This is a genomic window from Caulobacter sp. GW821-FHT05F04 (genome assembly GCF_059419665.1).
Window position 1 is genome coordinate 56169 of the sequence record NZ_JBWKSF010000006.1, and the last position, 169607, is coordinate 225775.

The 169607-nt window shown below is 68.1% G+C and carries 138 protein-coding genes, 1 tRNA gene, 1 pseudogene and 1 riboswitch (1 of these 141 only partly in view); of the genes and pseudogenes, 91 read left to right on the plus strand and 49 right to left on the minus strand.

Translation table 11 applies throughout. From position 1 onward, the window contains the following. Positions 1-25, plus strand: the 3' portion of a protein-coding gene (gene arsH / locus AC07R7_RS16495; RefSeq protein ID WP_494635914.1) for an arsenical resistance protein ArsH. Its footprint begins 707 nt before the window's first position; only the last 25 of its 732 coding nucleotides appear in the window; its start codon lies off the left edge, out of view; it ends in the stop codon at positions 23-25. Positions 26-47: 22 nt separating this feature from the next. On the opposite strand, the gene AC07R7_RS16500 is transcribed toward arsH, so the two are convergent. From AC07R7_RS16500 to AC07R7_RS16510, 3 genes are read right to left on the minus strand one after another with little or no spacing between them, the layout of a single operon-like run. Continuing rightward, on the minus strand, positions 48-1430 hold the full coding sequence (locus AC07R7_RS16500) for an efflux transporter outer membrane subunit (RefSeq protein WP_494635915.1): 1383 nt from the start codon (positions 1428-1430) through the stop codon (positions 48-50). Beyond that, on the minus strand, positions 1430-2527 hold the full coding sequence (locus tag AC07R7_RS16505; protein WP_494635916.1) for an HlyD family secretion protein: 1098 nt from the start codon (positions 2525-2527) through the stop codon (positions 1430-1432). Before AC07R7_RS16505 ends, AC07R7_RS16500 begins: the two co-directional genes overlap by 1 nt. Then, positions 2524-4110: an MFS transporter gene (locus AC07R7_RS16510; RefSeq protein WP_494635917.1), complete on the minus strand. Its 1587-nt coding sequence runs from the start codon at positions 4108-4110 to the stop codon at positions 2524-2526. Before AC07R7_RS16510 ends, AC07R7_RS16505 begins: the two co-directional genes overlap by 4 nt. A gap of 261 nt (positions 4111-4371) precedes the next feature. Here AC07R7_RS16510 and AC07R7_RS16515 point away from each other — a divergent pair, with 261 nt between their 5' ends. The 5 genes from AC07R7_RS16515 (at position 4372) to AC07R7_RS16535 (ending at position 10465) form a co-directional block, all read left to right on the plus strand. After that, positions 4372-4911: an RNA polymerase sigma factor gene (locus AC07R7_RS16515; RefSeq protein WP_492883980.1), complete on the plus strand. Its 540-nt coding sequence runs from the start codon at positions 4372-4374 to the stop codon at positions 4909-4911. Further along, positions 4908-6011: a FecR family protein gene (locus AC07R7_RS16520; protein WP_494635918.1), complete on the plus strand. Its 1104-nt coding sequence runs from the start codon at positions 4908-4910 to the stop codon at positions 6009-6011. Before AC07R7_RS16515 ends, AC07R7_RS16520 begins: the two co-directional genes overlap by 4 nt. A gap of 58 nt (positions 6012-6069) precedes the next feature. Then, on the plus strand, positions 6070-8643 hold the full coding sequence (locus AC07R7_RS16525; protein ID WP_494635919.1) for a TonB-dependent receptor: 2574 nt from the start codon (positions 6070-6072) through the stop codon (positions 8641-8643). Between the two features lie 155 nt (positions 8644-8798). Further along, the gene (treF, locus tag AC07R7_RS16530) at positions 8799-10364 is read left to right on the plus strand and encodes an alpha,alpha-trehalase TreF (protein ID WP_494635920.1); all 1566 of its coding nucleotides are present in this window, start codon (positions 8799-8801) and stop codon (positions 10362-10364) included. After that, positions 10361-10465 (plus strand): hypothetical protein, encoded by a 105-nt coding sequence (locus tag AC07R7_RS16535; RefSeq protein WP_492884390.1) that lies wholly within the window; start codon positions 10361-10363, stop codon positions 10463-10465. The genes treF and AC07R7_RS16535 overlap by 4 nt, the downstream gene beginning before the upstream one ends. A gap of 28 nt (positions 10466-10493) precedes the next feature. On the opposite strand, the gene AC07R7_RS16540 is transcribed toward AC07R7_RS16535, so the two are convergent. Continuing rightward, positions 10494-12869: a TonB-dependent receptor gene (locus AC07R7_RS16540; protein ID WP_494635921.1), complete on the minus strand. Its 2376-nt coding sequence runs from the start codon at positions 12867-12869 to the stop codon at positions 10494-10496. A gap of 199 nt (positions 12870-13068) precedes the next feature. On the opposite strand from AC07R7_RS16540, the gene AC07R7_RS16545 reads away from it, so the two are divergent. From AC07R7_RS16545 to AC07R7_RS16560, 4 genes and pseudogenes are all read left to right on the plus strand, one after another. Beyond that, positions 13069-14553, plus strand: a complete 1485-nt coding sequence (locus AC07R7_RS16545; RefSeq protein ID WP_494635922.1) for an esterase-like activity of phytase family protein — start codon at positions 13069-13071, stop codon at positions 14551-14553. A gap of 23 nt (positions 14554-14576) precedes the next feature. Continuing rightward, positions 14577-14762, plus strand: a riboswitch (cobalamin riboswitch). A 30-nt stretch (positions 14763-14792) separates the two neighbouring features. Then, positions 14793-15431 (plus strand): cob(I)yrinic acid a,c-diamide adenosyltransferase, encoded by a 639-nt coding sequence (cobO, locus tag AC07R7_RS16550; RefSeq protein WP_494635923.1) that lies wholly within the window; start codon positions 14793-14795, stop codon positions 15429-15431. A 2-nt stretch (positions 15432-15433) separates the two neighbouring features. Next, positions 15434-15832 carry a DUF1636 domain-containing protein gene (locus AC07R7_RS16555; protein WP_494636107.1) on the plus strand — a complete coding sequence of 133 codons (399 nt, stop codon included), beginning with the start codon at positions 15434-15436 and terminating at the stop codon, positions 15830-15832. Then, a pseudogene (locus AC07R7_RS16560) lies at positions 15828-15922 on the plus strand (hypothetical protein); the annotation flags it as partial. The gene AC07R7_RS16555 and the pseudogene AC07R7_RS16560, both read left to right, overlap by 5 nt. Here AC07R7_RS16560 and AC07R7_RS16565 read toward each other — a convergent pair. Beyond that, positions 15895-16398 carry a PaaI family thioesterase gene (locus AC07R7_RS16565; RefSeq protein ID WP_494635924.1) on the minus strand — a complete coding sequence of 168 codons (504 nt, stop codon included), beginning with the start codon at positions 16396-16398 and terminating at the stop codon, positions 15895-15897. The pseudogene AC07R7_RS16560 and the gene AC07R7_RS16565 overlap by 28 nt on opposite strands. 103 nt (positions 16399-16501) lie before the next feature. On the opposite strand from AC07R7_RS16565, the gene AC07R7_RS16570 reads away from it, so the two are divergent. Then, positions 16502-17065: a TetR/AcrR family transcriptional regulator gene (locus tag AC07R7_RS16570; RefSeq protein WP_494636108.1), complete on the plus strand. Its 564-nt coding sequence runs from the start codon at positions 16502-16504 to the stop codon at positions 17063-17065. Here AC07R7_RS16570 and AC07R7_RS16575 read toward each other — a convergent pair. From AC07R7_RS16575 to AC07R7_RS16595, 5 genes are all read right to left on the minus strand, one after another. Further along, positions 17050-17244 (minus strand): hypothetical protein, encoded by a 195-nt coding sequence (locus AC07R7_RS16575; RefSeq protein WP_494635925.1) that lies wholly within the window; start codon positions 17242-17244, stop codon positions 17050-17052. The two genes, AC07R7_RS16570 and AC07R7_RS16575, sit on opposite strands and share 16 nt — an antisense overlap. A 23-nt stretch (positions 17245-17267) precedes the next feature. Beyond that, entirely contained in the window at positions 17268-19526 is a 2259-nt protein-coding gene (locus tag AC07R7_RS16580; protein WP_494635926.1) for a transglycosylase domain-containing protein, read from the minus strand. 236 nt (positions 19527-19762) lie between these two features. After that, positions 19763-21340 carry a malate synthase A gene (gene aceB / locus AC07R7_RS16585; RefSeq protein WP_494635927.1) on the minus strand — a complete coding sequence of 526 codons (1578 nt, stop codon included), beginning with the start codon at positions 21338-21340 and terminating at the stop codon, positions 19763-19765. 163 nt (positions 21341-21503) lie between these two features. Further along, positions 21504-21737: a hypothetical protein gene (locus tag AC07R7_RS16590; RefSeq protein ID WP_492839480.1), complete on the minus strand. Its 234-nt coding sequence runs from the start codon at positions 21735-21737 to the stop codon at positions 21504-21506. A gap of 37 nt (positions 21738-21774) precedes the next feature. After that, positions 21775-23394 (minus strand): isocitrate lyase, encoded by a 1620-nt coding sequence (locus tag AC07R7_RS16595; protein WP_492839481.1) that lies wholly within the window; start codon positions 23392-23394, stop codon positions 21775-21777. Between the two features lie 183 nt (positions 23395-23577). Between AC07R7_RS16595 and AC07R7_RS16600 the strand changes: the two genes are divergently transcribed. The 7 genes from AC07R7_RS16600 (at position 23578) to AC07R7_RS16630 (ending at position 33844) form a co-directional block, all read left to right on the plus strand. Then, positions 23578-25032: a helix-turn-helix domain-containing protein gene (locus AC07R7_RS16600; RefSeq protein ID WP_492884392.1), complete on the plus strand. Its 1455-nt coding sequence runs from the start codon at positions 23578-23580 to the stop codon at positions 25030-25032. Positions 25033-25110: 78 nt separating this feature from the next. Continuing rightward, positions 25111-25890, plus strand: a complete 780-nt coding sequence (locus AC07R7_RS16605; RefSeq protein WP_492884002.1) for a transglutaminase-like domain-containing protein — start codon at positions 25111-25113, stop codon at positions 25888-25890. 84 nt (positions 25891-25974) lie between these two features. After that, positions 25975-27168 carry a hypothetical protein gene (locus tag AC07R7_RS16610; protein ID WP_494635928.1) on the plus strand — a complete coding sequence of 398 codons (1194 nt, stop codon included), beginning with the start codon at positions 25975-25977 and terminating at the stop codon, positions 27166-27168. Between the two features lie 70 nt (positions 27169-27238). After that, positions 27239-27841, plus strand: coding sequence for an RNA polymerase sigma factor (locus tag AC07R7_RS16615; protein WP_492839486.1), 603 nt, complete (start codon positions 27239-27241; stop codon positions 27839-27841). Continuing rightward, positions 27810-28799, plus strand: coding sequence for a FecR family protein (locus AC07R7_RS16620; protein WP_494635929.1), 990 nt, complete (start codon positions 27810-27812; stop codon positions 28797-28799). The genes AC07R7_RS16615 and AC07R7_RS16620 overlap by 32 nt, the downstream gene beginning before the upstream one ends. A 133-nt stretch (positions 28800-28932) precedes the next feature. Further along, positions 28933-32133: a TonB-dependent receptor domain-containing protein gene (locus AC07R7_RS16625; RefSeq protein ID WP_494635930.1), complete on the plus strand. Its 3201-nt coding sequence runs from the start codon at positions 28933-28935 to the stop codon at positions 32131-32133. A gap of 82 nt (positions 32134-32215) precedes the next feature. Then, positions 32216-33844: an alkaline phosphatase D family protein gene (locus tag AC07R7_RS16630; protein ID WP_494635931.1), complete on the plus strand. Its 1629-nt coding sequence runs from the start codon at positions 32216-32218 to the stop codon at positions 33842-33844. A 46-nt stretch (positions 33845-33890) separates the two neighbouring features. Here the strand turns inward: AC07R7_RS16630 and AC07R7_RS16635 are convergent, their stop codons facing one another. From AC07R7_RS16635 to AC07R7_RS16650, 4 genes are read right to left on the minus strand one after another with little or no spacing between them, the layout of a single operon-like run. Further along, positions 33891-35033, minus strand: coding sequence for a hybrid sensor histidine kinase/response regulator (locus AC07R7_RS16635; RefSeq protein WP_492884014.1), 1143 nt, complete (start codon positions 35031-35033; stop codon positions 33891-33893). Further along, entirely contained in the window at positions 35030-35608 is a 579-nt protein-coding gene (locus AC07R7_RS16640) for a chemotaxis protein CheB (protein WP_494635932.1), read from the minus strand. The genes AC07R7_RS16635 and AC07R7_RS16640 overlap by 4 nt, the downstream gene beginning before the upstream one ends. Beyond that, positions 35605-36426 (minus strand): CheR family methyltransferase, encoded by an 822-nt coding sequence (locus AC07R7_RS16645; RefSeq protein ID WP_492839492.1) that lies wholly within the window; start codon positions 36424-36426, stop codon positions 35605-35607. The genes AC07R7_RS16640 and AC07R7_RS16645 overlap by 4 nt, the downstream gene beginning before the upstream one ends. A gap of 3 nt (positions 36427-36429) precedes the next feature. Beyond that, positions 36430-39870, minus strand: coding sequence for a response regulator (locus AC07R7_RS16650; protein ID WP_494635933.1), 3441 nt, complete (start codon positions 39868-39870; stop codon positions 36430-36432). 399 nt (positions 39871-40269) lie between these two features. Between AC07R7_RS16650 and AC07R7_RS16655 the strand changes: the two genes are divergently transcribed. Continuing rightward, positions 40270-41370, plus strand: a complete 1101-nt coding sequence (locus AC07R7_RS16655) for an alpha/beta fold hydrolase (RefSeq protein ID WP_494635934.1) — start codon at positions 40270-40272, stop codon at positions 41368-41370. Positions 41371-41373: 3 nt separating this feature from the next. On the opposite strand, the gene AC07R7_RS16660 is transcribed toward AC07R7_RS16655, so the two are convergent. Next, positions 41374-41877, minus strand: a complete 504-nt coding sequence (locus AC07R7_RS16660; RefSeq protein WP_492884023.1) for a YybH family protein — start codon at positions 41875-41877, stop codon at positions 41374-41376. A 571-nt stretch (positions 41878-42448) separates the two neighbouring features. Here AC07R7_RS16660 and AC07R7_RS16665 point away from each other — a divergent pair. The 7 genes from AC07R7_RS16665 to AC07R7_RS16695 all read left to right on the plus strand — a co-directional run bounded on the left by AC07R7_RS16665 (position 42449) and on the right by AC07R7_RS16695 (position 56497). Beyond that, complete coding sequence (locus AC07R7_RS16665) at positions 42449-45319, plus strand: TonB-dependent receptor domain-containing protein (RefSeq protein ID WP_494635935.1); 2871 nt, start codon at positions 42449-42451, stop codon at positions 45317-45319. A 61-nt stretch (positions 45320-45380) separates the two neighbouring features. Then, positions 45381-47042, plus strand: a complete 1662-nt coding sequence (locus AC07R7_RS16670) for an amidohydrolase family protein (protein ID WP_494635936.1) — start codon at positions 45381-45383, stop codon at positions 47040-47042. Positions 47043-47076: 34 nt separating this feature from the next. After that, positions 47077-48864 carry a DUF885 domain-containing protein gene (locus AC07R7_RS16675; RefSeq protein WP_494635937.1) on the plus strand — a complete coding sequence of 596 codons (1788 nt, stop codon included), beginning with the start codon at positions 47077-47079 and terminating at the stop codon, positions 48862-48864. Positions 48865-48876: 12 nt separating this feature from the next. Then, positions 48877-51240: a beta-L-arabinofuranosidase domain-containing protein gene (locus AC07R7_RS16680; protein ID WP_494635938.1), complete on the plus strand. Its 2364-nt coding sequence runs from the start codon at positions 48877-48879 to the stop codon at positions 51238-51240. A 25-nt stretch (positions 51241-51265) separates the two neighbouring features. Continuing rightward, positions 51266-53035: a DUF885 domain-containing protein gene (locus AC07R7_RS16685; RefSeq protein WP_494635939.1), complete on the plus strand. Its 1770-nt coding sequence runs from the start codon at positions 51266-51268 to the stop codon at positions 53033-53035. Positions 53036-53081: 46 nt separating this feature from the next. Further along, complete coding sequence (locus AC07R7_RS16690; RefSeq protein ID WP_494635940.1) at positions 53082-54863, plus strand: DUF885 domain-containing protein; 1782 nt, start codon at positions 53082-53084, stop codon at positions 54861-54863. Positions 54864-54910: 47 nt separating this feature from the next. Beyond that, on the plus strand, positions 54911-56497 hold the full coding sequence (locus tag AC07R7_RS16695; protein ID WP_494635941.1) for a S10 family peptidase: 1587 nt from the start codon (positions 54911-54913) through the stop codon (positions 56495-56497). Positions 56498-56638: 141 nt separating this feature from the next. On the opposite strand, the gene AC07R7_RS16700 is transcribed toward AC07R7_RS16695, so the two are convergent. Next, positions 56639-58921, minus strand: coding sequence for a S9 family peptidase (locus tag AC07R7_RS16700; protein ID WP_494635942.1), 2283 nt, complete (start codon positions 58919-58921; stop codon positions 56639-56641). 99 nt (positions 58922-59020) lie between these two features. Here AC07R7_RS16700 and AC07R7_RS16705 point away from each other — a divergent pair, with 99 nt between their 5' ends. Then, positions 59021-60244, plus strand: a complete 1224-nt coding sequence (locus tag AC07R7_RS16705; RefSeq protein ID WP_494635943.1) for a hypothetical protein — start codon at positions 59021-59023, stop codon at positions 60242-60244. A gap of 10 nt (positions 60245-60254) precedes the next feature. Here AC07R7_RS16705 and AC07R7_RS16710 read toward each other — a convergent pair whose 3' ends face one another. The 3 genes from AC07R7_RS16710 to AC07R7_RS16720 form a co-directional block, all read right to left on the minus strand. Then, positions 60255-60902: a GntR family transcriptional regulator gene (locus AC07R7_RS16710; protein WP_492884040.1), complete on the minus strand. Its 648-nt coding sequence runs from the start codon at positions 60900-60902 to the stop codon at positions 60255-60257. A gap of 112 nt (positions 60903-61014) precedes the next feature. Continuing rightward, a complete protein-coding gene (locus AC07R7_RS16715) occupies positions 61015-62013 on the minus strand; it encodes a 4-hydroxyproline epimerase (protein ID WP_494635944.1) in 999 nt (332 codons plus the stop codon). Positions 62014-62128: 115 nt separating this feature from the next. Then, complete coding sequence (locus AC07R7_RS16720; protein WP_494635945.1) at positions 62129-63028, minus strand: dihydrodipicolinate synthase family protein; 900 nt, start codon at positions 63026-63028, stop codon at positions 62129-62131. A gap of 75 nt (positions 63029-63103) precedes the next feature. On the opposite strand from AC07R7_RS16720, the gene AC07R7_RS16725 reads away from it, so the two are divergent. From AC07R7_RS16725 to AC07R7_RS16735, 3 genes are read left to right on the plus strand one after another with little or no spacing between them, the layout of a single operon-like run. Continuing rightward, the gene (locus AC07R7_RS16725; RefSeq protein ID WP_494635946.1) at positions 63104-64369 is read left to right on the plus strand and encodes an NAD(P)/FAD-dependent oxidoreductase; all 1266 of its coding nucleotides are present in this window, start codon (positions 63104-63106) and stop codon (positions 64367-64369) included. Beyond that, positions 64366-65568 carry a M24 family metallopeptidase gene (locus AC07R7_RS16730; protein ID WP_494635947.1) on the plus strand — a complete coding sequence of 401 codons (1203 nt, stop codon included), beginning with the start codon at positions 64366-64368 and terminating at the stop codon, positions 65566-65568. The genes AC07R7_RS16725 and AC07R7_RS16730 overlap by 4 nt, the downstream gene beginning before the upstream one ends. Positions 65569-65620: 52 nt before the next feature. After that, positions 65621-67042, plus strand: a complete 1422-nt coding sequence (locus AC07R7_RS16735; RefSeq protein ID WP_492884047.1) for an amino acid permease — start codon at positions 65621-65623, stop codon at positions 67040-67042. Positions 67043-67110: 68 nt separating this feature from the next. On the opposite strand, the gene AC07R7_RS16740 is transcribed toward AC07R7_RS16735, so the two are convergent. The 6 genes from AC07R7_RS16740 to AC07R7_RS16765 form a co-directional block, all read right to left on the minus strand. Then, complete coding sequence (locus AC07R7_RS16740; RefSeq protein WP_494635948.1) at positions 67111-68136, minus strand: phosphatidylinositol-specific phospholipase C domain-containing protein; 1026 nt, start codon at positions 68134-68136, stop codon at positions 67111-67113. Between the two features lie 98 nt (positions 68137-68234). Beyond that, entirely contained in the window at positions 68235-70883 is a 2649-nt protein-coding gene (locus tag AC07R7_RS16745; protein ID WP_494635949.1) for a TonB-dependent receptor, read from the minus strand. A 129-nt stretch (positions 70884-71012) separates the two neighbouring features. Then, complete coding sequence (locus AC07R7_RS16750; protein WP_494635950.1) at positions 71013-71984, minus strand: FecR family protein; 972 nt, start codon at positions 71982-71984, stop codon at positions 71013-71015. Continuing rightward, positions 71974-72564: an RNA polymerase sigma factor gene (locus AC07R7_RS16755; RefSeq protein ID WP_492839522.1), complete on the minus strand. Its 591-nt coding sequence runs from the start codon at positions 72562-72564 to the stop codon at positions 71974-71976. Before AC07R7_RS16755 ends, AC07R7_RS16750 begins: the two co-directional genes overlap by 11 nt. Next, the gene (locus AC07R7_RS16760; RefSeq protein WP_494635951.1) at positions 72552-75266 is read right to left on the minus strand and encodes a TonB-dependent receptor; all 2715 of its coding nucleotides are present in this window, start codon (positions 75264-75266) and stop codon (positions 72552-72554) included. The genes AC07R7_RS16755 and AC07R7_RS16760 overlap by 13 nt, the downstream gene beginning before the upstream one ends. Positions 75267-75471: 205 nt before the next feature. Beyond that, on the minus strand, positions 75472-77457 hold the full coding sequence (locus AC07R7_RS16765) for a calcineurin-like phosphoesterase C-terminal domain-containing protein (RefSeq protein WP_494635952.1): 1986 nt from the start codon (positions 77455-77457) through the stop codon (positions 75472-75474). A 298-nt stretch (positions 77458-77755) separates the two neighbouring features. Here AC07R7_RS16765 and AC07R7_RS16770 point away from each other — a divergent pair, with 298 nt between their 5' ends. Together AC07R7_RS16770 and AC07R7_RS16775 are read left to right on the plus strand one after the other, a co-directional pair. Continuing rightward, complete coding sequence (locus tag AC07R7_RS16770; protein ID WP_494635953.1) at positions 77756-80773, plus strand: TonB-dependent receptor; 3018 nt, start codon at positions 77756-77758, stop codon at positions 80771-80773. 109 nt (positions 80774-80882) lie between these two features. Further along, positions 80883-81638, plus strand: coding sequence for a DeoR/GlpR family DNA-binding transcription regulator (locus AC07R7_RS16775; RefSeq protein WP_494635954.1), 756 nt, complete (start codon positions 80883-80885; stop codon positions 81636-81638). A gap of 33 nt (positions 81639-81671) precedes the next feature. Here AC07R7_RS16775 and AC07R7_RS16780 read toward each other — a convergent pair whose 3' ends face one another. Beyond that, positions 81672-82046 (minus strand): hypothetical protein, encoded by a 375-nt coding sequence (locus tag AC07R7_RS16780; protein ID WP_494635955.1) that lies wholly within the window; start codon positions 82044-82046, stop codon positions 81672-81674. Positions 82047-82308: 262 nt separating this feature from the next. Between AC07R7_RS16780 and AC07R7_RS16785 the strand changes: the two genes are divergently transcribed. The 5 genes from AC07R7_RS16785 to AC07R7_RS16805 all read left to right on the plus strand — a co-directional run bounded on the left by AC07R7_RS16785 (position 82309) and on the right by AC07R7_RS16805 (position 89278). Further along, complete coding sequence (locus tag AC07R7_RS16785) at positions 82309-82929, plus strand: RNA polymerase sigma factor (RefSeq protein ID WP_494635956.1); 621 nt, start codon at positions 82309-82311, stop codon at positions 82927-82929. Then, complete coding sequence (locus AC07R7_RS16790) at positions 82916-83878, plus strand: FecR family protein (RefSeq protein WP_494635957.1); 963 nt, start codon at positions 82916-82918, stop codon at positions 83876-83878. The genes AC07R7_RS16785 and AC07R7_RS16790 overlap by 14 nt, the downstream gene beginning before the upstream one ends. A gap of 123 nt (positions 83879-84001) precedes the next feature. Further along, the gene (locus AC07R7_RS16795) at positions 84002-86818 is read left to right on the plus strand and encodes a TonB-dependent receptor (RefSeq protein ID WP_494635958.1); all 2817 of its coding nucleotides are present in this window, start codon (positions 84002-84004) and stop codon (positions 86816-86818) included. 8 nt (positions 86819-86826) lie between these two features. After that, positions 86827-88401, plus strand: a complete 1575-nt coding sequence (locus tag AC07R7_RS16800) for an alkaline phosphatase D family protein (RefSeq protein WP_494635959.1) — start codon at positions 86827-86829, stop codon at positions 88399-88401. 175 nt (positions 88402-88576) lie between these two features. Beyond that, entirely contained in the window at positions 88577-89278 is a 702-nt protein-coding gene (locus AC07R7_RS16805) for a VIT1/CCC1 transporter family protein (protein WP_492884071.1), read from the plus strand. Between the two features lie 18 nt (positions 89279-89296). On the opposite strand, the gene AC07R7_RS16810 is transcribed toward AC07R7_RS16805, so the two are convergent. From AC07R7_RS16810 to AC07R7_RS16830, 5 genes are read right to left on the minus strand one after another with little or no spacing between them, the layout of a single operon-like run. Further along, positions 89297-89950 carry a tetratricopeptide repeat protein gene (locus AC07R7_RS16810; protein ID WP_494635960.1) on the minus strand — a complete coding sequence of 218 codons (654 nt, stop codon included), beginning with the start codon at positions 89948-89950 and terminating at the stop codon, positions 89297-89299. Between the two features lie 17 nt (positions 89951-89967). Beyond that, complete coding sequence (locus AC07R7_RS16815) at positions 89968-90720, minus strand: SDR family NAD(P)-dependent oxidoreductase (RefSeq protein ID WP_494635961.1); 753 nt, start codon at positions 90718-90720, stop codon at positions 89968-89970. Further along, a complete protein-coding gene (locus AC07R7_RS16820) occupies positions 90713-91381 on the minus strand; it encodes an iron-containing redox enzyme family protein (RefSeq protein WP_494635962.1) in 669 nt (222 codons plus the stop codon). Before AC07R7_RS16820 ends, AC07R7_RS16815 begins: the two co-directional genes overlap by 8 nt. Next, a complete protein-coding gene (locus AC07R7_RS16825; protein ID WP_494635963.1) occupies positions 91378-92844 on the minus strand; it encodes an AMP-binding protein in 1467 nt (488 codons plus the stop codon). The genes AC07R7_RS16820 and AC07R7_RS16825 overlap by 4 nt, the downstream gene beginning before the upstream one ends. Further along, positions 92841-93551, minus strand: coding sequence for a thermostable hemolysin (locus AC07R7_RS16830; protein WP_494636109.1), 711 nt, complete (start codon positions 93549-93551; stop codon positions 92841-92843). Before AC07R7_RS16830 ends, AC07R7_RS16825 begins: the two co-directional genes overlap by 4 nt. Positions 93552-93724: 173 nt before the next feature. On the opposite strand from AC07R7_RS16830, the gene AC07R7_RS16835 reads away from it, so the two are divergent. The 3 genes from AC07R7_RS16835 (at position 93725) to AC07R7_RS16845 (ending at position 97780) form a co-directional block, all read left to right on the plus strand. Continuing rightward, positions 93725-94252: an RNA polymerase sigma factor gene (locus tag AC07R7_RS16835; RefSeq protein WP_494635964.1), complete on the plus strand. Its 528-nt coding sequence runs from the start codon at positions 93725-93727 to the stop codon at positions 94250-94252. A gap of 97 nt (positions 94253-94349) precedes the next feature. Further along, positions 94350-95333: a FecR family protein gene (locus tag AC07R7_RS16840; protein WP_494635965.1), complete on the plus strand. Its 984-nt coding sequence runs from the start codon at positions 94350-94352 to the stop codon at positions 95331-95333. Positions 95334-95608: 275 nt separating this feature from the next. Next, positions 95609-97780 (plus strand): TonB-dependent receptor, encoded by a 2172-nt coding sequence (locus AC07R7_RS16845; RefSeq protein ID WP_494635966.1) that lies wholly within the window; start codon positions 95609-95611, stop codon positions 97778-97780. A gap of 18 nt (positions 97781-97798) precedes the next feature. Here AC07R7_RS16845 and AC07R7_RS16850 read toward each other — a convergent pair whose 3' ends face one another. From AC07R7_RS16850 to AC07R7_RS16870, 5 genes are read right to left on the minus strand one after another with little or no spacing between them, the layout of a single operon-like run. Next, positions 97799-98158: an ArsR/SmtB family transcription factor gene (locus AC07R7_RS16850; protein WP_494635967.1), complete on the minus strand. Its 360-nt coding sequence runs from the start codon at positions 98156-98158 to the stop codon at positions 97799-97801. Positions 98159-98204: 46 nt separating this feature from the next. Beyond that, entirely contained in the window at positions 98205-101417 is a 3213-nt protein-coding gene (locus tag AC07R7_RS16855) for an efflux RND transporter permease subunit (RefSeq protein ID WP_494635968.1), read from the minus strand. Next, positions 101414-102448: an efflux RND transporter periplasmic adaptor subunit gene (locus tag AC07R7_RS16860; RefSeq protein ID WP_494635969.1), complete on the minus strand. Its 1035-nt coding sequence runs from the start codon at positions 102446-102448 to the stop codon at positions 101414-101416. The genes AC07R7_RS16855 and AC07R7_RS16860 overlap by 4 nt, the downstream gene beginning before the upstream one ends. Positions 102449-102481: 33 nt before the next feature. After that, on the minus strand, positions 102482-102808 hold the full coding sequence (locus tag AC07R7_RS16865; protein WP_395443245.1) for a rhodanese-like domain-containing protein: 327 nt from the start codon (positions 102806-102808) through the stop codon (positions 102482-102484). After that, positions 102808-103152 (minus strand): ArsR/SmtB family transcription factor, encoded by a 345-nt coding sequence (locus AC07R7_RS16870; RefSeq protein WP_492884092.1) that lies wholly within the window; start codon positions 103150-103152, stop codon positions 102808-102810. The genes AC07R7_RS16865 and AC07R7_RS16870 overlap by 1 nt, the downstream gene beginning before the upstream one ends. A gap of 153 nt (positions 103153-103305) precedes the next feature. Between AC07R7_RS16870 and AC07R7_RS16875 the strand changes: the two genes are divergently transcribed. From AC07R7_RS16875 to AC07R7_RS16885, 3 genes are all read left to right on the plus strand, one after another. Next, positions 103306-104586 (plus strand): NAD(P)/FAD-dependent oxidoreductase, encoded by a 1281-nt coding sequence (locus AC07R7_RS16875; RefSeq protein WP_494635970.1) that lies wholly within the window; start codon positions 103306-103308, stop codon positions 104584-104586. Between the two features lie 112 nt (positions 104587-104698). Continuing rightward, positions 104699-104902, plus strand: a complete 204-nt coding sequence (locus AC07R7_RS16880) for a YgaP family membrane protein (RefSeq protein WP_125158031.1) — start codon at positions 104699-104701, stop codon at positions 104900-104902. A gap of 5 nt (positions 104903-104907) precedes the next feature. Continuing rightward, on the plus strand, positions 104908-106164 hold the full coding sequence (locus AC07R7_RS16885) for a TolC family outer membrane protein (protein WP_492884096.1): 1257 nt from the start codon (positions 104908-104910) through the stop codon (positions 106162-106164). A 69-nt stretch (positions 106165-106233) separates the two neighbouring features. Here the strand turns inward: AC07R7_RS16885 and AC07R7_RS16890 are convergent, their stop codons facing one another. Both AC07R7_RS16890 and AC07R7_RS16895 read right to left on the minus strand, forming a co-directional pair. Further along, positions 106234-107577, minus strand: coding sequence for an ATP-binding protein (locus tag AC07R7_RS16890; protein ID WP_494635971.1), 1344 nt, complete (start codon positions 107575-107577; stop codon positions 106234-106236). Between the two features lie 2 nt (positions 107578-107579). Then, entirely contained in the window at positions 107580-108299 is a 720-nt protein-coding gene (locus tag AC07R7_RS16895; RefSeq protein ID WP_492884100.1) for a response regulator, read from the minus strand. A gap of 154 nt (positions 108300-108453) precedes the next feature. Between AC07R7_RS16895 and AC07R7_RS16900 the strand changes: the two genes are divergently transcribed. From AC07R7_RS16900 to AC07R7_RS16950, 11 genes are all read left to right on the plus strand, one after another. Then, entirely contained in the window at positions 108454-108861 is a 408-nt protein-coding gene (locus AC07R7_RS16900) for a hypothetical protein (protein ID WP_494635972.1), read from the plus strand. An 86-nt stretch (positions 108862-108947) separates the two neighbouring features. Then, a complete protein-coding gene (locus AC07R7_RS16905; protein ID WP_494635973.1) occupies positions 108948-109361 on the plus strand; it encodes an EF-hand domain-containing protein in 414 nt (137 codons plus the stop codon). After that, positions 109358-110284 carry a carboxylesterase family protein gene (locus AC07R7_RS16910; protein ID WP_494635974.1) on the plus strand — a complete coding sequence of 309 codons (927 nt, stop codon included), beginning with the start codon at positions 109358-109360 and terminating at the stop codon, positions 110282-110284. The genes AC07R7_RS16905 and AC07R7_RS16910 overlap by 4 nt, the downstream gene beginning before the upstream one ends. Positions 110285-110486: 202 nt before the next feature. Then, a complete protein-coding gene (locus AC07R7_RS16915) occupies positions 110487-111038 on the plus strand; it encodes an RNA polymerase sigma factor (protein WP_494635975.1) in 552 nt (183 codons plus the stop codon). After that, complete coding sequence (locus tag AC07R7_RS16920; RefSeq protein ID WP_494635976.1) at positions 111035-112006, plus strand: FecR family protein; 972 nt, start codon at positions 111035-111037, stop codon at positions 112004-112006. Before AC07R7_RS16915 ends, AC07R7_RS16920 begins: the two co-directional genes overlap by 4 nt. Before the next feature lie 136 nt (positions 112007-112142). Beyond that, complete coding sequence (locus tag AC07R7_RS16925) at positions 112143-114842, plus strand: TonB-dependent siderophore receptor (protein ID WP_494635977.1); 2700 nt, start codon at positions 112143-112145, stop codon at positions 114840-114842. Between the two features lie 64 nt (positions 114843-114906). Then, a complete protein-coding gene (locus AC07R7_RS16930) occupies positions 114907-116592 on the plus strand; it encodes an alkaline phosphatase D family protein (RefSeq protein WP_494635978.1) in 1686 nt (561 codons plus the stop codon). Positions 116593-116945: 353 nt separating this feature from the next. Continuing rightward, positions 116946-118829: a TonB-dependent receptor domain-containing protein gene (locus tag AC07R7_RS16935; protein ID WP_492884114.1), complete on the plus strand. Its 1884-nt coding sequence runs from the start codon at positions 116946-116948 to the stop codon at positions 118827-118829. Then, complete coding sequence (gene cobN, locus AC07R7_RS16940; protein ID WP_494635979.1) at positions 118829-122749, plus strand: cobaltochelatase subunit CobN; 3921 nt, start codon at positions 118829-118831, stop codon at positions 122747-122749. The genes AC07R7_RS16935 and cobN overlap by 1 nt, the downstream gene beginning before the upstream one ends. After that, complete coding sequence (locus AC07R7_RS16945) at positions 122736-123206, plus strand: hypothetical protein (RefSeq protein WP_494635980.1); 471 nt, start codon at positions 122736-122738, stop codon at positions 123204-123206. Before cobN ends, AC07R7_RS16945 begins: the two co-directional genes overlap by 14 nt. After that, on the plus strand, positions 123206-123511 hold the full coding sequence (locus AC07R7_RS16950; RefSeq protein ID WP_492884118.1) for a DUF2149 domain-containing protein: 306 nt from the start codon (positions 123206-123208) through the stop codon (positions 123509-123511). Before AC07R7_RS16945 ends, AC07R7_RS16950 begins: the two co-directional genes overlap by 1 nt. A 151-nt stretch (positions 123512-123662) precedes the next feature. Here the strand turns inward: AC07R7_RS16950 and AC07R7_RS16955 are convergent, their stop codons facing one another. Beyond that, on the minus strand, positions 123663-124127 hold the full coding sequence (locus AC07R7_RS16955; protein ID WP_494635981.1) for a sigma-70 family RNA polymerase sigma factor: 465 nt from the start codon (positions 124125-124127) through the stop codon (positions 123663-123665). 414 nt (positions 124128-124541) lie between these two features. Here AC07R7_RS16955 and AC07R7_RS16960 point away from each other — a divergent pair, with 414 nt between their 5' ends. The 10 genes from AC07R7_RS16960 (at position 124542) to AC07R7_RS17005 (ending at position 136431) form a co-directional block, all read left to right on the plus strand. After that, a complete protein-coding gene (locus AC07R7_RS16960) occupies positions 124542-124679 on the plus strand; it encodes a hypothetical protein (protein ID WP_494635982.1) in 138 nt (45 codons plus the stop codon). A gap of 51 nt (positions 124680-124730) precedes the next feature. Further along, the gene (locus AC07R7_RS16965; RefSeq protein WP_494635983.1) at positions 124731-126725 is read left to right on the plus strand and encodes a TonB-dependent receptor; all 1995 of its coding nucleotides are present in this window, start codon (positions 124731-124733) and stop codon (positions 126723-126725) included. A gap of 131 nt (positions 126726-126856) precedes the next feature. After that, on the plus strand, positions 126857-128542 hold the full coding sequence (gene acpA / locus AC07R7_RS16970) for an acid phosphatase (protein ID WP_494635984.1): 1686 nt from the start codon (positions 126857-126859) through the stop codon (positions 128540-128542). Between the two features lie 278 nt (positions 128543-128820). After that, entirely contained in the window at positions 128821-129219 is a 399-nt protein-coding gene (locus AC07R7_RS16975) for a DUF2946 family protein (protein ID WP_494636110.1), read from the plus strand. 61 nt (positions 129220-129280) lie between these two features. Further along, on the plus strand, positions 129281-131599 hold the full coding sequence (locus AC07R7_RS16980; RefSeq protein WP_494635985.1) for a TonB-dependent receptor: 2319 nt from the start codon (positions 129281-129283) through the stop codon (positions 131597-131599). Positions 131600-131611: 12 nt separating this feature from the next. Continuing rightward, positions 131612-133054: a PepSY-associated TM helix domain-containing protein gene (locus AC07R7_RS16985; protein WP_494635986.1), complete on the plus strand. Its 1443-nt coding sequence runs from the start codon at positions 131612-131614 to the stop codon at positions 133052-133054. Between the two features lie 178 nt (positions 133055-133232). After that, positions 133233-133658, plus strand: a complete 426-nt coding sequence (locus AC07R7_RS16990; protein ID WP_494635987.1) for a DUF305 domain-containing protein — start codon at positions 133233-133235, stop codon at positions 133656-133658. Between the two features lies 1 nt (position 133659). Next, positions 133660-135111 carry a YncE family protein gene (locus tag AC07R7_RS16995; protein ID WP_494635988.1) on the plus strand — a complete coding sequence of 484 codons (1452 nt, stop codon included), beginning with the start codon at positions 133660-133662 and terminating at the stop codon, positions 135109-135111. Between the two features lie 22 nt (positions 135112-135133). Further along, positions 135134-135658: an RNA polymerase sigma factor gene (locus AC07R7_RS17000; protein ID WP_494635989.1), complete on the plus strand. Its 525-nt coding sequence runs from the start codon at positions 135134-135136 to the stop codon at positions 135656-135658. Next, positions 135655-136431 (plus strand): anti-sigma factor family protein, encoded by a 777-nt coding sequence (locus AC07R7_RS17005; protein WP_494635990.1) that lies wholly within the window; start codon positions 135655-135657, stop codon positions 136429-136431. The genes AC07R7_RS17000 and AC07R7_RS17005 overlap by 4 nt, the downstream gene beginning before the upstream one ends. A gap of 155 nt (positions 136432-136586) precedes the next feature. Here AC07R7_RS17005 and AC07R7_RS17010 read toward each other — a convergent pair whose 3' ends face one another. Continuing rightward, positions 136587-138353, minus strand: coding sequence for a chloride channel protein (locus tag AC07R7_RS17010; protein ID WP_494635991.1), 1767 nt, complete (start codon positions 138351-138353; stop codon positions 136587-136589). Between the two features lie 387 nt (positions 138354-138740). Between AC07R7_RS17010 and AC07R7_RS17015 the strand changes: the two genes are divergently transcribed. The 6 genes from AC07R7_RS17015 to pstB all read left to right on the plus strand — a co-directional run bounded on the left by AC07R7_RS17015 (position 138741) and on the right by pstB (position 144511). Further along, the gene (locus AC07R7_RS17015; RefSeq protein ID WP_494635992.1) at positions 138741-139733 is read left to right on the plus strand and encodes a DUF4118 domain-containing protein; all 993 of its coding nucleotides are present in this window, start codon (positions 138741-138743) and stop codon (positions 139731-139733) included. A 58-nt stretch (positions 139734-139791) separates the two neighbouring features. Continuing rightward, complete coding sequence (locus tag AC07R7_RS17020) at positions 139792-140676, plus strand: LysR family transcriptional regulator (protein WP_494635993.1); 885 nt, start codon at positions 139792-139794, stop codon at positions 140674-140676. Positions 140677-140779: 103 nt separating this feature from the next. Beyond that, positions 140780-141820, plus strand: a complete 1041-nt coding sequence (pstS, locus tag AC07R7_RS17025) for a phosphate ABC transporter substrate-binding protein PstS (protein ID WP_494635994.1) — start codon at positions 140780-140782, stop codon at positions 141818-141820. 68 nt (positions 141821-141888) lie between these two features. Continuing rightward, on the plus strand, positions 141889-142851 hold the full coding sequence (pstC, locus tag AC07R7_RS17030; protein WP_494635995.1) for a phosphate ABC transporter permease subunit PstC: 963 nt from the start codon (positions 141889-141891) through the stop codon (positions 142849-142851). An 8-nt stretch (positions 142852-142859) separates the two neighbouring features. Further along, the gene (gene pstA, locus AC07R7_RS17035) at positions 142860-143708 is read left to right on the plus strand and encodes a phosphate ABC transporter permease PstA (protein ID WP_494635996.1); all 849 of its coding nucleotides are present in this window, start codon (positions 142860-142862) and stop codon (positions 143706-143708) included. After that, positions 143705-144511: a phosphate ABC transporter ATP-binding protein PstB gene (pstB, locus tag AC07R7_RS17040; protein WP_494635997.1), complete on the plus strand. Its 807-nt coding sequence runs from the start codon at positions 143705-143707 to the stop codon at positions 144509-144511. The genes pstA and pstB overlap by 4 nt, the downstream gene beginning before the upstream one ends. Positions 144512-144682: 171 nt before the next feature. Here the strand turns inward: pstB and AC07R7_RS17045 are convergent, their stop codons facing one another. Together AC07R7_RS17045 and AC07R7_RS17050 are read right to left on the minus strand one after the other, a co-directional pair. Beyond that, positions 144683-145435, minus strand: coding sequence for a hypothetical protein (locus tag AC07R7_RS17045; RefSeq protein ID WP_494635998.1), 753 nt, complete (start codon positions 145433-145435; stop codon positions 144683-144685). Positions 145436-145443: 8 nt separating this feature from the next. Then, a complete protein-coding gene (locus AC07R7_RS17050) occupies positions 145444-146388 on the minus strand; it encodes an MBL fold metallo-hydrolase (RefSeq protein ID WP_494635999.1) in 945 nt (314 codons plus the stop codon). An 80-nt stretch (positions 146389-146468) separates the two neighbouring features. On the opposite strand from AC07R7_RS17050, the gene AC07R7_RS17055 reads away from it, so the two are divergent. The 4 genes from AC07R7_RS17055 to cydX all read left to right on the plus strand — a co-directional run bounded on the left by AC07R7_RS17055 (position 146469) and on the right by cydX (position 150217). Next, on the plus strand, positions 146469-147242 hold the full coding sequence (locus AC07R7_RS17055) for a sulfite exporter TauE/SafE family protein (protein ID WP_492839412.1): 774 nt from the start codon (positions 146469-146471) through the stop codon (positions 147240-147242). A 113-nt stretch (positions 147243-147355) separates the two neighbouring features. Then, complete coding sequence (locus tag AC07R7_RS17060; protein ID WP_492884157.1) at positions 147356-148921, plus strand: cytochrome ubiquinol oxidase subunit I; 1566 nt, start codon at positions 147356-147358, stop codon at positions 148919-148921. Positions 148922-148933: 12 nt separating this feature from the next. After that, positions 148934-150082: a cytochrome d ubiquinol oxidase subunit II gene (cydB, locus tag AC07R7_RS17065; protein ID WP_492884159.1), complete on the plus strand. Its 1149-nt coding sequence runs from the start codon at positions 148934-148936 to the stop codon at positions 150080-150082. A gap of 15 nt (positions 150083-150097) precedes the next feature. Beyond that, positions 150098-150217 (plus strand): cytochrome bd-I oxidase subunit CydX, encoded by a 120-nt coding sequence (cydX, locus tag AC07R7_RS17070; protein ID WP_492884161.1) that lies wholly within the window; start codon positions 150098-150100, stop codon positions 150215-150217. Between the two features lie 28 nt (positions 150218-150245). Here the strand turns inward: cydX and AC07R7_RS17075 are convergent, their stop codons facing one another. Further along, on the minus strand, positions 150246-150683 hold the full coding sequence (locus AC07R7_RS17075) for a hypothetical protein (RefSeq protein ID WP_492884163.1): 438 nt from the start codon (positions 150681-150683) through the stop codon (positions 150246-150248). Between the two features lie 196 nt (positions 150684-150879). Beyond that, complete coding sequence (locus AC07R7_RS17080) at positions 150880-151788, minus strand: LysR family transcriptional regulator (RefSeq protein WP_492884165.1); 909 nt, start codon at positions 151786-151788, stop codon at positions 150880-150882. 75 nt (positions 151789-151863) lie between these two features. On the opposite strand from AC07R7_RS17080, the gene AC07R7_RS17085 reads away from it, so the two are divergent. From AC07R7_RS17085 to dusA, 6 genes are all read left to right on the plus strand, one after another. Next, positions 151864-152892, plus strand: coding sequence for a YeiH family protein (locus tag AC07R7_RS17085; protein ID WP_492884167.1), 1029 nt, complete (start codon positions 151864-151866; stop codon positions 152890-152892). A 490-nt stretch (positions 152893-153382) separates the two neighbouring features. Continuing rightward, positions 153383-153727, plus strand: coding sequence for a hypothetical protein (locus tag AC07R7_RS17090; RefSeq protein WP_492884171.1), 345 nt, complete (start codon positions 153383-153385; stop codon positions 153725-153727). Between the two features lie 51 nt (positions 153728-153778). Continuing rightward, positions 153779-154525 carry a hypothetical protein gene (locus AC07R7_RS17095; RefSeq protein WP_494636000.1) on the plus strand — a complete coding sequence of 249 codons (747 nt, stop codon included), beginning with the start codon at positions 153779-153781 and terminating at the stop codon, positions 154523-154525. Positions 154526-154656: 131 nt separating this feature from the next. After that, on the plus strand, positions 154657-155787 hold the full coding sequence (locus AC07R7_RS17100; protein WP_494636001.1) for an extracellular catalytic domain type 1 short-chain-length polyhydroxyalkanoate depolymerase: 1131 nt from the start codon (positions 154657-154659) through the stop codon (positions 155785-155787). 162 nt (positions 155788-155949) lie between these two features. Beyond that, the gene (locus tag AC07R7_RS17105) at positions 155950-156183 is read left to right on the plus strand and encodes a hypothetical protein (protein WP_494636002.1); all 234 of its coding nucleotides are present in this window, start codon (positions 155950-155952) and stop codon (positions 156181-156183) included. A gap of 338 nt (positions 156184-156521) precedes the next feature. Then, complete coding sequence (gene dusA / locus AC07R7_RS17110; RefSeq protein ID WP_494636003.1) at positions 156522-157571, plus strand: tRNA dihydrouridine(20/20a) synthase DusA; 1050 nt, start codon at positions 156522-156524, stop codon at positions 157569-157571. Between the two features lie 15 nt (positions 157572-157586). Here dusA and AC07R7_RS17115 read toward each other — a convergent pair whose 3' ends face one another. Continuing rightward, positions 157587-158096 carry a TIGR02281 family clan AA aspartic protease gene (locus AC07R7_RS17115; RefSeq protein ID WP_099579014.1) on the minus strand — a complete coding sequence of 170 codons (510 nt, stop codon included), beginning with the start codon at positions 158094-158096 and terminating at the stop codon, positions 157587-157589. A 287-nt stretch (positions 158097-158383) separates the two neighbouring features. Here AC07R7_RS17115 and AC07R7_RS17120 point away from each other — a divergent pair, with 287 nt between their 5' ends. Continuing rightward, positions 158384-158716, plus strand: a complete 333-nt coding sequence (locus AC07R7_RS17120) for a hypothetical protein (protein ID WP_125158039.1) — start codon at positions 158384-158386, stop codon at positions 158714-158716. 9 nt (positions 158717-158725) lie between these two features. On the opposite strand, the gene AC07R7_RS17125 is transcribed toward AC07R7_RS17120, so the two are convergent. Next, positions 158726-158950 carry a DUF1289 domain-containing protein gene (locus AC07R7_RS17125; protein ID WP_492884396.1) on the minus strand — a complete coding sequence of 75 codons (225 nt, stop codon included), beginning with the start codon at positions 158948-158950 and terminating at the stop codon, positions 158726-158728. 105 nt (positions 158951-159055) lie between these two features. Here AC07R7_RS17125 and AC07R7_RS17130 point away from each other — a divergent pair, with 105 nt between their 5' ends. From AC07R7_RS17130 to AC07R7_RS17150, 5 genes are all read left to right on the plus strand, one after another. Continuing rightward, positions 159056-159937: a nicotinate-nucleotide--dimethylbenzimidazole phosphoribosyltransferase gene (locus tag AC07R7_RS17130; protein WP_494636004.1), complete on the plus strand. Its 882-nt coding sequence runs from the start codon at positions 159056-159058 to the stop codon at positions 159935-159937. Positions 159938-160087: 150 nt separating this feature from the next. After that, positions 160088-161302 (plus strand): acyl-CoA dehydrogenase family protein, encoded by a 1215-nt coding sequence (locus AC07R7_RS17135; RefSeq protein ID WP_492884185.1) that lies wholly within the window; start codon positions 160088-160090, stop codon positions 161300-161302. A gap of 48 nt (positions 161303-161350) precedes the next feature. Next, on the plus strand, positions 161351-161767 hold the full coding sequence (locus AC07R7_RS17140; protein ID WP_494636005.1) for an endonuclease domain-containing protein: 417 nt from the start codon (positions 161351-161353) through the stop codon (positions 161765-161767). Between the two features lie 19 nt (positions 161768-161786). Continuing rightward, the gene (locus AC07R7_RS17145) at positions 161787-162926 is read left to right on the plus strand and encodes an acyl-CoA dehydrogenase family protein (protein ID WP_494636006.1); all 1140 of its coding nucleotides are present in this window, start codon (positions 161787-161789) and stop codon (positions 162924-162926) included. Between the two features lie 366 nt (positions 162927-163292). After that, positions 163293-163430, plus strand: a complete 138-nt coding sequence (locus AC07R7_RS17150) for a hypothetical protein (RefSeq protein ID WP_492840159.1) — start codon at positions 163293-163295, stop codon at positions 163428-163430. Positions 163431-163573: 143 nt separating this feature from the next. Here AC07R7_RS17150 and AC07R7_RS17155 read toward each other — a convergent pair whose 3' ends face one another. Further along, positions 163574-163888, minus strand: coding sequence for a CC_3452 family protein (locus tag AC07R7_RS17155; protein WP_492840132.1), 315 nt, complete (start codon positions 163886-163888; stop codon positions 163574-163576). A 101-nt stretch (positions 163889-163989) separates the two neighbouring features. Further along, positions 163990-164598 (minus strand): LOG family protein, encoded by a 609-nt coding sequence (locus AC07R7_RS17160; RefSeq protein ID WP_492840130.1) that lies wholly within the window; start codon positions 164596-164598, stop codon positions 163990-163992. Between the two features lie 60 nt (positions 164599-164658). On the opposite strand from AC07R7_RS17160, the gene AC07R7_RS17165 reads away from it, so the two are divergent. From AC07R7_RS17165 to AC07R7_RS17175, 3 genes are all read left to right on the plus strand, one after another. Beyond that, on the plus strand, positions 164659-165459 hold the full coding sequence (locus tag AC07R7_RS17165; protein ID WP_494636007.1) for a hypothetical protein: 801 nt from the start codon (positions 164659-164661) through the stop codon (positions 165457-165459). Then, positions 165390-167318 (plus strand): ABCB family ABC transporter ATP-binding protein/permease, encoded by a 1929-nt coding sequence (locus AC07R7_RS17170; protein ID WP_494636111.1) that lies wholly within the window; start codon positions 165390-165392, stop codon positions 167316-167318. The genes AC07R7_RS17165 and AC07R7_RS17170 overlap by 70 nt, the downstream gene beginning before the upstream one ends. Positions 167319-167380: 62 nt before the next feature. Beyond that, complete coding sequence (locus AC07R7_RS17175) at positions 167381-167818, plus strand: VOC family protein (protein WP_494636008.1); 438 nt, start codon at positions 167381-167383, stop codon at positions 167816-167818. Positions 167819-167821: 3 nt separating this feature from the next. Here the strand turns inward: AC07R7_RS17175 and AC07R7_RS17180 are convergent, their stop codons facing one another. Further along, entirely contained in the window at positions 167822-168202 is a 381-nt protein-coding gene (locus AC07R7_RS17180) for a hypothetical protein (RefSeq protein WP_492884194.1), read from the minus strand. A gap of 172 nt (positions 168203-168374) precedes the next feature. On the opposite strand from AC07R7_RS17180, the gene AC07R7_RS17185 reads away from it, so the two are divergent. Beyond that, the gene (locus AC07R7_RS17185; RefSeq protein WP_492840125.1) at positions 168375-169079 is read left to right on the plus strand and encodes a glutathione S-transferase N-terminal domain-containing protein; all 705 of its coding nucleotides are present in this window, start codon (positions 168375-168377) and stop codon (positions 169077-169079) included. A 229-nt stretch (positions 169080-169308) separates the two neighbouring features. Next, positions 169309-169383, plus strand: a tRNA-Asn gene (locus AC07R7_RS17190). Positions 169384-169607: the final 224 nt, after the last annotated feature.

Sequence of the window (169607 nt, forward strand, 5' to 3'; positions counted from 1 at the left end):
GATGCGCCACGAAGCGGCGCGTTAGGATCCTCTCCGCTCGGCGGGGGCTACGGTGTCGGCGTCCAGCCGCCGCCCAGCGCGCGGGCCAGATCGATGGCGGCGACCGCGCGGGCCTCGCGGGCCTGGATCACCGCCTGGTCGGCGGCCAGCAGGCCGCGCTCGGCGTCGATCTGCTCTAGGTACGAGGCATAACCGGCGCGGTAGCGGTCCTTGGCGCGGCGGGCGGCCTCGGCGATGGCGGCGCGCTGGGCGGCGATCTCGCTCTCCTGGCGTTGCAGGGCGTCGACGGCGCGCAGGGCGGTCTCCGTCTCGGCGAAGGCGTTCAGGACGACGCCGCGATAGCTGGCCGCCGCCTGGGCCTTGCGGGCTTCCGAGGCCTGGACCTGGGCTTTCAGCCGGCCGCCGTTGAAGATCGGCTGGGCCAGGCCCGCCCCGACGTTCCACAGGGCGACCGGATCGGGCAGGGCGTCGGTGAACGCCCGGTCGGCCGAGACCGACAGGCGCAGTTGCGGCAAGAGCTGGGCGCGCGAGGCGGCCAGGCTGGCGTCGGCGGCGATCAGGCTGTCCTGGGCCTGGGCGATGTCCGGGCGGCGGGCCAGCAGGCTCGCGGGGGCCTCGACCGGGATCGGCGTCCTCAGCAGCGCCAGGAGGTCGCCGCCACGCGCCACGGGACCGGGCGGATCGCCGGTCAGGGCGCTGATCGAGGCTTCCAGGCGGGCGATGGCCAGTTCCAGGGCGGGGACCTGCCGGCGGACCCCGGCCAGCTCGGCCTGAGCCTGGTCGCGTTCCAGCTTGGTGGAGTAGCCGGCCCCTTCGCGGCGCGTGATCACGTGCAGCCCAGCCTCGCGGGCGGTGATGGTCTGCTTGGCGACGGCCAGCTGGGCGTCCAGCGACAGCAGGCCGACATAGGCCCGCGCCACGGTGGCGGCGACGGCCAGGCGAACGCTGTCGTGGGCGGCGGCGCTGGCCTGCAGGTTGGCTCGCCCGGCGGCGTCGAGATCGCGCACCCGGCCCCACAGGTCGACCTCGTAGGCCACGCGCAGCCCGACCTGTTCGGCGGTCGACTCGTAGGACCTGCCAAAGGCGTCCAGCTGGCGCGAGCCCTGGAGGCCGGCCACGGCGTCGACCGTGGGCAGCAAGGCGGAGTGGGCGGCGCGGGACAGGGCGCGCGCCTCGTCGACCCGGGCCGTGGCCAGGGCGATGTCGGCGTTGCGGGCCAGGGCCTTGTCGACCAGGGCGTTGAGTCGGGCGTCCCCCAGCAGCGTCCACCAGTCGGCGGTCAGCGCGCCTTGAGCGCCTTGGGAATTGGGCGGCGTGGTCCGCCAGGCGGCCGGCGGCGGAACGGGCGAGGCCGGACGCTCGGGCGCGGCGGTGGTCGCGCAGGCCGACAGCGCCACGCCGGCCAGCAGCAGGGGCAGCGAGCGGCGCATCAGCGACCGCCCTTGGTGTCGACCTTGGTCACCACCGACATGCCCGGCCGCAGGCGGGCGGCCAGGGGTTGGTTCGGGCTGATGACGATCTTGACCGGGATACGCTGGGAGACCTTCACGAAGTTGCCGGTGGCGTTTTCGGGTTTCAGCACCGCGAACTCCGAGCCGGTGGCGGGCGCCAGGTCTTCGACCACGCCCCGCAGCTTCGCCTTGCCCAGGGCGTCGACCGTGAAGGTCACCGGCTGGCCGACGGCCATGTGGGCGGTCTGGGCTTCCTTGTAGTTGGCCGTCACCCACAGCCGGGCGGGGACCAGGGCGAGCAGCTGCGTGCCGGCCGAGACGTATTGGCCCAGCCGCACCGAGACCTCGCCCAACTGACCGTCTCGCGGGGCGCGGATGACGGTGTTTTCCAGATCGATCTGGGCCAGGCGCAGGGCGGCGCGCGCGGCCTCGACGGCGGCCTTCAGGCCATCGCGGGAGACGGCGACCGAGCGGATGTCCTGGCGGGCGATCTCGCCGCCGGCGGCGGTCTGGCGCACGGCCGCCTCGGTCTGGCGCAGCGTGGCCACGGCCTGGTCGCGCTCGCGCAGCGACACCGAGCCGTCCGAGGCCAGGTCGTTGATGCGGGCCAGGTCCGCGCGGGCCCGGGCGGCCTGGGCCGAGGCCGAGGCCTGCTCGGCCTCGCGGCCTTGGAGCGCGGCGGCGCGGGCCCGCTGGGCTTGATCGGCGTTGGCCAGATCGGCTTCGCGGGCGGCCAGGGTCGCCCTGGCCTGCTCGACACGGGCCCGGTAGATGCGGTCGTCGATGCGGGCCAGCACCTGGCCCTGCTTGACGTGGTCGAAGTCCTGCACGGCGACCTCGACGACATAGCCGTTGACCTGCGGCGCCATCACCGTGACCTGGCCTCGGACGTAGGCGTTCTCGGTCACCTGCAGGGTAGTGACGAAAGGCGGCAACCGCCAGACGAACAGGATGACCAGCACGGCCGCCACGGCGGCGGTGACGGCGATGGCCAGGGTCCCGGGGCTGATGCGGGGCGGGTGGCGCAGAGCCTCGGCCGCTTCGGGCGAGGGCGAGGGAGCGGCGGCGTCGGTCATTGAGCGGCCCTTTGCGCGGCTTTCATCTTGGCGATGGCGCGGAGCGTGAAGATCGCCGTGCCGATCAGGGTCAGCATGGCGATGACGAGGAGGAGCATAAAGAGGTCGTTATAGGCCAGGATGCCGGCCTCGCGCGTCGCCTGGCCGGCGACCGCGGCGACGGCGGTCGGACCGGCGCGCAGGCGGTCGGCGACGAACGGAATCGAGGCGTCCAGCTGGCCGACCAGGTGGGCGTAGTGGAACCGCATGCGGTCGTATTGGAAGGTCTGCGACAGGGCGGTGGCGAACAGGGCGCCCAGGTTCTGGGCGATGCTGAACGAGACGATCAGGGTGGGCAACGAGCGCCAGCCGCGCTGCAGCATCTGGACGAAGCCGATCAGCAGGGTGGGCGCCAGGACGAGCGCCGTGGCGAAGCCCAGCATGGACTGGCTGACGTACAGCTGGGCCGGGCGGGTCAGGCCGTTGGAATGGCTGTCGATATAGGCGGCCGCGCCGATCAGCGCCACGGCGATCATGATCTGGAAGAGCACGGTCTGTGGCGTGATCGTCAGGGCGCCGACGATCGCGCCGGCCAGAGTGGCCAGCATGATCACGAAATACAGGCTTCGGGTCTGTTCCTGGCCCATGCCGAGCACGGCAAGGAGACCCGCGGCGCCGCCGTTCTGCTCGACCAGCAGCACCCGGGTCAGGAAGGCGATGGCGATGAAGCCGAGGAAGTCCGGCGTGATCGCCCAGCGCAGGTCCAGCAGCGGATTGGTCCGATGCCATTCCAGCGCCAGGGCGGCGATGATCAGCACGACCGCGACGGCCAGGGCCACGCCGATCCAGGGCGCGGCGAACCACCATTCCAGCCGGCCCTGGCCTAGTATCCCGCAGATCAGGGCCAGGCCGACGGCCATCAGCGGATAGGTGACGAAGTCGGCCCACTCGAACACCTTCAGCCGCTCCGACGGCGGCAGGCGCAGCGCCAGCACGGCGGCCAGGGTGGCCAGCACCAGGGCCAGTTCGATCAGGTAGAGCGTGCGCCACTGGCCCAGTTCCAGGACATCCGGCGAGAAGCAGCGGGCCAGGGGCGTGGCCACCAGCGGCAGGCCGAAGGCCAGCACGAAGGCCGCCAGGCGCTGGGGCTGGGGAAAGGCCTGCAGCATGTAGAAGACCGCCAGGGTGGTCAGGGGCGCGGCGGCGACGCCGCTGGCCGCGCGCACGACCAGGGCCGAGGCGAAGTCATTGACGAACAGGTGCGCCACGACCGCGGCCAGATAGGTCCCCAGCGCCAGCTGCACGAACAGGCGCAAGCCGTACTGCTGGCGGAACTTGACCAGCAGCAGGTTCATCGAGATCGAGGTCATCGCATAGGCGGTGGGCAGCCAGGAGACCTGGGCCGGATCCAGCCCCAGCGCGCCCTGGATGCTGGGCAGGTTGACCGTGATCAGCGCCGTGCCCATGGCGCTGGTGAAGGCCAGCAGCACCCCGACGCAGCCATAGCCAATGCGGACGCGCGGGGAAAAGTCGGGCGTCGCCGGCGATCCCGGGAACATCGGCCGCTCGTGCGGTTGCAGGCTGTCGATACCGGAATGACTCATGCCACCGTCCTTGCTGCCCACGCTGTAGCGTGCGCGCGCGGCTTGGGCGAGAGGCCGGGGGGCGGGGCAGGCGAACGCCGGGTCATGAGACCGGCTTAAAGGGCGCTTGGCGCTCGCCGCTTGAACAATTCCATCGCCGTCCAGGCGGGGATCGGCTCCTCCGGCGTGAGCGGCCGGCGGGCCGCGCCATGGAGCGGGGTTCAGCCCGGTCCCGCGAAAAACTTTCGCGGGACCGGTGTGCGTTCGGGGCCCTTGTGCGTCATGACTGTCGTGAGCAGTCATGAGGGTTTCGCCGTGCGGCAGGTCGCGCCACACGATCTTCGAGGGTTGGATCGGCGCTACAGGCCAGCGCTGATGGCCTTCTTCATGCGCCGCGCCGCCACGCACAGCGACGCCGAGGACATGACCCAGGAGCTGTTCGCCAAGCTGGCGCGGGTCGAGGACCCGGCCATGGAGAACGCCGACGCCTACATCTTCCAGATGGCCGCCAACCTGCTGCGCGACCGCCAGCGGCGCGAGCGGGTGCGGGCCAGCTATCGCGCCGCCGTCGCGGGCGAGGCCTTCGACCAGGAGCCGCTCGATCCCGCCCGCATCCTGCAGGGCCGCGAGGATCTGGGCGCGGTCTCGCGGGCTCTGCGCGAGCTGCCCGACCGGACCCGCGCCATCTTCCTGCTCTATCGCCTGGAAGGCATGAAGCAGGCCGAACTCGCCACGCTGTACGGCATGACCACCAGCGGGGTTCAGAAACACATCCTCAAGGCCATGGGCCACCTGACGCGCAAGCTGAGGGCGGGCGAATGAGCACCCCCATGGACAACGACAAGATGGACCTGGCGTTGAACCTTTCCCTGGATCAGGCCGCCGAGTGGTGCGTGCGACTGTCCGAAGGCGAGCTGACGCCGGCCGAGCAACTGGCGCTGGACGCCTGGTTCGCCGCCGATCCTTCGCATCGCGCGCTGCTGGACGACGCCGTCGCCGCCTGGCGGGCGGTGGACGAGCAGGCCGCGCACCCCGGCATGATCGCCCTGCGCGGCGAGGCGCTGAACGACCTGCGCCGCGCCCAGCGCCGGCAGTGGGCCAGGAAGCCCGGCCCGCGCGTCGCGATCTGGAGCGCCGCGGCCGCCGTGGTCGCCGCCGTCGCCCTGGGCGGAGCCTTCGCCTGGCGCTCGAGCCTGCCGGACGTCTATCGCACCACCGAGGGCGAGCGACGGATCGTCGAGCTGGCCGACGGCTCGCGCGTCACCCTGGACGCCGCCACGGTGCTGAAGGTCCGCTATGACGGCGACCGCCGCCGGCTGTGGCTGGAGCAGGGGCGGGCGAAGTTCGCGGTGGCCAAGGACCCGCTGCGGCCCTTCTCGGTCGCGGCCGGCGGCAAGCTGGTGGTCGCCACCGGCACCACCTTCAGCGTCGAACGCGTCGCCGACCAGATGCGGGTGGTGCTCTACGAGGGCCACGTCGCGGTGCTGGACGGGGAGGGCGCGAAGGGGCGTCCGCCGCCGCTGCTGAGGGTCAATGGCGCGCCGACCGAGAAGTCGCTGACGCCCGATCACGAGCTGGTCGCCCAGGTCAATTCCGAAGCCGCCTCGGTCGCTCCGGCCGATCCGAACCGCGCCGCCGCGTGGGAAAGCGGCCAACTGGTCTTCCAGGACGAGCCGATGAGCCTCGCCGTCGAGCGGGTCAATCGCTACGCTCGCGAGAAGCTGCGGATCGGCGACCCCAGCGTGGCCAATCTGCGGATCAGCGGCGTCTTCACCTCGGGCGACACCCGCGCCTTCGTCGACGGCGTCACCGCGGTGCTGCCCGTGCGGGCCGTCAGCGGCCAGGGCGGCGAGACCGTATTGCGCGCGTTCCAGCGCCAGCCAAAAAACTTCACCGCCGGTGGTGAGTCCTCCGTGGAGTGAGGCGTCTAACTGACCAAAAGCGCCGATACACAGAACAAGCGGCGCGAGGGAGGGACGTATGAGCAAGTCTTTCGAGCAACGCCGGCTGCTGGGCGCTTCGGCGGCCGTGCTGATGGTACTGGCCGCGCCCGTCGCGGCGCAGGCGCGCGCTGAACAGGCCCCAGAGCGGACTTTCGACATTCCGGCCCAGGACCTGTCCGGCGCCCTGCGCGCCTTCGGCCGGGCCTCGGGCAAGCAACTGGCCTTCGACGAGAACCTGACGCGGGGCAAGCGCGCGCCGAAGCTGAAGGGCGCCTATTCGGCCGACGAGGGCCTGACGCGGCTGCTGGCCGGCTCGAACCTGGTGGCCCAGCCCACCGCCAGCGGCGTCTACGCCATCCGCGAGCGGCCGCTGCTGGTCTCGGCCAGCGCCGCCGGCCAGTCGGCCGCGCCTGCCGCCGCCGTAGAACAAAGCCGTCCGGAAGAGCCCGCCCAGGTCGACGAAGTGATCGTTGTCGGCACCCCCGGCGGCGCCGGGATCGACAAGTTGTCGGCCAGTTTCGCGGTCACCACGGTCAGCGCCCAGGACATCCTCAAGGCCTCGCCCAAGAGCAGCGCCGAGCTGCTGAGCCTGGTGCCCGGCGTCTGGGTCGAGACCTCGGGCGGCGTGGCCGGGGCCAATGTCTTCGTGCGCGGCTTTCCCGCCACCGGCGACGCCGAGTTCCTGACCATCCAGCTGCAGGGCGCGCCGATCTATCCGCCCTCGACCCTGTCGTTCCTGGAGAACTCGTCGATCTTCCGCGTTGACGAGACGATCTCGCGCATGGAGGCCCTGCGCGGCGGTCCCAACCCGATCTTCTCGAACGGCCAGCCGGGCCTGACCACCAACTTCATGCTCAAGGAAGGCGGCGAGGAGACCAAGGGCCTCGTCAAGGCCACGACCTCCGACTACGGGCTGCGCCGCATCGACGGGGTGATGAGCGGCAAGCTGGCCGATGACCTCTATTTCATGGCCGGCGGCTACGTGACCCGCTCGCCGGGCGTGCGCGACACCCAGTTCGACAACGAGAAGGGCCAGCAGTTCACGGTCAACCTGACCAAGCGGCTGGAGCACGGCAAGGTCAACCTGTACGCCCGCTTCACCGACGACCACGGCGCCTGGTACCTGCCGTTCGCGATCAATGTTCCCGGCATCGACAAGGGCGAATACACCCAGCTGGGCGAGCTTTCCCGCCAGCAGACCCTGCAGGTCCACGCCAACGGCGCGACCCGGAGCTTCGACCTGGCCGATGGCCGGGGCTGGAAGGGCTATGTGGCCGGCGGCAGCTTCGAGCATGAGTTCGGCGACGGCTGGACGGTGCGCGACCGCTTCAGCTTCACCAAGGGCGACGCCAACACCTATGGCCTGGTGCCCGACGGCGGGGCGGTGACGGCCGCTTCGGTGGCGACGGCGATCGGCGGCCCGGTCCGCACGCGCGGCGGCGCTGCGCTGGGGACCGGCGACTATGTCCAGAACTGGGGCGCGTGGATCGTCGAGAAGCAGATCCAGGCCCTGACCAACGACTTCAGCGTCAACAAGACGGTCGGCGATCACTCGATCTCGGCCGGCTACTACGCCTCCAGCTTCTCGTCGGACGACTTCTGGACCATCGGCAACTTCAAGCCGATGCAGGTGAAGGCCAATGGCGACTACTTGGCCGCCAACGTGTCGTGCGCCAACCTGGCGACGGCGGGCAGCGGCTCGGGCTGCTGGGCCTATGGCCTGCTGTCGAACGGCGACGGCAAGGTCAACGCCATCTACCTGGCCGACAGCTGGCGGATCATCGAGCCCCTGCGCCTGGACGTCGGCGTGCGCCGCGAGAAGTTCGAGACCGACTATGTGGTCGACGACGGTAACGGCTATCCGGACGGCCTGGCCCTGCGGACGACGGACTACAGCCAGTCCAAGACCTCCTACACGGTCGGCCTGAACTACGACCTCAATGAAATGTCCGGCGTGTTCGCCCGCTACTCCAAGGGCTACAAGTTCCCCAGCTTCGACAACTTCCGCGAAAACCTGACCGACACCCTGAGCGTCAAGCAGTACGAGCTGGGCTACAAGCTGCGCTCGGGGCCGTTCGAGCTCTACGCCACGGGCTTCGCCAACACCTTCGACGGGGCCAAGTTCGCCGACGTCGGCGGCACGCTGGAGACCAACTCCAACAAGGCCCACGGCCTGGAGCTGGACGGCCGCTGGCGCTCGGACTTCGGCCTGTCGCTGGCGCTGAACGGCACGCTGCAGAAGACCGAGATCAAGAAGTCCTCGATCCCCGGCAACCAGGGCAAGAGCGCCCAGCGCCAGCCCGACTGGCAGATCCGCTTCACGCCCAGCTATGACGTCCAGCTGGGTTCGGTGGCGACCACATTCTACGGCACGGTCAGCGCGGTTGACGACCGCTGGGGCGACAACGCCAACACCCAGAAGCTCAAGGGCTACACCAAGGTCGACCTGGGCGCGATCTTCAATGTCGGCGACTTCAGCGTCCAGGTGGCGGCCGACAATCTGACCGACAGCCATGGCCTGACCGAGGGCGATCCGCGCTCCACCAGCGGCGCCAACGCCCGTCCGATCCTGGGTCGGTCGGTGCGGTTGTCGGTGGGGTACAACTTCTAGAGACTTTAACCCAATCCGATTTCCCCGGCGAAGGCCGGGGCCCAGATCGTAGATCAGAGCGTTTCGGATTATCGTCCATTGCTCAGCCCTATGATCTGGGCCCCGGCCTTCGCCGGGGAAACGGTTGATTGTTTGATTTGAGTTTGAGGTCCCGCATGGTCCGTCTGATCGCCGCGACGCTCGCCGCCCTATCCTTGGCTTCAGCCGTCCATGCCCAAGGCGCCGCGAAAATCCCAACGCCGGCGGACACTTACCAGGAGCTGTTCCACCAGGTTCAGACGCGACGGATCTTCCCGGACGGCAAGACCTTCGTCGACGCGGTCCCCAAGCGCGCGCCGGCGAAGATCCTGGCCGATTATCGAGCCCATTCAAGGTTCAGCGACGCCGAGCTGAAGCGCTTTGTCGCCGCCAACTTCGTGGTTCCGCAAGCGGGCGCCGCGCCCAAGCCCAGCGCCGCGCGGCCGCCGCTCAAGGATCACATCGCGGCTCTCTGGCCACACCTGACCCGGCCGCCGGTCAAGCCGGTGGCCGGCGGTTCGGCCCTGGCCATGGACCAGCCGTTCGTCGTGCCCGGCGGGCGCTTCCGCGAGATCTACTACTGGGACAGCTATTTCACGATGCTGGGCCTGAAGGCCGACGGCCGCGACGATCTGGTCGAGAGCATGATCGACGATTTCGGAGGCCTGATAACGGCTTACGGACATATCCCCAACGGTGCGCGGACCTATTATCTCAGCCGCTCGCAGCCGCCGTTCTTCTTCGCCATGGTCGGGCTGTCCAGCGCCACGGACCCCAAGGTGCTCAAGACCCGCGTCGACCTGATGCGCCGCGAGCACGCCTTCTGGATGGACGGCGAGAAGGACCTTCAGCCCGGCCAGGCCCACCGCCGCGTGGTGGCCTTGGCCAAGGGCGTCGTCCTCAACCGCTACTGGGACGACCGCGACACGCCGCGCGACGAGTCCTATCGGGAGGACCTGGAGACGGCGCTGAGGAGTTCTCGCCCCGCCGCCGACGCATTCCGCGACCTGCGGGCCGGGGCCGAGAGCGGCTGGGACTATTCCTCGCGCTGGATGGCCGACGGTCAGGCGCTGTCGACGATCCAGACCACGGCCATCGTCCCGGTCGACCTCAACAGCCTGATGTACGGCCTGGAGAAGGCGATCGCCAAGGGCTGCGCTCAGCTGGCCGACGCCGCCTGCGAGCGCGACTTCGACCGTCGCGCCCAGGACCGGGGCGAGGCCATCGACTTCTATCTCTGGGACAACGCCAAGGGCGGCTATGTCGACTACCAGTGGAAGACCGGCCGGCGCCTGGACGACCTCAGCGCGGCGACCTTCTACCCGCTGTTCACGGGCGCGACGGACGAGCGGCAGGCCCACACCGTCGCCCAGAAGGCCTGGGACGTGCTGCTGGCCCCCGGCGGTCTGCGCACCACCACCGTTCGCACCGGCCAGCAGTGGGACACGCCCAATGGCTGGGCGCCGCTGCAGTGGGTCGCCGTCTCGGGCCTGCGCCGCTATGGCGAGGACGCCCTGGCTGAAGAGATTTCCAAGCGCTGGCTGGCCACGGTCGAGCGCGAGTACCAGGCCAGCGGCAAGATGCTGGAGAAGTACGACGTCGAGGAGGCCAAGGCCGGCGGGGGCGGGGAGTATCCCACCCAGGACGGCTTCGGCTGGACCAACGGCGTGGCGCGGGCGTTGATGGAGCCGGCCGCCAAATAGCTAGCTCCTCTCCTTGTCATCCCGGCCGTAGCGAAGCGGAGAGCCGGGACCCAGGGGCGACCGCACTGCGCCGGCCCCTGGGTCCCGGACAGCCTCTATGAGGCTTCCAGGATGACAAGGATTGCAGGCCTAGAACTCGAAGCCGATCGTGCCGAACACTTGGCGCGGAGCGGAAGAGTGGAACACCAGAATGGTCCCCGCCGCGTCGTCCGGGGCGAACACGCTGCTGTCGAAGTTCGAGGCGTAGCGCTTGTTCGTCAGGTTGGTGACGTTCAGCGACGCCTTGGCCCCCTTCATGAACCCGACCGGGCTGAACCTGTAGCTGACGCCCAGGTCGAAGGTGGTGACGCCGGCGAAGCTCTGGTCGTTGGTGTAGGTGTAGTAGCGGCGGCCGGTGTACTTGCCCTGCAGCGAGGCCGAGAAGCCGCCTTGCTTCACGGTCAGCACGCTGGCGAGCATTTCCTTCGGCGTATCGACCTGCTGCTTGCCGGCCGTCTGCTTGATCACGCAGGTGGTCGTGCACCAGTTGAGGTCTTCGTCGTAGGTCGACTTGTTGTACGAGGCCGAATTGTACCAGTTCAGCCAGGATGTCGCCTTCCACAGCACGCCGATCTCGGCGCCCTTGCTGGTGACGCTTCCGGCGTTGTGGAAGGAGTTGCCGCAACCCGGATTCTGCTGCTGGTTGGTCGGGCAGGGATTGTACTGCAGCAGGCGGTTGTTGAACTTCACGTCGTAGGCGGCGATCGAGACCTGAAGATTGTCGCCGACATAGCGGTAACCGGCGTCGAAGCTCTTGGAGGTCTCCGGCTTCAGGTACTGGCCCTGGGCGTTCCAGACCGCTTGCGACACCGACTGCGGGCCCAGCTTAAAGCCGCCCTGGAACATGGCCATGTTCTCGGCGTAGCTGGCGAACACCTCGTGGCCCGGGGCGATACGGTAGCGCGCGCCGATTTCCGGCAGGAAGTCGTCCTTGGCGTACAGCGTGCCGCTGGCGAACTGGCTGGACGCCGTCACCGGCGCCTTGGCGATGCCGCGCTGGGCCTCGGCGGCCGACTTGGCGTGAGTGCTCTTGAAGCCGAAGTCGATGCTGAGCGCGTCGTCCAGCAGGGTGACCGTGTCCTGGACGTAGAACTGCTGGGTGGTCCAGTTGGTCTGCTGAACCCACTGGGCGGTGTCGGGCTGGCCCTTCAAGAACTTCGCCAGGCTGAACGGGCCGGTGACGTTGGTCCAGATGTAGCGCGCGGCGCTGCTGGTGTTGTCTTCCAGCCAGAGACCGGCCTGGATGTGGTTGAAGCCCAGCGTCCAGCCCACGTTCGCCACCACGCCGGTGCGGTCGATGGTGTAGCGGGTGTCGCGGATCTGGACCGGCAGGTCGTCGGCGGTCGAGGTCGTGCCCTGGTTCGACAGGCCGGTGATGAAGTTGTTGCCCGCGCCCTTGTCGGTGTGGCGATAGACCTGCACGTGGCTGGTGATGTTCTCGCGAACCTTGAAGTCGCCCGACAGGTAGTAGACCTCGTCGTTGCGCAGGATCTGGCCGTTGGTGAAGGTGACATCGGCCAGCTTCTCGGGCGCGGTCGAGGGGACGCACTTGGCCGCCAGCGAGGCCACCGAGCAGGCGGCGCGGCCGACATAGGCGTCCCAGTTCGGCGCATAGCCGGCCCAGTCCCAGCCCAGGCGCGAGCGCATGTCCTTGGAGAGATAGGTGTCGTCGGCCTGGTTGGTGCGCGACACGTCCGCGAAGGCGGTGATGACGTTGTCGCCGAAGCGGTACTGGGCCTTGGCGTTCAGCTGCTTGCCGGTCGACTTGTTGTAGGCGCCCTGGTTCACGAACAGGTCCTGCTGGGCGTAGTGGCCCGAGACATAGGCCGAGAAGCCGCCGTGCTCGCCGGTGTCGAAGCGCATGAACGTGCGGGCGGTGTCCTCGCTGCCCACGGTCCCGTTGATCGAGAAGCCCATGTCCTTCTTCGGATCGCTGGACGTGTAGATCAGCGCGCCGCCCAGGTTGCTGGTCGAGGGGATGGACAGGCCGGCGATGCCGGTGGCCAGGTCGGCCCGGCCCAGGTTTTCCGAGATCAGGGCGCGGCTGATGGTCAGGCCGTTGTAGTTGTTGTAGGCGCCGTCGCCCAGCGGCATGCCGTCCAGCGAGTAGCCCAGGTGGGTGGTGTTGAAGCCGCGCACCTGCAGCGACAGCGACTGCTCGTTGACGCCCAGGGCGTCGATCGACTGGGCGCTGACGCCCGGCAGGAAGTTCAGGGCCTTCTGAATGCTCGTGCCCGGGGGAAGGACCTCCAGGCTGGACGGCGTCAGGGTGTTGACCGAGCGGGTCTGACCGCTGCCGACGATGACGACCGCGTCGATCTCGTTGGTGTCGGCGGGGGCGCCCGCGACCGCATCGGCGGCCTTCGCGGCGGGGGCGTCGGCGGCCAGAACCTCAGCGGCTTGCGCCTGGGCGGCGAACATGAGGCAGGCGGCGATGGCCACCAGGCTGGCGGATCGGAGCAGCATTTCGGATATCCCCTCGATATCGCGCGCCACGCGGATTTTCGTCTATGGCACCGATTGGTTTGAGCGCCGCGTCTATTCCACAGGTTGATGACGGTTCTGCTGCGTCTGGATGACAGCTTGCGTCACAAAACCGATGCACACCCTCCCTAAGAGCGCGCCAGGTTCACCGAACGCCTCGCATCCTTTTCAGGAGCTCTCGATGTCGCGCCATCGCCTTGTCGGAACCCTCGTGGGTCTCGCCGCCCTGGCCTTGGCGGCTGGCGCCGGCGCTCAGTCGCGCACCTATGTCACGCCGCATTGGGACAACACCCCCGGCGACGTCACCGTCCCGTTCGGCGGCAAGACCTATGTCAATCACGGCCTGGTGGCCGTGGGCTGGCTGCCCGCGGCGACGCGCGACTTCAACGGCGAGACCCTGGGCTCGTTCTCCAGCATGGCGCTGTCGAACTGGAGGAGGGCCGCCGACGGGTCCTACACCGGGACCTTGCGCACCCTGCCGGACCGGGGTCCCAACAATGTCGGACCGTTCAAGAGCACGACCGACTACGCCAACCGCGTCCACGAGCACGCGATCAAGCTGGTTCCCGGCAAGGGCCTGACCATCACGCCCACGGGCGGCTTCCTGTTGAAGGACCAGACCGGCCAGCCGTTCACCGGCATGGACCCGGGCGCCAACGTCGTCGAGCGGGGCGGCGTGCGCTATCCGTCGCCGGCCAGCGGCGAGGGGGCGGGGAAGCTCAGCCTGGACAGCGAGGCGATCGCCTACCTGCCGGACGGGAGCTTCTACGTCTCGGACGAATATGCGGCGGGCGTCTATCTGTTCGACAAGGCCGGCACGCTGACCGGCGCGATCCAGACCGTCCCGGCGCTGCTGCCGATCAAGAAGGGCCAGCTGAACTTCGGCGCCGAGAAGGCGCCTGACCAGGGCCGCCGCAACAACCAAGGCCTGGAAGCCCTGACCATCAGCCCCGACGGCAAACGCCTGATCGCCGTGCTGCAGAGCGCGACCGTGCAGGACTCCACGTCGAACAACGCCACCCGCAACAACACCCGCGTGCTGGTCTATGACATCAGCAAGACCCGGCTGCCCAAGGCGCCGATCGGCCACTACGCGCTGCAGTTGCCGACCGTGCGCGAGAACGGCGACGGCCAGGCCGCCGACGTCACCGCGGCCCAGTCCGAGGCCGTGGCGCTCAGCGACACCCGCCTGCTGGTCCTGGCCCGCGACGGCAATGGCCGGGGCAAGGGCGCGGCCAATGCGCCGGTCTATAAGAGCATCCTGCTGGTCGACCTGGCCGCCGCGACGAACCTGGCCGGCACGCCCTACGAGCAGGGCGGCAAGCCGATCGCCAAGGACGGCGTGCTGAACCCCGACATCAAGCCGGCGGCCCAGGCCGAGCTGGTCAACATCCTCAACCCCGTCCAGCTCGCCAGGTTCGGGATCAATCTGTCGGTCGCGCCCTCGACCCCGACCAGCCTGCCCGAGAAGATCGAGGCCATGGCCATCGGTTCGACGTTCGACAAGACCGGCGACGTCTTCCTGCTGGTCGGGTCGGACAACGACTTCGCCACGGCCAGGGGCCACGTGAACGGCCAGGACTTCGACGCCTCGCTGCATGGCGACACCGGGGCCGGCGACAACGACAACCTGGTGCTGGTCTACCGCCTGTCCCTGCCGAAGTGAGCTTGACCCTCCGGGCGGGCGCGCCTACCCCGGACGGCGAAGGCATGGAGGTCGAAAGACCTCCGGGAACGCGGTGACCAATCCGCGGCTGCCCCCGCAACTGTGATCGTCCGTCGATCGTCGCGGCACGCGCCACTGGGAGCGATCCTGGGAAGGCGCCGCGACGGGAGGGCGTAAGCCAGGAGACCGGCCTTCGTCATATCAACGCGGCCGGCGGGGTGTCCGGCGAGGGCAGGGTGATGAACGAAGAACTCCCGGACGGCGAGGCCGCCCAAGAGGCCGCGAAGAACGCGCGCCATAACGCCAGGATGAAGGTGATCCAGGCGGCGCGGGCCAAGATGATGGCCGAGCGCCAGATCGAGAAGGGCCTGCTGATCGTCCATACCGGGGCGGGCAAGGGCAAGACGACGGCGGCCCTGGGCATGGTCTGCCGCGCCATCGGCCACGGCCAGAGGGTCAGCGTCATCCAGTTCATCAAGGGCGCGATGCAGACCGGCGAGAAGGTCGTGTTCGACGCCTTCCCGGACCAGGTCGAGTTCCGGCCGATGGGCGAGGGCTTCACCTGGGACACCCAGGACCGCGCCCGCGACATCGCCGTGGCGCGCGAGGCCTGGGAAGCCATCAAGGCCCGCATCGCCGATCCCGACTGGGACATGGTCGTCGCCGACGAACTGAACATCATCCTGCGCTATGAGTACCTGCCGCTGGATGAGGTGCTGGAGGTTCTGGTCAATCGGCCGGAGGGCAAGCACGTGGTCGTCACCGGCCGCAACGCGCCCGACGCCCTGATCGAGGCCGCCGACCTGGTCACCGAGATGGCCCAGGTCAAGCACCCGTTCCGCGCCGGCGTGAAGGCCCAGGCGGGGATCGAGTTTTGACCGTGCTGCGCGCGGCCGACGACGGCCCGGCGGTGGTGGTCTGCAACACCTGCCGCGTCTCGACCGAGGAGCGCGAGACGCCCGAAGGCGTGCGCGGCGGGGCGCTGCTGGCCGCCGCCTTACGCGAGGCGGCGGACGGCTCCGGCGTGGCGATCCAGGAGATGGCCTGCCTGTTCAACTGCGCCCAGCACTGCTCTATCCACCTGCGGGCGCCGGGCAAGATCGGCTATGTGCTGGGCCGGTTCGAACCGACCGCCGAGGCCGCGCGCGCGATCGTCGACTACGCCGTGGCCTATGCCGCCAGCGACGAGGGCGTGGTCCCGTACCGCCAGTGGCCGGAGGGCGTGAAGGGCCATTTCATCGTGCGCGTGCCGCCGGCGGGAAAGCTGGTGGGGGATTGAGCGCGTGGTCCTCGTCCTTCGACAGGCTCAGGATGAGGATCATGGTCGGCTCAGTAGAAACCTCATCCTGAGCTTGTCGAAGGACGAGGTTTCGGTCCCGCTTGTCTTAACCCGTCCACCGCATCGCGTTCGGCCGGCCAGCGCTCGAACGCCATGACGATCTGCTGCGCCGTGGCGTCGGCGATCAGCGCGCCGTCCTCGCGGCGGAATTCGGCGTGCACGGTGATCAGCTGCCGGGTCCGCGCCACGACCTTAGCCTCGATCGATAGTGGACCATCGCGAGCGACCCTTAGGAAATTGAGCTGAAGGTTCACCGTCCGATACAGCCTGTCGTGCGGAACGACGGTCATGGCCGCGAACGCCAACACCTGGTCGGCCAGGGCCGCCAGATAGCCGCCAAACAGCGAGCCGTCGGCGGTCGCCAATTCCGGCGACGGCCGCCAGGACTTCTGCACCCAGCCTTCGCCCCAGTCGTCGAGCAGGCCCAACCTCAGGGTCTCGACAATTGGCGGCGGCGTCGCCGTTCCGGCCTTCAGCGCGTCGAGACGTTCGGTCGCCCAGGTCATGTCGCTGCCTCCATGTGATCCAACGGAAGGCTAGGGGACAGGCGTGGCCTCTGTTACTCGACTTTCCATGGGACGGAGGGCCGCGGTGAGCGCCGTTGAAAACATGCGGAAAATCCCGCGCCAGAGCCGCGCCCAGGCGTCGGTCGACGTCGTGCTGGAGGCGGCGGCTCAGGTTCTGGAGGCTGTGGGCGAGGCTGGATTCAACACCAATGCCGTGGCTGAGCGGGCCGGGGTCAGCATCGGCACGCTCTACCGCTATTTCCCCGACAAGCAGGCGATCCTGCTGGCCCTGGCCCTTCGCGAGACCGAGGCGCACCGGAGCCGGGTGATGGCGGCGCTGGAGGACGGTCAGGGCGTGGCGCGGGACCGGGCGATGATCCGCGCCTTCGTCCAGGCCTTCGCCGGACGCAACCAGGCTCGGAGGATCGCGGCCTCGGCGATGCTGGCCCAGGCCGACCATGCCGAGCTGGCGGCGAAGTTCGCGGCGGCGGAGGAGGGGCTGACCGACGCGCGCGGTCGTCCGCTGACCCGCGTCCAGGCCTTCGTGCTGTCGCGAGCGATCCACGGCGCGATGCGCGCGGCGGTGCTGGAAGGCGTCGATTTCCTGGAGAGCCGAGAGTTCGAGGACGAGTTGGTGCGGCTAAGCCGCGCCTATCTCGCGGCCTGACGAACCGGTCGGCGCACCGTCCAGACCAGGAGCGCCGCCGACAGCAGGACACCGCTCACCACCACGCCGAAGGTGACCAGGCCGGCGCGGGTGGCGCGGGCCTCGGCGCGGGCGTGGAAGGGGCCGGCGTCGGCCTCGGCGAGGGCCGACAGGTCATCACGCGCCAGATCGTCGGACATGTCGGTCTCCTGGAGGACCACGTCTAGGGACGCGGCTCAGGCGGTGGCGGGGCGACGGGGGCGACCGGCGCGACGGGCGGCGGCGGGAGCGGGTCGGCGGGCACGGTCAGCGGGACCACCGGCAGGCCGTCGGGGCCGATCTCGCCTTCCAGCGGCAGGCCCAGGTCGTCCAGCGGGTCCTCGACGACCACGGGGGCGACGTTGCGGCCCAGGGCCGACAGCATGAAGGCTTTCCAGATCTTGGCGGGCTCGCCGCCGCCGACCACGCCATTCATCGAGCTGTTGTCGTCGTTGCCGACCCAGACCCCGACCACCAGGTCGTCGACGTAACCGACGAACAGGGCGTCGTGATAGTCCTGGGTGGTGCCGGTCTTGCCGTAGGCCCCGTCGATCGCCGCTTCCAGGCCCGTGCCGCGATGGGTGGCCGAGCGCAGCAGGTCGCGCATGCCGGCCAGCACCTTGGGATCGTAGGCGGTGGTCTTGCCCTTCTGGAAGGTCTCCAGGGCGTGCGGAACGATCGGATATTCGCCGGCCGCGATCGAGGCGTAGGCGGCGGTCAGGCGCGTCAGGCTCATCGAACCGGTGCCCAGCGCCATGGTCAGGTCGTCCGGGATCTTCTCGGTGACGCCCAGCTGGCGGGCGACCTTGATCACCTTGGCGGGGCCGAGGTCGTGGGCCAGGCGCACGGCCGCGACGTTCGACGAGGCGGCGAAGGCGCTGATCAGCGGGATCTCGCGGTCGCGGTATTTGCCCTCGTGGTTCTTCGGCGTGTAGCCGCTGACCTGCACCGGGGTGTCGAGGATCGGACTGGTGGTGGTCATGCCCGACTGCAGGGCGGCCAGGTAGACGAACAGCTTGAACGACGAGCCCGGCTGGCGCGCGCCGTCGGCGCGGTTGAACTGGCTGGCGCCATAGTCGCGGCCGCCGACCATGGCCACGACGCGGCCGTCCTTGCGCATGGCCACCAGGGCGCCCTGGGTGATGTTCAGGACCTTGCCGTCGCGGGCGATGTAGTCGTTGAGGATCTTCTCGGCCTTCTCCTGCAGCGCGGGATCCAGCGTCGTCTTGACGATGGTCTCGCCATAGCGGGCGCCGATCGCGGCGCGGGCCTGGGGCAGGGCCCAGTCGGCGAAGTAGGAGCCGGTCGGCAGCTTGTCCGGGTTCTCGATGGCCGAGACCTCGCCGACCGCGTCGGCCTGGGCCTGGGTGATGGTCTTGGTCTCGACCATGGCGCCCAGCACCACGCGCATCCGCTCGCGGGCGCCTTCGATGTTGTTGGTCGGCGCCAGGCGGGACGGGGCCTTGACCAGGCCGGCCAGCATGGCGGCCTCGCCGATCGACAGCTGCTCGGGCTGTTTGCCGAAATAGTGCCGGGCCGCCGCGCGCAGGCCAAAGGCCCCGTCGCCGAAATAGACCGACGACAGATAGCGCGACAGGATCTCGTCCTTGGAGAGGCGGGCCTCCAGATAGACCGCGATCAACGCCTCCTGCGCCTTGCGGCGCAGGTTGCGGTCGCTGCTCAGGAAGGCGTTCTTGGCCAGCTGCTGGGTGATGGTCGAGCCGCCTTCCGACACGCCGCCGGCCTGGGCGTTCTTGCCCAGGGCCCGCGCGATGGCCTTCGGGTCGACGCCCATGTGGCTGTAGAAACGGCGGTCCTCGATGGCGATGAAGGCGCCGGGCACGTATTTCGGCAGCTTGGCGACGTCGATCGGGGCTTCCTTGTAGGAGCCGCGACGGGCGATCGGCGAGCCGTCCTGCGCGACCAGCACGATGGCGGAATTGTTCAGCGGCTCGAGGGCGCGGCTCAACGGCAGCGACCAGAACAGCGAGGCGACCAGCACGACCGCCAGCACCACGGCCGCCGCCGCGCCGATCAGCCAGGCGGGACGCTTCCAGATCGGCGGCTTGGCGGTCTTGACGGGCTCGGCCGGGGAGAGGGCGGCTTCCGGGATCGCCTCGACGGCTTCCGGCAGCTCGGTCTCGGCTTCGGGAGCGGGCGCTTCCTCGGGCAGGACCTCGGGTTCGGGTTCGACGACCGGCGTGGGCGCGGGGGTCTCTTCGACGGCTGCGGGTTCGATGATCTCCGGCGTCTCGGCGACCGGTTCGGCCGGCGGCTTGGGGGGGCGCGGCTTTCGCGGACGAGGCGGCTTGGGCGCGACGGGTTCGGACGAACTCTCGGGCAGGACAGCCGCCGAGGTCATCGCGGCCTTGGCGCGCGGCTTCCGGGGCTTGCGCGGCTTCGGCGCCGGCGGGATGTCTTTGGGATCGGCGGGGTCGGACATGGACTGGCGCTCGCTTCGGGCCAGGCCCTCACTCGTCGAGCGCGCTCATTACCACACGGCCCCGGCAAGCCAAGCGCGTTGAAACCGAAGTTTCTTCCGTTCGGCCCTTGAATGGCGTTCAGCCAGGCATAGATGACCTCCCGTGAGGCTGAGGCCTCTGCCCTTCCTGGGCGTTTCCTCCCCTACTTCTCAAGCCCGGCTTTAGCCGGGCTTTTTCTTTGCGGTCATGCGGTTGGCTAGATCAGTTCATAGGCCGGCAGGGTCAGGAACTCTTCCAGGCTGTCGGACAGCACCATGCGGGTGAAGAGCTCGGCGGCCGTTTCCAGGCGCGGCGAGGCGAAGTCGCGGCGCAGGTCGGCCATCTCCTGGGTGAACAGGCTGATGAACAGCTCCGAGGTCAGCACCCGGCCGTCGTCCAGCGCCGCGCCCAGGCGGATCCACTGCCACAGCTGCGTGCGGCAGATCTCGGCCGTCGCGGCGTCTTCCATCAGGTTGTAGAGCGGCACCGCCCCCCGGCCTTCCAGCCAGGCCTGGGTGTAGCGGACGCCGACGCGGATGTTCTCGCGCACGCCGGCCTCGGTGCGGACGCCCTCGTGCAGCTCCAGCATCTGGGCGGCGGTGATGTCGAGATCGGCGAGCAGCTTGTCGCGCTGATTGGCCGCCGGCATCAGGCGGTCGAAGACCTCCATGGCCACGGGCACCAGGTCCGGGTGGGCGACCCAGGTGCCGTCGTGGCCGGCTCCGGCCTCGCGTTCCTTGTCGGCCTTGACCTTGGCGAAAGCCGCCTGGTTGGCGGCGTCGTCGCCCTTGACCGGGATCTGGGCCGCCATGCCGCCCATGGCGAAGGCGCCCCGGCGGTGGCAGGTCTGGATCAGCTTCAGCGAATAGGCGCCCAGGAAGGCCTTGCCCATGACCATGGCCGAGCGGTCCGGGGTCAGGAACTCGGGGCGGCGGCCCAGGCGCTTGATGAACGAGAAGATGTAGTCCCAGCGGCCGCAGTTCAGGCCGACGATGTGGTCCTTCAGCTCGAACAGGATCTCGTCCATCTCGAAGGCGGCCGGGATGGTCTCGATCAGCACCGTGGCCTTGATCGTGCCGACGGGCAGGCCCAGCGCCTCCTGGGCCCGGACGAAGACGTCGTTCCACAGGCGCGCCTCGAGATGGCTCTCCAGCTTGGGCAGGTAGAAGTAGGGGCCCGAGCCTTGCGCCAGCGTCGCCTTGGCGTTGTGGAAGGCGTAGAGGCCGAAGTCGAACAGCGCCCCGGCCACGGCCTGGCCGTCGACCTCGAGGTGACGCTCCATCAGGTGCCAGCCGCGCGGGCGGATCTTCAGCACCGCCGGGGTCGGGCCCATGGCGTAGGACTTGCCGGACTTGGCGTCGACGTGGGTCAACTGGCCCTGCCAGCGATCCTTCAGATTGATCTGGCCCTCGACGACATTGGCCCAGGTCGGGGCGGTGGCGTCCTCGAAGTCGGCCATGAACACCTTGGCCCCGCAGTTCAGGGCGTTGATGATCATCTTGCGGTCGACCGGGCCGGTGATCTCGACGCGGCGGTCGAGCAGGTCGGCGGGAACGGGCGCGACGGTCCAGTCGGCCGCTCGGACATCGGCGGTCTCGGCCAGGAAGTCAGGCAGCTCGCCGGCGTCGAAGCGGGCCTGCCGCGCCTGTCGGGCGGCCAGCAACTCGCGACGGCGGGCGTCGAAGCGACGGTGCAGGTCGGCCACGAAGGCCAGGGCTTCCGGGGTGAGTACTTCCGCGGCGCGCCCTTCAACGGGACCGGTGACCTGGATGTTGGCGGCGATGTCGAGCGGCATGGGAAGCTTTCCGTGTGTCCGAAACCTCGTCCTTCGACAGGCTCAGGATGAGGTTTCTACTGCAAGCGTTTGAGCTGGGCGTTTCTTTGCCGCGCCAGCAATGGTCCTCATCCTGAGCTTGTCGAAGGACGAGGACCACGCACGGCGTCGGACTCTCTCGGTCTTAGGCGCTCTTTTCGGCGCCCTTGTCACGGACGGTGGGGACGATCTGGTCGCCCCAGTTGCCCGAGCCGTCATGGTGGCGCGAGGCGCGCACCAGCTCGACCGAGTAGCCGGCCTCGATGGCGCGGCGCACGGCCTCGTTGAGGCGGTGGGAGGCCTCGGCCACGCGGTCGACGGCGCGCTCCTTGGCGTCCGAGTTCGGCATGGCGGCGGGGGCGAAACGCTTGGCGGTCATGGCTTTGGCTCCTCGATCGGTGGGAAGGGGTTCGCGGCTATTCGGCCGCGAACTGGTTCATGGTGTTGGCGTGGCCGCCGGCCTTCAGGGCGCGCTCGCCGGCGACCATCTCCTTGAAGGTGTCGCCCAGGTCCGAGCCGACCTCGTGCTGGTGCTTCACGGCCGAGACGCCGCGGCGGATTTCCTCGCGCTGCACCGTGTTGACATAGGCCTGCATCCGCTCCTCGCCGAAGTAGCCGCGCGACAGCTCGTCGACGCTCTTGGCGGTCAGGTGGAAGGTCGGGAGGGTGATCAGGTTGTGGAACACCCCGGCGCGGGCGGCGATGTCGACCTGGAAGCGGGCCAGGCGTTCGTCGGCCTCGCGACCCAGGTCGGTCTTGTCATACTCGGCCGACATCAGGACGTTGCCGTCCGGATAGCTGTCCTTGTGGATCTTGCCCTCGGCGATCCACTGGTCGCGCACCTGCTTGCGCAGATTGAGCGTCCAGTTGAACGACGGCGAGTTGTTGTAGGTCAGCTTGGCGTTCGGCACGACCTTGCGGACCTCGGCCACCATCGAGGCGATCTCGTCGACATTGGGGGTGTCGGTCTCGATCCACAGCAGGTCGGCGCCGCCCTGGGTCAGGTTGGCGATGCAGTCCTCGATGACGCGCTGGCGGCCGGTGCCGTCCTGGAAGGCGAACAGGCCGTTGGGCATGCGCACCGGCTTGACGAAGGCGCCGTCCTTCATGATCGCCAGCTCGCCGTCCTTCAGCGGGTTCTCGGGCGTGACGGGCTCGGTCTTCAGCCACTTGATGTAGTCGCTGGCCAAGTCGCCGGGCTCCTGGCTGACCGGGATCTTCTGGGTCAGGCCCGCGCCCAGGCTGTCGGTGCGGGCGACGATGACGCCCTCGTCGACGCCCAGTTCCTCGAAGGCCAGGCGGCAGGCGCGCAGCTTCTCGATGAAGTCCTCGCGTGGCACGGTGACCTTGCCGTCCTGGTGACCGCACTGCTTGGCGTCGCTGACCTGGTTCTCGATCTGCAGGCAGCAGGCGCCGGCCTTGATCATCTCCTTGGCCAGCAGGTAGGTCGCGTGTTCGTTGCCGAAGCCGGCGTCGATGTCGGCGATGATCGGCACCACGTGGGTCTCGAAGTTGTCGATCGCCTTGATCGCGGCCTGCTCGGCGACCTGGTCGCCGGCCTTGCGGGCGGCGCTGAGGGCCTTGAAAAGGTCGTTGATGGCGACTTCATCGGCCTGGCGCAGCGAGACATAGATCTCCTGGATCAGGTCGACGACCGAGGTCTTCTCGTGCATCGACTGGTCGGGCAGGTGGCCGAAGCGATTGCGCAGGCCCGCGACCATCCAGCCCGAGAGATAGACATAGGCGCCCTTGGTCGTGCCGCGCAGGCGCTTGACCGACTTGATCATCTGCTGGGCGTGGAAGCCCGACCAGCAGCCTAGCGACTGGGTGAACTTGCTGCTGTCACGATCATACTCGGCCATGTCGGCGCGCATGACCGGGGCCATGGCGCGGGCGATGTCCAGGTGGGTCGGGAAGGTGTTCTGCAGCTTCAGCTGGATGACGTCGTCGATGCCGACGCCGCCCGGCAGGACGCCGTCAGGATAGCGCGCCAGCAGGGCGTCGCGGTGTTCAGCATAGGTCTTGCGCTGCGTCATGGTCGTTCGATCCCACTACGGGGCCCGGGGCGTTACGCCTTTGCGGGCCAAGGAAAACTCGTCCTGGTGAGCTAACGCCGCGCCGCGGGATCGGTCGAACCTATTGAAGGCAATTTGTCACAGAATGACTTTGTAAGATCTGTAAAGTCGTGACAGATTGACCGAATGGCGACGCTTCAAAACATGACCGGCGACAAAAAGCCCCTCGACAAGAAACAGGGCGACAAGAAGCTGTTCCTCGGGGGACGGCTGAAGCGGCTGCGGCGCGACCTGGGCGTGACCCAGGCGCGGATGGCCGAGGAGCTGGGCGTCTCGGCCAGCTACCTGAACCTGTTGGAGCGCAACCAGCGGCCGGTCACCGCGCAGATCCTGCTGCGGCTGGCCGACGCCTATGACCTGGACCTGCGCAGCCTGTCGGCCGACGATCCGGGCGGCGGGGCCGGGCTGGAAGAGGTGCTGGCCGACAAGATGTTCGCGGATCTAGGGATCTCGCGCCATGAGGCGGCCGAGGTCGCCGAGTTGTCGCCGGGCCTGGCCGAGGCCATGACGCGGCTCTATCGCGCCTATCTGGATCGCGGCCGGATGATCGACCTGGGCGCCTTCGAGCGCCCGGACGGGACGGGGCCGGCCTCGGAGCAATCGTCGCCGACCGACTGGGTCCGCGACCTGGTCGGCGCCCAGCGCAACCATTTCGCCGAACTGGAGACTCTGGCCGAGAAGATCGTCGCCCAGCTGAAGGCCGATCCGCAGGACCTTGCCCCGGCGGTCCGCGAGCGTCTGCAGAGCAAGTTCGGCATCCAGACCCGGATCATGCCGGTCGAGGTGATGACCGGCTCGCTGCGCCGCTACGACCATCACCGCAAGCGCCTGATGCTGTCGGAGACCCTGGCCCACGCCAGCCGCACCTTCGGCATGTGCTACCAGCTGGGGCTGATGGAGGGCGGGGAGGTGCTGTCGGACCTGACCGACCGCTTCAAGGCCCCCGACCGCGCCACGCGCCAGTTGCTCAAGGTGTTTCTCGACAGCTACCTGGCCGCCGCGATCATGATGCCCTACGAGCCGTTCCTGGCCGCCATGGAGTCCAGCGGCTACGACATCGAGCGGGTGCGGCCGCGCTTCGGCATCAGCTACGAGCAGGCCGCCCAGCGGCTGACCACCCTGGGCCGCAGCGGTTCGCGCGGCGTGCCGTTCTTCATGATGCGGTTGGACGCGGCGGGGAACATCTCCAAGCGGTTCGCGGCCGGGCCCTTTCCGTTCTCGCGCTTCGGCGGGGCCTGTCCGCGCTGGAACGTCCACGACAGCTTCAAGACCCCGGGGCGCATCGTCACCCAGGTGATCGAGACCCCGGATGGCGAGCGCTACTTCACCCTGTCGCGCACGGTGCGGCGGACCTCGGGCCTGCAGGCGGGACTGGAGGACGAACTGGTCGTCGGCCTGGGCTGCGAGTTGAAATACGCGTCCAAGCTGGTCCATGCGCGGGGCCTGGACATGGCCGCGCCGATCACTGTCGAGATCGGCCCCTCGTGTCGGATCTGCGAACGCCCGGCCTGTCCGCAGCGGGCGGCGGCGCCGATCAATCGCACCCTGCTGGTCGAGGAGACCAGCAAGTCGCTATCGCCATTCCCTTTCGCTCGATAGAGGTTCTGAACCGAAGCCATCCTGGCGGATTGTTAGGCGGCGCGGCCGGCTCTCGGTCGCCCAATTTCCAGGATCGCCATGCGTTTCGACGTCGAAGCCTCGCTGACCTATGACTTCGCGGCCCCGTGCGAGGTGCTGCTGCTGGTCGAGGCCGCCCATGGGCCCGACCAGGTGGTGGGGCTGGAAGCCCTGACCTTCTGGCCCAATGTCGAGGCCGTGCGGGTCGACGATCCGGTGACCTTCGAGCGGCGTACGGTGTTCACCGCCACGGGAACGGTCAACGCGCTCTACCGCGCCCAGGTCGAGGTCATGCGGCGCGACCATGACCTGGCCGACGCGCCGGCCATGGCCATCCGCGACCTGCCCAGCGAGGTGCTGCCGTTCCTGCGCGCCAGCCGCTACAGCCCGTCCGATCGCCTCGAGCTGTTCGTCGAGCGCGAGTTCGGAGAGCTCAAGGGCGGGGCCAAGGTCCAGGCGATGCTGGACTGGATCGCCGAGCACATCGAATATCTGGGCGGAGTCAGCAATTCGGGCACCACGGCGATCGACACCCTGGTCGACCGGGCCGGCGTCTGCCGCGACTTCACGCACCTGATCATCGGCATGTGCCGCGCCGCCGACATCCCGGCCAGGGCGGTCAGCGCCTATGCCTGGAAGCTGGAGCCGCCGGACCTGCACGCCATCGCCGAGGTCTATCTGGGCGGCCGCTGGCGCCTGGTCGACGCCACGGGCAAGGCGCCGATCGACGGTCTGGTGCGGGTCGCCACGGGGCGGGACGCGGCCGACATCGCCTTCATGACCATCTTCGGCCGCGCCACCCTGATCGAGCAGAGCTTCTCGATCCGAGAGGCCCCCTGACGCCGGCCCTGACGCCGAACTGTCATCAAGCTGTCGCCAAGACGCCCTAGGTCCGCCCGCCAACGCTAGGTCGGGGTCTTCACCATGTCCGTTCGTCATCGCCTGGCCCTGGCCGCTTCGATCCTGGCCTTGTGCATTGGCGGTCCGGCGCTCGCCGAGGGGGGGCTGGCCAACCTGCCGCTGACCCAGAACGGCGGAACCTGGAAGGCCGGCCACGTGCAGGGCGTCGCCGTCGATGTGCGGGGCGGCTTCATCTACTACTCGTTCACGACCCTGCTGGCGAAGTACGACTTCAGCGGCAAGCTGATCGGCACGCTGGTCGGCTGGACCGGACACCTGGGCGACCTCGACTTCAATCCGGCCGACGGCAAGGTCTACGGCTCGCTGGAGTACAAGGACGACAAGGCCTTCTATATCGCCGTGATCGACGTGGCCCGGCTGGACCGCGTCGGCGTCGAGGCCTCCGGCAGCGCGCTTTTCCGCACCGTCTACCTGCCCGAGGTGGTCAAGGACTACAGCGCCGACCTGAACGGCGACGGGGTGTTCGAGGGCGACGACGGCAAGTTCAAGGGCGACGTCGTGGCCTCGCCTGATCACCGCTACGACGCCTCGGGCATCGACGGCGTCTCGTTCGGTCCGGCGTTCGGCCAGACGGATGGCAAGCGCTACCTGACGGTGGCTTACGGGGTCTATGGCAATACCACCCGGACCGACAACGACCAGCAGGTGCTGCTGCAGTACGACGTCGGCGACTGGGGGCGCTACGCCAGCCCGCTGACCGAAGCCGCGCCGCACCACAACGGGCCGGCGGCGGTGGACGCCAAGGTCTTCGTCCGCACCGGCAACACCCGCTACGGCGTCCAGAACCTGGCCTATGACCCGGCCTCCAAGCGCTGGTTCATGGGCGTCTATCCGGGCCAGAAGCCGTCGTGGCCGAACTACGGTCTGTACGCCTTCGACGCCGCCGCGCAGCCGAAGACCGGCGACCTGATCGGCGTGAAGGCGGGGCAGGGCTGGGAGCAGGGGAGGCTCTTGCCGCTCGCCGACGACGGCCTGAAGGACTCCGCCACCGGCGTGCGCGGCTGGAACCAGAAGGCCGATGTCGGGCTGCAGCCGGTCGGCGCCGGCCTGTTCTATCTGGCGGTCAACGCCAAGACGCCCGACGGCCAGACGGCCGACCTGACGCTCAATCGCTGGACCGGCGACGCCCACAAGCCGTTCGTCCCCGTCACCGCCGACGAGTTGCGAAAGCTGGCGGACAACCCTGCCGCGCGGTGAGGTCTGGCTGTCACAATAGGGCTCTAGGCGAAGGCTCCGTGGTGAGACGAATCCAGTCAGCGGGTGGACGATGAGCGGCGCCGACAGGGAAAGAACACGGTGGTTCCTGCGCAACATCCTGCCGCACGAATCCGCGCTGCGGGGCTGGCTGTCGCGCGGCGCGCCGGTCGGCGTCGACCCCGACGACGTCATCCAGGAGGCCTACGCCATCCTGGCCGAGCAGGAGAGCGTCGAGGGCATCCGTCATCCGCGCGCCTATCTCTTCCAGGTGGCTCGTTCGATCGTGGTCCGCCACGTGCGCCGGGCGCGCATCGTCTCGATCCAGACGGTCGAGGACCTGGAGCGCCTGGAGCATCCCGACGAGGCGGCCTCGCCGGAACGTCTGGCCATAGACCGGGACGAACTTCGGCGGCTGGCCCTGGCGATCGCGGCGATGCCCGCCAAGACTCGCGAGGCCTTCGTGCTCAGACGGGTCAAGGGCCTGCCACAGCGCGAGATCGCCGCGCGGATGCGAATTTCAGAGAATACGGTCGAGACTCACATATCCCGAGGCGTTCTATTCCTGATTGATTGGTTTGGTCGTAGCGGAAACAGACGACCCCAAACCTCTAGGACCGTGAAAGCGGAGATTGCCCCGGTAGATGGACCAGCGAGAATCCAGTCGAGACATTGATCAGGCGGCGTCCGACTGGACGGCGCGGCTGGACCGTGGGCCCTTGTCCGCGAGGGAGGAAGACGCTTTCCAGGCCTGGCTGAAGGGGGATCCGCGCCGCAAGGGCGCGATGCTGCGGGCCCAGGCGATGGCGATGATGAGCGAGTCCGCCCAGGCGCTGGGCGACGACTTCGACCCGGCCGACTTCGCCGCGCCGAAGGTCTCGCGCCTATCCCGCCGCCAGGCCCTGACCTGGGGCGGCGGCGCGGCCGTCGCGGCGTCCCTGGGCGCCTTGGCCATCGGCCTGCCAGCCGCGGCCGGCACGGTGATCAGCACCGAGCGCGGCGAGATCCGCCTGGCGCCGCTGAAGGATGGCTCCACGGTCCTGCTGAACACCGAGACCAAGATCCGCATCCGTTACGACAAGGGCCGGCGGATCGTCGCCCTGCTGAAGGGCGAGGCCTATTTCTCGGTCGCGCGCGATGACCGGAGACCGTTCATCGTCGAGGTCGACGGCCGACGGCTGAGCACGGCCCAGGCCAATTTCCGCGTCCGCAAGCTGGACCAGGTGCCGGTCGACGTATTGGTCAATCAGGGCCTGGTGGAGGTCGCGCCGGCGTTGGTGTCGGCCCACGCGGTCCGGCTGGCCAGCAACACCCGCCTGCTGCTCTCCGACGGTCCCGCCGCCGAGCGCCCGCGGGCGATCACCCCGGAGACGGTGAGCCGCGAGCTGGCCTGGCGCGAGGGCAAGCTGGCCTTCGAGGGCGAGACCCTGAAGCAGGCGGCCGAGGTCTTCGCCCGCTACAGCGACACCCGCATCCAGATCGGCGACCCCGTCCTGGCGCGCGAACCGGTCACCGGCCTGTTCGCCGCCAATGATCCCGTGGGCTTCAGCCGCGCCATCGCGCGGGTGTTCGACGCGAGGCTCGACCAGCAGGGCGACACGGTGGTGCTGAGCCGCCGATCGGTCGCCGAATAAGAAGTTTTTATTACCGTTAGCGGAAGGCCTCGGCCGGTTCCTCTCAATCGCGAAGGTCGCGACCAACGCGATGACCTTGGGGTGCTTGCCTATGATTTCCCGTTACTCCGTCCTCGCCTGTGGGACGTCGATCGTGGCGCTCGCGATCGCCGCGCCGTCCTTCGCGCAGGAGCGCGTCTTCGACATCCCGGCCCAGGCGGCCGTCCGCGCCATCCCCGAACTGGCCCGCCAGGGGCAGGTGCAGATCGTGGCTCCGGCGCGCGACCTCGGCGGAATCCAGACCCCGGCCGTGAAGGGCACGATGGACGTGCGCACGGCGTTGCGTCGCCTGATCGCCGGCACGCCGCTGCGGATCGACACCGATGACGGCCAGATCATCACCCTGAAGGCCGCGTCCGCCTCGGGCGCTTCGCGCCCCCAGGCCGGCGTGGGCTCGGGCATGGTGCGCGGCCGGGTCTTCAACACCGCGACCCATGAGTACGTCCGCAACGCCGAGATCCGCGTCGAGGGCACGCCGATCGTCGCCCTGTCCGAGAACGGCGGCGACTTTCGACTGACCGGCGTGCCGACCGGCGACGTCACCGTCGTGGTCAAGTACACCGGCCTGCAGGAGTCCAGGCAGATCGTCACGGTCACCCCGGACCAGACCGCCACCGTCGAGTTCTCGCTGCAGCCGCCGGACGCGGCCCTGGCCAGCGAAGGCGTCGAGGCGGTGACCATCACCGCCAAGCGCGAAGGCCAGGCCGCGGCCATCATGGAGCGCCGCGCCTCGACCAACGCCAAGACCGTCGTGGCCGCCGACAACTTCGGCGCCCTGACCATGGGCGACGTCGGCGAGTTCATGAAGAACATGCCGGGCCTGTCGCTGGACTACACCGAGGTCGACGCCACCGCCGTCCGCATCGGGGGTCTCGATCCCAAGTACTCGACCTTCACCACCGACGGCGCGCGCATGGCCACGGCCACGTCGAACAACAACGCCGGCCGCCAGAACTCCTTCGAGCAGATGTCGATCACCGGCATCGACTCGATCGAGCTGAACAACACCCTGCAGGCCAATATGGACGCCGACAGCCCCGGCGGGTCCATCAACCTGCGCAGCAAGTACGCCTTCCAGCGCAACGGCCGCCTGCTGCGCTTCCAGGTCGGCGGCGTCGGCACCTCCGACTCCACGCTGTCGCGCCAGTATCTGCCGGACGACAAGAAGCACTCGACGATCTTCCCGTCCGCTCAGGTCGGCTATGCCGACGTGTTCCTGGACGGCCGCCTCGGCGTCGCCTTCAACGCCAGCTACAACGCCAACTTCGTCCAGCAGGACCGCATCCAGACCGACTGGTCGTATCTGGCCAACGGCCGGGTCATCCCGTACCAGCTGATGTACCGCCCGGGTCCGAAGCTGACCCACCGCAAGGCGGCCAATCTCAGCGTCGACTACAAGATCACCGACCAGCTGGCGCTGTCCCTGCGCAGCACCTACTCGTTCTATGACGTCGAGTACTTCAACCAGTACACCTACCTGATCTTCGGCACGACGACGGCCACCCAGGCCACGGCGGACTCGACCGGCACGCATATCGTCGTCAATCCGAACGGGACCAATACGCGGCTGCACACCCAGTATTCGCATCGCTACGCCGGCACCCCGGCCTGGGTGTTCGCGCCGAAGCTGGAATATCGCGGCGACACGTTCGAGGCCGTGCTGCGGGCCAACTATTCCAGCTCGGAATTCAATTTCGAGGACAATGACCGGGGCTTCTTCGTCCGCACCGACAGCTACCTGACCCGGATCGGCTTCACCCTGGACCGCGCGTCGGAAGATTCCAACGCCTGGACGCTGAAGCAGACGGCCGGCCGCCCGTGGGGCGATCCCGCCAGCTTCAACCGCGACGACGACATCGGCAACAACATCCGCACGTCGCAGTCGAACGCCAACAACCAGATGTACGGCGCCAATCTGGACCTGAAGAAGAAACTGGCCTTCGGTCAGGTCCAGCTGAAGGTCCTGGCCGGCGCGGGCTATCGCACCAACGCCTGGAAGACCATCGAGGGCTCGTTCAAGCAGTTCCAGTACGTCGGCCCGACCGGCGACCTGAGCCAGAAGGCGCCGGAAGCCATGATCCCGGCCACCCAGAACTACGCCTTCAAGATCCACGGCTTCGACGCCGGCAATCTGAACGACCAGCACTGGCGCGCCGACAGCAACTACGGCGTCTACGACATCTACGCCCAGCACCCCGACTACTTCGTCCCCGACACCGTGGGCAACCTGAAGCGTCAGCTGGATAACAACAAGAAGATCGGCGAGGAGGTCAGCGCGGCCTATGCCGAGGTGCAGCCGCGCGTCGGCAAGGCCCAGTTCGACCTTGGCCTGCGCTACGAGAAGACCAAGACCGAGGCGCGCGTCGCCGACATCCGCTCGGCCAAGGAGGTGACCGCCGCGGGCCTGTCGACCAGCACCGTCGCCGGCCTGCTGTATCAGTATCGCAACGGGACCTACACGACCCGCCAGGGCGAATATGACGACTGGTTCTGGAGCGGCGGCGTCAAGTACGACCTGACCAAGAAGCTGGTCGGCCAACTGGCCTTCAGCCAGTCGATCCTGCGTCCCGACTACGGCAACCTGGGCGGCGTGGTGGCCGTGGACGACAACAACCTGATCGTCACCGTGCCCAACCCGCTGCTGAAGCCGGAGCATTCGACCAAGTACTTCGCCAGCCTGCAGTACTATCTCGAACCGTCGGGCATCATCGCCATCTCGGCCTATCAGCTGGACGTGCAGGACATGCAGGTGACGGGCGTCACCGTCGATCCCGCGGACGTCGGCTACAATCCCGCCGACTACGCCGGCTACACCTTCCGCAGCGCCCAGAACCTGCCGGGCACCAGCACCAACAAGGGCGTCACGCTGGAATACGACCAGCAGTTGACCTTCCTGCCGGGCGCGCTGCGCGGTCTGGGCCTGCGGGCCTCGGTGACCAAGGTCGATCCGGACGGCGAGCGCGTGAACCTGCCCAAGACCTCGGCCAACTGGGGTCTGCGCTACAGCTACGGCAAGTTCGACATTCAGCTGACCGGCAACTATCAGTCGTCGGCCCGCACCAGCGCGCTGAGCAACACGGCCATGACCGCCAACAACGGCATCCTCTACCGCGCGTCGCGCGAGCTGTGGAACGTCAGCGCCAGCTACAAGATCAATCGTCAGTTCGAAGTGATGCTGGCCGGCCGCAACATCTTCAACAAGCCGGACATCGTCTACTCCAACGATCGCAGCCGGGTGCAGCAGTACAGCATCTACGGCTCGATGTGGAACGTGGGGATCAAGGGCACCTTCTAGGTCGCCGATCCCTTCCATGGCCGCGCCTCTCCCCTGGGCGCGGCCATTTCCTTTCCCAAATTCACAGCCCGAGGATCGCGTCATGGTTCTGAAGATCGATCGCCGCCGCCTGGTCCTGGCCGGCGGCCTGGGCGCCGCCGCCTTCCTGTCGCCGCTGGGCCGCTCGCTGGCCGCCGAGGTGCTGGGCGCCACGGGTTTCACCCACGGCGTCGCCAGCGGCGAGCCGGGCGCGGATTCCATGCTGCTGTGGACCCGCTATGTCCCGGCGGCGGACGAGAGCACGCCGACCCTGCGGGTCGAGGTCGCCCAGGACCCGAACTTCGCCAAGGTGGTGGCCGGCGGCGTCGTCCGCACGGGCGCCTATCGCGACTGGACGGCCAAGATCACGGTCGATGGGCTGAAGCCCGGCGCGATCCACTGGTATCGCTTCATCGCCCCGAACGGCGACAAGTCCCCGGTCGGCCGCACCAAGACCCTGCCGCTGGGGCCGGTGGATCGCTTCAACCTGGCGGTCTTCTCGTGCGCCAACCTGCCCGTGGGCTGGTTCAACGCCTATGGCCACGCCGCCGCGCGCGATGATCTGGACCTGTGGCTGCACACTGGCGACTACATCTACGAATACGGCCTGGCCTCGACCCGCGACAGCGACTGGGCCGACGGCCGCAAGGCGATGCTGCAACCCGTCACCGAGATCCTCAGCCTGGCCGACTACCGCCTGCGCTACGCCTGCTATCGCGCGGACCCGGACCTGCAACGGCTGCACCAGATGGCCCCGATGGTCGGCTTCTGGGACGACCACGAGTCGGCCAATGACAGCTGGGAGGGTGGGGCTCAGAACCACCAGGCCGCCACCGAGGGCGACTGGGGCGTCCGCAAGGCCGCGGCCATGCAGGTCTATCGCGAATGGATGCCGGTCTCCGAGGAGCCGTGGAAGGCCTACCAGATCGGCGCGCTGGCCACGCTCTACCGCACCGAGTCGCGCCTGCTGGGCCGCACCCAGCAGATCAGCATGGGCGCGGCCTTCAAGGCCGAGAACCCGGACGCGGCGCTGAGGGCGTTCCGCGACGGGCCCTGGAGGGATCCATCGGCGACCATGCTGGGCTCGACCCAGGAGAGCTGGCTGAACCACGCCCTGAAAACCAATAAGGGCTGGCAGATGGTCGGCATGGGCACGATCCTGGGCCGCACCGTCATGCCGAAGGACGCCGTCGGCTGGCTGCGCCCCGACGCGACCGAGAAGAGCATCAACGGCTTCCGCGACAATGTCCGCGCCGCCCAGGCCGGCCTGCCGATGTGGATGGACCGTTGGGACGGCTATCCGGCGGCGCGCTCACGGCTGCTGAAGGCGGCGCAGGGCGCCGATGCCGACCTCGTCATGCTGTCGGGCGACAGCCACAACGCCTGGGCCTATGGCCTGATCGAGGACGGGCGGCCCGCCGGCGTCGAGTTCGCGGGCCACAGCGTCACCTCGAACGGCATGGAAAACGCCTTCGCGCCCGATCCCAAGACGGTGGCGGCGGGCTTCATGGCCGCCAATCCCGAGATGAAGTGGGCCGACACCAGCCAGCGCGGCTACATGATGCTGCGGATCACGCCCCAGCGGGTGACGGGCGAGTGGCTGTTCATGCAGACCATCAAGGCGCGGAGCCTCGCGGTCGCCGGCTCGCACCGGATGTCGGTGGAGCGGGGGCGGAAGGTGTTCGCGGGTTAGAGCCTGTTTATCCCGTTCTGATGGTTCCATCTGAACGGGACAGGCCCTAAGCGTCGACCGCGACCGGAACGCGCACCGTGAACGTGCTGCCCTGATCCTGACCGGCGCTCTCCACGGTCAGCGTGCCGCCGTGCAAGGTCACCAACTGCTTGGCCAGGGCCAGACCGATGCCGAGACCGCCCTGGGCCTTGGTCAGGTGGTCCTCGACCTGGGCGAAGATCTCGAAGATCCGCGACTGCATGTCCGGCGGAATGCCGACGCCGGTATCGGCGACGCGGATCTCGGCCATGGCGCCGTCGGCGACCGCCGACAGGGTTACCGTTCCACCCTCGGGGGTGTATTTTGCGGCGTTGTTGAGCAGGTTGGACACCACCTGGGCCAGGCGCGTGTGATCGGCGTCCAGCCAGATCGGCTCGTCCGGCATCTCCGCCACGAACTGGTGCTTTCCGGCGTCGAGATTGTGCTGGCTGGCCTCGGTGGCCGAACGCAGCACCTCTGTCAGCTCGATCCGTTGCTTGCGCAGCGAGATCTTGCCCTGGCTGACGCGCGAGACGTCCAGCAGGTCGTCGACCAGGTGCGACAGGTGGGTCAGCATCCGGTCCATGCGGGTGCGGATGTCGATGGCGCGTTCGGGCGCGATGTCCTTGCCCAGCAGGTGCAGGCCGCCGCTGAGCGCCGCGACCGGGTTGCGCAGCTCGTGGGCCAGGACGGCCAGGAAGCTGTCCTTGTGCCGGTCGGCGCGGCGCAGGGCCTGGGCGGCGACCTCCAGTTCGTCGCGCTGGGCCTCGATCTGCTGGCGCTGGCGGTAGAGGTCGAAGAACACCGCCGCCTTGCTGCGCAGGATGTCGGCCTCGATCGGCTTCTGGATGAAGTCGACGGCGCCGGCCTCATAGCCGCGGAAGCGGCGCGTGGCGTCGGCGACGCCGGCGGTGACGAAGATGATCGGCACGTGGCTGGTGCGGGCGGCGCCGCGCATGAACTCGGCCAGCTCGAACCCGTTCATGTCCGGCATCTGCACGTCGAGCAGGGCCAGGGCCACGTCATGGACCAACAGCAGTTCCAGGGCCTGCTCGCCCGAACGCGCCTTCAGGCAGGTCAGGCCCTCGCGCTGCAGCAAGGCCTCGAGCGCCAACAGGTTCTCTTCCAGGTCATCGACCAGCAGGAAGTTGATCGGTTTGTCCGCCGTCATCGCGCGGTCCCCAGACTCGACAGGTAGGATAGGATTTGGTCGTGCTTCATGATCGTGGCCGATGGGGTGGCCTCCAGCGCCGCGTGCGGCATGGCCGAGGCATAGGCCCCGTCCGGGTTCTCGACGACCGCCACGCCGCCGACGTCCGCCACGGCCCTGAGCCCCGCGGCCCCGTCGTGATTGGCGCCGGTGAGGATGACGCCGACGAGGGCGGATCCATAATAGTCCGCCGCGCTTTCGAACAGCACGTCGATCGAAGGGCGGGAATAGTTCACCGGCTCGTCGGTCGACAGGGCCACGCAGCCGTCGGTCTCGACCAGCATGTGATAGTCCGAGGGCGCGAAATAGATGACGCCCTTCTCGACCGGCTCCTTGTCCTCGGCCTCCTTGACCGTGATCCGGCACTTGGACTGGAACAGCGGCACCAGCATGTTGGAGCGGTCGGGCGGAACGTGGACGACCACCAGCACGGGCAGCGAAAAGCTGGCGGGCAGGGCGGGCAGGATGGCCAGCAGCGCCTGCACCGCGCCGGCCGAGGCCCCGATCGCGACGGCCTGGATCGGTGTCCCGCTCATGGCTCGCGCCTCTGGTAGATCTTTTCGCCCGGCACGAAATCGGTGAAGGCGCCGGCGTGGCTGGAGAAGCGCAGGCTCTCCTTCGAACCCAGACCCAGGAAGCCCTTGCGGGTCAGGGAGTCGCGGAACAGGCCGATGGCGCGGTCCTGCAGCGGGCGATCGAAATAGATCATCACATTGCGGCACGAGATCAGGTGCATCTCGGCGAACACCGCGTCGGTGACCAGGCTGTGGTCCGAGAACACCACCCGCTCGCGCAGCGTCTTGTCGAACGCGGCCCGGCCGTAGGCGGCGGTGTAGTAGTCCGAGAGCGACGACTTGCCGCCGGACTTCTGGTGGTTCTCGGTGAACTTGCGGATGCGGTCGATGGCGTAGACGCCGGCCTCGGCGGCGGCCAGCGCCTCGGGATTGATGTCGGTCGCGTAGAAGATCGTCCGGTCGTAGAGGCCTTCCTCCTTGAAGAGGATGGCCAGCGAATAGACCTCCTCGCCCGTGCTGCTGCCCGCGATCCAGACCTTCAGCGAGGGATAGGTCCGCAGATGCGGCAGCACCTTGTCGCGCAGGGCCTTGAAGTAGGTCGGGTCGCGGAACATCTCGCTAACCTGCACGGTCAGGAAGTCCAGCAGGCGCGGCAGCATCGAGGCGTCGTGCAGCACGCGATCCTGCATCGCCGAGATGGTCGCGAAGCCCAGATGCAGGCGCGCCTGAATCAGGCGGCGCTTGATCGACGCCCGCGCGTAGTGGCGGAAGTCGTAGTGGTAGCGCTGGAACAGCGCCTCCAGCAGCAGCTGGATCTCGAGGTCTTCGATCTCGGACACCGGCTACCTCGGCATCCAGACCCGGACCAGCGACAGCAGCTTGTCCACGTCGATCGGCTTGGCCATGTAGTCGCTGGCGCCGGCGGCGATGCAGCGCGCCTGGTCGTCGGGCATGGCCTTGGCGGTCAGCATCAGGATCGGCAGCTTGGCCCAGCGGGCGTCCTCTCGGATCTCGCGGGTGGCGGTCAGGCCATCCTTCACCGGCATCATCACGTCCATCAGCACCAGATCGATGGCGTTGGCCGGGTCGCCCTGGGCCGAACGGTCGAGGGCCTCGATGGCCTCCTGGCCGTTGCGGGCGATCTCGACGATGGCCCCGCGCGGCTCCAGCACGTTGGTCAACGAATAGACGTTGCGGATGTCGTCCTCGACGATCAGCACCCGGCGGCCTTCCAGCACCGCGTCACGGTTGCGGGCCTTCTTGATCATCTTCTGCTGCTCGGGCGGCAGCTCCGACACCACCTGGTGCAGGAACAGCGAGACCTCGTCCAGCAGGCGCTCGGGCGACTTGGCGCCCTTGATGATGATCGAGCTGGAATAGCGGCGCAGGCGCTGCTCGTCGTCGGCCGACAGGTCGTGGCCGGTATAGACGATGACCGGCGGGAAGGCGTTGTCGCCGTTCTGGCTGAGCGTCTCCAGCAGGCTGAAGCCCGAGGCGTCCGGCAGCGACAGGTCCAGCACCATGCAGTCGAAGGTCTGCGTCTTCAGCAGCTCCAGGCATTCGGCGGCGGTGCCGACCCCGACCGTCTCGACATCGCCCGAGGACAGCAGCTTGCCGACGGCGTCGCGCTGGACGTCGTCGTCCTCGACGATCAGCACGCGGCGCACCGTGCTGGACAGCTTCGACTGCAGGTTGGTCAACACCTGGGCCAGGTCGTCGCGCTTGACGGGCTTGATCATGTAGCCGATCGCGCCCAGCGACAGGGCGGTCTGGCTGTGGTCGGCGCCCGAGATCACGTGGATCGGGATGTGCCGCGTGGCGTCGTCGCGCTTCAGGCGGTCCAGCACCATCAGGCCGGACTCGTCGGGCAGGCCGACGTCCAGGACCACGGCGCTGGGCTTGAACTGGCGGGCCAGCTTCAGGGCGTCCTCGGCGGTGCCTGCGACCAGGCACTGGAAGCCCAGCTCGCGCGACAGGTCGCGGACAATGCTGGCGAACTTGTCGTCGTCCTCGATGACCAGCAGCACGCGGCGGCCGTTGGCCAGCTGGTCGCGGTCGTCCTCGATCGTGCGGGTCATCGGCGCGGCGGGACGTGCGCGGGCCGGGGCCGCCGGGACCGCCGGAGCGGGCGCGGGAGAGGCCGAAGGTTCCGGACGCGGCGCGACGCGGGCCGGATCGTAGGATCGCGGGATGGTGACGGTGAAGGTGCTGCCTTCGCCCGGCGTGCTCTCCAGCGCGATCTTGCCGCCGAGCAGGCGCGACAGTTCGCGGCTGATCGAAAGGCCCAGGCCCGTGCCGCCGTACTTGCGGCTGATGGTGCCGTCGGCCTGGCGGAAGGCCTCGAAGATGCTCTCCCGCTGTTCGCGCGCGATGCCGATGCCGGTGTCGGTCACCGCGAAGGCGATCTCGTTGTCGCCGGTCGGGGTGATGGCTAGCGTGACTTGGCCGGCCTGGGTGAACTTGAAGGCGTTCGACAGCAGGTTCTTGAGGATCTGCTCCAGGCGCTGGCGGTCGGTCTCCAGCAGGGTCGGGGTATCGGCCGCGACCTTGATCTCGAAGCCCAGCTGGCGCTCGTCGGCCAGTGGCTGGAACAGCGACCGCAGGTCGTTGGTCAGGCGCTGCAGCGGCACGCTCTCGGGGCGCACATCGATATGGCCGGCCTCGATCTTCGACAGGTCGAGGATGTCGTTGATCAGGGTCAGGAGGTCGTTGCCCGAGGATTCGATCGTCTGGGCGAACTTGACCTGCTCGCTGGACAGGTTGCCGGCCGTGTTGTCGCTGAGCAGCTTCGACAGGATCAGCAGCGAGTTCAGCGGCGTGCGCAGCTCGTGCGACATGTTGGCCAGGAAATCGGACTTGTACTGGCTGGCCTGGGCCAGCTCGCGCGCCTTCAGCTGCACGGCCGCGCCGGTGCGCTCCAGTTCGTCGCGCTGGGCCTCCAGGGTCTGGGCCTGTTCCTCCAGCTGGCTGTTGGTCTGTTCCAGCTCGACCTGCTGCTGTTCCAGGCGGGTCTGGGATTCCTTCAGGGCGCGGCCCTGTTCCTCCAGCTCCTCGTTGGAGACGCGCAGTTCCTCGCTCTGGACCTGCAGTTCCTCGGACTGGCGCTGGGTTTCCTCCAGGGCGTTCTGCAGTTGCGAGCGGTACCGAGCCGAGCGCAGGGAGACCCCGATCGAGGTCGACACCTGGCTCAGGAGCTCCAGGATGCGGTCGTCGACGGCATGCAGGAAGCCCAGCTCGATGACGGCGTTGACGATGTCGTCGGCGTGGGTCGGCGCCAGCACGAGGTGCTTGGGCTTGTCGTGGCCGAGGGCTGAGCCGATGGTCAGATAGCCGTCGGGCACGTCGCGGACGATGGTGGTGTGGCCTTCGGCCGCCACCTTGCCCAGCAGGCCCTCCTTGATATTGAAATGCAGCGGCGTATCGGCGTCGGCCGGAATGCCCAGGGCGGCGGCGCGGTAGAAGCGGCCGTTCTCACCCTTGAACAGCGCGCCGGCCTGGAAGCCGAGATATTGCGACAGGAAGTGCAGGATGCTGTCGCTCAGCTCCTCGACCGTCTTGTCGCCCATCATCACTTCCGAGAGGCCGACCTGGCCGGCCTGCAGCCACTGCTGGCGGGCGCGGGCCTGACCGCTGCGGCGGATCAGGGCGAAGACGACGAAGGTCAGCGCCGCGCCCAGCACGGCCGACAACACGCTGCTGATCAAGGCGGTGCGATGAGCGATGTTCATCTCGGTCAGGCGGATGTCGCGCAGGCGGTTTTCCTCCGCGCGCATGACGTCGATCTGCTGGCGGATGGCGTCCATCTCGGCCTTGCCGCGATCGGTGTTGACGACGGCCAGAGCGGCCTGCGAACCCTGGCTGCCCCGCAGGGCGACGGTTTCGGCCAGCTCGGACAGCTTGGCGTCGATGTGGCGCCTGAGCTGGACGTGATTGGCCTGCTGGATGGGATTGTCCTTGGTCAGCGAGCCGACCGCCTCGGTCCGCGTGGCGACGTCGGTCACCGCGCGCTGGTAGGGGGCGAGATAGCGGTCGTTGCCGGTCAGCAGATAGCCCCGCTGGCCGGTCTCGGCGTCCTGGGTGGTGGACAGCAGGTCGTCCAGCGCGATCAGCACCTCGTGGGTGTGCCAGATCTTCTCGCTGTTGATCCGCAGCGTCTCGATGTTGCGATAGGCGATCACGCCGCTGATCAGGAAGAAGGCCAGGGCCAGGCCCATGCCCAGCGCCGACCACAGCTCCGTTCGGGCGCCGGTCGCGGACGCTTTGCGCGGTTCGATCAGGGACATGCGGTTCTCGACGTGGAGGCTGTGCGGCGGAGCCCGCCTAAGATGACGGACGATGGCGGGATGGACGATCTTGCGGAGATCAGCAAGCGCGCGGGACGGGCAAGGGCGGCTCGGTCCCGACGGGGCGGTAGCCTTGTTCGCGCGCGCGGACCGTCGGCTTGCCGACGCAAAGCTGCCTGATACGCTTGAAACTCACTGGATATCCCTGACCGCGCGCCCCTGAACGCGAGCCTCTAACGACTAAAGGCCGTAAAGGTTCCCTGGTCGGGCCTTTGCGGATCGGTCGCGCTTCGCGACGCCGCGGTCGTGATGCGCGCCCACGGTCTTCAGTCTGGATCTTGTCAAAGCACATAACGTATACGATCAATGCGAGCGTAAACCGCGCAAGGGGAGAAGCGCATGAGGATCCTGGCCGCCGCGATCAGCGCGCTCTTCCTGGCGACCCCTGTCCTGGCGATAGGCGGCCCGGCCGGGGCGGCGACGCCCTACGAGCAGCAGGTCACCCAGGGCGACTATGTCGTCCCCAACTTCACGTTCAAGTCCGGCGAGACCCTGCCCAGCCTGAAGCTGCACTACCGCACCCTGGGTCAGCCCCGGCGCGACGCGCAAGGCCACGTCACCAACGCGGTGATGGTCCTGCACGGCACCGGCGGCACGGGCGCGCAGTTCCTGCAGCCGCAGTTCGCCGACGAGCTGTACGGCCCGGGCCAGCCGCTGGACATCACCCGCTACTACATCATCCTGCCCGACGGCATCGGTCATGGCGGCTCGTCGAAGCCCAGCAATGGCCTGCGCGCCAAGTTTCCCCACTACGGCTACGCCGACATGGTCGAGGCCCAGCGCCTGCTGCTGGTCGACGGCCTGAAGGTCGACCGCCTGCGCCTACTGATGGGCACCTCGATGGGCTGCATGCACGGCTTCATGTGGGGCGAGTTGCATCCGCAATTCGCGCGGGCGATCATGCCGATGGCCTGTCTGCCGGTGCAGATCGCTGGCCTGAACCGCGTCTGGCGCAAGGCGGCGATGGAGTCGATCAAAGCCGACCCGGCCTGGCGCGGCGGCGACTACGACCAGCAGCCGGTGCTGGGCCTGCGCGGGGCGGTCAACCTGATGATCGTCGCGGGCTCGGCCCCGCCGGCCTGGCAGCAGCAGGCGCCCACCCGCGACGCGGCCGACGCCTTCTTCGAGGATCGCTTCGCCAAGGACCTGCCCACGCGCGACGCCAACGACATGCTTTATCAACTGGCCGCGTCCGGCGACTACGATCCTTCGGCGGACCTGGAGAAGATCACCGCGCCCATGACCTGGGTGAATTCCAGCGACGACTTCATCAACCCGCCCAGCCTCGGCATCGCCGAGCCGGCGGCCAAGCGGCTGAAGAACGGCAAGTTCATCCTGATCCAGGCCACGCCCGAGACGCGCGGTCACGGCACGCACACCTGGGCCAGGTTCTGGAAGAAGGATCTGGCGGAACTGTTGGCCCGCTCCGAGAAGCCGTAGCGATCAGGCCGGGGAGGGGCCTTCCTCGGCCGAGACGTGGTTCAGGGCGATCACCCATCGCCCGTCCACCTTGCGCATCAGGCGCGTGTTGATCCCGCGCTGGGCCTGCTTTGGCCGGTTCAACTCATAGCGGCTGATCAGCTGGGCGGCGTCCGCCCCCAGGATTTCAACCTTGATGTCGTAGAACCGCACCTGGCCGCGGGTGTCGGCCGAGGCGCCGTAGTCGCGGATGTAGTGGTCCAGCGTGCCCTGCCAGCCGGTCTGGAAACGGCCCTTCGACACGAACACCACGCCCGGATTGAGAAACCCGGCCATATAGCCGGGGAAGTCGCCTCGGTTCCAGGCCGCCTGCATGTCGGCGATGACCTTGAGGATGGCGGCGGTTTCGGCCGCCTCGTCCTTCACGCGGGGACAAGCCCCGGGCGCGGCCAGGGCCGGCGTCGCCATCATGGCCAGAGCCAGGGCCGCCAGGCCGCGCCGGCTGGCGCCTTCGATTGATGCGTCCATGCGCGATGAAGTCCCTGTTTGCGTCGCGGCTAATATTGTATACGTTATTATAAATATCGGCGTGAGGGGAAGCGGAATGCCAACCGCCCGGCCGGCGTCTAGGGAACTTCGGCTCACACCGCGTTCTGGCGGCGGCTCGCCGCTCCTGTCGCGCCGTGTTTCGTCGGTCCCCTTGCTCGGAAGGGGAGGCGGGCGAAGGCGCGGATCGTGGGCGCGGCCTGACTAATAGAGCGGCAGGTCGGCCCCTGGCCTTCCAACCCTTCACAAATCGGAAACACGGGCTTGACCAATTTCTGATCCAATATACCGTATTCTGTATACGGTACGGATCGAGAAGGTTTCTGGTCCTGAACCCGTCCTAGGCGGTGCTTGTCTTCGAAAGACGAGTATCGAGCGCTCTCGCTCGCCCGGTTGGTGGCACGCGGGAACGTACTTGCTTTGTCTAGTGAGAACTGACGGTCCGAAAACACCTACGAAATAGATCAAGAATTGGGGGATGAGCATGAGAAGTGGTGATCAGAATACGGGCGAGGCTCGGAAAAATCTTCGCTCTATCGTTCTATGTTCCAGCATGATCGGCGGGTTCCTGGCGATCGGAGCTCCAGCTCTGGCCCAGACAACGCCCCAGACCGCACAGGGCGATGCGCCCGCGACGGTCGAGGAGATCGTCGTCACAGGGTCCCGTCTGGCGCGGACGGACCTGACGGCGCCCAGCCCGACCACGGTGGTCGGCGAGCTGGAGATCAAGCAGTCGGGCAATGTCACGCTCGAAAAGACCCTGAACCAGTTTCCGCAGTTGGCCTCGGGCAACACCTCGACCGTCAACAACGGCGGCGGCTCGGGCGTGCTGACGGCCAACCTTCGCGGCCTGGGCTCGACCCGGACCCTGGTGCTGGTCAATGGCCGGCGCTTCATTCCAGCCAACTCGGCGGCCGACGTCGACCTGGCCAGCATCCCGGATACGCTGATCAAGCGGACCGAGATCATCACCGGCGGCGCCTCGGCGGTCTACGGCTCGGACGCCATCGCCGGCGCGGTCAACTTCATTCTGAAGGACAATTTCGAGGGTTTCGAGGCCTCGGGTCAGTACGGGGTCACCGATCGCGGTGACGCCAAGTCCAAGAAGCTGGACCTGACGATGGGCGCCAACCTGGACGGCGGACGCGGCAATGTCGCCATGTCGCTGTCCTACACCAAGCAGGATCCGATCACCCAAAACGACCGCGACTTCTCCAAGACCCCGCTGGGCGAGGTGAACGGCGCCCTGGTCTATTCGGGTTCGGGCAGCATCCCCGGCACGCGCGTGCCGCTCAGCGCCACGCAGCGCGCCCAGCTGGTGGGCGTCAACCTGACCCCCAGCGGGACCTGCACCTCGGTCACCGGCATCCGCTTCGGCGCGGGCGGCGTGGTGCTGCCGTACTGCCAGCCGGAGGACACCTATAACTACGCGCCGTTCAACCTGTTGCAGCGACCGCTCGAGCGCTACAACGTCTCGACGATCGGCCACTACAATCTGACCGATCACGTCACGGCCTATGCCGAGGCGTTCTTCGTCAACTCGCGCAACAACTCGATCCTGGCGCCGGACTCGTTCACGCCGGTGACTCCGGGCGCGGCGTCCTCGACCCTGCTGGTGCCCAACTACGCCACCAACGCGGCGCTGACGCCGGCGCTTCGGCAGTTCTTCGTCAGCAACGCCGCGATCTTCGATCCCGGTCGCACCGGCACGGCCTCGGTGGTCGGCGGCGGGCGGCGCGCCGACGAACTGGGCACCCGCAACTCGTTCTACGAGCGTCAGTCCTACGAGATCACCACCGGCCTGCGCGGCGATTTCGAGGTGATGGACCACACCTGGCGGTGGGACGCCTTCTACCAGTACATGCGCAACCGCACCGACACCCACAACGAAGGCACGATCAACCAGACGCGCCTGAGCCAGGGCCTGGACGCCATCGTCAACTCGGCCGGCCAGGTGGTGTGCCGCAGCGGCGCGCAAGGCTGCGTTCCGGTGTCGATCTTCGGCCTGGCCTCGATCAGCCCGGCGGCCGGCAAGTTCCTGACTCCCGATCGCGACGCTCACGACATCTTCGAGCGTCAGGTCGGCGGCGGTTCGCTGAGCGGCACGGTGTTCACCCTGCCGGCCGGTCCCGTCGCCATGGCGGTCGGCGCCGAGTACCGCAAGGATCAGTACGCCTCCAGTCCCAGCGCCTTCGACCTGAACGGCGAATACGGCGCGGCGTCCTCGAACGCCCTGAAGGGCTCGTTCGACGTCAAGGAAGTCTTCGGCGAGCTGCGCGTGCCCATCCTGGCCGACCTGCCGTTCGTCAAGACCTTGGCCGTCGAGGGCGCGGCCCGCTATTCGGACTATTCATCGATCGGCGGGGTCTTCGCCTGGAAGGCCGGCGGCGAGTACGCGCCGATCGATTGGGTCCGGTTCCGCGGCGCCTATAACCGCGCGATCCGCGCGCCCAATATCGCCGAGCTCTACTCGGCCCGGGCGCAAGGCTTCACCGGCGGCACGGACCCCTGCGCCACGGCCCAGAAGCCCACGGCCGCCCAGAAGCAGCTCTGCGTCGCCCAAGGCGTTCCGGCCGCCGACATCGAGACCTTCACCCAGGCCACCCTGGGCCTCACCCAGGAAAGCGGCGGCAACCCGAACCTGACCGAGGAGAAGTCCAGCACCTTCACGATCGGCGCCGTCATCTCGCCACCGATCATCCCGCGCCTGAACATCACGGTCGACTATTTCAATGTCGAGGTGAAGAACGCGATCACGACCATCAACGCCCAGCAGACGCTGAACGACTGCTTCACCAACCTCAACCTCAGCAGCGTCACCTGTCAGGCGGTCAAGCGCCTGTCGAGCGGCCAGATCGACTTCGTCCGCACCAGCAACAGCAATATCGGCCAGCTGAAGGTGCGCGGCGTCGACGCCCAGGTGGACTACAAGCTGCCGCTGCCGTCGGTGCTGGAACTGGGCGGGCCGGCCAACCTGTCGCTGACCGCGGTGGCCAGCTGGCTGCTTGAGCGTTCGACCCAGGTCCTGGCCAACCAGAAGCCGCAGGACTGCGCCGGCTTCTACGGCGCGGGCTGCTCCAGCGGCACCGGCGGGTTCATCACTCCGGACTTCAAGCTGAACCTCAGCGCCAACTATGCCAGCGGCGACGTCACCCTGCGCCTGGCGGCCCGGATGATCGGCGAGCTGGAGCTGTACCCGACCGCGACCAACGTCGTGAAGAAGGTCGATCCCACCTGGTACGTCGATGGCTCGTTCGCCGTGAACGTGACCAAGCAGGTGAGCCTGTTCGGCGGGGTCAACAACCTGCTCGACAAGCAGCCGCCGATCCTGGGCACCACCCTGGTCGGCGACGCCAACACCGACGTGTCGCTCTTCGACACGCTGGGCCGGCGCTACTTCATGGGGGCGCGACTGCGCTTCTAGGCGAATGTCGAGGGCCGCGAGCGAAATGCTCGCGGCCTTTCGACCCTGGGGAGGGGAAACGATGAAGAGACTGGCTCGAGTGCTGCTGACCTCGGTCGCGGCCGTGATGATGGCGAGCGCGCCGCTGACCACATCGGCGGCGGCGCCGCTGGACGACGCGCCGGCCGCCAAGGCGGGCAAGGTCGCCGATCCGATCCCGAAGCGGACGGAAGGGATCGGTCCGTTCAACCGCGTGGTGCTGCGCAACGTCACCATGATCGACGGTACCGGCGCGCCGGCCCAGGGGCCGGTCGACATCGTCCTGGTCAACGACCGCATCGCCGAGATCCGCACCATCGGCGCGCCCAAGGCGATCGACCCTTCGGCCCGCGCCGCCAAGGGCGACTACGAGCTGGATCTGACCGGCTACTACGTGATGCCGGGCTTCGTGGACGCCCACGTCCACCTGCACGACCTGAACGACGCGCAAGCCGTGCCGTCGGACTACATCCTCAAGCTCTGGATCGCCAACGGCGTCACCTCGGTGCGCGAGGTGGGCAGCAGCCGGCCGATCGAGTGGCTGGCCGACATCAAGGCTCGCAGCGCCCGCAACGAGATCGTCGCGCCGCGCATCGACATCTATCCGTTCTTCCACAAGATCCGGAACACGCCCGTCAACGATCCGGTCCAGGCGCGCCTGGCCGTGCAGGAAGCCAAGGCGCGGGGCGCGGACGGCGTCAAGTTCATCGGCGGCTCCGAGGACGTGCTGTTCGCCGCCATCGAGGAGGCCCACAAGATCGGCCTCCACACCACCATGCACCACGCCCAGCCCAGCGTGGCCTTCGCCAATGTGCTGACCACCTCGGCCCACGGCCTGGAGTCGATGGAGCACTGGTACGGCCTGCCCGAGGCGATGTTCACCGACAAGCGCCTGCAGAGCTGGCCCACCGACTTCGTCAACAACGACGAGCAGGAGCGCTTCGGCGAATCCGGCCGGCTGTGGGCCCAGACCGCCGCGCCCGGCTCGGCCAAGTGGGAAGAGGTCATGCAGACCCTGCTGGACCGCAAGTTCACGCTGAATCCGACCTTCACCGCCTACCTGGCCAGCCGCGATCTCATGAGGATGAGCCGCGCCACCTGGCACGACGACTACACCATGCCAGCGCTGTGGGACTATTACCGCCCCAGCCGCGTCCATCACGGCTCTTACTGGTTCGACTGGACCACCGAGGACGAGGTCGCCTGGAAGGACAACTACCGCCTCTGGATGCGGTTCGTGAACGAGTACAAGAACCGCGGCGGGCGCGTCACCGTCGGCAGCGACAGCGGCTACATCTACAACCTCTACGGCTTCGGCTACGTCCAGGAGATGGAGCTGTTGCGCGAGGCTGGCTTCTCGTCGCTGGAGGTCATCCACTCGGCGACCCAGGAAGGCGCGCGGCTGCTGGGCCACGAGGACCAGGTCGGCACGATCCGCGTGGGCCGCAAGGCCGACCTCGTCATCGTCCAGGGCAATCCGCTGGCCAATCTGAAGTTGCTGTTCGGCACCGGTTCGCTGCGCCTGAACGACGACACCGGCAAGGTCGAGCGGGTCGGCGGGGTGGCTTGGACCATCAAGGACGGCATCCTCTACGACGCGCGCAAGCTGCGCGAGGAGATCCGCCAGTCGGTGCTCAAGGACAAGACGGCGCGGGGACTGCCCGCCGGACCGATGCCGATCGAGGCGGTCGATCTGACTCACTGATTTTCGTTGGTTCGCGTGACGTGGGAGTAGGGGCATGAGCAAGGTTTCGATGGGACGGACGATCGCGGCGGCCTTGCTGGCCGCGAGCGTCATGGCGAGCGCCGGACAGGCCTCCGCTCAAGCCGGCACCGCCGACGCGCGGCTGAAGGCGCTGTACGAGCGGGAGTGGGCCTGGCGCCAGGGCGAGCTGGGCCGGGTCCGCGACGACAACGGCCGCTGGGGCGAGGGCGCCGACCACCTGCCCAAGGTCGACGCCAAGAGTCAGGCCGCGCGCCTGGCCTACTGGACCGCCGTCCTGGCCGAGCTGGACAAGATCCCGGTCGACCAGCTGTCGCCGGAGGAGAAGATCAACGCCGAGATCTTCCGCGCCTCGGTGAAGTCCCTGGCCGACAACGCCCGCTTCAAGACCTACGAGGCGCCGTTCAACGCCGACACCTTCTTCTGGGCGGGCCTGGCCCCGCGCGGCGCGCTGAAGACGGCCAAGGACTACCGCAACTACATCGCCCGCATGCGCGACATCCCGCGCTATTTCGACGAACAGACCGCCAATATGCGCAGCGGTCTCAAGCGCGGCTTCAGCGTGCCGCGCGTGGTGGTCACCGGCCGCGACAAGACCATCGAACCCAACCTGTCGACCGGCGCGGACAATCCGTTCCTGGCCCCGTTCGAGACCATGCCGGCCTCGATCCCGGCCGAGGAGCAGGCCGCCCTCAAGGCCGAGGCCCAGCAGGTGCTCACCGGGACGGTGATCCCGGCCTACGCCAAGCTGCTGGCCTTCATCCGCGACGAATACATGAAGCAGGCCCGCACCAGTCTGGCGGCCGAGGCCGAGCCCGACGGCAAGGCCTTCTACCAGGCCCAGATCCAGGGCTTCACGACCCTGGACCTGACGCCCGAGCAGATCCACAAGATCGGCCTCGAGGAGGTCGCGCGGATCAGCGCCGAGATGGAGGCGGTCAAGGCCCAGACCGGCTTCAAGGGTACGATGCCGGAGTTCCTGAAGTTCCTGCGCACCGACCCGCAGTTCTATCCGAAGACGCCCAAGGAGCTGCTGTCGTTCTCGGCCTATGTGGCCAAGCGCGTCGACGGCAAGCTGGCCGACACCATCGGCTTCCTGCCGCGCCGGCGCTTCGCGATCCTGCCCGTGCCGCCGGCCCTGGCGCCGATCTACACCGGCGGCCGCGGCGGCCTCGACAGCTGCCTGATGAACACCTACGACCTGCCGTCGCGGCCGCTGTACACCCTGACCGCCCTGACCCTGCACGAGTGCAATCCAGGCCACGCCTTCCAGGCGGCGGTGGCGGCCGAGGCCAAGAACCGCCCCGACTTCCGCCGCCAGACCTCGTTCTCGGGCTATGGCGAGGGCTGGGCGCTCTACATGGAGTGGCTGGGCACGAAGATGGGCGTCTACGACACGCCCTATGAGAACTTCGGCCGGCTGTCCTACGAGATCTGGCGCGCCAGCCGCCTGGTGATCGACACGGGCATCCACCACTACGGCTGGACCCGCGAGCAGGCCCAGCAGTACCTGCGCGACCACACCGCGCTGTCCGAGCACGAGATCGAGACCGAGATCGACCGCTACATCGCCTGGCCCGGCCAGGCGGTGGCCTACAAGCTGGGGGAGATGGTGATCCGCAGGAAGCGCGCCGAGGCCGAGGCCAAGCTGGGTCCCAAGTTCGACCAGCGCGATTTCCACGACGCGATCCTGGCGCTGGGGTCCGTGCCGCTGTCGACGCTTGAGGCGCGGCTCGACCAGTTCATCGCCGACGGCGGGGTCAATCCGCTGGGCTTCAATCCGGCCCTGCCCGAAACCAAGTAGGGAGCAGGCGCCGTGGAGTCGATCGATCGACGCATGTTGCTGGCCATGGCCGGCCTGGCCGCCTCGGCGCCGTCGCTGCTGAGCGCCGCGCCGCTGGCCCCGCTCGGCCCGGCCAGCCCGTTGCCGCTGGCCGACGTGCGGCTGCTGGATTCTCCGTGGCTGGAGGCGGTGGAGGCCAATCGCCGTTACCTCCACGCCCTGGAGCCCGACCGGCTGCTGCACAACTTCCGCACCAGCGCCGGACTGCCGGCCAAGGGCGCGGTCTATGGCGGGTGGGAGAGCGACACGATCGCCGGGCACACCCTGGGCCACTACCTGACGGCCCTGTCGCTGATGTACGCCCAGACTGGCGACGTCGAGTGCAAGCGGCGGGTCGACTACATCGTCGGCGAACTGGCGGTGGTCCAGGCCGCCCACGGCGACGGCTATGTCGCCGGGTTCACGCGCAAGCGCGGCGACGTGGTCGAGGATGGCAAGACGATCTTCCCCGAGCTGATCGCCGGCGACATCCGCTCGATGGGCTTCGACCTCAACGGCTGCTGGGTGCCGCTCTACAACTGGCACAAGCTGTTCGCCGGCCTGTTCGACGCGCAAGCCTATTGCGACAACCAGCAGGCCCTGCGGGTCGCCGTCGCCCTGGGCGGCTATATCGACGCGGTGTTCGCGCGCCTGGACGACGCCCAGGTGCAGACGGTCCTCGACTGCGAGCACGGCGGCATCAACGAGAGTTTCGCCGAGCTCTACGCCCGCACCCGCGATCCGCGCTGGCTGGCCCTGGCCGAGCGCCTGCGCCACGCCAAGGTGCTGGACCCGCTGAGCCAGCGCCGGGACTCCCTGCCGTGGATCCACGCCAACACCCAGATCCCCAAGGTCATCGGCCTGGCGCGGCTGCACGAGCTGACCGGCAAGGCCGACCAGGCCGTGGCGGCGCACTTCTTCTGGGAGACCGTGACCCGCGACTACAGCTATGTGATCGGCGGCAACGCCGACCGGGAATACTTCACCGCCCCCCGCACCATCTCGCGCCACATCACCGAGCAGACCTGCGAGAGCTGCAACACCTACAACATGCTGAAGCTGACCCGGCATCTCTATGGCTGGCAGCCCCGGGCGGCGCTGTTCGATTACTACGAGCGCGCCCACATCAACCACATCCTGGCCCACCAGGACCCGTCGACCGGCATGTTCGCCTACATGGTCCCGCTGATGTCGGGCTCGGCGCGCCGGTTCTCGCGGCCGTTCGACGACTTCTGGTGCTGCGTCGGCTCGGGCATGGAGAGCCACGCCAAGCATGGCGACTCCATCTGGTGGCGCAGCGGCGACACCCTGCTGGTCAATCTCTACATCCCCTCGACCGCCCGCTGGGCCGAACAGGGGGCGACGTTCCGGATGGAGACCGCCTATCCGTTCGGCGAGCGGGTCGAGATCGTGGTCGAGGACCTGGAGGGGGCAGGTGACTTCGGCCTGGCGCTGCGCGTTCCCGGCTGGTGCCGGGGCGCGCGGATCAGAGTCAACGGCGAGGCGATGTCGGCGGGCCCGGCCGGCGACTACACGATCCTGCGCCGCGCCTGGCGCAAGGGCGACCGAGTCACGCTGGACCTGCCCATGACGCTGCGCACCGAGGCGACGGTCGACGACTCCTCCGTGCTGGCCGTGCTGAAAGGGCCCGTGGTCCTGGCCGCCGACCTTGGACCCTCCAGCCAGCCCTATGACGGACCCGCGCCGGCCTTGGTCGCGCGCGATCCGCTGACCGGCTTCGTTCCCGTCGAACCGGCGCTCGGCAAGTACCGGACAAAGGGCATCGGCAAGCCGGCCGACCTGTCGTTCGCGCCGTTCTTCCAGCAGCGCGACCGCCGCACCGCCATCTATTTCGCCACCTTCGACGAACCCGGCTGGAAGAAACAGCAGGTCGCCTACGCGGCCGAGCAGGCGCGCTTGCAGGACCTGGCGCGGCGTTCGGTCGACGTCATGCACCTGGGCGAGATGCAGGCCGAGCGCGATCACGGCCTGACCGCCAAGAACAGCTACGCCGTCACCTATCGTGGCCGCCACGGGCGCGACGCGCGCACCTTCGGCTTCTTCGAATACAAGGCCGCGGTGAAGCCGGGGCCGCTGATCCTGCAAGCGACCTACTGGGGCGAGGAGCGCAACAAACGCTTCGACATCCTGATCGATGGCGTGCGGATCGCGACCCAGGCGCTGACCGGTCAGCATCCGGGCGATTTCTTCGATGTCGACTATCCGATCCCAAGCGAATTGACCCGAGGCAAGGGAAGCGTGACCGTGCGCTTCCAGCCCGCCGACGACACGACCCGCTGTGGTCCGGTCTTCGGCGTGCGGGTCTATGCGCCGTCGGGGTCTTCGAGAACAACCTGACCAGGGCATGGGGAGGAGGGGCGTTATGAAACGAGTTTCGGGATTGGCGATCGCGCTGGGCATGGCGCTGGTCGCTCAGCCGTCGCTGGCGCAGACCAAGCCGGCGAAGCCCGCCATGAGCGCCGCCACCAGCGCCGACGCGCGCCTTAAGGCGCTCTACGACGCCGAGTGGAACTGGCGCGCCCAGGAGTTCGGCCGCGACGCTGACGACGAGGGCGGCGGCTTGGGCGATCGCCTGCCGCATGTCGATCCCGCCAGCCAGCAGCGCCGGCTCACCTATTGGACGAACGCCCTGGCCCAGCTGGACAAGATCCCCGTCGACCAGCTGTCGCCCGAGGAGAAGGTCAACGCCGCGGTGTTCCGCACCGCGCTGGAAGCCTTCGTCAGCCAGATCAAGTTCAAGGAATACGAGGACCCGTTCGGCTTCTGGACCTGGATGGCGCCGCGAACCGGCTTCGGGACCGTCGCCGAGTACCGCGCCTACCTGGGCCGGCTGCGCGACATGCCGCGCTATGTCGACGAGCAGATCGCCAACATGAAGGCCGGGCAGGCGCGCGGCTTCACCAAGGCCAGGGCGTCGATCGAGGGCCGTCACACCACGATCGCCCCGCTGGCCTCGGGCGACCCGGCGGCCAATCCGTTCTTCGGCCCGTTCGCCAACATGCCGTCGTCGATCCCGGTCGGCGAGCGCGACAAGCTGATGGAAGAGGGCCGGGCCGCCGTCACCGGCGCCGCCGCGCCGGCCTTCGGCAAACTGCTGACCTATGTGCGCGACGACTACATTCCGCGCGCCCGGACCAACACCGCCGCCGAGAGCCTGCCCGACGGCAAGGCCTTCTACCAGGCCAAGATCCGCGAATACACGACCACCGACCTGACCGCCGAGCAGATCCACCAGATCGGCCTGAAAGAGGTGGCGCGGATCGACGCCGACATGCAGGCGACGATGAAGCAGGCGGGCTGGACCGGCGACTTCCAGGGCTTCCTCAAATACCTGAAGACCGACCCGCAGTTCTACGCCAAGACGCCCTACGAGCTGATCGCCAAGTCGGCCTATGTGGCCAACAAGGCCAACGGCCAGCTGAAGTTCACCATCGGCCTGCTGCCGCGCTATCGCTTCACCATCGTGCCGACGCCGGCGGCGATCGCGCCGTTCGGAACGGGCGGCAATGGCGGCCTCGAGAGCTGCCTGATGAACACCTACAACCTGCCGGCCCGGCCGCTCTACACCATCCCGCCCTTGACCCTGCACGAATGCGTGCCGGGCCACAGCTTCCAGGCGGCCTTGGCGCTGGAGGGCCCGAACCGTCCGGCGATCCGCAAGCGCACCTACTTCTCGGGCTATGGCGAAGGCTGGGCGCTCTACATGGAGTGGCTGGGCACCAAGATGGGCGTCTACGAGACGCCCTATGACGAGTTCGGCCGCGAGACTTACGAGATGTGGCGCGCCGCGCGCCTGGTGGTCGATACCGGCCTGCATCACATGGGCTGGTCCCGCCAGCAGGCGCTGGACTACCTGTCCAGCCACACCGCCCTGTCCGACCACGAGGTGACCATCGAGGTCGACCGCTACATCAACGATCCCGGTCAGGCCCTGGCCTACAAGCTGGGCGAGATGCTGATCCGCCGCAAACGCGCGGAAGCCGAGGCCAAGCTGGGCGCCAACTTCGACCAGCGCTGGTTCCACGACGTCATCCTGGGCCTGGGCTCGGTGCCGCTGCCGACCCTGGAAAAGGCCATCGACGACTGGATCGCCGGCGGCGGCAAGAATCCCAACCCCGCGACCGTTTCCTGACCCTAGTCCCTGAACATTTCCCGCCCGTCCTGGATGGAGACTTCCCTTGTTCGTTCGCTCCCTGATGCTTGTCTCCGCCCTGGCCCTGATGGCCGGCGCTCCGGCGGTCGCCCTGGCCCAGACCGCCGCGCCGGCCGCCGCTTCGGCCAGCGACGCCGACAGCCGCCTGAAGGCGCTCTATGACACCGAGTGGGCCTGGCGGCAGAAGGAGTTCGGGCGACTGGCCAGTGACGCGCCGTTCAGCGGCGGCGCCGCCCAACTGCAGCATGTCGATGCGGCCACCCAGGAGGCCCGCCTGGCCTACTGGACCAAGACCCTGGCCGAGCTGAACAAGATCCCGGTCGATCAGCTGTCGCCCGAGGAGAAGATCAACGCGGCGGTGTTCCGCACCAGCCTCGAGGCCTTCGTCGCCCAGGGCAAGTACCGGACCTGGGAAGCGCCGTTCAACGCCGACAGCCAGTTTTGGTCCGGCCTGTCCGCGCGCAGCGGCTATTCCAGCGCCGAAGGCTATCGCCGCTACATCGGCCGCATGCGCGACGTCCCGCGCTATTTCGACGAGCAGATCGCCAACATGAAGGCCGGCGTGGCGCGCGGTTTCACCGTGCCGCGCGAGGCCCTGAACGGCCGCGACGCCACCATCGCCGCCTTCACCGATCCCGACCCGGCCAAGAACGGCTTCTACGAGGCGTTCGCCAACATGCCCTCGTCGATCCCGGCCGAGGAGCAGGAGAAGCTCCGCGCCGAGGCCCGGCAGGTGATCGCCCAGTCGGTGGCGCCGGCCTACCAGAAGCTGCTGGCCTACTATCGCAACGAGTACCTGCCCAAGGCCCGCAAGACGATCGCCGCCGAGGCCCTGCCGGATGGCAAGGCCTACTACCAGGCGCAGATCAAGGAGTTCACGACCACCGACCTGACCGCCGAACAGATCCACCAGATCGGCCTGTCGGAGGTGGCGCGGATCTCGGCCGAGATGGAGAAGGTCAAGGACCAGAGCGGCTTCAAGGGCGACATGCCCGCCTTCCTCAAGTTCCTGCGCACCGACCCGCAGTTCTACGCCAAGACCCCCGACGAACTGCTGGGCGTGTCGGCCTATGTGGCCAAGCGCGTGGACGGCAAGCTGAAGGACACCATCGGCCTTCTGCCGCGCTACCGCTTCACCATCGTGCCGGTGCCGGCCGCCATCGCGCCCTACTACACGTCCGGCCGGGGCGGGCTGGAATCCTGCCAGATGAACACCTACGACCTGCCGTCGCGACCGCTGTACCAGATCCCGGCCCTGACCCTGCACGAGTGCAATCCGGGCCACAGCTTCCAGGCCGCCGTGGCGCTGGAGCAGACCGGTCGGCCGGCCTTCCGCAAGCAGACCTACTTCTCGGGCTATGGCGAGGGCTGGGCGCTCTACATGGAGTGGCTGGGGACCAAGATGGGCATCTACCGCACGCCCTATGAGGACTTCGGCCGACTGTCGTTCGAGATGTGGCGCGCCGCGCGGCTGGTGATCGACACCGGCATCCACCACGACGGCTGGACCCGCCAGCAGGCCATCGACTACCTGGCCAGCCACACCGCGCTGGCCCAGCACGATATCGAGACCGAGGTCGACCGCTACATCAGCTGGCCTGGCCAGGCCCTGGCCTACAAGCTGGGCGAACTGAGCATCCGCAAGAAGCGCGCCGAGGCCGAGGCCAAGCTGGGTCCCAAGTTCGACCAGCGCAAGTTCCACGACGTCATCCTGGCGCTCGGCTCCGTGCCGCTGCCGGTGCTGGAGGCGCGGATCGACAAGTACATCGCCGACGGCGGCGCGAGCCCGACGGCGCCGGCCTCCTAAGACCTCCCCGCGACCCCAGAAAACAAGACTTCCATCCGGAGATTTCCATGCGTGCGTACCCCCTCATAGCCGCCCTGGGCCTGGCCGCCCTCGCGGCCCAGCCCGTCCTGGCCCAGGACAAGCCCCCGGTCGCGGAGGCGTCGGCCAAGGCGCCCGACAAGGCCAAGGTCGACGCCCCCGACCTGGCCCAGGCCACCGCCGAGGAAGACGCCCAGCCCAAGCGCGGTTCGGTCACGGTCGCCGGCAAGGTCATCGGCTACACGGTGACCCCCGGCACCCTCGTCATCCGCAACGACGACGGCGAGGCGGTGGCCTCGATGTTCTACGTCGCCTATGTGGCCGACCGCCCCAAGGGCTCGGCGCCGCGTCCGGTGACCTTCACCTACAACGGCGGCCCGGGCTCATCGAGCATGTGGCTGCACATGGGCTCGATCGGTCCGGTGCACGTCGAGACGCCGCTGGTCGATGTCGCCGCGCCCGCGCCCTACAAGATCACCGAGAACCACGAGACGATGCTGGACAAGACCGACATCGTCTTCATCGACGCCATCGGCACCGGCCTGTCGCGACCGATCGGCAAGTCGAAGGGGCCGGAATTCTATGGCGTCGACCAGGACATCGACGCCTTCGCGCGCGGCGTCATGCGCTACCTGACGATCAACGACCGCTGGGACAGCCCCAAGTTCCTGTTCGGCGAGAGCTACGGCACTCTGCGCTCGGCCGGTCTGGTCCACGCCCTGCAGGAGCGCGGCGTGCAGGTCAACGGCGTCGTCCTGCTGTCGTCGATCCTGAACTACGGCATCCGCCAGCCGGGCTTCGACCAGATCTTCGTCACCTATCTGCCCAGCTACGCGGCCACGGCCTGGTACCACAACCGACTGCAGAACCGTCCGGCGACGCTGGAGCCGTTCCTGACCGAGGTGCGCGAGTGGGCCCGCGGGCCCTATGCCACGGCCATGGCCAAGGGCTCGGACCTTAGCGACGCCGAACGCGCCGCCATCGCCAAGCAGATGAGCGCCTATACCGGCCTGTCAGAGAAGTTCCTGCTCAGCGTCGACCTGCGCGTCGAGCTGGGCCGGTTCCGCAAGGAGCTGTTGCGTGACCAGTCGCGCACCGTTGGCCGCCTGGATTCGCGCTTCAAGGGCATCGATGTCGACGCCGGCGGCGAGAGCCCCGAGTTCGACGCCACCGACACCTCAATCAGCGGGGCCTATATCGGCGCGCTGAACAAGTATCTGTTCGGCACGCTGGGCTACAAGACCAAGCTCAACTACCGGCCGAACTACTACGCCCAGATCGGCGGTGGAAAGTGGGACCAGAAGCACAGGGCGCCGGGCGGACGCGGAGGCGGCGCTCAGATGGCCCTGGCCGACACCGCGCTCGACCTGTCGATGGCCATGCGCCAGAACCCGAAGCTGAAGGTGCTGTCGCAGAACGGCTATTACGACATGGCCACGCCGTTCTTCGGGGCGGAGTATGACCTGAAGCACATGCAGATCGACCCGACCCTGCGGAAGAACCTGACCTACAAGTACTACGAGTCCGGGCACATGGTTTACATCAACCCGGCGGTCACCACGCAGTTCAAGAAGGACCTCGACGCCTTTTACGACAGCGCGACCCAAGGCAACTAAGCCCTCTCCTTGTCATCCCGGCCGAAGCGAAGCTTAGAGCCGGGACCCAGGGGCCGCGCGCACAGCGTTTACGCTCCCCCTGGGTCCCGGACAGCCTCTGCGAGGCTTCCGGGATGACAAGGGTTTTGGATCTTCAGGCTTTCAGCGCGCCGCCACCGGCGTGACCATCGCGCGGGCGTTCCAGTTCGGCGGCTCCTGGCCGGCCAGGTGGCGCAGGAAGAACTCGAACTCCTTGCGCTGGCCGTAGTCGATCGGGCCGGTGGAGCGGCCGACCGCGTGGCCTTCGCCCGGGACGACCAGCAGGTCGAACTCCTTGTCGGCCTTGATCAGGGCGTCGGCGAACTGCAGGGTCGAGGCGGGGTCGACGTTCTTGTCCTGCTCGCCGACGATCATCAGCAGCTTGCCCCGCAGCCGCCAGGCGTTGTCGATCGCCGAGGCGTCCGAATAGCTCTGGTCGACGGGCCAGCCCAGCCACTGCTCGTTCCAGCTGATCTTGTCCATGCGGTTGTCGAAGCAGCCGGCGAAGGCCACCCCGACCTTGTAGAATTCCGGATGGTAGAGCAGAGCCAGGGCCGTCGACTGGCCGCCGGCCGAGCCGCCGTAGATGCCGACACGGCTTACGTCGTACCACGGGTACTTGGCCGCCACGGCCTGGTGCCAGAGGATGCGGTCGGGGAAACCGGAGTCGGCCAGGTTCTTCCAGGCCACGTCGTGGAAGGCCTTCGAGCGGTTCAGCGTGCCCATGCCGTCGATCTGCACGACGATGAAGCCCAGATCCGCCAGGGACTGCATGCCCACCACCTTGTCGCCGCCCGCGTGATAGCCGAACGGCCACCAGGTCTTGGGCACGAAGCTGGAATGCGGGCCGGCATAGATGTTCTCGATCACCGGATAGCGCTTGTTCGGATCGAAGCTCCGAGGGCGGACGATCAGGCCGTAGATGTCGGTCTTGCCGTCGCGGCCCTTGGCGACGAACGGCTCGGGCGGCTTGAAACCGGCGGCGACCAGCTGGCTGATGTCCGGTTTCTCGAGCGTGGCGACCAGGCCGCCGTCGCGGGTGCGGCGCAGCTCCGAGACCGGCGGCAGGTCGACGCGCGAATAGGTGTCCACATAGAGGCTGGCGTCCGGCGACAGGGCCACGTCGTGATAGGCGTCGGCGCTGGTCAGGGCCGTCAGCCCCTTGCCGTCGAAGCCGATGCGATAGACGTGCTGGAAGTAGGGATCCTGGCTGGCGACCATGCCGCTGGCGGCGAAGTAGACCTGCCGCCTGGCCTCGTCGACCTTCAGCACCTGGTGCACCACCCAGGGGCCCTTGGTGATCTGGGTCTTCACAGCGCCGGTCTTGCCGTCGAACAGGTAAAGGTGGTTCCAGCCGTCGCGCTCGGACATCCACAGGACCTCGCGGCCGTTGTCGATGTCCTGCCGGAAGCGGCGGCCCTCATTGATGAAGGTCTTGGCCGTCTCGGTGACCACGGCGCGCGGTTGGCCGGTCCGGGCGTCGATCTCGATCACGCGCGCCAACTGGTGGCCGCGCTGTTCGTAGATGAAGGACACCGTGGCGCTGTCCTTGCGCCATTCCAGCTTGGAGAGGTCGTAAGGGTTGGCGAACAGGTCGTCCGGCGTCGGCAGTTGCTTGCCCTCGGCCGCCAGGAAAACGACCGGCTGCTCGATGTCCACCGCGTCGCCGGGCTTGGGATAGAGCTGGGTCTGAAGCTTGGGCTGCACCTGGTCGGCGGGGCGGGCCTCGACGCGATAGACGATGCGGCGGAAGCCGGGCCGTACGCGGTAGGCGGCCAGCTTGGCCGAGTCCGGCGACCAGACGATCGATTCCGGATCGTAGAAGTTGGCCTCCGAGCCGTCGGTGCTGATCCGTTTCCAGGCGCCGCCGACCGGGCGTACGGCGATGTTGAAGTTCTCGACACGGGCTTCCCACTGGCCGTCGGGTGAGCGGCGGGGGTGGTTGTCGGCGGGGACGGAGAGGTCGCGCACCACGCCGAAACCGCTGGGCCGGCCCGGCCGGGGCGCCTCGGCGCAGCTGTAGTCGGTCAGCGTGCAGCGCCAGCCGGTCTCGTTGAACGAAAAGCGGATCGCCGCGCCGTTGTCGGCGAAGGTGAAGGTCTCGAACGGCAGCCGCAGCGGGTCGAAGGCCGCGCTCGCGGCCTTGCCCAGGCCGGCGGCGATGCGGGCCTGGTCGAAGCTGGGCGTCTTGGCGCCGGTCTTGACGTCGTAGGTGACGAAGGCGAAGCCGCCCTCGACCGTCTTGCGGTAGAAGAGCTTGTCGTCGCCCGACCACGCGGCCGGATCGGCGACGTCGCGGGTCAGGTACATCTGCGTCTCGCGCAGCCGCAGCGAGCGCGTCATGTCCTGAGCGGTGACTTGGCTCAGGGCCGGCGTCGCCTGCACGGCCAACGCCAATAGGATCATTCCGCCAGTCCGCATGTACAGTCCTCAGGACGCTCGTCGAGTTATCGTATTATGTATACGGTGGCGCTTGGCGAGGTGAAGCCCAAAGGGGAGGGAAGCGTGTCGGTATTTCGCAAGGCGCTGGCCGGGACGGCCCTGACGCTGCTGCTCGCGGGACCGCTCCAAGCGCAGACGGCCGCCACGCCGCCGCAACAGACCGAGTCCGACGGCTATACGCGTTACGAACTGCTTGGCCCGGGCAGCCACAAGTTCCGGATCGTCTACGAGATCACCGCCAGCACCGCCGGGGCGATCGCCTATTACAACCCGATCCGGCAAGGCAGCGTGGCCACCGATGAGCGCGTCAACGACCGCGCCACCGGTAAGCCGCTGAAGTTCGATGTCGTGTCGGGCGATGTCGCCAAGGCCGGCGGCGTGCGCGGCGCGAGCCCCGACGGCAGCTATATCCGCGTCGAGCTGGCCCATCCGGTGCCGGCCGACGGCGGCGAGGGCCGGGTGCTGATCGACAAGACCTACGAGGACGCCAAGAGCTACTATCAGGAGGGCGAGCTGATCGTCTTCGACCGGCCGCTGGGCGTGAAGCGCAACGCGGTGGTCCTGCCGGTCGGCTACGAGCTGGTGTCCTGCAACTATCCGGCCCAGGTGCTGCAGGAGGTCGACGGCCGCATCAAGGTCGCCTTCTGGAACAACACCCCGGCCCAGGCGCCGCTGGTGATCAAGGCGCGGCCTTCGCCGAACCTAAAGCCTGGCGCCTCGTCACTGGCCAAGGCGCTGGACGAGCGCGCCCACCAGAACCGCGAGATCATGTATTTCCTGCAGCCGCCGGAAACCCACAGCTTCAATCTCTATCACGACTACACCGAGACCCGGCCGGGCGTGGGGGTCTATGTCAACATCGTCCGGGCCGGCAGCGCCGCCTCCAAGCCATCGGCGCGCAACCTCGACACCGGCGCGGCCCTGAAGTGGGAGATGCTGAAGGGCGCCGACATCCTGAAGGCCGCGCCAGACCAGAAGGGCGTCACCCCCGAGACCGAGGCTATCGTGTTCCACTTCGATCCCGTGAAGCCGGGCCAGAGCGCGCGCCTGCGCTTCAGCGAGACCTATACCGACGCCGAGCGCTACAAGCTGGTTGGCGACGAACTGGTCTGGCGCCGGTCGTTCGGCCGGCCGTTGAACACCGTGGTGCTGCCCGCCGGCTGGGTGCTGACCAACAGCTCGGTCCCGGCCACGGTCAAGACCCTGGCCGACGGCCGCGTCCAGCTGGAGTTCATCAACCCTCGCGCCGACGAGATCGACACCATCATCACGGCGCGACGACGCTGATCCTGGAAGATTAAGCCGACAGCTGCTGCTGCAGATCCTTCATCGTGCCCCGGATGTGGGCGGCGGTCAGGGACTCGACCTTGGCGGCGTCGCCCCGCAGCCAGACGTCCAGCAGTTCGCGATGCTCCTCGGCGGCGCGGGCCTCGCGGCCATAAGGCTCCAGGTGGACGCGCACATAGCGCTCGGCCAGGACCTGGAGACGCTCGAGCAACTGGTAGGTGACCAGACCGCCGGAGGGGCGGATCATCGCCATGTGGAAGGCGCGGTTCATCGACACGTGGTCGCCCGGCGCGCCGGTCTGCTGAGCCGTCTCGAGCGCGGCCAGGGCGGTCTTGACCTTCTGCTGATCCTCGGGCGTGGCCTTCTTGCAGCCCGCGGCCGCCGCGCTGGGCTCCAGCTTCAGGCGCAGCTCGAACACCTCGTTGGCCTCGTCGGCCGACAGCGGCCGCACCACGTAGCCGCGGTTCGGGTACGAACTGAGCAGGCCGTCCTGCTCCAGCCGGCTCAGGGCCTCGCGCAGCGGGATCTTGCTGACCCCCAGTTCCTCGGCGATCGTGTCCTGTCGCACCGGCGTCCCTGGACCCATCTGGCCCAGCAGGATGCGCTTGCGGACCAGTTCGTAGGTCTGGTCGGAGAGGGTGCGGACGACGATGGTCATCGGGTGGGCGTGTCTCTCAAGAAGCGCAAAGGCTTGGCGACGCGAAGCGCGCCCTTAACGGTCATAGGTCCCTGTAACCGGCCAGTGCAAACAAGAAATCGTCGACCACGCCCTAAACGACTTGAAAACCTCGCCAGAACTGGTCGGCCTGATCGATCCAGATCGTATTGAAGCCTGTCGAGATCGCCGAGCCTTCGACGGACGGAATGATCGCGGCCTGGTCCCCGATCGCGGTTTCCGCCTCGACCTTGCCGATGAAGCGGCTGCGAATGAAGCTCTCGTGCACGAAGGTCTCGCCGACCTTGAGCCTGTTCTTGGCGTGAAGGTGGGCCAGGCGGGCCGAGGTGCCGGTGCCGCAGGGGCTGCGGTCGATGGCCTTGTCGCCATAGAACACCGCGTTGCGCCCATCGGCGCCTTCGGTGCTGGGGTCGTCGGCCCACAGGACGTGGCTGACCCCGCGGATGGTCGGATCCAGCGGGTGGACCGGCGTGGTCTTCTCGCGGACGAGTTCGCGGACGATAGGGCTGTAGTGAAGAATGTCCTGGGCGCTGAACGCGTCCAGGCCCTTGTACGCGCCCTGCGGTTCGACAATGGCGTAGAAGTTGCCGCCGTAGGCGACGTCCAGCTTCAGCGGGCCCAGGCCCGGAACGTCGATCTCGATGTCGGTCGCCGCCAGATAGGCCGGTACGTTGACGATCTTCACCGCCGTGACCTTGTCGCCGGCCGTCTTGTATTCGATGTCGATGACGCCGGCCGGCACTTCCAGCTTCAGGCGGCCCGGGACGCGTGGGGTGATCAGGCCGTTCTCCAGGGCGAAGGTGACCATCCCGATCGTGCCATGGCCGCACATTGGCAGGCAGCCGCTGGTCTCGACGAACAGGATGCCGGCCTCGGTGTCGTCGCGGGTGGGGGGATAGAGGAAACCGCCGGACATCATGTCGTGGCCGCGCGGCTCGAACATCAGGCCCGTGCGGATCCAGTCGAAGCGCTCCAGGAAGTCCTGGCGGCGCTCGCTCATCGACGCGCCCCGGAGCAGGGGCGCGCCGCCGACGATCAGCCGTACGGGATTGCCGGCGGTGTGGCCGTCAATACAGAAGAAGGTGTGGCGCATGGCTGATTGGTGGTCCTAGAGCATTTTCCGACGAAGCGGCCGCCGGCCGGTCGTCGGAAAATGCGTCAAACAGAAGCCTGGATCATTGTCCGATCCGGTTGGATCGAACAATGATCTAGCCGACGGGACGGGTCGCCGCGGCCTTCTCGACCATGGCGGTCACCTCGGCGCGACGGGCGCCGGCCAGCGGCAGGCGCGGCGCGCGGACCCGCTCGGAGCCCCGGCCCATGATCTGCTCGGCCAGCTTGATGGATTGGACGAGATCATGTTCAGCGTCGAGGTGCAGCAGCGGCATGAACCAACGGTAGATCCGCAGGGCCTCGGCCAGGTCGCCGCGGTCGATGGCGGCCACAAGGGCCACCGATTCTTGTGGGAAAGCGCTGGTCAGGCCCGAGACCCAGCCGTGGGCGCCCAGCAGCAGGCCTTCCAGCGCGACATCGTCGAGGCCGGCCATCAGGATGTAGCGATCGCCGAAGACGTTGAGCAGATCGGTGAAGCGGCGGGTGTCGGGCGCGCTTTCCTTGACCGCGACGATGTTGGGCACGTCGGCCAGTCGCTGCAGCACGCTGGTGGTGATCGAAACGCGATAGGCTGGCGGGTTGTTGTAGAGCATGAGCGGCAGGCTGGTGGCCGCCGCGACCGTGCGGAAGTGGTGCTCCAGCTCCAGTTCGGTCGGAACATAGACCATGGCCGGCAGCACCATCAGGGCGTCGGCGCCGATGGTCTCGGCGTCCTTGGCGAACTTGGCGGCGCGTTCGGTGGTCATTTCCGAGACACCGACCACCACCGGAACGCGCCCCGCGACGACTTCCACGGCGGCTTTCAGCGCCGCGCGCTTCTCATCGGCGTCAAGCGAGTTGTTTTCGCCGCAGGTGCCGAGCACGATGAGCCCGTGGACGCCGTCCTTGATCAGGGCGTCGAGGACGCCCTGACTCGCCTCGAAATCGATGGACGAGTCCGCATTGAATTGAGTGGTCGCCGCTGGATAGACGCCGCGCCAGGAGATCGAATTCATACCGCTTGCACCTCTGTGATGTTCGTCTACCATATACGATATGAGATCTCGAGGTAAAGGCCTGGTGGCTGTTCAATGGGTATAGTCGTTGTCGGCGGAGGCGTGGTGGGGCTTGCCTGCGCGTTGGGTCTCCGACGCGCGGGCGCTGACGTGCTGCTCATCGACGAGGGCGCCGGTCCGTCCGCGTCATGGGGCAATGCCGGTCATATCGCCATAGAACAGGTCGAACCGATCGCCTCGATGAAGGCGCTGAAATCGGCGCCGGCGCGCTGGTTCCCGCGGGGCGGGGCGTTGGACTTCAGATTCGCCGACATCCTCTCATGGGGCGCCTGGGCGGGACGTTATGTCCAGGCCTGCGCGCCGGACGCCTTCGATCATGGGAAGGCGGCGCTCGGCGCCTTGCTGAACGACGCGGTTCCGGCCTGGCGACGTCTCGTCGCCGCGGTCGGCCGGCCGGAGCTGCTGCGCGAGCGCGGCCACATCGTCGTCTGGGAGAGCCTGGCCAGCGCCGAAAAGGGCAGGGCCGCTTGGAGCGCCGCCAATATCGGTCTTGCGCGGACGCGCGACCTGCAGGGCGTCGAGCTGCTGGAGGTCGCCAGCCGTCTGGCCGTCGCCCCGGCGGGCGGCCTGCGTTTCGAGAACAGCGGCCAGATCAGCGATCCCGGCCTGGCCCTGCGGGCGCTGCGCGACACCTTCGCGGCCCTGGGCGGAACGACACGCGCGGCGAAGGTCACGGCGCTCAGGCTCGAGGGCGGTCGCGCGGTCGTCGCGCTGGACGACGGCGAGGCGCCGCGAGCGGACCAGGTCGTCCTGGCGGCCGGCGTCGGCAGTGGGGGCCTGATGCGGGGCCTTGGCCACGTCGCGCCCATCGTCGCCGAACGCGGCTACCATATCGAAGGCGATGTGGGGGCCTGGGGCGACCTGCCGCCAGTGGTGTTCGAGGATCGGTCGATGATCGTCACCCGGTTCGGCGACCGGCTGCGAGCCGCCAGCTTCGTCGAGTTCGCCCGCCATGACGCCCCGGCCGATCCGCGCAAATGGGCCCGCCTGCATCGGCATGTGGACGAGCTGGGCCTGCCGATGGCGGCGCCGCGCAGCCAGTGGATGGGCGCGCGTCCGACCTTGCCCGACTACCTGCCGGCCATCGGCGTCAGCCGTCGCGCGCCGAACCTGATCTACGCCTTCGGCCATCAGCATCTGGGCCTGACCCTGGCGGCGACGACCGGCGAGATCGTCACCGCCCTGGCCGGCGGCGGCGTGGCGTCGGTTGACCTGACGCCCTTCGACCTCGACCGTTTCGCCCCCGGCGCCGCGCGGCGCGCCAAGGAGATCGCGGCATGACCACCGAAATTGGCGGATCCTCCGCGGAACAGGAACTCGCGGGCCTTTCGCCGCCGCCTGGCCGGCCCGCGCCGATCGACGCCGCCGAGCGTCAGGCCCGCCTGGCCAAGGCGCGGGACCTGACACGGGCGCTGGGCGCGCAGGCGCTGCTGATCGGGGCCGGCGCCAGCCTGCGCTACTTCGCCGGCGTCGCCTGGGGCGCGACCGAGCGGCTGGTCGCCATGCTGCTGCCCGTCGAGGGCGAGCCGATCATGATCTGCCCGGCCTTCGAGCTCGGCTCGCTGCGAGCCAGCCTCGGTCTCGAGGCCGAGATCCGCCTCTGGCAGGAGGACGAGGCGCCCGGAGCTTTGGTCGCCGAGACACTGAAGACGCTGAGCGTCACCACCCTGGCTTTCGACCCGGCCCTGTCGTTCCGGGCCTTCGACGATGTCCGAAAGGCCGCGCCCAACCTCGTCGTCCTCAACGCCGCGCCGGTCGTCGACGGCTGCCGGGGGATCAAGTCGCCGGCCGAGCTGGCTTTGCTGCAGTACGCCAAGAGCCTGACCCTGGAGGTCCACCGTCGCGCCGCCGCGATCCTGCGCCCTGGGATCACCACCGGCGAGGTCAAGCGCTTCATCGACGCGGCCCACCGCGCCTGCGGGGCCGACAACGGCTCGACCTTCTGCGCGGTGCAGTTCGGCGTCGCCAGCGCCTATCCGCACGGCGTGCCGGGCGAGCAGAGCCTGGCCGAGGACGACCTCGTGCTGATCGACACCGGCTGTCAGATCGACGGCTACCACTCCGACATCACCCGCACCTATGTCTTCGGAACGCCCAGCGCCGAGCATCGGCGGATCTGGGCGATCGAGCATGAGGCCCAGGCCGCCGCCTTCGCGGCCGTGCGACCCGGCGTGCCTTGCGAGGTGATCGACCAGGTGGCGCGCGACGTGCTGCAACGTCATGGCCTGGGTCCCGACTACGCCTTGCCAGGATTGCCGCATCGCACCGGCCACGGCATCGGCCTGTCGATCCATGAAGGGCCGTATCTGGTGCGCGGCGACACGACCCCGCTGGCGGTTGGCATGTGCTTTTCCAACGAGCCGATGATCGTGCTGCCCGACCAGTTCGGCGTCCGGCTCGAAGACCATTTCCATGTCACGCCCGATGGCGCGGCCTGGTTCACCAAGCCTTCGGCCTCGATCGACAGGCCATTTTCGTAAAGCGCGGACCGGCGAGGGGGCCGGGCGCGACAGCAACAGGGGACTGGGACTGATGACCTTCTGGACGCGCCGCAAGGCGCTGGACGCGGTGCTCCGCGTCGAGGAAAGCCGCCGCCTCAAGCCGACGCTCAGTTGGCCGCACCTGATCGCCCTGGGCATCGGCGCGATCATCGGCACGGGCATCTACACCCTGACCGGCATCGGCGCCGAGCGGGCCGGCCCCGCCGTGATCCTGGCCTTCGCGGCCTGCGGCGTGCTCTGCGTGTTCGCCGCCCTGACCTATGCCGAGATGGCCACCATGATCCCGGCGGCCGGCAGCGCCTACACCTACGCCTACGCCGTGCTGGGCGAGGGGCTAGCCTGGATCGTCGGCTGGAGCCTAGTGCTGGAATATTCAGTGACCTGCAGCGCCGTGGCGGTGGGCTGGTCGGGCTACATGGTCGGCCTGCTGAAAAGCGCCGGCATCGTCCTGCCGGCGGCCCTGCTGGCCGGACCGCACGGCGGCGGTATCGTCAACCTGCCGGCGGTGCTGATCGTGCTGGCGGTCACCGCCCTGCTGATCCGCGGCGCCAAGGAGAGCGCGGTGGTCAACATCGCCCTGGTGGCCATCAAGATCCTGGCCCTGGCCGTGTTCGTGTTCCTGACCATCACGGCGCTGAAGCCCGAGAACTTCACGCCGTTCATGCCCTACGGCTTCGCCTCCGAGACCGTGAACGGCCACACGCGCGGCGTCATGGCGGCCGCCGCGATCGTGTTCTTCGCCTTCTTCGGTTTCGACGCCGTCTCGACCTCGGCCGAGGAGGTCAAGAACCCCAAGCGCGACCTGACCATCGGCATCGTCGGCTCGATGATCGTCAGCACCCTGATCTACATGCTGGTCGCCACCTGCGCGGTCGGGGCCTGGGCCTATAGCGAGTTCGCCCGCAGCGGCGAGCCGCTGGCCTTCATCCTGCGCAGCCTGAACCACCCCTGGGCGGCGGTCGCCATCGCGGCGGCGGCGGTCATCGCCCTGCCCAGCGTGATCCTGGTGATGATGTTCGGCCAGACGCGGGTGTTCTTCGTGATGTCGCGCGACGGCCTGCTGCCGCACAGCCTCAGCAAGCTGCATCCCCGTCGCGGCACGCCGGTGATGCTGACCCTGATGGTCGGCGCCTTCGTGGCGGTGGTCGCGGGCCTGTTCCGGCTGGATGAGATCGCCGAGCTGTCGAACGCCGGCACCCTGCTGGCCTTCATCTGCGTGGCCGTCTGCGTGATGGTGCTGCGGGTGACCAAGCCCGACCTGCCGCGTCTGTTCCGTTGCCCGGCGGTGTGGGTCGTCGGTCCGCTGGCGGTGGTCGGCTGCCTCTACTTCATGATCAGCCTGCCGCCGGCGACGCTGGGCCGGTTCCTGGTGTGGAACCTGGTCGGCATCGTCGTCTACCTGCTCTACGGCCGTCGCAAGAGCTTCCTCAACACGCCCTCGACGGCGACCTGAGGCCCGTAACCCGTCGGCGGCGGCTGCCCGCCGCCGACGTTCTCTTCAGCGCAAGGCCGCAGCCGCCGTCAATGCGCGGCGTCGAACCAGGCCGGGCGGATGACGAAGCCCAGGCCCAGCGGGTCCGGCGCGCCGGGATAGTAGTCGGTGCTGATGATCTGCGCGCCCGAGTTGACCGAAGCCTCGAGACGGCCGAGATCGTGGTTGCGGGCCTCGGTGGTGTCGGCGTCGCTGCGGGTGCGGACCAGGAAACCCTGGGCGACCAGCGCCTTGATCATCGCCTGAGCCGGGCGCGGGTCCTGGATGTTGAACACCGCCGCCTCGGCCTGGTCGTCGGCATAGAGGCCAAACAGCATCCGGTTCTTCAGGGACGGATGGCCCGCGCGATAGGCCTCCTCGATGCGGGGATTGGCGTCCAGCACCAGCAGGACCTTGCCGCGCGCGCCGTCGACCGTGGGCCAGCCGCCGCCCGTCACGCCGTCGCGCAGGGTGGCGCGCGCGCCTCGGACGTCGTCCGGCGCGATGATCCGGTCGCGGCCGAACGCCTTGATCGCGTCGGCGTCCAGGCCGGCGAAGTCGGCCTCCGTCCACAGCGGAGGGTTCGGAATGGCCGGGGTGTTGAACGGCTCTTCCTTGGTGTTGACGAAGATCACGATCGGCTGGTGATCGGGGTGGGCCTTGGACCACGTCGCCACCTCGGCGAAGCAGTCCGACAGGCGCAGGCACAGGGTGCGGGCGTCGACGACCGGGGCGTGCAGCACCTTGGCGCCCGGCGTCTCCATGATCGCGAGCTTGGCCGGGTCGTTGGCGTAGGGGGCGGCGTAGAGGCCGCCGGCCGTGTCGGCGTAGGGATCGAATTCCAGCTGCCGGACGCCCAGATCCAGCTGGGCGGTGATCGGCGGATGGCCGTATTCGACGCCGCGCGAGCGCTCGCCCATCACCTGGCGCTGGTGCGCGAGGGCGGCGGGATCAAGCTCGGGACGGTAGCTGTTGTGCGAGCCCAGCCAACGCAGGCCGTTGATCCGCGGCGCTTCGGCCGCCTGGGTTGCGAAGGCGACGACCGACAGGGCGGCGGCGAGAAACAGCGGGCGCATGGCGACCTCATGGGAAGGAAAGGGCGCGGACCGATCGGCGTGCGACCGGTCCGCGCGAGGTGACGACCTCTAAGAGCAGAGGGCGTTCAGGGGAGGGGTCAGAACTTGCCGCGGAGCGTCAGCGAGACCGTGCGGCCCCAGTGATAGATCTCCATCGGCTGGTCCTTGGTCTTGCCGTAGGTGAAGCGGACCTCGTCAGTCAGGTTCGAACCTTCCAGGGTCACCGCGTATTGCGGGGTGATCTGGTAGGAGAGCGATCCGTCCAGCGAGCCGTAGGGGGCGATATAGGACTGGGCGGTGGTGGTGCTGCCGATCGACTGCAGATACCGCGAGCGCCAGAACCAGCCGAGGCGGGCGCTGATCGGGCCCTTCTCGTAGTAGCCGACCAGATTGTAGCTCTGCTTGGACAGGCCCACGAGGTCGTCCTTGATCTGGCGGTTGCCGGCGAAATAGTTCGCCTTGCTGTCCACCAGGGTCACCGAGGCCTGCACGCCGAAGCCGTCGAAGGGGCCGGGCAGGAACGACAGCGACTGGTTGTAGGCGGCTTCGAAGCCGCGCACCTCGGCGTCGCCGCCGTTGACGCTGGCCGACAGCAGCACGTCGCCGCGGCCGGGCACCTGGATCGTGGTGTTCTGGGCGGTGATGTAGTTGTCCATCGTCTTGATGAACACCGCGGCGGTCACGGCCGTGGTCGGGGCCGGATACCACTCCAGCGAGGCGTCGTACTGGTCGGCCAGGAACGGATCCAGGTCCGGGTTGCCGCCCGAGGCCGTCGGCGAGTCGCGGCTGACGCTGATGCGCGGGGCGCTGTCGGTGACGTTGGGACGGTTGACGACGCGCGAAGCCGACAGGCGGCCGACCAGGTCGTCACGCAGGTCGAGCTTGACGTTCAGGCTGGGCAGCCAGTTCTTGTATTCCTTCAGATAGCCCACCGGCACCGGCGTCGAGCCGCTGGTCAGCGTGCCGCTGGCCAGTTGCTTGGTCTCGGCGTAGCGGACGCCCAGATTGCCGCTGACCGGCACGCCGCCCAGGTCGAACTTGAAGTCGCCGCGCACATAGGCGCTGTGGATCTTCTGGTCGACGATGAACGAGTTGCGCAGGTCGGCCGCCGACCACGGCTGGGCCGCCACGGCCGAGGTGAACATCTTGTTGTAGTAGGCGTCGCTGGTCGGGGTGACCCAGGTGCGCGGCGTATTGCCGGCGAAGTCCTTGAGGAAGCCCTTGTAGGGCATGGCCTCGTAGAAGCTGGCGCCCAGGGTGGTCAGCGGCGTGTTCAGGATGTCGTTCAGCACCCAGTCGCGACGCAGGTACGTGCGGTTCATGTTGTGCTGTTCGGCGCCGAACGCGATCTTGGTGAACCAGCCCGAGAAGACGCGCGCGCCGTCCAGGCGGAACGTCTCGTCGCTGTCTCGCGAATCCTTCCAGGTGTAGTCGAACGCCTGGCCCACGAAGTTGGCCGGGTTGGTGTAGTCGACGGTGGTGGTCAGCTGCGGGATCGACGTCGACCCGCGCGAGAAGTCGAAGCTCAGCGGCGCGAAGAACGCGATGCGGTCGCGGGTCGTGGCCTTGCCGTCCGGATGGTAGCTGCGGGCGCGCGAATAGCCGTACTCGGCGTTGAACGTCCAGGCGCCCGGCGTCCAGGCCTGCTTGATGCCGAAGATCGTCAGATCGTGGCGGTTCATGCTGGTCTCGCGCGAGGCCATCCAGCGCACGTTGTTGATCGTGCCGGCCACGACGGTGTCGCCGACGACCTTCTGGCTGCCGGCCACGAACTGAGGCGTCGCGAAGGTGGCGTCGTCCGGATAGATGTCGAGGCCGAACTCGTCGTAGTCGACGTCCAGCCGGGTCACCAGCAGGTCGACGTCGGTCTGGAAGTCGCTGTTGGGCTTCCACTGACCCGAGATGGCGCCCGAATAGAGCTTGCGGTGCTCGGTCTCGACGGTCGGACGCGTGCGGGTGGGCGTGTAGAGGCCCGAGCCCAGCGTCGATTTGAACTTATCGAGGTTCCAGCCGACCATGTACAGGCGGTCGTTGCGCACGTGACGCTCGTCATAGAGGCCCGAGGCCAGCACGCCGATGGTCTTGTCGGCGTTGGTCCAGCTGCCCAGGCCCGAGACCGACGGGTCGGCCTTCTTGCGCACGTCGTTGTAGGTTTCGCGCACCGAGAAGGCGGCCTTCTTGCCCAGGTCGAACGGCTTGAAGGTCTTGATGTTGATATTGCCGCCCAGGGCGCCCTCGTCCATGTCGGCGGTCGGGGTCTTCACGACCTCGATCTGCGAGATCAGTTCGGCGGGCAGCACCTCGAAGCGGAACTGACGGCCCTTGGCGCCGCCGTTCTCGATCAGGTCGTTGACGGCGATCGAGCGGCCGTTCAGCTCGGTGTACTGGAACTGCGGGCCCAGGCCCCGGACGCTGACATAGAGGCCCGCGCCGCGCTGGCGGTCGATGGTGACGCCGGTGACCAGCTGCAGCGCCTCGGCGGCGTTGCGGGTCGGGAATTTGCCGATGTCCTCGGCGTTGACGGCGTCCAGGCCGTACGCGGCCGAGCGCTTCAGGGCGGCGGCGGCCTGCAGGCTCTTGCCATACGAGGTGATGATGACGGCGTCGACGGCGTCGGCCGGTTCGGCGGCGGCCGGCGCGACCGCGGCGGTGTCGGCGGCCTGGGCATGGCCCGCGCCGAGGGCGGCGAAGGCGAGGACGGCGACGGCGCCCGCGCAGGGCGCGGACAGGAACTTCGAGTTGGACATGGTATCCCCCGGTCTTTGCTGGGCCCGCGGGGAGGCGCGGGTCAGGGCAGAAGAACGGAAGGGACGACGTCGAACCTCAGTCCGGCATCGGTGAAATATTTGCGACGATCCTGTTGAAAAGTCTGGATTTTATCCGTGCCGAGACGAACCGGCGACCGGAGACAGCTTCAGGTCTCCCTCGGGCGTGAGGCGCGCGCGCACCGGAAGCAGGGCCTCCAGGGCCGCGCCGACGTCGTCCATCCGGCCGATGTCCAGCGAGCCCGAGAGGCGCAGGCGGGCCAGCGCGGGATCCGTCAGCGCGATGTGACGGCCCGAGGCGCGCGACAGCCGCTCGGCCGCTTCGGACAGGCTGACATCGGCCAGCACGACGCGGCCGTCGGTCCACGCCGCATCGCCCTTCACGTCGCCGGCCTGGGCGTCGCCGCCCACCCCGGATGTCCCGACATAGCGCTGGCCGGGACGCAGCAGCACGCTGGCCGCGCCCGGCTGGCTGACGCGTAGCGAGCCCTCGACCAGCGACACGGTCAGCCGACCGCCGCCGGCCACGTTGAAGCGGGTGCCCAGCACCGTGAGCGTCCGGCCCGCCGTCGCCACCTCGAACGGCCGGGTCTTGTCGTGGGCGACCTCGAAGAAGGCGTCGCCGGCGTCCAGCGAAACATCTCGGGCGCGCGCCTTGAAGCGCGTGGTCAGTCGGCCGCCCGGACTGAGCACCACGTGGCTGCCGTCGGCGAGGGTCAGGCGGGCCGAGGCGTGGGCCGGCGCGACATAGGTATCGACCCGCGGCTGCACCTTAAGGACCACGCCGACGACCAGGGCGGCGGCCAGCAGGGCCAGGCCCGCGATCAGCGGGCGCCGGTCCGGCGCGGCGGGGCGGTCCAGGCGCGCCTCTCGACGGACCTCGCGGCGCAGGGCGCGCACGGTCGGATCCTCGGCGGCCAGACCCATGGCCAGCCACACCTCGCGCGTCCGGGCGATTTCCTCGCGCGCCTCGGCGGAGGACGCCGACCAGGCGTCCAGCGCGGCCTGTTCGGCGGCGCTCAGCGGACGGGTCAGGCTGGCCGCCATCAGGCGGCGGGGATCCATGTCGTCGTCAGGCGTCATGCGCGGTCTCGATCGCTTCGCGCAGGCGCGTCAGGGCGTTCATCATGTGCTTCTCGACGGCGCTGAGCGACAGGTTCAGCCGCGCCGCCGCCTCGGCTTGGGTCAGGTTCTCGAAGCGGCACAGCACGAAGACCGCGCGCGCGTTCGGGTGCAGGTCGTCCAGGGCCGCCACCAGCTTGGCCAGCCGCTCGCGTCCGGCCAGGGTCGCCTCGGCCGTGGGCTCGTCGGCGGGGAGGGCGGGGTCGACCTCGACGTGGCGTCCCCGCTGGCGCGAGCGCTGATGCCGCTCGTGGTCGACCAGGGCGTTGGCGGCGACCGTGAACACCAGTCCGTCCGGATTGCCCCAATGCAGGCGCGAGAACCGCTGCGACAGTCGCATGAAGACCTCCTGCGTCAGGTCCTCGGCGTCCTCGACACCGACCGACCGGCGCTGGAAGAAACGCAGCAACGGGCGACGATAGCGCGACACCAGCGCCTCGAAGCGCGGCGCTTCCAGCGGCGGATTGGCCGGGGCCGACTCGCTGGGCCCGTCGGGCGGATCGGCGCGCGTCCCCGCGCCACGGAAGGTCAGAACGCCCATCTCATCCTCGCGGACAGGTACCGGCCCCAGTGATGGATCTCCATCGGCTGGTCGCGGGTCTCGCCATAGACGTAGCGGCGGGCGTCGGTCAGGTTGACGCCCTCCAGGGAAAGGGTGGCGCGGCGGTTCAGCCGCCACGAGGCCGCCCCGTCCAGCGATCCGAACGCCGCCGTGGTGGCCGGCGCCGTGATCGAACTGCCGATCGAGGTCAGATAGGAACCGCGCCAGTTGTAGCCGAGTCGCACCGACCCCCGACCCTTCTCGTAGAACACCAGGGCGCTGTAGGTGGCGCGCGACAGGCCGAGCAACGCGTTACGGATCACCCGGTCGCCGGCGAAGTAGTTGGCCTGGCTGCGCACCAGGGTCGCCGCGCCCTGGACGCCGAGACCGTCCCACGGCGCGGGCAGGTCGCGGAACACCCGGCTGAAGGTCAGCTCCAGACCCTGGATCCGCGCCTGCCCGCCGTTGACGTTGGTCGACAGCAGCACCTGGCCGCGTCCGGGCACCTCGATGAAGGTGTTCTGGGCGGTGATGTAGTCGTCCAATCTTCGATCGAAGATCGCGAGGGCCAGGGCCCCGCCTGTCGGGAAATACCACTCGGCCGAGGCGTCCAGCTGGGTGGCCAGGAACGGATCCAGCTCGGGATTGCCGCCGTTGGCCGTCGGGGTGTCGCGGGCGACGGAGATGCGCGGGGCGTTGTCGATGACGTTGGGCCGGCTGACCACGCGCGAGGCGGCCAGGCGCAGATAGACGCGCGGCGACAGTTCGATCTTCAGATTGGCGCTGGGCAGCCAGTCGCCATAGGCCTTGCGCCATTCGGCGGGCAGGGGGTCGGAGCCGCTGGACAGCACGCCCCGGGAGACCTGGCGCGTGGCGGCGTAGCGAACGCCCAGATTGCCGTCGATCGGCCAGCCGAACGCGGAAGCCTGAAAGTCGAGGCGGGCATAGGCCGAGCGGATGTTCTCCTCGACCACGAAGGAGTTGCGCAGGTCGGCGGTGGACGGCGGACGCGCGGCGACGTCTGGCGTGTAGAGCAGCGTGTAGAAGGCCTGGGCGTTCGGCGCGACCCAGTTGCGCGGCAGGTCCGAGCCGACGCCCGACAGGAAGTCCGCGAACGGCGTCGGGCCGTAGGCCGAGGTCCCCAGGCTGGTCAGCGGCTGGCCCATCAGGGTGTCCAGGGTCCAGTCGCGTCGGCGATAGTCGCGGGCCCGCCGGTGGCGCTCGACGCCCAGGGTGAGGTCGAACGCGCCGATGGGCCGAGCGAGGTCCAGCTTGACGGTCTCGTCGACGTCGCGGGAGTCCTTGAAGGTGTAGTCGAACGACTGGCCGACGAAGTTGGCCGGATTGGCGTAGTCGACCGTCGTGCGCAGATCCGGGCCGCCAGTGAGGCCGTGGCTGAAATCGTAGGTCAGGGGCGCGAAGAAGGCGACGCGCGCGCGGACGGTGCCGCGACCGTCGGGGTGGTAGCTGCGCGCCCGCGAATAGCCCCAGTCGCCATCGACCGTCCAGGCGCCGGGCGTCCAGCGCAGATGACCGCCCAGGGCGACCAGGTCGTGGCGGTTCAGGCTGATCTCGTGCGAGGCCATCCAGCGGACGTTGTCGATGGTCCCGGCCTGGACGGTGTCGCCCTTGACGCGTTGCGTGCCCGCCACGAAGCGGGGGCTCGAGACCGACGGGTCGTCCGGATAGATGTCCAAGCCGTACTCGTCGTAGTGGGCGTCCAGGCGCGTGGCCAGGAGGTCGAAGTCAAGGCCGAGACGGTTCGTCGGCCGCCACTGCAGGGCGAAATCGCCGGACGCCATGCGTCGGTCCTCCAGCTCCACCGTCGGCCGCGTCCGGGTCGGGGTGTAGAGCCCCGGTCCCAGCACCGACCCGAACCGGTCCAGGTTCCAGCCGGTCTGGTAGAGCCGATCGTTGCGGATCCGCCGTCGATCGACCACGCCGCTGGCCAGTACGCCCAGGCGGCCGCTGGCATCGACCCAGCTCCAGACCCCCGACACCGACGGATCGACCTTGCCGACGCGTCCCTCGGAGGCGCGCACCGACACCACCGAGCGCTTGCCGCGATCCAGCGGCTTGAAGGTGCGCACGTCGATGTCGCCGCCTAGCGCGCCTTCGTCCATGTCGGCGGTGGTGGTCTTGACCACCTCGATCTGGTCGATGACGTCGGCGGGCAGCACCTCGAAGCGGAACTGGCGTCCCCGAAAGCCGCCGTTCTCGACGAGATCATTGAGCGCGATGGGACGACCGTTCAGCAGCACGTTCTGGAACTGCGGCCCCAGGCCTCGGACGCTGACATAGAGGCCCACGCCGCGATGGCGCTCCAGGCTGACGCCCGGCGCCAGCTGCAGGGCTTCGGCGGCGTTGCCGGCGGGCAGGCGGGCGATGTCCTCGGCGCTGACGGCGTCCAGCCCGTGGACGGCGGTCCGCTTGAGGGCCAGCGACCGGTCGAGACTGGCCGCATACGCGGCGATCACGGTTACGGGCTCGACCTCGGTCCGCGTCGGAGGCTCCGGGAGCGGCGGGCGGGCGGTGTTGACGGTCCCCGAGCGCTCGACCACGAAGACGCCGCGACGGACCTCGCGCACATGGGCCGGCGCGTCCGCCAACAGGAGCTCGATCGCCCGGCGTGTCGAGACGAAACGCGGCGGCTTTCGCCCCGATCGGTCGACGACGAGGTCGGGCGGGAAGAGGATCTGCACGTTCCTTTCGGCGGCCAGCGTGTTCAGGCTGTCGCCAAGCCCGCTCTGCGCGGCCTGCGCCCCACTCGACGCGGCCAGCAGGGCGAGCCCGATCGTGCAAGGGAGTAAGGTTGGGGACATGCCAAGCGGGAGGGCGCGCGGCTCGAAGCCGAGGCCTCCTTAGCGAGCGGGTATGACAGTCGGACGACAGTCCGGCGGCGGCTGGCTACTGGTTCTTGAACTTGTCCCAGTGTTCGAAGTCGAAGGTCGGTTTCGGGCGGGTCGGCCGGACCTCGAACACCAGGGTGTCGCGGGACGGCGCGCCCTGGTCGCGGGTGACCGTGACGACCGCCGTGTGCATCCCTTCGGCCATGTCCCTGGGCAGGTCGTAGCGCCAGATGTGCGGCGAGTGGTCGGCGCGTGAGCCGCGCGGCTGAGGCGGCATCGGTGGCAGGCGCTTCTGGCGACCCTGGACGTAGCCTTGCGCTTCCGGATCGCCCGAGCGGCTCTGGATCGCGGCGCGGGCCATGGTCAGCTGGCGCTGCAGGGCGAACGGATCCGACCAGGCCGCGCCGCTGTGGACGGTTTCGCCCTTCATGTCCTGGGTGCGGGTCATCGGCCGGGACGCGCCGCCGTCGATGGCGACCAGGACCTTGGTCGTGGAGTCGCCCATCCACACGTCGGCGGTCAGCCAACTCTGGCCGGCCAGGTCGGTTGGGGTCAGCAGCTTGACGTCCGGCAGGTCCTGGACGCTGAGCGGCGGCACGGGATCGCGCTTGTCCTCGGGCGCGTCGCGCCAGGCGAAGATCTTCTCGGCCCAGTCGCGGAAGGCCGGGGTGCTGACCGACAGCCACATGGCCCGGTCGCGCGGCAGGCCGCTGGCGCGGTAGTCGAGCGTGTAGTTCGTCCCTTTGACCGCGAAGTCGACATAGCCGCGCGGCGAGCCGTCGCCCTGGATGCTCATCGGCGCGCCGTCGATGTCGTAGTCGCCGCCCCACCAGTCGCCGGCCACGGCGCCGGCCACCAGGTGGCGGAACGGGATGGTCGAGACGCCGACATTCTCTTTCCAGCCGGCCATCGAGTCGCCGGGCGCCATGTTCTCCAGCGTGTGGCTATGACCGGTCAGCGACAGGGCCGGACGTCCTTTGACCAGGGCGTAGAGCTCGTCGAGATTGGCCGTCTGGTGGGGCTGTGACTCGCTATTGTCGAAGCCGACGAACGGGATGTGGGCGGCGAACACGACCAGCTTCTTCGGATCGGTCGTTTTCAGCACGTTCTCGATGAAGGCCATCTGGTCGGGCAGCAGGCGGCCGGCATAGGTCTTCCAGTACTGCTTGCAGAACGGCCGCTCGCGCGCCTCGCGGGGGTCCTCGCCGCAGGGGAACGAGACGTTGTCCAGCACGATGAACACCGCCTGGCCGATCTCGAACGCGTAGTTGTTGGGACCGTACAGCCGCCGCCAGGTGTCGGAGCTGTCGATGTCGTGGTCGGCGTCGTGGTCGTAGTCGTGATTGCCCTGCACCCACCATTGCGGAACGCCGATCGCGCCCATCACCTCGGCCGTGCGCGGGATCAGGTGCAGGTCGTCGCTGACGATGTCGCCCAGGGCCAGCAGGCAGGCCGGCTTCTTGGGCGCGTTCACCAGTTCGCGGGCCAGCGAGTCGCGGACATAGCCGACCTCGATATTGGACGCCGGCTGCACGTCGCCCAGCACCGCGCAGTCGAAGGTTTGACCGGTTTCTGTGGGAATGATCGGAAAATTGATCGCCGAGGGCAGGGGGCCGGTCGGCGGCAGGCCGCCGTAGCGCAGGGCCTTGGGCGTGCCGGCCGGCTTGTGCTGGTAGGCGAACCGCGGAACCCAGCGTGTGTCGGTGGGCACGCGCCAGCCGCTGGGCTGGATCACGAACACCGCCATGTCCGGGCGGACCGGGAGAACGTAGCGGCCGGCCTTGTCGGTCAGCGCCACTTCTCGGCTGTTGGAGACCTTCACCCCGGCCACGCCGTGCTCGCCCGCGTCGAGGCGGCCGTTGTGGTTGACGTCATCGAACACCACGCCGGCGATCGTCCTGTCGTCCGGCCGCGCGTCGCGGCGCACGTCGATGTCGGCGAAATAGGGCGTCGTCGGGCTGGCCGGCGCGGCCAGGGCGGCGCTGGCGCATCCGCCGAGGATCATCGCGCACAGCAGGGTGATCGGCAGGGAAGTCTTGGTCACGACAGGCCTCTTGGCTGAAGACGCCCCTGTTTGGCGGACGTCTGACACATCCCGATGAAGCCCGCGCGATGATGTCGATCTGACCGCCATCGGAGGGCTTCGGTGTGGGGATTTGAGGGTTTTGTGGTCAATATGCTCACAAAGCGCAAGCCAATCTCGCGTGACATGAACATGAAATCAACAAATGTCACATCACATCCACAAATCGCGCCTAAGAGAGACCGTGGCGAGGGGGCAGCGGCCGGCAGGACGGTCGCAACGCTCGTCGGGCACAAATTTCTCTTTGGGAGAGTCGGTCGTGAGGCAACAAACTCGAGCCGGGCGGCGCCTGAGCGGCGTTCTGGCGTTGCGGGCGCTGGCCCTGGTCAGCACCAGCATTACGGCGGTGGCGCTGATGACGGCGCCGGCGTTCGCCGAGGACTACACCAACGTCCAGGCCTCGGGCCGCGTGCAGTCGGCGGAAGGTAAGCCGATCGCCGGGGCGGTGGTCCAGCTGACCTCGGAAGCCCTGGGCGTGAAGCGTTCGGCGACCACCAACGCCAGCGGCGCCTATGTCATCCCGCAGCTGGCCCCGGGGGCCTATGCGGTGTCGGTGTCCGCCGACGGCTATGACGCCTATACGGAAGCGGGCGTGCTGATCAGCCGCGCGGGGGCGTCGAACCTCTTCACCCTGGCGCCGGTCGGCTCGGTCGAGGCCATCGTGGTCAAGGCCGGCCGCATGCGCACGCCGGACTTCGAGATCACCACCACCGGCGCGGCGATCGAGATCGGCGAACTGGTCGAGCGCGTGCCGGTCGGCCGCTCGCTGCGCGACATCGCCCTGATGTCGCCGGGCGTCGTGCAGGGCTCGTCCTCGGCCAACGGGACCTTCGCCAACCAGATCTCGATCTCGGGCGCCAGCTTCATCGAGAACGCCTTCTTCGTGAACGGCCTGAACATCACCAACTTCCGCATGGGCCTGCTGCCCGTGGAAGTGCCGTTCGACTTCTACAAGTCGGTGGAAGTGAAGACCGGCGGCTATCCGGCCGAGTTCGGCCGCTCGACCGGCGGCTTCGTCAACGCCGTCACCAAGTCAGGCACCAACGTCTTCCACGGCGGGGTGACGGCGACCTGGGAGCCAGGCGACCTGCGCGACAGCGCCCCCAACACCTTCCGCAACAATTTCCAGGACTCCACGTCCAGCCGCGAGGAGTGGGTGGCCGAGCTGGGCGGGCCGATCATCAAGGACCGCCTGTTCTTCTACGGCCTCTACAACCAGCGCAAGCTGAAGAGCTTCACGCCCCAGGCCAACGGTAACAACGCCACCCGGGTCAGCGACGACGCGCCGTTCTGGGGCGGCAAGCTGGACGGCTGGCTGACCTCCAAGCAGCACCTGGAGTTCACCTATTTCGACACCACCAAGGACGTGCGTAATCGCAGCCTGAACTACGATCCCACGACCAAGGCGGTCGGGGCGGAGACGGGCGGCACCAACCAGCGCTCAGGCGGCGAAAACTATATCGGCCGCTACACCGGCACCTTCACGCCCTGGTTCACCCTGTCGGCGGCCTACGGCGTCAACAAGTTCCGCGACGGCCAATTGCCGTTGGATACGACCCACGAGCAGGTCGTCGACTACCGAAGCAACACGGCGGGGGTGAACATCGGTCTGAACAAGGTCACCGACGCCCAGTCGTTCAACGACGACAAGCGCACGTTCTATCGCGCCGACGCCGATTTCAACTTCGACCTGTTCGGCGCTCACCACCTGCGGATCGGCTACGACCACGAGAAGAACACGGCGACCCAGTTCTTCGAGACGATCGGACGGGGGGCCTTCAAGCTGTACCGCTCGAACGGTTCGGATCAGAGCAATCTGCCGGCCGGCGTCGAGTACGTGACGACCCGCGTCTATCGCAACAGCGGCAGCTTCGGCACCGTCAACCAGGCGTTCTACGCCCAGGATCAGTGGTCGCTGTTCAACGACCGACTGCAGGTCGAGGCCGGCGTCCGCAACGATCGCTTCGACAACCGCAACGCCGAGAACAAGAGCTTCTACGACCCGGGCGACCAGTGGGCGCCGCGCCTGTCGGTCTCCGGCGACCCCTTCGGCGACGGCAAGTCCAAGCTCTACGGCTTCTTCGGCCGCTACTACCTGCCGCTGCCCAGCGACCTGTCGCTGAAGTTCGCCGGCTCGCTGGTGACCTACACTCGCTACAACCTGCTGAACGGCGTCGGCGCCAACGGCGACCCGACGATCGGCGCGGCGATCACCACGGCCAACGGCGTCTCGGCCTGTCCGGACACCAAGGTGTCGAACTGCCTGGTCTCGGCCTCGGGCCTCGTCGCGGACACCGCCGAGTCCATCGCTCACAACCTCAAGCCGCAGTCGGCCGACGAGTTCGTGCTGGGCTATGAGCGCCGGGTCGGCGACCTGATCAAGGTGGGCGCCTATTTCACCCACCGCGAGCTGAACAACATCGTCGAGGACGTGGCCATCGACACCGGCGCGCGCGCCTACTGCGTGAAGGCCGGCTTCTCCGCCGCTCAGTGCCAGTCGAGCTTCGGCGGCGGTCGCCAGTGGGTGATCGTCAATCCGGGCGAGGACGTGAAGATCCGCCTCAACAGCCTGCCGGACGGCTCCAAGCCGGTCGTCACCCTGTCAGCGGCGGACCTGACCTATCCCAAGCCCAAGCGCGACTACAACGCCATGACCTTCACCTTCGACCGGGCGTTCGACGGTCAGTGGTCGGTCTCGGGGTCGTACACCTGGGCCAGCCTGAAGGGGAACTACGAGGGCGGCGTGCGCTCGGAGAACGGCCAGCTGGCGATCAACACCACGGCCGACTTCGACTCGCCGGGCTTCCTGAACGGCGCCGACGGCTACCTGCCCAACCACCGTCGCCACACGTTCAAGGCCTATGGCAGTTACAAGGTCAACGACTGGCTGACCCTGGGCGGCAACGGCCTGGTGCAGTCACCGCGCAAGTACAGCTGCATCGGCATCGTGCCCAAGGCCGTCGACGCCACCGCCTATGGCTATCAGGGCTACGGCTTCTACTGCCAGGGCAAGGTGGTCGAGCGCGGCTCGGCCTTCGAGGGTGACTGGGTGACCCAGTTCAACGCCTCGGCGGTGGTGACCCTGCCGACGCCGGGCGACCGGTTCGACGCCTCGCTGCGGCTGGACGTCTTCAACCTGTTCAATTCGCACGCGGTGACGGCCTATCACGAGTTCGGCGACGTGGGCGGCAGCGGCGTGGCGGACACCAACTTCCGCAAGCCGGTCGACTACCAGACCCCGCGCTACGCGCGGATCCAGTTGCGCGTCGCCTTCTAGGACGCGCGCGTCCCCGGCCGGTCCCCCCATTTCCCCGCCGGCCGGGGGCGCACTTCATGTATCGGGACTCACGGCATAGTGTCGCGCGGCCCGCGGAGACGGACAGAGAATGCTCAAACGCTACGATCGTCAGCGCGATATCCTGAACCTGCTGGAGCCGAACCAGACGCGCGCCATCACCGACATCGCCAAGGCGCTGTCGGTCTCGGAAGAGACGATCCGGCGCGAGCTGCGGGTGATGGAGGAGGCCGGGACGATCGTGCGCCTGCACGGCGCCGTCCGCCTGCCGCCGCAGGAGATCGAAGGCCCGTTCGATCTGCGCATGCAGAAGAACGTCGCCGGCAAGACCCGGATCGCCGAGGCGGTCGTCAAGTTCATCTCGGACGGCGACACCCTGTTCCTCGACAGCGGCTCGACGTCCTGCTTCGTGGCCAAGGCCCTGGGCGAGCACCGCCAGCTGAAGATCATCACCAACTCCCTGGCCGTGGCGCAGGCGGTGCGCAAGGATCGGGGCCACACCCTGTTCCTGGCCGGCGGCGAGCTGAACGCGGCCTACCAGTCGTTCTCCGACCGCCACGCCCAGGACTTCCTGGCGGGCTTCCGGCCCAGCCTGTCGGTCCTCACCGTCGGCGCGGTCAGTCTGGAGCATGGCCTGATGGACCATTCGCCCAGCGAGGCGATCATGAGCCGCATCGCCTATTCGACGGCCAACCGGGTGCTGCTGGCGGTGGACGAGGGCAAGTTCGGCCGCATCGGCCTGGTCCACACCGCCTCGTTGAAGGACGTCGACATCCTGGTCACCGACGCCGCGCTGAGCCCGGCGTTCCAGGACGCCTTTTCCCATGCCGAGGTCGTGGTCGCCTAGGGGCCGCCGCCGGGCTTGTGAGCTATCGGGCGCTCAGGTCGACTGCGCGGCGCTTTGGCGCCAGGCGCGGGTCGCGAACTCCGCGCTCCACAGCGCCGCCAGGATCGCCGAGACGACGAGCAGGGCGTTGAAGCCGCGCTCCCATACCAAGCGCTGGTCCACCGCCTTGAGGACGGGGAGGGTGGTGCAGTGGCCTTCCGCCTTCACGGGGGACGGGCGTTTCAAGGCTTCTCGACGGGCCAGGCGCTCGCTGGTGGCGCGCACTTCGACGCATCGCGTCCAATCGTCTCCAGGGGCGATGGCGTAGGACTTCAAGGGCGGGTCGCGCAGAAGATCCGTGACCGAAAAGCCGACGGCGCCGACATAGGCGATCGCGCACAGCGCCATCAGAAGCTTTCGGCTGACCACGTCGACGTTCCAATTCTAACGGAGGCGGAGAACCCGCGGAGATCGTCGGTCCGAACCCTTGGGGCGCCCGGCAATTTGCTGATGGCGTAGGGCGTTCCCGCTTCGGGACCTTGGGACCGTTCGCTCGGGAACCTGTCCGAATGGCGTGATTGCGCGCCTCGGGGAACTCGTAGCACGGACAGCCGTGCGACGGGCAAATGATTGCGTCTCGGGCGCATCGCCGGGGCGTATGGATCGGCCCGCGTCATGAACCTGTCACGCGATGGTGCTCTTCCCGCCCGCAGAGCGCGGGGTCGAGGCGGACGTGAACCAGAGTCGTGAAGCGATCATCGATTGGGTCGCATTGCATATCCTGCCGCACGAAGCCTATGTCCGAGCCTGGCTGATGCGGGCGATGCGGCGCTCGAGCGACGTGGATGACGTCATCCAGGAAACCTATTGTCAGCTCGCCGAGCTCGACACGATCGGGCACATTCGCAATGGGCGGGCCTATTTCCTGGCCGCCGCCCGATCCATTCTGCTGCAGCGCCTGCGCCGCGAACGGGTGGTCAGAATCGAGACCGTCACCGATATGGAAACTCTGCGGGTGATGGACGAGGATCCTTCGCCCGAGCAGGTGATCGGCGCGCGGCGCGAACTGGAACGGGTGCTGGGGTTGATCGCGATGTTGCCGCCGGTATGCCGTCAGGTGGTCGAGCTGCGGCGCATCCACGGGTTTTCGCAGAAGGAGACCGCGCGACGCCTGGGCGTCACGGAGTCGGTCGTCGAGAACCATTCCGTCCGGGGGTTGAAGGCTATCCTGAAAGCGCTCGAAAGCGACCCCGGCGATGTCCAGGATACGCCGGCTTCCTATGAGCGTTCCTCCGTCCATGTCCGACATTGACGCCCAGGCCGCCGAATGGGCGGTGCGTGTCGACGCCGGCGCGATCGATCAGGCCGAACGGGACGCGCTGGAGGTCTGGCTGGCCGCCGACGCCCGCCATCGCGGCGCCTTCCTGCGCGCCCAGGCCGGCCTGCGGCTGCTGGATCATGGCCGCGTGGTCAGCAAGGTGTTGCCTATCCCCAGCCGGCCCGGGTCGCGCCTGGCCAGGACCCCCGCGCGCCTGGTCCAGGGGACCGGATGGGTGCTGGCGGCGGCCGGTGTGATCGCCGTGGCCTGGCTGCTGTCGCCGTTCCACGACTTCCGCACCGAGACCGGCGAGCAGCGGCGCGTGGCGCTGCGGGACGGGTCGGTGGCGATCATCAATACCGACAGCCGGGTGGGCGTGAACTTCGTCGGACGCGAGCGGCGCGTCGCGCTGCGCCGGGGCGAGGCCTGGTTCCAGGTCGCCAAGGACCGCGCCCATCCCTTCGTTGTCGACGCCGGCGCGGTGCATGTGCGCGCCACAGGCACGGCCTTCGCCGTGCGGCGGGAAGAGCAGGGCGCCCGGGTCGTGGTCACCGAGGGACGCGTCGTGGCCTGGCGGGATGGCGCGTCGGCGACCTTGCTAGCGATCTCGGCGGGGCAGGAGGCGTTCATCGCCGACGCCGCGCCCCTGCCGCCAACGGCCCAGCCGGTGCGGACCGACGACATCCTGGCCTGGCGGCGCGGCGAGATCGTTCTGGGCGGCGAGACCGTCGCGAGCGCCGTCGCCGAGTTCAATCGCTACAATGAGCGCAAGATCACCCTGCGCGATCCCGAGGCGGGGCGGCGCACCATCGTCGGCTATTTCCTGATCGATCAGCCCCAACAGTTCGCTCTGGCGGTCGCGCGCATGACGGGCGGCGAGATTCGCGAAGATAAAACTGGGATCGTCATAGAACATTCACAACAAAAAGCGGGCCTTCCCTGAAGGAAAACGAGGCGCTCGCGCATCTTCTCCTCGCACATGATGCTTGGAGGGGTCCTGATGTTCCTTGGTCGCGGAAATAGTCTTATTCTATCCTCGGTTGCGGCCTCGGCGATCGCAATTCCATTGACGGCCCACGCCGAGGTTCGGCGCTTCGACGTGCCGGCGCAGGCCGCGGCGACCGGCATCCCCCAGTTCGCGCGCCAGGCCGGGCTGCAGATCCTGGTCGCCGAGCCGCTGACGCGCGGCGTTCGCACCCAGGCCGTGTCGGGCTCCATGGAAGCGCGCGTCGGTCTCGACCTGCTGCTGGCCGGCGCCGGCCTGCGCGTCGCCTCGCAGGATGGCGCCGTGATCACTCTCGATGCGGCCCGGGCGGCGCGATTTCCCGCCGCCGCCGCGCCTGAAGACGCGGCCGCCGTCGAGGCCCTCGTCGTCACCGGCACCGCGCTCCAGAACCAGGAAGCCATCGCCACCCGCCGCAATTCGCTGACGGTCGTCGACGCCCTGACCCAGGACGACACCGGCGATCTGGCCGACCAGTCGCTGGCCGAGGCTCTCAGCCGCGTGCCCGCCGTCAGCACCATGCAGGTGCTCTATGGCGAGCAGGAAAGCCAGTACGTCGCCGTGCGCGGCATAACGCCGGACCTGAACTACGTTTCGGTCGACGGCATCGGCATGATCTCCGTCGCCAACCAGGGCGCGGGCCAGCGCCGGGTGGACCTGGCCCTCATCCCCAGCCAGGCGGCCCGCAAGACCGAGATTTTCAAGACCTTCACCGCCGACCAGGACGCCGGCGCGATCGGCGGGGTGATCAACATCGTGCCCTACAGCGCCTATGGCCGGGGCAAGGACAAGTTCTACGTCGACACCTTCGTCAACTACGTCACCAACAACGACGTGCCCGGCGGCAATAGCCTGGGCGGTTACAAGGACTCACCGTGGAGCGGCGGGATCAAGGCGCTGTGGAGCCACCGCCTGGGTCCGGACGAGAAATTCGGCCTGGTGCTCAGCGGCACCTATCAGCAGCGCTCGTACGACGACGTCAAGCGCAACCCCAACGCCCGCACCTACTATACGGCGTCGGGGGCGGCCACGACGCCCGACCAGCCCAACTGGAACGGTTTCGACCCCGCGCCCCAGGCGCTGGTCGACTACGAATTCACCAGCTACATCAAGACCTACGGCGGCTCGGCGACCTTCGAGTTCAAGCCGGCGGATCGCTGGTACAGCTCGCTGATGGTCTATGACTACAAGCAGACCGAGGACCAGACCAACAACGTCTTCACCCTGCGGGCCTTCGCCAATCTCAGCAACCAGACCCAGCACACCGGCACGCTGAAGGTCCCGGACGTGCGGACGGCCTTCAACTACGACCGGTTCGAGAACGAGACCCGGGGCGCGTTGTTCAAGGCCCGCTACGACATCGACGAGCGAACCAATATCGAGCTGCGGGCCGGCTACAACACCAACACCTTCTACGATCTGGAGTGGGCCAGCGCCTACCAGGCCAAGCCGACGAACCTGTCGATCAACTACGACATGTCCAACCCCTCGGTGAAGTTCACGCTGGGCGGCGCGGACGGCCTGACCGACCCCAGCAAATATTCGCTGCTCACCGCCGGCGACACGCTGACCAAGGCCAAGGGCGCGGCCACCGAGGTCAAGCTCGACTTCTCGCGCAACTTCGACTCCAACGCCCTGGGCTTCGGCTACAAGGCCGGGATCGGCGCCCGCCGGTTCGAAATTCGGCGCAACCTGGACCAGACCGTCTACACGTCGAGCAAGGTCGCCCTGACCGGCTACGACTACTCACCGACCGGCTACCTGCCGTGGCTCTGGAACTATCCGGTGGTGTGGATCAACTACGCCAGGTTCCGCCAGGACATCCTGCCGACCCTGGCGACCAACGCCGCCTCGTCGGCCAGCGCGTCGCTGGCCTCGGATTACCGCTATGACGAGACGATCTCGTACGGCTACGTCTCGGCGCTCTACGCTCTGTCGCGCACTCGCTTCATCGGCGGCCTGCGCCTGGACGCCGCCGACTACAAGGCCGACGTGCCGGTGTCGGTCGGCGGCGTCTTCAAGCCGGGCGCGACCCGCTACAAGGGCGACTACACGCACCTTCTCCCATCGTTGAACGCTGTCCACGACTTCAGCGACCACCTTCGCCTGAAGGCCGGCTACAGCCGCACCCTGGGCCGCCCCGCGCCCGAGGACATCGCCCAGGCCGAGACGCGCAACGACACCAGCTTTACGATCTCGCGCGGCAATCCCGACCTGAAGCCGCGCCGGGCCGACAATTTCGACCTGACGCTGGAGGCCTATTTCAACGGCGCCAAGGGAATGGCCAGCATCGGCGCCTTCGCCAAGTCGATCAAGGACGACATCTACGCGCTGAAGGAAGAACAGCTGATCGACGGCTTCCGCTACACGATCAGCACTCCGATGAACGCCAACAAGTCCAAGCTGCGTGGCGTCGAGGTCCAGTACATCAACAACGCCTTGCCGGGCCTGCCCGGGCCGCTGAAGGACAAGGTCGGCGTCGCGCTGAACGCCACGCGCACCTGGGGCGACATGGACTACATCGTCGACGGCAAGGTGCTGCACATCGATCGTCTGCTCTACCAGCGCAACTGGATGGCCAACGCGGCGGTGTTCTACAAGCTGCCGCGCGATGGCGAGGCCCGGGTCGGCTATAACTGGGGCGACGCCTACTATGACGGCATCGGCGCCAATCCCTGGCTGAACAGGGGGCCCGAGGCCCGAGGGCAGATGGACGCCACCGTGCGCTATCGGGTGGCAGGCGACTGGATCGTCAAGCTGCAGGCCAAGAACATCCTCAACGAGGATCTCTACCTGGGCTACGACGCGAACCTGAAGGAGCGTCGGGCCGAAATGAAGAAGGGCCGCTCCTTCTTCCTCAACGTCATCTATCGTCCGTGAGAGTCGGCATGACCATTCAACGCAGACGCCTGATCCAGGCCGGCGGCCTCCTCCTGCTGGCCGGCGGCGCCTCCGGGCCCGTCTGGTCGCAGGGGCTGGGCGCCGATCCCTTCACCCTGGGCGTGGCCTCGGGCGACCCCGCGCCCGACGGCTTCGTCATCTGGACGCGGCTGGCCACCCGGCCCCTGGAACTGGGCGGCGGCATGCCGTCGCGTATCGTGCCGGTGGGCTGGGAAGTCGCCGAGGACGAGGGCTTTTCCCGCATCGTCGCGTCCGGCAAGGCGCCGGCGCGACCGGAACTGGGCCATTCGGTCCATGTCGAGGTCGAGGGCCTGAAACCCGGCGCGCGGTACTGGTATCGCTTCTCGGCCGCCGGCGAGACCAGCCGGGTCGGCACGGCGCGGACGACCCCCGCCGCCGGCGCCCGCCTTGACCGCCTGCGCATCGGCGTGGCCGGCTGTCAGCATTATGAGGCGGGGCTGTATACGGCCTATAGGCGCCTGAGCCAGGAGCCGGACCTCGACGTCATCTTTCACTATGGCGACTACATCTACGAGGGCGCGGGCGGCAAGGGCTGTCCGATCAGCAAGGGCGAGGCCGACAAAGGCCGTGTCTGCTTCCGCGAGCATGCCGGCGGCGAGCTCTATTCGCTGGACGACTACCGCCGTCGCTACGCCCAGTACAAGACCGACCCGGACCTGCAGGCCGCCCACGCGGCGGCGGCCTTCCTGTCCTCCTATGACGACCACGAGGTCGACAACAACTGGGCCGGCGACGAGGACCAGGACGCCACGCCGCGCGAGATCTTCCGCCTGCGGCGAGCAGCGGCCATGCAGGCCTGGTACGAGAACATGCCGGTGCGCCGGTCGTCGTTCCCGGTCGCTGGCGCCGTGCGCATGCACCGCCGGATCGACTATGGCGACCTGCTGCGCATCCAGGTGCTCGACACGCGCCAGTTCCGCAGTGGCCAGATCTGCGGCGCCAAGGCGCTGGATCGCTGCCTGCCGCTGGACTCGACCCCGCGCCCGACCATTCTGGGCGAGGCCCAGGCGGCCTGGCTGGAGCAGGGGTTGAGCGGCGACCTGCGCTGGAACCTGCTGGCCCAGCAGGTGATGGTGATGCCGTTGCTCTATCCCGCCACGCGCGGCGCGGGGCGCGCCAATCTCGACAGCTGGAGCGGCTATGCCGCCAGCCGCGAGCGTCTGGTCGCGGCGATCCAGGCCCGGAAGCTGACCAATGTCGTAATCTCCACGGGCGACGTGCACCAGCACCATGCCGGCGTCCTGCCGTCGCGCGAAGGCGCGTGGGACAGCCCGGCGGTCGCGACGGAGTTCGTCTCGACCTCGATCAGTTCGGGTGGCGATGGCGTGGCGATCTCGGACGAGTGGAAGGGCGTGCCGGCCGACAATCCGCACTGCAAGCTGTTCGACGCCCGGCGCGGCTACCAGCTCTTCGACATCGGCCGCGACGTCTGGCGCACGGACGTCAAGGTCGTGGATCGCGTGACCACGCCCGGCGGGGCGTTGTCCACCGTCGCGCGGTTCGCCGTCGAACGGACAAGGCCAAGCCTGCAAACCCTTTAGCCGCCAGCGTAGCGGCGTCTCCTGGCGAGGACGAGGATCACCCGCGCTCTCGGAAAATGAGCCTCACGGCGCGGGTGCGCTTTGACCTTCGTCATGACGTCGGTGAGTGTCAGGATCAGGCTCGGTCATCCGGCGAGTCGACACCCTCCGGAGGGGCTGGGCTAGGAGGCCTTCAATGCGCGCTGTCTATCGCCATATTGAGCGTCACCGCGTTTCGCGGATCGGCTGGCTGCGCGCCGCCGTGCTCGGCGCCAACGACGGCCTGGTTTCCACGGCGAGCCTTATCGTCGGCGTGGCCTCGGCCGCGAAGTCTCCGGGCGAGGTGGTCGTCGCGGGCGTCGCCGCTGTCGTGGCCGGCGCGATGTCGATGGCCGCGGGCGAGTACGTGTCGGTGAGCTCGCAGGCCGATACGGAAAAGGCGGAGCTGGCGCGTGAAGTCGCTGAACTCCGTGATCTGCCCGAAGCCGAGCACGAGGAACTGGCCCAGATCTATATCAGCCGCGGCGTCGAACCGGAGACCGCGCGCCTGGTCGCGACGCAGCTGATGGCCAAGGACGCGCTCGCGGCGCACGCCCGCGACGAGCTGGGCCTTTCGGACTTGACCGGCGCCCGGCCGGTCCAGGCGGCGTTCTCGTCCGCCGCCAGTTTCGCCGCCGGGGCGGTTCTGCCTCTCGTGGTCGCGGTGGCGGCGCCCCGCGCGATGCTGAGCGGCGCGGTGACGATCGCCTCGCTCTGTGGCCTGGCGATCCTCGGCTATGTCGGCGCCAAGGCCGGCGATGCGTCGCCTTGGCGGGGCGTCGTCCGTGTCACGCTGTGGGGCGCGGTGGCGATGGCCGTGACGGCCGTCATAGGGCGCTTCGTGGGCGCGGCGATCTGATCGCCACGCCCACGCTATCTAGCGCAGCTTGGCCTGGGCCTGGCTGAGAAGGGCCGACGCCTGGGCCTTGCGGCCCTTGTCGGCAATCTCCCGGCCCGGACGCGGCGGCGCGGCCAGCGCCTTCTGCAGCGCCTTGCTGGCGCCGGCATAGTCGTTCTGGCGCATCAGGAAATCGCCGTAGAAGAAGTTGGAGTCCACGCCGTTGGGATTGGCCGCGAGGGCCTTCTGCAGATAGCTCCGCGCCTTGGCGGGATCGCCGAAGCCGATCGGGAAGCCCGGCACCTGGGCGTAGAGCGAGCCCAGGCTGGTGTAGACGGAGCCGTCCCCCAGTGCGTTGGGATTGATCTTCTCGGCGCGTTCCAGAAGGGACCTCGACTCCTTGGCAAGGGCCAGTCCGCCGAGCCCGCCCTTGGCGCCGGCCTGGGTCGCCTTGGCGATGGCTTCCCAGACGAGGGGCTCGGCGCGGCCGGGGTTCTGCCTGGCCAGGGCGTCGGCGTCGGCGGCCACCTGCGCGGCCGCCGCGCCCTGGGCGCCCTTGTCGGCGATCTCATAGTTGGCGTGAGCCCAGGCGCGGGCGAGGCCGTCCAGGCGGGGATCGAGCGCATCGGCTCGGGCGGCTCCGGCCGCCAGCGAAAGGGCCAGGCCGAGGGCGACGAGAGATTTCTGAATCATGATGATGTCCTGGGTGATCAGCGCGCGAACAGCTGCGCGGCCTTGCGGTCGTTGGCGGAGAGGGCGCGGTCGACGAGACCGGGCAGCAGGGCGTTCAGGCGAACGAAGAAGGCTTCGGGGAAGCCAAGATACACGTCGCGGCGTCGCGCCCGGATAGCCGAGACGATCCGTCTGGCCGTGGCTTCGGGCCGGTCGATCTGCATCTGGGTGAGCTTGGCGAACTCCAGCACCCGATCCGACACCATCGCCGTCCGCACCGCGCGGGGCGCGATGTAGGTGACATCGACGCCCGTCCCGGCCACCTCGCGCCGAAGAGCCTGGCTGAACCCGCGCAGGCCGGCCTTGGCGCTGGAATAGGTGGCGAAGTGGGCGAAGTTGATCGAGCCGAAGATCGAACCGATGTTGACGATCTGTCCCGCCCCGCGCGCCTTCATGCCGGGCAGAACAGCCTGGGTCAGCCGGACCGGCGCGACCAGATTGACCATGTAGCCGGCCACCAGGCTCTCAGAATCCTCCGTCTCGACCGGGCCGAAATGCTGGACGCCGGCGAGGTTCACGAGGATGTCCCAACGCCGCCGGCCAACGTCCTCGGCGGCCGCTTCAATGCCGGCGGGCGTCGAAAGGTCATGGGGCAGAAAGTCCACGTCGGTGTTGGGGCGGTTGCGGCCGAGCGCCGTGACATGCGCGCCTTCGTCGACCAGTTGCCGGGCCACCAAGGCGCCGAGTCCGCCCGAGGCCCCGGTGACGAGAACGGTCTTGTTCTTAAGCATGGGCCGTTTCCCGGACGTGCGGGATCGAGCGGAACACCGCGGCGAAGCGCTGGAAGATCGCCTTGGCGACCTCGATGATCGCGGCCTGGTCGGCGGGATCGTCGACCTGGTTCATCAGCGTCTCGAAGAAGGTCAGGTGCTCGATGTCCAGCGCTCCATGGGAGGTGAGGTAGCTGAAGCACTCCGGACCCAGGCCAAGGTTCTTGGCGACCGCCTCGGCGCCCTGCGTCGCGAGCCGAACACTTGTGCCTTCCAGCACGAAGACCATGCCGAAGAAGCCCATCGGGTTGGCGTTGCGGACATAGTCGTAGGCGTAGTCGGTCATCGCCAGCGTCGCCGGGCGTGGCGCGCCGGCGCGAACGGCTTCCGAGTCGCCGCCGCAGTTCTTGATGTCGCTGAGGATCCAGTGTTCGTGACCGGTCTCCTCGACGATGTACTCGTCCAGGGCCTCGACGAAGCGCTGGTGAGCCTCGTCCATGCCGGCGCGCGCCGCGTTCATCAGCGGCACGGTATGCTTCACATGGTGATAGGCCTCGGTCAGGTAGGCGATATAGGTCTCGCGCGAGATACGGCCCGTCAGGCCGTCCTGGATCTGGGGCGTCGAGGCGAGCTCCATCTGTCCGTCGACCGTTTCGGCCACGAGGCGTTGATAGAAATTCACGCGAGATCTCCTGTCGTGGAAGCTTCCATGAAGTCCCGGTAGCGGGCGCCGAGCACCGCGCGTCGGGGACGACCGTTGTTGGTCAATTCGCCGGCGGCGGGGTCGAAGGCGTCGCGGACGAGCCAGCGGCCGATCCGGGCGTAGGGCGGAAGGTTGGCGTTGGCCCGGGCGACGGCGCTCGCGATCGCCGCTTCGTCCATGCCCGGGATGAGGGGCACGATCAGCGCCGAGAGCTCGGCCTGGGCCTCGCCCAGGACCACGGCCTGGCGGATCTCGGGCTGGGCGGTCAGCTCGCTCTCGACCCATTCGGGCGCGACGTTGCGGCCGTGGCTGGTGATGATCGTGTTCAGGCGTCGACCGGAAATGCGCAGGAAGCCGTCCTCGTCGATCTCGCCGAGATCGCCCGTGAAGACCGGGCCGTCGTGCGCCTGGCCGCCCGCATAGCCGAGGAAGCCGGAGTTCTCGACGACGATCTCGCCTTCGCGAATGGCGACGCCCAGGTGCGGAAGCGGGCGTCCGACCGTTCCCGCCTTGCGCGCCGCCGGCGTATTGAGCGCGACGACGGAGGCGCATTCGCTGAGGCCGTAGCCTTCGTGGACAGGCAGGCCCAGCTCATCGGCGCGGGCCAGTAACGAGGGCGCGACCTTGGCGCCGCCGACGGCGACCAGCGTCAGGTCGGGCAGGCGTACGCCGGTGAAGGTCATGACCATCATCAGGGCGCGCAACAGTTCGGGCACGAGGATCAGGCTGTTGGCCCGCTGCTCGGCGATCGCGCCGGCCAGCTTGGGCAGATCCGGACGGAAGGGGTCGGCCAGGCCCAGCTGGTCGGGCGGCAATATGTGATAGCGGCCGCCGGCCAGCAGGGTGGTGTAGAGGCCGGCCACGTTCTCCAGCAGGATCGACAGCGGCAGCAGAGGCAGGTGCAGGCCGGCATAGTTCGCGCCGATGGCCTGGACCAGAGAGCTGGCGACCGCCTCCATGTGCTGGCGCGACAGACAGACGCCCTTTGGCTGGCCGGTGGAACCAGATGTGTAGGTGATCTTGGCGGTTCCGGCGGGCAGTCGCCGGTCCGGCAGGGACAACGGCGTCACCCGCAGCGGAGACCCGGCGATGCTCAGGTCGCCATTGGCGGCGTCGGAGAGCTCGATCAGCAGGCTGGCGCCCGCGTCGGCCATGGCGTGCTGGCGCTGGGCGTCGGTGAAGAAGCCCGGCAGCGGAAGACTGGCCCAGCCCAGGCGGGCCAGGGCGAGGTCCAGAATGACCCAGGCCGCCCCGTTGGGCAGGCGTACGGCGATCGGCGAGCCTGGCCTGACGAGCGGAGCCCAAAGGAAGAGATCCCGCGCCGCGGCGGCGATGGCGGTCTCGAGCGCGCCGTAGGTGAAGGCGCTGGTCTGGTCGCTGAGCGCGATGGCGCCGTCACCGAGACGCGCGCGCTGAGCGATGGCGGCGAGGACGAGGCTCATGGACGATCTCCCAGGTGGGGATGCAAACGGGAGCAGGCGCCTTGGATCGGCGGCGGCTGGGTCATCAGCAGCTGAGACAGGGGTTCGAGGGTGGGGGCGATGGCGCCGGCCAGCACCTCGGGATCGCGTTCGTAGTAGCCGCCCCAGTCCTTCACCTCCGGGCCCAGTCGCGCGGGATCGGCCGGCGTCAGCCGCCGGGTTGGAAAGCCGACGCGATTGAAGGTCCGGCGCAGCTGCCGCGTCGCGGTGGCCACGGCGTGCTCGCAGCCCAGATGATGCAGATGGCGCGCCAGGGCCATGAAGAGAAACAGGGACGCGCCGGCGCTCTGGGACGCCAGGCTGCCGATCTCGGCCACTTCGTCGCGACGGACGGCCGCGCCGGTCGCCGTGTGAAGCGCTGTCTCGATCGGCTCGTCCAGATAGCGTTCGAGGAACAACGGCGCCTCGTTCGCGAGGCGAAAGCCGACGGCGGCGTGAATCTGGCCCGCGGCGTCCTGCACGCTCATCAGGGTCGGATAGTGGGACCGGATCCGGCTCCCGAACGCCTCGGCGTAGGTCGCCTCGATATAGGCTTCCACCCTTAGACGCTCGGGGCGGAAATGGTTGTGGATCGAGATGATCCGCGGCTCGACGGAGGTGAACCGGCGCACGCGGTCGGCGTCGAAGCACAGGCTGCCGACGCGGGCTCCGTCGTTCATCATCATCACTTCCAACAAGGGGATCTCCTGTCCGGCGCATGAACGAGCGCTTTCGACCGGCAAGGACGACACCCCCCGACGGGCGCCTCAATGCTTTCGGCGGTTGCGCGGCGTCGGCGCTTCGGAAAGATTGTCGCAGGCGCGGATTCTGGCGCCGGCCCTTCGAGGAGCGCGACCGCGCCTTGGACGACACAGACGTCCATCCCCTGCTTTCCGCCTACATGGAGCGGCGCGAGGATCTGTTGCGGTATTTCCGCGTGCGTCTGCGGTCGGACGAGGCGGCCGAGGATCTGGTGCAGGACATCTATCTGAAGATCGTGGATCGGCGCGCCGAGGCTATCGACAATCCCGCAGCCTATCTCTACCGCCTGGGTACGAACCTGATGCTGGACCGGATCAAGGTCCGGCGAAGGGCCCAGGCGCGCGACGCCCAATGGCACGGAGCGCATGTGTCGGACATCGGCGGCGACCAGGTCGTTGACGAGGTTCCCGCGGACGAGGCCACCGCCGCCAAGCAGCAGCTTTCTCGGGTCTTGGAGGCGGTCGAGGCGATGCCGCCGCCCGCCCGGGAGGCGTTCCGCCTGCACAAGCTGGAAGGGTTGACCCATGCCGAGACCGCGGCGGCGATGGGGGTGTCGCGGTCCAGCGTCGAGAAATACATGATGGCCAGTCTCAAGCTGATCGTCGCCAAGGTCGGGCGGTGGCCATGAGAGGGGCGCGCGACATTCTTTTGAGGCGCCCGCCGCTTTGTGGCGTCTTTGGGGCGAACGGAAAGGCGAACGGCCTTCCAGGATACGGCGAAGTCGAATGAACGGTCAGGATCCGGAGACGAAGGAGGCGCTGCGCGACGAAGCCGTCGCATGGCTGCTCCGTGTCCAGTCCGACACGGCGACGGCCGAGGACTGGATGGCGCTGACCGACTGGCTCGAGGGCTCCGAAGCGCGGCTCGCCGCCTTCGAGGACGCCGAACTGATCATGGCCGATGTCGATCTCAGGAAGGCCGAGATCGCGGCGGGGCTCACGCCTCCGGGGCCGAACGTCATCGCGTTTCCAGAACGGACGGCGCGACCGGCGCGGCGCGCCTGGATCGGCGGCGCGATCGCCGCCTCGCTGGCGGTCCTGGTTGGCGGCCCGGCGCTCTGGAAATCCGCGCGGGGCGAGCAGGTCACCTACGAGACCAAGCCGGGCGAGATGCGGCGCATCGACCTTTCGGACGGCACCCGGATCACGCTGGACGGCGGTTCCCGGCTGAGCGTTCGACTGGGGTGGCGAACCCGCCGAGTCGAAATGGGCTTGGCGCAGGCCAGCTTCGACGTCGCGAAGGATCCCTCCCGGCCGTTCGTGATCGGGGTGGGCGACCAGCGCGTGCGAGTGGTCGGCACCGAATTCAACATCCGCCACGATGTCGGCGGCGTCCGGGTCACCGTACGCCGAGGCGTCGTCGAGGTCGCCCAGCGAGACGGACGGGGAGGGCCGCCGAACCGTCTCACCGTGGGTCAGGAACTGCGTCACGATCAGGGCGCGGCGCGATCGGAGGTGCGGCGCGTGGAGCCTGATGGCGCGTTCGCCTGGACCCAGGGGCAGTTGGTCGCCGACAACGAGACGCTGGGCGATATCGTCGCCGACCTCAATCGTCGTTTCGCGACGCCGGTGCGTATCTCGCCAGGGGCGGCGACCCGGCGGTTCTCTGGCGTAATCGCCCTGGACGACCAGGAGACCGCGGTCCGCGCGCTCGCCGCCTATGCGGGTTTGAGCATCGATCGCGCGAACGGGGAAATCGTCCTAAGGTGACGTCCTGACGGTCTTGGAGGGGCGTGATTTTGCATAACCGCGCGTGGCGCCGCCTAGGGATGGCGTCGGCGATCGGCCTGACCGTCGCGCCGCCGCTATGCGCTCACGCGGGCGAAAAGGTCGTCTTCTCTGCGCCCGCGGGCCCCTTCAAGGCGGCGGCCACGGCGTTCGCCTTGCAAGCGCGTGTTTCGATCGATCTGAGCATGGCCCAGGGATGCCGGCCGTCGCCGGGCTTTTCGGGACGCGCGTCTCCCGACACAGCGCTGAGAGCGTTGTTGCGGGGCACCGGATGCGACGCTCGCCAGATCGCGCCGAGGGTCTATAGGGTCACGCTCTCGCCGCCGCCGCCTATGGTGACGCGGCCGCCCCCCGCATCGGTGGTCAAGGCGGCGGCCGAGACGCCGCCGCCGCTGTCCGAACTGGTGATCGTCGCCACCCGTCGACTGGCGATCGCCGACCGTCTGGCCTATTCGGTCAGCGTCCTCGACGCGCGCGCCGCGGCGGCGCGGGGCGTGCGCGACGCCACCGATCTGGCGCTGACCGTTCCCTCCATGACGGTGACCAACCTGGGGCCCGGACGGGACAAGGTCATCCTGCGGGGGCTTTCGGACGGACCCCTGACCGGCCAGACCCAGTCGATGGTCGGCATCTATCTCGACGATGTGCGGCTGACCTACAACGCCCCCGACCCCGATCTGCTGCTGGTCGATATCGGGCAGGTCGAGGTGCTTCGCGGCCCCCAGGGCGCTCTCTACGGCGCCGGCTCGCTGGGCGGGGTCCTGCACCTGACGACGCACCGTCCGGATCCCGAGGCCTTCGACGCCTGGACCTCCGTCTCGGCTTCGGCCACCCGCGGCGGTGAGGCCGGAGGACTGGCGTCGGCGATGATCAACATGCCGCTGCTGCATGGCCGGGCCGCGGTTCGGCTGGTCGGCTATGCCGAGCGCCAGGGCGGCTATATCGACGATCTCGGCCAAGGGCGGACGGATGTGAACGTCACGCGCCGCACGGGCGTCCGCCTGACCGCTCGGACGATGCTCGGCGCCGATTGGACCGCCGAGGCCGGCCTGGCCGCCCAGGCGATCGATTCCGAAGACACGCAGTACGCCGATCGCGGGGTCGGGACCTATGCGCGTCGCAATCGGATCGCCGAGCCGCACGACAACGACTTTGTCGAGGTTCATGTCGGCGCCCAGGGTCTCCTTTTCGGACAGGACGCGAAGTTCACCCTGGCCGCTGTGCGACACGATCTCTCCAGCCGCTACGACGCCAGCGCCGCGCCGCCCGTCGTGGCTACGCCAGGCGCGGCGATGGCCTTCGATGACGACAACCATGTCGGCGCGGTCGTGGCCGAGGCGTCGTTGGCGTCGCGGCCGGAAGGGCGGATCCAATGGCAGGTCGGCGCCTTCCTCGCCCGTACGCGACAGGGGCGCGATGGCCTGATCTTCCTGGCCGATCAACCGGCCGCGCCCTTGGTCCGCGAACAGCGCCGCGACGTGCTGGGCGAGGGCGCGCTCTTCGGCGAGGCGATCGGCGATCTTGGCGGCGGCTGGAGCCTGACGTTGGGCGGGCGACTGTTCGCGACGCGGTCGGAGGCGTCCAGCCGCGCGACGGCGACGGGCGCCGAGGCCGTGTTCCGCGACGCCCAGAACTACCTCGGCTTCGCGCCGAAGGTGGTGGTGTCGTTCGCGCCAAGCGCCGCGACGCTGATCTATGTCCAGGCGGCCGAAGGCTATCGCTCGGGCGGCTTCAACACGGCCGTGATCCCGACCCAGACCTTCGACACCGCCGGCGGCGAGCCGCAGCGTCGCTATGACGGCGATGAGCTGTGGAGCTATGAGACGGGAGCGAAGGGCGTGTGGCTGGACGGCCGGTTGCGCCTGCGGGCGGCCGCGTTCCTGGCGTCTTGGAAGAACATTCAGAGCGATCAGCTCCTGCCCTCGGGGCTGCCGTACACGGCGAACCTGGGCGACGGCCGCAACGTCGGGCTGGAGTTCGAAGGGAGCTATGTCCGCGAAGGGCTGCGGCTGGACGCCAGCTTCCTGCTGAACCATCCGGAACTGGAGTCCGTCAACGCCGCCTTTCCCGGGCGCAAGGACCTCGGCCTGGCGGGCGTGCCGCGAGGCTCGGCTTCGCTCGGGGCGAACTACGAGCGATCCGTGGGTGAGGGGTGGCGTGCGAGCCTTGACGTCCGGGCGGCCTATATCGGCCGTTCGCGCCTGAGCTTCGATGGGGCGACCGCGCCGTCCATGGGGAACTACGCCACGACCCGCATCGCCGCGCGACTTCGATCGGAACGCTTGAGCCTGGGCCTGGCGGTCGACAATCTCTTCGATGGCGCGGGCGATACGTTCGCCTACGGCAATCCGTTCACCGTGAAGCTGTCGCGGCAGAGCACGCCGCAAAGGCCAAGGACGATCTCTCTCGAGATCCGCGCGCAATACTGACGATCGACGGTGTCGCGATCAGGTCTTGCTCGTCCCGCGGTAGACGTCGCAAAGCGTCTCCAGCACACGCACCGCGGCCGGGTCGTCCAGCCGGTAGAAGATGGTCTGGGCCTCGCGTCGCGTGGCCACCAGCCCCTCGGCGCGCATCTTGGCCAAATGCTGCGAGGTCGCCGACTGGGCCAGCCCGACATGAGCCGCAAGATCGCCGACGGAGGCCTCGCCATCGATCAGGCGACACAGTATCAGCAGGCGTTGCTCGCTGGCCAGGAGCTTCAGAAGCCTGGCCGCGGAATGGGCGCTGGCGGCCAGATCCTGGATATCGTCGGCCGGCGTCGAGAGGGCGAAGTTATTCATCTGCCTAATGTAGAAGGTACGCATAAAGGTTCAAGGCGACCTGGCTCGAGGTCGCGATCGCCATCCTGGGTCAAGGTTTCGAGGGTTGCGCGCGTCCGGGACGCTCGTCGTCGCGCAGGACGACGTAGATCGCCGGGATGACCAGCACGGTCAGCACCGTCGATGAGGCCAGGCCAAACAGCAGCGAGATCGCCAGGCCCTGGAAGATCGGGTCGAACAGGATCACCGCCGCGCCGATCATGGCCGCCAGGGCGGTCAGGACGATCGGCTTGAAGCGGATCGCCCCGGCCTCCAGCAGCACTTCGCGCAGAGGCCGGCCGCCGGTCTGGCTGTGGCGGATGAAGTCCACCAGCAGGATGGAGTTGCGCACGATGATCCCGGCCAGGGCGATGAAGCCGATCATCGAGGTGGCGGTGAAGGGCGCCTTGAACAGGATGTGGCCGATGACGATCCCGACCAGGGTCAGGGGGATCGGCGTCAGGATCACCAGGGGGAGGCGGAAGCTTTTGAACTGGGCGACGACCAGCACATAGATGCCCAGGATCGCCACCCCGAAGGCCGCGCCCATGTCGCGGAAGGTCACCCAGGTGATCTCCCATTCGCCGTCCCAAAGCACGGTGGGCTTGCGCTCATCGGTCGGCTGGCCGTTCATGCGGATGTCGGGCCTCCGCAGGGCGCCCCAGTCAGCGGTCCTGATGGCCTTGTCGACAGCCATCATGCCGTAGATCGGCGCTTCATAGGCGCCGGCCAGCTCGGCCATCACCATGTCGACGTCGCGGCCGTCGCGGCGGAAGATGTGGGTCGATCCTGGCTCCTGGGAAGCGGTGACGACCTCGCCCAGTTCGACGAGGCGGCCGCCCTGGCTCCGGGCCACGGGCAGGGCCGCCAGACCTTCGCCCCAGCTGCGCGCCGATTGCGGCAGGCGCACCGAAATCTCCAGGGGATCGCGCCCTTCGCCACGATGGGCGTAGCCGACCACCTGACCGCCGAAGGCCGCGCCGATCGAGTCCAGCACCTGCCGGTCATCGACCTTCAGGGCTTCGAGCCGATCGCGATCGGGGACCAGCCGCAGGCCGGGGCGGGCTTGGCCGTAGCTGTCGTCGATGTCGACAATATAGGGCACGGATTTGAAGATGGCCTTGACCCGCTCGGCCACGGCGCGGCGCGTCTGGGCGTCGGGTCCATAGATTTCGGCCAGCAAGGTGGCCATCACCGGCGGTCCGGGCGGGGCCTCCACGACCTTGATCGAGGCACCGGCGGGCAGGGCGACCTTGGCCAGCCGCTCGCGCAGGTCCAGGGTGATGAGGTGGCTGGAGCGCTTGCGCTCGCCTTTTTCGGCCAGGGCGACCGACAGATCGCCCTGGTCGGGGCGGTTACGCAGATAGTAGTGGCGCACCAGGCCATTGAAATTGAACGGCGAAGCGGTTCCGGCATAGGCGTCGATCGCCGTGACCTCGGGCAGGGTGCGGGTGATCGCGGCCGCCTCGGACAGCGCCCGGCCGGTCGCCTCCAGCGAGGTCCCTTCCGGCATGTCCAGCACCACCTGCAGCTCGGACTTGTTGTCGAACGGCAGCAGTTTCACCGTTACGGTCTTGGTGGCGAACATGGCGCAGGCCAGCAGGGTGGCCAGGCCCACACCGATCAGGAAGGTCCAGGCGCTCCCGCGCGTGGCGATCACCCGGCTGGCGACCTGGCGATAGAGCGCGCCCAGCTTGCCTTCGCCGTCGTGGTCGTGACCGCCGGCCGCCAGGGTCTTGCGCGCGAAGCGCACCATCAGCCAGGGCGCGATGACGACCGCCACGAAGAACGAGAACACCATGGCCGCCGAGGCGTTGACCGGGATCGGGGCCATGTAAGGGCCCATCAAACCCGAGACGAACAGCATCGGCAGCAGGGCCGAGACCACGGTCAGGGTGGCCACCACGGTGGGATTGCCCACCTCGGCCACGGCGTCGACCGCCGCGTCGATCCGACTGCGGCCGTCGTTCATGGCCCAATGGCGGGCGATGTTCTCGATCATCACGATGGCGTCGTCGACCAGGATGCCGATCGAGAAGATCAGGGCGAACAGGCTGACCCGATTGATCGTGTAGCCCATCAGATTGGAGGCGAAGAGGGTCAGCAGGATGGTTGTGGGGATGACCACGGCGGTGACCGCCGCCTCGCGCCAGCCGATCGCCAGGCCGATCAGCACCACGATGGACAGGGTCGCCAGGCCCAGGTGGAAGAGCAGCTCATTGGCCTTCTCGTTGGCGGTGGCCCCGTAGTCGCGGGTGACGGCCACGTCCAGGCTGTCGGGCAGCAGTGAGCCCTTGAGCGCCTCGACGCGGGCGAGCACGGCCTGGGAGACGACCACGGCGTTAGCGCCCTTGCGCTTGGCGATCGCCAGGCTGACGGCGGGGGCCTGGCTCCAGACGCCGTCGACGCGGGCGTAGCGCCAGACGCGGGCCTGGTCTTCGCGAGGTCCCTGAATGACGTCGGCGACGTCGCGAACATAGACCGCCTGGCCGCTCGCCGAAGGCAGGGCCAGCAGGCCGATATCGATGGCGCTGGTCAGGCTGCGGCCGGCCGTGACGTCGATCGCCTGGCCGCCTCCGCGCACCTGGCCGGCGGGAAAGGCGCGGTTGGCCTGGCGCACGGTGTCCATCAACGCGCCCAGCGACACGCCGTGCTGCGCCAGACGCGTGGGATCGGGCGCGATGCGGATCTCCTCCGGGCGGCCGCCCACGATGAAGGTCAGGCCGACATCATCGACCTTGGCGACCTCGGTGCGCAGTTTGCCCGCCAGCTCATAGAGCGCCTGATCGGTCCACTGGCCGGCGGCGCCGGACTTCGGCGACAGGGTCAGCACCAGGCTGGGCACGTCATTGATGCCGCGGGTCTGGATCAGCGGCTCGGCGATGCCGGCGGGGATGCGATCGTAGTTGGCCCGGATCTTCTCGTGGATGCGGACGGCCGCGGCGTCCGGGTCGACCCCGACCTTGAAGCGGGCGGTGACCATCACCTGGTTGTCGTCGGCGAAGGTGTAGACGTGCTCGACCTCGGCCACGCTCTTGACGATGGTCTCCAGAGGCTTGCCGACCAGTTCGATGGCGTCGGGCGCGCGCAGGCCGGGGGCCGCGACCATGATGTCGACCATCGGCACGCTGATCTGCGGTTCCTCCTCGCGGGGGATCGAGACGAGCGCCAAGAGGCCCACGGCGATCGCCGCCAGCAGGATCAGGGGCGTCAGGGGCGACTTGATCGACGCCTTGGTCAGGCGTCCGGAAAGGCCCAGGTTCATCGGGCTGTCTCCGCCGGCGTGAGGACGTCGCCCAGGCGCAGGCCCGACAGGACCTCGACGGTGTCGGGCGCGCCGCTCGTGCGGGTCTGGATCGGCGATTCCGAGATCGCGCCATCGGCGCCGACCAGTCGCGCGTAGTCGACGCCAAACCGCGTGACGACATAGCGCCTTGGAATGACGATCGCCTGGCGCTCCCCGATCTTGATGGCGGCGCGCACGCGACGGCCGATCAGGTCGCCGGGCAGGTTGGGGGCGGTAACGTCGGCGGTGACCTGTCCGCCGCTAATCGCCGGATAGATCTGGGTGATGGTCCCGCCCGTGGCGACGCCACGAAGGTCCTCGGCCGCCAGATCGACGGGATCGCCGACCTTGAGCGCGCGCGCCTGGCCTTCGGGCAGTTCGATACGCACGACGAGCGGACCGGCGGTGATCTTGGCGACCGACTGACCGGGCATGACCACCGAACCGACTGGCACGTCCGCGACCAGGACCCGGCCGGCGGCCGGAGCCAGGATCGCGCCCTGGGCGCCCAGTTCGGCGCTGGCGCCGCGCTGGGCGCGGGCCGCCGTCAGATTGGCGTTGGCGGCCTTGGCCTGGGCCTCGACCTGGTCCAGGCGGGCCTGGGCGTAGACGCCGTGCGAGAAGAGATCGCGCGTGCGGGCCAGATCGGCTTGGGCGCGCGCCGCCTCGGCGGCGGCGGCGGCGACCTGGGCGTCGAACGCCCCGGTCTGCAGGGCTAGCCGGTCATCCTTGATCCGGCCGATCATCTGGCCCTGGCGGACGACATCGCCTTCCTTGACGCTCAAGGCCACCAAGGTTCCGGAGATCCGCGCCCGGGCCTCGGCCATGTCCCGCGTGGTCAGGGTTCCGGGCACGGGTTTGAGGTCCGCCACGGTCTGGGCGCGGATCGTCAGACGGCCGGCGGCGGGCGCCGTCCTGATCGTCGGCGTCGCCGCCTCCTTGGGCTCGCCACAGCCGCTGAGCAGCAAGGCCGCTCCCAAGGCGCTGATCAGATATGGCCGCGCCGTCATGGCGTCCCCTCCAGCTTTTCTTGTGATGGTCGACTAGCGGACGGTCGGCAGGCCCGCGGCCTTCCAGGCCATGATCCCGCCGGTCAGGTGGGTGTCGAGCGCCTGGCCGGCCTTCTGGCAGTGGCCCACGGCCGTGGCCGAACGTTTGCCCGAGCCGCAGCTGAACACCACGGCCTTGTCGCCGGCGTCGGGCAGGGCCTTGGGGTCGAAGCTCGAGAGCGGGACATTGACCGCGCCGGGAATGCGCTCGGCGGCGAACTCGGCGGGCTCGCGCACGTCGACCAGTAGGATCTTGTCGGCGTCGAGGGCGGCCTTCACCTGGTGAGCGGTGAGGTCCTTGGTCTTGGGCGATCCGAACATCAATGGGTCTCCTTGAAGGGGGCGGGGGAGGGGGCGGTCTCGGGGACCGCGCAGAACAGACGCGACAGGGTCTCGACCAGGGCGCGGGCCTGGCCGCTGCGAAGGTCGTAGAAAATGGTCTGGCCCTCGCGCCGAGCCGAGACGACGCCGTCGCGGCGCAGCAGCCCCAGGTGTTGCGAGGTCAGGGTTTCGCGCACCCCCAAGGCCTGGGCGAGCGCGCCCACCGACTGCTCGCCGTTGACGAGCGCGCAGACGATCATCAGCCGATGCGGATTGGCCAGCGCCTTGAGCAGAGCGCAGGCGTCGTCCGCGGAGGCCTTGAGGGCGTGAGGCTCAAAATTCATAGTTGCGTATATGCGACTTTGCGAATATTAAGTCAAGCATCGATAGGGTGACGGTATCCCGGTGGTTCGGGCTCAAACCTGATCCTGATCAACATGAGCCGGCGGAGTGAGTCCAATCTCGGCTACGAACCACGGCATCGGAGGAACGAGATCATGGCCAAGCCCCGCATCGTCATTCTGGGCGCTGGACTAGGCGGCGCGATCGCCGCCTTCGAGATCAAGCAGGCTGTCGGCGACAAGGCCCAGGTCGAGGTGGTGTCGCAGGGCGACACCTTCCACTTCGTGCCATCGAACCCCTGGGTCGCCGTCCATTGGCGCAAGCGCGAGGCCATCGAGGTCAAGCTGCCGCCTGTGTTCCAGAAGAGGGGCATCGGCTTTCGAGGCGTTGGGGCGGCCAAGGTCATGCCCGATCGTAACCAGCTTGAACTGACCGACGGCGTGCTGCTCGACTACGACTATCTGGTGATCGCCACGGGGCCGGAGTTGGCCTTCGACGAAATTCCGGGGCTTGGCCCGCACGGTGGCTTCACCCAGTCGGTGTGTCATGTCGACCATGCCGAGGCCGCCGCCGCCGCCTTCGATCGCTTTGTCGAAAACCCCGGGCCGATCATCGTCGGTGCGGTGCAGGGCGCCTCATGCTTTGGGCCGGCCTACGAGTTCGCCATGATCCTCGACACCGAGCTCAAGCGTCGCAAGATCCGCGACAAGGTTCCCATGACCTTCGTCACCTCCGAGCCCTATGTCGGCCATCTGGGCCTGGACGGGGTCGGCGACACCAAGGGTCTGCTGGAAAGCGAGATGCGCCAGCGGCATATCAAATGGATCACCAGCGCCAAGGTCGCCTCGGTCGAGGCGGGCATGATGCATGTGGAGGAGATCGGCGAGGACGGCGCGGTCAAGGCGACCCACGATCTGCCGTTCGCCTATTCGATGATGCTGCCGGCGTTCCGGGGCGTGGCGGCCGTCCGTGGGGTCGACGGCCTGACCAATCCGCGCGGCTTCATCCTGGTCGACAAGCACCAGCGCAACCCGACCTATCAGAACGTCATGGCCCTGGGCGTCTGCGTGGCGATCGCCCCGACCGGCAAGACGCCCGTGCCCGTGGGCGTGCCCAAGACCGGCTTCATGATCGAGAGCATGGTCACGGCCATCGCGCATAATCTCAAGGACATCGTGGACGGTCACCCCGCCACCCGCGAGGCGACCTGGAACGCCATCTGCCTGGCCGATTTCGGCGACGGCGGCGTGGCCTTCGTCGCCCAGCCCCAGATCCCGCCGCGCAACGTCAACTGGTCGGCCAGCGGCAAGTGGGTGCATCTGGCCAAGGTCGGGTTCGAGAAATACTTCCTGGCCAAGGTCAAGCGCGGCGAGAGCGAGCCCTTCTACGAGAAGCTCGCCCTGGACGTCATGGGCATCCACAAGATCAAGCCCTGAGGGTGGGACGGGGCCGTCATCGCCCGGTCCGCCGGGCCGCGGCCCAGATTGTCGCCTGGACGCACCAGGCCCTGGCCCAGGCAAGCGCCTGAGCCGTTAGAGGAGGTTGACCATGACTATCGACCGTATGGTTCTGGCTTTCGCCGGCTTTGTCGTCCTTCTGGGCGTCGGTCTGGCCCATTTCGTTCATCCCTGGTGGATCGCCCTGTCGATCTTCGCCGGACTCAACATGATCCAGGCGGCCTTCACCGGCTTTTGCCCGGCCGCGATGATCTTCAAGAAGCTCGGCGTCAAGCCGGGCGTCGCCTTCCGGTGAGCACCATGCGCGCCGTCCTCGCCCTGACCTTGCTGGCCGGTGTCGTCGCGCCCTTGGGCGCGTCGGCCATGAGTCTGCCCGAGGCCATCGCCCTGGCGCGGCGCTCCAATCCCGGACTTGCCCAGGCGCAGGCCCAGTCCGACGCGGCCTCTGCTCGCCTGGCCCAGGCCCGCGCCGGCCGCCTGCCCAGTCTGACATTGTCCGGCGAAAGCGCCAGCGGAACGACCGATCTTGGCGGCTTCTTCGGCTTTGGTCAGAGCGATGTGTCGCCCCGCGCGGCGTCGCTGCAACTGCGCCAGCCGCTGTTCACCGGGGGCGGCGTCAGCGCCGCCATCGCCCGAGCCGGCGAGGGTGAGACCGCCGCCCAGGCCGAGCTTGGCGGCGCGGCCTCCATGCTGAGCGCACAGGTCGCGGCCGCCTATGTCGGCGTCCTCAGCGCCCAGGACCTGTTGGCCCTGAGCCGGGCGCAGGTCGTCCAGATGGACACCATCACGGCCCAGGCGAAGCTTCGCTTCAAGGGCGGCGAGATCCCCCGCACCGAACTCGACCAGGCCGTGGCCCGTCAGGCGGAGAGCCGTGCGGCGCTGGCCCGGGCCGAAGGACAGCTGGCCAGAAGCCGGGCCCACTTCGTCTCGGTGGTCGGCGCGGAGCCCGACGGCCTGGAGACGGCGATCGCGCCTCCCGCGACGCCCGCCTCGCTCGATGAGGCGATCGCTATGGCTTCCCAATCCAGCCCCATTCTGCTGGCCGCTCAGGCGGCCGAGCGCGCGGCCCAGGCCGGGGTCCGCTACGCCCGCGCCGAACGCCTGCCCAGCCTGGCCTTGACCGCGACCGCCAGCACGGCGCGCGATCAGTTCTTTCCCGGCTACCGCGCCGACGGCGTGACCGTCGGGGTGCAGGGGCGATGGACGCTATTTTCAGGCGGCGCGGTGAGCGGCCGCGTCGACGAGGCCAATGCGGAGCTTCGCCGCGCCCAGGCGGGCGTGGACGCGGCGCGGGCTCAGGTGCGCGAAGCGGTGATCGGCGCCTGGGGCGATGTGGTCACCGCGCGCGCGGTGATGCTGGCCGCCACCGACCAGGCCAGCGCCGCGACCAGCGCGCTCGACAGCGTTCGCAATGAAGTGCGGGTGGGCCAAAAGCCCGTTCTGGATCTTCTCGACGCCGAGCGCGAGGCCCTGGCCGCGCAAAGCGCCCTGGTCGCGACGCGTGGCGAGGTGACGGTCTCGGCCTATCGGCTCGAGGCGCTGCTGCACGGCCAATGAGGCGGCGACGCCCGCTGATATTCGAGGCGCGGCAGCGCTTCCTGGCCGCGCGCGGGGCCGACCTGCGGATCAGGCCGCGTCGGACGGGAGAGTGATTGTCGCGGCTAAGCCGCCCTCTGGTCGGTTGCTCAGGACCAGCCGCCCCCCTTGTCCCTTGGCGAGGGCTTGGACGATGGACAGGCCAAGGCCGGCACCGCCGGTGCGGCGGCTGCGGGAGGACTCGCCGCGCTCGAACGGGGCCGTGAGGGTCGCCAGCGCCTCGGCTGGCAGGCCCGGACCATCGTCCAGCACCATGATCTCGACCTGGCCGTCCAGGCGGCGAACGTCGAGCGTGACCGCGCCGCCATAGCGGACGGCGTTGTCGATCAGGTTGTCCAGCATCCGCCGTAGAGCCAGGGGCGAGGACCAGACCTTGCCGGCAATGTCTGGCGCGAGGACGACCGTCTGGCCCATCTCTCGGCGCAGGGCGACCAGGGCTTCCAGTTCGCGACGCAGGTCGATCGATCGAGCCCCGTCGCCGCGACCCGCGTCCTGGCGAGCGAACAGCAGGGTGTCGTCCAGCAGTTGGGCCATCTCGGCCAGATCGGCTCCGGCCTTGGCGCGCTGGGTCTCGTCGGCGATGAACTCGGCCCGCAGCGTCAGGCGGGTTAGGTAGGTGCGCAAGTCGTGGGCGATGGCGGCCAGCATCCGGGTGCGCTCGTCCATCAGCCCGCGGATCTGCTCCCGCATGGTGTTGAACGCCGCCGACAGCTCGCGAAGCTCGCGCGGACCGCGCAGCGGCAGGACCTTGGCGTTCAGGTCGTCACCGAACCGGGCCACCTCGCGAGCCAGCAGGCTTACGGGCCGGGTGGTCTGACGCACGGCCAGGGCCAGCATCAGCAGGGTGACCGCCAGCAGGGCGGCGGCCGCCAGCGAGACGCGACCGAAGAACAGGCGGGCGGTCTCGGGCGCGCGGCGTCTCAGGACCAGCACCTCGCCGTCGGTCAGCCGCACCGAGAGCAGCAGCGCGTGGCGACCGGGCAGGGCGCCGTCCCTCAGCCGGCCGCCGCGACGGATGTCGATGCGCAGCGCGCGACCGCCCAGGGCGCTTCGATAGGCTTGGTAGCCCGGGTCGCGGTCGTCGGCGATCCGGGCGCGAAGCCGTAGCGGGGGGAAGTCGGGCTGCAGGGTCGTGCGGATCACCCCGGTGTCGAGGGCCGCGATCACCTTGGCTCTGGCCGCCGGCGGGCTGGCTTCCACCGCCTCGACGATGGCCCGCGCCTCTGACGGGCGGGGCAGCTGATAGAAGCGCACCCCGCCTTCGCCGCCGCCTTGCGGCCACACCAGAAGCGCCGCGCCTATCAACAGCATCACCGCCAGACCGGTCAGCAGGATCGCCGTCATCCGGGTCGAGAGATTGTCGGCCAGCAGCATGATCAGACCCGCTCGGCCGGGGCGCTGAACAGGTAGCCGCCGCCCCGCACGGTCTTGATCAAGGCCGATCCGCCAGCGCCCGCGCCCAGCTTGCGGCGCAGGCGGCTGAGCAAGACGTCGATGGCGCGATCGAAAGGCTCGGCGCTGCGGCCTCGCGTCCAGTCCAGCAGCTGGTCGCGGCTGAGCACCCGCTGAGGATGGCGCAGGAAGGCCATCAGAAGGTCATGCTCGCCCCCGGTCAGCACCACGGCCTGGCCTTCCGGATCGGTCAGGTCGCGGCTGGCGGTATCCAGCCGCCAGCCCGCGAAGGCCAGCACCTCGCCGGACGGGGCGCTGGCCACCCGATGGACCTCGCGCGTGCGGCGCAGGATCGCCTTCACCCGCGCCAGCAACTCGCGCGGATTGTAAGGCTTGGCCAGATAGTCGTCGGCTCCGATCTCGAGCCCGATCACCCGGTCGATATCATCGCCCTTGGCGGTGACCATGAGGATCGCGACCTCGCCGCCCGCCCGCAGCCGACGGCACACCGACAGGCCATCCTCACCCGGCATCATGATGTCCAGCAGGACCAGGTCGACCCGACGGCGGGCGGCCAGCCGGTCGAAGGCGGACGCGTCCTCGCAGCCGACCGCCTCGTAGCCCTCGCGGCGCAGCAGCCCCAAGGTCAGGTCCCGAATTTCGGCGTCGTCTTCCACGACCGCGATCAGCGTGTTGTCGGCCATGACAAGCCAATGCCCCAAGCCCGGGTTGGGCGGAAGTCGCCACCCGGCCCGTTTACACTTCGATACAGTTCGTCGGACAGGTGCAAACAGGCGATTGCACGGCCATGGTCAGGTGACGGCGTCGAGGGACAACGACACAATCCACGGAGCTATCATGCGCAAGACTTCCATCCTGGCGGCAGGCCTCTCGACCCTTTCCGTGCTGGCCGCGATGATCGCCGCGCCCGCCCAGGCCGGCCAGCACGGCCGCCTCGTCAACGTCCAGGGCGCGCGCGGCCATGGCTATGTTCACAGCCGCGATGTCAGCCGTCAGCCGGGCGCGATCGCCGTGTCGCGCGGAACCCAGACCAATTCGGGCCGCGGCGTCGCCAGCAATCGCAACGCCAGCTGGGGCGAGGGCGCCTATCAGGGCGGGGCGACCCGCACCTTCAACAACGGCGCCTCGGCCAGCCGCAGCACCCATGTGGTCGACAACCATGACGGCACGGTGAGCTACGACCATTCGCGCACCGGCTATGACGGCGCCACGCGGTCGGTCAGCGGAACGGTGAACCGCCCCTGATCACCCGTCCCTGACCGAACGCGTCCCGGCCCGCCGCGCCATTGCCCCCAAACCGCGCGGCGGGCCGCTCTTTCCGGAGTTTGAAAGTGAAGATCTTGATCCTGTCGGCCGCCCTGGCCCTGGCCGTCTCGGGAGCTCACGCGGCCCCCCGCACGTTCGGCGGCGGGCTGGAGAAGGCCGACGCCAACCACGACGGCTATGTCACCCCCGAGGAGTTCAAGGCCGCTCGATCAGCTCAGTTCGATCGTCTCGATCGCAACGGCGATGACCTGGTGACGCTGTCGGAGTTCCCCCGCCTGGCCAAGTCGAACCGCCCCAAGGCCAAGGCGCTGAAGACGGTGATCACCCACGCCGACCGCGACGGCGACGGCCGCGTGACCCGCTCCGAGTTCGTGGACGGACCAGCCCCATTGTTCGACCGCGCGGACCGCGACCACGACGGGCGTCTGTCCCGGGACGAGATCGCCGCCGCCCGCGACCAGCTCGAGGCCCTGAAATGAAGATCAAACCCCTGACCACCGCGGCGATCGCCGTGGCGGCTTTGGCCGTGATGGGCGCCGGCGTCGTCGAGGCCCGGCAGCTGGGACTTGGCATACGCGGACAACTTCGTCAGCGCCTGCTGGAGAAGAAGGCCGAGGAGGAGCGGCCCATCGACCTGCGGGCCATTATGCCCGGCGCTCGAAAGCAGACCGACGCCTATGGCAGCGACGCGGCCCAGCGGCTGGATGTCTACCTCCCGCCGGGCGCCCGCAACGCGCCGATTCTGATCATGGTGCATGGCGGCGCGTGGAAGATCGGCGACAAGGCCAATACAGGCTCGGTCGAGAACAAGCTCAAGCACTGGCTGACGAAGGGCTGGATCGTGGTGAGCGTCAACTACCGGATGCTGCCCGACGCCATGGCCTACGAGCAGGCCCAGGACGTCGCCCAAGCCGTGCGATGGGTGCAGGGACATGCCGACGACTGGGGCGGCGATCCGAACAAGGTGATCCTGATGGGACACTCGGCCGGAGCCCATCTGGTGGCGCTGTTGTCCTCGCGTCCCGACATGGTCGGCAAGGCCTGGGCGGGGACGGTGGTGCTGGATTCCGCCGCGATGCGGGTCTCGACGACCATGGCGGGACGCCATCCTCGCTTCTATGACGAAGCCTTCGGCGCCGATCCTGCCTACTGGGCCAAGGCCTCTCCGATGGACCAGTGGACGCCACGGGCCGTACCCATGATGCTGACCTGCTCGACCAGGCGACCCGACGATCCCTGCGCCGATGCCCGCCGGTTCCAGGCCCTGGCGCGAGCGGCGGGGCGCGACATGCCGGTGCTGCCTCTGGATCTGACCCATGCCGAGGTCAATCGCACGCTGGGACTGCCTGGCGCCTATACGCACGCGGTCGACGACTTCATCGCCGCGCGGCTTTCTCGGTAGTCGCCCAGGCGCGGGGCTTCGGGATTGGGCGCGCGCCGCCGCCCAAGTTGGCGGCCGAACGCCCCGTTCCTGGACGCGAGCCAACGTCCGTTTCTCCAGTCGGGCGCGGGCAGCGCTTTTCGCGAGGCGCCGCGGACCGTTTTAAACGATTGTCACACCCGGCCGCTAAACGCCCCGCTTTTCGGGTTGGGTGGTGGCGATCTTGGCCAAGGGCGATGGAGACGCTGACGAGACGCCGGCGAGGCGGTCCGCGAACTACTGGCTCGGGCGGTACGGCGTCGAGATCCGGACAGCCCTGACGCGTCGGTTTGGACCCGATCAAGACGGCGTGGACGACGCGATTCAGAGCGCGCTCCTGAAATTCTGCCGGCTGGACGATCGCGACGACATCGCCGATCCGCGCGCGTTCCTGTTCGTCATGGCCCGCAATGCGCTGCGCGACTCGATTCGCCGGGCGAACAGCCAGAAGCGGCGTTGGGCGGCCTTGTCCGCGACGCCGACTCTGACGACGCCGGAATTGACCCCGGAAGAGGTTCTCATGCAACAGGAGCAGCAACAGGCGCTCGAAAGGGCGCTCGAGGCTTTGCCTCCAGAAGCGCGCGAGCTCTTGCGACTGAGCCGGATCGAAGGACTGACCTATGCCGAAATCTCGCGAATGACCAACCGATCGCCCGCCGACATCAGCCGAAAGATCGCCGCCGCGCTGCTCCAGCTGCGCGAGCATCTTCGGGCCGTGGGGGCGCAGGCGGCATGACGGCGCGCGAGACGGACGTAACCGAGCAGGCCATGCAGTGGTTGGCCCTGCGGACCGGCGGCGCTTTCGACAGGGATCGACGGCGGACCTTCGAGGCTTGGCGGGCCGAGTCTCCGGACCATGCGGCGGCCTATGCCGAGGCCGAGGCGCTGTGGGCGCGCCTGGCCTGGTCGCCGTCGCTGAACAGCAAGAGCCTGGAGCAGCCGATCGTGGCGCCCGAAGTCCCGCCGGCGCGCGCGCGCCCCAGGCGCGCCGGGACGTCGACCCTCGTCAGGTGGGGCGCGATCGCGGCTGGCCTGGTGCTGGCCTGCCTGACGCCGTTGGCCGTCGAGCGCCTGAACGCCGGTCGCGAACTGGTCACCGAGGTGGGCGAGATCCGGCACCTGACGCTGAGCGACGGCTCGCGCGCCTCGCTGGCCGGGGCCACCCGCATGACCAGCCTGATGACCGACCACGTCCGTGCGGTGCGTCTGGCGGAGGGCGACGCCTATTTCGATGTCGCCCACGACACCGGCCGGGTTTTCACGGTCCGGATGGACGGCTTGAAGGCCGAGGCGGTGGGCACGGCCTTCGAGGTCCGCAAGACGCCGGCGGGACCGCAGGTCCTGGTTTCGGAGGGCAGGGTGCGCGTCAGCGCGCGCGGCGCCGGCCAGGTCCTGATGGCCGGGCCCGGCGAGCGGGTGACCCTGGTTGGCCACGCCTTGCGGCGGTCGCGGTTCGATCTCGCCAGCGCCGCGCCGTGGCGGCGGCAGAGGCTTGTCTTCGTCAACGCGCCGTTCGCCGACGTGGTCGCCGAGCTCAATCGTTACTACGCGCCCGGAGTCGTGGTCGCCTCGCCGGCATTGGACGGCCGGAGGGTCACGGCCAGCTTCGCCGTCGACCAGACCCCCCAGGCCATCGAAAGCATGACCCAGGAGATGGGGGCGCGGCTGGAACGCGTTCCAGGGAAAGCCGACGTGGTCCGATAGGCTTCGGGGGCTGGGTTTCTTGAAGATTTGATGAAATCGGCGTTTCACCGGGAATGAACCCGGGCGAGCGGCGTCTAGGCGGTGTTTGAGGCTGTCAGGCCAAGAGGCCGCGCCGTCATCGTCTAGGGGGATCAAGTTGACCAGCCACCGTATCGGCCTGCGGGCCGCTTTCTCGGCGTCCGCCGCCGTTCTCGTCCTGGCCTGCGCGGCCGCGCCAGCCGCGGCGCGGCAGGCGAGCGCCCCGCGCGCCCAGGCCGCGGCCGTCCACCAGATCCGCCTCGAAGCCCAGTCTCTGGACCGGGCGGTCATCGCGCTGTCTGAACAGACCAACACCGTCATCCTGGCGACCGACGTCTCGCTGGACGGCCGGCGATCCTCGACCCTGGTCGGTGCGATGACCGTCGGCCAGGCGCTGGCGCGGCTGCTGGAAGGCTCGAACCTGGCCTACAGGCGCGATCCCAACGGCGTCTACGTGATCGTGCCGGGCGAGGTGCGCGCCGAACCGGCCGTGCTCGACGACGTCGTGGTGACCGCCCACTATGACCCGCTGGGCCGCCTGCAGAAGAGCGCCACGGACGGGTTTCTCGGGCTGGACCGGTCGCTGCTGGAAACGCCCCGCTCGGCCTCGCGCGTCAGCGTCGACACGATCGCGCGCTACGGCATGCAGAATGTCGACGACCTGGTGACCGCCGTGCCGGGCGCCTTCACGGCCAGCTTTTTCGGCGTCCCGGGCAACCTGAACGTCCGCGGGACCTTGGCCGACACCTATTTCCAGGGCTTCAAGCGTATCGAGAACCGCGGCAGCGCCTCGTCCAACCTCGGCGCGGCGGCCTATGTCGAGGTGCTGCGCGGCCCGTCTTCGCCGATCTACGGTCCGGGCAAGGTCGGCGGCCTGCTGAACTTCATCCCGAAGTCGGCGCGCGGCGCCAACACCCGCTACGCCGACACGCTGGGCGGCGGCGTCAACGTCACCGTGGGCTCCTACGGACGCCGCAACGCCGCCGCCGATCTCGTCGTGCCCCTCGGCAAGGGCGGCCTGGCCTTCTATGTCGAGCGGGAGGATTCGGACTCCTACTACCGCAACATCCACCCCAAGCACTGGAACCTCCAGGCCAGCTATGTGGGCGATCTCGGCGGCGGCTGGTCGACCGAGATCAATCTGATGCGCTTCAAGGAGTCCGGCCGCATCCAGTCGCCGGGCTGGAACCGGGTGACGCAGGACCTGATCGACAACGGCGTCTACATCACTGGCCGTGACACCGACCTGAAGGACCTCGACGGTTCGGGCATGGTCGAATACGGCGAGATCGACGCGGCGTTCGGCGCGTCGGGCGGCACGTCCAACATCCGCCAGATCCTCGAATACGGCGGCAAGAACAACGCCAAGTTCGCCCTGGACGAAGGCGTGGGCGCGACGAAGCTCGATCGCCGCAACATCATGGCCGACGCGGCCGATCACAACGACAGCGAGACCTTCACCGCCTATGGCGCGGTGAAGAAGGAGATGTCCAACGGCTCGGTGCTGACCCTGGCCGGCTTCATGGACGAGTTCAGCAACGACCGCTTCAACAGCTTCGGATTCGCGGCCGACTACTATGCGCGCGCCTTCGAGGGTCGGGTGACCTTCAAGTTTCCCGCGCGGTTCGGTGATCACCTCCACGCCGACACCATCGTCGGCGCCGCCTATCGCGACCACAAGGCCAAGCAGTACGAGTCGTTCCTCTCAGGCTATATCGGCTTGAACCGCCGCGACCTGTCGCGCGGTTCAACCGCGGCCGACCGCATCGCCACGCCCCGCGTCAAGTCGGGTCTCGAGATGTGGGACTCCCGCCATCACATGGAATGGAACAGCCGCTCGGTCTTCGGCCTGAGCGACGTCACCCTGTTCGACCGTTTCAGCGTCCTGGCCGGTCTGCGCTGGGATCGCTACGAGGTCGACGCGATCAACAAGGGCGAGACCGTCTTCGGCACGAAGAACAAGTGGGTCTCGAACACCGACGACGCCGTCACCTGGTCGCTGTCGGCGCGCTACGAGACGCCGTGGGGTCTGACGCCCTACCTGACCTACGCCAAGCCCCGCTCGCTGGAGTCGACCCAGACCGGCGGCGTGTCGGTCGGCTCGGTGCAGAACAAGCTGTTCATTTCGCCGTCGGAGTTGAAGGAAGCCGGCGTCAAGTTCTCGCTGTTCGACGGGTCGCTGCTCGGCGGCGCCGCCTACTATGAGCAGTTCCGCCGCTCGACGGACCTGCTGGGCAATGTCAGCGGCAACACCTCGGAAGGCTTCGAGCTTGAGGCGCACTGGCTGGCCTCCAGCAACCTTAGCTTCACCGCCGCCCTGACCCTGCAGGAGACCAAGGTCGACGCGCCCGGCAAGGGCAAGGGCGAGTATCTGGAGCTGCGTCCCGAGCAGTTCGGCATCGCCAATCCGGCCCTGGCTTATGGCGGCACCTTCGCGGTCAACAACGCCGGTTCGCTGGCCGAGCTGACCCGCGGCTATGTCGTGCGCACCATGCCCGACACGGTGGTCAGCGTCTTCGGCTCCTACACGACCGATCCGTTCCCGTTCATGGGCGACAGGGCGACCGCGGGCCTGACCGCCGGCGCCACCTATGTGTCGGAGACTGGCGGCATTTTAAGCAACAGCATCCGTCTTCCGGAATACACCTTGGCCAAGCTGGCCGCCTTCGTGAAGGTTCGGGACATGACGGTGTCGGTCAATGTCGACAACCTGTTCGACAAGACCTACTTCACGCCGGCGGCCGAGGTTTACAAGGAAGTGTCGGTGATGCCGGGACTGCCGCGGATGGTCCGCCTGAACCTGGCCTATCGGTTCTAGCCCTGAACGGACCCGGCGGCCGTCCGCCGGGTCCGACCCTTTCGATCGCGTCTGGTGATCCCCGATGACTGAATCCTCTCGGCCCTCGCGGCGTGGCGTGCTGGCCCTGCTGGGCGGCGGCGCGACCCTGTCCTCATCGCCGGCGCTGGCTCGGGGCGGGCTTACCGCCGCCGCGTTCACCCATGGCGTGGCGTGCGGCGATCCGACGACGACCGGCCTGCTGCTCTGGACCCGCGCGGTCGGGGAGGAGGCGGAGACCCGCGTGGGCTGGGAAGTCGCCGAGGACGAGGCCTTCGCCAGGATCGTCCGGTCGGGCGTCGCCGCGACCAGCGCCGCGCGCGACCATACCTGCAAGGTCGAGGTCGACGGCCTGAAGCCCGGCGCGACCTACTGGTACCGCTTCCGAAGCGCGGACGCGGTGTCCCGTGTCGGGCGAGGGCGGACGTTGCCGGCCAAGGGCGTGAAGGCGGCCCGGCTGGCGGTCGTCTCCTGTTCTCACTACGGCTTCGGTTATTTCAACGCCTATCGCGCCATCGCCGACCTGCCGTCTCCGGTCGACGCCGTCGTCCACCTGGGCGACTACATCTACGAGTACGGGGTCGACGGCTACGGCGGTCCGGAAAGCCAGACTCTGGGCCGCGTCCACCAGCCGGCGCACGAGATCGTCACCCTGGCCGACTATCGCCAGCGCTTCGCCCAGTATCGGACCGATCCCGACCTGCAGGACCTGCATGCGCGCTCGGCCTTCATCACCATTTGGGACGACCACGAGACGGCCAACAACGCCTGGATGGGCGGCTCGCCAGCCCACGACGACAAGATCGAAGGCGCCTGGGAGGCGCGTCGCGACGCCGCCATCCAGGCCTATTTCGAATGGCTGCCGATGCGCGATCCCAAGCCCGGCCAGGCCGCTCACACCCTGAATCGCGTCTACGACTACGGCGACCTGCTGTCGCTGATCGTCATCGAGACGCGGCTGACCGGCCGGACCAAGGCTCCCAGCGCCTCGCGCGACATGATCCGCGACGCCGAGGGGCGGCCCGATCCGGTGAGGTTCGAGAAGGAGGTGCTCGACGCACCAAACCGCTCGATGATGGGCCCCGCGCAGGAGGCCTGGCTCGAGACGGCGCTCACCGCCTCGGTTCAGCGCGGCGCGGCCTGGCAGGTTCTGGCCAACCAGGTCATCGTCGCGCGCATGCGGGCTCCGGACTTCATGTCCCTGCTGCCCAAGGACCTGCTCGACGACGCCCTGACCCGCCCCGGCTCCAAGCGCTGGCTGGAAAGCACGCGGCTTGGCCTGCCGATCAACCTCGACGCCTGGGACGGTTACCCCGCAGCGCGCCTGCGTCTCTACGACTCGGTCCGCAAGACCAAGGCCAATCTCGCGGTCCTGACCGGCGACACGCACATGTTCTGGGGCAATCGCTTGCACGATCCCCGTGACGAAAAGGCGGTGGGTTTCGAGTTCGGGGCCGGCAGCGTGACCTCGCCGGGCGGCTACGAGACCGTCAGCCCGGATCCGCGCATCTACGAGGTCGCGGAGACCGCGCTCGTCGAGCGTAATCCGGACGTGCGCTTCGCCCGCGTCCGCGACCACGGCTTCCTGCTTGTCGAAATTACCCGCCAGGCGGTCACCTGCGACTATTTCAAGGTCGCCGACATCGGTGTTCGCAACCCCAAAGCGGCTCGGTTCTGCAGGATCGTCTCGACGCGCGGTGGCGAAATGACCGTGGCGCCCGGCGACGCGTAGCGACCGATCGGTGGGACGTGGGGACTGTTACTGATCGCCCCCTGAGGCAAGCGGGCGCGGTGTTCTACATCCGCTCGGACAATGGGCGGGAGATCCAGGTGTCGACGAACGCCTCGGTTCCAGCCTGTCGGCAAGGGGAAGTCACCGCGCGGCGATGAAGCAGCGGCCGTCGCCAGCGCGGCCGTCTATCGCGCGCGGCGGTCATCCGGGCCGCTCATCTGAAATTCCAGCTTGACTAAGTGCTATGTTATAACGTTTCAAATCACCCAGGGTGAAACACCGCTTTCTGGGGGCGTATCTTGATCTTCAATTGGCGGCCGACGCGACGGATCGCGCTGTTGGCCACATCCGGCATGACCCTATTCGTGGGTGCGGCTCGGGCGAATGACGCCACGACGGTGTCTCAGGTCGTCGTCACCCCGACGGCGGGCGAACAGAAGCTGGCCGACGCGCCGGCCACCATCTCCGTCGTCACCCGGCAGGATCTGGAGGCCCGGCCGGTGCAGGATCTGGCCGACGCCCTGCGCGGCCAGCCGGGCGTCAATGTGGGCGGCATCGGCATGACCCGGCGGGGGATCAGCCTGCGCGGCATGCCCGTCGAGCACACCCTGATGCTGGTCGACGGTCGCCGTCTGAGCGCGGTGGGCGGTCTCGTCGCCCACGGCGACTACGACTTGGCCTGGACGCCGGTCGAGGCGATCGAGCGTATCGAGATTGTCCGTGGCCCCATGTCGTCGCTGTACGGCGCGGACGCGCTGGGCGGCGTTGTCAATGTCATCACCCGCAGCGCGACAGACGACTGGCGCGGTTCGGCCACGATCAACGGCTCCTCGCCGGAGGGCGGCGAGGGCAAGGCCTACCAGTTCGGCGGCTATGTCGGCGGCCCGCTGGTCAAGGACAAGCTAGGCCTCAGCGTTTACGCCGACGCCACCGGCCGCAACCCGACCTTCATGGCTTCGGACCCGCGCCAGGCCGAGTTGGAAGGCCGCCGTTCGGTCAACGGCTCGGCCACCCTGAGCTGGACGCCGGACGCGGCTCAGCGGATCGACCTGACCTATTCGGCCGGTCACGACGTCCGCTATCGCGACACCGTCACGACCGCCGCGCCGATCACCGACTACCGCTTTTCCGACGACATCGATCGCGAGCAACTGGCCCTGTCGCACACCGGCAAATGGTCGTGGGGCGACACCAGCCTTCGCGCCTATCGCAGCGAGCTCAAGCGGGTCAACATTCGGACCAAGAAGCAGACGCCAAGCTCGCCGGTGCGGATTGTCGAGCGAGTCCTCGACGGTCATGTCAGCGTTCCGCTCGGCGACCACCGCGTCAGCCTGGGCGGCGACCTGCGTCGCCAGAGCCTGCGCAATCCCGAGGTCAACGCTTCCGGACGGGCCAGCGCCGACCAGGGCGGCGCCTTCATCCAGGATGAGTGGAGCGTGACCGAGCGCTGGTCGATCGTGGGCGGAGCTCGCTTCGATCACCACGAGGCCTATGACTGGCAGACCAGCCCGCGCCTCTACACCGTGTTTCACGCCACGTCGAAGCTGACCTTGAAGGGCGGCGTCGGCCGGGGCTTCAAGGCGCCGAGCCTCACCCAGCTGTCGCCCGAATACGACGTGGTGGCGGCCGGCGGGCGGTTCACCGTCTACGGCAACCCCAACCTCAAGCCCGAGATCGGCACGACCTACGAGGCCAGCGTCGACTATGACGCCGGTCCCTGGTCGGTCCGCGCGGCGGTCTTCCAGAACGATCTGAAGAACCTGGTCGAGACGCAGTGCACCGCCTTCTGCGGCATCCGGGGTCGTGAGGTGCGTCTCTACGGCAACGTCTCGCGCGCCCGGATCAAGGGTGTCGAGGCCGGCGCCAGCGCCCAGCTGCCGGCGGCCTTCAAGCTGTCGGCCAACTACACGCACTTGGACACCGAGAACCGCGCGACCGGCGCCGAGCTGACCGAGCGCCCGCGCAATAGCCTCAACGCGCGTCTGGAATGGGCGCCGCGCGAGGATTTTTCGGCTCAGCTTCGCGCCGAATATGTCGGCCGCCAGCTGGTGAGCACCGGCGTGCTGCCCGACTACAGCCTGTGGTTCTTCGAGGCCCAGAAGCGGCTGACCCCGAACGTCGCCCTTCGGATCGGTGTGGAGAACATCACCGACCAGCGCCTGGCCGAGAAATCGAGCGGCTACACCTATGCCGAGCCCGGCCGTCTCTACCACCTGGGCTTCAACCTGAGCTTCTGATGCAGCGCGCGGTCTCGTTCCTCGGTTTTCTCTGGCTGCTGTTCATCGCGGTCGGCGCGACGAACGCGCAGGTTCCGGCCGCGCCCGTCATCAGGGTCGTCACCACTGACTTTGTCCTGCCCGGCAAGATCGCGCGCCTGGACCGCTGGGCCAAGGAGCAGGGGCTTTCGGTCGAGAGCCTCTATGTCGAGACCGACAAGCGCGATCCCGCCGCCTGGGGCGAGGGCGCCGACCTGCTTGTTCTCGACACCCCGCGCGGCAATGACCTGGCCGCCGTGATGGCCAAGGCCGGAAAGGCGCTGGAGGCCAGCAAGACCCCCTGGCTGCGCGTCGGCGGCGGTCCGCCGGCCTATGGCGGCGGGCTTTCGCCGGAGCTGGGCCGGCGCCTGGTCAGCTATTACGGCAACGGGGGGCAGGCCAATCTCGGGCTGTTCTTCGCCGCCTACCGGACCTGGCGGGTGGGCGGGGACATCGCCAGTCTCCCGCCGGCCCAGATCCTGCCCAAGGCGGGCGTCTATCACCCCGACGCCGCGGCGCCGTTCGCCAAGGTCGAGGACTATCTGGCGTGGGGTGAGGGGCGTTGGCGCCGGGGCGCGCCGCGCCTGGGCGTGATCACCTATGGCGGCGCCCTGGCCAGCGGCGAGACCGGTCTTCTGGACGCCTTCGTCCGCGCGGCCGAGAAGGATGGCCTCGCGCCCATCGTCTTCTGGTTCGAGGCGAGCGATCCGGAGGCGATCGGCAAGATCGCCAAGGCCGGCAAGGTTGATGTGCTGATAAATCTGCAGCACCTGCAGAACGGCGCGGCGCGCAAGGCCGAGTTCGAGGCCCTGGGCGTGCCGGTGATGGCCGGCTTCACCTACCGCGAGGGCGACATCGCCGCCTGGCGGGCCTCGCCCACCGGCATCTCGCCGCAGATGGCCGCCGTGCTCCTGGCCACGCCCGAAAGCTGGGGCGTCAGCGACCCGATGGTGGTGGCCGCCGTTGAGAAGGGCGAGCTGACGCCCATCCCGGAACAGGTCGCGGCGATGGTCGGCAAGGCTCGGCGCCTGGCCTTGCTCAGGACAAAGGCCAACGCCGACAAGCGCCTGACCCTGATGTTCTGGAACCACCCGGGCGGCGAGAAGAACATCGGCGCGTCGAACCTCAACGTGCCCCGCAGCCTGGCGGTCTTGACCCAGCGGCTCGCCGCCGCCGGCTACGACGTTCCGCCGACCCAGGAAAAGATCCTGATCGAAGACGCTCAGGCCATGCTGGGCGGCTATTACCGGCCCGAGGCCCTCGATGGTCTGCTCGCGCGTGGTCTGGCGACGACCGCGCCGCTGGCCGACTACACGGCCTGGCTTGATCGCCAGTCCGCCGCCGTGAAGCAGGCGGTGGTCTCTCGCTGGGGCGCGCCCGAACGTCATTGGGCCGTGCGCACGGTCGGCGGGCGGCGCGTCTTCGTGATCCCGCGCTTGACGCTGGGCAAGTTAACCATCCTGCCGCAGCCGCCGCGCGCCGACCGGGTGGGCGAGTCCTATCACGACACCAAGGTCGCGCCGGGGCATCTCTATCTGGCGACCTATCTGATGGCGCGCCAGACCTTGGCGACCGACGTGCTGATTCACTTCGGGACCCATGGCACACAGGAGTGGACGCCGGGTAAGGACCGTGGGCTTTCGGTCGAGGACTTTCCATTTCTGACGGTCGGCGATCTGCCGGTCTTCTACCCCTACATCCAGGACAACATCTCCGAGGCCATCCAGGCCAAGCGCCGGGGGAGGGCGGTGACGATCAGCCACCAGACCCCGCCGTTCGCGCCGGCCGGCCTCTATGACGAGCTGCGCGACCTGCACGCCCTGATCCACGAGTACGATCAACTGGACGTCGGGCCGGTGCGCGATCGCACCGCCGGGCAGATCCAGGCCTTGGCGCGGTCCAGCGGCCTCGCCGGCGACATGGGCTGGAGCGACGCGCGGCTTGGCGCGGAGTTCCCGGTCTTCCTGCTGGCGCTGCACGACCACCTGCACGCCCTGGCGGCGACGGCGACCCCGCTCGGCCTGCACACGTTCGGCGAGGCCGCCGAGGTCGAACTGCGCGCGGCCACGGTCATGCAGCAGCTGGGCGAACCCTACTACAGGCGCCTCGGTCTCGACCCCAAGGAGGTGTTCGCCGAGGACTTCGGGGCGCTGAAGACCTCGCCGGCCTATGTTCTGACGCTGCGCCGGCTGAAAAGCGCCGAACCGCTGGCGGACATCGCCGATCCGGAGCTCTCGGCGATGCTGGAGCGCGCCGCCGAGCTCGACCGTAACCTAGCCCAGACCGGCGAGGTCGAGGCCCTGCTGGCCGGTCTCTCCGGCGGCTTCGTGCGCCCCGGATCGGGCGGCGATCCTGTCCGCAATCCCGAAGTTCCCAGCGGCCGCAACCTCTTCGCTTTCGAGCCCGACAAGCTGCCGACCAAGGCGGCCTACGCCGCGGGCATGCGCGCCTTCGACCAGCTCTACGACGCCTATCGTCGGCAGCACGGCGCGCCGCCGGAGAAGCTGGCCTTCTCCCTGTGGTCGGGCGAGGCGATCCGCACCCTCGGGATCGTCGAGAGCCAGGCGCTCTACGCCATGGGCCTTCGCCCGATTTGGGATCAGGGCGGGCGGGTGACCGGGCTTGAGATTATCCCCGCCCAGGAGCTGGGGCGGCCACGCGTCGATGCGGTGCTGCAGGCCACCAGCGTCTACCGCGACCAGTTCGACGGCTTAATGCGTCTGGTCGGGGGCGGCGTGAAGCGGCTGGCGGCCCTTGATGAGCCGGGCAATGTCGTGGCCGCCAACAGCCAGCGGATCGAGGCGGAGCTGATCGCCGCCGGCATGGCGCCCGAGCGCGCCCGCCGCCTGGCCGCGGCGCGGATCTTCAGCAACGCGCCGGGCGATTATGGCAGCGGCGTGCCCGAGGCGACCCTGGCTTCGACGACCTGGAACAAGGATGATGAACTGGCCGACCGGTTCCTCGATCGGCTGCAGTACGCCTATGCCGACGACGCCTGGGGCGAGAAGCCGGCCGAGAAGAACCTGTTCGCGGCCCAGCTTCGCGGCGTGCAGGCCGCCGTGCTGTCGCGGTCCTCGAACCTGAACGGGGTCCTCTCGACCGATCACCCGTTCGAATATCTCGGCGGCCTGTCGATGGCCGTGCGCCGCCTGGACGGCAAGAGCCCGACGCTGTTCATCACCGACGCGCGCGGCGCCGAGCCGAGGATCCGCGACGCGGCCTCCGTGCTGGCCGACGAGTTGCGCGGCCGCTACCTCAATCCCGAATGGATCAGGGCCATGAAGGCCGAGGGCTATGCCGGCACGCTGGAGGTGCTGGACGTGACCAACAACCTGTTCGGCTGGCAGGTCGCCGATCCTTCCATGGTGCGGCCCGAGCAGTGGCAGGCCATGCATGAGACCTTCGTCATGGATCGCCGCAAGCTGGGCTTGAACGCCTGGTTCGAGGCCAGCAATCCTACCGCCCAGGCCCAGATGATCGAGCGGATGACCGAGGCGGTCCGCAAGGGCTACTGGCGTCCGGACGAACGCACTCTGCATGAAATGGCCGAGCGCTGGCGCGAGCTGACGGCGCGCAAGGGCGCCCAGCGCGGGGCCAAGCCGACGACGGCGGTGCTGGAGGCGGCGCTTGGCGGCTTTGGTCTGTCGCGCGGCGCGACGGCGTCCCCGGCTAAAGCCGCCGCTCCGTCGGCGCCCGCCCGGATCTCGCCGGCTCCGCCGCCGGCGCCGAAGGTCAAGGGGCGCCTGCTGGAAAAGGTGGTTCCGCCGCCGGCCAACGCGCCTAAGCCGTCGCACGCCATGCTGGGCCTGCTGGCCTTGATCGCCCTGCTCGTCGCCGGAGCGGCGCGGCAGCTTCTTTCCAATGCTCGTATCTCCGAGGAGTCCTCGTATGCAAAGTCTTGAGGCGGGTCTGTTCGACCTGGCCCGACTGTTCCTGCCGCCGGCGCTGGCGCTGATCCTGCTGGCCCTGGCCTACGCTTTCGTGGCGCTGGGCGGCTTTCTGATCGAAGCCGCCCAGCGCCGGGCCGGCGTCCACCGCTCCGGCCTGGCGGCCTATCAGGCCAAGACGGGCGCTGGCAGCGACGATCTGGAGCTTTGGATCATGAAGAAGCTGGAATGGTTGCGGGTGACCTCGCGCAGCGCTCCGCTCCTGGGCCTCGTCGCGACCATGATCCCCATGGGGCCGGCGTTGCTGGCCCTGGGCGAGGGCGACGGCGGCGCCATCGGCAAGAACCTGGTCGTGGCGTTCTCCGGCGTGGTTCTCGCCCTGATCGCCGCCAGCATCACTCACTTCGTGCTCACCATCCGTCGGCGCTGGTTGCTTGAAGACCTGCGCGCGCTCGAGCGGGGCGCGGTCTGATGCGGTTCCTGGAGGACGACGAGGCCGACGATCCGATCCTGTCGGTGGTCAATCTGATCGACCTGTTCGTCGTGGTGATCGCGATCCTGATGATCCTGATCGTCCGTAATCCGCTCAATCCCTTCAACGCCGACAAGGTGGTGGTGGTGAAGAACCCCGGCCAGAAGGACATGAGCATGATCGTCAAGGATGGGAAGGAGATGACGCGATACGAGGCCCGTGGCGCGATCGGCGAGGGACAGGGCGTCAAGGCCGGGATCACCTACCGCCTGCCAGACGGCAAGATGGTGTACGTGCCGGAGTGAGCTGAGGCCTTAAGTCGTGTGGACGGTTGTCGAAGCCATGGGATGATGGCAGCGACGCGCGCGACCAATTGCGCCTGATCATCGGCTTGGCCGCGCGCATCCCCGCGGTTATGGCCGAGAGCCTGGACGGCGCTCGCGGCTCGACCACACACTATCGACCGACTTTCAACAGCAGGTGTTTGAGCGCCAAGCTGACATGCTTTTCGACAGCGCTCTTCGAGATTTGAAGCCGTTTCGCCGTTTCGGGGTGCGTGAGGCCTTCCAATTTGTGCAGCCAGAACACTTGCCGTGTCATTGGCGGCAAAGCCCCAAGGGCCTGGATGAGCCGTTCCAGACGCAGGCGAGCACAGGCAGCGGCCTCGGCGTCCGCCGCGTCGGCAATGTCCATGGCGCCGAAGCTCGCATGATTTGCGTCTCGCCAAGCCGCGTCTCGCGCGCCGGACCGGCGCTGGGCCCGCAAACGATCCAGGAGCAGGTTCGACGCCAAGCGATAGAGATAGGCCGACGGATTCTCGATGGCCCCGCCGTCTGCCCGCCGGACCTTGAGGTAGAGGTCCTGCATCAGGTCCTCGACGTCTCCGCCGCCGCCGGTCCGGACGGAGAAGAAGCGACGCATGTCTTCACGTCGCGCGAAATAGGTGGCGATGAGTGGGGAGCCCGCCGATGAAGGGGGAGCGTTCACTGGACTTGGCGCCTAATCGCCTGGACCGATGCCGCGGCCGCTTGACCGCGAGACGTCAGCATTGAGGCCCCAGCATGAGGGCCGGGGCGATGACGCGATGACTGCGGTCCATGAAGATCCAAGCTCCTAAAGCCACGCCTTTCTGATCGCGTTGCGCCTATGCCCGAGCCCGGTTGAGCAACCGTGGAAGCCATGTTGCGACTTCGTGCAGGACCCTGGCGTCGCCCGCCGCGCCCGTCGCCCGCCGCTGCGGCTCCGCTCGAAGGTCAGCTGCTGGCGCTGCTGGTTCTGACCGCGCGGGCGCCTAGGCCGGAGCGGCGGTTAACGCGCGCCGCACGAGAGGGTGAGATGAAGAATCCTCTCGTCGGCAGCGGCGCCGTGACGACCCGCGATCGTCTGATCGATGAGGCGGTGCGCGTCAGTTTCGTGATCCAAATGCATCACTCACCCGATCTTCGCGCCGTGCTCACGATCTCGCTTGGCTAATGTTATGCTATAACATACTGGGCGGTGGTTCGCTTTTTTTGGAGAAGCCACATGCGGCTGCGTTCGATGTTGTTGACGGCGTCCAGCGCCGGAGTCCTGCTGGCGTGGGGCGCGGTCGCCGAGGCCCAGGACCTTGGTCATTCGGTGTCGGAGGTGGTGATCACCGCCTCGCCGCTTAGCGGTGACCCGGACCGGTTCGCGACGATCGTCGAGCAGGTCAGCCGCGATCAGGTGCTGGCCAATGGCGGCGCCAGCCTGGCCGACGCCCTGCGCAACGTCCCCGGCGTGGCCGGCACGGGCTTCGCCGCCGGCGCCAGTCGCCCGGTGATCCGCGGCATGGACGCCCAGCGCGTCAAGCTGGCTGAAAACGGCTTGTCCAGCTCGGACGTCTCGGACGTCGGTCCCGACCATGGCGTGCCGATCGACCCGCTGGCCGCCCAGGATATCGAAGTGGTGCGTGGCGCGGCCACCCTGCGCTATGGCAGCCAGGCGATCGGCGGCGTCGTCAACGTCATCAACAACCGCATCCCGATGAAGCCCATCGACGGGATCGGCGGCGAAGCCACGGCCGCCTACGGCTCCAGCGCCAAGACCGGCGAGGGCACGCTCAGCGTCGATGCGGGGCAAGGTCCGTTCGCCGTGCACTTCGACGGTTTCGGTCGTCGTTCCAGCGACTACGACACGCCCGAGGGCCAGCAATCCAACTCGTGGTTCCACGGCAACGGCTATTCGGGCGGCGCGTCCTATTTCTTCGGCGACGACAGCCGCGTCGGCGCCAGCGGTACGCACTACAAGGCCCGCTACGGCATCCCCGCCGAAGACACCTTCATCAACATGAAGCAGGACAAGGGCGCGTTCGGCGGTTCGTTCAAGTTCGGCGACGGCGTGCTGCAGCGCCTCAATGTCGACGCCGGCTATGCCGACTACACCCACAGCGAGATCGACCCGGCGACCAACCAGGCGCTGTCGACGTTCAACAACAAGGAATGGGACGGTCGCGCGGAGGCCCTGTTCGGCCAGACCGGCTTCCTGTCGGCTTCCGCCCTGGGCGTCCAGTTCCAGGATCGAAAGTTCAGCGCCCTGGGCGAAGGCGCCGACTATCTTAAGCCGACCCACACCGTCAGCACCGCTGGCTTCGCCTTTGTCGAGGCCCCGATTGGTCCGCTGCAGTTCCAGGGCGCGGCGCGCGTTGAGCATGTCCGAATCGACGGCACGCCAGCCTCCGGCGTCGAGACCCGTAAGAAATACACGCCGGTCAGCGTCTCGGCCGGCTTCACCTATCAGGCTTCCGACGCCCTGCGGCTTGGTCTGACCGCCGCCTCGGCCGCGCGCGCGCCGGCCCAGACCGAGCTCTTCGCCATCGGCCCGCACGATGGTCCGCTGACGTTCGAGACCGGCGATCCGAACCTGAAGATCGAGCGCGCCAACTCGCTGGAGGCGACGGCGCGCTACAAGATCGGCAACGAAGGCCGGATCGAGGCCTCGGTCTGGGGCGCGCGGTTCGACAACTACATCTTTGGCGGTCTGACCGGTCGGATGTGCGACGAGGACGGCGTTTGCGAAGTCGGCGGCGCCGGCGAACTGAAGGAGCTCAACTACGGCCAGCAGGACGCCAAGTTCTGGGGCGTCGAGGCCAAGGCCTTCTTCCCTCTGGCTTCGGTGGGCGGCGGCAAGCTGTCGGGCCAGGTCCTGGGCGACTATGTTCGGGCCAAGTTCAGCGGCGGCGCCGGCAACGTGCCCCGCATCCAGCCTGGCCGTTTCGGCGGCGGTCTGGAGTGGGACAACGGCGCGGTCGACGCCTCCTTCCTGATCCTGGCGGTCGCGAAGCAGGATCATGTCGGCGTCGCCGATCTGGCGACCGACGGCTACACCTCGGTGGACGCCCAGGTGCGCTGGAAGCCTTTCAAGGCCAAGCCGGGGATCGCGCTGACGCTGGTGGGTCACAACCTGGCCGACGAGACCATCCGCAACGCCACCGCGCTCAACAAGGGTGAGGTCGTGATGCCGGGTCGCGACATCCGTCTGGTGCTGAGCGCCAAGTTCTGACGAGCCAGGCGTCGCGGGTCGGCCAGTTTGCCGGCTCGTGACGCCGTCTTCGACTTTTCGGGCCGCATGGTTCTCGATAGCGTCCTCGCCGAGCGGCCCGTCACTCCGATCCCGCACGCCAGGAGACTTCCATGACCCAAAAACCCGGCGATCCGGACCGCTCGGGCGACGCGGCGTCCAAGCCCGCCGACCCGTCCCGTCGCCGCTTGTTCGGGGCGGTGGCCCTGGCTGGCGTCGCGGGCGCGGCTCTTGGCGCGGAGGAGGCCAACGCCGCGGCCTTCGGCCTCGGGCGCCTGTCGGCGCGCGAGATCGATCGGCGTCTGGCCAAGGCCATCGACACCGTCGTGGTGATCTATGCGGAGAACCGCAGCTTCAACAACCTGTTCGCCGACTTCCCGGGCCTGCGGGAACCGTTGAAGAGCTTGCCGCCGGAACGGGCGCTGCAGCGCGACCGCGATGGCCGGGTGCTGGATCGCTTGCCGCCGATCTGGGGCGGCCTGGTCCCGCACGAGCAGGTCGTCGAGCACGCCCGCTACCACATCGCCGAGGCGGACCTGCCGCCGCTGGCCAACGCGCCGTTCGCCCTGAAGACCCAGGACGGCGATCCCTTGCCGCACGGGGTGGTCACCCGTGATCTGGTCCACGCCTTCTACCAGAACCAGATGCAGATCAACGGCGGACGGAACGACCAGTTCGTCGCCTGGGGCGACAGCGGCGCCATGGTCATGGGCCACTATGGCGACGCGGCGGTGAACCTGCGCCTGTGGCGACTGGCCGAGCAATATACGCTCTGCGACAACTTCTTCATGGGCGCGTTCGGCGGCTCGTTCCTGAACCACCAATATCTGGTGGCCGCCCAGCCCCCGTTCTATCCGGACGCCGAGACCAGCCCGGCCGGCGCGGTGATCGCCCAGGTCGAGGGCGACGATCCCAAGGGCGCGCGGCTAAAGGCCTTGGCGGATTCGCCGGCCAGCGCCTTGGACGGGCGGCCCAGGTTCGCCCCCAGCGCGCTGACCCCCGACTTCTGGGCGGTCAACACCATGGCCCCGCCCTATGCGCCCAGCTGGAGCCAGGACAAGACCGACCCCCGGCTGGCCGATCCGTCCCAGCCGATGACCCTCGTGCCGCAGGTCCACGCCACGATCGGCGACCGCCTGAGCGCCAGAGGCGTCGACTGGGCCTGGTACGCCGGCGCCTGGGGCGAGGCCCTGGCCGGCGGCCGGGATGAAGAGGTGTTGTTTCCGGCCAAGCCGAACTTCCAGGCTCACCACCAGCCGCTGAACTATTTCAAGAGTTTCGCGCCGGGGACGGCCGAGCGCGCCAAGCGGCTGCTGGACGCCGGCCTGGGCGACAGCCCCCGCACCAACCGGTTCCTGGCCGACGCCGCGGCCGGGCGCTTGCCGGCGGTGAGCTTTTACAAGCCGCAGGGCGACCTCAACATGCACGCCGGCTATTCGGACGTGGACGCGGGCGACCGCCATATCGCCCGGGCCATCGACGCCCTCAAGAGCGGGCCGCAATGGGACAAGATGCTGGTCATCGTCACCTTCGACGAGAACGGCGGCTGGTGGGACCACGTGGCGCCCCCCAAGGGCGATCGCTGGGGACCGGGCACCCGGATTCCCGCGCTGATCGTCTCCCCGCACGCCCGCAAGGGCCACGTGGACCACACCCTCTATGACACCGGTTCGATCCAGCGGTTCCTCAATCGCCGCTTTGGCCTGGAGCCGCTGCCGGGCGTCGTCGCGCGCGACCAGGCCATGTTGGCGGCGGGCGGTGTCGCGCCGGGCGACCTGACCGCGACCCTGGCTCTATGAGCGTCCTGGGTCCGGAAGCCTGACCGGTCGCGCCGGGGTGGCCGCCGCGAGTCCCTGGGCCAGTTGCACGCCCGGCCGCCCGGCCTCGACCGCGAACCGCCGCGGGGGCCGCGCCTCGGCCCTCGGATCCCTGCGATCCGAAATCGCCCAGAAGCGCGTCTCTATGCGCGCGTGGCCTGCCCAATGTCCGCGGCCACCTTCATGGTCGCGGCTGGACAGGCGGCGCGGTTGCGCGTAGGCGAGCGCCCATGGGACTGGGGTGGTCACGTTTGACTCGGATGCAGGCGCGCCTGGGCGCGCTGCTGACCGTCTGCGCGATCGCCGTGCGGGTCCTGATCCCGGCGGGCTACATGGTCGCGCCGACCCCGGGGCAGGGCGGTCTGCCCGCGATCGTCATCTGTACGGCCCAGGGCGCCAAGACCGTCGCGGTCGACGCCAGCGGTGTCGTCCAGGACGATCAAGGCGCCCCCAAGCCGGCTGACGGCAAGGCCAATCCCGACCATGGTTGCGTCTTCGCCGGCGCCGTCACGCCGCTGCCGGTTCCCAGCCTGACCCTGGCCCCCGCCGAAACCTTCGTCACCCGCTCGCGGATCGATCTGCCGCTCGCCCATCAGCGCCCCGGCCTGGGCCTGGCCGCTCCGCCGCCGTTCAAGACCGGACCACCCGCCATCGCCTGACGCCCATCGCCGCCGGCCGCCTCGCGCGCCGGCCCCTTGACGTTCGACGATTGGAATTTTCATGTCCTCCCTGCATTGCCGCGCCGTTTCGGCGCGCGCCCTGCTGGCCGCGCTCGCGGTCAGTCCCGCCGTCCTGCCCGCTCTCGCCCTGGCCGACGACCGCGTCGCCGTAGCGGCCGATCCCGCCGACACCACGCCCTCGGAAGTCGATCCGGTCCTGGTCGTCGGGCGCGGCGACAAGCCGGTTACCGTCGTGCCGCGCGGCCTGGCCGTGTCCCTGGGCCAGACCGAGTTCGAGGCGATCAACGCGGTCAATGTCGAAGACCTGATGAAGTACGCGCCCGATTTCTTCGTGCGCAAACGCTTCGCCGGCGACGACAACGCCGTGGTCGCCCTGCGGGGGACCAACACCGTCCAGAGCGCCCGCACCATCGTGCTGGTCGACGGTTTCGTGGTCTCCAACTTCCTGGGCAATCGCTACGACTATCCGCCCAAGTGGAACGTTGTCGGGCCGGCCGAGGTGCGCCAGTTCGACATCGTCTACGGACCCTATTCGGCCCGCTACGGCGGCAACTCGATGGGCGGGGTGATCTCGGTGACCACCCGCGAGCCCGAGCCCGGCCGCGAGGTCTACGCCAACGCCCAGGCCATGATCATGCCGTTCAAGGAGTACGGCTTTGATCAGACCTTCAAGGGCTATAGCGCCGAGGGCGGGATCTCCTACAAGCAGGACGACGGTCCGTGGAGCGTGCGTGGCGGCTTCCGGCATTTCGAGAACACCGGCCAGTCGATGACCTACAACCTGCTGTCGGCGACGACCGGCGCGGGCACGGCGGTGACCGGCGCGTATGACGACAGGCGTCTGGCCACGCCCGTGTTTGGTGCGGCCTCGCCGGTGCATGTGATCCAGGACCAACTGCGCCTGCGGGTCGGCTACGCGGCGGCCAACGGCTGGGACATCCAGGCCTTGGCCTTTGCCTGGAAGACCAACCAGGACCTGACCAATCCGCGCAGCTGGCTGGTCGATGCGTCGGGCAAGTCGGTCTACCAAGGCAAGGTCAGCTACGGCGGCAAGACCTGGAACGCCACGGGCCTGACGTTCTCCGAGACCGACCGCACCGAATATCTCGCCGGCCTGAAGCTGGCCGGTCCGCTGGCCGGCTGGAAGGCGTCGTTCAACCTGTCGCGCTACTGGATCCCCGACCAGGACGCGCGCACCTCCAACGACTATGCCACGGGCGCGTCCAACGGCGCCGGCACGCAAAGCCGTCAGACCAAACCCGGCTGGTGGACGGGCGATGCGACCTTCGATCGCGTGTTCGGAAAGCACGAGGTCGGCTTTGGCCTGAACGCCAACCTCTACGAGGCCGGGACCGACACCTACGCCACCACCAACTGGCGCACGGCGACCGCGCCGGTCTATTCAACCTCGACCTATGGCAAGACCAGCCTGTGGGGCGTCTGGGCCGAGGACGCCTATGACCTGGACGGCAACTTCGTCCTGACCGGCGGCCTGCGCTTCGACAGCTGGCGCGCCTTTGACGGCGGCATCGGCAAGCGGGTGGGCGGCGCGCGCGTCGACAGCGCCTATCCGGAACGCGACGAGACCTCGGTCAGCCCGAAGCTCTCGCTGCAAGGCCAGATTCCCGGCGACTTCGAGCTGCAGGTCAGTCTGGGGACCGCCAAGCGCTTTCCGACCGTCGGCGAGCTCTTCCAGGGCCGGTTCGACGACATCACCCGCCAGATCGACCCGACCAGCTATGACCCCAACCTGAAGTCCGAGAAGTCCAAGGACGCCAGCGTCATCCTGCGCCGGACGTTCGGGAAGGTCCGCTCCACGACCAGCCTGTTCTATCAAGATATCGACGACGCCATCTTCAGCTTCAGCGGCCTGAACCAGTACGGCACGGTCATCACCTCGTACAAAAACGTCGACAAGGTCCGGCAGTACGGTCTGGAGCTGATCCTCGAGGCCAGTGACGTCCTGATCCCGGGCCTGGACATCGACGCCAATGTCACGCGGATCGACGCCAAGACGATCAAGAACAGCGCCAACACCGCCGCCGAGGGGGTGAAGTTCCCGCGCATCCCCGATTGGCGCTCCAGCGGCAATGTCCGCTATCGCATCAGTGACCACCTCAAGGCCTCGCTGGGCTGGCGTTACGCCTCGCGACCGAACTCCGACCTGTTCGGCCTGTCGCGCGGCGACGCCTACGGCTTCCAGACCGAGTACTTCACGGTCGATACGCGGGTGTCGTGGGACGTCACCAAGAAGGCCCAGCTCAGCGTCGGGATCGACAACCTGTTCAACGACCAGGCCTACGTCTCGCACCCGCTGCCGCAGCGGACCTTCGTCGTCGACATCAAGACCAAGTGGTAGGAGCCTGATCCCATGACCGCTTCCAGCCCGGCCCTGGCCAAGGCCCGACGGACGATCTTCGACTACCGCGCGATCTGGCGCTGGCACTTCTATGCCGGGCTTTTCTGCGCGCCGTTCATCGTCGTCCTGGCGATCACCGGCTCGATCTATCTGTTCAAGCCCCAGGTCGAGGCCTGGCTGGATCGGCCCTATGACCACCTGACGCTGACGGGCAAGCCCGTCAGCGCCCAGGCCCAGGTCGACGCCGCCCTCAAGGCCGTGCCCGGTTCGCGTCTGCGCACCTACGAGGTGCGGCGCGAGGCCGACGACGCCGCCCGCGTGGTGGTGGGCCGGAAGGGCGAGAACATCCTTGTCTATGTTCACCCTGAGACGTTGCAGGTGCTGAAGGTGATCAACGAGAGCGATCGCCTGATGGACATCGACAAGACCATCCATGGCGAGCTGCTGATGGGCGACAACGGCTCGATCCTGGTCGAGCTGGCCGCCTGCTGGGCCATCGTCATGGTGGTCACCGGCCTCTATCTATGGTGGCCGCGGCAGGCCCAGGGCCTGGGCGGAGTGCTCTATCCGCGCCTGGGGCGCGGCTCAAAGCTGTTCTGGCGCGACATCCACGCGGTGACCGGCGTGTGGATCTCCAGTTTGGTATTGTTCCTGCTGCTGACCGGCCTGCCTTGGGCCAAGGTCTGGGGCGACAGCCTCAAGGAGGTCCGCAAGCTGACTGGCACGGCGGTGGCCAAGCAGGACTGGTCCAATGGCCGCGCCGGCGAGAAGGCCGAACGCAAGGCGATCGACGCCGCCGCCGGGTCCGAACATGCCGGACACATGGCCGGCATGGATATGGCTGGGATGGACATGGGCGGCATGGACATGTCGGCGATGTCCGTGGACGCGACGCCCGCCCTCGACCGCATGGCCGCGACGGTGCGGGCCATGGACCTGCCGCCGCCCGTGCTGATCGCGCCGCCGTCCGGCAGGAAGGGCCGCAACGCCTCGCCCGACTGGACCGCGCGGTCGGATACGCCCAACCGGCCCCAGCGCGTGACCCTGACGCTCGATCCCGACACGGCCCAGGTTGTCCGTACCGAGACGTTCTCCAGCCGACATCCGATCGACAAGGTGATCGGCTACGGCATCGCCGCCCATGAAGGCCAGCTGTTTGGCTGGGTGAACCAGCTGCTGGGCGTTCTGGCGGCTCTGGGCCTGATCACCCTCAGCATCAGCGGCCTGGTCATCTGGTGGCGTCGGCGGCCGGATGGTCAGTTGGGCGCGCCGCCGGCCTTGCCGGAAGGCCGCATCGCCGCGGGCGTCGGCGTGCTGATCGTCGTGTTCGGCGTTCTGCTGCCGGTGCTGGGGATCTCGATGATCGCCATCGCTCTGATCGAGCGCCTGGCGCTGCGGCGCATCCCCGGCGTGCGCCATTGGCTGGGTCTGCGTTCAGCGGGGGGAGGGACATGAACGTTCATCTCCAACGGACGCCGGCCTTGGCTTGATGGTCGCGCCGAACGGGAGCTTGGCGCGGAGCCCGACCCTCGGGCACGGCCCGAAATTTTTCTCCGATCCGATGGAATAAAACGCGCTGGGGCGGCGTCTCACGTTCAATGCGCGCCATCGAACGCCGAACTGGAGATCACCCTTGCCTCGCGTCCCAAGCTCTTCGAACCCCCTCTGGACGCCGATCCTCGTCGCGGCGAGCCTGGGCTGGGCCGCGCCGCTGGCGGCAAGCACCCTGGCCGAAAGCTTCATGTCGGAGAATGACGCGGCCATGAGCAGGATGATGGCCGCCATGGACATCAAGCCGACCGGCGACGTGGACCGCGACTTCGTCGAGATGATGATCCCCCACCACCAAGGCGGCATCGACATGGCGGTCGCCGAGCTGCGCTACGGCAAGAACGAGCAACTGCGCCGCGTGGCCCAGGAGATCATCGTCGAGCAACAGCAGGAGATCGCCGCCATGCGATTGGCGCTGGGCGATCCGCTGCCGCCGGCCGTCGCCGCGCCGACCGGGCCGCCGCCCGCCACGCCTCATGCCCACGCCGCTCCCGCCCGGGATCACTAGGATGAAGACCTCACTCTTCGGGCTGTCCATCCTGGCCGCCAGCGCCCTTTGCGCCGCCGCCTTCGCCGGCCAGGCCCCCGGCAAGGCCGGCGCCGCCGACATCGCCATCAGCCACCGCGACCGCGTCTACGCCGCCGAGCAGTTCTCCAACACCGTGTCGGTCACCGATCCGGTCGACAACAAGCTCTTGGGCGTGATCCGACTGGGCGATCCGTCGCCGGGCAATTTCAGTCCACTCTACAGGGGCCAGGTGCTGGTGCACGGCATGGGCTTCTCGCCCGACCATAGGACGTTGGCGGTGGTGTCGATCGGCTCCAACGCGGTGACCTTCATCGACACCGCCACCAACGCGGTCAAGCACACCACCTATGTCGGCCGCGCCCCGCACGAGGCGTTCTTCACGCCCGACGGCAAAGAAGTGTGGGTGACGGTCCGCGGCGAGAACTATGTCGCGGTTCTCGACGGGACGACCTTCGAGGAGAAGAGCCGCATCGTCACCGCGGCGGGGCCGGGCATGACGATCTTTTCGCCCGACGGCCAGTACGGCTATGTCTGTTCATCGTTCAATCCCGAGACCGCCGTGATCCGTGTGGCCGACCATCAGGTCGTCGGCAAGGTGGTCCAGCCCAGCCCGTTCTGCCCCAACATCGCCGCCTCGCCGGACGGCCAGCAGGTATGGTTCACCCTCAAGGACGTGGGCAAGGTTGTGGCCTTCAACGCCCGGCCGCCGTTCAACATCCTGAACGTCATCGACACCGGCCCGATCACCAACCACGTCAATTTCGTCCGCAACGCCAAAGGGCAGTTCGCCTATGTGACGATCGGCGGCCTCAACCAGGTTCAGGTCTTCCGCACCGACGACTTCAGTAGGATCGCCACCATCCCTGTCGGCAAGCTGCCGCACGGGATCTGGCCGTCGGGCGACGGAACGCGCGTCTATGTGGGTCTTGAGAACGCCGATGAACTGGCGGTGATCGACACCGTCGACAACAAGGTGATCGCCAACGTCCCGATCGGCCAGGCCCCCCAGGCGCTGACCTATGTCCCGAACGCCGTGCCCGAGGGGCCTGGCGTTCAGAACCTGCAGCCGCTGGGCGCCGCCGGACAAGCCGCCCACCTGACCCTGGCGGCCGTCGGCGGCCCTGCGGGTTCCGCGCCGACCAGCGTCAGCCTGTTCGACCAGGGCCTGATCCAGGTCGTGCAGGCCTCGGTTACGGGCCTAGCGCCCAAGTCCCCCTATGTGCTGGCCCTGTCGGACCAGGCGGACGGGGGCGGTGCGCTGCAGCCGCTGGCCAACTTCATGACCAATCCGGCCGGCTCGGCGATCGTCAACGCCATCGGCCCCATCCGGCAGTTGGTCCAGGCTAGCCAACCCGACCAGCGGCGCTACCTTGTGATCGCGGCTGGCGGGCCGGGCGCGCCCGGCGCGCCGGTGCAAGTCCAGGCCCCGTGAGGCTTTGGGCGAGGGCGTCACCATGGACAACATGATCGCTCTGATCGAGCCGTCGATCCCCAGCCTGCGACGCTATGCGCGCTCTCTGGTGCGCGACACGTCGGAGGCCGATGATCTTGTCCAGGACTGCCTCGAACGCGCCATCCGTCGCTGGGGACAACGACGCGGGCATAGCGATACGCGAAGCTGGCTGTTTTCGATCCTGCATAATCTGGCGATCAGCCGCTGGCGGCGAATCCAGCGGCAAGGGCGGCATATGGCGATCGACGACGCCACGGACGCGGCCCTGTCCCAGCCCGCGAACCAATCCGACGGAATGGATCATGCCGATCTGATACGCGCCCTTGCGGACCTGTCGCCTGATGATCGTGCGGTGCTCCTGCTGGTCGGCGTCGAACAACTGACCTATGCCCAAACCGCCGCGGTGTTGGGTGTTCCGATCGGCACGGTGATGTCCCGGCTCTCCAGGGCGCGCGAACGCCTGGCCCGACGCATCGCCGCCCCTGTTATCACCACCCAACGCGCACACCTGCGGAGGATCAAATGAGCGCGCCTCGTCCGATCAGCGAAGATGACCTGCAGGCCTATGTCGATCGGGTCTTGGACGATGGCCGCCGGGCGGAGGTCGCGGACTATTTGCGCCTTCACCCCGAGACGGCGCGTCGGATCGAGGGCTACATCGCCCAGCGCGACGCTCTTCGGATCGCGCTTGCGCCGATCGTCGAGGAGCCGATCCCGCCGGAACTGGGCGTTCGCGCCCTGGCCGAAGCTCGACGCGTGCGCTTGATGATCTGGCGCCCCGCCGTGGCGGCCGCGATGCTGCTCTGTCTAGGCGGCGTGGGCGGATGGGCGGCGCGCGCGGTGTTCGCGCCCCCGGTCAATGGCGTTGGCGCGCTGGCGCGCGAGGCGGCCGACAATTATCGCGTCTACGCGTCCGACGTTCATCGCCCTGTCGAGATGGGGTCAGCGCAAAAGGCCGACCTGGTTCGCTGGGTTTCGAGCCGCCTGCATAGCCCGGTCGAGGTCCCCGATTTGCAGTCGGCTGGTTACCGGTTCATCGGTGGTCGCCTGGTGACGACGCCGCATGGTCCAGCCGCCATGTTCCTCTACGAGGACGGCGCCGGTGAGCGGTTGGCGGTGATGGTCCGACCGATGAAGGTGCAGAAGAACACCGCCATGTCGGAGCGGAGCGATGGCGGCCTGGGCGGCGTTTCCTGGGCGACCGACGGCGTCGGCTACAGCCTCGTCGCGCCGACCGCGCCAAAGTCACTCCATCCCCTCGCCAACGAAGTGCGTAGGCAGGCGGAGGCGGTGATCTGATCATTGGCGGCTTGCCGTCCGGTCTGCCTGGAAGCGCAAGGACCCGACATCCGCCGACGCGGCCTACCGGGCGCCTTGCGTCTACCTTGCATGGATGACGCCGTCGGCGCCGCTGATCCTGGTCGGGACCTCTTGATCGCGCGCGCCGGCGAGGACTAGGTCTCGCCGGTCAGGTCCCGCCGAACCTTTTCAAGCTCCTCGGCATAGCGCCGCGTGGCGTGGGCCTCCGACACCAGGCCGATCACCCGCCGCTCGGCGTCGACCACGGCCAACTCGTCGGCCTCGGTGCTGTCGAACGCGCGCATCACGTCCTTGATCGACTGGTCCGGCGTCAGGGCCGCGTCTGGATTGACCGCCAGCACCGAGACCGGTCGCTCGTCGCCGCCAGGGTCGGCATAGGCCAGGGCGGTGACGATCATCCCGGCGTAGTGTTCGGCCTCGTCGACCATCACCACCCGCCGCGTCGAGCCGAGTGGAAAGCGACGGCGAAACTCCGCCAAGGTCGTCGCCGACGACGTGGTCTGCACGTCCTTGCGCATCATCCGGCCCGCCGTCAGCGGCCGCAGCCAGCTGACGTCATGGGCGCTGCGGATGGTCTCGCCGCGCAGGTGCAGCCGCCAGGTCGAGAAGGAATAGCCGAAGGTTTCGCGCACGATGGTGCTGGCGATCAGCGAGGCCACCAGAGCCGCGGCCGTGACCGAAAAGTCGCGTGTCGCCTCCAGGACGAGGAACGACATGGTCAAGGGGCCGCCGACCACGGCCACCGCCAAGGCCGCCATGCCCACCAGGGCCGCCACGGTCGGATCCAAGCCGGGCAACCACGGGGCCAGTACGGACAGGGCCGAAAAGATCTGTCCGATCAGAGCGCCCAGGAAGAGCGAAGCGAAGAAGAGGCCGCCCCGAAAGCCAAAGCTCAAGGACAGCACCGAGGCCAGGGCCTTGAGGACCACGAGCATCAACAGCGTCTTGAGGCCAAGGTCCGAGATCAGGTCCAGATGCAATGCTCCGTGTCCGGACGATAGGATCTGGGGCGTGATCATCGCCAGGCCCGCCAGCGCCACGCCCCCCGCGGCGGGGCGCCACCCCCGCGGCAGGCCGCTGCGCGCCACGCCACGCTCGGCCAGGGCCACCAGACGCATCAGGCCTATGCCGAACGCCGCGCAGACCAGACCCAAGAGCGCGTAAAGGCCATAGTCGAGCCAGGACTGAATCGCCGGCGTCGTGGTTCGCAGCAGATAGGGAATAGCGCCCATACGGCCCGCCACCAGCGCCGCGGCCAGGGCCGCGGCGGCGACCGGCGCCAGGTTGGCGACGGTATAGGCCCCGATGACGATCTCGAACGCGTAGAAGGCGCCGGTGAGGGGGGCGCCGAACGCCGCGGCGATGGCCGCGCCCGCGCCGGTCCCCACCAGGGTGCGCATGTCGGCGCGGCGCAGGTTGAGCTTCTGGCCCGCGAACGAGGCGACGGCTGCTCCGGCCTGGGCATAGGCCGCCTCCAGTCCCACCGAGGCGCCAAAGCCGTTGGAGATCAGGGTCTGGACACAGATAAAGGCGCTGTCCTTCAGCGACAGGCGACCACCGTGGAGCGCGTTGGCCTCGACCGGGTCGACCGCCGGTCGCGGTCGATAGGTCAGCCAAGCCCAGGTCAGCAGGCCAAGCACCAGCCCGCCCAGCGGAATCGACAGCACACGCCAGGGCGCGATGGCGCTCTGGGCGCTCAGTCGCTCATCCAGATTGATGCCGAACAGCAGCCCTTGCAGGCCGTGGGCGAGCTTGGCTTGCAACACCGCCAGCGCCCCCGCCGCCGCGCCGATCAGGACCGCCACCGCGATCAGCCACAGTTCGCTGGAGCGGGTGCGTCGACGCAGCCAGCCCAGCCAGCGGGTCGCGGAGGGGGCGGGCAGTGGGAGTGGCAGGGGCATGACGGGCTCGACAAGCGGCGGATCGGCAAACCCAAGCCGCGCCGGACGCGCCCACGGGGATCCGTGAGCGGCTTGCCAGGCCTCATAACCGGCGTAAGTTCTACTAACGCACTGCGTAGACGGTGTGGGAAGACCTCGTCAATGAGGCTGGGAGGCAGGGCGCGAGGAGCCCCCAAGAGTCCGGAGGGGGCTTTGGCCTCGACGAGGCGCCGAACTTGGCGCGGTCGATCAGGGTGCAGGCCGAACGCGCCCAAACACGGGAGCGGCTCCCTTTGTGCCAAGTCTGACTTACAATGGGGCCTTCTGGCGCATGACGTTTCGGCGCTGTCATGAAGCCGTCCGGGCTCTGTCTTAAAGCTTGGTCGCGTTAGGCCGTGGAGGCGGATCTTGCGAGCACACCGGTTGGGATGCCTTGGCGTCCACGCGGCGAACCTGGCCCTGGTGGCCGCGGGCTTCACGGCGCGTTGGGCGCTCGATCCCGTGTTCGGCGCCAATCATGCCTATACCGTCTTTTATCCCGTCGTCCTGGTCAGCGCCTATGTGCTGGGCGCCAGGCCCGCCGTGATCGCCGCGGTTCTGTCGGCGGCGATCGGCTATTTGCGCTTCACCCGGCCCGAGCTCGAGATCAAGGCGGATCTGGACTCGCTGACCTCGCTGCTGTTCTTCGCCACGACCTCGGCGGTGGCGATCTATTTCATCACCGGCATGGCGCGCGCGATGGCGGCGACCAAGGCCGCCCAGGCCCAGGCCGAGGAACTGGCTCAGGCCCACGCCGGCCTTTTTGGCGAGCTGAACGAGCGGGTGACCAACCATCTGCAGCTGGTCGCGGCGATCTTGCAGCTTCAGGCGCGCGACGAGCCCGACAAGGCCGTGGCGCGCGCCTTGGCCGAGGCCTCGGCCCGCACGATGCTGATTTCCAAGACCCATCGCAGTTTCTCTGGCGAACCTAGCGATCTGCTCGACTTCGACGCCTTCGCCCGTCAGTTGCTCGACGCCACCCTGTCGGCGCGCGAGCACCCGCCCGTGCGCATCGAGTTCGAGCGCGGCGGACTATGGCTTTCGACCGAGCAGGCTACCTCCGTGGCCTTGGTGCTGCTGGAGTGTCTCAATGTCCGCCTAGCCGCCGACGATCCGGGCCTCATGCGCATCAGCCTGCGCGGCGATCGCGGCATGGGCAAGCTGCGGATCACCGAGATCGAACGCCCGCTCGACCCGCTCGCGGCGGCTGGCGGGGACACGGCCATGATCCAGGCCATGGTCGAACAGCTGCGGGGCCGCTTCAGCTCGCGCAGCGCCGCCGAGGGGCGCGTCTCGGAGCTGACCTTTCCGCTGGAAGGCGGCGCTCACGGCCTGCGCGAGGCGCTATCGACCCTGCACTAGCAGGGGGATTCGGTTCGAACCATTGTAAGTTCAACTTCCGGCGTTAGACTCAAAAGCCATGTCAGGCAGACCACCGCCCTTTACCGCCCTGCGCGCCGTCGAGGCCGCCTCGCGCCACCGCAGCTTCACCTCGGCGGCGCGCGAGTTACAGATCACCCACAGCGCGGTCAGTCAGTCGATCCGCCGGCTTGAGCTGGATCTCGGCACGCGTCTGTTCGAGCGCAAGGGCGGGGCCATGGAGCCGTCCTCGGCGGCCCTGCGCCTGGCCCAGACCTATTCGGAGGCTCAGGAATCGCTGAGCCGGGCCATGCGCGAGGTGCTGGGCTCGCAAGCCGGCGCGGTTCTGGGGATCGCCATGCCGGCGGTCCTGGGGCGGCTGTGGTTCTCGGCCAAGATCGCTCGGCTCAACGAGGCCTTGCCCGACGTCGAGGTGCAGGTCTCAACCCGCGAAGGCGGGGAGGGCGCGGACATTGCCCTGGCCTGGAGTTCGAAGGCGGTCAAGGGCGCTCTGTGTGAACTTTCCTACCTGCCGCTGTGTGCGCCGGCCTTGGCCGCCAAGCTCGATGTGGCCCAGCCGAAGGCCTTGCTCCGCTCACCGCTGATCGCCGACGCGCCCGACAGCTGGGGTCTATGGGCGGCGCGCTGGGCGCCGAGCGCCAAGGCCCCGCGCGTCCATCTCTTCGACGATCCGGCCATGGCTCTGGACGCGGCGGTTCAAGGCGGCGGCATCGTGCTCAGCAACGTGTTCGCCGCCGAATCCTATCTGGCCTCCGGACGCCTGGCGGCCTTGGGCCTGGAAGTCTCGGCCGGACAGTGGCTGACGGCGCGCGTCCAGGCCTCGCCGGAAACCGCCGAGGCGGCCGAGCGGTTCGTCATGTGGCTACGCCTGGAACTGCGCCGCAGCCAGGCCCTGGCCCAAGGCCACGCGCCGCGCGGCGAATGATTGTTCGTTAGGTGAACTTACTTCGCGTCGCGTGACTGTTATATTTTCCGTCTAAGTCCCAATCTGGAGGCGGCGCCTCTGCTGGCGCCCGAGGAGATGACGGATGTTGAAGACGCTCGCGGCCGCCCTGGGTGTGGCCCTTCTGGCCGGCACGGCCGTTCAAGCCGGTGACATTTCGGGCGCCGGCGCCACCTTTCCCGCGCCGGTCTACGCCAAGTGGGCCGAGACCTATAAGGCTCAGACGGGCGCGGGCCTGAACTACCAGGCCATCGGATCGGGCGGCGGCATCAAGCAAATCAAGGCCAAGACCGTGGCCTTCGGCGCGTCGGACAAGCCGCTGAAACCCGAAGAACTGAATGGCGCGGGCCTGATGCAGTTCCCCACCGTGATGGGCGGCGTGGTGCCGGTCGTGAACCTGCCAGGCGTCAATCCCGGCCAGCTGCATCTGACCGGCTCGGTCCTGGCCGACATCTATATGGGCGCGATCACCAAGTGGAACGATCCGCGCATCGCCGGCGCCAACAAGGGCGTCAAGCTGCCGGCCCTGCCGATCACCGTCGTCCACCGCTCGGACGGTTCGGGCACCTCGTTCCTCTTCACCTCGTACCTGTCGATGAAGAGCCCGGCCTGGCAATCGAAGGTCGGCGCCAGCGACTCGGTGCAGTGGCCCGTCGGCCTGGGCGGCAAGGGCAATGACGGTGTCTCGGCCTTCGTCAAGCAGACGATCGGCGCGATCGGCTATGTCGAATACGCCTACGCCAAGCAGAACAAGGCCACCTACGTGCTGGTGCAGAACAAGGCCGGCCAGTTCCCGGCTCCGACCGCGGCCAACTTCGCCGCCGCCGCCGCCGGCGCCGATTGGGCCAAGGCCCCGGGCAACTATCTGCTGCTGCTGGACGAGCCGGGCGCCAAGTCCTGGCCGATCACCGGCGCGACCTTCATCCTGGTCTACAAGAAGCAGGACGACGCGGCTCAAGGCCAGTCGGTGCTGAAGTTCTTCGACTGGGCCTACAAGAACGGCGACGGCGCGGCCGGCGCGCTCGACTACGTGCCCATGCCCGCTTCGGTGAAGGCCATGATGCGCAAGCAGTGGGCCGCGATGGTCAAGGGGCCGGACGGCAAGCCCGTCTACGTCTCCAAGTAAGCCTCAGACCTCAACCTTCTGCCGGGCGGGAGACCTGCGCTCCCGCCCATTTCCTTTAGCGGAAACCCATGGCCGACATCCCCCTGACCGCGCCAAGGCCGAGCAGAGCCGCCTCCAAGGGCGCCTGGTTCGACCCGATCTTCCAGTTCGCCTGTCTGTCGGCCGCCACCTTGCTGCTGGCGGCATTGGGCGGCATCATCGTGTCGCTGGTGATCGGCGGCTGGCCGGCCCTTCACAAGTTTGGCCTGGGCTTCTTCACCAGCACGACCTGGAACCCGGTGACCGAGGTCTACGGCGCGGCCGGACCGATCGCCGGCACCGTGATCACCTCGGCCCTGGCCCTCTTGCTCGCTCTGCCGATCGCCCTGGGCGTCTCGGTCTTCCTCGTCGAGTTCTGCCCCAAGCGCCTGGCCCAACCCATCGCCATCGCCGTGGAGCTGCTCGCGGGCATCCCGTCGATCGTCTACGGCATGTGGGGCCTCTTCGTGCTGGCGCCTTGGTTTGCCCTGCACGTCCAGCTACCGCTGATGATGAACGTCCCGACTGGTTCGATCTGGGAGAAGCTGTTTTACGGCGTGCCCAACGGGGCCAACATCTTCACCGCCTCCCTGATCCTTGGCGTGATGATCCTGCCCTATATGGCGGCGGTGTTTCGCGAGCTCTTCCTGACCGTGCCGGCCCAGGTGCGCGAAAGCGCCTACGGCATCGGCTGCACGCCGTTCGAGGTCATCCGGTCGGTGACCATTCCCTATGTGCGAAGCGGCATGGTCGGGGTGGTTATGTTGGGCCTGGGTCGCGCCCTGGGCGAGACCATGGCGGTGACCTTCATCATCGGCAACGCCCACGGCCTGCCCCAATCGCTGTTCGACAGCGGCTCGACCCTGGCCTCGACCATCGCCAACGAGTTCACCGAAGCCACCGGCGAGTTGCACACCGCGGCCCTGACGGCGCTCGGCCTGGTTTTGTTCGTCATCACCTTCGGCGTGTTGGCCATCGCCCGGGCGCTGCTGTTGCGCCAACGCTACGACTGAGGGCCGCCATGAGGTTCGACCGCGCCTTCCGTCGCAAAGCCGCCAACTCCATTTTCGTCGCGCTCTGCGCCCTGGCCACGATGCTGGCGCTGGCCGCGCTTGGCCTGATCATGTGGTCGCTGCTCAAGCAGGGCTTGGGCGGGATCAATCTGAACGTCTTCACCCGCGACACGCCCGCGCCCGGCTCGCTGGGCGGCCTGCGTAACGCCATCGTCGGCTCGATCATGATGTGCGCGGTGGCCATGATCATCGCGCTCGTCGTCGGGATCCTGGCGGGCACCTGGCTGGCCGAATACGGCGGGGCGACGCCCTACGGCCATGCGGTGCGCTTCCTGAACGACGTCCTCTTGTCCGCGCCGTCGATCCTGGTGGGCCTGTTTGTCTATGAGCTGGTCGTTCGGCCGTTCCACGGCTTCTCGGGACTGGCCGGGGGCGTCGCTCTGGCTCTGATCGCCGCGCCGGTGGTCACCCGCACCACCGAGGATATCCTGCGGCTTCAGCCCAACGCACTGCGCGAGGCGGGGGTCGCCCTGGGCGCGGCGCGTTGGGTGACCATCCGCAAGATCATCTGGCGCGGGGCGAGAGGAGGGCTGCTGACTGGCGGACTCCTGGCCTTCGCCCGGATCAGCGGCGAGACCGCGCCACTGCTGTTCACCGCCCTCAACAACCAGTTCTTCGCCCTGGACATGACCAAGCCCACGGCCAGCTTGCCGGCGGTGATCTTCCAGTACGCGCTCAGCGCCTATGACGATTGGCGCGCCCTGGCCTGGGGCGGGGCCCTGCTCATCGCCCTCACCGTGCTCTCGATCAACATCATCGGCCGCGTGATCATCGCGCGGGGGAACACCCGCCCATGACCAAGCCCTTCCAAACCGACACCCTGGCGCACATCCTCGAGCCGGCCGCCGACAGCGTCGCCCTGCGCGCCAAGGGCCTGGACTTCTTCTATGGCAAGACCCAGGCGCTGTTCGGCGTCGACCTGCCCATCGTGCGCAATCAGGTCACCGCCCTGATCGGTCCCTCGGGTTGCGGCAAGTCCACCCTGCTGCGGACCTTCAACCGCATGTACGACCTCTATCCGGGCCAGCGCGCGGTCGGGATGATCGACCACGAGGGCGAGAACCTGCTGGCGGTCAAGGACATCGCCAGGCTGCGCTCGCGCATCGGCATGGTGTTCCAGAAGCCGACGCCGTTCCCGATGTCGATCTACGACAATGTCGCCTTCGGCGTGCGCCTCTATGAGAGCAAGAGCCGCAAGGACATGGACGGGGTGGTCGAAAAGGCCCTGCGCCGGGCGGCCCTGTGGGACGAGGTGAAGGACAAGCTCCACGCCTCGGGCCTTTCCCTGTCAGGCGGCCAGCAGCAGCGCCTGTGCGTGGCGCGCGGCATCGCCGTCGAGCCGGAGATCCTGCTGCTGGACGAACCGGCCTCGGCCCTGGATCCGATCTCGACCGCCAAGCTGGAACAGACGATTGGCGAGCTGAAGAGCGACTTCACCATCGTCATCGTCACCCACAACCTGGGCCAGGCCGCGCGGATCTCCGACAACACCGGCTTCATGTACCTGGGCCGGATGGTGGAGTTCGCCGCCACCTCGGACATGTTCATGAAACCGATGGCCCAGGAGACCCAGGACTACATCGGCGGGCGGTTCGGCTAGAGCCCTTTAGCTTTAGACGGACTCATCTGAAGCGTTCAAAAGGGCTCTAAATGTTTGATTCTAGAGCCTGTTTATCCCGTTTAGATGGTTCCATCTAAACGGGACAGGCTCTAGGCGCTGTCGCCGGGAGAGCCGCCGCTGGAAGGGATGCGGATCGTCAGGCCTCGATGGTCACGGGTGCGCGCCGAGCGTGATCCGCTGCTCGGATACGCCGGCGTTGGCGGTCTTGGCGTCCGTGGCGACGACGCGCAAGACATAGCGGCCCGGCGGAAGCTTCGGTGCGGTCGCGGCGTACTCGCCTGTGCGTCCGGTGAAGGTCAGGGGAATGTCGGCGGCGGGACGACCGTTCTTCATCAGCCGCGCTTGGACTGCATAGTTCGCCGCGTCCCAGAGGCCGCCGCTTTCGATGGGGCAGCCGCACATCAGGGAGACTTTCGCCGTCAGGGTCACCAGACCGTCGGCCGAGGTCTTGGCGTTGGGTTCGACGACAAGGCCTGGCAGGGTGAGGATCCAGCCCTCGCCCAGGACATCACGGCCCGGAATGATCCAGAGGCTGGAGGTGACCAGGATTGAGGATCCCGGCTTGCCCATCGGGCCCGTGGCCTCGGCCCGCACCAAGGTCGGCGCCTTCAGGTCCAGCACCGCTTCGAAGCCGGCGGTCGCCGCGTCGGTCACGCTGTCCCCGCGCACCCTGGGCGCGCGCATCATCCGCTGGGTGTCGCCCGTGCCGCCCTTGGTCAGGCCCTTGGCCAGAACCGCGCCGGTGCGCGCGTCCTTCAGCGTGATCGCGACCCCGCCCATATGGTCGCCGATAAACTTGGCGTCGAGCGCCTGGGCCCGGACCATGACGCGGGTCGGCTCGGCCCGGACGGCCAGGGGCGCGACGAGGAGAAGAGCTGCGACGAGGGCGAGAAGCTTGGACATGGCGCGGGTCATACGGCGTTGAGGGGGATCTTCAGATAGCGCACGCCATTGTCCTCCGGTTCGGGAAAATGGCCGCCGCGCATGTTGACCTGCACCGAGGGCAGGATCAGCCTGGGCATGTCCAGGGTCCGGTCACGCGCCTGGCGCAGCGCCACGAACTGGGCCTGGCTGACACCCGCGTGGACGTGGATGTTCTCGCGCCGCTGCGCGCCGATCGTGGTTTCCCAGGCAAAGGCGTCGCGGCCGGGGGCCTTGTAGTCATGGCACAGGAACACGCGGGCCTTATCGGGGAGCGCCAGCAGGCGCTGGATCGAGGCGAACAAGGTCGCCGCGTCGCCGCCGGGAAAGTCGCAGCGCGCCGTGCCGTAGTCGGGCATGAACAGGGTGTCGCCGACGAAGATCGCGTCGCCGATGACATAGGCCATGCAGGCGGGCGTGTGGCCGGGCACGTGCAGGGCGATGGCGCTCAGGCCGCCGATCGAAAATGCCTCGCCGTCCTGGAACAGGTGGTCGAACTGACGGCCATCGCGTGCGAAGTCGGGCCCCGCGTTGAAAAGTTTTCCGAACGTCTCCTGAACGCGAACGATCTTCTCCCCGATCGCCAGACGACCGCCCAGAGCGTCCTGCAGATAGGGCGCGGCGGACAGGTGATCGGCGTGAGCGTGGGTCTCCAACTGCCAGACGACATCCAGCCCCTGTTCCCTGACATAGGCAATCAGGGCGTCGGCCGAGCGCTCGCTTGTCCGGCCCGAGGCCGGGTCATAGTCCAGAACACTGTCGATGATGGCGCAGGCCGATGTGCCGGGATCACGAACCACATAGCTGACCGTGAAGGTCGCCTCGTCGAAGAAGGCTTGCACCTGCGGCCTCGAGCCGGGCGCGGCCAGCGCCGCATCGATGATGGTCGCCGCCTTGGCCACGGCGACGTCGGGCGGTGGGATCGGTTCGCGCATCACAGACCTTCAGGCTCCGGCATCGACAAACTATTTATATGCGAATATATGAATATACAAGTCCCGTCGGATTGGCGCACATGTCCCTGTTCATGATCGTATCGGCATTGCTGAGCGGCGCGCTCGTCGGCGCGCTGCTGGGCCTTTTCGGCGGCGGCGGCTCGGTGCTGGCGACGCCGCTTCTGCTCTATGTCGTCGGCATCCATGATCCGCACGTGGCGATCGGCACCTCGGCCGCGGCGGTCGCGGTCAACGCCGGGATGAACCTGGTGGGTCATGGCCGGGGAGGGCGGGTCAAGTGGCCCTGCGCGAGCGTGTTCGCCGGCGCGGGCCTGATCGGCTCGTTCCTGGGCTCGACCCTGGCCAAGGCGATCGACGGCCAGCGGCTGCTGCTGGGGTTCGCCGTGGCGATGGCGGCGATCGCGCTGTCGATGATGCGTCGCCCCAAGTCTCAAGGCGATCCTCTGGTCCACATAACCCCCGGGCTGATGCTGAAGCTGGCGCCGCTGGGTCTGCTGACGGGGCTGGCCGCCGGATTCTTCGGGATCGGCGGCGGGTTCCTGATCGTGCCGGGGCTGATGGCGGCGACCGGCATGACCTTGGCCAACGCCACGGCCTCGTCCCTCCTGTCGGTGTCGCTGTTCGGTGCGGCGACTTCACTGAACTACGCCGCCTCGGGCCTGATCAACTGGCCTGTCGCGGGCCTTTTCGTCTTGGGCGGCCTGGCGGGCGGCGCCGGGGGCGTGCGCGGCGCGGCCCTGCTGGCCACTCACGCCCTGACGGCGCGCAGACTCTTCGCCTGCCTGGTGCTGGCGGTCGCGGCCTATGTCGCCTGGAAAGCCTTGCGCGGCTGAAGCCCGGAAAGGGCGGCGGTCACTGTAAATATGCGTAATTGCGCAAATAATAACATAAGCGTACCTGCCCGCCTCAGAGGGTCATGGACCCCCGGACCAGAGGATTGTGAGTCATGGATATGGGTGTCGTCGAGCTGTCTCGACTGCAGTTCGCCCTGACGGCGATGTACCATTTTCTCTTCGTGCCGCTGACCCTGGGGCTGTCATTCCTCCTGGTCATCATGGAGAGCATCTATGTGATGACCAATCGCCCGATCTGGCGGACCATCACCCGGTTCTGGGCGACCATTTTCGGCGTCAACTTCGTGCTCGGGGTCGCAACCGGCCTGACCATGGAGTTCGAGTTCGGGACCAACTGGGCCTACTACTCCCACTATGTCGGCGACATCTTCGGCGCGCCGCTGGCGATCGAGGGCCTGATGGCCTTCTTCCTGGAGGCCACCTTCATCGGCCTGATGTTCTTTGGCTGGGAGAAGCTCTCAAAGCGGGGCCACCTGCTGGTCACCTTCATGGTGGCCCTGGGCTCCAACCTCTCGGCGCTGTGGATCCTGGTCGCCAACGGCTGGATGCAAAACCCCGTCGGCGCCGCGTTCAATCCCGACACCATGCGCATGGAAGTCACCAGCTTTCGCGAGGTGCTGTTCAATCCCGTCGCCCAGGCCAAGTTCGTCCACACCGTCAGCGCGGGCTATGTCACCGCGTCGGTCTTCGTGCTGGGCGTGTCGGCGATCCTGCTGCTGCGGGGCAAGTGGCCGGCGGTCGCCCGCCGCTCGTTCGCCGTGGCGTCGGCCTTTGGCCTGGCCTCGGCCCTGTCGGTCGTCGTGCTGGGCGACGAGAGCGGCTATGCCCTGACCGACAACCAGAAAATGAAGCTCGCGGCCCTCGAGGCCATGTGGGAGACCGAGCCCGCACCCGCCGGCCTGACGGCGTTTGGCATTCCCAGCCTGGCCGAGCGCAGGACCCACGCCGAGGTCAAGATCCCCTATGTTCTGGGGCTGATCGCGACCCGCAGTCTCGACAAGCCCGTCGCGGGGATTTTCGAGCTGGTCGCCGTCGCCGAAACCCGCGTCGAGAGCGGGGTCCAGGCCTATGACGCGCTTGAGCGCCTGAAGGTCTCGCCCGAGGACAAGGCCGCGCGCGGCCAATTCGAATTGCACCGCCGCGATCTTGGCCATGGGCTGCTGCTCAAGCGCTATGTCGCGGACCCGCGCAAGGCGGATGCTGCGACCATCCGCAAGGCCGCTTGGGACACCGTGCCTAATGTGCCGGTGATGTTCTGGGCGTTCCGGGCCATGGCCGGCATCGGTTTCCTGCAGGTGGCGGTGTTCGCGGCCGCCTTCGTCCTGACGGCGCTGCGCCGCTGCGAGACCCGGTGGATCCTCTGGACCGCGGTGCTGATCATGCCTTTGCCGTGGATCGCCGCTGAAGCTGGCTGGATGCTGGCCGAGCTGGGGCGCCAGCCCTGGGCGGTCGAAGGGGTGCTGCCCACCTTCCTGGGCGCCTCCAGCCTGACGGTCGCCCAGCTGTGGACCACCATCGTCGGCTTCACCCTGCTCTATGGCGCGCTCGCCATCGTCGAGGTCGGGCTGATCATCCGCACGATCAAGCGTGGGCCTTACGCCCACCATGAGGAGCCCGACGCCGTGACCGACGACCTTCGCCTCGCCGTGGCCGAATAAGGAGCTCGACCGATGGATCTGCCTCTCGACTACGCCACCTTGCGGATCATCTGGTGGGCCCTGATGGGCGTGCTGCTGATCGGCTTTACACTGACGGATGGCTTTGACTTGGGCGTCGCGGCCCTGCTGCCCTTCGTCGCCCGCGATGATCGCGAGCGCCGAATGGTCATCAACACCATCGGCGCGACCTGGGAAGGCAACCAAGTCTGGTTCATTCTGGGCGGGGGCGCGATCTTCGCGGCCTGGCCGTTCGTCTACGCGGTCAGCTTCTCGGGCTTCTATCTGGCGATGTTCGCCGTCCTGGCCGCGCTGATCCTGCGGCCCGTCGGCTTCAAATACCGCTCCAAGCGGCCCGACCGGCGCTGGCGCTCGGCCTGGGATTGGGCGCTGTTCATTGGCGGCTTCGTCCCGGCCCTGGTCTTTGGCGTCGCGGTCGGAAACGTCCTGCAGGGCGTGCCCTTCCGGTTCGACAGCGATTTGCGCGTCGCCTACGAGGGCTCGTTCCTGGGACTGTTCACGCCCTTCACCCTGGTCTGCGGCCTGTTGTCCGTGGCCATGGTGGTGACCCATGGCGCGGCCTGGCTGACCATCAAGGCCGAGTATGGGGCGGTGCGGGACCGCGCTCGCCTCATCGGCTCGATCGCGGCCCTGGCGAGCCTGGCCCTCTTCGCGGTGGGTTACCTGTTCGTGGCCTTCGCCGGCCTGGGCTTCCGTCTAGATGGCGCGGTCAATATGGCGGGCCCGTCCAACCCCCTGCGCGCCGTCGCCGTGGCCGCGCCGGGCGCCTGGCTGGCAGGCTATCAGGCCCATCGCTGGATGGTGCTGGCTCCTGTGCTGGGCTTCGTCGGCGCGGCCATGGCCTTCTTCGGCATTCGCCGGGGCCGGGAATGGCCGGCTTTCGCCGGCTCGTCGCTTTCGGCCCTGGGGATCATCTCGACCGTCGGCCTGTCGATGTTCCCGTTCATCCTGCCCAGCAGCCTTGATCCGCGCTCCAGCCTGACGGTTTGGAACGCCTCGTCCAGCCACCTGACGCTGTTCGTCATGCTGCTGATGACGGTGGTCTTCCTGCCGCTGATCCTGGCCTATACGGCCTTCGTCTACAAAGTCCTATGGGGACGCTCGTCGGTGGCGGCCCTGTCCAGCAACCCCGACCTTTACTGAAGAGGAGCCTGATCCATGTGGTATTTCACCTGGGTGCTGGGCCTTGGCCTGGCCGTCGCCTTCGGCGTCCTCAACGGCGTGTGGTTTGAGTTCCACATGGTCGACGGCGGCGACGAAGGGCAGGACGAGGCCTGATCGCCAAGGGCCGCTTACGGCGGCGATCTCAAAGTCGCGAGATCGCCCGTCCGCGAGAGCTCGGTTTGGCGACAGGGGCGCGCTTGCGACGCGCGCCATCGACAGAGACCGGACCGCCGCCGCGCACATAGATGAAATAGAGCGCGCCCAGAATCGCGAACCCCTCAAGCCGCGGGGCGAGGGGATCGGAGGCAAAGATCGTCGCTACGGCGCCGGGCAGGATGGTCACGCTCCAGACAACCGCCAGCAGCAGCGCGGACAGTCGCGTCCATAGTCCCGCCGCGAGACTCCCGCCCAGGACCATGAGGCTCGCGCCGGTCAATTGCGTGACGGGCTCGCCGGACTGGGTCAATCGCCCGACGCCCGCGCCGATGACCGCCAGCCCGACCAAACCCCGGAAAATGGTATCGGCCGACAGCGCCATCCAGCGCGGCCGGGGCAGGGCGTCGTTGAGCGCGGTCAGCATGGCGATCTCTCCTGGGCGATGGGCCCAGGATGGGACGGCGTCGCGCGGCGATCAGGACTTAGCCTTGTCGCGATAGACGTCGCAAAGGGTTTCCAGCACGCGCACCGCGAGATGGACCGAAGCCTCGCGGTCGATACGACCGCAGAGGATCAGCGGGCGTGCGCTCAGGCGAGTTTAAGCGTCATTGGAAGTCGACCTAGACCTTGCCGGACCCATCCGGAGACGCTGGCTGGGACTCCAACGCGGCGATGAATGCGGCCACCGCCCGACTGGTCGAGCGCGCCCGGTGGGTCAGCATCTTGAAACGTCGGGCGGGCAGGGGCCAGGGCAACCGCGCGATCGCGCCTGTCCGCAGCCGGCTCGCGGCGGCCAGCTCGGAGACGGCCGTAACCAGGTGGGTTTGCTCGATCGCTTCCAACGCCGCCTCGTTGGACGGCAATTCCAGGCAGATTCGGAGGTGATCTGGCCTGACGCCGGATTGGGCCAAGCCGGCGGTCAAGTGGTCTCGGGTCCCCGACCCCTGGTCGCGCATGACCCACATCGCGGCCTCGAGATCCTGTCGGGTCGGTAGCCGCCCGACCAACGGATGGTCCGGGGATACAAAGAGCCCGATCTGATCGCCGCCGATCTCCGTGCCGCGGAGCAGATCCTCTTCGATGTCGCCTTCGACAAAGGCCAGATCGGCCTTGCCCTGCAAGACCATGGCGGCGGCCTGGGCGGAGTTGCCGACCGTCAGGCTCAGATGAATGTTGGGCGCTTGGGTCACGAACCTGGCCATCCGGGGCGGCAACCAGAAACTCGCCACCGTTTGGCTCGCGGCGATCCGCACCTCGCCGCGCGCCAAGCCCGACAAGTCGTCGAGCAATTGACGCGCGCGATCAGCCTGGCCGAGCACCGCGACGGCTTGCGGCAGGAACAGCCTGCCCGCCTCGGTGAGTTCCAGGCGTCGGCCGACCCGGTCGAAAAGGCGTGAGGCGTAACGCTCCTCAAGGGTCGCGATGGCCGCGCTGACCGCCGGCTGCGACAGGTGCAGTCGCTCGGCCGCGCGGGTCATGCTGAGCAGCTCGCCGGCGGCGACGAAGATCCGAAGCTGATCCAGGGTCATTGCATAAGCATTGCTTATGCTATTTCAAAAATCAATCGATTGGAGTTCTGACAGCCGAGCAGCGAGGTTCGGGCCATGCTCATCTCGCGCCAAGCCAAGTCCCTTGTTCCCGGTCTCCTGCTCACTGGCCTCGTCGCCGCTGGCGCGCTCGCGTTGGAAAGGTTCGAAGTCGGCTTGTCTGGCCGAGCCTGGCTGGAGGCTCTGGTGCTGGCGATCTTGGTCGGGGCGGGGGTGCGCACGTTCTGGGGAACCTCGCGGCGCACCGCTCCGGGGATCCGCTTCGCCGCCAAGACCCTGCTGGAGCTGGCCGTCGTCCTGATGGGAGCCGCGGTTAGTTTCAAGACTCTATCCTCGGTGGGCGCGCCTCTGGTGTTCGCCATTGTCGCGACCGTGGCGCTGGCGATCGCGACCAGCTTCCTCATCGGGCGTGCGATGGGACTTCCGGCCAAGATGGCCACACTTGTCGCGTGCGGAAACGCGATCTGCGGCAATTCGGCGATCGCGGCCGTCGCGCCGGTCATCGAGGCCAGGGATGAAGAGGTCGCCACCGCCATCGCCTTCACCGCCGTTCTTGGCGTGGTCGTGGTCATCGCCTTGCCGGTGCTGGCCCATGTCTTGGGTCTTTCTCCGGCGGCGGGCGGGGCCTTGGCCGGGCTGACGGTCTATGCGGTTCCCCAGGTCCTGGCCGCCGCCACGCCCATGGGGCAGGTCGCGGTGCAGTTGGGAACCCTGGTCAAGCTCGTCCGGGTCCTGATGTTGGGTCCGGTCGTCACGGTCCTGTCGGTCGTGACGGCCCGCAAAAGCCAGGGAGCCGACTTGGCGAGGCCCAGGATGGGCCTTGCACACCTACTACCGCCGTTCATCCTCGGCTTTCTGGGCTTGGCCGGACTCAACTCCGCCGGGCTGCTGCCCGCAGGCCTGACGGCTCGCGCCCACGAGGCCAGCCTTGGGCTGACGATCATGGCGATGGCGGCGCTGGGCCTAGGCGTGGATTTGCGCGATCTTCGCGCCGCGGGCCCGCGCGTGGTGTTCGTCGTCACGGCCTCGCTGCTGGTCTTGACGCTGATGGCCGTCGCGATGGTCAAGATCCTGAGTTTCAGCTGATCGAGAGGGCGTTGGCCGTATATGGAACGCACGAGCTGTGGCTCCTGCCGAAATGGCATTCGCGGTCGGGAAGGTCTGGTTCTTCTCGGGCCTTGGTAAGATCCGCTTTTGATGGAGCCAAAGCCCGCTGGCGCCTGAGTAGCTGATCACAATTCAAATAATGACATTAATATTATCTTGGAATACATAGTAATGCTAAAGCTACTTATTGCGATGGAAATTACTAATTGGGGTGACAAGCTGGGAACGATTGCAGCTATAAAATACTGGCGGGCCGTCAAGGTCGTCCTCAAACCTGAGTGGGAAAAGCAAGCGGCCTGATCGTCGCGCTGCAACGCGGCCGCTCGCCGATGATGATGTCGAAACTTCGATTGATAGTGCTCTGAAGAATATGGGCTTTCCCTGCCCTGGAATATTGCATTCCTCGTAATATTTCCGGAACTTTGAGCGCCTCGAAGTCTTCCCTAAGAACCTAAGGGAGCTTCTCGACATGATTAAAATTATGATGGGCGTCGCGGCCGCCGCGATGCTGTTGGCCGCTTGCGGCCAGAAGACAGCCGATAACCAGAAGGTCGATGGACCGGCCATGTCGGCCGCCGCCGCGCCGGGCAATGTCGCGGTCGACACCAAGCCGACCACCGGGGAGAGCGGTCCGACGCCGGGCGCCAGCTCCTACACCGAGGATCAGGCCCGCGCCGCCATCGAGAAGGCCGGCTACTCGGAACTAGGCCCCTTGAACCAGAACGCCAACGGCCTCTGGCAGGGCGAGGCCACCAAGGACGGCAAGAAGGTCAGCGTCTCGATCGACTACAAGGGCGCGATCACCGCGCTCTAGGTCTCGGCACGTCCTTCTCCTCGAAATCACATCACGCCCAGGACAATCATCATGAGCAAGACGATCACCCGGCTGTTCGACAGCCACACCCATGCCCTCGACGCGATCTCGGATCTGGAAACGCGTGGCATCGACCACGACAAGATCAGCCTCGTCTCCAACAACACGGAGAACTGGCATGACGGTCACAAACATGCCGGCTCCGAACGTGACGGCCCGCTGGGCGACCGCAACGGTGACGGCGAAAACGATGTCGCCGAGGGCGCCGGCAAGGGGGCCGCCACGGGGGGTCTATTCGGAGGCGGCGCCGGTCTGCTGGCGGGACTTGGCATGCTGGCCATTCCGGGTCTCGGCCCCGTCGTGGCGGCTGGCTGGCTGGCGGCGACGGCCGTGGGCGCGGCGGTTGGCGTCGTCGCTGGCGCGGCTACCGGCGGCCTGCTTGGCGCGCTGAAGGAAGCTGGCCACACCGACGAGGAAGCCAACGTCTATGCCGAGGGGGTCCGTCGCGGCGGCGCCTTGGTCAGCGTCAAGGCGCATGACGACGAAATCGCCACGGTCGAGGAGGTCCTGAACGCGCGTCGCGGCGTGGACGCCGCGGTGCGCGGGGACGCCTATCGCCAGAGCGGCTGGACGGCTTTCGATCCGGCGGCCACGCCCTATAGCACGGACGACATCGGCCGGGAGCGAGCGCTCTACGGTGAGCAGCGTTCCTTCGCGGCCGCCGATGATGTCGCTGTCGACGACGAGGTCCGCCGCACCGACCGTCCCGTGGTCGACCCAGCCCGCCGCGACTATTGATCGAAGCGCGGGGCGACCCGGATCATCGGGTCGCCGCGCGAAAGATGTGATCAGCCGTGATGTCACCTATTGCTGCGTCGCAGCATTATATTGCGACGCAGCATTTTCGCTGCGCCGATTAGGATGACGTCATGCCGGGCCTAGGTGATACGACCGCGATGCTGGCGCGGCTGCGTAAGGCGTCGCTGTTTAGCGCAGGAGACGGCGGCGACGCCCTCGAGCGCACCGAACACTTCGGCGCCAATCCCGGCCAGTTGACCATGCTGAGCCACCGACCAGAGCGTCTTGCGCCGGGCGCACCGTTGGTCGTCGTCCTGCATGGCTGCTCCCAGACCGCCGAGGCCTATACGGTCAATGCCGGGTGGACGGCCCTGGCCGAGCGCTTCGGGTTCATGGTCCTGGCGCCGCAGCAGTCATCGTCCAATAATCCCAACCGTTGCTTCAACTGGTTCTCGCCGGGCGATGTTCGGCGCGGTGAAGGGGAGGCCGCCTCGATCGCGGCGATGGTCAGTCACGCCGTGCGGGCCAACGATCTGGACGCCGACCGCGTCTTCGTCACGGGCCTTTCGGCGGGGGGCGCTATGGCCGCCGCGATGCTGGCGGTCTACCCCGAAGTCTTCGCTGGCGGCGCGGTGATCGCGGGCATCCCTTACGGTGTGGCGGGAAACGTGCAGCAAGCCTTGGGCGTGATGAGCCGGGCCGATGGCCGACCGCAAGCGGCCATGGGCGCGTTGGCGCCTCCGCGCACGGATGGCGAGGCGTTCCCACGCCTCTCGATCTGGCACGGCGACTCTGACGGGGTCGTGCGGCCTGGCAACGCCGACGATCTGGCTCAGCAATGGAGCGCGCTGCACGGCCTTTCGTCGGCGCCGCATCGCGTCGAAGCCTTGCCGTTCGGCACGCGCTCGATCTGGCGCTCCGCCAAGGGCGAGACGGTGCTGGAACTGAACATCGTGCGCGGCCTTGGGCACGGAACGCCGCTATCGACCAAGGCGGCGGATGATGTCGGCAAGGTCGCGCCCTACATGCTTGAAGCAGGCGTATCATCCTCGCTGGAGATCGTCCGGTTCTGGAAAATCGATGCGACGGGCGCCGATGCGGCGCATGTTCCCCGGTCTACGGCTTTGGATCGGAGAACGGTTGCGGGTCGCGTCGAGCGCCCTGACCTGGGGCAAAGCGTCATGCAGGCCCTGGTTCAGATTCCCACCGGCGTCCAGGACGTCATCGCCAAAGCGCTACGGACGGCGGGCCTGCTGAAGTAGAGGCAGGCAATTTGCGATCTTGCGTGGCTGGTTCGCTTTCGGAGCTTCCGCAAGGGCTGCGTCGACGCGCGCTCAAGCCGCGCAAGATGCGGAACAGGGCCCCAAGCGCACAGCGCGCCGCTGAGCACGGAACCTTGACCGTAGGCGCGCGCTATTGCGCCCATGACCGATCTCAACAGCGCCAGCCTCGCCGACATCACAGCGGCGGGCTTCGACCCCATGCTCGCACGCGAGGTGGGGTTCTGGCGGCCGTATCGGTCCTGGGAACAGGTACTGCTGGTCTGCGGCATGGATGAGCAGGCGCTGGACCGCTTTCGGGACCAAGGCTTCGAGATCGCCCCGCCCGACGATGCGGCCCTGGCGCCACCCAAGCCGTTCAAACTCTCTGCGGGCTGAGGCTCGGGCGCCTAGGACGAGCGCGATCTTGCACGCGCCGTGCGTCGTGGCGGCGGCCAGGCGCAGCCCCACTCGGCCTCCGACCTTGACGGTGCGGCCGGGCGCGCCGCTTCGCGTCGTCCTCGCACGCGATCTTATGCTGTGGCCCATGGACGCGCGTCCTCGCGGTACGCGAAAGTCTCGCCTATATAGCGACCCTTCCGGCGCACCTGGGTTCTCCAGAAGTCCGACGGGAGTCTCGTGAATGTGGCCAATCTCGTGTGCTCTGTGTGTGCGCTCAGGGAGGAAACTACGGAAACAAACGGCGAAAGCGTGCGCAATTTTAGGAACGTTTCGGCATGACCGAACTCGTTGATCTTGCTGAAAAAGTTCCGGAACTTCAACCGGTTAGATTCAGTGTGGCTCCCATGATAGACTGGACCGACCGGCACTGCCGGTCGCTGCATCGGGTCCTGTCGCGTCGGACGCTGCTCTATACCGAGATGGTGACCAGCGGGGCTGTCGTGCATGGCGATCGCGCGAAGCTGCTGGGCTATGACCCGGAGCAGCATCCGGTGGCGCTGCAGCTTGGCGGATCGGATCCGGCCGAGCTGGCCCAGGCGGCGCGGATCGCCGAGGACTACGGCTATGACGAGATCAATCTGAATGTCGGTTGTCCGTCCGACCGCGTGCAAAGCGGTCGGTTCGGAGCCTGCCTGATGCGCGAGCCGGATCTCGTGGCCGAGTGCATGGCCGCCATCGAGAACGCGGTGAAAGTCCCGGCGACGGTCAAGTGCCGGATCGGGGTCGACGACCAGGATCCGGAAGAGGCGCTGTTCACCCTGGTCGACCGTAGCGCGGCGGCGGGTGTCGAAGGCTTTGTGGTGCATGCCCGCAAGGCCTGGCTGAAAGGTCTGTCGCCGAAGGAGAACCGGGACATCCCGCCGCTGGACTATGAGCTGGTCTATCGCCTGAAGCGCGAGCGGCCGAACCTGACCATCGCCATCAATGGCGGCGTGCCCTCCATCGACGCGGCGCTCGAGCATCTGGCCAATGGCGTCGACGGCGTGATGCTGGGCCGCGCGGCCTATCATGAGGCCGGCCTGCTGGGCGAGGTCGACCGGCGGGTGTTCGGCATGGATGTCGCCGATGTCGACAGCTTCGAGGCGGTTGAGCGCTACAAGCCGTATCTGGCCCGTGAACTGGCGGCGGGAACGCATCTGGCGGCGATGAGCCGGCACATGCTGGGCCTGTTCCACGGTCTGCCGGGCGCGCGGGCGTGGCGGCGCATCCTGACGGTCGAGGGCGTCAAGGCCGACGCGGGCCTGGATGTCGTGGATCGGGCGCTGGACGCGGTGCGCGCGGCCCAGGCGGCGCGCGAGGAGCGGGCGGAAGTTCCGGCCGTCTGAAGCCGGGTCTGGTTCCTATGGGTGCAGGATCAGCGAGGTGGGGGTCGCTTCGAACCGCGACAGGCGGCCCAGATAGCTCATGCCCAGCAGCGAGTTCTCGAGGCCCTTCTCGATGACGAGGGCGTCGACGTCGCGGACCTTGGCGCCGGCGATGGCGACGGTGGCCAGCTTGACCGAGGCGGCGCGGGTGCGGCCGTCGGCGGTGATGACGTTGTAGTCGTAGTTCAGCTTGCTGGTGTCGATGCCCAGGCGCTGGGCGTCGGCCATGCTGAGCGAGACGGCGGTGGCGCCGGTGTCGACCAGGAAGCGCACGGCCTTGCCGTCGACATTGCCTTGAGCCCAGAAGTGCCCGTCGCGGTCCTTGGTCAGTTGGGCCGCGCCGCCTTCGGCGCCGCCGAGCGTGGCCGCCGCGGCCGAGGGGGCGCGCAGCTCCGGATGGCGCAGATCGTCGAGCGAGACGACGGCCTTGGCCGCGCCCACCGCCGAAAGGGCCCCCACGAGTGCGATCGCCGCGAACCTCAACATAAAGACACCCTGCCGTATCGGCTTTGAGACCGCTTCTGCGGCCGATGCCTAATCATTAGCGGGCAGGCGTTTTCAAGGCGTGAATCGGCAAAGCGATTTTCGCGCCATGGTTACTAATAAGGTAACAAGTATATTCCTGTGCTGAGCATTGTTCATATTACATCGATTTAATATTCTTCATTACATCCGTGTAATGCTTTTCATGTCCTGGAATTAACTTCGGAAAGCTTTCGCCCGGCGTTATCTCTGTAGGCCACAGAACAAATGGCTATAGAGGGATTATCGCCATGAAAGCCGTCCTTATCGCGCTCGTCGCCGCGGGCTCCATCGCGGGCGTTGCTCACGCCGGCGCCACCGACAAGCAGTTCGTGGAAGCCTCGCGCTGTAGCGCTCTGGCGGCCTCGGAAAACCTGGGCAAGCTGGACACCTCGGCCGTCGACGCCTTCCTGCGCAATTCGGCCGCCGAGCAGAAGCAGTCGACCCGCATCGAGGCCGTCACCAAGATGAACAACGCCCGCAAGAAGGCCGACTCCGCCAACGGCAACGCCAAGCTGAAGCTGATCGCCGAGCGTGATCAGGTCTGCGCGCCGTTCATCGGCGCGGCCCAGGCTTCGCGCTGAGGCCTGCCGCTAAGAGCGGGCCGCGGTCGCCGCCATCAGGGCGATCATCGGATCCGGACGATCGGGGAGGGCGGCCATGATGGTCGCCCTTTCCTCGTCGGAGAGCCGCGCCCAGCCGGCGATTTCCGGCAGGGTCCGCCGACATCCCAGGCAATAGCCGCTGGCGCCGTCGACCGCGCAGACCTTCACGCAGGGCGTGGCGATCGGGCGGGGCGGCTTGGCTGGCGCGCTCATAGGGGCGTCGGTGCTCATCCTTTTCAGCATCCCCGCTCTGGCGGCGGCGCGCAAGCGCGGCCCTCGGGGGTTGCTTTGGCCGTGGACGGGTTTAAGTCCGCGACCATGACCGCTTCTCCCTTCGCCGATATCCGCCAGCTCGCCATCTCGCCGCCCGCGCCGGGGCCGTCTCCGACGCTGGAGCAGGGCGGGCGTCTGGCCGAGATCGCTGGCTGGCTGACCGCCTGGAGCGGCAAGAGCCCGCCGGCCGTGAATCGCCCGGTGGTGGCGCTCTATGCCGGCGCGCGCCAGGGCGTCGGACCGCGCGGCTACGCCCGCGACCGCCTGGAAGCCATCGCCTCGGGCGGCGCCACCGTCTCGCGCCTGGCCGGCGCGCAGGGCGCGGGCCTGGAAGCCTTCGACCTCGCCATCGACCGTCCTTCGCCGGACTTCATCGACAAACCCTCGATGAGCGAGAAAGAGGCCGCCGCCACCATGGCCTTCGGCATGGAGGCCCTGGCCAAGCAGCCCGACTTGCTGATCCCCGGCGTCATCGTCGCCGAGGCCGCCCGCACCGCCGCCGCCGTGTGCCTGGCCCTGTTTGGCGGCGAGGCCTCGGACTGGTCCGACGATCCCGGGCCCGTAGGGGCCGCCGTCGCGCGGGCCAAGGCCGAGGGTATGGGCGACGACCCGCTGGAGATCCTGCGTCAGCTGGGCGGCCGCGAAACCGCCGCCGTCGTCGGCGCCATCCTGGCCGCGCGTGTCCAGAAGGTGCCGGTGCTGCTGGATGGCTACGCCGCCTGCGCCGCCGCCGCCATCGTCCGCGCCGTCGAGCCGGGCGCCATCGATCACTGCCTGGCCGCCCATGTCAGCCCGGCCAAGGGGCATGCGCGCCTGCTCGAAGTCCTCGACAAGCGGCCGCTTCTGGCGCTCGATACGCTTGACGAGGAGGGGGTTGGCGGCGCCTCGGCCCTGGCTCTCGTCAAGCTGGCCTGCGAGGTCCGCTAGTCGCGTTTCGGGCGACGTAGGTGAACGCGGATAACATTCGCTTCCGTTGACGCTAACGTCATCTTTCCAAACGTTCGTTCGACATCTATCGTGGCGCCTGAAACGCAATAACGGCCTCCCGCAGAGGGGCCGATTGAACGGGAGCCCGCCATGAATCTGGACTTCTCGCCCGAGGACCTCGCCTTCCGCGACGAGGTTCGCGCCTTCATCGCCGAGAACTACCCGGCGGGCCTGCGCGAAAAGCAGGAAGAGGGCGAGGAGATGGCCAAGGAGGACTTCCTCTCCTGGCATCGCACCCTCGCCAAGAAGGGCTGGGTCGCCCCGGCCTGGCCGGAGAAGTACGGCGGTCCGGGCTGGACCTCGGTGCAGCGCTACATTTGGTCGGAAGAGACCGCCCGCGCCGACTGCGTGCCGATCCTGCCGTTCGGCATCAACATGGTCGGCCCGGTGATCTACACGTTCGGCACGCCCGAACAGAAGGAACGCTTCCTGCCGCCGACCCTGTCGGGCGACATCTGGTGGTCGCAAGGCTACTCCGAACCGGGCGCCGGTTCCGACCTTGCCAGCCTGAAGACCAAGGCCGAGCGCTTCACCGGCGATGACGGCAAGGAATACTATCTGGTCAACGGCCAGAAGACCTGGACCACCCTGGCCCAGCACGGAGACTGGATCTTCTGCCTGGTCCGCACGGACCCGACCGCCAAGATCCAGGAAGGCATCTCGTTCCTGCTGATCGACATGAAGTCGCCGGGCGTGACCGTGCGTCCGATCATCACCCTGGGCGGCGAGCACGAGGTCAACGAGGTCTGGCTCGAGAACGTCAAGGTGCCGGTCGAGAACCGCATCTACGAGGAAAACAAGGGCTGGACCTGCGCCAAGTTCCTGCTGGCCCACGAGCGCAGCGGCATCGCCGGCGTCGCCCGCTCCAAGCGCGGCATCGAGCGCATCCGCCAGATCGCCTCGGTCGAGCTGTCGGACGACGGCGACGCGCTGATCAAGGATCCGATGTTCAAGCGCAAGGTCGCCGAGCTGGAGATCGATCTTACGGCCCTGGAATATACCGAGCTGCGCACCCTGGCCGGTGAAGCGGCCGGCAAGGGCCCCGGTCCGGAGTCGAGCGTGCTGAAGATCAAGGGCACCGAGATCCAGCAACGGATCACCGAGCTGGTGCTGGAAGCGGCCGGCCACTACGGCGCGCCGTACTTCCGCGGCTTCCCGAAGGACGGCGACAACGCCCATCCGATCGGCCCCGACTTCGCCCACCGCGCGGCGCCGACCTATTTCAACGTCCGCAAGACGTCGATCTACGGCGGCTCCAACGAGATCCAGCGCAACATCATCGCCAAGATGGTGCTGGGGCTCTGAGTTCAACCAAGCACCCCTCCCCCTTGCGGGGAGGGGCCGGGGGTGGGGGTGTCAGCACGAACGCCAGGAGCTTTGCATCATTCAGACCGAGCCGACCGCTCGGCCAAGAGAATGCGTAGCGAACCGACCTTGGCTGAAAAGCTGTTCTGGAAAGCGCTGAGGAAGGCCGAGATTCCCGGATCTCACTTTCGTCGACAAGCGCCTTTCGGCCCCTACATCGTGGACTTTGCCTGCCATCATCATCGGCTGATCGTCGAAGTGGATGGCGCGGTTCACGACCTGGAACACGTGGCCGCCCGCGACGCCGAACGCCAAGCTTGGCTGGAAGGTCGCGGGTACCGGGTGATCCGGGTTCCCAACTCTCAAGCCATCAACGACCCGTATTCGGCAATCGAACAGATCCTGGCGCTCGTCGCTGGCGCCCCCACCCCTAACCCCTCCCCGCAAGGGGGAGGGGGACAATAAGAGAAGAGGAAACCGCCTCATGGATTTCAACTTCACCGAAGAGCAGTCGATGGTCCGCGACACGGTCGCGAGCTTCCTGCAGGACAAGTACGACTTCGAGACCCGCCGCAAGATCGTCAGCTCCGACGCCGGCTGGCGCGCCGACTACTGGAAGGCCTTCGCCGAGGAGCTGGGCATCCTGGGCGCCTCGTTCAGCGAAGAGCTGGGCGGCCTGGGCGGCGGCGCGATCGACAACATGATCATCATGGAGGAGTTCGGTAAGGCGCTGGTCATCGAGCCCTATCTCGGCTCCGTGGTGATCGGCGGCGGCTTCATGAAGCACTCGGGCTACGCGGGCGCGGCCTCGGTGATCGAGGGCATCGTCGGCGGGACCACCACCATCGCCTTCGCCTATGCCGAGCCGCAGGCGCGCTATACTTGGCAGGACCTGAAGACGACGGCGAAGAAGGACGGCTCGGGCTGGGTCCTGAACGGCCACAAGGCCGTGGTGGTCGGCGCGCCGTTCGCCAGCCACCTGATCGTCACGGCCCGCACCGGCGGCGCTCAGCGCGACGCCGGCGGCGTGGGTGTGTTCCTGATCGACAAGAGCCTGCCGGGCGTGGTCACCCGCGACTATCCGACCGTCGACGGCAACCGGGCGTCGGAAGTCTATTTCGAGAACGTCTCGGTCCCGGCCGACGCCCTGATCTCGGAGAGCGGCCTGGACCTGGTCAACCAGGTGATCGACGAGGCCACCGCCGCCGTCGGCGCCGAGGCCGTGGGCGTGCTGCGCAAGCTGCACGAGGGCACGCTGGACTACGCCAAGCAGCGCAAGCAGTTCGGCACGGCCATCGCCAACTTCCAGGTGCTGCAGCACCGGATGGTCGACATGTTCATCGAGGTCGAGCAGTCGGTGTCGATGATCTACATGGCCACCATCAAGGTTGACGAGAGCGCCGCCGAGCGCGCCAAGGCCGTGTCGGCCATGAAGGTCCGCATCGGCCGCGCCTGCAAGTTCGTGGGCCAGAACGCCATCCAGATCCACGGCGGCATGGGCATGACCGACGAACTGGCCATCGGCCACTATTTCAAGCGCGCGAGCTTGATCGAGGGCCTGTTCGGCTCGGTCGATCATCACCTGAAACGCTACGAATCGCTGTCGTTCGACGCCGCGGCGTAAGCCTCGGGCGGCGACGCCCACGGACGATCGACCGAACCCACGGAAATCGCCTGCGTCACGCCGACGCGGGCGATTTTTTTATGCGCCGATCTGTTCGCTGCGCCGGATACCGGAAAGCCGGATTGCGGTGCTAACCCTTGTACGCAAAGGCTTTGTGCGCAAGGAAGTGGAATATTATCATTCGTATAATGACTAAATATGGCGCATCGGAAGACGCTTTGTCCGCACGCTGATATGATCCTTATACGGACAAAATGTGCTTGCGAACGCTGCTGTTGGGGCCATCTTGGAGGCCGACGCGCTGACGACTAGGAGGGTGAGAACCCCTGTAAGCCGCGCGCGTCTCCTGGTCCTAACGGCTAATGTCTGGGAGACGCCGCCATGAATGTATCGAAGATGAACCACGCCATGTTTTCGTTCGCCCTGATGGGCGGCATGCTGGTGGGAGGTCGGCCGAGTTCGAACCCGCCCAAGTCGTCGTCCACGAAGTCCGGACGGAAGTAAGCGTCTAAGCGTTGGCGCGTGACGGTCGCCGAAACCGGCGCCCACTTTCGGCTGTCACGCGCGCAAAGGGTCCAACACCCCACGAAAAAGGCCTCCGCCGGTTCGCCGACGGAGGCCTTTGCTTTTCGACGCCCCTGAGAGCCTCAGCCCTTCTTGGCGGCCGTGTTGCATTCGGCGAGGCCGGCTTCGTCCAGCGACTTGCCGCGATAGCTGAACGCGGTCAGCTCGCCCACCTGGCCGGCCAGCCGGCGGCAGGCGCGGGCGATCGGCAGCGACGGCACGGTCAGCGAGGAGCAGGCGTCATCCTTGCAGCGCCAGACCGAACCTTCGTGGATGAACTGTTCGGTGGTGGCTGCGGTCTTCAGCTTCAGCGAGGCGCTCTGGGTGTCGGCGGCGTGGGCCGAACCCGCGAACATCAGGGCGCAGGCCGTCAGGCCCGCGAAAACAGCGGTACGCATATCTTGGTCTCCTATCCCCGCGCCGGATGGGAGTTCCGACGCATGAGCGCGCGCCGTTCGATGAACGGCAGCTCAAGCCCATAGTGCGTTTCTTTTGAAAACTAAGTCAATGGGCGAAGCGTCGCCGGAGCGCCGGTCTGGTAGGTTTCCTGGTCCCAGGCCAGCAGGGCTGGCGTGACGTCCTCGGCCTTCTCGACCGAACGCCAGGCGTCGGCCAGGGTGGGCGGGGTCAGGCGCGCTTCGATCGTGTGTTGGATCAGCGCGAAGAACGGATCCCAGAAACCGCCGGGGTTATGGAACACGATCGGCTTCTGGTGAAGATCTAAACGACGCCAAGATAGCAATTCGACGATTTCTTCCAGCGTGCCGATGCCGCCCGGCAGCACGACGAACGCGTCCGCTCGCTCGAACATCATCATCTTGCGCTCGTGCATGTTGTCGACGATCACGGTCTCGACATCGTCGAAGGGCTGTTCGCGGCCGCGCAGGAAGTCCGGGATGACGCCCAGCACCTTGCCCCCGGCCGAATGCGCGCCGCGCGCGGAGGCGCCCATCAGGCCCACGCCGCCGCCGCCATAGATCAGCTTCAGTCCCGCCCGGGCGAAGCTCTCGCCGATCGTGAAGGCGTCGGTGATGTAGCGCGGATCGGCGTCGTTGGAGGATCCGCAGTAGACGCAGACGGACCCCAGGCGGCTAGACTCGTTGGGCATCGTCGTCCACTCCACAAAAAAGGCGCGCGGTTTCGCGCGCCCGTTCCTATTTGAGGCCGCATGATCAGGATTCGTCCCCGGGCTTTCAAGTCGTCGATCCTCGCCGTGAGCCTTTCCGCGCTGTTGCTGGCGGCCTGCGAGCCTGGCGCGCCGAAGGCCGCCGCCGACAAGCCAGACAGCGCCGAGGCCGGCTATCTGGCCCCGCCGACCCTGGAGTCCGCGCGTCGAGTCGCCAACGGCATCGCTATTTCGGGCCATGGCGCGCCGGACGCCGACCTGCGCTTGGGGGCGCCGACGGGCGAGGTGGTGATGGGCAAGATCGACGCCCTGGGGCAATGGAGCGTGACCGTGCCCAACGGGGCCGGGGTTCGTCTGTTTGGCCTCTCGTCCATCCAGGACGGCCGCACCGTCCAGGCCGAGGGCTACGTGATGGTCGCCGACGGCGGTGAGGTCGCGCTGCTGCGGGCCGGAGCGGGCGCGCGCCGCCTGGCCGCCGAATCCAGTTCGCCGCGCATCCTGACCGTCGACGTCGACCGCGAGGGGGGGGCGGTGGTCTCCGGCGTCGCCGGCCCCGGCGCGGGCCTGAACGTCCGTGTCGACCGCGTCACCCGCGGCGGCGCCCGCACCGGCGACGACGGTCGCTTCGATATTTCCCTGACCGACACGCTGGCGCCGGGCGTCCACGACATCCAGGTGGCCGGGGAGGGGGGCGAGACCGCCATCGCCGTGGCCGTCTCGCCGGCCGCGCCCCTGACCTACGGACCCGTCCGCGCGGATCGCACGGCGGCCGGCTGGCGGGTCGACTGGATGACGCCGGGCGGCGGCATCCAGACCACCTACCTGATCGGCGGTTCTCGATGAGGGGCATGGGCGGGCCGCCGTCGGCCGGGCGCGCGGCCGTCGCGGGGGGGATCGCCAAGGCCGACCAGCCCGTCCGCTTCTGGCGGGCCATGGGCGACCTCGTGCAACTGGTGCTGCGCTCGGAGGCTCCGGGCCTGGGCTGGCGCGTGACCGTGGCCCTGCTGCTGACCTTGGCCGGCAAGGCGCTGGGCGTGCTGGCCCCGCTGATGCTGGGCAAGGCGGTCAATCAGCTGTCCGCCGGGCAGACCGCGGTCGTGTCCGTCACCTGGGCCTTCGCGGGCCTGGCGTGCGGCTGGGCCCTGGTGCGCTTCATCTCCGCCGCCGCGCCCCAGGCGCGCGACGCGGTGTTCACGCCGGTGGCCCAGGCCGCCCAGAACCGCGCGGCGGTCGAGACCTTCGCCCACGCCCTGTCGCTGTCGATCGACTTCCACCAGTCCAAGCGGACCGGCGCGCTGTCGCGGACGATCGATCGCGGCGCGCGATCGATGGACTTTCTGCTGCGGGGGCTGGTGTTCAACGTCGCTCCGACCGGCGTCGAGCTGATCATGGCCGCCATCGTCCTGGCCAAGGCCTATGACTGGCGGTTCGCGGCCGTGGCCCTGCTGACGGTGGCCGTCTACGGCTATGCGACCTTCGCCATTTCGGACTGGCGGATCGGCCATCGCCGGGTGCTGAACGAGGCCGACGCCGAGGCCGCCGGCCGAGCCGTCGACGCCCTGCTGAACTACGAGACCGTCAAGTCGTTCGGCGGCGAGACGCGGGCCGTGGCCGGCTATGGCAAGGCGCTGGACGTCTATGGCGACGCCCAGATCAAGGCCACCAACTCGCTGAACCTGCTGAACATCGTCCAGTCCGCGGTGATGAGCCTGGGCCTCGGCGCCATGGCCGTGCTGGCGGGCGCGCAGGCGGCCGCTGGCAAGATCGGCCCGGGCGACGTCACCGCCGCCATTCTGATCCTGATCAACCTCTACGCCCCGCTGAACATCCTGGGCTTCGCCTATCGCGAGATCCGCCAGTCGCTGATCGACATGGAGGCGATGCTGGAGCTGCGCCGCCAGACCGCCGACGTCGCCGACTCGCCCGACGCCCAGGACCTGCCGCCTTGCGCCGACCAGCGCGGTGGGGCGGTGGCCTTCGAGAACGTCTCCTTCCGCCACGGGGCGCGGTCCGAGGGCTTGTCCGGCGTCTCCCTGACCGTCGCGCCGGGGACCACCGTGGCCATTGTCGGACCCTCGGGCGCGGGCAAGACCACCCTGGTGCGCCTGGCGCTGCGGATGATCGATCCGCAGGAGGGTCGCGTCACCCTGGACGGCCACGACCTGCGCGACCTCAAGCAGGCCTCCCTGCGCCGCGCCGTGGCCCTGGTCCCGCAGGACGTGGCGCTGTTCAATGACACCCTGGCGTCCAATATCGCCTTCGCGCGACCCGGCGCCAGCGAGACCGAGGTGTGGGCGGCGGCCGAGGCCGCGGAACTGGGCGAATTCATCCGCAACCTGCCCGAGGGCATGGACACCAAGGTCGGCGAGCGCGGCCTCAAGCTGTCAGGCGGCGAGCGCCAGCGCGTGGGTATCGCCCGGGCCCTGCTGGCCGAGCCGCGCGTGCTGATCCTGGACGAGGCTACCAGCGCCTTGGACAGCCGCACCGAGGCGGCGATCCAGGCGACCCTGCGCAAGGCCCGGGCGGGGCGCACCACCCTGGTCGTGGCACACCGTCTGTCGACCATCGCCGACGCCGACGAGATCGTGGTGCTGCGCCGGGGCAAGATCGTCGAGCGCGGTCGCCACGCGGTCCTGCTGGAGGCCGGCGGCGAGTACGCCGCCCTATGGCGTCGCCAGACCCGTGAGCGAGAGCCCGTTTAGTGGATTTCTCTGGCCCCGGCCGGGGTCTATACCGACATCGGTTTCTCTGAGGGAGCTTCGCCTTGCGCTATCTGCACACCATGGTCCGCGTCCGCGATCTGGACGCCTCGCTGCGGTTCTATTGCGAGGGCCTGGGGCTCCAGGAGGCCTACCGAATGGAGAACGAGAAGGGCCGCTTCACCCTGGTCTTTCTGGCCGCGCCCGAGGACGTCGAGCTGGCCAAGGAGCGCAAGGCTCCGCTGGTTGAGCTGACCTACAACTGGGACGACGAAGAGTATGCGGGCGGCCGCAACTTCGGCCACCTGGCCTATCGCGTCGACAACATCTACGAGACCTGCCAGCGCCTGATGGACATGGGCGTGACCATCAACCGCCCGCCGCGCGACGGCCATATGGCCTTCGTGCGGTCGCCGGACGGCATTTCGATCGAACTGCTGCAGGACGGCAATCTGCCCGCCGCCGAACCGTGGGCCTCGATGCCCAACACGGGCGCCTGGTAGGTCCTAGGGCCGGGGGCGAGCCATTTCTTCCAGTCGCCGGCGCGGCGCGTCGGCGATGCCGGCCCACAGGATGCGGGCCAGCTCCAGGCGATAGGCGGTGGCGTAGCCGGTGACGAACATCGGGGCCACGCCATCCGCCAGGGCGCGGCTAAGGTCCTTGCGGGCCAGGATGGCCTTGCGGTCGACGGGGACGTTCGTGTCGGAGACCGCGACCCGCTTGTCGAGTTCGATCGCCGCGTGGACGGCCAGGTTCACCAGGGCCGGAAGCTGGCTGATGTCGCCGCGGGGCTTGGCGCGCATGCCGCCCCCCGGTGCGAGGTCGAAGTCCAGCGCGCTCGCCACGCGCTCCAATGTGGTCGGCCAGTGATCATTGGCGGTCGTCATGGTGCAGTCTTCGCCCCCCCGAGCGTGTCTCGTTCTCTCGGATAGCGATGTTCGCGGTCGGATCAAATGGCCCGAATCGTCGGTTCCTCGTTTTGGGGCGGCTCTGGAAAACCGGGGCGGGGACTCCCAAATGCAACCGACGCCGTTACGAGCGCTTTGAACGAGGTCTCCGATGCCGGATCTGTCCGCCTTTCCGATCACCAAGCGCTGGCCGGCCCAGTATCCCGACCGGATCCAGCTCTATTCGCTGCCGACGCCCAACGGGGTGAAGGTCTCGATCATGCTGGAGGAAACGGGGCTGGCCTACGAGCCGCACCTGATCGACATCGGCGCCAACGAGACCTGGGGCCCCGAGTATCTGTCGCTGAACCCGAACGGCAAGATCCCGGCGATCATCGATCCCGACGGTCCGGGCGGCAAGCCGCTGGCCCTGTTCGAGAGCGGCGCGATCCTGGTCTACCTGGCCGAGAAGACCGGCAAGTTCCTGCCCGCCGATCCGGCGGCGCGCTATGAAACCCTGCAGTGGGTGATGTTCCAGATGGCCGCGATCGGCCCGATGTTCGGCCAACTTGGCTTCTTCCACCGTTTCGCCGGCAAGGACTACGAGGACAAGCGCCCGCGCGATCGCTACGTGGCCGAGAGCAAGCGCCTGCTGGGCGTGCTGGAGGATCGCCTGGCGACCCGCGCCTGGATCATGGGCGACGACTATACCATCGCCGACATCGCCACCCTGGGCTGGGTGCGCAATCTCGTGGGCTTCTACGGGGCGGGCGAGTTGGTCGATTGGGCGTCGCTGAAGCACGTGCCGCGCTGGCTGGAGGCGGGGCTGGCCCGTCCGGCCGTGCAGCGCGGCCTGGAGATCCCCAAGCGTCCCTAAGCGCGCTCTTGGAAACGGGGGTGCGACTCCTGCGACCAAATGGCCGGGGCGTTAAGAATTAAGATCTCATTCACCATAAAGCCCGAGTTTCAGGGTGTCTTCTTTGAAGGCGCCCACCATCACTGACTTTCAACAGCCCGGCCGCAAGCCGGGCTGCTTTTTTGAAATTCGGTGCTTGCATCGGTGCGGGGAGGCGGCTATCACGCGGCCTCTTCTGAGAGCGACCTGTTCCGCGGTAGCTCAGTGGTAGAGCAGCCGGCTGTTAACCGGCTGGTCGTAGGTTCGAATCCTACCCGCGGAGCCACTCTTCCTTCTGTTCGCTCAGAAGATTCCGACAAACTGAGCTTGGCGTTTCGCGACGCCGCGTTCGCGCGCTTTGGACCCAAAAACGCGCCGCAGTGATCGCTTGCATCGACTCGAAGCGACGGCTATCACCCGGCCTCTTCTGAAGAGCGACCTGTTCCGCGGTAGCTCAGTGGTAGAGCAGCCGGCTGTTAACCGGCTGGTCGTAGGTTCGAATCCTACCCG

Bases quoted from the DNA above. Each gene is read 5' to 3' on its own strand.
- AC07R7_RS16500 (WP_494635915.1), bottom strand. From the start codon at position 1,430: ATGCGCCGCTCGCTGCCCCTGCTGCTGGCCGGCGTGGCGCTGTCGGCC.
- AC07R7_RS16505 (WP_494635916.1), bottom strand. From the start codon at position 2,527: ATGACCGACGCCGCCGCTCCCTCGCCCTCGCCCGAAGCGGCCGAGGCT.
- AC07R7_RS16510 (WP_494635917.1), bottom strand. From the start codon at position 4,110: ATGAGTCATTCCGGTATCGACAGCCTGCAACCGCACGAGCGGCCGATG.
- AC07R7_RS16515 (WP_492883980.1), top strand. From the start codon at position 4,372: ATGACTGTCGTGAGCAGTCATGAGGGTTTCGCCGTGCGGCAGGTCGCG.
- AC07R7_RS16520 (WP_494635918.1), top strand. From the start codon at position 4,908: ATGAGCACCCCCATGGACAACGACAAGATGGACCTGGCGTTGAACCTT.
- AC07R7_RS16525 (WP_494635919.1), top strand. From the start codon at position 6,070: ATGAGCAAGTCTTTCGAGCAACGCCGGCTGCTGGGCGCTTCGGCGGCC.
- treF (WP_494635920.1), top strand. From the start codon at position 8,799: ATGGTCCGTCTGATCGCCGCGACGCTCGCCGCCCTATCCTTGGCTTCA.
- AC07R7_RS16540 (WP_494635921.1), bottom strand. From the start codon at position 12,869: ATGCTGCTCCGATCCGCCAGCCTGGTGGCCATCGCCGCCTGCCTCATG.
- AC07R7_RS16545 (WP_494635922.1), top strand. From the start codon at position 13,069: ATGTCGCGCCATCGCCTTGTCGGAACCCTCGTGGGTCTCGCCGCCCTG.
- cobO (WP_494635923.1), top strand. From the start codon at position 14,793: ATGAACGAAGAACTCCCGGACGGCGAGGCCGCCCAAGAGGCCGCGAAG.
- AC07R7_RS16565 (WP_494635924.1), bottom strand. From the start codon at position 16,398: ATGACCTGGGCGACCGAACGTCTCGACGCGCTGAAGGCCGGAACGGCG.
- AC07R7_RS16570 (WP_494636108.1), top strand. From the start codon at position 16,502: ATGCGGAAAATCCCGCGCCAGAGCCGCGCCCAGGCGTCGGTCGACGTC.
- AC07R7_RS16575 (WP_494635925.1), bottom strand. From the start codon at position 17,244: ATGTCCGACGATCTGGCGCGTGATGACCTGTCGGCCCTCGCCGAGGCC.
- AC07R7_RS16580 (WP_494635926.1), bottom strand. From the start codon at position 19,526: ATGTCCGACCCCGCCGATCCCAAAGACATCCCGCCGGCGCCGAAGCCG.
- aceB (WP_494635927.1), bottom strand. From the start codon at position 21,340: ATGCCGCTCGACATCGCCGCCAACATCCAGGTCACCGGTCCCGTTGAA.
- AC07R7_RS16590 (WP_492839480.1), bottom strand. From the start codon at position 21,737: ATGACCGCCAAGCGTTTCGCCCCCGCCGCCATGCCGAACTCGGACGCC.
- AC07R7_RS16595 (WP_492839481.1), bottom strand. From the start codon at position 23,394: ATGACGCAGCGCAAGACCTATGCTGAACACCGCGACGCCCTGCTGGCG.
- AC07R7_RS16600 (WP_492884392.1), top strand. From the start codon at position 23,578: ATGACCGGCGACAAAAAGCCCCTCGACAAGAAACAGGGCGACAAGAAG.
- AC07R7_RS16605 (WP_492884002.1), top strand. From the start codon at position 25,111: ATGCGTTTCGACGTCGAAGCCTCGCTGACCTATGACTTCGCGGCCCCG.
- AC07R7_RS16610 (WP_494635928.1), top strand. From the start codon at position 25,975: ATGTCCGTTCGTCATCGCCTGGCCCTGGCCGCTTCGATCCTGGCCTTG.
- AC07R7_RS16615 (WP_492839486.1), top strand. From the start codon at position 27,239: ATGAGCGGCGCCGACAGGGAAAGAACACGGTGGTTCCTGCGCAACATC.
- AC07R7_RS16620 (WP_494635929.1), top strand. From the start codon at position 27,810: ATGGACCAGCGAGAATCCAGTCGAGACATTGATCAGGCGGCGTCCGAC.
- AC07R7_RS16630 (WP_494635931.1), top strand. From the start codon at position 32,216: ATGGTTCTGAAGATCGATCGCCGCCGCCTGGTCCTGGCCGGCGGCCTG.
- AC07R7_RS16635 (WP_492884014.1), bottom strand. From the start codon at position 35,033: ATGACGGCGGACAAACCGATCAACTTCCTGCTGGTCGATGACCTGGAA.
- AC07R7_RS16640 (WP_494635932.1), bottom strand. From the start codon at position 35,608: ATGAGCGGGACACCGATCCAGGCCGTCGCGATCGGGGCCTCGGCCGGC.
- AC07R7_RS16650 (WP_494635933.1), bottom strand. From the start codon at position 39,870: ATGTCCCTGATCGAACCGCGCAAAGCGTCCGCGACCGGCGCCCGAACG.
- AC07R7_RS16655 (WP_494635934.1), top strand. From the start codon at position 40,270: ATGAGGATCCTGGCCGCCGCGATCAGCGCGCTCTTCCTGGCGACCCCT.
- AC07R7_RS16660 (WP_492884023.1), bottom strand. From the start codon at position 41,877: ATGGACGCATCAATCGAAGGCGCCAGCCGGCGCGGCCTGGCGGCCCTG.
- AC07R7_RS16665 (WP_494635935.1), top strand. From the start codon at position 42,449: ATGATCGGCGGGTTCCTGGCGATCGGAGCTCCAGCTCTGGCCCAGACA.
- AC07R7_RS16670 (WP_494635936.1), top strand. From the start codon at position 45,381: ATGAAGAGACTGGCTCGAGTGCTGCTGACCTCGGTCGCGGCCGTGATG.
- AC07R7_RS16675 (WP_494635937.1), top strand. From the start codon at position 47,077: ATGAGCAAGGTTTCGATGGGACGGACGATCGCGGCGGCCTTGCTGGCC.
- AC07R7_RS16685 (WP_494635939.1), top strand. From the start codon at position 51,266: ATGAAACGAGTTTCGGGATTGGCGATCGCGCTGGGCATGGCGCTGGTC.
- AC07R7_RS16695 (WP_494635941.1), top strand. From the start codon at position 54,911: ATGCGTGCGTACCCCCTCATAGCCGCCCTGGGCCTGGCCGCCCTCGCG.
- AC07R7_RS16700 (WP_494635942.1), bottom strand. From the start codon at position 58,921: ATGATCCTATTGGCGTTGGCCGTGCAGGCGACGCCGGCCCTGAGCCAA.
- AC07R7_RS16710 (WP_492884040.1), bottom strand. From the start codon at position 60,902: ATGACCATCGTCGTCCGCACCCTCTCCGACCAGACCTACGAACTGGTC.
- AC07R7_RS16715 (WP_494635944.1), bottom strand. From the start codon at position 62,013: ATGCGCCACACCTTCTTCTGTATTGACGGCCACACCGCCGGCAATCCC.
- AC07R7_RS16720 (WP_494635945.1), bottom strand. From the start codon at position 63,028: ATGAATTCGATCTCCTGGCGCGGCGTCTATCCAGCGGCGACCACTCAA.
- AC07R7_RS16725 (WP_494635946.1), top strand. From the start codon at position 63,104: ATGGGTATAGTCGTTGTCGGCGGAGGCGTGGTGGGGCTTGCCTGCGCG.
- AC07R7_RS16730 (WP_494635947.1), top strand. From the start codon at position 64,366: ATGACCACCGAAATTGGCGGATCCTCCGCGGAACAGGAACTCGCGGGC.
- AC07R7_RS16735 (WP_492884047.1), top strand. From the start codon at position 65,621: ATGACCTTCTGGACGCGCCGCAAGGCGCTGGACGCGGTGCTCCGCGTC.
- AC07R7_RS16740 (WP_494635948.1), bottom strand. From the start codon at position 68,136: ATGCGCCCGCTGTTTCTCGCCGCCGCCCTGTCGGTCGTCGCCTTCGCA.
- AC07R7_RS16745 (WP_494635949.1), bottom strand. From the start codon at position 70,883: ATGTCCAACTCGAAGTTCCTGTCCGCGCCCTGCGCGGGCGCCGTCGCC.
- AC07R7_RS16750 (WP_494635950.1), bottom strand. From the start codon at position 71,984: ATGACGCCTGACGACGACATGGATCCCCGCCGCCTGATGGCGGCCAGC.
- AC07R7_RS16755 (WP_492839522.1), bottom strand. From the start codon at position 72,564: ATGGGCGTTCTGACCTTCCGTGGCGCGGGGACGCGCGCCGATCCGCCC.
- AC07R7_RS16775 (WP_494635954.1), top strand. From the start codon at position 80,883: ATGCTCAAACGCTACGATCGTCAGCGCGATATCCTGAACCTGCTGGAG.
- AC07R7_RS16785 (WP_494635956.1), top strand. From the start codon at position 82,309: ATGGTGCTCTTCCCGCCCGCAGAGCGCGGGGTCGAGGCGGACGTGAAC.
- AC07R7_RS16790 (WP_494635957.1), top strand. From the start codon at position 82,916: ATGTCCGACATTGACGCCCAGGCCGCCGAATGGGCGGTGCGTGTCGAC.
- AC07R7_RS16800 (WP_494635959.1), top strand. From the start codon at position 86,827: ATGACCATTCAACGCAGACGCCTGATCCAGGCCGGCGGCCTCCTCCTG.
- AC07R7_RS16805 (WP_492884071.1), top strand. From the start codon at position 88,577: ATGCGCGCTGTCTATCGCCATATTGAGCGTCACCGCGTTTCGCGGATC.
- AC07R7_RS16810 (WP_494635960.1), bottom strand. From the start codon at position 89,950: ATGATTCAGAAATCTCTCGTCGCCCTCGGCCTGGCCCTTTCGCTGGCG.
- AC07R7_RS16815 (WP_494635961.1), bottom strand. From the start codon at position 90,720: ATGCTTAAGAACAAGACCGTTCTCGTCACCGGGGCCTCGGGCGGACTC.
- AC07R7_RS16825 (WP_494635963.1), bottom strand. From the start codon at position 92,844: ATGAGCCTCGTCCTCGCCGCCATCGCTCAGCGCGCGCGTCTCGGTGAC.
- AC07R7_RS16840 (WP_494635965.1), top strand. From the start codon at position 94,350: ATGAACGGTCAGGATCCGGAGACGAAGGAGGCGCTGCGCGACGAAGCC.
- AC07R7_RS16850 (WP_494635967.1), bottom strand. From the start codon at position 98,158: ATGCGTACCTTCTACATTAGGCAGATGAATAACTTCGCCCTCTCGACG.
- AC07R7_RS16855 (WP_494635968.1), bottom strand. From the start codon at position 101,417: ATGAACCTGGGCCTTTCCGGACGCCTGACCAAGGCGTCGATCAAGTCG.
- AC07R7_RS16860 (WP_494635969.1), bottom strand. From the start codon at position 102,448: ATGACGGCGCGGCCATATCTGATCAGCGCCTTGGGAGCGGCCTTGCTG.
- AC07R7_RS16865 (WP_395443245.1), bottom strand. From the start codon at position 102,808: ATGTTCGGATCGCCCAAGACCAAGGACCTCACCGCTCACCAGGTGAAG.
- AC07R7_RS16870 (WP_492884092.1), bottom strand. From the start codon at position 103,152: ATGAATTTTGAGCCTCACGCCCTCAAGGCCTCCGCGGACGACGCCTGC.
- AC07R7_RS16875 (WP_494635970.1), top strand. From the start codon at position 103,306: ATGGCCAAGCCCCGCATCGTCATTCTGGGCGCTGGACTAGGCGGCGCG.
- AC07R7_RS16880 (WP_125158031.1), top strand. From the start codon at position 104,699: ATGACTATCGACCGTATGGTTCTGGCTTTCGCCGGCTTTGTCGTCCTT.
- AC07R7_RS16885 (WP_492884096.1), top strand. From the start codon at position 104,908: ATGCGCGCCGTCCTCGCCCTGACCTTGCTGGCCGGTGTCGTCGCGCCC.
- AC07R7_RS16890 (WP_494635971.1), bottom strand. From the start codon at position 107,577: ATGCTGCTGGCCGACAATCTCTCGACCCGGATGACGGCGATCCTGCTG.
- AC07R7_RS16895 (WP_492884100.1), bottom strand. From the start codon at position 108,299: ATGGCCGACAACACGCTGATCGCGGTCGTGGAAGACGACGCCGAAATT.
- AC07R7_RS16900 (WP_494635972.1), top strand. From the start codon at position 108,454: ATGCGCAAGACTTCCATCCTGGCGGCAGGCCTCTCGACCCTTTCCGTG.
- AC07R7_RS16910 (WP_494635974.1), top strand. From the start codon at position 109,358: ATGAAGATCAAACCCCTGACCACCGCGGCGATCGCCGTGGCGGCTTTG.
- AC07R7_RS16920 (WP_494635976.1), top strand. From the start codon at position 111,035: ATGACGGCGCGCGAGACGGACGTAACCGAGCAGGCCATGCAGTGGTTG.
- AC07R7_RS16930 (WP_494635978.1), top strand. From the start codon at position 114,907: ATGACTGAATCCTCTCGGCCCTCGCGGCGTGGCGTGCTGGCCCTGCTG.
- AC07R7_RS16935 (WP_492884114.1), top strand. From the start codon at position 116,946: ATGACCCTATTCGTGGGTGCGGCTCGGGCGAATGACGCCACGACGGTG.
- cobN (WP_494635979.1), top strand. From the start codon at position 118,829: ATGCAGCGCGCGGTCTCGTTCCTCGGTTTTCTCTGGCTGCTGTTCATC.
- AC07R7_RS16945 (WP_494635980.1), top strand. From the start codon at position 122,736: ATGCAAAGTCTTGAGGCGGGTCTGTTCGACCTGGCCCGACTGTTCCTG.
- AC07R7_RS16950 (WP_492884118.1), top strand. From the start codon at position 123,206: ATGCGGTTCCTGGAGGACGACGAGGCCGACGATCCGATCCTGTCGGTG.
- AC07R7_RS16955 (WP_494635981.1), bottom strand. From the start codon at position 124,127: ATGCGTCGCTTCTTCTCCGTCCGGACCGGCGGCGGCGGAGACGTCGAG.
- AC07R7_RS16960 (WP_494635982.1), top strand. From the start codon at position 124,542: ATGAAGAATCCTCTCGTCGGCAGCGGCGCCGTGACGACCCGCGATCGT.
- AC07R7_RS16965 (WP_494635983.1), top strand. From the start codon at position 124,731: ATGCGGCTGCGTTCGATGTTGTTGACGGCGTCCAGCGCCGGAGTCCTG.
- acpA (WP_494635984.1), top strand. From the start codon at position 126,857: ATGACCCAAAAACCCGGCGATCCGGACCGCTCGGGCGACGCGGCGTCC.
- AC07R7_RS16975 (WP_494636110.1), top strand. From the start codon at position 128,821: ATGCAGGCGCGCCTGGGCGCGCTGCTGACCGTCTGCGCGATCGCCGTG.
- AC07R7_RS16980 (WP_494635985.1), top strand. From the start codon at position 129,281: ATGTCCTCCCTGCATTGCCGCGCCGTTTCGGCGCGCGCCCTGCTGGCC.
- AC07R7_RS16985 (WP_494635986.1), top strand. From the start codon at position 131,612: ATGACCGCTTCCAGCCCGGCCCTGGCCAAGGCCCGACGGACGATCTTC.
- AC07R7_RS16995 (WP_494635988.1), top strand. From the start codon at position 133,660: ATGAAGACCTCACTCTTCGGGCTGTCCATCCTGGCCGCCAGCGCCCTT.
- AC07R7_RS17000 (WP_494635989.1), top strand. From the start codon at position 135,134: ATGGACAACATGATCGCTCTGATCGAGCCGTCGATCCCCAGCCTGCGA.
- AC07R7_RS17005 (WP_494635990.1), top strand. From the start codon at position 135,655: ATGAGCGCGCCTCGTCCGATCAGCGAAGATGACCTGCAGGCCTATGTC.
- AC07R7_RS17010 (WP_494635991.1), bottom strand. From the start codon at position 138,353: ATGCCCCTGCCACTCCCACTGCCCGCCCCCTCCGCGACCCGCTGGCTG.
- AC07R7_RS17020 (WP_494635993.1), top strand. From the start codon at position 139,792: ATGTCAGGCAGACCACCGCCCTTTACCGCCCTGCGCGCCGTCGAGGCC.
- pstS (WP_494635994.1), top strand. From the start codon at position 140,780: ATGTTGAAGACGCTCGCGGCCGCCCTGGGTGTGGCCCTTCTGGCCGGC.
- pstC (WP_494635995.1), top strand. From the start codon at position 141,889: ATGGCCGACATCCCCCTGACCGCGCCAAGGCCGAGCAGAGCCGCCTCC.
- pstA (WP_494635996.1), top strand. From the start codon at position 142,860: ATGAGGTTCGACCGCGCCTTCCGTCGCAAAGCCGCCAACTCCATTTTC.
- pstB (WP_494635997.1), top strand. From the start codon at position 143,705: ATGACCAAGCCCTTCCAAACCGACACCCTGGCGCACATCCTCGAGCCG.
- AC07R7_RS17045 (WP_494635998.1), bottom strand. From the start codon at position 145,435: ATGTCCAAGCTTCTCGCCCTCGTCGCAGCTCTTCTCCTCGTCGCGCCC.
- AC07R7_RS17050 (WP_494635999.1), bottom strand. From the start codon at position 146,388: ATGCGCGAACCGATCCCACCGCCCGACGTCGCCGTGGCCAAGGCGGCG.
- AC07R7_RS17055 (WP_492839412.1), top strand. From the start codon at position 146,469: ATGTCCCTGTTCATGATCGTATCGGCATTGCTGAGCGGCGCGCTCGTC.
- AC07R7_RS17060 (WP_492884157.1), top strand. From the start codon at position 147,356: ATGGATATGGGTGTCGTCGAGCTGTCTCGACTGCAGTTCGCCCTGACG.
- cydB (WP_492884159.1), top strand. From the start codon at position 148,934: ATGGATCTGCCTCTCGACTACGCCACCTTGCGGATCATCTGGTGGGCC.
- cydX (WP_492884161.1), top strand. From the start codon at position 150,098: ATGTGGTATTTCACCTGGGTGCTGGGCCTTGGCCTGGCCGTCGCCTTC.
- AC07R7_RS17075 (WP_492884163.1), bottom strand. From the start codon at position 150,683: ATGCTGACCGCGCTCAACGACGCCCTGCCCCGGCCGCGCTGGATGGCG.
- AC07R7_RS17080 (WP_492884165.1), bottom strand. From the start codon at position 151,788: ATGACCCTGGATCAGCTTCGGATCTTCGTCGCCGCCGGCGAGCTGCTC.
- AC07R7_RS17085 (WP_492884167.1), top strand. From the start codon at position 151,864: ATGCTCATCTCGCGCCAAGCCAAGTCCCTTGTTCCCGGTCTCCTGCTC.
- AC07R7_RS17090 (WP_492884171.1), top strand. From the start codon at position 153,383: ATGATTAAAATTATGATGGGCGTCGCGGCCGCCGCGATGCTGTTGGCC.
- AC07R7_RS17095 (WP_494636000.1), top strand. From the start codon at position 153,779: ATGAGCAAGACGATCACCCGGCTGTTCGACAGCCACACCCATGCCCTC.
- AC07R7_RS17100 (WP_494636001.1), top strand. From the start codon at position 154,657: ATGCCGGGCCTAGGTGATACGACCGCGATGCTGGCGCGGCTGCGTAAG.
- AC07R7_RS17105 (WP_494636002.1), top strand. From the start codon at position 155,950: ATGACCGATCTCAACAGCGCCAGCCTCGCCGACATCACAGCGGCGGGC.
- dusA (WP_494636003.1), top strand. From the start codon at position 156,522: ATGACCGAACTCGTTGATCTTGCTGAAAAAGTTCCGGAACTTCAACCG.
- AC07R7_RS17115 (WP_099579014.1), bottom strand. From the start codon at position 158,096: ATGTTGAGGTTCGCGGCGATCGCACTCGTGGGGGCCCTTTCGGCGGTG.
- AC07R7_RS17120 (WP_125158039.1), top strand. From the start codon at position 158,384: ATGAAAGCCGTCCTTATCGCGCTCGTCGCCGCGGGCTCCATCGCGGGC.
- AC07R7_RS17125 (WP_492884396.1), bottom strand. From the start codon at position 158,950: ATGAGCGCGCCAGCCAAGCCGCCCCGCCCGATCGCCACGCCCTGCGTG.
- AC07R7_RS17130 (WP_494636004.1), top strand. From the start codon at position 159,056: ATGACCGCTTCTCCCTTCGCCGATATCCGCCAGCTCGCCATCTCGCCG.
- AC07R7_RS17135 (WP_492884185.1), top strand. From the start codon at position 160,088: ATGAATCTGGACTTCTCGCCCGAGGACCTCGCCTTCCGCGACGAGGTT.
- AC07R7_RS17145 (WP_494636006.1), top strand. From the start codon at position 161,787: ATGGATTTCAACTTCACCGAAGAGCAGTCGATGGTCCGCGACACGGTC.
- AC07R7_RS17155 (WP_492840132.1), bottom strand. From the start codon at position 163,888: ATGCGTACCGCTGTTTTCGCGGGCCTGACGGCCTGCGCCCTGATGTTC.
- AC07R7_RS17160 (WP_492840130.1), bottom strand. From the start codon at position 164,598: ATGCCCAACGAGTCTAGCCGCCTGGGGTCCGTCTGCGTCTACTGCGGA.
- AC07R7_RS17165 (WP_494636007.1), top strand. From the start codon at position 164,659: ATGATCAGGATTCGTCCCCGGGCTTTCAAGTCGTCGATCCTCGCCGTG.
- AC07R7_RS17180 (WP_492884194.1), bottom strand. From the start codon at position 168,202: ATGACGACCGCCAATGATCACTGGCCGACCACATTGGAGCGCGTGGCG.
- AC07R7_RS17185 (WP_492840125.1), top strand. From the start codon at position 168,375: ATGCCGGATCTGTCCGCCTTTCCGATCACCAAGCGCTGGCCGGCCCAG.